The following is a 181,631-nucleotide window of genomic DNA, read 5'->3' on the forward strand; positions in this document are numbered from 1 at the left end:
GGTATGGAGCAGCGTTTACCCGGCAAGCCGGGACGACCTGGACAGGCCGCTATCGATAGGTCGGCCGATCAGCAACGTCCGGCTTTACATCCTGGATCGCAGCGGCAACCCGGCGCCTGTCGGCGTGCAGGGCGAACTCCATATCGGCGGCGCAGGCGTGGCGCGCGGCTATTGGCAGCGCCCCGAACTGACCGCGGACAGGTTCATCCCCGATCCGTTTAAGCAAAACGGCGGCAGACTGTATAAAACCGGCGATCTGGCGCAATACCGCCCGGACGGCAACATCGAGTTTTTAGGCCGCATCGACCATCAGGTGAAAATTCGCGGCTTCAGGATTGAGCTGGAGGAAATCGAAGCGCGGCTGATGGCGTACCCGGGTGTGGATGAGGCAGTCGTTTTGGCGCGGGAAGATCAGCCTGGAAGCAAGCGTCTGGTTGCCTATATCGTCGGTCCCGGTGACGCGTTTTTAGAGGAAACGTTACGCGAAAATCTTAAAACCCTATTGCCGGACATCATGTTGCCAAGCGCGTATGTTTTACTCAGTCAAATGCCGTTGACGGCAAACGGTAAAATAGACCGCAAGGCATTGCCCGAACCGGATATGACTGAAACTGCAAAAAACCGCTACGTGGCGCCTTCAACGGATACGGAAATGGCGTTGGCGGCTATTTGGAGCGAGATACTCGGCATTGAGCGTGTCGGTAGGCATGACGATTTTTTCGAATTAGGCGGGCATTCATTGTTGGCGACTCAGTTGCCGTTTGCCGTGCAAAAAAGATTCGGCATCCATTTGCCGCTGAAGAATTTTTTCGAGATGCCGACCATTGTCGGGCAAGCGCGGTTAATCGATAGCGGCGAAAGCAGTGAGACATGGGTTGATCTTGAAGCCGAAGCCGCACTCGATCCTGCAATTATTCCCTTACCGTCTGCATCTATAAACGTAAACGTAGCCGCACGGAGTGTGTTTTTGACCGGTGCAACCGGTTTTCTGGGCGCGTTTTTACTGGCCGAATTGCTGGAGCAAACTCAGGCCGAGATATATTGTTTGATCAGGGCTGCCGATGAGCAAGCAGCGCTGACCCGGCTGCAACGTCAAGTCGGCTGTTATGAGCTGCAGGACGGTATTGACTGGAGCCGGGTTATTGCAGTCTGCGGCGATTTGTCTGAACCCCGGCTTGGGCTTTCTTCATTGCGTTACGATGAAATTGCGGGGCAGGTTGAAGTCATTTATCACAACGGGGCGCTGGTCAATTTTGTCCAGCCTTACAAGGCGTTAAAAGCCGCCAATGTCTTGGGAACCGAAGAAGTGTTGCGTCTTGCCTGCTTAGGCAAAGCTAAAGCCATTCATTATGTGTCAACCTTGTCGGTATTTAGCGAAGCGTCTGCCATCAATCTGCAGGGTTATAAGGAAAATGACGAGCCGAACCCCAGCGTAAATTTGGCCAATGGTTATGCGCAGAGCAAATGGGTGGCTGAAAAACTGGTTACTTTGGCCAGGGATAGAGGCTTGCAGGCGACTATTTATCGGCCGGCTACCGTTGCCGGCGATAGCCGTAGCGGGATATGGAATACCGAAGACTTCCTGTGCAGATTGATCAAAAGTTGTATACAGATGGGCTATGCGCCTGCTGAACGCATCCCTATGGATATGGCATCCGTCGATTACATGAGCCGTGCCATTGTTTCGCTATCGTTGCAGCCGGATTCTATCGGCGCTTGTTTTCATTTAAATCATCCCACCCCGGCTTATTCCGATGAATTGATCGATTGGTTTAGCCGCTCAGGTTATCGCCTGCATCGTATTCCTTATCGAGACTGGGTGGAAAAGGTAGTGGAGATCGGTCAGAGAAACCACAAAGACTTTGCCTTGTTGCCTTTACTGCCGATGTTTTCGGATCAAAGCCGGGATGATGCGTCGGAATTGTTGGAAGAAGACTCTATTCGCTACGATTGCAGCGAAACGCAAGGCGTCTTATCGAAGTTAGGCATTGAGTGCGCTTTGCTGGACGGTGAGTTATTGACGCGCTATCAGGCCTATTTTAGGCGGAGCGGTTTTGTCCGCGAGCCGGCGTATTACCAAGAAAAATTATTTTAAACAAAATGATTTTTCAGGTGGGGTGGATTTTAAGTTTGCTCGTCTACTTGTTGTAAACATTGATGTACTGACAGCAAATTCTGCTCGTGTTGGGTCCGGTTTTTAAGCGCTTACCGCGAGTACGAAACTACTAAGGAAAACTCCAAAATGGTTAATAATAAAAAGAAGAACTTTTATCCAGACGAAATTGACAAGAATTCAGGAAAAAAGCTCAGGGCATGTTTGATAAAAGGGGTCTTTGTTTTAACGTTTTGCCATGCAGTACCGGCGTTATCGGTTACCGATAACGCCCAAAAAATTCAATTCGACATGCCTTCCAGTGATTTGGCATCCGCATTGAATAACTTCGCAGAAAAAACGGGTATGGAATTAAGTTATCCGGCCTCTATGGTAGCGGGTGCAAAATCAAAGCCGCTTAAAGGTAGTTATGGGGTTCAACAAGGCCTGAATGAGTTGTTGCGAGGCACCGGGCTGGCTTATCGCTTGACCGGGGACAATAGCGTAACGTTGGAGAAGATGGCTGTTGCGGAGCCGCAATCGGATACGATCACGTTGAAAGCGATGACGGTGACCGAAAAAACCGAATACGATGCTGACAAACTTTATGCGTCGCCCAATTCCAGTTCCGCCACCAAAACCGACACCCCGATTATGGAGACGCCGATGTCCATTCAGGTGGTGCCCAGGGCGGTGATGCAGGATCAACAAACTACGCGGGTAAAAGACGCGGTTGAGAATGTCAGCGGCGTGCGCTCCAATACCACGTTGGGTTATGGGACGGGCTTTATTATTCGGGGCTTTCGGAATAGCAGGGTTTTTCGAAACGGTCTTGTTGCCAACGGTATTTCTACGGGAACAGCGACTGAACTCGACACCGCCAACCTGCAAAGCGTCGAAGTGCTTAAGGGGCCTGCGGCCATGCTATTCGGCCGGATAGAACCCGGCGGCCTTATCAATGTGAATACCAAACGGGCTGAAAGGTCACCGCGTTACGCAGTGGAACAACGTTTCGGTTCCTATGACTTTTACCGCACCGAATGGGATGCAACCGGCTCGCTTACAGACGATCAGTCGCTAAGTTATCGTTTTTCAGGTAGCTATCAAAACAATAATTCGTTCAGGGATTTCAATTTTAATGATCGAGTCTCCGCTTACTCGTCCCTGACCTGGAACCCCAGCGATGCAACCGAAATGTCTTTGGATGTCGAAGGCTTGGATCAGGATTTTCAAGTTGATCGGGGCTTGTTTGCAATAGGCGATCGACCCGCCGCCGTTCCTGTCGAGCGTTCATATATTGACCCCAACGACCCGGTGGACACATTATCGAATGTAAATTTGGGGTTCAATTTAACGCATGCCTTTAACAAGGATTGGACGTTACACAATCGTTTTTTAACGACCCATAACGATAGCTCTGATATTTCCGTCAAACCGGCAAATGCTTTTACCGTGCAGCAATTCCTGGATCCAAGTCGAGGTAACCGTACTTATCTGCGTAATATATTTGCCCAAACAGTGAAAGCACAAACGTACACTACTAATGTGGATTTGACTGGAAATACCAATTTCCTGGGTACCCAGCATAAAACCTTAGTCGGCTTCGATTATTTAAGATCGACCGGGACTTACCTGACTCGAGGCAATTTCGTGAATCCGGTCAATGGCTTGGGCATTGATATTTACGAGCCGGTATATGGTATTAATTCTTCGTTTTATGACACCGCTTTAGCAACGCCATATCCTGCCGGGCGTAATCATTCGTATATGAGGGATGAATGGTATGGCGTGTACTTTCAGGATGATATAACACTTTGGGATTCTGTTCATTTGGTCGGAGGCGGTCGCTATGATTGGGCTAAAACCGGCCGCGGGGTGGGCGATTCGTATAGTGCGGCCGAAGCTGTGCTGCCTTCGCGAAATGACGAAGGATTCAGCCCAAGGGTCGGAGTCTTATATCAACCTGTATCATGGATGAGCGTTTATGGTAACTGGACTACGTCTTTTGGGGCAAATAACGGGGTTACGGCTTCCGGGGCGACAATCGATCCTGAGATTGGGGAACAGTTCGAAGCCGGGTTTAAATCTGAATTATTTGAGCAGCGTTTGACGACTACGCTGGCTTACTATCATTTAGCCAAAGAAAATATAATGACTCGCGACCTGAATAGTCCGGATCCTTCTGCCCGAACGGCAATCGGCGAAGCGCGTAGCCAAGGCATCGAATTGGATATGATAGGTCAAATGACTGATGGTTTCAGCTTGATCGGAAACTATGCGTATACCGATGCGCGTATTACAAAAGACAACTCCGGGCTTCAGGATCATAAAATGAATAACGTGCCCGAGCATTCAGGCAGTCTGTGGTTAAAGTACGAGATTCAAAATTATGAACCGTTAAAAGGTTGGAGCGCCGGACTCGGGATGTTTGCCTCCGGACAAAGACAGGGCGACGACGCCAATACCTTTGCTTTACCCGGTTACGCCCGATTAGATGCGTTTGCCGCGTATCGTTACGATTTCAAGGGTACGCGTCTTACAACGCAATTTAATATCCGCAACCTGTTGGACAAAACCTATTACGAGTCGACCGATCCTTTTCAAAATGCACCGCCACGCGTCGGAATTTATCCGGGGGCGCCTTTGACTGCTATGGGTTCAATACGGCTGGAGTTTTAGCAGGCTATTCAGGCTTCGCCGGGTTCCATGCTCTGCTCATGTCTTTATGCATAACTCCTGTAGATCAGGTTAGGCGTCAGCCATAATCTGACACGACGGCTTCGCATTGTCGGGTTACGCTCATCAAGCTAACCCGACCTACATTTTGATTGAAATTTCGTATGATCAAAGAACCCGATTTAAACAATTATAAGTATTTATTTTCCCGAAAAAACCTCCGCAAGTTCTGGCTAAGCCTGCATTTAACCATCGCGCTAACGGTCGGCTTTGAGTTCGTCATTCTGGGGCTGACCGGTTCGTGTATCGTTTTTTATAACGAACTGGAAGAATGGGGTTTGCCCGCCGTGCCTGTCACAAGCCAATCCAGGATGCGCAGTCTGGACGACATTCTTCATACCGTTAAAGCCGCGCATCCGCAAAGAACCGGCGGCTGGAATATGATTTTGCCGGGTTACCAGAGCGATTATGTCTGGGTGAGCTATCCAAAACCTGAAGAAACCAAAGACGAGTTGTTTGCTCCGCTGCAAATACTGATTGATCCTTATAGTGGGGAGATCGTTTCAGAAAACTTCTGGGGGCGGACATTGATTAGCTTGATTTACGAAGTGCATGCCGCTTTTGTGACCGGAAAAATAAGTGCGGAGATGGGTAAAACAGGTTTTAAGGTGGTGTGTTTTTTCGGGATTTTCCTGTTTTTCTCCAGCCTGTCCGGGCTTTATCTGTGGTGGCCGCGCGGCGGAAAGTTCAAACAGGCCTTAACGATCAAACCCCATTCGAGTCCGCAACGGTTTTATTTTGACCTGCACAAAACCATCGGCTTTTATAGTTCGGCGTTATTGCTGGTCATTGCTTTTACCGGCTTTGCCTTTGGCTATAAGGACACTATCACTCCGTTGGTAAGCTATTTTTCTGCTGTCAAAGCGGATCATTTAAAAGCGCCGATGCTTAAATCGAGCGTCCTGGATTTAAGCCCGCCTATTTCCATCGCACAAGCGGCCGTTATCGCCGATCAGGTTTTCCCCGGCGCGGAACTGCGCGGAATAGATACGCCGAATGGCAAAGAGGGTGTTTACATGGTTGCCAAACGACAAGCGGGTGAAGCCAATCGCCAGCGTCCGCGCAGTAAAGTCTGGATAGATCAATACAGCGGCAAGGTGCTGGCTGTTCAGGATCCGGGCAAGTTTACCGCAGGCGAGACATTTTTAAACCTGCTTTGGTGCTTGCACGACGGCGAATTTCTAGGCCTTCCTAGTCGTATCCTGTGGTGCGTCACCGGTTTTGCACCGCTGGCTTTATACATCACCGGCATTTTGCGCTGGCTGCAAAAACGTGACGCCAGAAACAGGCGCTTGGTTTGTGCAAATCAATAATGTTCTCCATGCACAAAGTCAGTTGAGAGCAGGGCTTTAAATAGACGTCACTAATTGAGCTAAAAACATTAGTCATTTTTCGTTAAATCAAATTCAAAATGGGTAAAGCTATTGTGAATTCAAGTTGTACAAAAGGACATTAATCATGGAAAACATCAACAATTCTCATCAGGAACCGGTTGAACAACCGATTTTTATCTTATCTTGTGTCCGTTCGGGTTCGACAATGCTGCGGTGCATTGTCGATACACATCCTAATCTATGCAGTCCGGGGCATTTGAACTTGGGGCCGTTATGCGCCAATTTATATGCGACGACTTATTATTCGTTGGGAAAATTGCCGGGTATGGAAACGGAGGAACAAAGGGAGCAATTGGCCATTAAAGAAACCCGGCGTGTAGTAACGGATATATTGGGCCGCTATACACAAGGGAAAGGCAAAAAAAAATGGTGCGAAAAATCGACCGTCAATATCGATTATTTGGAGATATTGGCAAAAATTTTTCCGCAGGCCAAATATATCTGTTTATATCGCAATTGCCTGGATGTTGCGTATTCGTGCATTAAATTTAATCCATTGGGGTATATGCATGAATTGTCCGCTTATGTACAGAAGTGTCCGACTAATTTTGTTGCCGCGATGATTGCTAACTGGCAGGAAAAGACCGGTAAGCTGATAGCATTCGAACAGGCTCATGCCAACCAGTGCATCAGGATTAACTATGAGTCTTTGGTTTTACAGCCGGAGCATGTCTTGGCAAAATTGTTTGATTTTCTCGATGAGCCTTGGGATGCGCGTTTGATTGATTCGATATTTCAAGTGCCTCACGATCAGGGCGAGGGCGATCTGAAAGTCTGGTTTTCCGGCAAAATCAGCAAGGATTCTATAGGCAACGGGACAGCGATTCCGTTAACGGCAATTTCTGATGAGCTGATGGCCGAGGTTGACACGCTTCACCAGCAGTTAGGGTATCCGACGATAGACGCTTTATATGCCGAACAACGAGGTAATGACGAACCGGCGCTTTACGATCTGGACGTGAATGATTTTTTTCAAAATCGTTTTTTGCAAAATACTGCTGCACAAATGGACAAATTCAGCCAATTACGCGGTGTTTGTAAATTCGTGGTAACCGGGTTGAAAGGAGGCGTGTGGACAATTGAGAGTAATGGTGACGGCTTAACTTTAAAAGACAATGGCGGCTCCTGCGATTGTACAATCGCTACAACCTACAGCGTTTTTTGCGAGCTGATCGAAGGCAGGAAAACGGCAGGCGATGCTTATGAACAGGGCGAAATAACGGGCGACGGCAATATATTTATGGCATTGGAGTTCGGCGGGTTGCTGTTTGGCAACGCAACCCGGTCACTGCCATTAAGTTAATGGCAGTGACTTACGCTTAATTTATGGGTTTTTATAGTAGCCACAATGTCTTGGCTGGGTCTGTGGTATATGTGTCACCAGTTTGCTGAAAACCAGACTTAGTCTGACGCGATGTTGGTAAGGCTGAATAACGGGAGATTACACAATGAATTCGAATGAAAAATTGCCATTGCAAGTGGATAGGTTGCATGCGCCATCGGTTGAAGAATTTAATAAGTTATATGCGGAACCCGGTAAGCCGGTATTGATAACCGGGGTTGTTTCCGAGTGGAATGCCTGCTCGCTTTGGAATACGCAATATTTCAATGCGCTTGCCGGTGAGCGCTCAGTTCCTGTCAAACGTATGCGTAACGGCGCCTATCTCGGAGCGAGCACCGAATCGATGAAGTTGGCGGATTATTTGGCTGTCGTCAACAAGGAGCCGGTTGGCAGTGAGCGGGTTTATTTAAGCGAGCGGTCTGTTAAGGACATTTTGCCGGAAATCGCCGGCGACTATACGGTTCCGGCTTACGTTAATTCAACAAAATTCGCCGCAGTGGGTTACATCGGTAGTCATGTGCATTCGCAAATTCACTTCCACCCTTTCGGAAAGGCGTTGCTGTGTCAAGTTACGGGACGCAAGCGGGTAAAGCTTTTCGCCCCCGATCAAACCCCGTATCTTTACCAGAAGCTGCATTTTAGCAAGATTGAAGGCGAGCCCGTTGATTTAGAGGAATATCCTTTGTATGGGAAGGCTCAGTATTACGAGTGCGAAGTTAACGCTGGGGAAATGCTGTTTTTTCCAATTTACTGGTGGCATGGCGTTGAGACAGAAGAGTTCAGTTCTGCGGTCGTTTTTTTCTGGGATGATTCTCGTAAGTTGAGATGGTTACCGCCGGAAGGAGTTCCCTGGCGCTATGTGCCGTTGTTTGAAATCATGTCATGGTTATTTAAGGGAAAACGTATGTTGAATCGGGTTTTGAAGTCGGTTCGCGGATAGGCGCGGTAGTTTATAGTGAAACGGGAGCGATGACTCTATCCTCCGGTCAGTATTGCTGTTTTTTGCATTCTCAAGTGAACTGAAACGGCATCTTCGACCCCTCATCATATCGGCCTTAAACAAGGCGTAAAGCAAAAATCAAACTAAAGGGCTGATGATTCTGTATGACTATCGATGTATGGCTTGAACAATTAGCCGTTACAGACGAAGAGCATCGATATTATTGGTCGTTGCTGGACAAGAACGAGCAAGACAAGGCCTCGCGTTTCGTGCAAGCAATGCACGGCAGGCGTTATGTGGTAAGTCACGGCAAGCTCAGGCTGATCCTGTCCGGGTATCTGGGCATGCCTCCTGAAAAGATCGGTTATGCGGAGCAGGCGTTTGGCAAGCCGGTTATTGTTATCAATGGCCTGGAGCATCAGGTTAAATTCAATTTGGCGCATTCCGTCGATAAAATGCTGGTGGCAGTGGGGGCGAATGAGCAGATAGGTGTCGATATTGAAGTTTGGAACAGTAAAATTGACTGTGCTGCAATCGCCAATCTCTGTTTTGCCGAAGTCGAACGCCGTTTTTGGAACGGATTGCCAAAAAACAGCAAAGACGAGTTTTTCTATCGGCTCTGGACAAGGAAGGAAAGCTTTGTAAAAGCCGTCGGTGTAGGTCTTGGACTAGATGTTTCCAAGGTTGTTTCTTCGGCGGTTGGTGCGACGAGGTTTTTGTCTGTGCCGGAGGGGTATGGTTCGGCTGGAGATTGGGTGCTGGTCGATTTGGATTTTGACCGTGGCATCAGCGCTGCGCTGACGGTTCCTGCGAAATGTTATAACAGAATCGAGCTTAGACGGCTCGAACCAAGGTAAAGATAAAGACGGGATGTAAATCCCGTCTCTCGCCATCCATTGACTATTGTGACGCCGTTTGTTGCATGTGTATCTGCAGGCTTAACGGACGCATATCCGTCCAGACTTTTTTGATGTAATCCAGGCACGCCTGCTTGTTGCCGATTTTATCGACCGTCCGCCAGCCGCCTGGTATTTCTTTGTATTCAGGCCAAATTGAGTATTGTTCTTCGTGATTGACCACAACCCGATAAAGGGTGGTGTCTTCTTCGTCGTTCCAAGCCATTATTATGCTCCGTTAATGTAATTGCTTTAAACGCACCCCGCGATTTGTTGGGATGGGCCGGTTACTTTGATGTTTACGTGTAGTAGACGATAGAAGCGTTAAAACACCTCAGCTGTCATGCTGATCCAGTAACTGGGTTTTGAATTGGATGCGGCAGTGCAGCAGGGCTTTGGCCATGTGTTTTTCAACGGCGCTATCGGATATGCCGAGTTCCATGGCTGTTTCGGTATAGGTCATGCCGTAAACTCTATTCAGGATAAATATCTCCTGAGTGCGCAAAGGCAATTCATCTAATATCCGCTTGATGGCGGTCAACCTTTCGTCAATGGATACGAGTTTTTCGGCAGAGGGGAATTCGCTTGGCGGGAGTAGGGACTGGTCTTTCGTCTGTTGGTAGTTTTCCGTTACTTTTCGATGCTTGATGTGATCGTACGCAAGGTTTTTGGCGACTCTGAACAGAAAACCGCGCGGATGATCGATCGTTTGTTTTTGTGCTTCTCGGAAAAAAATAATGAAGCTTTCTTGTGCAATGTCGGCGGCTATATCCGGGCAGTTGACAATCCGGGTCAAATGAAACTGCAATTCGGACTGGTGATTTAAGTAAATGGCTTCTATGTTCAAGTTCAAATCCCTCTTCGTTGTTGTTAAGACTGTTTACCTTGTTGTTACGCTTTCGGCATCGGAATAAGGTGGGCGGGTCTAACAGCGTTAGAGACTTGCGTTGGCAAACAGCTAAAGCGCCATATATTGGGTTGCATAAGCATAGGTGATTCCATGGTCTCTGCTTTGTTAGTTAGCGGTTATCGGTACACAGGTAAGTAGCTGGTATCAAACCGGGTAAGTCGGTGAATATTGCCGTCAAGGCATGTTTTTTGTTTGTTGGCATGCCTGCGCGCGATGCTCTCAAAGTCAGCCTGTTGTCCTGAATGCATTGCGCCGGCTATAGTGAACAAAGCAATGAATGTGCCATTTTTATGTCTGACTAATTTCAATGGGTTAGAAGTTTATTTGAGGACGGGCTTTAAAAAGCGAGGCAGATGATGCAGTGATAATGCGGCATATAACATAGTTTAATTAAAGGCGACGCCGGCGTTGAATGGCATGGGGCGCTTTACTGCGTTCAGCACATCCTGCGCAGTTGCACGGGTGGTTCATGAGTATTTTTTAGCGAAAGGATGAGGTTAAACAAGGCTTAAGGCGTCCTATTACCAGTACTCGGTCAGTCTTGTTATGTCGCGTAAAAATTGTTTAGCTCAGCGTAAACCTGCTCATCTTATTCGACAAGCTCATGACGAACGGATTTACTTTGTCCGGTCAAAATAGAATTGACTGAATACTAAACCTGTTGTGGCTTTGATGCCGGATATGCGGCATAGAATTTGTTCTAACGCATTGAGTTATGTGTACGCAAGCTTAAAGGAAAAATAGTTTATGTTAGTTTTTTTATGCCGCTCTTCCCGGCTAACGGTTGTTGGCGTAATGCTTGCCGGTATTATCAGCGGTTTAAGCAGTGCAGCCTTGGTGGCGCTGATTAATTCGACGTTGTCGAATGCTTTGGATGCCAGGCTTTTGCCATGGCTGTTTGGCGGATTGTCTATTGCGGTATTGACCAGCGGTTTTCTATCCCATTATCTGCTCAAACGGCTCAGCGCTAAAATTATTTGCGATCTTCGTATCCACATCAGCCGCTTGATTCTAGCCGCGCCTTATCCTTATCTGCAAAAGCTCGGCAAGTCGGCGTTATTGGCTAATTTGACTGAGGACATCGCGGCGATTGCCAATGCCAGTCAATTATTGCCGGTAGTCTGCATTAATTTTGTGGTTGTGGCGGGCAGTATGGCCTATCTGAGCTGGCTGTCCTGGCAGTTGGCGCTGGTTTTGGGTGGAGTGATTGCATTCGGCGTATTGAGTTCCAGTCTGTTCAGAGAATGGCCGAAAGAAGCCGTGTTCAAGGCGCGGGAGGAATACGATGTACTCAGCAGCGATTTTCGGGCTTTGACGGAAGGTATTCGCGAGCTGAAATTGCACCGGCAGCGTAGCGACGCATTTATGGCGCAGTCGTTGGCGGTCAGCGCCGAGACCTATAGCCGTTACTCTTTTCGGGGCGCAGTGGCTTATTTATGGGTTAATCAGTGGGCGCAGCTATTGTATTATTTAGCTATTGGCGTGATCCTCTATGTTTTTCCGGCTTGGCAAGCGATCGACCGGGAAGTGATCGGCGGCTATGCGCTGGTGTTTTTGTTTATGATGACCCCGTTGACCCTACTCACCACCAGTTTGCCGATTTTCAGCGGTGCCAAGGTGTCGCTGCAAAAAGTCGGACAGCTCGGCGACCAGCTCAAAAGACAAACGGTACCGGTCGATGTGCCTGATAAAAAAACCGAGGTTTGCGCAATGTTTTCAGGACTGTCGCTACAAGGTGTGACGCACAGTTTTCACCGGGAAAAGGAAAATCGCAATTTTATCTTGGGGCCTGTCGACCTGGACTTTAAGCCAGGGGAACTGGTATTTTTAATTGGCGGTAATGGTAGCGGCAAGACCACGCTGGCAATGCTGCTGATCGGGCTTTACATGCCGGAGCAAGGGCTAATTCGCTGGAACGGCAAGGTCGTTGATGACTGTAACCGGGATGATTACCTGCAAAACTTCTCGGTGATTTTTTCGGATTTTTATTTGTTTGACGAGCTGTATGGGGTCGATAACCAGAACGCACTCGTCGACGATTATTTGCAGCGCCTGCACTTACACCATAAAGTGCGGGTTGAGAACGGCCGGTTTTCTTCGGTGAACTTGTCTCAAGGCCAGCGCAAACGTTTGGCGCTATTGGTCGCTTATCTTGAAGATCGGCCTTTTTATGTTTTCGACGAGTGGGCTGCAGACCAGGACCCCGAGTTCAAGCATTTATTCTATACGGAATTACTGCCGGCCTTGAAAGCCCGAGGCAAAACAGTTTTGATTATCAGCCATGACGATCGCTATTTCTATTTGGCGGATCGCTGTATCAAGCTGGAAGAAGGTCGGATTATAGCCACGGAAAAGCCCGTAGCAGTCAGCAACTAGGAAAGGATGTATTCACCACGAAGACACGAAGGACACGAAGTTTTCACTCTGTTTTTCTTCGTGTCGCATGGCTGGACGGGGCATGTTGCCCTGTCCGAAGTGTTTTTGAGGTGATTATAACGTAGCTAGTTAGGTTGAAACGTTAGGGACGGGGTTGCAAACCCCGTCCCGCTCAGTAGCATAACCACGAACGACTTGTATGGATGTAAGAGGTAGAGCAACGTATGGAGCAGTTGCCAAGACACGAAGGGCACGAAGTTTTACTTTGTTTTTCTTCGTGTCCTTCGTGTCCTTCGTGTCTTCGTGGTGATAATCTTTTAAGTTTTTTAATCGCATTTCATAGTATTGGATGGCAATGGCGAATATTCGAAAATCTGTTTTGTATACCTGTCTGGGGCTGGCAAGTCTGGCGGCGATCGCTGTCGGCGGCGGTTTCTGGGTTTTGCATAAGTCCCTGCCGCAACTTGACGGCACGGTGAAGCTGGAACGGCTTACCGCGGAGGTTCGCGTACATACCGATGCGCACGGCATTCCGGTCATTGACGCCGCTAACCGTGCCGATGCGGTTCGGGCGCTGGGCTATGTCACCGCCCGAGACCGCCTGTTTCAGATGGAACTGATGCGGCGCAAAAATGCCGGGCGCTTGGCGGAAATCTTTGGCGACATCGCGCTGGACAGCGACATCAAGGCCCGAACCTACGGTTTTCATCGGGAGGCAAAAGCGATCCTGGCGAAACTGCCGCAGGATCATCTGCATTATCTGCAAAGCTATGCCGACGGCGTCAACAGCTATATGGCCGAATCCGGCAAACTGCCTTTCGAGTTTACGCTATTGAGCTATCAGCCGGAGCCTTGGACAGCCGAGGACAGCCTGCTGGTGGTATTAGGCATGTGTGAAACCTTGACTGCCGGTGAGGAGCGCAGCGAACGCATGCTGAGCGTGATGGAAAAAACCTTGCCGGATGCCGCCGTGCGTTTTCTGACGCCGGATACCGATCCTTACACCGAATCATTACTGAAACAGGCTGAATCGTTGCGTCCGGCGCAGGCGATTCCGGTCGAGGCTTTGGCAACCGCATTGGCTCATCAGCCGATGGATAAAACCTTGTTGGCGCAGACGGTGCAGCAGTCCGATTTCATGGTCGGTTCCAATGCCTGGGCGGTCAGCGGCAAGAAGACCTGGGACGGTCGGGCCATTCTGGCTAACGATATGCATTTGGGCCTATCGGTGCCCAATATCTGGTACCGCGTCGAGTTGAACTACGGCGACACGCATGCCGCAGGCGTAATTTTACCGGGCACACCCTTGATAATCGTCGGCAGCAATCGGCATATTGCCTGGGGGGCCACCAACCTGACCGGCGATTTCCTGGATCTGGTACAGCTTGAGATTAATCCCGCCAATCCCGATCAATACCGGGTAGGCGAACAATGGCAAGGCTTTGACGAATACCCGGAAACCATCCTCGTCAAGGGCGGGGAGGCCAAACAGGTCATGGTCAAGCAGACGCGTTGGGGGCCGGTTGCCAACCAGCCGTTGCTGGATAAATCGGTGGCAATTCATTGGGCGGCGCTGGATGCCGATGCCATCAACTTGAATATGTTTGACTTGGAGCAAGGCGAAATCCTGGAGCAAGCGGTAAAAGTCGTCAACAGCAGCGGCGGCCCGCAGTTGAATGTGTTGCTGGCCGACGACAAAGGCCGCATTGCCTGGACATTGATGGGCAAAATCCCCAAGCGCTTCGGCAATGACGGTTTGGTCAGTCGCTCATGGGCGGACGGCAATGTGGGCTGGAACGGTTATATCGAACCCGAACATTTGCCGCGCGTCATCGATCCGCCCGAGGGCATCCTGGTGTCGGCCAACGACCGCCGTCTGGGCAAAAATTACCCGTATGTCATCGGCCACCAGTTCGGCAACGGCTACCGCGCCTACAGGATTACCCGGCAACTTGCGCAAATGCCCAAGATCGGCGAATGGGCCATGTTCGATTTGCAACTGGATACCGAAAGCGAGTTTTATGGCTTCTATCAGCAGTTGGCCCTGACCAGTCTGACCGCCGAAGCCATTGCCGGGCAAGCGGATTTGGCCGGGGTACGAGACTATTTGCTGGCCTGGAACGGGCGGGCTGATGTCGACAGCCTGGGTTTTGCGTTGCTGGTCGAGTTTCGCAAGCAATTGATCGAATCGGTATTTACGCCGTTTTTATCGGCCAGCCGGCAAGCCGATAAAAACTTCAGTTATGCGTGGACGTATATCGATACGCCGTTGCAAGCCCTGCTGAACGAAAAGCCCTTGCATGCACTGCCCGATACGGCGCATTACCGGAACTGGGACGACTTTATTTTGGGGCAATTGAAACACAGTCTTCAGCGAGTGCAAGCCCGGCAGCCGGAGGTGGCGCTAATGGCGTTGAACTGGGGCAGGCTGAACAAGGTCAAGCAAACGCATCCGTTTTCAAAGGCGATGCCGATACTGAGCGCTTTGCTGGATATGCCGGAGGAGGCATTGCCGGGTTGTGCTTTTTGCGTTCGCGCGGCGGGGCCGGGTTTTGGAGCCAGCCAGCGGCTGGTGGTTGCGCCGGGCCATTTTGAAGACGCCATTCTGCATATGCCCGGCGGCCAATCAGGTCAGCCCTTGTCGCCTTATTACCGGGACCAGCAGGACTATTGGCTCAAAGGCTTGGCGATGGCATTGACAGCAGGAAAGTCCGAACACATGCTGTTGTTACAACCGCATGACGATTAAAAACATCATAAGCAATAGGTTTAGGTCGTTTCAATCCGCATCTGAGGGGTAAAATACCACCCGCAGACAAGCGGTCGGTGGAGCCAAGGAGGGTTGTATTGCCTACACAGCGCTGTCAAGTTTTACTAATCTCCCTAACGGAGAGGTTTTTGGCCACAAGGGAATATTGATGAATACTATGCAACGCAACTCTTTAGCGCTTTCATCTGAGGGCTATGGGTGCAATTGTGTCGCCGGTTGGGTGGCTGGTTTATCCGGCTGCGGAGAGCTTTCTATGCATAAACCGAGTAGTTATCTATGAAACAGGAAAACGAAAACAACAGTTTGGAATCCGGGCTTGATAACGACCTTGACGAGCAAGCAGTGACCTGGTTTATACGGTTGCGGGCCGATAATGTTTCCAGCGAGGAAAAAACGTCATTTCTCCGATGGCTGAATCAGGACGATACGCATCGCGACGCCTTTAATGAAGTCAGCAAGCTATGGGGCGATGCCGATCTGTTGCAAGCGCTTGGCGAAACCGCCCGGAAACGTCGCATAACACCGCATAAAAAAACCACAGCCAGTTTCAAATTGCCGCTGGCGATGGCCGCCTGTCTGGCTTTGGGCTTGCTGTTTAACAACGAGCTGTGGATCTTGCTGCAAGGCGATTATTCGACCCAGGTGGGCGAACGTAAAACCGTCTATTTCGATGACGGTTCTACCGCGATGCTCAATACCGACACCGCTATCGCGGTCAGTATGGATGGCCCGCAACGCAGGATCGAACTATTGAAAGGCGAGGTTTACTTTGAGGTCAAACCCGACCCCAATCGGCCGTTCATTGTTCAGGCCGATCATTCGACGACTCGTGTGCTGGGAACCCGGTTTTTCGTGCATGAAAGGAGCCATAGCGACGAAGTCAAAGTCGTGTCCGGCCGGGTGGAAGTAACCGATCGGCGCACCTTGAAGCAGCCGTTGATTCTGCATGATCGCGAGGCTGTATCGGTCGATGCCGCAGGACTGGGTGAGACCCTGCTGCTGGATTCGGCGCTGGCAACCTCCTGGGTGAACGGTTTTCTGGCGTTTGAGAATGCCCCCCTGGAAAGCGTCATCAACCAGATTCTTCGCTACAGAGCCGGTTTGGTGGTTTACAGGGACAATAATTTGCGTGAACTCAAAATCAATGGACGCATCAATTTGCGTGAGTCGGACGACATGCTGAAAGTTTTGGAAAAAAACCTGTCGGTAAAGATGACTTATCTGACCGACTGGCTGGTGATTGTCGGCTAAGGCGACTATGCTCCTTACACTGCTCGGCGATGTGTCCATGAAAGACACAAAAGATACTCCCGGAATCGAGTATTTGCCGGTTCTTCCGGGTGCAAAACTTCCTCATAGCCGCTGCTGCATTGCTCAAAACAAGCGTTCAGCGATAATAGCGACTCCCGACTCAAAGCACAGATAATTATAGCGAAGTCAGTACCTCAAACACCGCCAGTCCAAGCGAGGTCAGCGCCAGCCCGGCCATAGCCAAGCGCGAACCGTGTAGCTTGGTCCATAGTAAAAGGCCGGTCAGGGAAAGAAACACCAAACCGCCTGCCAGCGTATCGACCAACAGTATCCATGCCGTTCCCATGCCAACACCTCTGTGCAATCGGGTGATGAATGCGAATCCATTGGCATCCTGACGTTTTACCGAAACAAAAGTATTACCTACCCAGTATTCGGCATTAAGAGACTGTTGCGGAGTGTGAAAATCCACCCGCCACTGGCTGGGCTGCTGGATGTTTTGATCGGCCCAGATGACGGTTTTTTCCGGTTCAGTGGTAACTTTGCCGGGTTCCCGGTCGATGCTTAGCTGTACTTGCAGCCATTTTGCCAAGGCTTTGGCATCGGCCGGAAGCGGTGTGGGTAAGGCCAGTTCGATTTGCGACTGTTCCATGTGCGCTGCCGGAATTTTCATCACCGCGCGGTGGTTGAGTAAAATCCCGCTAACGCCGAATAACAAACCCAACGCCGCTCCCCACAGTCCGACCCAGGCATGGAGTCGACGCAGCCATTTGAGCCATTGAATGCGTTTGGATTTCCGGATCAATATCTCCGGATTCTGTATATTCGTCATTATGATGATCTCCGTTCGTTGTTAGATGTCTGCCCACATACGCAGCAGATTGTGATAAGTGGCGACCAGCGGGACAATCTCCGGGCTTTCCGGGGCGCGGGCGCGCAGGCTCTGGATACCGGCATCCAGCTGAAATAACAGGCAGCGCTGGGCGACATCGCGAATCATGCTCTGCACCCAAAACACGGCGACATCGCGATGGCCGCCGGTGATGGGTTCCACTCGATGCAAGCTGCTGGATGGATAAAGCACCAGACTTCCGGCTGGCAGTTTAATTTGCTGCACGCCGTAAGTGTCTTCAATAATCAGTTCACCGCCTTCATATTCTTCCGGTTCGGACAGAAACAGGGTTCCGGATACATCGGTGCGAAAAGTTGTTACGCCGACGCGGATCGCATTATCGACATGGATGCCGAAATCCATGCCGGGAACATAGCGGTTAAACAGGGGAGGGCAGACCACTTTCGGCAATGCGGCGGAAACGAACAGCGGATTACAATGCAAGGCATCATGCACGAGGGCGGTCAGCACTTGTGTTTCCGCTGCATTGGCGGGCAATTGCATGTTGTTTTTTACCTTCGCGGCCAGTTGGCCTGCGGTGACCCAGCCATCGACGAATTGCGCCTTGGCAAACAGTTCGCGCGCACTGGCGAGTTCTTCACCGGTTAAAACATTTTCAATGGCAAGTAGCATGGTTAGCCTCTTTCTATGATGTGATTGCAGTTGGGCATTAAAGATTTATAGTGATTTCTTTTAAAAAACGTTTCTGGAGATAGGTATTTTCACTCGCTACAAAGACACGAAGGGCACGAAGTTATATTTTTTCGTGTCCTTCGTGTCTTTGTGATGAATAATAGAATCTAACCGCAGGATAGATTACTGAGTGGGCGAGGCCTAATATTTCACCCGTAATGTAAGCTGCCCGGAAAGCGGCGTTCCCGGCAGGGCCGTATTGGTTTGTCCGGATTCGTAATAGACCTTGTCCAGCAGGTTGAAAGCATTGGCCTGTATATCGAAGTACTTATGGTGATAAGACACCGTCGCATCAAGACGGGCATAGCCGGGCAAAGTCACTTCATTAACCGCATCCGTGAAACGTGAGCTGGACATAAAGACCCCGCCGCCGACTTCCCATTCCGGAGTGATCTTGTAACTGGTCCAGACCACGCCGCTGTTCTCCGGCACATTCACGGCGTTCTTGCCTTCGAGCGATTTGGATAGGCCGCTGACCGAGCCTGTTGCGCTGTTATTCGATTTAACCACTTCGGCATCGAGATAAGCGTAAGTTGCCGAAAGACTCCAGTCAGGCAATAGATCTCCAGCCAGACCTAATTCGAAACCGTCGGTGCGCTGTTCGCCAGCCAGAATGTTTCGGGTCGGATCGGTAGGGTCGGCGGTCCGCGCGTTGGTTTTTTCCAGGCGGAACAGTGCACCGGTCGCGCTGAGCCGTCCGTCAAAAAGATCAATTTTGGCCCCGACTTCCAGGTTTTGGTTTTGCTCAGGTTTAAGGTTGGCGGTATTGCTGGCGAGCGAAAAAGTCTCGGCCGAAGGATTGAATGAAGTGCCGTAACTGAAATAGTACGCCTGCCAATTTTTCGGTTGCCAAACTAGCCCGGCGCGCGGGTTCCATTGGTGATCGGTGCGCTCGAAATCATTGGCATTACTAAGGTTGTCGTCCTGTTTCGCCTGAAAGACATCGTAACGTCCACCGGCAAGCAGCTTCCACTCGGGCGTAATTTCAAACTGATCGAGCACGTAACCGGCGACGGTATTGGTTTTGGTGTTTCTGTCGGTTGCCAGCACGCCTGAAAAATCGTTGGCCCGTCCTAAACCGACGGTTGACGTTCCTATCGGGTTATAGACCGAAACCCGGCTGACGCCGGTCGAATTTTTGCCCCGGAAGCTATAATCTTCCCAACCGACTTCCGCGCCAAAAAGAAAGGTGTTGTTAAAACCGAACAGCGGTTTTTTGAAGGTAAAATCGGTCTGATTGTAATAATTCTCTTGCGGACTTTCGCGCAGTGCCTGGGTTCGGGCTATGGTCGCTGTCGGCCCAGTATTGGAGGGTGATCCGGAAAATAACAAAGAGCGGTAGGTACGGTCGTAATTGCCGTATCGGGCAGTATTCCGCACCGAAAAATGCGAGTTAAAACGGTGGTTGAATATCGCGGTGACTACCGAAGTATCATAAGTTTGCAGCAGGTCATCCTTGAAACCGTAGAATTGATTGACAGGGACATTGGCAGGCCTTCCACCGACCATCGGCACGCCGTAATCGAAGACGCTGTCTTCTTCCTGGTGCAGCAGCATCAGGGTTAGATCGGTGTCCTTGGTGAAGTCGACTTTAATCGACGGCGCTACCCCCCAGCGGTTGGTGTAATTGTAATCGCGGAAAGAATCGGCATCCTGATAGAGGGCGTTGAGCCTCACGGCCACGTTATCGGTCAGTTTTTTTCCCGCATCCAGCGTGGTGCGTTTGAAATCGTAGTTACCGTAAGTAAAATCGGCATTGGCGAATGACTTTCCCATGACCGGTTTTTTGGCAATCGGATTGATGACGCCACCTGTCGATCCCCGCCCGAACAGTACCGAAGACGCGCCTTTGAGCACTTCGACGCGATCCAGGAAAAAAGTGTCGCGAGAGTATTGACCGTTTTCTTTTGCACCGTCGAGATAGGTATCGGAGTTCGCTGAAAACCCGCGCAAGGTGATCGAATCGCCGGTACGCCCGCCTTCGCCGGCGGCGATGGTCAGTCCACTGACATTCTTCAATGCATCGCGCAGGTTGAAGGCGTTCTGGGATTTGACCAACTCTTCCTTCACTACGCTGACGGATTGGGGAATATCGCGGATAGCTGTTTCAAACTTAAGTCCGGTGCTGGATGTATCAGCTTTGTAGGCAGGTTCTTTTTCAGCGGCGGCTTTTACCTTAACTTCCGGTAGTACTGACTTTGCAATCTCTGCGCCCTCGGTATGCGATGCGTTCAGTAATGCAGCAATAGCCAGCATTAACGGTCGGTTCTTGTGATTCTTCATAAATATCTCGCTTGTTGTGTGTAGCTTGTAGTTGGCTGGCTGGTCACACAAGAGGCGATGGCTGGCTGTTTGTTTTATTTGGTCAGAATTAATTTATACTTTGACGCGTCAATCGCAATCGGTATTCTTCTCCGGCCTCTCTATAAGTTGAATTCATAAGGCTGAATAAAATCATTAAGCTGATGTTGCATTTTTTGGGAATGCCTTGGGTTGTTTATATGGCAAATAAGCCATGACTTTGAGTATTTGGCGTACTTTTCCTGCTTGGTTTTGGTAACATTTAAATTGGCAAGCAAGCGGTAATATCGAGAAATGAGCAGAGCAATACAGGGATTTTGCAGAGATTCATATTGAGTTTTCAAATACTCAATAGCCATTAATAACGTCTCTTGCTGATCTTTTTCAGACATAATAATTCTCCTGATCCGGTTTTATTCTTTTTTGTTAATTTCACAGTGGATAGGAATAATTTCCAAACCGTTTTTTTCGAATCTATATCCAGACATTTAAAATCCACGGCATGAATACATTCGCTTTCAATGAGTGATGCTAAGGTATTTACTGAGATTGCTATATGTACCAAGTTATTTTCCATAGTGAAAGCAAGGCAAGTTACTTTGAATCAAATGATAATGATTATCATTTATCAAGTCAACACTTGTTAATCTTTGATGTTATGCATAGCGCCGAAAAGCTTGTTATTTTAGGTTTGAAAAAAACCTGAGCCATAAATGGACTGGACAACCTTGTCTTTATGGCAATTCGAGCTGTGTTCAAGCTGGAGTGCTAAAAGATAAAAGGCAGGGCAAAGCGGCTGATTAAAGTAACCCCGATGGCACATTCCGAAGTGCAACAAATAAAGACTGCGTAACATCAATAACTAACCGGTTTTAAATAATGATTATCAACACATTAAATTCATTTGTTTTTAAATATATTAAATTTATCGAAATGCTCGGCGTACTGATGCGTATTTTTAGTTTTTCGCTGGTCAGTTGGATGGGACCGGAAAGTCCTTTTCTGTTTGTGTGGGCTTTTAATACCACCGATGCGGTAATACTTTCCTGGTGCTCCATACTCAAGAAAGACAGTGCCTATACCTTGCTGAATGTATTCTGGATTATGGTCGGCATAATTGGAATGGTTAGAGCCAGTCAAATTTCAGTGATGGATTTTAAATCCGCCTGGCTGCATTTGTTAACGCAAGCCATAGCGCTGTTCAGTTAAACAGCGCTCCAGGCACAAATGAGCGAATGCGATAAATAAAGCTTGTTATAATGGCCGCCATTAAAATAATGAGATAAACCACTGAGTTAGTAAGGTACGTACCACGTATCTTTACTGAACTTGGAAAATGGTGCGTGATGCGTACCCTACATTTCTTGATAATTCTGGTTCAAAAGGAGACGCTGGTTTTGACAACAACGCAAGACATTACAAGTTCGATGACTTCATCGGAAAAACGCGCCACATGGTCTTTGGCAGGCATTTATGCTTTGCGGATGCTGGGGCTATTTATGATTTTGCCGGTGTTATCTTTATTTGCCGAACAGCTTGAGGGATCAACGCCTGCGCTGATCGGTCTGGCCATGAGCATTTACGGCTTGCCCCAAGTTCTATTGCAAATTCCTTTCGGTTTGCTATCCGATCGCTTCGGTCGCAAAAAAATCATTATTATTGGCTTGGTGATGTTTTTTATCGGCAGTGTGATCGCGGCATTGTCGACAACCATTTACGGGATTTTGGTGGGTCGGGCTTTTCAGGGCGCCGGTGCGGTTTCGGCCGTTATCATGGCCTTGGTGGCCGATTTGACTCAGGAAGTTCATCGCACCAAAGCCATGGCGATTATCGGAATCAGCATCGGTGGATCGTTTGGCGTCGGCATCATAGCCGGGCCTGTTATTTCCGGATTCGGCGGTGTGCAGAGCGTTTTTGGGGTAACAGCGGTGCTTACCCTTCTGGCTATTCTGGCGATTATTTATATCGTTCCCAATCCCCAGCAATCCAAATTGCATCGGGATGCGGAGTTCGTTCCCGAAGAAACCATGCAGGTATTGAAAAATCCGGACTTATTGCGCCTGAATTACGGCATTTTTACCTTGCACCTGATTTTAATGGCTATCTTTGTGGTGGTGCCTTCGTTAATGAGAGGGGCGGGATTACCGGCAGGGCATGAATGGCAGGTTTATTTACCGGTTTTTGTTATTTCGATGGCTTTCGCCGTGCCGTTTGTGATTCTGGCCGAAAAGAAACGCAAAATGAAACAGGTGTTTCTCGGGGCCATCGCGGTCTTGGTGATTGCGGAATTGGGCTTGTCGACAGTTCATCAAAACCTGATCGGGATTGTAGGTTTCTTGTGGCTGTTTTTTTGCGGCTTTAATTTATTGGAAGCAACACTGCCTTCTTTAATATCGAAGACAGCGCCGGCTGACCTGAAAGGCACGGCCATGGGCGCTTATTCAAGCTCCCAATTCATGGGTCTTTTTATGGGCGGACTGGTGGGCGGCTGGTTTAACGGCGAATTTGGAGTCACGGCGGTGTTTTTATTTTGCGCCGCTGCCGCATTCAGCTGGCTGGTCGTGTCTTTATGGATGAAGCCTCCGCGGTATGTGGCAAATCTGCTTATTTCGCTGGAAAAACTCAGTGAACAGGGCGCAAATGAATTTATTGCCGAAATGCTTAAAATCAGCGGTGTAGAAGAGATTACCCTGCATTATGAAGAAGGTTTGGTTTATCTCAAGGTTGATAATCAAAAACTTGATAAAGACCAATTACAAGGTTTGATCACGCAGTATGTCAATGCATAATCGCGTAAACAATGAGGAGAAATAGATGCTTAATAAAGTGATGTTAATAGGAAGGCTAGGCGCTGACCCTGAAGTTCGGTACATGCCGAGTGGCGGTGCAGTTACGACCCTGAGTCTGGCAACCTCCAGGCGTTGGAAAGATAAGCAAACAGGCGAGCGCCGCGAAGAAACCGAATGGCATAGGGTGGTGCTTTTTAACCGCTTGGCTGAAGTCGCCGGTGAATATTTAAAAAAAGGCAGTCAAGCCTATATCGAAGGTCATATCCGCACGCGAAAATGGCAAGCTCAAGACGGCCAGGATCGCTACACCACCGAAATTGTCGCCGACTCTATGAACATGCTGGACAGCCGTAGCGGCGGCACTTCCGAGTTTGGCGGCGAGCAGCCACAGGGCGGATATTCCAAGCCTGCCGGTCAGCCTCAGCAACCGGCGCCGCAGAGCAGTTCCGGCTCCATGCCGCCACCGCCAAATTATGACGACTTTGATGACGATATCCCGTTCTAACAGACACCTGGTGTCTATTATGTAAAGAATACAATTAAGAATCCTGTTGTCTGGCAGGATTCTTTGCCATTGCTGACGCTTTAAAAGTAATAACTGATGTTACGCACTGAGCCGATGCAGTTCGGCAAAACCGGCTTGTAAGGCTTTGATGTAAAGCTTACTTCTAAGTGTGAAATGGTTGAGCTGATGCTTAAGCTTGAGTTGTTCAAGTTTGAAAAAAAAGCATAGATGGATGCAAAAATGGTCCTGATTAGCAAGATGCTTCAGCTAGCGCCAAAAAGCTCGTCATTCTGGCAGGGATGCCGGAATCCAGTCACATGGATGTGAGGCTATGGCTTGGCATCAAGCCTAAGTCATGCCACAGCGGTATCGGAAAGTTACCATCCCTGGCTCTGGATACTGGCATCCCTGCCAGTATGACGGTGCTAGCTGGAGCATCTTGCTAATCAAGAAAATGGTTGCTTTGGGTCCGAATGGTGCGGGTCGGCGAGCGGGCCAAGCCGGTGTTGGATTTAATAGCTTTGTGGAAGACTTCGATGTTCCACCGTTTTTGATAGAGAATCGTGATCTGGTCGTAAGTATGCTGGAGATCGCTGGACGGACAAGGCGCTGCGAAATCATGATCATCGATGGGATAAGTTGCAACGCTTGCAGAAAGAAGTCGCTAAATCTATCGAGGAGGTTGTAATATTAAAAACACGACAGATTTATTTATTGTCGGAGTATGCTTCAATTTGATGAAATCCAAGAATAGGCTTTGCGCCTAAGCATCTAAAAATTTTTCTCCGTGGTTTGAGGTTTTGCGCATGTGGAAAAAAATTTACTCGACTGTCTTCATGCCTCGTCTTGATGATGAGGAACTCGGCAAGCGCCTTGAAGCCATCAAGTCATCTATACCCACGCCGGTTTTTTGGCTGTTGGGAAAGACCCAATCGGGAAAAACTTCGATCATCAGGGCCTTGACCGGAGACAGCCGCGCCCAGATAGGCAACGGTATGCACGCCTGCACCAAAACCGCATTCATTTATGATTTCCCTGATTCCCAGGATTGCATCATGCGCTTCCTGGACACGCGAGGACTGGGCGAAGTGGATTATGAACCGGATGACGATATCGAAGCTTTTCAAGAACAGGCGCACGTACTGATCGTGGTCATGAAAGCCATGGATCATTCCCAGCAGGCTGTTATGGCGGCTGTCCGATTGATTCATAAAGCCAAGCCCGATTGGCCGGTTATTGTTGCGCAAACGGCATTGCACGAGGGGTATCCCGACTCGGCTTTCGAACACATAAATCCTTATCCTTTTGACGCTGAAGACTGGACTAAAATAATTCCTGAGGACTTGCGCCGGTCTTTACTTGAACAAAGAAAACTGTTTAAGGGTATCGATGCTCAGTTTGTCGCGGTTGATTTTACGCTGCCGGAAGATGGTTACCAGCCGATCAATTACGGTTTGGAAGCGTTTTGGCATAGCTTGGAAATCGCTTTGCCGCACGGCGTTGCCATGGTGCTTCATGGCATGAAAGAAATCCGCAGGGAGCTGCATGATGTCTACAGCAAGGCGGCGCATCCGCATATTATTGCCTATGCGCTTACTTCAGGCGCGGCCGGAGCCGTTCCTGTCCCTTTTGTCGATATTCCTATCGTGACGCTGATTCAGGCCAAAATGTTTCAGACCATCGCGTCCATTTATAATTATCAGCTGGACCGAAAAAGTTGGGTTGAAATCAGCGGTTCACTCGGCCTTTCTCTGCTGACAAATATCGGCCGCCGCGAATTAATCAAATTAATCCCCGTTTATGGCTCGGCTGCGTCTTCCGCGCTGACCGCTGCAACAACCTATGCATTAGGCAAGACGCTGACGATTTACTTTCAAAACTTACGTAGCGGGACCGCGTTATCCAGTGAGGCATTCCAGGTTATTTACAAGGAACAGTTTGAGCTGGGCCGATCGATGTTGAAAGATTATGTGAGTGAGATTCAGCAGAAGGTATTGAAATGAAAATGAAAACCCGCTGGACGATCCATTTTTTAATCATAATGATTCCGTTCAGCATTCCTTTAGCAGCAGGCTTTTATTGGTTATGGCTGCATCAGCTGCTGATTTTATGGCTCTCAGCTGCGGCTGTGTTGGGCGGGATATGGTGGCTCATTAACCAACGTTTGAGCCGACAGGATTTGGAACTGGAATTACTCGACATTTCTCCATCAGTCGAAAAAACCGCTCAAAGCAAACGGGCGTATGAAAAAATTGAGCAGATTTCCGCAGTACACAGAAACAGCAATCCTGATCTGGCCTCTTCGGAATTTTATATGCAGACCCTGCTTGAAGTGATGCGGGCCGTAGCGGAGCAGTATTATCCGAAACGTAAAGACGCTCTGTTGGAAATTAAGCTGCCCTATCTGCTCAAAGTCATCGAAATGTTGGCGCAGGAATTACGCGTGAGTCTTTCGGAAAACGTGCCGGGCAGTCATATTTTCTCGGTGAACGATATTGTTCGCAGTCAGCGCTTAGCTAATCGCGGACGTGAGCTCTATCGCCTGTTTCGTATCGTATCCGCCGGGTTGGACCCGATATCCGCCATGGTTCGCGAACTAAGAATACTCGCTACCGATAGTCTATTGACGCATTCCACCGAGGACATCAAGCGCTGGCTTATCGACGCTTATATCAAGAAAATAGGCTATTACGCGATAGAGCTTTACAGCGGAAACCTGATTCTGGATAACAGTTTGTTCGCTCACGCGACCCGATCATCTCAGCAGGAACTGGACAAAATCAAGCACCGGGAAGCAGCTGCGTCTGCGGAACCGTTCCGCATACTGGTGCTGGGCCAGACCAATGCCGGTAAATCCAGCCTGATCAATGTTCTGTTTGGGGTCAAAAAAGCCGAAACCGATGTGGTTCCTACAACAGAAGGCATCACTTCTTATCTGCTGGAACGTCCCGGATTGGAAACCGCGATTATATCGGACTGCGAAGGTTATGGCAGCGATGGTTATCAGGGGGCGCTTTCCACCAGGGTTTCGGAAGAAATCGTCCGCAGTGACATTATTATTTTGGTGATTTCCGCAATCAATGTCGCGCGTGCCCCCGATAAAAAAATGCTGCAAACCATTCGGGATTGTTTTGAAGCCAAGAACAGGAACAGTTTACCGCCCATCGCTGTGGCATTGACGCATGTCGATCAGTTGCGACCGCTCAGGGAATGGAGCCCGCCTTATGATGTTATCAAGCCAGGCTCGCCCAAAGCACAGGCAATAAGACTGATGATGGAGACTGTAACGACGGAATTGGGCTTAAAAATCGAACAAATTGCACCGGTCAATTTAAAACCGGGCTTTGAATATAATGTTGAGGAAGGGTTAATTCCGGCCGTTTTTCAGCAGCTCGAACAAGCCAAGCAGGTGCGCTATCTGCGTTGTCTTAAAGAATATCGTAAAGAGGATTATTGGCGCAGACTTTGGAATCAATCCAAGCGAGCCGGGCAATATTTTGCTAAAAAAGGTTTCAGCAGTCTGGAAAAATCGTCTGCCGCCCTGCCTGAAAAGGCAGAACGAGGCGGGGAAAGTCGCTGACTGCCCCGCCTATTCACTTATTTAAGAAGCCGGTACTCAGTCAGTCTTGTTATGTCGTGTAAAAATTGTTTAGCTCAGCGTAAATCCGTTCATCTCATTCGACAAGCTCATGACAGGCTTCGGCAGGCTCAGGACGAACGGATTTACTTTTACCCGTCAAAATAGAGTTGCCTGAGTACTGGAGGATATCGTGGGAACGTAAATTCCATCCTGAATTAGGAGCGAAAGGGGATCATGTCTTGTTGTTCAAATCCCCAGAGAACGCTCAAACTCCTCCAGCGACATGGCCTTGCCGATCAGGTTGCCCTGGTAAGTGAGGCAGCCGTGCAGTTCCAGAAATGCACGCTGCTCTTCGGTTTCTACGCCCTCGGCAATAATATCCATTCCCAAGTTGCTGGCCATGCCGATGATGGTCTGCACGATCACCGTATCGGCAGGCTTAACGCCAATGTTATGCACGAAAGACTGATCGATTTTCAGTTGATCGAATGGCAGTTGCGCCAGGCAAGCCAACGATGAATAGCCGGTGCCGAAATCATCGATAGAGAAGCTCACGCCGATTTCTTTGAGTCTTTCCATTTTGGCAATAGTGTCGTCAATGTCGTCGAATACCAGGCTTTCGGTGAATTCGAGTTTGAGCCGATCCGCTTTGATAGCGGATTTGTTCAGTATCGCGCACACTTGTTCGGTAAAGTCGGGTTGATGGAACTGGCGAGCGCTGACGTTAACGGCAAGCTGCAAATCACGGGTTTGTGCATGGCTTTCCCATCGTTTAAGCTGGGCGCAGGTGTCTTCCAGCACCCACTGTCCAACGGGCATTATTAATCCGATTTCTTCAGCCAGTGGAATGAATTCGTGCGGCGGGACAAAACCGCGCTCAGGGTGTTCCCAGCGCAACAACACTTCGGCGCCGACCGTTTGACCGTCGTGGCGCGTCTGCCGCTGAAAATAGAGCTTGAATTGGTTTTTTATCAGCGCAAAGCGCAAGTCTGCTTCCAAGGCGGCCCGAGCCGTAACCGCCTCTTGCATATCCTGGTCGAAAAAACGCAAGGTGTTGCGGCCTGCGGCCTTGGCGCCATACATGGCGATATCCGCCCGTTTCAGAAGCGTGTTTATTTCATGCTGATGATTGATGAATAGCGTGATGCCGATGCTCGGCGTGTTTCGATACTCATGGCTGGTGAGTTGGTAGGCCTGGTTGAGCGAAATAATAATTTTTTCGCCGATGGTCTTAGCCTTGACAGCGGCTTCTTTAATATTCTTGCTCAGTTCTTCCAGCATGATGACAAACTCGTCGCCGCCCTGACGAGACACGGTGTCGCCTTTTCGCACACAGTCCATAAGCCGCTGTGCGACCTGTTGCAGTAATACGTCCCCCATGTCATGCCCGAGATGGTCATTAAGGGATTTGAAGTTATCCAGATCAATGAACAGCAATGCGCCGTATTTTTTACTGCGCGTGCTGGTGGCCAGTGCTTGTTGCAACCTGTCCAACAACAGTCTGCGGTTCGGCAAGGCGGTCAGTGGATCGTAGTAAGCGAGCTGTTTTATTTCCTCCTCCGAGGCTTTGCGTACAGATATATCGGTCTGTGAGCCGACGTAGTGAGTGATGTTTCCAGTGCTGTCCTTTACGGCTGTGATGGTTAGCCATTTAGGGTAGATTTCACCATTTTTGCGTTGATCCCATATTTCGCCCTGCCAGGATCCGGTGCGATTAATGCACTCCCACATATCAGTGTAAAAGGCCTCGTCGTGGTATCCCGATTTGAACAGGCGGGGCGTTTGGCCTATCAGTTCTTCGGCGCTGTAGCCGGTAATGTCGGTAAAGGCCCGGTTAACCCGTAAAATCAGGTTATCGGCATTGGTGATCATGATGCCTTCCTGAGCCTCAAAGGCGACCGCGGCGATACGCAATTCTTCTTCTGCGTGCTTGCTTTCAGTGATATCGGTGAGAGTGATGCGCAGCATCGGGGATTGATCGTCGCTCATTACCCGCAGACAGTCCAGCCGGGCATAAAAGTGGCTATCGTCGCGTTTGATTGTCAGTTCGATGTTTTTCTGCTCTCCTTCGTGCTTCAGTGCATTTTTGAATAGAAGATACCAGCGGTCGCTGTCTTGGGGGGCGATCAAGTTGGCGAAAGGGTGGTTTATCAGGCTGCTGCGTTGCACTCCGAGTAGCGCGGCGGCGGTAAGGTTGATCTCGATAATCTTACCTTCGGGCGTGAGGGTGAGGTAGCCAACGGGAGCGAATTCATAAAGATTGAGGTAGCGGTTATGAGATGCTTCCAGAGCTGCACGGGCGTGCTGTAATTCCTCGTTTTGCATCTCCAGTTCAATCTGGTGCGCCCGTAGTTCATGGAGCAGCTTCTCCATGGAATGAGATGATGGCTCGACCGGAGTGCGGGCGCGTCGATCTACGGCCCCGATGCGTGGTTTTAATTGCCGATTCAGTTTGGTGGGTTTGCTGTTCATGTAAACTCCATACTGTTATTTAAGATAGCGATAGCTTGGGTTGTTCCTTTTGCGCACTTAAACCGGTAAGTTTGAATAATATAATACAACCTATGGCTTGTCGGTAACATTATCCATCGCCAGCAGGATCAATTGTGGTTCGCCGCTCGGGCCGATAATACTGCGGGCGTTGAGCAATATTTTACGGTAACCGATGTTGGGGAAATCATGCTCCACCTGATAGTTATCAAAAGCCTGATTGTGCGGCAGGACGGTCTCCAGCAGGTCGCGCAAGGCGGGGATGTTCCATTGGCCGTTGCCCAGTTCGTAGATCGGCCGACCCACGGTTTCTTTGGCCGTCACTTGAAAACCTTGATAAAACGAGCGGCTGGCAGTGACGACTTTTAAGGCGTCATTAAGTACGATCAGCGGTTCGCGCACTGTATTGACGATGCCTTCGGCCAATAGCCGTGCTTCTTGTGTGGCTATAGCCCGGGTGCGTTCGGTGATGTTGGTGAAAGTCAGCACCACGCCGTCAATCATGTTGTCCAGGGTTCGGTAAGGCTGAATGCGTGCCAAGTAACAGTTGCCGTTCAAGGTTTTTACTTCGCGTTCTATGGGCGCCAGATTATCGAGAACGGCATGGGCGGCATCCAGCAGGTCGTCTTTACCTTCCAGTTCAGGTCTGATGTCGCTCAGTGCGCGGCCCACGTCCGAGGCAACCAGGCGGTAGACTTGGGCTGCATCGCGGGTAAAACGCCGGATGATCAGGTTTTGATCGAGGAAGATGGTACCGACATGGATGTTGTCGAGCAAGTTCTTCATGTCGTTTTGCATGTCGGCCAGTTGTATAATTTTGGCCTGTAGTTCGGAGTTTACGGTGACCAGTTCTTCATTGATGGATTGTAATTCCTCTTTGGAAGTTTCCAGTTCTTCATTGGTGGATTGCAGTTCTTCATTGGTGGATTGCATCTCTTCGTTAGTGCACTTAAGCTCCTCGTTGGATGCAAACTGTTCCTCGATGGTAGCCTGGAGATTTTCTTTGGTGTAGGCCAGCTCACGTTCCAGTTCCTCAATATGATGCAGTCCATCCAGCTTGGAGGTGCGCTTGGCACGCGCCGGTTTCGGTTTGTCTGATGCGGGGTGTGTTATATCTTGAAAACTGACCAGCAGCAGGTTTTGCTGATCATTCGGATTCGACAAGGGGCGTACCCAAAGGTGCACAGGGTGGAAATCGCCGTTGGTCTTGACCGATAGTTCCCGGCTCAGGGTCGGTGTGCCTTGGTTTGAGGCCGAAATAGCTGAGCGCAGTTCCAGTTGCAGACCCTCCCGAGCCATATCGATTATGTTGAGGGTGGCATGGCCGGGCGCAGGGCGCAAGTAGTTGCCGGTTTCGCCATAGACGTAAAGGATATTGCCTTTGAGGTCCGTCACTACCGAGGTGGGGGCGTAGAATTGAAGCAGTACACGCCGGGTCAGTTCGGCCAGGTTGTTCTCCCTGGCGGATTTCATGATGTCTTCCGGCGATTTGTGAGCCTGTTCTGTCGTCCAGCTCAAGTTGCTGGTCAACATAGCGCGGGTTGACGCGGCGGTGGGAATGGTGCGGTAGAGTTTCCATTTACGATTGAGTGGGGTAAACAGCTCGGTATGGTTGCCGATGCCCTCCGACGGCGACAGAAACAGCACCCCGCCCGGTTTGAGTGCGTAGTGAAAGGCGGGGATAAGGCGGTTTTGCAGTTCCGGTTCGAGGTAAATCATCAGATTGCGACAACTGAGCAGATCGAGCTTGGTAAAAGGCGGATCTTTGATGACATTCTGAACGGCGAACACCACCATTTCACGTATTTCTTTCTTGACCCGATAGCCGCCGTTTTCTTTGATGAAGAAACGGCGTAAACGCTCAGGCGTGACATCCAGAGTGATGTTGGGGGGGTAGAGACCGGCACGGGCGATGGTAACGGGGTCATCGGCAATGTCAGTGCTGTAAATCTGCGTTTTAAACTCAGTCTGGTCTTTATCCATGAGTTCACGCAACACCATGGCAATGGAATAGGCCTCCTCACCGGTGGCGCATCCCGCCACCCAGGCGCGGAAAACGTAATCTTGCGGTTTGTCCGCCAACAGTGTCGGCAGGATGTCCTGCTTCAGCGCAATGAAAGCCTCCGGGTCGCGAAAGAAGCTGGTGACATTGATCAGCAGTTCTTTGAACAGTGACGCTGTCTCGGATGGATGTTCCTTAAGGTAGCAAGCATAGGTTTCGGTATCGTCAATGCCGTTTTGCGACATGCGTCGCTGGATGCGGCGGGTAATGGTGCTTTTTTTGTAGAGCGAGAAATCGTGGCCGGTGCTGGTGCGTAACTGCAGCAGGATGTGATTGATGCCGCTTAATGCAACCGGAGGTGAGGGAGGGCGCTGGAGAGTCAGAGTGAGCATGTCGGATAGCAATACTTCGGGCATTTTTTCCACAGGCAAAACATGGGTGACATAGCCTGTCTGAATGGCGCTGACCGGCATGCCGTCGAATTTGGCGGTAGTCGGTTCCTGTGCCAGGGTGATGCCGCCGGCGCCGAGGATGGCGCGTAATCCTAAAGTACCGTCAGTGCCGGTGCCGGAGAGAATGATGCCGACGGACTTTTCGGCCTGATCTTCGGCCAGTGAACGCAGGAAGCTATCGATAGGCATACGCTGCCCGTGCGGCACTGCCGGTATGCTTAGTTGCAAAGCCCCATGAAAAATGGTCATGTCGCGGTTGGGGGGGATGACATAGACGCAGTTAGGCATAGCTTGCATTTGGTCTTGCGCCTCAACTACCGGCATAGTCGTGGTGCGCTGCAGGATTTCGGTGAGGATGCTGGCATGGCTGGGGTCGAGATGCGAAACCAATACGAAGGCCATGCCGGTATCGGGGGGGGCGTGGCGAAAGAATTGCTCGAAGGCTTCCAGGCCACCGGCGGAAGCGCCTAAGCCGACAATGGGAAAGTCGCCTCTTTGTCGAGGCTGATTTTCCGGGTAAGCCAATGGAGTTGATTGGGTTTTATTCTGGGTCATGGTGGGATGCTCTGTTCGTAGGGCACTGCGGCGGATAGGTGATTTGTCAGGATTTAATAATGTTTTATCAGGGTAAAGTCAATTCATTTCCCCCGTGATGCATTTAACTGCGTGTCATCCGCGTCTGTTTTTGGCATGCGTGTCAAGCTGGTTTCGCCGTGTGCAGATACTAAAATACCGGTAAATTGATAGTATGTGATTATAGTCATCTTTGTCAGCTTTAGACTACACGCTTGCGTTCTTTTTGCTGTTTATTGAACGTAATGGCGGTTGGACAAGCGGAAATGATGGGAGTCTGTGTTTTTGCATTTGTTAAAAGACTCATCGGTAAGCCTTGTGGCTGTTGAGAATGCCTCGCTTTTGTGGTTTAATGCCAGCGTTTTACGTCTTAATGCGCCTCTTGTTTTATTGGTATTTGAAATGAAAGGATGGTTTCGCCGCAACTTGATTGGAGAGCAGGCTATTAACTATGCAATTTATTATTAAAAAAGGTTTGGATCTACCGATTACCGGAGAGCCCGAACAAGTTATTGAGGATGGCAATAAGGTTAAATCCGTTGCTATTCTGGGGATGGATTATATAGGCATGAAGCCTACCATGATGGTTAGCGAAGGTGATACGGTCAAGCTGGGCCAGATACTGTTCACTGACAAGAAGAATCCTGGAGTCAATTTCACTTCACCCGGCGCGGGTGTGGTTCAATCCATTAATCGCGGCGCAAAGCGGGTTTTGCAGTCTGTTGTGATCGAGCTGAAAGGAACGGCGCAGGAGTCATTTGCAAAATACAAAGCTTCAGAGTTAAGTGATTTATCGGCAGAACAGGTTAAAGAAAACCTGTTGGCGTCCGGGTTGTGGGCATCATTGCGCACACGTCCATACGGCAAAATTCCTGCTGTGGGCGGTAAACCCCGTTCTATTTTTGTGACTGCAATCGACACCAGCCCGCTAGCGGCAAATCCTGCGGTTATCATTAAAGCGCGTGGCGATGATTTTGCCAATGGTTTGGCGGTTATTGCCAAACTCACGGAAGGTAAAACTTACGTTTGTAAGGCGACCGGTGCTGATATCGCAACGGGTAATGCGCCTGTAAGTATTGCCGAGTTTGCAGGCCCTCATCCTGCCGGATTGCCAAGTACCCATATTCATTTGATTGATCCTGTTAGTATCGATAAATTTGTCTGGCATCTGGATTATCAGGCAGTGATCGCAATCGGTGCATTATTTACCACAGGTAAAATCAATGTTGAACGCGTCGTTTCGCTGGCTGGACCTATCGTAAAAAAACCAAGATTGATTCGTACCCGTGTCGGTGCCAACACTAATGATTTGGTGGTCGATCAGTTGGAAGAAGTTGAAAGTCGGGTGATTTCAGGTTCGGTGCTACATGGTCATCTTGCTGCGGATTGGGCTGCTTTTTTAGGTTGCTACAGCAACCAAATCTCGGTATTGCAAGAAGGCCGTGCCCGTGAGTTATTCGGCTGGATTGTTCCGGGTAAAAACAAATACTCGGCGCTCAATATTTATACGTCAAGCGTTGACCGTAAGTTGAATCGTAAATTTCCATTAACAACCGATAAAAACGGCAGCAACCGGGCGATTGTTCCGGTCGGCGTTTATGAAGCCGTCATGCCGCTGGATATTTTGCCTACACCGCTGCTAAAAGCGCTGGTGGTCGGCGACTCGGATCAGGCTCAATTATTAGGTTGTTTGGAGCTTGATGAGGAAGATATGTCCTTATTTACGTTTGTGGATCCCGGTAAACATGACTTCGGTCCTGTTCTGAGAGCGAATTTAACTAAAATTGAGAAGGAAGGATAATGTCGCCTAGAGATATTTTAGATAGCATGGAGCCGCATTTCACCAAGGGTGGGCGGTTCGAAAAGTATTACGGTCTCTACGAGATGGTGGATACTTTTATTTATACACCGGCTGATGTAACGCGTGGAGCAACGCATGTTCGCGATGGTAATGACCTGAAACGAACCATGACTTTTGTTGTTATCGCAACATTGTTCTGTGTTTTGATGGCCTTGTATAACACGGGCTATCAGGCCAATTTGGCCATGGCAGCGATGGGCTTGGAGCAAGCTCAGGGCTGGCGCAGTATCCCGATGATGATCTTTGGATACAGCACGATGAATCCGTTTTCGAATATGGTTCACGGCGCGTTGTATTTTCTGCCTATTTATCTGGTCACGCTGGCTGTCGGCGGCGTGTGGGAAGTATTGTTCGCAACCGTTCGCGGCCATGAAGTCAATGAAGGCTTTCTGGTGTCGTCAATGTTATACACATTGATTATGCCGCCCGATATGCCTTTATGGCAGGTGGCTTTGGGTATTTCCTTCGGTATTGTTATCGGCAAGGAAGTATTCGGCGGCACAGGTAAAAATTTCCTGAATCCGGCGTTAACCGGGCGGGCGTTTTTATATTTCGCTTATCCCGCGTCTATTTCAGGTGATTCGGTCTGGGTTGCAGTCGACGGCTATACCGCAGCTACGCCTTTGGGATTGGCGGCAAATGGCGGTCTTGAAGCGATTTATTCGGCCAATTACAGTTGGATGCAAACTTTCTTTGGTTTTGAGCCGGGCTGTCTTGGCGAAACCTCAACGCTGGCTATTTTAATTGGCGCGGCATTCCTGCTGTACACGAAGGTTGCGTCGTACCGCATCATGGGCGGCGTATTTGCAGGCATGGTGGCGACTTCGTTGCTGTTCAATTTTATCGGCAGCGACACCAATCATATGTTTGCGTTGCCTTGGTACTGGCATTTGACGCTGGGCGGCTTTGCTTTCGGTATGGTTTATATGGCCACCGATCCTGTGAGTGCGGCAATGACCGATACCGGTCGCTGGGTGTTCGGGGCTTTAGTCGGAGGTATGACGGTATTAATCAGGGTTGTTAATCCGGCGTTCCCGGAAGGTATTATGCTGGCTATTCTATTTTCCAACATGTTTGCGCCTACGATAGATTATTTTGTCATTCAGGCCAATATCAGAAGAAGGATGAAACGTCATGCTTAAGTGCGAACAGTTCAATAAAATATGCGTCGCGCTGGATAATTGCGAGCATTACCAAAAATTCAAGGTTTACCGGGATAATGTTCTTGCCCTGGGGAATGACAGTCTGGAAAAAACCATTGCCATTGCGGTTGCGCTGTGTCTGGTTTGTGCGGTTCTGGTTTCATTCTCTGCGGTCGCCTTAAAGTCTCTTCAAGTCCATAACAAAGAACTGGATATGAAGAAGAATATTCTCGATGTGGCAGGTTTGCTTCAGGAAGGTGGCGATATAGACTCGGATTTTGCGGAAAAAATTGAAGCTAAAATCGTCAATCTGGAAACAGGCGACTATGTCGAGGATATGAATGTTGCTGAATACGATCAACGTAAAGCGGCGAAAGATCCGGCTTTAAGTGTGGCTATTCCGAAAGATAAAGATATTGCCCACATCCGGATCAAGGCTAAATACGCCAAGGTCTATTTGGTCAAGGAGTCGGGTGCGATCAGGTCGATTATTCTGCCGGTAAACGGTTATGGATTGTGGTCTACGTTATATGGCTTTTTGTCATTGGATGCTGACGGGCAGACCGTACAAAGCATCAACTTTTATGATCAGCAGGAAACGCCGGGACTGGGCGGCGAAGTCGTCAATCCCAAATGGCGTGCGCTGTGGAAAGGCAAGAAAGTCTATGCGGAAAGCGATCAGCCTTCACTGGAAAAAGGCCTGATAGAGGAAGCTGAGATTGGCGAACCTGCGTTGAGTCTGATTAAAGGCGTGGTCGATAACACCAAGCCGGGTTCGCAATATCAGGTCGATGGTCTGGCGGGCGCGTCATTAACCAGTACCGGTGTAACTAATCTGGTCAGATACTGGATGAGTAATGAAGGTTTTGCCCCGTATTTAGCTAAAGTAAGAACAGTTAAAGGAGTTAAATCATGAGTGCGGTATTATTAAATGATGAAACAAAAAAGGTACTAATTACTCCATTGGTTAATGATAATCCCATTACTTTGCAGGTTTTGGGGATTTGTTCAGCCTTGGCGGTGACTTCACAAATGTCGACATCGCTGATTATGGCGTTGGCGTTGACCTTGGTGACGGCGTTTTCCAGTGCGGCAATCAGTGCGATCAGAAATCATATTCCCAGCAGTATTCGGATTATTGTGCAAATGACCATTATTGCGTCATTAGTTATCGTGGTTGATCAGTTATTAAAAGCCTTTGCTTATGATGTCAGTAAGCAATTATCGGTATTCGTGGGCTTGATTATTACCAACTGTATCGTTATGGGGCGTGCTGAAGGTTATGCGATGAAAAATCCGCCTTTAGAAAGTTTCATGGACGGCATCGGTAATGGTTTGGGTTATAGCCTGATATTGATTATCGTGGCATTTTTTAGAGAAACGTTGGGTTCTGGTAAATTATTGGGTATCGAAGTCTTCAAGCTAACCAAGGATGGCGGCTGGTATGACCCTAATGGCTTGATGTTGCTGCCGCCCAGCGCTTTCTTTATTATCGGTTTGATTATCTGGTCTGTCCGTCAATGGAAGCCGGAGCAAACTGAAAAGGTAGAATTCAAGATTATGTCGATTGCGCACGGTGAAGGAGGGCATCACTAATGGAAGCTTATATTAGTTTGTTTGTTAAGGCTGTCTTTATTGAAAACCTGGCGCTGTCCTTCTTTTTGGGCATGTGTACTTTCATCGCGGTGTCCAAGAAAATTTCGACAGCGATGGGTTTAGGTGTCGCGGTCATGGTGGTGCAAGCCATTACGGTGCCTGCCAACAATATTGTTTATCATGCCTTATTAAAAGAAGATGCATTGTCATGGATGGGTATAACCGGCGTTGATTTAAGCTTTTTAGCGTTGTTAAGCTGTATCGGTATGATTGCCGCGTTGGTGCAAATACTGGAAATGATTCTGGATAAGTTTTTTCCAGCGTTGTATCACGCTCTAGGCGTGTTTCTTCCTCTAATCACGGTTAACTGCGCGATTCTTGGCGGCAGTTTGTTTATGATTGAGCGGGATTATAATTTCGGGGAAAGTGTTACTTACGGTGTGGGCAGTGGTTTGGGTTGGGCATTGGCTATTACTGTTATGGCCGGTGTACGCGAAAAACTTAAATACAGTGATATTCCCGCCGGCTTACAAGGCCTGGGTATTACTTTTATTACTGCGGGTCTGATGTCGCTTGGCTTCATGGCTTTCTCTGGAATCCAACTTTAAGAAGGTAGTGTAATGCTGGAAATTCTATTAGGGATTATTATTTTCACGGCTTTTGTTATAGCGCTGGTATTCGTTATTATCGGTGCAAAGAGCAAATTGGTCGCTGAAGGAGATGTTGAGATCCTGATCAATGATGAAAAGAAAATTCATGTACCTGCGGGTTCAAAACTGTTAACTGCTTTAGCTGATAATGGCTTGTTTGTTTCATCAGCTTGTGGTGGTGGTGGTACTTGCGGACAATGTAAAGTAAAAATTCATACAGGCGGCGGGGAGATTTTACCTACTGAGTTAAGCCATATCACCAAGCGTGAGGCTGCAGAAGGTGAGCGTCTTTCTTGCCAAGTCTCGGTAAAGCATGACATGAGCATAGAAGTCGAAGATGATGTGTTTGGTGTCAAGAAGTGGGAATGTACGGTCAAATCAAACAATAACGTTGCTACGTTTATTAAAGAGCTGGTGCTTGACTTGCCGGCAGGCGAGGAAATTAATTATCGGGCGGGCGGTTATATTCAAATTGAATGTCCATCGTATATTGCCAAATACAGCGATTTCGATGTTGAAGAAAAATTCCGCGATGATTGGGATAAATTTAATTTATGGCGTTATGTTTCTGATGTAAAAGAGCCGGCATTACGTGCCTATTCGATGGCAAGTTATCCTGAAGAAAAAGAAATCATGCTGAACGTTCGTATCGCGACACCGCCTCCCGGTGCGCCCGATAACATACCGCCAGGCATTATGTCTTCATACATCTTTAACTTGAAGCCCGGCGATAAATGTATTATTTCAGGGCCTTACGGCGAGTTCTACGCTAAAGAAACTGATGCGGAAATGGTCTTTGTCGGTGGTGGTGCAGGTATGGCACCGATGCGTTCGCACATCTTCGATCAATTACGCAGGCTGAAATCCAAGCGCAAAATGAGCTTCTGGTATGGCGCTCGTAGTAAGCGCGAAATGTTCTATGTAGAAGATTTCGACATGCTGGCCAAGGAAAATGACAATTTTGAATGGCATGTGGCGCTGTCCGATCCGTTACCGGAAGATAACTGGACAGGCTATACCGGTTTTATTCATAATGTTCTTTTTGAAGAATACATTAAGAATCATCCGGCTCCGGAAGATTGCGAGTTTTACATGTGCGGGCCGCCGATGATGAACTCAGCGGTAATCAAGATGCTGTTGGATAATGGCGTAGAGCCGGAAAATATCTTGCTGGATGATTTTGGCGGATAAGAATTCTGGGCTGGATCACCTAAAGCGCCTACTGTTGGTGGCTTTAGCGTAACCCAGCATTTATGGCTTCGATTGTTGGGTTACGCCAAGGCTCGGCAATAGCTCCTGCATTGCTCTACCTTCTGCATCCATGCAGTCGTAACCCAATCTACACGAGGAGTGCGGCTAGTCCCACTCCTCGTTTTTTATTATGGGTCTTTACAAACTTTACGAGGTGATACCATGGCTTACTTTCTAGTGACTTTTGTTTTTATGGCTTTTGTTATTGCCATTATGGCGATAGGTGTTATTTTTGGCAGACGCGCTATTAAAGGATCATGTGGCGGCGCGGCAAACAACGCGGATTGTGTTTGTGTGGAAAAGTGTGATAAAAGAAAGAAAATGGAAGCAGAAGTTCGGTTGAATCAAGGATCGTAGGATTATTACAATAATAAACAACGCAGGAGTTCATCATGTTGACGAAAATTACTGTTGCAGATTATATGTCGAAAAGATTGGTTACACTTGCCAAGGATAACGATGTAGTCGATGCCGTAAAGAAATTACTGGATCATAAAATCACCAGCGCTCCGGTTGTTGATCAAGTAGGTCGATTGCTGGGTATGTTTTCTGAAAAGGACGTCATGAACATTGTTTTGGAAGCCGCCTATAACCAAAGCATGAGTGGTAAGGTTGGCGATTATATGACTAAAGAAACCATTAGTGTGGATGCCGAATCCAGCATTGTAGATTTGGCGGAGAAGTTTCAGCAAACTTCAGTCAGAAGTTTTCCGGTTTTTCAGGATAATGATTTGGTTGGAATTGTCAGTCGCACGGATGTCTTAAGGGCTCTGGCTTCAATTCATTAAGGTTTATTTGTGCGCCGAGTCCGTTGTCGTAGCGGCTCCTGCGGCATTTCCAGTATTTATGGCTGTCAAAAATAATGAGTGGTACGCAGACCTTTTATTGGCATGATTATGAAACATTCGGTACGGACCCTCGAAAAGACAAGCCCGTTCAATTCGCCGGGATTCGTACTGATTTTGATTTCAATATCGTCGGCGATCCTTTAGTTGTTTACTGCAAGCCTTCGACAGACTGTCTTCCTCATCCTGAAGCCTGTTTAATTACCGGGATTACACCGCAGCTTGCCGAACAAAAAGGTGTTTGCGAAGCCGAGTTTATTCGTTTGATTCATGAGCAATTAGCTCAGCCCAATACCTGTACCCTCGGCTATAACAGTCTTCGTTTTGATGATGAGGTTACTCGTAATTGCCTTTATCGTAACTTTTATGATCCCTACGCAAGGGAATGGCAAAACGGCAATTCCCGTTGGGATTTAATCGATGTGGTCAGGGCGGCCAGAGCCCTGCGTCCTGATGGCATCGTCTGGCCTGTTAACGAAGAGGGTGGTCCCAGTTTCAGGCTGGATCAGCTCACCCGCGTCAATAACATAGCTCATGAAGCAGCGCATGATGCGCTTTCAGATGTTTATGCCACTTTGGCAATCACCAAGCTGGTCAAACAGGCCCAGCCCAAGCTCTACCAGTTTCTGTTACAACACCGGGTTAAAGCCGAAGCGCTTAATTTACTTCAGCTAGGCAGTTTGAAGCCTGTGGTTCATATTTCAGGCAAATACCCGGCCGTTAAAAATTGCTTAGCCGTAGTGCTTCCGGTTTGCAAGCATCCTACCAATGCCAACGGTGTAATTGTCTATGATTTATCCGTTGATCCTGAGTCGATGCTTCGCTTAACGGCGGAAGAAATTCAGCAAAGAATCTTTACAGCAACTGCGGACTTGCCGGAAGGTATGGCAAGAATCCCGTTAAAAGCCGTGCATATTAACAAATGTCCTGTTTTAGCGCCTGTGTCTGTTATCAGGCCGGAGGATGCTCAGCGTCTGGAAATTGATCTGGCATTGTGTCATGCTAATATAGACAAGATTAAAGCCGCTTCCGGTTTATCTGAAAAGTTGGCGGCGGTTTTTAGCGGTCAAACTTATATCGAACAAGACTCTGATCCTGATCTGGAAATATACAGTGGCGGTTTTTTTTCTGAAAACGATAAAAAGCAAATGTTTAAAATCAGGGGGATGTCGCCCGAGCAATTAGCAAAGTCTGTATTCAAATTTACTGATAGTCGATTGCCGGAAATGTTGTTTAGATACCGTGCCAGAAATTATCCTGAAACCTTGAATACTGATGATCTACGAAGATGGAATGAGTTCTGTGTTAACAGGTTAACAGGGCGTCAAACAGGGGCCGGTATTGTGCTCGGCAATTATTTCAGTCGATTGGAAGAATTGTGTCAAAGCGAAAATATAAATAGTCAGATTATTAATGCCTTGGAAGTTTATGCGCTTGAGAAAATACAGCACTTGGGACTCAATAAGTCACTCATTTAGACTAAAGAGATAAATAGGTTGCTAAATGCTGAGAATCCCCTATAATACACAAATCAATCGCGGGGTGGAGCAGCTTGGTAGCTCGTCGGGCTCATAACCCGAAGGTCGTAGGTTCAAATCCTGCCCCCGCTACCATATAAAACTGCATGGATGCAGGAGTTAGAGTGACTCAAGGATTGGTTGCTGAGAAACCCCATTTTGGGGTTTTTTATTTTCTGGGCTTTGATGATTTGGAAGCTCATAGTTGATTGTTAATGGAAGAGCCGTCGGCTCTTTTTTTTTGTGCGAAAGTAAGTGAGGAAAAAATGAAACAGGCTCCTGAGCACTTGGTTAATCTAATTGAGCCAATTGTTGAAGGTTTAGGTTATGAATGCGTAGGCATTGAATATAATCCTCATCCTAAACATGGCCTGTTAAGAATCTTTATTGATAGTGATAACGGGATATTGGTTGAAGACTGCACTAAGGTCAGTCATCAAATCAGCGGCGTCATGGACGTAGAAGACCCTATATTAGGTAACTATCATTTGGAGATTTCTTCACCGGGCGAAGACAGACCTTTTTTTAAAGTGAGCCAGTTCGAACGGTATATCGGCAGTACGGTGTTGGTTCATTTATTTAAAGCCATAGATGGACGTAGAAAAATTACAGGCCTGATCGAGAAAGTTGAAGGCGATATTATTACGCTAAAAGATGGCGAGCAGGTTTTTGAGGTTCCATTTATCGCGATGAGTAAAGCGCGTTTGGTTCCTGAGTATTTAATTGAAAAAGGAGGGCGCAGTGGCAAATAAAGAAATTTTGTTGGTGGTGGATGTTTTTTCTAATGAAAAGGATATTGAAAAAGAAGTCGTTTTCCAGGCGATAGAATCAGCATTAGAAGCTGCTACAATTAAACGTCACGCGAATCAAATTAAAGCTCGTGTCAGCATTAACAGAAAAACCGGCGACTATGTTACTTATAGAGTCTGGGAAGTGGTTGATGCCAACAGTCAAATTGACGGCGATGTAGAGTTTCCGGAAACACAAGTGTTGCTGGAAGTTGCAAGACTTGATAATCCGGATGTCCAGATCGGTGATTTGGTGGAAGAGGAAATTGAATCTGTCGATTTCGGCCGTATTGCTGCACAGACAGCCAAACAGGTTATTATTCACAAAGTCAGGGAAGCAGAGCGCAAGAAGATTGTTGATGCCTACCAGAGTCGCGTGGGCGAGCTGATTACCGGTATCGTAAAGCGTATTGAAAAAGGCAGTGTCTATCTGGATTTGGGTGGGCATGTCGAAGCTTATATCGCCAAAGAAGACATGATTCCCCGTGAAGCCATTCGTATTGGCGATAGAATCAGGGGGTATTTGAAGGATGTACGTTTAGAGCCTCGCGGTCCTCAATTGTTTGTGAGCCGAACCGCACCGGAGTTGTTGATTGCATTGTTTCGTCTTGAAGTGCCTGAAGTGGGCGAAGGCTTGATCGAAGTGATGGGAGCGGCGCGTGATCCCGGTTCCAGAGCTAAAATTGCCGTCAAAGGCAATGATCCCAGATTGGATCCAGTCGGCGCTTGCGTTGGCATGAGAGGATCAAGAGTGCAGTCGGTTTCAAATGAACTGGCCGGAGAGCGTGTTGACATTATTCTTTGGAATCCAAGTGATGCCCAATATGTAATCAATGCCATGTCACCGGCTGAAATCCAGTCCATTGTTGTCGATGAAGATAAACACAGTATGGATCTGGCGGTAAGTTCGGATAATTTGTCCCAGGCTATAGGTCGTGGCGGACAAAATGTACGTCTTGCAACCCAGTTAACAGGTTGGGAATTGAATGTTATTGATGCTTCTAAAGCGGAACAAAACAGTGAAGCCGAAGCTGACAAGATAAAGCAGTTATTTGTTGAGCAGTTGGATGTCGATGAAGACATTGCATTGATTTTAGTTGAAGAGGGTTTTAATACGGTTGAAGAAATCGCCTATGTTCCGGTCAGTGAAATGCTGGAAATTGAAGGCTTTGATGAAGATCTTGTTACTGCACTCAGAAGCCGAGCTAAAGATGCCTTACTGATTAGCGCAATTGCTGCTGAAGAAAAAATAGAGACGGCCGAACCTGCACAGGATTTGCTGGAAATGGAAGGTATGGACAGGGATTTGGCTTATGATATGGCAAGCCAAGGTATAATTACGATGGATGATTTAGCGGAGCAAGCAGTAGATGATTTGTTGAATTTTCCGGGAATGAACGAAGATCGGGCGGCAAAATTGATTATGAAGGCGCGTGAGCCTTGGTTTGCTGAGGAACAGGCGAGTAGGTAAGGGGTATGAAATGAGTAATAAAACGGTACGGCAATTAGCAGAGGTGGTAAAAATACCTCTGGAACGATTATTAGAGCAGCTGAAAGAAGCAGGATTATCTGCGAGTGCCCCTGATGATGTCATTAATGAAGACGAAAAGATGCAGCTGCTTGCGCATTTGCGCAAACGCCACGGTAAGGATGAAGGGGCGACCGAAGGTTCACTGAAACGGGTGACTTTAAAGCGCAGAACTGTTAGCGAGCTTAAACAGGCGAGCGTACCAGGCAGTACTACCAAAACGATTAGCGTTGAAGTTCGTAAACAGAAAACTTATATAAAGCGTAGTGAAGTTGCGGATTCTGACGAGCAAAAAAATCTGGAGTTGGCCAAGCACGCTCTTGAAGAGCAGATTGCAAAGCAAGCCGAAAGTCTTCCTTCTTCAGTTGAAGAGTCGGTAAATCCAAAAGAAGTCGCTTTGGAGCCAAAGAAAGAAGAAGTTGCAATTGAGCCGGAAATTAAGGCTGCTGTCGAGCCGGTTGAGACCGAAGTGGCTATTATCGTACCTGAAATTGGCAGTACCGATTCCCTACCGATGACAATACTTCCTCCATCTTTGCCCGTCGAAGAAAAGATTGAAGTGCCGGTTCAGGAAGAAAAGAAAGTTGACCATGAAAAGGCGGCTAAAGTCAAAGAAGCGACAGAAGCCAGAAAAAAACAACAGGAAAAGGATCTTCGACTGGAAGAATCCATCAAAAGAAATGCTGACAAAGTAAGGCAGCAAGCAACGGCCAAACAAGAAATTTTGCATAGAAAAAAACAGGAAGAAGGATCGCGCGCCGGAGCGGGCGGTAGAGACACCAAAAAAGCCAAGAAAAAAGGCAAGAAGACTGAACGCGTCAGTGTAAAGGCTGAAGGCAAACATCAATTTGAAATGCCGGTTGAACCTATTGTAAAAGAGGTTGCCATTCCGGAAATGATTATTGTGTCCGATCTTGCGCAAAAGATGAGTGTTAAAGCTGCGATGGTGATTAAACACCTCATGAAGCTTGGCATTATGGCAACTATTAATCAAAGCATAGACCAGGAAACAGCGGCAATTTTAGTTGAAGAAATGGGTCACAAAGCGATTATGCAGAGTGAAGACGATCTTGAACAGGAAATGCTGGCTGAGGCGCAAGAAGAAGATAATCGTGTCGAATTGCCGCGAGCGCCGATTGTTACCATCATGGGGCATGTCGATCACGGTAAAACCTCGCTGCTGGATTACATTCGTAAAACCCGCGTTGCTGCCGGTGAAGCGGGCGGTATTACCCAGCATATCGGTGCCTATCAGGTAAAAACCGATCACGGATCGGTAACCTTTTTGGATACACCGGGTCACGCGGCATTTACCGCCATGCGCGCCAGAGGCGCGGATGTTACCGACGTGGTGATTGTCGTTGTTGCCGCGGATGACGGCGTTATGCCGCAAACCAAAGAAGCGGTCGAGCATGCCCGAGCGGCCAATGTGCCGATTATTGTGGCGATGAACAAGATTGACAAGCCCGATGCAAACCCCGATAAAGTGATGCAAGAGCTGTCTACCATCAACGTGCTTGCGGAAGAGTGGGGCGGCGATGTGCAGTTCCTCAAAATTTCGGCAAAAACCGGTGAAGGTATCGATGAATTAATTGAAGCTTTAATTGTTCAAACTGAAATTCTTGAATTAAAAGCACCTGTTGAAGGTGCGGCATCCGGTATTGTTATTGAGTCAAGACTTGATAAAGGTCGTGGTGTCGTGGCAACGGTGCTGATTCAAAAAGGCACTCTGGAAAGCGGGCAAATGGTGCTGTGCGGCCATGAATACGGTCGTGTTCGAGCCATGTTTAACGAGAACGGCGTAAACATCAAAGAAGCCGGGCCTTGTGCTCCTGTTGAGATTTTAGGGCTTTCGGGTACACCGAATGCCGGTGATGAATTTCTGGTGGTACAAAACGAACGTATTGCCAAAGATTTGGCCAAGCATCGTGAAGACCGCAAAAAACTGTCCCGGCATGCCGTACAACAAGCCTCCAAGCTGGACGAAGTATTTTCCAGAATGGCTACCGGTGAGATTGCCAGCGTCAATCTGGTACTTAAAACGGATGTTCAGGGCAGTCTGGAAGCGTTGCGCAGCTCCTTGGTCGGGTTGTCGAATGACGAAGTCGAAGTCAAAGTCGTTTTCGGTGGCGTCGGCGGTATTAATGAAGGCGATGCGAATTTGGCATTGGCTTCCGGTGCGATTCTGATGGGTTTTAATGTCCGGGCTGATGCAGCTGCACGAAGACTGATTGAAGAAAAAGGCATCGATCTGCATTACTACAGCATCATTTATGAAGCGATTGATGAGGTTAAAAAAGCCATCAGCGGCATGTTGGCGCCTGAAATCAGAGAGCAGATTGTCGGTCTTGCCGAAGTGCGCGATGTCTTTAAATCGCCGAAATTCGGCGCGATTGCCGGTTGTATGGTTGTTGACGGTTATGTGAAGAGAAATCTGCCGATACGGGTTCTGCGTAATAACGTAGTAATCTATGAAGGACAGCTGGAATCTTTACGTCGTTTCAAAGACGATGCGGCCGAGGTCAAGATGGGCATGGAGTGCGGCATCGGTGTAAAAAATTACAACGATGTACAGCCCGGCGATCAGATCGAAGTGTTTGAACGCATAGAAGTTAAACGGGAACTGTAAACCTTATGGCAAGAGAATTCGGTCGTAATGCCCGCGTTTCATCGCAGATGCAAAAAGAGCTTTCTTTGGTTTTGCAAAGGGATATTGATGACTCCAGGCTGGGTTTTATTACTATCAATGAAGTGGTAGTCACTAAAGACCTTGCTGTTGCAAAAGTATATGTCACGGTATTGAATGTCGATGAGCAAGGCAAAAAAGCCAATGTTAAATTGCTTAACGAAATGTCGCCGGTCATCCGGCATCAATTGGCCAAAAGAATGCGCTTAAGGCACATTTCTGACTTGCGTTTTTATTACGATGACTCGTTTGATACCGGCATGCGGGTATCGGAACTATTAAGCGGTTTGGATAAGCGCGACGAAGACGAAGGTTAGTTCAGATGAGTAAACGCAAGTCCGGGTGCAATATTCACGGCATATTGCTGTTAGATAAGCGCCTGGGAGTGTCTTCAAACAAAGCCTTACAGGAAGTCAGGCGCTTGTTTAATGCCAATAAAGCTGGGCATACCGGCAGTCTTGATCCTCTGGCTACCGGTTTGTTGCCGCTTTGTTTTGGCGAAGCGACCAAAGTGTCGGCGTTGATGCTTGATGACCATAAACGTTATCAAGTTGTTATTCAACTCGGAATCATGACCGATACCGGCGATCTGGAAGGCGCTGTTATAGAGACCAAGCCGGTGCCGGAGCTATCCATCGACGACATACACGCCTGTCTGGAAAAATTTACCGGCGAAATCGATCAAGTTCCCCCCATGTATTCGGCTTTAAAGCATAACGGTAAAAAGCTGTATGAACTGGCGAGGGAAGGCAAAACTGTTGAGCGCAAAGCCAGACGTATCACCATATTTGAATTGAAGTTGCTGACCGATTCTCAAGCTCTGGCTGAGCAACCGGATCAATTGACGCTGGACGTATTTTGCTCAAAAGGCACTTATATTCGCTCGCTCGCGGAAGACATCGGGCACACTTTGGGCTGCGGCGGAACGGTAAAGGAATTACGCCGACTGGAAGCGGGTCAATTCAACATTGAAAATGCCAGAACCATCGAACAATTGACGGAAATGGATCAGCAAAGCTTGTTTCAATGCCTGATTAATGTCGATAAACCATTGGAAGCTCTACCCGCTGTGCAGTTGTCTGATGAACAGACAATCTGCATAAAATACGGTCAGTCGCTCGATTTTTTGCCTTCCGATGAACTCGGCGCGAACGGAACGGATGCAAGCTTGGAAAGTAAGCAAGGTACAGTGCGTATGTACAATGATGCGGTCTTTTTAGGCTTGGGGGAAATGCTAAGGGATGGTAAACTAGCGCCTAAGAAGTTGTTTAATATGAGCAACGAATCAGTTTGAGCTAGATGCTCAAACTGAAAGAATACACCTGTTTCTACACCCTATCGCGGAAACAGTGTACTTAAGGAGTCGTCATGTTGGCGGCTTTATTTTTAATTTTTAATCTAAATAGGGATTACAAATGCCATTTACAGCAGAACAAAAAAAAGCGGTCGTTGAGGCCTATCGTCAATCAGAAACCGACACAGGTTCGCCTGAAGTACAAGTCGCTTTATTGACAGCGCATATCACGCATTTAACACCGCACTTTGCAGAACATAAAAAAGACAACCATTCACGTCGTGGATTGTTGCGCATGGTTAATCAGCGTCGTAAATTGCTGGATTATCTAAAAAATAAAGATGTAGCCCGTTACCGCACTTTGATTGAACGTCTCGGATTACGTAAGTAATAGAACAAAGAAACGGCACAGACTTCTTGTGCCGTTTCTGTTTTAACATTTCATGGATTGAACAAATTTTCAAACAACCTCTACACAAAGGAACCTTATAGTGAATCCTATCAGGAAAGAATTTCAGTACGGCGATCGACTCGTTAAATTAGAAACTGGTGAAATAGCACGTCAAGCAGACGGTGCTGTCATGATCGATGTAGATGGTACAACACTGTTGGTCACTGTCGTCGGTAAAAAACAGGCAAGCGGCGGCGACTTTTTTCCGTTGACTGTTAACTATCAAGAAAAAGCTTATGCAGCCGGTAAAATACCAGGCGGCTTTTTTAAGAGAGAAGGTCGTCCGAGTGAAAAAGAGACTTTAACGTCTCGTCTGATTGACCGTCCTATTCGTCCTCTTTTCCCTGAGGGCTATACCAACGAAGTTCAGATCATTGCAACAGTCGTATCGCTCAATCCTGAAGTTGATCCCGAAATTCCTGCTTTACTGGGTGCCTCTGCTGCCTTGGCAGTTTCAGGTTTGCCTTTTAACGGCCCGGTAGGCGCTGCTACTGTTGGATATAAAGACGGCGAATACATATTAAACCCTACTCCTGCTGCATTAAAGGAATCACAGCTGGAATTGGTGGTTGCCGGAACGGCACATGCCGTATTAATGGTTGAGTCTGAAGCTGACAATTTGTCGGAAGAAGTGATGTTGGGCGCAGTTTTATTCGGTCACCAGCAAATGCAGGTTGCCATTAACGCCATTAACGAATTTGCAGCCGCTGCCGGTGCAGGCGTTGTTGAGTGGGTAGCCCCCGCAGTTAATGCCGAACTTAAAAAACTGGTCACTGCCGAAGTTGAAGCAGGCATTAAAGCCGCTTATCAAGTCGCGGAAAAACTGGTTAGACAAGAACAACTGAAAGAGATTAGAAATGCCGTAGTTGAAAAACTGACGGTAAATGGCGAGTATGCAGAAAGCGACATACGCGGCATTATCGAACATCTGGAATACAGTATCGTTCGTAACGCTATCCTTAACGAAGGCAAACGTATTGACGGGCGCGAATTAGACAAAATCAGACCGATTACTGTCAGAACCGGCGTATTGCCTAGAACTCACGGGTCAGCATTATTTACCCGCGGCGAAACTCAGGCCTTGGTTGTTGCAACACTGGGAACGCAACGCGATGCGCAAATCATCGACGCATTGGCCGGTGAGTACAAAGAGCCGTTCATGCTGCACTATAACTTCCCTCCGTACAGCGTTGGCGAAACCGGTTTTGTCGGTTCACCAAAACGTCGTGAAATCGGTCATGGCCGTTTGGCGAAACGTGGGGTTGCCGCCGTGTTGCCAAACATGGAAGAGTTCCCGTACACCATTCGCGTGGTCTCGGAAGTAACAGAATCCAACGGATCAAGCTCCATGGCTTCGGTCTGCGGAAGCAGTCTGGCGTTAATGGATGCCGGTGTGCCCATTAAATCACCTGTTGCCGGTATCGCGATGGGTCTGATTAAAGAAGGCGACAGCTTTGCAGTATTGTCTGACATCATGGGTGATGAAGATCACCTGGGCGATATGGACTTTAAAGTTGCCGGTTCAGTGGACGGCATTACCGCACTGCAAATGGACATCAAAATAGATGGCATTACCGCAGAAATCATGAAGTCGGCTCTGGATCAAGCAAAACACGGTCGTTTGCATATCCTGAACGAAATGAATAAGGCATTGTCCACCACCCGTGAAGAAATGTCAGACTTCGCACCGCGTATCATCACTTTTAAAATCGATCCTAGCAAAATTCGCGAAGTTATCGGTAAAGGCGGCGCAACCATACGCAGCATTACCGAGCAAACCGGTGCCAGCGTTGATTTGACCGATGATGGTGTCGTTAAAGTGGCTTCTGTTGATAAAGCAGCCGGTGAAGAAGCTCGTCGTATGATCGAAGAAATTACCGCAGAAGTTGAGGTCGGTAAGATCTACGAAGGCAAAGTAGTCAGATTAATGGACTTCGGTGCATTTGTTACCATTCTTCCTGGCAAAGACGGCTTGGTTCATATCTCGCAAATTTCAGACGAACGCGTTGATAAAGTCAGCGACAGATTGAATGAAGGCGATGTGGTCAAAGTCAAAGTACTTGAAATAGACCGTCAAGGCAGAGTCAGATTGAGTATGAAAGAAGTCGAAGTAGAATAACCTATGCTTGGTTGCCGCTCTTGACAAAAGGGCGGCTTAAGGGTGTAAAAAGGGATTGTGATTCGTCGCAGTCCCTTTTTTCGTTTGGCTTATTACATAAAAATTTAGGCGAATAAAGTAAGCTGGAAGATATTTAAAACATGTGCTCAGGGATAATGCATGGAATATAAGTGCAGATAAAGTATATTCACTTCAACATCATGAAAAAAATATCACTGATCCTTTTATCCATAGTGATTGCCTTCGGTTTTCTGATTCCGACAAGCCACAAAATTCCGGTAGAGGGTGCGAGCGAGGCCGATTGGAATCCGGCATCCTTCTGGTACCATCCTTGGGGGCGTTCCGGTACACACAAAGGTATAGATATTTTTGCCAAACAAGGGGTTCCGGTATTGGCGGCGAGTAGCGGCGTGGTGGTCTATACCGGTTTTAATGACATAGGCGGTAATATGGTAGTGGTATTGGGTGCGAAATGGCGTTTTTATTACTATGCTCATTTGCAGCAAATTGATACCCGTGTTTTACGACTGATCAGCATGGGCGATGCTATTGGTACAGTCGGTAATACCGGCAATGCACAAGGGAAACCTCCACATTTACATTTTGTTGTTCGCAGTTTGTTTCCATTATTTTGGCAATACGATGACAGTAAGCCGGAGTCTTGGAGCAGAATGTTTTACATTGATCCCGTTACGCTTTTAACTCCATAGTAGGGAGCGCAGAGCAAGAAATACCGCCGAGGGCGTTTGCTGATTGCCAATCTCCAGATTGGGAATCTCTAAACAAAAAGCCGGAGTTTCTAAGAACTGATTCCCAAGCTTGAACTTGAGAATCAGCAAAGTTGTCCCACAGCCCGAGTTAGCATAATCGATGTTTATCGCTTCGAGGCATCGGGGAGTTAAATGACGTCAGTCAATCCACAAATAATCAATCGTGAATAAAAATGATCAGCGACAGTCAAAAAATACAAATAGCTAAAAATTTCTCAGAGCTGCACAAAACGCCATTTGCTGCATGGACGCCGGATAAGGAATATCTGTCAGATGATGATCGTTATTTGGCGGTTTATGACAACCTTATTCTTGGCGTTTACGGCGATTGCTATGGGATTAACGCCGAGTACGATGAAGATGATAATTTAATCCAAGAAGCTACAGAGTTTGAAGTTGAGGTTGAAGGATTTGAATCAAAAGCAGGGCAGCCTGAAGTATTCTTTTTTGAAATAACCAGTGAATTGACAGGGGTAGGTAAATTCATTGAAGAACATGGCAGACATGGCGATTGGTAGCCAAGATGGAGTTTACGAGATCCGGGATATTCCTGCAGCGTGCTCGCGGATTACACTATGTTTCCATCCCAGCCACTTGCTTCATGGGATTATTAATCTAAGTTGCTTTATTTAAGGTAGGATGAAGTGGACTTGGTAACCTCAATCTACGCGCTTTCCCATACCCAGTATTGGAAAGTTCCGTAGATCGGGTTAGCCGTATAAGCGCGTAACCCAAACTATGGAGCTTACCTACATGCTTCTTTTATTGATTATGCTTACGGCGCGTAATGCGTTTCAATATAGCGTTGTACGATTTCCTGAAACTCTTCAGCAATCCGGTCGCCTTTCAAAGTAACCGTTTTTTCGCCGTCTTCATAAACCGGCGCTACCGGGGTTTCGCCGGTGCCGGGCAGGCTGATGCCGATGTTGGCGCTTTTGCTTTCGCCCGGCCCGTTGACTACGCAACCCATAACCGCCACTTCCATGGTTTCAACGCCCGGATATTGGGTGCGCCATACCGGCATTTGATCGCGTAAATAGCTTTGTATATCCATCGCCAGTTTCTGGAAATAATCGCTGGTGGTGCGACCGCAACCGGGGCAGGAGATAACCATCGGGGTGAATGAACGAAAGCCCATGGTTTGCAGGATTTCCTGACCGACAATGACTTCCTGGGTTCTGGATGCGCCGGGTTCGGGCGTCAGGGAAATGCGGATGGTGTCGCCGATACCTTGTTGCATTAATACCGATAAAGCGGCAGCCGATGAGACGATGCCTTTGGAGCCCATGCCCGCTTCGGTCAATCCCAGATGCAACGCGTAATCGCAACGGCCGGAAAGGTCTTGGTAGATGTTGATCAGTTCCTGCACATTGCTGATCTTGCAGGACAGGATGATTTTGTTTTTGCCAAGCCCCAGTTCTTCGGCTTTAGCGGCGCTTTCAAGTGCCGACAGTACGATCGCTTTGCGGGTGACCGCCGCCAGAGGCTCAGGTGTTTGCAGACTTCTGTTTTCATCCAGTAAACGGGTCAACACCGCTGGATCCAAACTGCCGCCGTTGACGCCGATGCGTACCGGTTTGTCATACTGGCAGGCAAATTCAATCATTTGCTGGAATTGGGGATCACGGCTTTTACCGCGGCCTACGTTGCCCGGATTAATGCGGTATTTATCCAGAGCCTGAGCGCAGTCCGGGTATTTTTCCAGCAGTTTATGGCCGTTAAAATGGAAGTCGCCGACGATCGGGGTCGAGTTGCCTTTTTTATCCAACTGGTTGCGGATTTCGGCAACGGCCGCAGCCGCCTCTTCGGAATTAACTGTGATGCGGACCAGCTCGGAACCGGCAGCGGCCAGTTCGATGATTTGGTTAACGGTTGCAGTAATGTTGGCGGTATCGGTATTCGTCATTGACTGAACAACGATTGGAGCGCCGCCGCCGACTTTAACATCGCCGATTAAAACTTGATGAGTGATTTTTCTAAGGCTAATAGACATATACAAAATCTTTTGGAAAAGGTTACAGTTATCTGAAAGAATGTTGTTAAATTATACGCCGTACAGGCCATTAAGTAGAGTTTAGTGTGAGGATAAATTATTTTTCCGATATACATTTGGAGTTCGGATTACTGAAAACCCCGGACAATGATGCCGACATCATCGTCGCAGCGGGCGATATAGGCATCGGTATGCAAGGCGTCGAGTGGCTCAAAACGTTGAATAAACCGGTCATTTACGTTGCCGGTAATCACGAGTTTTACACTCATGAATATCAACAAACATTGCAGTCGATCCGTAATCAATGCGCCGGCAGCAATGTGCATTTTCTTGAGAACGACCGCTTTATATTTCAAGGTGTGCGTTTTTTAGGCTGTACTCTTTGGACCGATCTGTTTGTTGAAGGTGACAAAACAGCAGCGGCTTTAGGTAAGACGTTAAATGATTTCAGGCGAATTCAATTTGCCGAAAAGCCTTTTGATGCGACGCAGTTTAGCCATTTACATCAAAGCTCAAAGATGTGGCTGGAACAAGAATTAGCTCAGCCGTTTTCAGGAAAAACTGTAGTGATAACGCATCATGCGCCTTCCTTGTGGAGCTGGAATGATTCGGCTTATGCGCTTAAAAAATTGGCCTATTGTAATGATATGAAACCCTTGCTGCATGAATACGAGATTGCAGCCTGGTTCCACGGCCATATCCACAGCCAGATAGATTATCGTATAGCGGGCGCCAGAATATTGTGTAATCCCAGAGGTTATGTGGGTACAAAAGTCGTCCCCCGATTTGATCAGAACAGGATGGTGGAGATTTAGACTAATGCTGTTTAGCCTTGTGCCCGTGCTGAGCTATTACGAAAATCATTCAAAGTAAACAGACTTTTTACCCATATAACCTTACAAACCAAACACCCCATGACAAAAATCAATATCCAACAAATGATGGCCGAAAGCGGTGTGGCTTTCGGTACCAGCGGCGCGCGCGGACTGGTTAGCCAAATGACCGATCAGGTCTGTACTGCCTACACGCTGGCGTTTTTGCACGGTCTCGGCCTTGCGCAACCGGGGCAAAAAATCGCCTTGGGCATGGACTTGCGCCCGTCCAGTCCGGCCATCGTCCTCGCTTGCGTGGCCGGTATCCGCCAAGCCGGTTGCGAGGTGGATTTCTGCGGGATGCTGCCCACCCCGGCGCTGGCTTTGTACGCCTTGAAACAAGGCATACCGGCAATCATGGTTACCGGCAGTCACATTCCGTTCGATCGCAACGGCATCAAGTTTTATCGGGCCGAAGGCGAGATCAGCAAAGCCGACGAAGCGGCTATTACCCATGCCGAAGTCGAGTTGCAAGCGATTACCGACAATACGCTATTACCGACCGTCAATTCCACCGCCTTGCAGCAATACCGGCAGCGCTACACCAGCCTGTTTGCCGCCGATTTGCTGACCGGTTGGCGGATCGGGGTTTATGAGCATTCGAGCGCGGCGCGCGATTGTCTGCGTGATGTGCTGAGCGCTCTGGGCGCGGATGTGGTCGGTTTGGGGCGTACGGATACCTTTGTGCCTCTCGATACCGAAGCGGTCAGCGAAGAAGACCGCCAACGGGGACTGACCTGGGCGGCAGAGCATCATCTGGATGCCATTATCTCCACCGACGGCGACGGCGATCGGCCACTGGTCGCCGATGAGACCGGTAACTGGTTGCGCGGCGATATCGTCGGCTTATTGTGCGCGCATTTTCTGGGTGTCGACACCGTAGTCACTCCGGTGAGTTGCAATACTGCAATCGAAACATCAGGATTGTTTCGGCAGGTTAGCCGTACCCGCATCGGTTCGCCGTACGTAATTGCCGGTATGGAACAGATGCTCGCGGCCGGTAGCCCCAGCGTGGTCGGTTTTGAAGCCAACGGCGGTTTTCTGGTGGGCAACGATTTGACGGTTGGAGAACAAATCCTGACCGCGCTGCCGACCCGCGATGCCGTATTGCCCGCCTTGGCTGTATTGGCGATGGCTCGGCAACAGGGCGACAAAGTATCGGCTCTGCTCAGCGCTTTGCCGCAACGTTATACCGCCAGCAACCGTTTGCAGGACTTTCCTGTTGCCAATAGCCGGGCCTTGTTGGATAGCCTGCAAAGCGATGATACGGCCTATCAAAACTTGTGGGGTAATGAGTTGGGCGCGGTTACCCGGCGGGATTTGACCGATGGCCTGCGCCTGATTTTCAGCAATGGCGAGATCGTGCATTTGCGTCCGTCCGGCAATGCGCCGGAACTGCGCTGTTATGCCGAAGCCGACAACATGGATCGGGCGCAGACGCTGGTTACATTGAGTCTGCAACGCATTGCCGAAGACTACAAATAAGCACTTCAATGCATTGCTGGGGAACTTTATGAATGTCTATATAACCGTATTTGCCGCCATAATGACATTATCAGGCAGTGCTGTTGCAAGTCCGGCTTTCCTGCCGGAAGACCCGAAACGACCTGCTGACAAGATTGCTCATGACCTCAATATCGCGCCGGAACAGTTCACCGCCTGTTTTAGGAATGTTTCCCCGGCCCCGCAGGGAACACGACCCACTGCGGGTCGTGTCCATTCCAACAAGGCGATTCTTCTAAGCTATTTGCAGAAAGAAAACTCCCATATCACCAATGTCATGCTGGACGAAGTGATGGATCGATACCGCCCAGGCGGGCGTAAAGCACAATTACCGATAAACGAATAGACTTGACCTTTGCCCCAGGCGCAATTGTCAGGTATTGCCCTGTTGGAAGAGCGCTTCAGCGCGCCTGTTGATTTCCTCTGGTGCAATATCTTCCTTATGGGTAGCAAGAAACCAAATGTGCCCGAAAGGATCTTGCAACGTACCGGTGCGATCGCCGTAAAACTGGTCGAACACTGGCTTGACTGCCTTTGCCCCGGCGCTAACGGCCTGAGCAAATTGAGCGTCCACATCTTGCACATAAACATGCAGAGCAACCGACGAGCCGCCGAGTGACTGGGGGGTGCGAAATGCGCCTTGTTCACAGGGATCGGCCAGCATGACGGATGAATCGCCGATTTTAATTTCGGCGTGTCCAATTTGGCCGTTTGGATGCGATAAACGAAATATTTCAGTTGCACCAAACGCCCGCTTGTAAAATTCAATGGCTTCGGATGCCCCTTTAACCATCAGGTATGGGGTTATAGAATGATAGCCATCCGGAATCGGTTTTACTGTCATGAGTTTCTCCTTAATTAACAATGTCTACAGTGGAAATGAGGGATTGGGCAGCTTTATCGCACAGCGGTCGTATTGTTAGGCTGGACGAGTAATGGCAAGACCTCATGATTCTTACCTCTCAGCGATAGTCTTTAGATTGACAAGACCTTCCTCAAAGTCGTTGCCGACCATGCTGTCCCGGTCGCAAAAGATTTCCATAATTTTCCCAATGTAGGAATTGGTGCCATGCATATCCCATGTAACGTCAGTCTGATCGCCTTTGGTTTCCAGCTTGAACTCTACGATGCTGCAGCTTTCGAAAGGTTTGCTCAAATCCAGTTGAATAGCGATCTTGGACGGTGGCGACGACTCGATGATCTCCATGCGACCGATACCGGCTTTACTACTATTGCTTTCCCACTCATACACGGCGCCTTTACCGCGTGGCGTACCGCTGATGTTTCGCTTCATAGCCGGATCCATTTTCTCGTAGGGCGACCAAGCATCCCAATTGTGAAAATCATTGATTAGCGCAAAGATCCTGTCGGGCGACGCTTTGATGCTTTTGACGCGCCAGATACGGAATATATCAGGCTTGGTCGCTGCATAGATGAGCAGGGCGGCTAACAGAACGGCGATTATGATAACTATTGTCTCGATCATTTATTATCCCGGTACGGCGATGGAATCAAATATAACGATTAGAGGAGCGGTTCTTGCCATTGGATATGGCTAAGGTTCGATAGCGAGTAATGTTTTGGACGTTTCAGGATCGAAGGAGACCGAGCAATGCTCATGTACGATCTGCCATCTGTCTTGATGCCGCTGATAGCCGACGGTGCTCCGTATCCATGTCTGTATTGTCGGATGATCTTGTTCCATTCCTGTAAAACGCCAGAACCAGTGGGCGAGCGCCAAGTCGCCGCTCACGAAGATACCAAGGTCGCGCATCTCTGTTCCGAAGGAGACCGGGAGGCAGGGCAAGCACGCATCCCAAGCGCGGCGCAGCTCATTTGCATTTTTGATTTTTTGGAACAGCGGTTTCACGTCGAAGATGATGGCCTCCGGTGCGTAATGGCTCATGATTCGATCCGTATTTTTCGTGCAAATAGCGGTCATTTGATCGCTAATGAGTTGTCGAATCTGGGTTTTGTCGAGCATTTTTGCGGTTTCGGTTATCATCGGTATCTCTTATATTTTAAGTATTAATTGGTGATTGTTTATTAGCCTTGATTTGTTGCATTGGGCTCCATGAAGATGATCTCCCAAATGTGGCCATCCAGATCCTGAAACCCATGTCCATACATAAAACCGTGATCTTGCGGTTCGTTATAGAGTGTGCCACCGGCGGCGACAGCCTTGCTAACCATTTCATCGACTTTTTCCCGGCTCCCGGAAGTTAAGCATACAAGCACTTCTGTGCAGTTCGTGGCATCGCAAATTTCTTTTGGGGTAAAGGTCTTGAACTTGGCCTCGGTCAGCAGCATGACGAAAATGTCTTCGGCCACAATCATGCAAGTTGCAGTTTCGTCAGTAAATTGTGGGTTAAACGTGAAACCGAGTTGAGTAAAGAATTGCACGGATGTATTGAGATTTTTTACCGGTAAATTTACGAAAATCTTGGTAGCCACATTTTCTCCTTTTGAAAATGTTGTATCGACAACACAACGTTAACGCTCGCTATAACCGACAGCCTGAGTGGCGTGGCGACAACAGGAGTGCTTCGGCACCGTGTTCTGTCAGACTCTGCTTTTAGCGGCATAACTGATCATGAGGTCCTGGTAAACCGGGGTATGGCCGCAAAGGAGCTTACCGAAGCCCTGGACATCGCTGCGCCAGTCGCGTTGCAGTTCCGAAGCCACGGCGAACCAGTTTAACAGTTGCACACCTGCGGTCGCCATCCGAAGCCATGCAGCCTCGCGGCTAGCCTGGTTGAATGTGCCGCTTGCGTCGGTGACGACAAAGACCTCGTAGCCTGCCTCTAACGCAGATAGCGCAGGAAATGCTACGCAGACCTCGGTTACTATGCCGGCGATGATAAGCTGCTTGCAGCCGGTATCCTTCACCGCCCTGACGAAATCTTCGTTGTCCCAGGCGTTGATTTGGCCTGGACGGGCGATAAACGGAACGTGGGGAAACATTTCTTTCAGCTCGGGCATAATGGGACCGTTCGGCCCTGTCTCGAAACTGGTAGTGAGGATAGTCGGTAGATTGAAGAATTTCGCCATATCGGCCAAGGCCATAATGCTGTTCTTGAATTCGCTGGGCGGATAGTCCTGTACTAACGTAGTCAGACCGCATTGGTGATCCACGAAGAGAACCGCTGCGTCTTCTTTGGAAATGCGATGATATTGATAAGTGTTGCTCATAATGTCACCTCTTTCATGGTTTCGATGTGTGCATACAGGGTGTAGTAAAGGCTGGGAACTTTGCCTTGTTGCATCGTCTCGTTATGCGCAGTCGTGTAATTTGTTTGGCATTATGCATTTCAATTGTCCACGCTACTAATGAACCGATAAATGACCGCGCCGAGTGCTGCGCCAACGATCGGTGCCAGCCAAAATAACCAGAGCTGGGCAACAGCCCAGTCGCCAACGAAGACGGCGACACCTGTACTGCGAGCAGGATTTACAGAAGTATTGGTGACGGGAATACTGATCAGGTGAATCAGGGTAAGACAAAGACCGATAGCTACAGGTGCCATTCCCTGCGGCGCGCGTTTGTCGGTCGCACCGAGAATGACCAGCAAAAACATCATGGTCATAACAACTTCAGTCACTAGGGCAGCAAGCAAGGAATAACCTCCTGGCGAATGGGTGCCATAGCCGTTGGAAGCGAAACCCGCTGAAACATCGAAACCCGCCTTGCCGCTGGCGATAAGATAAAGAACGCCTCCCGAAACAACAGCGCCGAATACTTGAGCGACGATATAAGGCAGCAATTGGTTTGCCGGGAAACGACCGCCAACCCATAATCCTACAGAAACTGCCGGATTTAGATGGCAACCGGAGATGTGTCCGATTGCGTAAGCCATAGTGAGTACGGTTAAGCCAAAAGCCAACGAAACGCCGAGCAATCCGATGCCAACATCAGGAAATGCTGCTGCCAATACAGCACTGCCGCACCCGCCAAGAACCAGCCAAAATGTCCCCAAAAATTCTGTAAGATATATTTTCATAAGTTATCTTCCTTTACGCCTTTGACAATGATGCTTAACAAGTGATTATTTAGTTCCTGTACAATTTTTTCTTAAAATATCAATATTTAAGCGGAGCGCACAATTCGTATAAACACCTACGCACGCTAGCTTACAGTCGCAGTGGCCGGGAATAGTAAAGTCTGTTGAGGGGAGGTTAGCATGTATCAAGCTCCAACCAAGTGCGGTCGGGTGCAGGCAGGTAAGCGGATATTTTGTTAAGGAACGCGCATTTTATGTTGTGCGCGTTCCTAAGCGAGCTTGCTCATTTCGTTATTCAGCCATCGTTCCAGGACTTTGAGCACATAAGCTTGTTCATCCGGAGTAAGAGCGCTGCCTCTTGCTATGCCATGCCATTTTTCCAGGCAGCCGCGGCAGCAACAGGCCGTTGCATGTTGTGCTACAAAAACCGGATGGCCTCGAAAAGGGGTTTGTTTGCCATCATTTTGAAGCACTGCCGGTGCCAGACGTTTTGCGACAAAGTCTCCGGCATGAACGATAACCGTTGGCAGCCCTTTAGTGCGCAAATAGACAAGATCTTTGCCTTGGAGGTGAAACTTGCTGCGGAAAGGTGACTTTGAGAGGGTCTCAAAGAGCTTGTCTAAATTTCTCATCAGGTGTTTTATAGCTTCTGTTTCTATAGTTTCATTATGGGCGGATGTTTTATCATGAATCAAGTTCTGAATCCTGATTGAGTGCTTATATGAATATCCACGAGCAAAGACATCGCGGCATGCATCTGAATGACCAAGCATTATTTAGCGGTGAACAATTGCATCGTTTACGCGATGCAGTTTATGAATTCTGCTGGTTGCTGGATCGCGGTTATGCCCGACATTCGGTTATCCGATTGGTAGGCGACCGCCATCAGCTTACCAAACGTCAACGTTTGGCTATTTCCAGGGCAGCCTGTTCGAGCAGTAACCGCGAGTTAAGGAAGGCAACCTGCCTTCGGATGGAACAAACCAAAGATCGGCAATTGGTTATTGACGGGTTTAATTTGGTTATTTCCGTTGAAACGGCGATGGCGGGAGGATTATTGCTACGTTGCTGCGATGGCTGTATACGGGATATTGCCAGTATTCATGGGACTTACCGACTGGTGCATGAAACCCGGCAGGCAATTGAGCTCATTGGCAATGTGCTGCAAGCTTTTTCTCCTGCGAGCGTGTTGTGGTTGTTTGACAAACCCGTCTCCAACAGCGGACGGCTTGCCGGGATGGTACGGGATATTGCCAAGGTTCATTGCTGGAACTGGCAGGCGGAGTTGATTGACAATCTGGATCAGGTCATTCGGAATAGCGGTAAAGTTGCTATCACCTCCGATTCGGCGATATTGGACGGAGGGGTACAGTGGTTAAATTTGGGCGCTTATCTGATAACACATCATTTTCATGAATCCTGGCTGATTGATTTTTCAGATGCTTTGAATAAAACCTGAGATATTGTGGTTGGAACGGTACGCATAGGCTTATGCCGACAGGTTGATTTTTGTTCCAAGATGGTCTGTATTACCATTGTGGGTGTCTTGATTTTTCTGCAACAATTCGGCCTGTGCCTGTGCGGCCATTGCCATTGCACTGGCTGCAACTTGCATATCAGGACCGGAAGGTTGGGACGGAGACAGTGCGGCTCTTCTGATGGTGTCGGCTTTTCGTAATGTTGCGGCCGGGTCGCCTGAAACCGGAGAGGTATCGATACTGACTTCGCCGCCAATTGCATACTGAATTCCGTCGGGGCCTTGCTGATATTCAAAACTGGCGCCACCGGTGGCAATGCTGCCTGCCGCAGCCAGATGCGCTGCTTCATGAGTCCTGACTTCAGCGTCCCTTTGCCTAAGTTCGCTGATGACCTTCAGGTCGGATTCGGAAATTCCCACGGTTTTTTTATCGCTCGTTGATGCGGAAACATCAGTTTTTAATGCGGGATCTCTTTGAACGTCCTGATCTGAATGGGTTGCAGAGGCGGCCGGTGGCTTCTGAGAATACTCAGTTTGTTGGACAGCGGGTCTATTACCGGCTATGGATGAAATCATGATGCACCTTCACATCAGATGAATAATTTTGAGTTTAATAAACAATCAATCAATAGTCTATCGATAAGTTAAAAATAAATAAATTAACGTATAATGCCCATTTATCCAATGCGGTTAAGCCGTTCGGCCTTTAGTCCTGAGCATAGTCGAAGGGTCGCCACGAACGCGTTTAACTTGATGGTATTGTCATTTTACCGGCTGTTTTTTGATGTCCACCCCCGATCTTTTCAAGCAACTCATCCATCAATTATCTCTCTGCCTTAACCAGGACAGACACGTATTAAAGCGGCAGTTAGACCGCTGTCGCAGCAAAAACTCAGTAGAAGAATTAAACGCGCTGGCGAGCCGTATTGAAAGATCGGTTGCCGCCAGAAACAAGCGCCTGGCCAGTTTCCCGGTGCTTACCTTTCCCGATTTGCCGGTCACCGGCAAAAAAGACGACATCGCCAAACTGATACTGGAAAACCAGGTAGTGATTCTGTGCGGCGAAACCGGCTCCGGTAAGACCACGCAGCTGCCCAAGATTTGCCTGTCGATAGGCCGGGGAGCGGCAGGGTTTATCGGCCATACCCAGCCCCGGCGTATTGCGGCGCGCACTGTCGCCGACCGCATTGCGGAAGAGCTTGGCGAACCGATGGGCAAATCGGTCGGCTACAAAATCCGCTTTAACGATAAAACCCACGCCGAATCGTTGGTCAAGCTGATGACCGACGGTATCTTGCTGGCCGAGTCGCAAAACGATCCTTACTTAAACCAATACGACACCATCATTATCGATGAGGCGCATGAGCGCAGCTTGAATATCGATTTCCTGATCGGTTACATGAAGTGGCTGCTGCCAAAACGTCCCGATTTAAAGCTGATCATTACTTCGGCAACTATCGATACGCAACGCTTTTCGACGCATTTTAACAATGCACCGATTATCGAAGTTTCAGGGCGGACTTATCCGGTGGAAATGCGCTATCGGCCAATCGTTCCGAAGGAGGAAGCTGACGACGAAAAAGCAACTGACGAAACCGGCGACGAACTGCAAAACGCGATACTTGATGCGGTTGATGAGCTGCACCGGGATTTGCGCGGCGACATCCTGATTTTTCTCAGCGGCGAGCGGGAAATCAGGGAAACGGCCGATTCGCTGAAAAAGCATCATCCGACCCAATATGAAATCCTGCCGCTGTATTCAAAGCTCAGCGTCAGCGAGCAGGAGCGGGTGTTCAAACCTAAAGGCGGCAAGCTGCGCATCGTGCTGGCGACCAACGTTGCGGAAACCTCATTGACGGTGCCGGGTATTCGTTGCGTAATCGATACCGGCCACGCGCGTATCAGCCGCTACAGCCATCGCAGCAAAATCCAGCGTTTGCCGATCGAGCGCATCTCGCAATCTTCCGCCAACCAAAGGGCAGGGCGCTGCGGCCGCGTCGCCGAAGGTATCTGCATCCGGCTGTATTCGCACGACGATTATCTGGCACGGCCGGAATTTACCGAGCCGGAAATCATGCGCACCAACTTGTCTGCGGTTATTTTGCAGATGATCTCGTTGAAGCTTGGCGATATTGAAGACTTCCCGTTCATCGAGCCGCCCGAAGACAAGATGATCCGCGACGGCAAAACCGTGCTGCATGAAGTCAACGCGCTGGATAAATCGGGCAAGCTGACCGAAGTCGGCAAACAGCTGGCCAAATTTCCGACCGACCCCAAACTTGCCCGGATGCTGATCGCTGCCGCGCATGAGCATTGCCTGACCGAAGTTGCGATTATCGTGTCCGCGTTAAGCGTGCAAGACCCGAGGGAAAAGCCCGCCGATAAAATGCAGCAGGCCGACGCCAAACACGCGGCATTTCGTCATCCCGAGTCCGATTTTTTAACCATCTTAAATATCTGGAATACTTACGAGGACAAGAAAAAGCACTTGTCCAACAGCAAGCTGCGCAAATACTGCACTGATAACTTCCTGTCGTATATGCGGATGCGCGAATGGTTCGACATCCACGCGCAAATCATGCAGGTGGTTAAGGGCGATCTAAAAATGCACCCGAATACCTATGATCCTGGATATGACCAATCCGCTGGGAGCGGATTGGCACGCACAGCGCCCGAAGGGGAACGGGCAGGGACAGCCCGTTATGAAAAAATTCATCGCGCCTTATTAACGGGCTTGCTGTCCAATATCGGCTTTCGCCATGAGCAATACGAATATCTGGGCGCACGCGGCCTGAAGTTTTTCATCTTCCCCGGTTCCGGCCTGCATAAGCTGAAGCCTAAATGGATCATGGCCGCTGAGCAGGTCGAAACCAGCAAGGTTTATGCGCGCAACGTCGCCAGAATCGAGCCGGAATGGATAGAGCAATGCGCCGAGCATTTGGTCAAGCACAACTACTACGATCCTCATTGGGAAAAGAAAAGCGCACGTTGCATGGTATCTGCGCGCACCTTGTTGTACGGCTTGACGCTGCAAGCCGGTCGTAAGATTCCTTACGACCATGTCGATGCCAAAGCCGCCAGGGAGATTTTTATCCGTTCTGCACTGGTCGATCATGATTACCACAGCAACGCGCCGTTTTATGTCGCCAACCAGAAACTGCTCGAAGAAGTGGGCATGATTCAGCATAAAGGCCGCCGCGTCGATTTGGTCGAGGATGAGCAATGGCTTTATGAATTCTACGACAGCAAATTGCCGCCCGAGGTAGTCAGCGGCGTTACGCTGGATACCTGGCGCAAAACAGCGGAACGCGCCAACCCAAAAATCCTGTTTTTAACCAAGGAGGATTTAACGCGCGAGCAGGAAGAAGATTTTGTCAACGAATGGGATTTTCCGGACAGTAAGAAGATCGGTAACCTGACCATTCCGCTGCAATACCGGTTTGAGCCGGGCCATGATGAAGACGGCGTGACGGCAATCATCCCGGTGCATCAACTAAACCAAGTTTCGCAAACGGCGTTCGACTGGCTGGTGCCGGGCTTGCTGGAAGAAAAATGCATTGCGCTGATTAAATCCCTGCCCAAAAATATCAGGAAACATTTTGTGCCGGTGCCTGAGACTGTCAAACAATGTCTTGAAATCGAGCCGGACTTTAAAGGCTCGCTGCAGGAATGGCTGGGCAACCGCTTGAAAAAACTGACCGGCGAGGCGATTCCGCTCAATGCCTGGAATACTGAAGCCCTGACCGATCACTTGAGAATGAATTTCAGGGTCATAGACGATCAGGGCAGGCTGCTCGATTACGGCCGCGACCTGAAAAAATTGCAGCTCAAGCATACCGCCAAAGCCGGAGACAGCTTCGACCAGATTGCCGCCGATGAACTTAATTACACAGGCTGCATCGGCTGGGCGTTCGACGACTTGCCGGAGACTTACCAGTTTATCCAGAAAGGCCAGTCCTTTGTCGGATTTCCCGCGATCATCGACGAAGGCGATGCGGTCGGCGTGCGCATTTTCGATACCGAGCAAAAAGCCGCGTTACAGCATCAGGCCGGATTAATGCGCCTGTTCCAATTGCAATTGCGCAAGGAATGCACCTATGTGAGCAAAAACATGCCGAAGTCGGCGGCGGCAGAATTGACCTATAACCGCTTGCCGAAGCATCCGCTGATCGGCGAAGACGCGAACGTATCGTATAAAGATGACCTGCTTTATTTAGCCTTGTACGGCGTATTTATTGAAGGCAGAACCATCCGCACCCAACAGGCTTTTGAACAAACCTTGCAGCAAAATAAATCAGGATTGATCGGCGCCGCCAATGAAGCCGGGAAAATCGCGCTGGAAATCATGGAGCTGTATGGCACTATCCTTACCCAACTGAACCGCCTGAATGCTAGTGATCCGCTGGCTAAAGACATTAACGCACAGCTGGACTTGATGATCTATGCCGGATTCATCCGCAACACGCCGTACCAGCAGCTCAAAGCCATCCCGCGTTATTTGAAGGCCGTGCAATATCGATTGGATAAGCGGGATAACAATCTGCAAAAAGTCCAGGAAGCCAGTCGTTATGCGACGCGGTTTTGGAAGGACGTGGAGAAGAAAGTTAAGAAAGACAAGGTTATCCCGGAACAAGACCCGTTCCGCTGGATGCTGGAGGAGTTCAGGGTATCGCTGTTCGCCCAGCAGCTTAAAACCGCCTATCCGGTTTCTGTAAAACGGATGGATAAGGCTTGGGATGAGAGAGGGTAATGGTTGTTTGTGTGACATATCCCATTGTCTTATACTCGACCCAATGAAAACTATTAATTGGGTCGAAGCCGATTTTCATCGCCATATCGATTATATCCATTGGAATCCGGTGAAGCATGGTTGGGTTCGGCAAGTCGCAGATTGGCTTCACTCCAGCTTCCATGCTTATCTTGAACGTGGAATCTATCCAAAACATTGGTGTAGAACCATTGATCTATCGAATGTTTCGGTCGACGAATAACGTGTGAAGGATGCGGTTCGTACCTCACCGCATCCTACGAAACTACGTTAGGCAATGCTTGACATACCTGCCTTTGTACATACAATGTAACCATGATTAAGTTTGAATGGAATGCAACAAAGGCTGCCACCAATCAGAAAAAACATGGTATTTCTTTCGAAGAAGCCAGATCTGTTTTTTACGACGAATTTGCAGTGCAATTTTATGATGACGCGCATTCGGAAAAGGAACACCGTTTTTTGATGCTTGGCTTTAGTTGTGAATCCAGAATGCTTCTTGTCTGTCACTGTGAGCGGGAGTCGGGCAATACAATCAGGATAATATCAGCCCGCAAAGCAACTAAAAGCGAATGTAATCACTACCAAGGTAACGTGCCATGAAAGCAGAATACGATCTTTCCCAAATGAAATCGCGGAAAAACCCCTATGCCTCAAAGCTGAAGAAGTCGGTTACTATTCGGCTAGGCGAGGATGTGATCGGGTATTTCAAAGAGATGTCCGAAGGCACGGGGGTTCCCTATCAAAGCCTTATTAATTTATATCTCCGGGACTGCGTACGTCAACATCGGACAATTGATATTTCTTGGCTATCAAATTCAAAGGCAGTTTCGAGCCAATAAAAAAGCCCGGTGGGGGCATTGCACTTCTGAGCGGGACGGGGGTTGCAACTCATAAGCGCCAACTTAAGGCTAAACACATCAAATCACCTTGGTACACAATTCCAATCTATTTGTTAGTTTCAGCCAGCTTGCAGCCTCCGTTGGTAATGTCTGCAATACCCGACGACGGGGTGCTCCATGAGCCAAGTAGGTCGGGCATGCTGTTTATGCCCGACATTTTCAAGGTCAAAATGACAACGGCATTTGGGTTTTTTGCCTACTTCGCTCTTTATTGAACGCCCAATGTCAGGCAACGAAAAGCTATTGCCTGACCTACAAGGATTAAACCAGTTTTTCTATTCCGGTTTAAGTGACTTATACAGCTCCAGTGTCTTATCCAACTCCTCTGTAGCGCCTTTTATATCAAACTGGTTTGCTTTGATTTGCGCCTGAATGATGCTCGCGTTGGCCTTTTTGACGATATCCGGATTCCCCGTTACTTTCTCGGAAGCCACACGCGCCGCTTTTAAATGCTCGCTGGGCGGCATGAAATCGCGATGGATGATTTCGACTTTAGCTTTTTCAATATGCATGATGGTTTCGTTTGGGCTGTTAACCGAGCTTTTGCCGGTTTCTTCTGCATAAGCGATAACGCCTGAGCCTAAAGAGAAAGCCAGTAATGAAATTAGCACTGTGTTTTTGGTAATATTCATAAAATATAGCCTTTGTTGTAATTATCGGAGGGAGTTGATAAAAAATGATTGAAAATCAATCTGTTCCTATCTACATGATATCGGGTCAATCATTAATGAGTTGAGTTTAAATTTATACGATTTTTAGTTAATCTATCAGGTCGTAAACTAAACACACAATACGTATAAACACCTGATATGCGGGGTCGAAGGGTGTGGTGACGACTGCGCGGACAGGAAATGATCCGGTCATTTCTCTGCATTTCCACATCCCTGTGGGTTATGCAGGAGGTACGACCCCAAGGACGGGGAGGTAGAATTGCGTCTGGAACAGCAATCGAGAGCAATGCCGCGAGCAGCGTAGCGGTGTGTCGAGGTACGGACCGCATCATTCGCGTGAATGCTATCGCCAGCTTTGCCGCTGCAACAATGACTAATTGCCGTCGAGGAAAAAAGGTTAGGTCTTGCATTAAGCATTTCTTCAAAATAAACTTGATTATGCACAAGAAAAGCCCCGGCACTTCTTTGCTGTTTTTCCGAATACCGAAAGCCCTCGACGATTTCCTTATTTACACCATTATTCCTGTATCAAGATTATGAAACGAATTGTATCCATGTTCATTTTTTGCCTCGGCTTTGCTCATTATCCGGTAGCAGCCAAGACTGGTGCACAGCCGAATATAAATGCTGCCGAACTTGAACGCCAAATTCATCAACAGATAAACCGGGTGCGACAAAATCACGGATTGTCTCAATTGGATAGGGATGAGCTACTCGCCGCCATCGCCCGCAAGCATAGCCGCGACATGGCGAGCTATCATTTTTTTAGCCACACGAATTTGCAGGAGGAAGGTCCCGTCGAACGAGCTAAAAATCTGGGATGGAACAAGAAAAAGCAAGTCGACGCTAATACTTGGGCAATCGGTCCGGGTGAAAATATATTTATGAATAATCTTTACGACAAGGTCGTTACGATTAAAGAAAACGGTGTCGCGGTAAAAAAAGAATATCTCTGGAAAACGCAGGAAGAAATTGTGCAATCGACTGTACAGGGATGGATGGACAGTCCGCCGCATCGAAAAAATATCCTGTCGCCAAAATACGATCAACAAGGAATCGGGGTCACTATTTCGGGACACGAAATTTATGTTACGGAGGATATGTTTTAACTTAATCTCTGGGACACTGTAGAAAATGCAAGAGGTTCCAGGCCTTACATTGCGCATTTCTTGAAATCAACTTGATCATGCACAAGAGAAGACCTGAAACTTTTTTGCTTTTTTCCGAATACCGAATGCTAAATATATATCGGTATTACTAACTGATTAACGCTTAAAGGGCGGGGTCTCTTTTTGCCCTATTAAGCAAGTTCAACGGTCAATGAATTCGATCTTCAAAATCTCTGAGCCGTCGTTCAGCTTCATCTTTTTCCATTCCATAACGTTCCTGGATCTTACCTAGCAGAACGTCTCGCTTGCCTGCGATTTGATCAAGTTCGTCATCAGTCAGATCACCCCAGGTTTCTTTTACTTTACCTTTAAATTGTTTCCAATTACCTTCTATTTGATCCCAAGCCATAACTATTCTCCTTACCTTGTATCAAAGGATAAAATTCCCATTACAGGAAACCCAGTTTATCGACGAGCCATGTGGTTCGCCGTAAACTTAAAAACACAATAAACTCAATGTCGGGAGTTTTCTGTACGTTGCCCAACATAAGGTCTGTAAGATTTGGCGAGGTATTACATCTCGGCTCAATTAAACAATTAATAGTGAAAATTATGCGACAAATGAGCTTTTTTATGAAACGATTGATGCCGCATATATCGTTAAGCAACAGAGAAAATTTATGACCTATTTGAATGAAGCAAAGGCTAAAGCAGAGGCGGCTTATAATGCTGCTTCCGACTTGTTCGACCATCCGGCAAATACCTTTTGGGATCGGTTTGGCCGTAACACTATCAATCGTCTCGATCTGCAACCTGGCGCGTCGGTGCTTGATGTATGCTGCGGTAGCGGAGCATCTGCGTTGCCTGCGGCCGAGCTAGTTGGGCATACCGGTCATGTTATTGGAATCGATGTTGCAGAAAAACTGCTTAACCTTGCCGACACCAAAGCAAAAAACAAAGGCTTAAATAACGTTGAATTTCGTCTTGGCGATATGCTCGATACCGGTTTTTCCGACGCGAGTTTCGATGCCGTGGTTTGTGTGTTCGGTATATTTTTCGTGCCCGATATTCCGGCGGCTATTCGAGAGCTATGGCGTGTCTTGCGTCCAGGCGGAAAACTCGCAATTACCACATGGGGACCGGACTTTTTCGAACCGGCCAACTCGGCATTTTGGAATACGGTTCGCGATGTTAAACCTGAACTATATAAAGGCTTCAACCCATGGGATCGAATATCCGAACCGTCCACTCTCCGCGCCATATTAAAGGAAGGTGGGGTTCCCGAGCCATGGATTATGGCCGAGCCGGGAACTCACCCGATAGCATCGCCGGATGACTGGTGGACGACGCTGCTTGGCTCGGGCTATCGAGGCACCATCGAACAAATGGAGCCGGAACTAATCGAGTATGTTCGACAAGCGAATCATTCATTCATCTCGAACGCCCAGGTACAAGAGGTACAGGCAAATGTGCTTTATGCGGTTGCTGAGAAGTCTTGATTTTTTTGCACTGGCTGAATAGCAAAAAGGCATGGCTCTAATTGATGGATCCCGTCTGGAAAGATGCGATTCAACGCAGTGATGTCCAAGTCGTTCTTGATCTTCTTGAACAGGGAATGGATGTGAATACCCGCAATCGCTACGGACAGACGGCCCTGATGTTGGCCGCACATGCCGGTCATCGCGAGGTTGTAGAAATACTGATTGCTCATTGTGCCAATCTGAACATCACTGCCAAGTTTGGTTTGAGCGCTTTGATGCTCGCCATCGTTGCTGGACATGCGGATATCGCACGTCTTCTGGCGGAAGCCGGGGCCGATCTCTTGTTGCGGGCAACCGGTGCGCCGGGATTTGCTGATAAGACAGCTTATGATCTTGCTATGGAGCGAGGCATGCTGGATTTATCGGTAGAATTGAAACCTAAACCGTAAGTAATTGATCGAAAAGATGAAGTCAAGCACTGAGCGATGTGCGGAATACGAGGAATTTAAAAAGATCGACGCTGCTTTTCGTGTAGGGGACTTGGCTGCATTGCGGGACGCAGTCGATGATCCGGGCAGCGTACCGAACGGGCCGATGCCGCTGACCATTGGGTCATGCCTCGAATATGCGATTTACCATAGTCCATTGCCGTTTATCCGACTATTGTTAGAGATCGGCGCCGATCCCAATCCTGTAGATCACATCGGATTTCCACCCTTGATTGCGGCATTGTCTTGCAGCCGCTCGCAGCCCGGATCGCCTGGGCGGCCGGACGTGCTGGCGATTTTGAAACTGCTGCTCGACTTCAAGGCCGATCCCAATCAACGCGGTATCAACGACTACACGCCGCTGCACATGGCTGTGAGCGAATGCAATCTACCCGCTCTCGAGCTTCTATTGCAAGCCGGCGCGGATCCGCGGCTTCGGACACGAATCGACGATTGTGAAACGCCTCGGGAAATGGCGGAGGCGGCAGGCCTTCGCGATTTTGCAGTGCTTCTCGCCGTGTACGAGGCACGACTGGGAAAGTGAGATCACTGTACGCAAGGAATGCACGTTTCGTGGAGACGGGTAAATGTGCCTTAGACGTAGGCCATTATCTCTTTAAAGATATTTGAGAGGCCGGAAGGGGGAGGGCGGAGTATCAATTAATATAGTCTATAACCCATCTGATAGATGAATAGGCTTTTTTGTGGCGACGGGATAAGCCATCGCCACATTAAATTCGTTAAGATTATTTTTTAGTAAAGTAATAATAGCCGCCGAATTTTCCTTTCAGGGTCATATTCTTGTCGTCTTTTTCCACTAAAGAAAATACGTCAAACCTGTTGTTACCCACCAGAGCAACTTTTAATTTACCGTCTTCTATTTCGTAATTTACCGGCGGTTGATCATAGAATTTTCCGTCGCGTGGGATATGTAAGATCGTTACTTTGCCGTTCTTAAATACCCACGTATCTTCCCTAACGACGGAGTCTTTATCGGTTAAAGAGTTTTTGCTGGATTGCAGCTTCCAGGTACCCTCTACTTCTTCTTTGGATTGCAGGGTAATATCGGCATAAACAGCACTGGTAAATACGGATAAAACCAATAATATTGCTGATAGATTTATTCTTTTCATGTTCAATTGCCTATTTTAATTTAAATAATCCTGAAAAATCAGTTGGTATTGTACGAGTATCTATAAGATAGGAAGTTCAACTTCTTCGATCAATAAGCGCCATTACCTATTCGAGGTGAATCCGCTATTGAGCTGAATGCCGTTTATTACCAAAGCTCCACGTATTTTTAAGGACAAATGATTTGTTGAGGATAAGGGACTGGCTCACGTACTGTGAGGAACTAAAACTTTTTATATCGCATATTAGAACTTGAGGGCGATCCAATCACTTCCGGGATGCGCCAAACTTGAAAGCGCTGTTCGGTATTTCAGTATCCAAGTCAAGTATGCGCCGGAAATGGCTGAACCAACAGCGGTTTGTTATGTATTGCCGGAAAAGGTTGTTTTTAATCGCCGCTATTTCAGGCAATCCGTGCCGGTATCAGGTTGTCTTTGTTTAACCGATGATTTCGCTATTTAATAATCGAGGCCTGATCCAGTGCCTTGATAATAAACCACCACTGAAAACCTATCCCCAGAAGCACAGCGATATGCAGAATCTCATGGGGGCCGATTATGCCGGGAAGTATTGTTAATCGTTGGTGGTATTCAATAACTGCTCCTACCGTGTAGAAAATGCCACCGAGCACCAGCGGCCGGATAAAAGCAAAGCCATATCTTCGCCAAAGATGAAACCCCATTAAGAGTCCCATCCAGCCAAGACCCAAATAGAAAGACAAACCTAACCATTCCGGTATTGATGTAAAAAAAATTGTTTTTACGATAAGGCCGCTGATGGCCAGAACCCAAACAATAGCGAGAAATCCCCATCTTAAAAATCCGGTAAAAAGAATACAGTGTATGGGGGTAAACGTGCCTGCGATAACAAGAAAAATCGCCGCATGGTCGAGTCGTTGAAAAACCGTATGCGCGGCCCCGGTCGTCGTCAACAAGTGATAAATACCGCTGACCAGTAATAAAAAAATACAGGAACCGGAAAATACAGCCAGTGAGATGATGCGAATGCTCGACCCTTTTCCCCGCCGAAGCATGAAGATGGCCTGATAGGTAAAAAATAGGGCGCCTAAAAAGTGAGTTATTGAACTCAACGGGTGAGTAAAACCAAACACGGGATAAATAGCTGACATAGTAAAAACACCTCCAACTTTATCTTGCAGCGTTCAAGAAATAATATTCTCAAACAGGATGCTTTTGCAAGATCATGATTTGCCTGCTAATCAACGGCTATCGGGATAGTTCGCTATGGCTTAAAATCGGCCAGTTTAGACAATAAACAGTCTAAATCTTTTTCCGTATGTTCGGCAGATACCTGTAGCCTGATTTCCTGTTCGCCGTTAGGGACAACCGGGTAATTCAGACCGGTAACCAGAATATTGTTCGCCAATAAATACGCTACTAACGCGGTTGTTTTTTCTGTATTCCTGATCAGGATCGGCACGATAGGATGTTCTCCCTGTAGAGTTTCAAAGCCCAGTTCTTCAAGCCCTGACCTAAGACGGATGCTAAATACTCTCAGTTTTTCCAGCAGACGCAAACCGTCATCACTGGACACAATGTCTAATGCAGCGCTGGCCGCGGCCGCTTCTGCAGGCGTAATCGGATTTGAATAAATATAAAACGGCGAGGTTTCCCGCAAATAATTAATTACCACTGAACTGGAGGCGACATATCCGCCATTAACACCGAAGGCTTTGCCTAGCGTAGCAATTAAAATATCTGCCTTGCCCTGCGTATACTCTTCTGTGCCCCGGCCGGTCTGCCCAAAGGCGCCAACGCCATGAGAATCATCGACAATGCTAATAATCCCTTGATCATAGGCATCGTCATGCCGTTTACAGCAGGCGCTTATCTTGCCGAGATGCGCATAATCGCCGCGCATGCTAAAAACCCCGTCAGTAACCAGACAAACGCGCTTGACTCGGCCTTTGTAGGCTTCAAGGATTTTGTCCAGAGCATTAATGTCGGCATGAGCGTAAATTTCTTTGTGTGCGGGTTGGGATAACCGTATCGCATTAATAATGCAGTTATGATTCAGCGCATCGCTGACGACTAAGGTGCCAGCGGAAATTAACTGGGGCAATACGCCCGTCATCGTCGTATAAGCGGAACTGAACAGCATTGCCGATTCGCGTCCATGAAACTCGGCCAGCTTTTGTTCCAGTTCAATATGCGGCTGGTAAGTGCCGCTGATAAAACGAACCGCGCCGGGGCCGGTGCCGAATTTTTCAGCGGCCGCGGCTTCCGTTTTAATCACCAGCGGATGCATCGCAAGTCCGAGGTAGGAGTTGGAATTCATGCGCAAGAAAGCTCTATCGCCGTAGCCTTCAAGAAAATACCGGGGGCCGAAACCGCCATCGGCAGCTTTCATGCCGGTAATGACTTTCTCATGGCCTTTGCAGATGCCTTGTTGTTGTAATTCGGTTAATTTGTCGGTTAACAGCGGTTCCAGTTTTTTCAGTGACATAAACGCCTCCGGTTATTTAGCTAATTGAGCGCACATTCTCCAACATATCCTTGACCATTTCGGGCAAGTCGAATTGAGCCTGCCAGCCCCACTCGGCTTTGGCGGCGCTATCATTCATGTGTCTGGGCCAGGAATCGGCAATCGCCTGCCGCAATGGATCGACGCTGTAAGTGATGGTGAACCCGGGAATGTGTTTTTGTATTTCTGCCGCTAACTGCTGCGGGGTAAAACTCATGGCCGTTACATTAAACGCATTTCTGTGTTTTAGCTGCGTACTGTCTGCTGTCATTAATGTAATGGCGGCATCGATAGCATCGGGCATGTACATCATATCCAGTTGCGTATCGGCCTGAAGGAAACATTCATAATGTTGCGATTTAATTGCCGCATAAAAAATATCCACCGCATAATCGGTCGTGCCTCCGCCCGGTCTGGTTTTACTGGAAATTAATCCCGGATATCGTAAGCCACGCGCATCGACGCCAAAACGGCGATAATAATAATCGCACAGCAGTTCCCCTGAAACTTTAGTAATGCCGTAAATAGTCGTCGGCCTTTGGATAGTATCCTGCGGTGTATCCATAGACGGGGTTTCTGTGCCGAAAGCGGCTATGGAACTGGGGAAGAATAGCGCACATTGGTGTACCCTGGAAATTTCCAGTACATTGATTAAACCGTTCATATTGACGTCCCAAGCCTGTTGCGGCTTTTGTTCCGCAACTGCGGAAAGCAGTGCGGCGAGGTGAAAAATTGTATCAATGCGATGGGCTTCTACGACTTGATTGAGTGTCGGCATATCGCGCACATCCAGGCAGTAATAAGGCTCCGATTGCGTTAGTTGGTTTAAGGCCGTTTTTTTATCGGCAGCAAATACATTCTCGGTGCCATATCTATTGCGCAAGGTTACCGTTAACTCCGAGCCGAGTTGCCCGGTTGCGCCGGTTACCAGTATCTTTTTCATCTGCACCTTCGTTGCTTTACTAAGGGTGGGTTGCTAAAACAGGGCCTCTTTAAGTCGGCCTTATTTAAGCCTATGTCTATAATGTGTGCACAGCAGCTTAAAACCGCTTATCCGATTGTTTAAAGAATGGATAAGGTTTGGGATGAAAAGGATGATACAGCATACCCTGGATCTGCAGGGCTAAAAAAAGGGAGCCTAATAGACAATTAAGCTCCCCCTTACCAAAGTTTGAAGGTAAGTAAGAGCGCAAGTCGATATGCTATCAATGCCCAGAAAAAATGATAATGCGACATTTTGTCACATATAATTGGTATGGTTTTTTTAGCGAAATATGATGTCCAGGCGGGACGAAGCAAATCGGCCTTAACTGCTCGCAGTGTCCGTCATTTATGCAAGCAGCATAGAGAGACGTTCGACTCAGGAACCGACCTACTTGCTAAATTAATAAGTAACTGCGCATATTGATATGCTGCCGACACCAAGGCAAAATAATCTGATATGGTTATGTTTTAACCGGTTGAATGACATGGATGAAGGCTGGCAATTTGTCAATATCGCCCAGATCCTGAGTAAGTGAGTAATTCGATTAAGGAACTATGATGTCCGAGCAAACAAACTATATTCGTTGGTTTAGTGAATTAACGATTGACGATGTCTCTCTCGTAGGCGGCAAGAACGCCTCGCTAGGTGAGATGCACAGAGAATTAACGCCGCAAGGCATCCAAATTCCTAACGGCTTCGCGATAACCGCTGAAGCTTACCGCTATGTGCTGGATCAAGCGCATGGCTGGGAGGCGCTCCATCAGGCATTGGACGATTTGAATCCGGACGATGTTGCAGATCTTGCCAAACGTGCCCGTAAAGCAAGGGAAATAATCTACGCTGCACCTTTTCCTGAAGACCTTGAGCAGCAAATTATCGAGGCTTTCACTCAATTAAAAAAGCAGTATGGCGATGATTTAAGCGTTGCGGTACGCAGTTCCGCCACGGCCGAAGATTTGCCGACCGCCAGTTTTGCCGGACAGCAAGATACTTATCTGAATATACGCGGCGATCATGCCTTGCTGGACTCCTGTAAACGCTGTTTTGCCAGCCTGTTCACCGACCGCGCGATACATTACCGTGTCGATCAAGGTTTCGACCATTTCAAGCTGGCCTTATCGATAGGTATTATGAAGATGGTGCGCTCGGATCTGGATGCCAGCGGCGTGATGTTTTCGTTGGACACCGAATCGGGGTTCAAAGACGTGGTGTTTATTACCGGCGCGTACGGGTTGGGTGAAAATGTCGTACAAGGCGCGGTAGACCCTGACGAGTTTTATGTACATAAGCCCACTTTTGAGCAGGGTCATCGGGCGGTATTAAGACGCACCTTGGGCGCGAAGAAAATAAAGATGGTTTACAGCGAAGGCCGCACCCGCGAACCGACCCGCAATATTGTGACCTCAGAAGAAGAACGTAACCGCTTTTGCATTGACGATGCGGATGTTCTAACCCTTGCCGACTATGCCATTAAAATTGAAAAACACTACAGCGACAGAGCTGGACAAGCCAAGCCGATGGATATTGAATGGGCGAAAGACGGTCTTGACGGTACGCTGTATATTGTTCAGGCGCGCCCGGAAACCGTGGTTTCCCAATTGCGCGGCATGGTTTTGGAGCAATACAGCCTTAAAGATAAAGCCGAACCGATAGTCACCGGCCATGCGGTGGGCAGCAAGATTGCGACCGGTAATGCGCGGATTATCGATAACGTCGAGCAGCTCAACAGTTTTAACGCCGGCGATGTGTTGGTGGCCGATATGACGACGCCGGATTGGGAGCCGGTCATGAAAATGGCTTCGGCGATAGTGACTAACCGCGGCGGGCGTACCTGTCATGCGGCGATTATCTCTCGTGAATTGGGGGTGCCGGCGGTAGTCGGCTGCGAAAATGCCACGACCATGATTAAACATAATACTCCGGTCACTGTATCGTGCGCCGAAGGCGACGTCGGCAAAGTTTATTCCGGCAGGCTCGACTTCGCTATTAAAAGCACCGATTTGTCGGGTCTGCAACGTCCGCAAACCAAGATCATGCTCAATATCGGCAATCCCGAACTGGCTTTTAAAACCAGTTTTCTGCCCAATGACGGGGTGGGTTTGGCGCGGATGGAATTTATCATCACCGAATACATCAAGGCGCATCCAATGGCGTTGATACACCCGGAGAAAGTGCAGGATGCCGACGAGCGGGAACAGCTGAGCCAATTGACACGCAATTATGCCGATGCTGAGAATTACTTTATTCAAAAGCTATCGGAAGGCGTAGGTACCATTGCCGCCGCATTTTATCCCAAACCCGTCGTCGTGCGGATGTCCGATTTTAAAACCAACGAATATGCCACTTTACTCGGCGGAAGCTGGTTTGAATTTGATGAAGCCAATCCAATGATCGGTTTTCGCGGCGCGTCGCGTTACATCCATCCCGCTTATGCAGAAGGCTTTGCGCTCGAATGTAAGGCGATGAAGCGGGTGCGTGAGGAAATGGGCTTAACCAATGTTATTTTGATGATCCCTTTTTGTCGCCGCGTAGAGGAAGCCAGGCGTGTGCTCGACTATATGGTGCAGCTCGGTTTGAAGCGCGGAGAGCAGGGGCTGGAAATTTACGTGATGTGCGAAATCCCCAATAACGTTATTCAAATCGATGCCTTTTCAGAACATTTCGACGGTTTTTCTATCGGTTCCAATGACTTGACCCAGCTTACCCTGGGTGTAGACCGCGACTCCGCAATCATTGCCGAAGATTTTGACGAACGCGATCCCGGTGTTAAAGAACTGATTCGTCTCGCCGTTGACGGTGCGCGGCGTAACGGCAAACATTGCGGGCTTTGCGGTCAGGCGCCGTCGGACTATCCCGAGATGGCGGAATTTCTGGTGGAAATCGGCATCGACTCGATGAGTTTGAATCCCGATACCGTGTTGCAGACTACGCAACTGGTATTGGAAACTGAACGACGGTTGGGTAAGCAGTCTAGTATTCCGCTGATTAAATAATGTCTCTGTTGATCATTTATAGCTGAGGAGCAAATGAAAATGAAAAATTATCGCTTGTTTATAGTGGGTTTTGTAACAGCTTCATTTATTTTGCTAACGGGGTTTGAAAAAACCGGTGCCAATCATGCTCTTCCTCCAGCAGAAAAAAAGACAGCATCAAATGAACTAAAAAAAGTTCAGTCTAATAGCAAAGAAAGTGTCGTTAAGTTAAAAAAGAAAAAAACAAAAAATCAGCAGAAAGCAGTTTTAGTGCCGAGTGCCAAAAACAGTGCTGCTGAAGAGGTCGAACTTCAAAAACCGCTGGATCTTTCTATGCCATTTAAAGACTCTGAAAGTGCCTGGCTGACGATTGAAAAAAACAAGGCCGCTCAGGGAGAATCATTAAATATATTTGCTTCTGAAAAGAAAAAAAAGCAGCGGTCTTTAGGTTTAGATGGCCAGATGTTGATGTCGCAAGAACCGGAAGGAGATAAGCAAAAATCCTTAGATGGTGCGGGAATCGTCATCAACCTGAAACGGTAAGCAGCACCGAGTCTGTAAAGAGTCTATTTTTTGTCGGCGGCCACATTAGACAGCATGACAATTCTGTTTCTGCCCTCGTTTTTTGCACGATACATGGCTTGATCGGCAGCTTCAATCATATCTTTGTAATTGGTATAGTCGGCACTATACATGGACACGCCAATGCTAACGGTCAGTAGATGACCATGAAATCGTTGACTCATAATCTTGCCGCGACGCTCAATTTCCGATCTTATACGTTCGGCATAACCGTAGGCGCCTTTTTCATCGGTATTTCTAAGGACAAATAAAAACTCTTCTCCGCCGTAGCGGCCGATGAAGTCTCCGGGCCGGGTCAAGCTGCGCAAAATATCGGCAACAATCTTTAAGGCATCATCTCCCGCCTGATGCCCGCAGGTATCATTAAATAATTTGAACTTATCTATGTCGACAAAGCCTACGGCGATATTTGCCAGTTTGGATTCATCCCCTTGAAAAATCTCAGTCAGGAAATTATTGACCATTCGCTTATTGAAAAGTTGCGTTAAATGATCGATCTGCGCGTGTTTTTTCTGCTGCTCGTATTGTTTGGCATTAAATATAGCGATCCCCAATTCGTAGGCAATGGGCATGATTTCGGGCAGTAATTGTGCCTGCATCGGTTTTTTTGATAGTGAATTATCGGTATAAAGCACACCAATCAGACGGTTGTGATGCAATACGGGTACGGCGAGAAATTCAGTAGTATTTAAATGTTTGATTATTGGATTGTCGCGCTCTATTTTGGTATTGATGATGACGGGCTTTTTTTCACGGAGACAGGTTAATAGCAATCCGGAAATGCCGCTAATGTCGATCTCAAAGGGTTGCAGCTTAATGGGTAATGTTGATTCCGGCCAACAGTATGATGCGATCAGGCAGCGGCGCTTGGGGTCGATGGTGAACATAATGCTGCGATCAAAAGAAAATTCGCCCTGTATTGCTTCCAGCGTCCGGGGTATGAAGTCATCAGGGTTAAGGCTATGATGAGGTGCGGTTAAACAGGATGATAGTTTTCTGCTGGACGTATCGACAGGCGCAAAAGGTTTATCTTCGATCTGGCTCAGGTTAATGGTTGCTTTAACCAGCGTGGCCCGTAACGTGGTTAAGCCGGGCAGCTGGATGTCATAGAATTCCCGAGTAATTTTCATGTCCTGATCTACCTGTTGCAGTAGAGCTTCAAGGTCCAGTTGATCAATATCAATCGTTTCGAGTACTGCACTTTGTAATTTTGAATGGCTATCGTGGGTAGCCGAGCCAATGCCCTGTATCCAGGCAATGTAGTTTGCGAAGGAAACGATAGCGATTTCCGTTTTATATTTGGCGTATGGGGAGGTTTCAACAGGCTGGTTATGGTGGAAGGCTACGATTGCGCTAATCGACGCCGGCAATTGCCATTCCAGGCAAAAGATATGTCCCATCTCGGCATGCGTTACTCCGAAAAAACGACGTTCCTCTTCAATACTTGAATGCCCGCTTTTATCCGTGGAACAAATAAAATCGCTGTAAGTTACACGTCCATAGGTTTCCAGAACCAGCTTGCCTATATCGTGTAAAAGCCCGCCTGTATAAACCAGGTCGGGATCAGGATACTTAAGTGCGACGGCTATTCGCCTGCTTAATGATGCTACATAAAGGCAATGCTGCCAGAAAAATAACAAGTCGAACGCCCGCTTTGAGTTTTGTTGAATCAGCTTGTTATAAAGCAGCAGGTTTATCGCAAGCTGACGCACGATGGAAAACCCCAGCATGGTCACTGCGCGATTAATGGAGGTTATTTTGTTGGGTAGGGCGTAAGCGGCGGAATTAACCTGTTTCAGGATTTTTGCAGCCAGCACAGGTTCTGTTTCTATGATCAAGGATAAGTGCTCGATCCTGGCGTTGTCGTCATTGGTGAGTTTTAATAGTTTGATGGCGACAGACGGGACAAGCTGAAGATGTTTGATTTCATCCTTAAGAATGGATCGAGCCGCTTTTTTTATGAGTTCGATGTTGTCCTTGTTTTCGTCAGTCATGACATCTTCTCCATGGTCTAGGTTTTATTGCTGTACTGTAAAGAAAGTCTAATAAATTTTTAGAGGAAATTGTGAGAATTGTCGATCACTATCTTCAAATAGGTATTTAAGCATAACATCAAAAATCAGTCACGATGACTGCCCGGTACAAAATTTTCTGAATACATAGTGATGGTTTACAATACTGACGAATAAGTTCGCCCCTAGAGCGGGATTGCATATAGACAGGATGTAAAATTATCACATGAAAAAATTAAAATGCGCTGTTATCGGTACCGGTTATTTGGGCAAATTTCACGCAGAAAAATATGCGTCTCTGCCTGATTGCGAACTGGTTGCCGTTGTCGATATTAACGAAGCAGCGGCTAAAGAAGTCGCCGAAAAACATGGCGCAACAGCGCTGACGGACTATCAATCGCTGTTAGGTGAAGTCGATGCGGTCAGCATCGTGGTGCCTACGACACTGCATCACAAGGTCTCCAGGGATTTTCTCAATGCCGGCGCTCATGTGCTGGTTGAAAAACCGATTACCGTGACGGTTGCAGAAGCCGATGAGTTGATCGCCATTGCCAAGGCAGGAAATTTGATTTTTCAGGTGGGGCATCTGGAACGATTTAACCCGGCAGTATTGGGACTTGATAAGGAAGAGAAACCGCTGTTTATTGAATCCCACCGGTTGTCGCCGTTTAATCCGCGCGCCAATGATGTCAGCGTGGTGCTGGATTTAATGATACATGATATCGATATTATTTTAGCCTTGGTGGATTCCGAGGTGGAACGCATCGATGCCAGCGGCACGGCGGTTTTAACGCATGGCACCGATATTGCCAATGCCCGGTTGCTGTTTAAAAACGGCTGCGTGGCTAATGTGACGGCCAGCCGGATCAGCATGAAGATGGAACGCAAAATGCGCATGTTCAGGCCGTCTTCCTATGTCTCTGTAGATTTCCAGAACCGTATCTTGACCAAACATCGCACCGGTAAAGGAGAAATGTTCCCCGGTATTCCGGAAATAGAAACGGAAGAATCCGTTTTTGAAAGCGGCGATGCCTTGCTGGAAGAAATCAAGCATTTCGTTAACTGCATTCATACCGGCGACAACCCGCTGGTGTCCGGTGAAGCTGGAAAAAGAGCGCTGGAAACTGCGATAGCCATCACCCGATTATTAGGCGATAAATAACCGGGTAGGTTGGATGAGACATTGGTTTGTCGGGTTACGTGATAAAACCGCTAACCCGACCTACGAAACTAACTGATTACAAACATATCAACGAATAAATAATAGGCAACAAAACATGATACCAATGGTAAACCTGAAAGCTCAATACGTTGAAATTAAAGATGAGATTGAGCGTGGTCTGGCTGAAACAATCGAAAATTGTTCGTTTATATTAGGGCCTAATGTTCAGGCTTTTGAAAAGGAAGCTGCCGATTATTTGGGCGTTAAACACGCCGTTGCGGTGGCTTCAGGAACCGATGCGCTGCATCTGGCCTTGATCGCCGAAGGCATCGGTGCTGGCGATGAAGTGATTACCACCGCGTTCACCTTTATCGCTACGGCGGAAGCCATCAAATATGTCGGTGCGATTCCCGTTTTCGTCGATATAGATTCCAAGACTTTCAATATCTCTCCGGAAGCCATAGAAAAAGCCATTACGTCGAAAACTAAAGCGGTCATGCCGGTGCATTTGTTCGGTCAACCGGCGGATATGACGGCCATTAAGTCGCTGTGCGACCGGCATGATCTAAAACTGATTGAAGATTGCTGCCAGTCGTTCGGCGCGAGCATCGACGGCAAGCAAACCGGCGCTATCGGTCATGCGGCCGGATTCAGTTTTTTTCCCAGCAAAAATCTGGGCGCATTTGGCGATGGCGGTCTGGTTGTCACCAACTCCGACGAGACGGCGGCAAAATTGAAAATGTTGCATAATCATGGCTCCGATGTTCGTTATTACCATGATGTGATCGGTTATAACAGTCGCCTTGATGAAATGCAGGCGGTCATCTTAAGAGCCAAATTAAAACGCATCGATCAATACAATAAAGGCCGCCGTCATGCCGGGCATCTTTATTCCGAGTTGATGGCCGATTTGCCGTTGACCACGCCGTTTGAAGACGGTCTGGGTGAGCACGTTTACCATCAGTACACGGTGTTATGCGACCGTCGCGACGAGGTTATGAAAGCCTTGCAGGATAAACAGATTGGCTGTGCCGTGTACTATCCCGTACCTTTGCACCGGCAAAATGTGTTTAAAGAGGAATATGCCGGAGTCAGTTTGCCGGTGACCGAATTTGTTGCGGCCAGCTGTTTGTCATTGCCGATTTGTCCGTCTCTTGAAGATGACACCATCAGGGAGATAGTGGCGGTTATTCGGGATGTTTTGACGGCATAGTTAATGCTTGGATATATGTGCTCGCTCCCAAGTTGTTTGCATAAATTTTTCCGAGAGTCGTCATACCGGCATGGATGCCGGTATCCAGTGCCATGGACGGTAACTTTCGATCCTCGCACGTTGTTTAGAGGTGTCGATGTCTGCGAACTTTTACATCCCTGCGCCTAGATTCCGGCATCCCTGCCAGAATGACGATGTTCCACAGACACTTGTGTATAACGATGGGAGCTGGCGCTTAATAACGAGACTATCTTCTATTTTGCATCTTATCCATGTCCCAACATAAACCCTTGAAAATCCTATTCAGCGCCGGAGAATCATCCGGCGACCAGCACGCCGCCAATATGTTTCTTGAGCTGCAAAAACAGCAGCCGCACATATACGGCTTTGGCATGGGCAGCTCAAAAATGGCTCAGGCCGGCATCGATATTCGTTATGATTCGGCTAATATCGCCGTCATCGGCGTGATTGAAGTCATCAAGCATTATGCCGAAATCCGCCGTGCGCTAAAACTGATGCAAGAGTTGCTAGCAAACGAGCGCCCCGACTTGCTGGTTTGCGTAGACTACAAGGAATTCAACTTTAAACTGGCAGGTTACGCCAAACAGCAGGGCATTAAAGTCTTGTTTTACGTCAGTCCTCAAGTTTGGGCATGGCGGCCGGGCCGAGTGAAAGCTTACGGTAAAGTCATCGACATGATGGCAGTGATATTCCCGTTTGAAACGGCTTATTACGATGCCGAAAAGGTGCCGGTACGCTACGTGGGGCATCCTTCGGTAGATAAAGTCCATGCCCAATACAGCAAAGATGAGGATTTAACACGTTTTGGGCTGGATAAAAGCAAGCCGATAGTCGGCTTATTGCCCGGCAGTCGTGCCAACGAAATCAAGCGCATGTTGCCGGTCATGCTGGCCGCCGCCGAAACAGTGCAGGCCGGTTTACCGGATTGCCAGTTTATTTTGCCGCAAGCCGATTCAATCAGCGATGCATTGCTGGAACAATACACCCGTCAGTCGCCGCTTGTTATTAAAGTAATAAAAAATCAGCCTTACGATGTCATTCAATGTTGCGACGCAGTGATGACTACATCGGGCACCGCAACCTTGGAAATCGCCTTGTTAACCGTACCTATGGTCATCGCCTACAAGCTTTCACCGTTAACCTATTGGTTGGGTAAATGGCTGGTCAATACGCCTTTTATCGGCTTGCCGAATATTGTCTCAGGCAAAAGCGTCATCAAAGAACTGATTCAGCACGATGCGACAGCCGACAACCTGGCGGCAGAAATTACTCGGATTTTGACTGATAAAGCTTACGCCGATGAAATGCGCCAAAACCTGGATCAGGTTAAACAGCAGTTAGGGCAGGGCGGCGGTTCAAAAAACATGGCGCAGTTGGCACTGGAGATGCTGTTGACTTAACCGGATGACAGACGTTTAATACCGGAACGGAAAAACTTAAGCAGCAAGGCAAGCTTTTCTGTTAATCTTCAGCAACAGCAATTAAATCGAATGAGGGGTGACGATGGACATTGGAACTGTATTTAAACTACTGGCCTTTATGCTGTGGCCGTTTTTACTGGTATTTTTATACTATCTGTTTGACAGAAAAGGCTTCAAAAGACGGCTGGAGAAGTTCAAGCAGGACGGTTTTAAATAAACCTCTAAACACATCAGCTCGGTAAAGTGTCTGGTTGTCTTTTCCTAGTTAAAATTTAACCGGCAGTTACTGATTTTTAGTAATGCTTGTTTAAAGTGCAATTACCTATATCGTGTGTTTTTCACGCTCTTTATTGGAATGACTTTAACTATAGGGCTCATCACTTTTTTTGCTAAACAGTCGCTGCTCTTGTGTTGCGTCGCTTCTTGGTAAGCGTTTCTCTGAATACGGAATCCTTTTTAATGGCCTCATTAATTCGTTCCAGCAGTGTTTTGTTATCAAACGGTTTTTCCAGGAAATCGACAGCGTCGCCCTTAAGTGCTTTGGTGGAGTCAGGAATATCGGTATATCCGTGACCGCTGATAAATATGATAGGAATGTTAATGTCTCTGTTCAGCAATTCGTCCTGAAGTTCGTAGCCGGTCATTAAAGGCATCCTGACATCCAAGAGCAAACATCCGGGCTGCGCAGGATCATAGCCATTCAGAAAGGCCTCGGCGGATTCAAAACTTCTGACCATTTGTCCTACTGATTCAAGCAAGAGTGTCAATGAGTCGCGTATGACGAACTCATCGTCGACCAAATGAACTAATGATGTTAAGTTATTAATACTCATTATATTTTCTCCGAATAGATAGAGTGAAATAACAAGTGTTGTTTTCCCTGATTCGCTATTGGAATGCAAAGTGCCTTAACGGGCTTCGAGAAATGTGCTGTCGAGTAGTAAACACGTGCTATATTCACGCTAAAATGGATGCGTTTGTTACAAATCCTAAAAAATATACTTTTTGATTGTTTTATGGTTTATTTTTTCTTTTTTTGCACATCCAAGATGGTTTTTTCCATATGAACTCGCTCAGCGAGCGCCATCCATTACGATGGATGCGCTATCTTAGCAACCAAGCTGTCAAGTTCTGTTGACAGTCTGTGATTTTTCTATCTTTTTGCTTTCATGCCTCTCTACGAACTTTCTGAATATGTCAAACAACGCATCAATACGCTTGGCTTGAGCATGTCCGAACTAGCCAGGCAGACCGGTATTTCCCGACAAGGGTTATACGGTTTGCTGGATGGAACGACGGGACAGGCGAAAATTTCAACACTGATTGCTTTGGCAAAAGCGCTGCAAGTGCATCCAATGGTGTTGTTTCGGCATTTACTGCATCAACTGGATTTGCCTAAATTTTCTACGACTTCGGCGAAGTATCAATTTGATGCCAGCGGTTTTGTTCAGGATGTGACGATTCCCGACAATACAACTGTACTTACCGATCAGGTGTTTACCAAAATTTGGGAGATTCAGAACATCGGTCATATCGATTGGCTGGGGCGGAAAATGGTTTGTGTGGATCAAAATGTTGATATTCCTGCTGTTCCTGACCAGATTGTAGCGCCTGAACCCCGGCGTGGATTAGTGCCCACACGGCACGTTATCGATATCCCCAAAACGCTGCCGGGCGATTCCGTGATTTTAAGTGTGGAGTTTACGGCGCCTTCTTATCCTTGCTCATTGGTTTCCTATTGGAAGATGATCGATGAAAATGAAGAAATTTGCTTCCCTGCAACCGAAGGTTTGTCGTGTATGGTGCGGGTGATTAGCTTGTAAATAAAGGGGGTAAAAGCGGTCTTCGCCGGTAGTAGTGCCGGCTCGTTGTAGGGAGTCTTGAAGGTGAAGCTGGAGCTTGGGAATTAGTGAAATACAGGTAGACAAGTCCAAAGCAAGCTTTGGACACCGATAATTGAAATATCAACAGAACCTTAGCAAATTTAACCGGCACTGACTTTTATGAACCAACTATTGTTTTTTCTGTGCGCTTTGTTGAGCGGTTCGGTTTATGCGGCTGACCCCACGCTGGCTTTAGACACGTTGGTCGTTACTACACCAAGAGTTTCAGACTATTACACTGCGATTACCGATACGGCTACCCGGATCTCAGCCTCGACACTGGCAATACCGTTTTCGGTAGGCGTGGTTAATCAAGCATTGTTGCAAGACAGCATGGCTTTACGACTCGAAGATACTGCGATGTTTGTCAGCGGTGTTCAACAAAGTTCTGAGGATTCCGGGTTTAATGCTGATTTGCGGATACGCGGTTTCACGACCGCCGGTAGCGCTTATCTTGATGGGGTGCAGGATAATCAGCATTTTCAGGTCAGGGATATGGCTTTGGTTGAAAGGGTTGAGATTTTAAAGGGTCATTCTTCAGTGCTGTACGGTTCCGGTTCGCCGGGCGGCACAGTCAATTACATTAGCAAAAAACCGCTGGAGCAGTTTAAACACTCGCTCAGTTATGAAACGGGCAGTTATGATTTTAATCGTGCTGTCATGGACAGTACCGGCCCATTAAATAAAGATAAAACCGTATTGTATCGCGTTATTGCAGCCGGGCAGTTAGCCGATGATTTCCGTAACAATATTACGCATGATCAGGTAACCCTTGCGCCGTCATTAACCTGGCTTTATCAGCCAGGCAGCTCGCTGGATGTCGGCTTTGAATACAGCAATCAAAATCAACCCTATCGGTTCGATAATGTTTACACTCAGAATCACGTGGTTTACGACCGGTCATATGTCGATCCCCGCACCCGTTCTGACAGGAAGTATTGGCGTTTTAGCGCGGCAATCAAGCAAGAATTATCAGATAACTGGTCACTGCATTTTGCCAGCCATTACTTTCATGTTGAGCGGGAAGATTTGTTGTTCGGTTTTTTTACCTTTGAAACGCCGACTACGCTTAGCGGATATTACCGTGATATTCATGATCATTACGATCAATATAGCTTGCGCACCGAAATTCACGGACAGTTGGAGCTATTCGGGAGTCAGCATCATCTGGTTAGTGGCGTCGAGCGGAATGCTTCTGACGATCGCCTGAACAGCGATCGTCGTATTGGCGGCTATACACTGGATGTCTATAACCCTGTTTTCAATTACCCCATTCCGGCGACCACCCGCTTGGATAAAGATCTAACGCAGTTGGAATACGGCTTTTATTTAAACGACCAGATTGATATAACCCGATTTTGGCATGTGACGGGCGGGATGCGTTACAGTCTGTTTAAGGGCGACAGTTTTCAAAACGATGTATTTGTGCCGGTAACCGACCAGAATGCGTTTACTTATAATGCCGGCTTGTCGTTTACTCCGGTTGATAATGTCGTCGGATATTTTGGTTACAGTCAGTCGTTTCAACCCAACTCAGGAACTGACCGGAGTCTCAATTTTTTATCCGCCAAACAAGGTGAACTATACGAGTTTGGCGTTAAATCGACTTGGTTCGATAAACGTTTGAACGTGTCTTCTGCCATATACCAACTAAGCCAGAACAATCTTCCTGGTCGTGATCCGCTTGATCCGGATTATTCGATTGCTAATGGAGAGGTGCAAGGTCGCGGTTTTGAGCTGGATGTCAGCGGGCAACTATTGGAAAGTGTGCAAATAGTCGCCAATTACAGTTTGATGGATACTCAATTTATCCGGCATCCCGCGTGGCAAGGTAATGCGTTTCGTAGTTCACCCAGACATAGCGGTACGCTGTGGGGGTATTACCAACTCCCCATTACCGGCTTGCCCGGTCAGTTTAAAATCGGGACCGGTTTGGTGTTTGTCGACAGGCGCTTTGGCGATGATGCCAATAGTTTTGAAGTGTCGGGTTATGTGAGGCCGGATCTGGTTGCTCATTATCAACTGGAGCAGTTCGATTTTCGTTTTAAAATTGAAAATATCATGGATCAGCGTTACGTCAGCAGCTCAATCTATGATGATACGGTTATTCAAGGTAATCGCCGCACTGCGTTGTTTTTGGTTGCGATGCATTTTGATTAAGCGCATTGCAATAACGGCGGATTTAACGGCGTAGTAAAATCCTTGCGCTCGTGCGGCCTTAGGTTAAAGGTGGTTTAATAGCGCTGCACCGAATTATCGCAATCGCAGGACCAGGCATCAATTCCGCCTGTTAAATTTGAAACATTCGCAAATCCTGAGTTAACAAGATACATGCAGGCTTGTTGGCTACGCACGCCATGATGGCAAATGACTACCATTTCTTGTTGCTGATTCAGCTTGCCCAGTCTTTGTGGAATTTGATTAAGCGGAATTAAAACGCTGTTTTCTATGCGAGCGTATTGAAACTCATTGGGTTCCCTGACATCCAGCAAAAATAGATGCGGTTCATTTTGAATTTTGGCTTTTAATTCTGTTGCTGATATTTGTTTTATAGACATGGTTAACCTTTGTTGATAAATTTTTCTAAACGTTGCATGGCAACAGCCATTCTAGCTATGGATGTCGTATAAGCAAAGCGGATATAGTGATTAGCCTCATTGGTCCCAAAATCCTTGCCCGGTGTTATTGCAACCGCTTCGGCCTCCAATAAATCCAGGGCGAATTGATAGCTGTCATCGGTAAATTTGGAACAGTTGGCATAAATATAGAATGCACCATCCGGTTTAATCGGGATTTCAAAACCCAGACGCAATAATGCGTCATAAAGAAAATTACGTCTGGCTTCAAATTCGGTACGTCTGCGTTCAAGCTCGGCCAGCGTGTCCTCATCAAATGCGGCTAATGCGGCATATTGCGAATGAGTTGCCGTGGCGATAAATATATTCTGCGCCAGCTTCTCGGTGGCATCGATAAATTCCTCAGGCACTATCAACCAGCCTACGCGCCAGCCGGTCATGCCGAAATATTTGGAAAAGCTGTTGATAACAAATACATTGTCGCTAAACGCCAGTGCGGTCGTCGCGTTTTCACCATAAACCAGCCCATGATAAATCTCATCGGAATAAAAGCAGCCGCCTAACCCATTAACGGTGTGAATGACTTGTTTTAACTGGTCTGAAGCGATGACAGTGCCGGTAGGATTTGACGGCGACGCAATCAACACGCCTTTAGTGGCTTTTGTCCAATGCTGCTTGATGCGCGTTGCTGTCAGTTGGTAACGGCTTGAGGCATCGACCGGAATAGTTCTGGCTTTACCGTCAAACAGCTTAACAAAATTGCTGTTACAGGGATAACAGGGGTCCGCCATAAGCAGTTCTTCTGCCGGATTAAGGCTAACCCCAAGCGCTAATAAAAACGCCCCAGAAGCTCCTGGCGTTACAAAAATACGCTTTTTGTCCACCGTTACCGAATAACGCTGTTGATAAAACTCGGCTATTTTTTCACGCAGCTCCGGCAATCCCGCTGCCGGGGTATATTTTACGTCACCGGTTTTAAGTTGTTTAACGCCTGCTTCAACAATGGTCTGCGGCGTTGCAAAATCAGGTTCGCCGATTTCCATGTGAATGACATCCTTGCCCAGCGCCTCCAATTGTTTTGCGCGTCGCAGTAGCTCCATCACATAAAAGGGCGAAATTCCCTGAGTCCGCTTTGCCAGTCGTACGCTCATAATATTGACACTAATCACAAAAGACTTGGATCATACCAATAAACCTTGCTATCCGGTTGCTATTCTGCTAAAAATGCGCGGTTTTATTTAATCTTGTCTTAGGAGTTAATGGATGACCGAAAATTCTAAAACTGGCGCATCACCTTTCAGTTTTAAGCCTTATCAAGAAAAAGAAGGCGAAGAATATATGAATAGTGCTCAATTGAAACATTTTGAGACTATTCTTAAAAACTGGAAAGGCGAATTAATGCACGAAGTAGATCGCACTGTGCATCACATGCAGGATGACGCATCTAATTTTCCTGATCCTAATGACCGAGCGTCTCAGGAGTCGGAATTCAGTCTGGAATTAAGAACGCGTGATCGTGAACGACGGCTGATCAAGAAAATTGATGAATCCCTTAAAGAAATTGAATCGGGGGATTATGGCTTTTGTGAGTCTTGCGGCATTGAAATCGGCATACGCCGACTGGAAGCCAGACCCACTGCCAGCCTGTGCATCGACTGCAAAACACTTGATGAAATTCGTGAAAAACAAATGGGTTAATTCTGGATAAACAACCCACCATTGGCCGGTTTGCACCTTCGCCCACCGGCCCTTTACACCTCGGCTCCCTTTACACAGCTCTTGCCGGCTTTCTTCAAGCCCGCTCTCAACAAGGTCTTTGGCTACTACGCATTGACGACCTCGACACCCCCAGAAACGTAACAGGATCCGCCGACATCATCTTGAAAACCCTGGAGGCTTTTGGTCTGCATTGGGATGGTGAGGTTTATTATCAAAGCCGACATGTCGACATTTATAACGATATTATCAACGACCTGCAAAGAAACAAGCTGATCTATCCTTGCACATGCAGCAGAAAAACGCTGACGGCCGCCAGCGACAGAGGACAACCGCAGCCCGATATTTATCCCGGCCTCTGTCGAAACCGGCAAACCCTTCCTGACGGCCCTCATGCGCTACGTATTAAGACCGATAACCGAATCATTAGCTTTCAGGATGAACTGCAAGGCTTGATTTCCCATAATCTCGCCAAGCAAGATGGGGATTTTATCGTGAAGCGCAAAGATCGGATTGTTGCCTATCAATTTGCCGTGGTGATTGATGATGACTTGCAGCACGTTAACCATATCGTCCGCGGTTTTGATTTGCTGGATGCCACACCTAAACAGATTTACCTGCAACAACTGCTGGGGCTGCTTACTCCCCGCTATATGCACGTTCCTGTTATTGTTGACGAGCAAGGTTATAAACTCAGCAAGCAGACGCAGGCAACGGCTGTTGACTTAGCGTCGCCTCACCGGATTATCTTTGCGTTGCTGGTCTTATTAAAGCAAAATCCGCCGATTGAACTACAACAAGCCCCGGTAACTGAATTACTTGGCTGGGCGGTTGAGCATTGGAATCCGGTTTTGTTAAAAAATGCTCATACTGTTAGTTGCGACGATTAGCTGAACAGATACCCGCTAAGCTTGAGAGTACGTAGGGCTTTAAGGTAAGTCAGGGGCAGAAAGCTTTCCTATTTAAATTTAAAAGCTAGATATTAACCGGACTTAAACAGAATGAATGCATTACTACCCGATTGCGGCCTTCCTGCTTGGCACGGTACATCGCCAAGTCGGCGGCGGCTACCAGCGAGCTAAACTCCAGTCCGGCATGTGTCGAATCGGAGACCCCGATGCTGATGGTACTGCGCAGGACTTCGCCACCGAATTCCATTGCCAGCGCAGCATAGTTTTGACGCAGGCGGTCAGCCAATATCCAGGCATCTTTTTCGATGGTGGATGGCAGCAGAATGCAGAACTCTTCACCTCCGTAGCGGGCGAAGTAGTCGTCGCTACGAATGGTTTTTTGCGCCACCGCAGCCAGACGCCTCAATACCTCATCCCCCACCGGATGACCGTAGCGGTCATTGATGGACTTGAAATGATCGACATCAATCATCATAATTGCCAGCGCATCTCCGGTACGGGTGCATCGTGCCGACAGGCGGGCGGCCTCCTGTTCCAAGCTACGTCGGTTCAGCGCTCCGGTCAGCGCATCGCTTAATGCCAGTTTTTGAAGATCGGTGGCAAGTCGGTAATTCAGCATCAGCACAAATCCGAAGGCCAGACACATTTGCGCCATGCTACCAATAAAAAAAGACACCGGATTGATGGGGGTTTGCGAATAAAGACTATAGCTATGGGCCGGAGAAAGAAAAACGATTGCCGCCCTAAGCAGTAACATCGTCGCAACTACCGTGAATGACGCGCCGGTAAACCAATACGCGGTGCGTAACGGTTGTTCTATACGGATGAATAAGGCACGGGCGCATGCCGCATTGCATAAGGCGAATACCAGTGAATTGGCGACGACGCGGGAATGAATATCAGGATGGAGGATAACGAACCAGATGCTTTGAATAAACACCAGTCCGGCCAGCAACCACGGAATGTACTTGTTGCAGAGCCCGGTCTTGAAGGCCTGGATACCGTTGAATTGCAAGCCTATCCCTGCCGCCGCCAAAGTCGCGCCGACTACCAGCACCCAAGCGCTGCCCGATAATTCCTGTTGGGGATAGGAAAAGCCCAGGCCCAATCCCATGCATAGACCACCCAATGCCCAGTGCTGCACGCCGCGGGTGTTACCGGCATGCAATCCCGCCAATGTCAGCAGGCCGGAAAACAGCAGGATCAACGCAGACATCATCACCATCATCGTGCGAGAGTCGAGATTCATTGCGTCATCCGATAGCGGGCGAAAATATTAAGTTGAATATGCACAATATTCCTAATTATGACTCGTGTTACAGGCTGGTATATCCTGCCGGCGGCTGGCTTGTTGTTTATGTGACCAATTTTATTATATAGCAGACGATCCATAATGATAGAGCTGAATACTTACAATTTGTCAGGATAAAGCGCATATCACACATTACTGATAATTAGACGGCTATAGCATACAATGTTAATTGAACATCGGGTTGACACATTGCTTTTACTTTTTTGAGTTACGCACATGAATGATTATCCAGGTAATACACCGATACGACAGCTCATTCCCGGCATTTTACTTGCCTGTCTTTTACTGTTGGGATTTATGGTGCTGCGCGAGTTTTTACTCACCCTGACTTGGGCGCTGATTATCGCCTATGTCGTATGGCCGCCTTACCGCTGTTTAAGACAGCAACTCAAAGGTAATGCCACGCTCAGTGCGGCGGTGATGACGGCGATTATTGCCGCGGTGATTTTTCTGACAGTCTACTGGCTGGTTGCCATGTTGCAAGATGAGATGAAAACCGCTTATCAAACCTTGGCGATCGACTTTGGTCAGGATAGTTACCGGCTACCGGATTTTATCAGTCGGATTCCCTGGTTGGGCAGTACGGCGCAGAAATGGCTGGAGCGGTTGACTGAGGACCAGACGGCGGTGATGACGCAATTTGCGGATTGGGCGCAGCAGTGGTCGGGTGAGTTTGCCAAGTTCCTCGGCGGTATCGGTCACTACATTATGAAGTTGGGCGTTATCCTGGTGACGGTGTTTTTTTGTTTCCGCGACGGCGACGAGGCGGTTAGGCAGTTGCATCAAGGCCTGGTACGGTTTCTGGGAAAATATCAGGACGTGTACCTGGAAGCCGCCGGACACACGACCCGAGCCGTGGTTTACGGCTTGGTGTTGGCCGCGCTGGGGCAGGGCATGCTGGCCGGATTGGGCTATGCTGTTGCCGGTGTTCAAGCGCCGGTGCTGTTGGGTGCAGTGACCGCGCTGTTAGCGATGGTTCCGATGGGGGCGACACTAGTGTGGATGCCTGCAAGTGTCAGTATGCTGCTTACGGGGCAACTCTGGCAAGGCATAGGGCTGTTGCTTTGGGGTTTTCTGGTAGTAAGTACGGTGGATAATGTGATCCGGCCGCTGGTTATCAGCGGTGCGGGGCGGATACCGTTTCTGGTGGTGTTGTTCGGTGTACTTGGCGGACTTTCTGCTTTCGGCGCTGTCGGGCTTTTTTTAGGGCCGGTGATTCTGGCCGTTCTGCTCGCTGTGTGGCAGGCATGGCTGAAGTTACAAAAGCATGAAGAATAGATGTTGGAATCGGCATCTTCGGCAGACCGGGAACTTCAGACTGACTGGGGCGGAGTTAAAAGACCGGGATACCTCCTTGCAAGTATATCGGTAAACGTCCGGCCTTGATTGCAGTTGCGATTATCAGGGGGTATTGTTTGTGGCCGTCTTGTGGCGCGAGCCACACCCGGAACCCCGCTTTTTATAAACCGTGGAATCGGCCGGGCAATTTTGCCGTTGAGGTTCAACTGCTATCCGGAAATCGCGGTGTTGGAATTGGTAAACCCAAGCTTAGCGGCATAACAATCCTCCGCATTTAATGCCACCGGCGACAATAACAGGCGAGATGAAGTGTAGACACGTGTTGTCCCATAAAACCTTAAAATCATGAAAAAAATATAAGCTAAAAACGCCATGTTCTTCGTATCTTGTAGTTTATTAATCAATCTGACGACATTAATTAGATTACAAAATTGTGAAAACCGGAAAAATTCCACTAGAATTGTCGGCTGGTAAAGACGAGGCATACTAGAAAAATAAAAAGCCGCGTCTTGATGTGTCATTTATTTCACCCTAACGCGGAGTTTTCCTTTGCAATTTTCAAACGGGTTTTTCATCCAATTCATTCGGTTAGCGGGGCCTTTTTGGCATTCTGAAAACAAATCCACTATTCGCAGCTTGGCACTGGCTTTATTCATGCTCACCGTGATGCAGATCGGCATTGCTGTCGTTATCACGGTATGGAGCGCCGATCTTTTCAATGCGCTGGAACAGCGTTCGATGAGTGGGTTATTTACGCAGATCGGCCTCATCGTGCTGATTTTTGCAGCCAACATAGCGGTTACCACCGCTCATTTTAAAGTCAAGCGACGTTTGCAGCTCGACTGGCGAAGCTGGTTAACACACCATTTGATCGGTAAATGGATGACCGATGGCCGCCATTATCTGGTCACGCATATTCAGGGGACGCACGATAATCCAGATGGACGAATCGCAGAAGATATCCGTATTGCAACTGAATCCGCTATCGAACTTTGTCATTCCTTGATTTATTGCTTGTTAGTGCTTATTAGTTTTACCAAAATTCTCTGGACGCTGTCCGGTACCGTTACGCTTAATCTGTTTTTCTTTGAAATCCCCATATACGGCCATTTAGTGTGGCTGGCCATGATCTATGCGGCTTGCGCCTCGTCATTGGGCTGGTGGCTGGGTCGGCCTTTTACCATGGCGACTGATGCCCGGCAAACCGTGGAAGCCAATTTCAGGTTTGGTTTGGTGACTGCACGAGAAAATTCCCTGGCCATTGCTTTGGTTCATGGTGAAGCCAATGAGCAGCGTCGTTTCATTGCGCTGTTTAAGGATATTGTTCACGCTTGGCAGCGGCAAACCCATACTTGGTCGCATCTCTTCATGCTCACGTCCGGATATTCGGTATTGTCGATGGCATTCCCCATTCTGGTGTCTGCGCCTCGCTATATTTTGGGTAGCATCTCGCTCGGTGCTTTGATGCAATCGGCCCAGGCATTTCAGCAAACGGCGGGAGCATTGTCCTGGCCGGTCGATAATATGGCTCGAGTCGCAGAGTGGCGGGCGTCGGTTGAACGGGTGCTGGGATTGGTTAATGGACTGGAGCTGTTAGAGCAGGAAATCGTCCTCCATGATCCGCATCGAATTCATTTGAAAAAAACAGAACAGGATGTTTTACGTTTTTGCGATCTGAATATTATTAGGCTTGACGGCGTAGTGTGCGTATCGGCTATCAATGTCGAAATCAGACCGGGAGAGCGCATACTGGTTACCGGTAATGCTTTTACCGGCTCCAAGTTGTTTAAGGCGATAGTCGGTCTCTGGCCATGGGGAGAAGGATCTATTGAGTTACCGCGCGATCCGGTATTTTTTATGCCGCCGCGGCCTTATCTGCCGACCGGAACCTTGCGGGCGGCAATCTGCTACCCATCAACCCACGCAGAATATACCGAGGCCGCGCTTGCAGAGGCGCTTGAGCTGGTAAATTTGGAAGAATTGCAGCAGCAGCTTGACCACGTAGATAACTGGGCCAGCGCGTTATCCCGCGAACAGCAACAGCGTCTGGGCGTGGTTCGGTTATTGTTGCAGCAACCCAAGTGGATATTGCTGCAAGAAGCAATGGACTCGCTTGATTCCTCATGCGAAATGAAAATGCTGCGTTTGATAGCCCAAAAACTGCCTGATGCTGCAATACTGACGATTACTAACGAACCTTTGGCGGAGGCGTTTCATCAACGACGGATAGCGCTGTAATTGCTCCTGTCTTAATGCTTGCGAAAAATGAAGAATTGGGCTTGCATGTGGCATTGGATTTACATGCCGTGCCCGGTTGCCAAAACGGCTTCGATAACGGCGGCATCAAGGATGTTTTGGAGCTATAAGACTGAGAGACGGCTGCGGCTTGGTGTTTTCGCGATTGTGTGGAGAGAGGATGGTTGCCGGGTAAATTTGGTTGATGGTGTGTAGACATAGGATGGGCAGTGCTTTTCTGCTCACTATTTTTAATTTGAATGCTTGAGATAAACACTTGAAAAAACTCTTACTTGTTGCGATTCTATTCGCCGGTTATACGCTTTCTTATAGTCAATTCAGTTATGCATTTTCAACGCAGAAAAGTAACTCGCAGATTTCCGGTCAAGGTGTCGTTACAAGGTTATTGCCAGACGATAACAACGGTAGCAGACATCAAAAATTCATAATTAAATTGCCTTCCGGTCAAACACTGTTAATCGCACATAACATTGACCTTGCCCCTAGAATTAACGCTCTTCGAGAAGGCGATTCCATTCGGTTTTATGGTGAATACGAATGGAACGCAAAGGGCGGCGCGGTACATTGGACCCATCAAGACCCAAATGGCTTTCATCAGGCTGGCTGGCTGGAACACCAAGGTAAACGTTATCACTGAGCTCTTGACTCGTTCCCGCGTAGTGCCGGATAGCGAGGCAAAAAGGTGTGTACTTTCTGGGATTGTATTTTCGGATATAGCAATTAACATGCGTGCAACATGCCTTACTGCGCTGTAGTGATTATTGTCTCGTTCCCACGCGTTGCGCTCATCGTTATACATATTACAAGTAGGCCCGAATAAGCCTGTCCGCGCGTTAAGCGCAGAACAGGTGTTTCCGGCAGAGGCGCTTCACGCAGTATGCGAACGCAAAAGAAATCGTCGATGCGATCAGTAGCAGTTACTCGATCGGTCGGAGAGCGAATCAAGTTCATCGTTTTGTTGGAATGAAGCAGGCGATGTCATATTGGCTAAATCGATTGTCAGTACCAAGCGCTTAAAGTCATTTCAAAAAACTTACCTGCGCTAAATAGTTATTCCATTGAGTTCCTTTCCATACTTTAATCAATGGCGTCGGCGAAGGCGCTATCGAGTACAGCATTATTGTACAAATGGCCATTAATGCCGAGGCAGTCATGTTGTTATAATTAAATAACTTCAAAGCGGTGCCAAAAGATTTTTTCATTCTTAAATTGGACAAGTCAGTGCTGTAGAGTTCATCTAATAGCAAATGAACGATAAACCCCAAGGCAATGAAAATACCGTTTAGCCATGCATGTAAAATATCCCAATGCAGAAAATGATAACTGATGCAGGTCATTAACAACGAAAAAAACAGGGTTGCCAATGCTGAATGGAATACGCCACGATGAACGGTAAGCCGATTAAACAAGGCAAACATCACATAACGAATGAACAGGTAAGTGCCAGCTGCAATCAGTAATAACAAGTAAGGTGCGTAACTGTTTTTAAACGCCTGTAGTACAGCCGCTACGCCCATTAAAGCTAATACGTTAAACAACAGTTTTACCGGTCGTGAATTGTGCGCATCAATATCAGGCAACATTCCGCCTAATATACTGAGGAAAACAAGCCATGGTATATCGGCCTTAACGATTAAGTGGGCATCGGCGGCAACTAGCGCAGCTCCGATGCCGGCAGCTGAAGCGATGCCTAAATGGGTATTAAAATTAGCCATATAAAACAATAATCATTTTTAAAACTGGAACATGCAGTGCGACATTACTGGTCTACAAATTAAGCTGGATTTGCTCACTATTACGTCGATTTTCTGGTCCGGATTGGGAACCGGAAAACGCGATGCATACCTGGCCTAAACCAGTAAATTAACCAGTATCTGTTCATAAATATCGGACAAAATTCCCAAATCTTCCACGCCGACATGCTCGTTGATTTTATGGATGCTTTCATTCAATGGACCGAGCTCGATAACCTGTGCGCCGGTCGGGGCGATAAAACGTCCGTCCGAGGTGCCGCCGCCGGTATCGTCAAGGGTTTCAAAGCCGGTAACGGTTTTGATTGCGGCATGGGCAGCATCGATTAATGCGCCCGGTTCGGTTAGGAATGGATTGCCGGACAAGCGCCATTGCAATTCATATTTGAAATCGTATTTGTCCAGTATCGCGCGGGTGCGTTGCTTGATGGTTTCTTCATCCAGTTCGGTGCAAAAACGCAGGTTGAACTGGACATTGACGCAGCCGGGGATGATGTTTTCCGCGCCGGTTCCGGCATTGATATTGGAAACCTGCAAGCTGGTCGGCGGGAAAAACGCATTACCATGATCCCAGACTTCTTCGGTCAGGTCTTTTAAGGCCGGGGCAAACGTGTGTATCGGGTTGTCGGCAAGTTCGGGATAGGCAACGTGGCCTTGGATACCTGCGACAGTTAATTGAGCGCATAAGGAGCCGCGCCGACCGACGCGAATCACATCGCCGATTTTTTTATCGCTGGATGGCTCGCCGACCAGGCACCAGTCTATTTTTTCGTTGCGTTGTTCCAGCACTTCAACGACTTTGACCACGCCATTGGTGGCGATGCCTTCTTCGTCGCTGGTCATCATGACGGCGATAGAGCCTTGATGGTCAGGATGATTGGCAATAAAGCGCTCGACGGCGGTGATAAAACAGGCGATGCCACCTTTCATATCCGCAGCGCCGCGACCGTAAAGCTTGCCGTCACGAATCGTCGGCTCAAAAGGCGGTGAGACCCAGGCATTCAGGGGGCCGGTAGGCACGACGTCGGTGTGACCCAGAAAGGTCAGCAGCGGTTTTGTATCGCCGCGTCTAAGCCAGATGTTTTGGGTGTCTTCAAAATCCAGGCGTTCTTCTTTGAAGCCCAGTTTGGTTAAACGTGCCGCCAGCACATCCTGGCAACCCGCGTCTTTTGGGGTTACCGATTCGCGGCTGATAAGGTCTTTAAGAAGTTCCAGTGTGTTGCTCATAGTAAATTCCTCGTTCCCACGCGCTGCGTGGGAATGCTATGGTGGACGCGCTGCGTCCCGTGTTTATATTGGTTACGATTTCGGATGTTACGCGTGATTCGCGGCGCAGCGCGCCTTAACTGCATTCCCACGCAGCGCGTGGGAATGAGGGACCCCCGCATTTTTTTGGGTTACCGATTCATGGCTGATCAGGTCTTTAAGAAGATCCCGTGTGTTGCTCATAATAATTCGGTTTGGTAGTTCTCAGCTTTAAATCCAAGGATTAGTTTATCGCCGGATGCTAAAACCGGGCGTTTAATCAAGGTAGGGGTGGTCAGCATCAGTTGCAGGGCTTTTTCTAAAGTCAAGTCGCTTTGTTGCTCGGCGCTGAGTTGCCGCCAGCTGGTGCTGCTGCGGTTAAGTAGTTTGCTCCAATCCAAATGAGCGGCAAAATGCTGTAGCAGCTCAGGCGTCAAGCCGTCGGTTCGGAAATCATGGAACCGATAAGCTATGCTGTTTTGATCCAGCCAGTTACGCGCTTTTTTGACGGTGTCGCAGTTTTTTATGCCGTAAAGCGTATGGGTTTTTGGGCTTTGCAAATTTACAATCTCCGTATGGAAAGCGCGTAACGCCTCGCGGATTGATATTGAAATGGAGGGATGCGTAGCAATCCCCAGCTCATCAAGGTTAGAGCCGATAATCGGTAAGGTGATTGAGGCTGCTTCAACGACTTGAGCCGACATGACGACCAGCGTCTCCTTCAGAGATGCCTGGGCGATAGTGGCTCGCGGCGACGCATTAAATAAAGCAACCGGTTTGTTTACAAAAGCCTCGCTACTGACCATCCAGTCCAGCGCATTCTTTATTACTCCCGTTACGCCATGAGCGTATTCCGGGCTGGCGATAATAACGCCATCGGCTTCAAGAAGACGGTTGTAAAAATCGGCAACGGGCGGCAAATCGGTTATTTCAAGGTCGTAGTTGAACAGCGGCAAATTGCCCAGCTCGGTAAACAGCTCAATGCGAACATCGGCAGGCGCCAAGCCGGCAACCGCTCTTAACAGTGTAGAGTTCAACGATGCGACGCGAAGGCTACCGGAAATAGCCAGGATTCTTACAGTCGGCATCGTTGACTCTATAGTGATTTTACAATTGGCTGTTCAGCAATTCGTCAATGCTGGGCAATTGTTTGTCGGATTTGCAGCGGTTTTTATAAAGATCAACGAACTCCATAAAGGCTTGTTCAAGATCAGCCAGAATTTCTTCTTCGTTTTCGCGCTCATCATCTGGAACGTCGGGCGAATCCAAATATTCGTGTTGCAGGGCGACTTCGCTGTTTAAAGCGAGCGTGGCGTAAATAATGGCATTGTTTGAAATTTGTTCACTCATGGTATTGGCCTTGGTTAAGTTATTGGAAAGATATAGAAAAAAACTGCGATCAGTCCTGTTCTCTAAAACGAACAGTAAGACCTTGTAAAAAGTTTCTTAGAATCTGATCGCCGCATTCCCTGTGATGTTTATGGCCTTTTTGCCTGAAAAAAGAGCTAAGTTCACCTTTGGACAATTCAAAGTCGGCCAGTTTTAAGGTGCTGAGCATATCCTCTTCTTTAAATTCCAGGGCGATTCTCAGTTTTTTGAGTATGGTGTTATTGGTTAACGGCTCTGGTTTTTTTACCTGTGCGGGTGGGTTCTCCTGCCTGCCCCTTCTATAGATAATCAGGCCGTCCAAGAATTGCTCCAGCAGCTTGTTGTCAAGCGCGACGAAATCGGCTTCATTATCTTTTTTGAGTAGCTTGAGTAACTCATCCCGGCTTATCTCTATGTCGCTTAAGGCAAAGATATCGATCATGGACTGGTCTTTAAGTTCTAAAGCGTAGCGTACCCGGCGTAAAACGTCGTTGTTAATCATGGTTTCTGTGTGGTGGGGTAGGGTGACTGCATAGGGTTAGCATCCGTATCTTGAACAGCGGTTTGATTTTTTTCCTGTAAGAAAGCAAGCACATCGTCATTGTTGACTTGATAGTAAATGTCTTCAACAAGCACGGTAACGCCTAATGACTCAAAAGTAATCGCATCGCCAAGATAGTAATAAAAAGATTGCCAATGGTCTTTTTTTCTAAAAACCTCAATTTCCGCAATGGCTTGATCAATTAAAACATACTCTTCTAATGTCGAAATATTTTGGTATTTCAAACGTTTGGCATTTTTATCAAACTTTCGGGTCGATTTGGATAATATCTCGACGATAATGACCGGAGATTGTTTGTAATAGTCAAAGTCATTATCTTGCTGGCAAACCACCATGACATCGGGATAGAAAAAATCATTAGCCACCTTAACTTTCATGTCTGCTATGAAAGTTCTGCAAGGCGTGGCTTTAAGCTGATTTCTTAACTCGCTAGCCATATTAAGAGATAGCAAATTATGAGATTCACTCGCCCCAGCCATTGCATAAGCTTCACCGTCAATGAATTCATGCTTAAATTCTGCAACAAGTTCGCCTTGTAGGTACTTTTCTTCGCTTATCTTGCTATTTGCGTAGTTTAAGCTCATTGGCTTTCTCCTGTTTTGGCATGGTGCGAGTCAGGTTCCGCTTAATCCCTCAGTAGCTCATTGATACCGGTTTTACTGCGGGTTTTTTCATCAACCTGTTTGATGATAACCGCACAATATAAACTGTAGGTGCCGTCTGCTGAGGGCAGGTTGCCCGGAACGACGACTGAACCTGCCGGTACACGGCCGTAGCTGACTTCGCCGGTCATACGGTTGAAGATTTTGGTGCTTTGCCCAATGTAAACGCCCATTGAAATGACCGAGCCTTCTTCAACGACAACGCCTTCGACGATTTCCGAGCGTGCGCCGATAAAGCAGTTGTCTTCAATGATGGTCGGGCCTGCCTGCAAGGGCTCCAGAACACCGCCGATACCGACGCCGCCGGAAAGATGCACGTTCTTGCCGATTTGCGCGCAAGAGCCGACGCTGGCCCAAGTGTCGACCATAGTGCCACTGTCCACATAGCCGCCGATGTTAACGAACGAAGGCATTAATACTGCGCCGGGTGCAATGTAAGCGCCGTGACGGACAATGGCATTAGGCACGACGCGCACGCCCGATTTTGCAAAGTCGTCCGGTGAGTAGGTACTGAATTTGGCTTCAACCTTGTCGTAATAACGGCTGTTGCCGCCTTCGATGACGCGGTTCTCGTTGATTCTGAACGACAGTAATACGGCTTTTTTCAACCATTGGTTAACGACCCATGCACCGATGGTTTTTTCAGCGACACGGGCTTTGCCGCTGTCCAATAAATTGATCGCTTCTTCGACGGCTGCACGCACTTCGGCTGAAACGCTGGCAGGTGAGATGTCGGCACGGTTTTCAAAGGCGTCGTTAATGATTTTTTCTAGTTGTGACATGGTTTCTTTTTATAAAGAGTTAAGGAAATTTTTTATGCGATGCGCGGCTTCTATACATTCATCCAAGGGCGCAACCAGAGCAATTCTGACGTGGTTAAGGCCTGGATTGACACCGTCAAAATCACGGGATAAATAACTGCCGGGCAGTACGGTGATATTTTGTTGGGCAAACAGCTGCTGTGCGAATTCGGTATCTGAAAGCCCCCTCAATCCCCCTTTTTCAAAGGAGGAGGCCGAAGGCAGGGGGATTTTCAACCAGACATAAAAACTGGCGGGCGGCTTGGTGACGGTGCAAACATCGCCAAGAATGTCGATAAATGCCGCGAATTTTTCACGATATAAGCGACGGTTTTCGACAACGTGACGCTCATCCTGCCAAGCTTGAATGCTGGCATGCTGGGTAGGCAATGGCATCGCGCAGCCGTGATAAGTCCGGTATTGAAAATAATGTTTCAATATCTCGGCGTCGCCTGCGACAAAACCAGATCGTAATCCCGGTGCGTTGGAGCGCTTGGATAAGCTGTGGAAAATAACGCAGCGTTTGAACGCCGTGTTACCCATGTTATAAGCCGTTTGCAGCAAACCCGGCGGCGGATTGGTCTCGTCGTCATAGATTTCGGTGTAGCACTCGTCGGAAGCAATCACGAAGTCATGTTTTTCCGCCAGATTGAGTAACTTCTCCTGGCTGGTTTGATTAATCACCGAACCGGTCGGATTGCCGGGCGAACAGATATAAATCAACTGGCAGCGTTGCCACATCTCATCCGGCACGGCATCAAAATCCGGTAAATAGCCAGAGCCTTCCAGCGTATTCAGGAAATAGGGTTCTGCCCCTGCCAGCAAAGCCGCGCCTTCATAAATCTGATAAAACGGGTTCGGCATGATCACGACAGGCGCAGTTATCGCCAAGGATGGCGCGGTGCCAGTTGGATCGATAAGACACTGGGCAAACGAAAACAAGGCTTCCCGTGTGCCGTTGACCGGTAAAACCTGGGTTTCAGGATTAACGGCATCAGCCGGAATCTGAAAACGCCGGCTGATCCATTCGGCTATCGCTAATCTGAGTTCCGGTATGCCTTTAGTAGTCGGATAATTAGCCAAACCATGTAAATGGGTTAACAGCGCTTCCTGAATCAAATGCGGCGTGGCATGGGTCGGTTCGCCCATAGACAGTGCGATATGAGGCTTGTTTGCAGGCGGAACGATGCCTAGTTTAAGCTGCGCCAGTTTCTCGAACGGGTAGGGGTGTAAGTGTTTTAAATTAGGGGTCATTGATTAGTTGCAATGCGGTTGCTTGCCGGTAGCTTGGGCTTGCTGGAATAGGCTCATTGCTTGCGGCATGCGCTTTTCCAGGTCTTGAATGCGCGTGGCATGCGAAGGGTGAGTGGACATGAATTCTATCGGTTGCTGACCTTGCGATACCTGTTCCATTTTTTGCCACAAGCCGATGCTTTGTCGTGGATCAAAACCCGCCTTGGCCATTAAGTCCACGCCGATCGTGTCGGCTTCGCTTTCATGGACGCGGCTGTAAGGCATCAGTATGCCGTATTGTGCGCCCACACCCAGCAGACCGAGGGCGGTTTGCCCAAGGGCGGTTTGCGGTGCGCTGACCGCCTGAATGATGCCCATGCCTGAACTAACTGCCATTTCTTGAGATGCCCGCTCATTGCTGTGTTTGGCAAGGACGTGACCGATTTCATGGCCGATGACTGCAGCTAATTGATCTTGATTATCGGCCAAGGCGAGCATTCCGGTATGTATGCCGATTTTATTGCCGGGTAAGGCAAAAGCATTAGGCGAGGCATCTTCAAAGACCGCAACTTCCCAGTTGCCGCCTGTTTCCTGGGTAATTGCCCTGGCAATACAGTTTGCCAGTTGATTGTATTTGCTGTTTGTGCTGACAGGTTTTTGCTTTTTCAAATTATCGAAAGCCTGTAAACCCATTTGATTGATTTGTTCATCAGGCATGAAAACAAATTGGCTTCTGCCGGTAGGACTAGTGACGCAGGCGCTTAATAAACAGGTAACCAGAATTGGAAATATTTTTTTGCACATAAAAATTCACCTCTAGTTGCTATTTGAACAGAGGCCATTTTAACGTAACTTTTTATCTGAAGTTTAAAAATGTACTTATCTTGATCAAAATTTGAGGATTTTGGCGAACATCGCATCATAATCTTCTTTTGACAATACGCCGCTGACCCCGGTGCGTTGATGTGTTTTATCGAAGAAATAGGTTCTGGGTAGTTCGCCATACCATTTTGGATCGATTTCAAATTGTAGTTTCTGGGTGTTTTCATCGGCATAAGCCCAGTTTTCAATACCGGATAATTGATTTTTTTCCAGGATTTGCTGGATTTGCTCGGTTGCAGATGGCTCATCTGCCGCCAGCATGATCATTTTAAGGTCAGGTTTGCTCTTATGAATGTTGCTTAACAGCTCCATGTCTTTCAGGCAGGAAGAGCAGTTTATCGACCAGACCACCAACATGAATGGCCGGTTGGCGTTGGCAGTTAATATTTGCTGATAACTTCCTGAGATAAATGCAGACGGATCGGCCTGTGCCGGAATATTAAAAGCGGTTAAAGAAATAAATACTGCGCTTAGAAAGACTTTTTTTAAGTTCATAATTTGATCCCGGGTGTCTGTTTGTGAAGGTTTTTTCGTGTATCCGCATTCGTCATACGAGCGATGCGCTTCGCAGTTTGTGATGTGGCTTGAGTAACATCATTTCCTGCGCCGTTCAATCAGGTTGTACAAAGTCATGCCGGACAGCATCGACGCAACAAATATCCATGCCTTGGGTTGACCGGCGGCAGCGCTTACAACAGCCGGTCCGGGGCAAAAACCTGAAAGCCCCCAACCAACTCCAAAAATCAGACTGCCAATTAGCAAACCTTTATCCAGCTCGGTTGCAGAGGGTAACTGCATAGGTGCTCCAAGCAAACTACGCTGACGTTTTTTAGCGATAGTAAAGGCTCCGGCACCAACCAAAATGGCACCTCCCATGACGAACGCGAGAGACGGGTCCCACGCACCGGCCAAATCCAGAAAGCCAATGACCTTCGATGGATCGGTCATTCCGGAGATGATCAGACCCAGGCCAAATAATAATCCGACAACAAACGCATTAATATTTAACATAATTATTGCCCCAATAAGTGGCGAGTCAGATAGACGGTAATAAAACCCGCTATCATGAAAGTTAGCGTTGCGACAATGGACCGTATTGATCCGCGAGAAATGCCGCAGACGCCATGGCCGCTGGTACAGCCTGACGCGTAGCTGGTGCCCAGACCCACCAGCAGACCGGCAATGATCAATTTCGCGGTTCCTGCATCGATAGTCACAGGGGGTAGATCGAAGGCACGTTGATAAACAAAAGGTGACGCTACCATGCCGAGCAGAAACATGATGCGCCAGATTTTATCTCCCTTGTCGGCCTGAATCAGACCGGCCAAAATCCCGCTGATGCCGGCGACTCGACCATTCAATAACACAAACATTGCAGCGGCTATGCCGATCAATAAGCCTCCCGAGAGACTGACAATATAGGTGCTGTGAGTAAAGTCAGATAGATTCATATTTGTTCTTCAAGATATGGACGCTATAGTTTAAAGCATTTATTGAATCAAAAAGGCTTAACAACCGCCAGGATTATGATACCGACCAGAAACAAAACCGGCACCTCATTCATCCAGCGATAAAAAACATGGCTACGTTGGTTGCGATCCTGTTTAAAATCAAGCAGCCACAGATAGCAAAAATAATGATAAACCAGCGTCAGCGCCAGCAGTGTGAGCTTTGCATGCAGCCAACCGGCATTAGCATAAATACTCCAGTCGTAAGCAACCAGCATCCAGATGCCGAATAGCATGGTTGCAATCATGCCCGGCGTCATAATCCCGAAAAACAGCTTGCGCTCCATCACCTTAAAGCGCTCATTGCTGGTCTCGTCATCGCTCATTGCGTGATAAACATACAGGCGCGGCAGGTAAAACAGACCGGCAAACCAGGTGACCATAAAAATCAGGTGTAACGCTTTTAACCAGAGCATGGGCTAGCCTTTAAGTAGTGATTCGATATTTGTTTTCATTGTTGCCAGGTCAAAAAGGCCGATTTCTTTTTTAACAACTGAACCGTCCGGGGCAATCAAAAAGGTGCTGGGCGTAAACATGATGCCGCCGAAAGCCTCGGCGTGTTCCGAATTCAAATCCAGTGCCACATTGTAGGGCAGTTGTTTGGCCTTAGTCATATCGACGACGTGATTCGGTGGATCGTAATACATAGTCACGGCAATCATCTCCAAGCCTGAGCCATGATATTGAGTGTAGAGGTCGATTAAATGCGGGATTTCTTCGATGCAAGACGGGCAGTCAGTCGCCCAGAAAGTGACGATAACCGGCTTGCCGCGCAAATCTTTTAGCGCGATTTTTTGGCCGGTGATAGTGGTGAACGTCACATCCGGTGCCGAAGTGATGGTTTTGCTACAGCCTATTGAAATGAGCAATAACATTAATAAACCGAAATATCGGTATTTTGTTTTCATGGGGTTGATGGCGTGAATGTTAGAGAATGGCAACAAAATAACATACCCAATTTAAAAAACCATAACAACTCTGGTTTAGAGGCTTTAAGTGTATGGTTTAGGTTGAGCTTTATTAATTAGGAAAACGATTGTTCAGAGCTTCCATAGAGGGGCTTGCTTTTCGATTTCATCAAAGTGAGTTATTCAACATGCTCTTGGATGAAGTTCAAGATAATACTTTTTATTTGTCTATCTAATTCATTGAATATAATTGGATAATGATGATAGATTAAAGATATATAAAATAGCCGTTACAGAAAAATATTACTATGCCTGCATTTAATCACTATGATTTGACGATACTTAATCCCACATTTGATTCTCCGTTGGTCGACGTTTTGACGGAGTTAGAACACTTGCGCCGATTACACCTAAGCGGGACAACGCCTCCGCAGGTGTTTTTCCAGCTTAAATCTATATTCCATATGCTGGAAAGCTTGGGTTCAGCTCGTATAGAAGGTAATCACACTACCTTGGCTGATTATGTGGAAAGTAAACTGGAAGGTACTCAACGAGCATCCTCAGATCAAATGCGTGAAATGGAAAACATTGAAGTTGCTATGACTTACATTGAGGAAAGTATTAAACCCGGCGACGGACTGACAGAGCATTTTATCCGTGAATTGCATGCCATGGCAGTAAAAGAACTAGAAAGAGAAGGGGATGCTACGCCTGGGGCATATCGGCGGAAGTCTGTGCAGATTGCACAATCTGAACATTTGCCGCCTGAATTTGTCCAAGTCCCAGATTATATGCAGAATTTGGTAGGGTTTATCAATGAAAATCACCCGCCAAAATATGACCTCATTAAGGTGGCTTTGGCACACCATCGTTTTGGCTGGATACATCCGTTTGGTAATGGTAATGGCCGTGTAGTACGGTTGCTAACTTACGCTTTGTTGATTAAGTATGGCTTTAACGTTAAAACTGGAGGCAGGGTACTGAATCCAACGGCGGTGTTTTGCAATGATCGAGATCAGTATTACTCCATGCTGGCGCAAGCCGATAAGGGAACGCCAGAAGGTTTAGAGGCGTGGTGTGTTTATGTTTTGCAAGGCATTTTGGATGAATTGCGTAAAGTCGATCGGCTGACTGATTTTGGCTATTTGAAGTCCAGAATTCTCGTGCCCGCACTTACTTATGCCAGAGAAAGAGAATTGATCACCCACATGGAAGAGAAGGTGCTGCTCATTGCTGCAAATAACGGTATAGTCAAGGCGGCCGACTTTACGGCAGTCATGCCCGGCATGACAACCGCCCAACGCACCTATCAAATCAAGAAGTTAGTAGAGGGGAATATGTTACAGCCGATCAAGGAAGGGGCACGCCAATATATTATCGGTTTTAGCAATAGCTTTTTGATGCGCGGCGTAATTCGTGCCTTATCAAACGAAAGCTTTATTTCTTCAGCATTGACTAATATTGATAGCTAGTAATGCGGTAAGACGCAATTGCGTAGCGTATTGCAGTGCAAAAGGCCGTTATTCGCTGAAGCATGAACAACAAAAAACAACAATATTACAGGAGAGAAAACCCTAATGAATAACATAGCAACCACAGAAGCCGAAAAATCAGCAATAACCCTTACCACGGTTATTTACGCGCTCTACGCCGCGTCTTATTTTGTCGGTGTCACAGCCATCATTGCCATCGTGATGAACTATGTCAAAAAGGATGATGTGGCCGGCACATTTATGGAGAGTCATTTTCGTTGGCAAATCAGGACGTTCTGGTTCGGGGTGCTGTGGGGTGTGCTGGGGACAATCACAATGGTGTTCATTGTCGGATGGTTTGTACTTGTTGCTAACGGCATCTGGATTATTTACCGCATAGTCAAAGGCTGGCTGCGGCTTAATGACGGTAAGCCAATGTACACTGTTTAACGATACAACTAAAAACACACCAGCCGCATGAACGACTGGTGTTGCATGTAAGATAGAACAGTCACAACCGAAACGCGGACGCTACTTATTTTTCTTTGTTTTTCGTGCCTTTTTGAACTTTTTTATCCTCGGTCTGCGCTTTTACCTTCGTTTCTAAAGTATCGCGATCTTCTTTAATAGTTATACGACAAGCCTTTAAAGCCTCATGATCTTGGGCGGCTTGAACACAGCTCAGATCTTTTTGATCAATTTGGATTCTTTCCAGAATATTTGCAATATGCTGATCTTTATCGGCCTGAAATGTCTCCGGATCAGAATCTGCAACCGCCATTGCCGGAATTAATAAAAAAGCGCTATAAATTACTGTTAATAAAATATATTTTCTAGGATACACGGTTCCTCCTCAAGGCCTTGTCAATGAATAAATTTTTTAATTCCACACTCTAATTAAAAAGCTACGCTGCAAAAGTATACATGTCAAATGATTAATTCTTTCGGACAAGATCGAATTTGCCTTGAGGCAATCGGCCGTTATCAATATATTTCTAGGCTCCCAATTTGGAGATTGGTGGGCATACCTGCGCAACCTGAAGTAATATTGTTTTTTGTAGAAAAACCGTGGTGCAGCTTAAAATACGAGCCAATCTGACTCGATGCGTAAAAAAATACGCCGTAAGCTGAATCTTAAACAATCAACACACGAAGAATATTAAGTTGAAAACCTTACCTATTATTTTAATTATCATGCTATCTGTGATGGCTGGGCGTTCTGTGAGCGCACAAGAAACAAACAAAGCAATAGAAAATAAAGTCAAAAATCTGCTGTCTCAAATGACGCTTGAAGAAAAAGTAGGGCAGATGATGCAGGTTGATTTTACGGTTATCGGCATTCCAAAAGAGCAAAACGCTGAGGATCAGATCGATCCGGTCAAGCTGGAGGATGCGGTAGTAAAGCATTATGTCGGTTCCATTCTTAATGCGCCCTTTACGCCTGATAACAAGGCGCAGTCTATTGAAATCTGGCGCAAAATGATGCGCACCGTGCAGGATGCGGCGGCAAAGACGCGCTTGAAAATCCCGGTTATTTACGGGATTGACGCGATTCATGGCGCGACTTACACGCAAAACTCGGTATTGTTTCCGCAAGCCATCAATATGGCGGCAACGTTTAATCCTGAACTGGCTCTCAAGGAAGGCGAAATCACAGCCAGGGAAGTCAAGGCTTCCGGCCAGCAATGGAATTTTTCCACGGTGATGGACATTGGCCGCCAACCGCTATGGCCGCGTTTGTGGGAAACTTTCGGCGAAGATGTGCATTTGGCGACGATGATGGGTACGTCCTATATTAAAGGTCATCAGGGCGATGATTTTTCCGCTGTCGATAAGGCGCCTACTTGTTTGAAACATTATGTCGGTTACAGTTATCCGCTTAACGGCAAGGATCGAACACCGGTCTGGATAGGCGAAAGAATGCTGCGCGAGTATTTTCTGCCGACTTTTGAAGCGGGCATAAAAGCCGGGTCGCCGACCGTGATGGTTAATTCGACCGAAGTTGACGGCATCCCCGGGCACGCCAATTATCAATACCTGACCACGATTCTGCGCGGCGAACTGGGTTTTAAAGGTTTTACCGTGTCCGACTGGGCGGATATCGAGCGCCTTTACAGCCGCGACAAGATGGCAGCGTCACCCAAAGAAGCGGTAAAAATTGCGGTAATGGCCGGTATCGATATGAGCATGGTGCCGTTCGATTTTTCTTTTTACGATTTACTGATCGATTTGGTCAAATCGGGCGAAGTGCCGTTATCCCGAATCGATGAAGCGGTATCCCGGATATTGACGGTTAAATATCAGGCCGGATTATTCGAGCCTAAACCGCTGCTGGAGGTGGAGGGCAACTTTGCCACGGAGGAAGCGATAGAAACTAATCGTCAAGCGGCGCGGGAATCTATTATTCTTGCAAAAAACGACCATAACATCCTGCCGCTAAAAAAAGACGCCAATATTCTGGTGACCGGGCCTACCGCCAATTTGTTGAGCGTGCTCAATGGCGGCTGGACGATTACCTGGCAAGGTTTTGCCGAGGACTTATATCCTCAGGATAAACTGACGGTCCTGGAAGCCATACAGGAAAAATCTAGCGGTAAAGTGACTTATATCGGCGGCGATTTTTTTGCCGCACCAATCGATATTCAAAAGGTTGTCGATGAAGCTAAAAACCATGACGTTATCCTGCTCAGTCTGGGCGAGCATACTTATACCGAAACTCCGGGCAATATCGAATCATTAAATCTCGATCAGGCTCAAATCGATCTTGCCAATGCCGCGATTGCAACCGGAAAACCGGTTATTTTGCTGACCCTGGGCGGCCGTCCGCGCATTATTACGTCGATTGCAGAACGGGTTTCGGGGGTCGTTTTGGGCTTCTTGCCGGGCATGGAAGGCGGCGAGGCGATTGCCGATATTTTGTACGGCGACTATAACCCCAACGGCAAACTGCCCATCACCTATCCGAGAAACACCAACGGTATTACGCCGTATGATTACAAGCCTATCGAGTCGTTTGAGCAGAATACTTATAACCCGCTTTATCCGTTTGGGCATGGCCTGAGTTATACCGCTTTTGAAACCAGCGGCTTGAAGGTGGAAAAAGATAAAATCAGCATCGGGGAAAATATCAATGTCACCGTTAATGTTAAAAATACCGGCGCATTAAAAGGCAAAGAAACGGCGTTGCTTTATATCAATGATGTGGCGGCTTCGGTTACCCGTCCAAATAAACAACTTAAAGCGTTTAAAAAAGTCGAGCTGAATCCCGGTCAAACTGAAAGCGTAAGCTTTACCTTAACGCCGTTTGATTTGTCGTTTATTGGTGTTGATCTTAAGCGGATTGTGGAGCCGGGCGATTTTAAGGTGATGGTGGGTAATGAGACGGTTGGTTTTACTGTAATCAAATAATGGACGCAGGATGGGTTTCACTGCGTTCTACCCATCCTGCAAACTGTATAAACCGCAAGCTGTTAACGCCCACAATAGAACTGACATTTCGATAAAATCATGATCAATACAACCGACGCGACAGGTAGTTCCGATAAAAATCCTTACTTAGGCTCACTGACAATATTAACTTCGCTGTTTTTTATCTGGGGTTTTATAACCTGCCTGAACGATATTTTGATTCCTCATTTGAAATCGGTGTTCACTCTGAATTATGCGGAAGCAATGCTGATCCAGTTTTGTTTTTTTACCGCCTATTTTGTTGTTTCTATTCCCAGCGGGTATCTGGTTGAAAAAATCGATTACAAAGGTGGCATCATTGCCGGATTAGCCATTGCAGGCATCGGCTGTTTACTGTTTTATCCGGCCGCAGGTTTGCACTCCTATCCACTGTTTCTGGCGGCATTTTTTGTGCTGGCTTCCGGCATTACCTTGTTGCAGGTCGCCGCAAATCCGTATGTCACGATTTTAGGCAATCCGGAAACCGCCTCCAGCCGGTTAACCCTGACTCAGGCGTTTAATTCGCTGGGCACGACTATCGCCCCTTATTTCGGCTCGTTGTTTATCCTTGCCTCCGCCGTTAAAACGACGGATGAAATCAGGTTGCTCAATGCCGACGAATTATCAGCATACCAAGCAGCACAAGCCGCCGCTGTGCAGAACCCTTATTTGTTGCTGGCTGCGGTTCTATTCGGTGTGGCGATTATTTTTACATTGATCAAATTACCCAAAATCGAGACTGCAAAGACGCAGGTTTCAGGCATTGAAGACGATGTTCATGACAGCGCTTGGGGCTATAAGCATCTGGTACTGGGTGCAATCGGCATTTTTGTCTATGTCGGCGGTGAAGTGTCCATCGGCAGTTTTTTGATTAATTTTCTGGGCGAGCCTTCCATTGCAGGATTGGCGGAACAAGATGCCGGAAAGTATGTGTCGTTCTATTGGGGCGGCGCAATGATCGGGCGGTTTATCGGCGCGGCAGTCATGCAAAAAATTCAGCCTGCAAAGATGCTTGCCTTTAATGCGGTGACGGCGGCGCTATTGGTTTTAGTGAGCATGACCGGCAGCGGTCATATTGCGATGTGGGCTATTCTTGCGGTCGGGCTGTTTAACTCGATCATGTTCCCAACCATTTTTTCGCTCGCGGTTAGCGGTTTGGGCAAACACACGGGGCAGGGTTCGGGGATATTGTGCGCCGCCATCGTCGGTGGCGCTATTCTTCCCGTTGTGCAAGGACTATTTGCCGACCGGATCGGCATCCAGCAGGCATTTTTTATCCCGGTTCTTTGTTATTGCTATATCGCTTATTATGGATGGCAGGGTTATAGATTTTAAGTAATTGCTGCGCGGCTCCGCCATAGCCTGTTCTATCCATTGGACTACTTGGATATTGAATAACTTTTTTCGGCAAACGGTATGACGATTGTGTTACTACCCTCCAGATCGCAACCGCTGCCGCTACCGGCATTATCGGCAGGATCAGATCCCGGCCCACTGGATATACCCCAGAAGTTGTCGGTGGCGGTAATTGTGCTTCCTGACGCATTTTGAATGCCGCAATTGCTAAGACCATTGACAGGGACGCTGTTATTGCCGTAGATGTTGTTATTGCTGATGGTCCCGCCGGCTCCCTGTGTATCGATGCTAATTCCAAAGGATTTATTGCCAAGCGCGGTATTTTGTAGAAGTTTTATCTCTGTGCCCTGAATCCCAAAACCGGTGATGTTATTACTGGCCACGTTATCGCGTATCACGTGTTTGGTGCCGACTATGACGAAGCCTTGAGAGCCGTTACTGCTAGCCGTATTATTACGGACTTCGTTCTCACTCCCGAAGACGGCAATCCCGGCGGCAAGGTTTCCGCTCGCAAAGTTATCCTGGAGCAGATTGGCGCTGCCATTGATAACAAGTCCACCTTGTCCGTTGGCAAGGGCGGTGTTGCCGGCCACTGTTATATTCGATACGGTGGCGGTACTAAGCCCATTTGCTTTTGCGCCGACGATCAAAAAGCCGTGCTTCGGCTGACCGAATACGACGTCGTTAGCCGTGATGGATACTGCACTCAGGCTGGTGCCGTCTGCGTCCAGCACCGTCATAAAAGAGTCGTCGCTTGAGATAAGCGTGACAGGCTTGTCTACATTTATCATGCCGTAGCCTTGCGCGGGTTCTTCGCCGGGTTCTCCAAACGTACCGTTCTTGTTCAAATCGCCATAGCGTCCCGGCCCTACTTCGATTGTATTGCCTGTCTTGGCATGAGCGATAGCCTGGCTAACCGATCGGCAAGGGTTATCCCGGTCGCCACAGGTGTTGCTGTCCATGCCATTATTGGCAACATACAAGGTGTTTACGTTCTTATTCGGGATTAACCAGATGAAAAACACGCATGCGAGTACAAAGACGAGAATAGCTGTAATCGTTAAAGTTGCTGTGGGTCTGTTCATGATCATTTCCTCCGTCAAAAGAAGGGGGCGAACTCTGAGGTATCTTCACAACATATCCATATGGAATAATATTACCTTTGGATATTTTGGAGTCAATCAAAATCCAGTTGCTTTTAGAATAAGGGTTTTCGGAATAATGCATCAAAGGAAAATCTTAAGTTGCTCATTAGCACGTACAAATTAACAGATAAACTTAAATCAATAACAAAAATTATATAAATGAGATTCCTTTGCTGAAGACAAATAGATTTGAGCTATGAGTACAAACTGAAAAGATTTTAGTGCCGGATTTTTGCGGGAGTAGTTATGCGTAGCCCGTAAATAGCACTTATGAGTTGAATTTAAGCTTTAAGTAATCCCCAGCGATCCAATCGCCGGATAGTAAGAGCGTATATCCGGCGACACGAAAATATAAATTAAAGCGTCAGCATAGTGATGGTCGGTGAACTCAGTTGGTCATCCTGATGAAAACCGCGGACAACAATTACGTTATCGCCTTCTATTGCCAGCTTTGTTTCAATGGCATGATGACGGGCCAGTTTATTAGGATGAGCATGACCGGCATCATCGGCATGTATCGGTATAACGCCCCAGTATAGATTCATGCGCTGGCAAATCCATTTATTGGCGCTGATGGCTATAAGCGGCGCAGCAGGCCTTGCAGAGCTCAATGTAACCACCGACATTCCGCCGCCGGTAATGCCGACTATGGCTTTTGCATTGAGGTCAAAGCAAAGCTGGGCGGTCGCGTCGGCTACCGCATCACCGAAGGGCAGCGGTTTTTGCCCGTTATCCCGATGCGCCATTTTACCGAAAATATCCTGTTCCCTCATGAAAGCTTCAGTTTGATTGATGACTCTGGCCATCATTTCAACCGCTTCAACCGGAAAATGCCCCGTCGCAGTTTCGCCCGACAACATCACCGCATCGGTAGAACAATAAACCGCATTGGAAACATCGGTTACTTCGGCGCGTGTGGGCCTGGCGTTTTCTATCATGGATTCGAGCATTTGAGTGGCGACGATAACCGGCTTGTTCAATGCTCTGGCGTTTTTAATGAGCTGGTGCTGGGCAATCGGCACATCTTCCGGGTTCAACTCTACGCCCAAATCGCCTCGGGCAATCATGATCGCATCGGAGGCGTTAATGATTTCATGGCCGTTGATCAAGGCTTCCTGCTTTTCAATTTTGGCAATGATATGCGTATCGTAGCCGTTGGAGATAATTAACTGACGCAGATCGGAAATATCTTCGGCCTTTCTTACGAATGACAGCGCCAGATAATCAACGCCCAAATCCAGTGCAAACAACGCATCCGCCCGGTCTTTGTCGGTTAATGAAGGACAGGACACATTAACGCCGGGTAGGTTGATGCCTTTGTTGTTTTTTAACTCGCCGCCGTAAATGACTTCACAGGTAATGTCTTGAGCTGTTTTTTCAATAACCTTGAGTTCGAATTTGCCATCGTCCAGCAGGATTCGATCCCCCGCGGTGACATCATCAGCCAAGGGGTGGTATTGGCAGGGGATAAGATTGTCCTCGCCAACAATGTCCCGGGTCGTTACCACAACCCGGTCGCCCTTGTGGATGATAATGCTGCCGTTTTTAAATTTCCCGGTTCTGATCTTGGGGCCGCAAAGATCGGCAAAAATGGTGATATGTTGATGTAATGCTTCAGCCGATGCCCTGATTATCTGATACAGCTTGCGGTGGCTTTCATGTTCCCCATGGGACATGTTCAACCTGAAAACATTTACGCCGGCTTTAATGAGATTGGAGATAACCTCCGGGGTATTTGAAGCCGGGCCTAGCGTGGCAATGATTTTTGTTTTTCGGCTGGATAGCTTGGGTATGTTCACATGGATAGGCATTTTTATGAGTCCTTGTTGACTGTTTTTAACGGATGTTACGCAATAGTTAAGAAGTTTTCACCACGAACACACGAAGGACACCAAGAAAAATATAAAATTCTGGAATCTCGTGGTGCTTTTTGTGACTTTCGTAACCTCACTTATTAGTGCCAATAGGCGATATTTTGGCTATCGCCAAAGCCCGTTTAACTTGTAAAAATCATTTTTTCAACAAAAAACACTCAAATATTCAAATAGATATAAGGTTATGGGCTGTTCCCACAAAGGAGAATAGCAGTGTGCGGCCTATTTTTTATTCCTGCAATAAACTTTGTATTCGTGCTTCCAACCCGGGGTGAACGCCAAACGCACAATCCCTGAGAACGCCTTGTTTATCCACCAGAATATGCGAGGGCGTGCCTTTTAATTCAAAACGTTCGAATGTTTCCGCATGGTAATCAAGAGACTGAAAATAATTCAGTACTTGTTGCCTGATCTGCTGTTGATGCGCCTTTGGCAGCCGCTCGAAATCGGGTACATGGTTTTGGATGAAGTCTGCAATGACGCTATCGGTCACATCGCCGCGCTGCCTAAGCAAACGATCCATTGCCAGCGGGAAAGGAATTCGATAAGGCAGGCGGCCTGCGCTTAGCTTGCCTTGTTGGCTTAACACTCGCAACGTTTCGCCGACCACCTCGCCATGTTCGGCCAGACGGATTAGATTTTCAAGATTGTTTTTATCGAAATCCTCAAACGCAGTGGCGATGCCCAATACTGCCAGACCGTGTTCTGAATATTTACGATATAAGTCTATTGCCTGAGGCAAAGCGTATAAAAAACAGCCCGGACAATTTACTTGAAACACCTCGACCAGCACAACTTGGCCTAATAACCGGTCAAAGTTTATTTCCGTTCCCTGAACCCAATCGGAAACGGATAATAATGGAGCTTTTTGGTTTAGTTGCGCTTTCATCGTCGGGCGGCTAAATGGCCAAAGCGCGTATTAATTCAAGCTGCGCATCGGTGGATTCAGTTTTTCCTTCCATACATGCCGATAGGGGAACCATTTCAATTTCGCCTTTATTAAAAGCGGTAACATGAGCCCGTAGCCCTTGATGAAGAGCCTGTACGGCGGCATAGCCCATGTTAGAGGCAATCAAACGATCCGTTGCTGTAGGACTGCCCCCACGTTGGATATGTCCCAGAATACAGGCGTGTACGCTGAGATTGTACTGTTTCATAAGCGTGTCTTTTATGTCGTAGGACAAACCGGATTTTTCCCCTTCGGCGACGATAATAATGGACGATGTTTTACCTCGCTCCATGCCTTTGTTAATGCCGCTGACGATTTTTTCGTAATCAATTACCTGGTTTGACAGCACCACATGCTCTGCGCCGGTGCATACGCCGACTTGCAAGGCAATGAAAGATGATTTGCGCCCCATGACTTCAACCAGGAAAGTGCGCGCATGCGCCGAAGCGGTATCCCTGATGTTGTCGACAGCATTGACTGCGGTCTGCACCGCGGTATTGAAGCCGATCGTGTATTCGGTGCCGGAAATATCATTATCAATGGTACCGGGGATGCCGATCACCGGAATGTCATGTTCCTGGTGCAAAGTCATCGCACCGGCGAAAGAACCGTTGCCGCCTATCACAATCAAGCCTTCAATATGTTTTCTGGCTAAAATATGCGCGGCTTCCTGTCTGATTTCAGGGGTGTGAAACTCAAGGCAACGCGAGGTGTCGAGAATGGTTCCGCCGCGTTGGATGATGTTGCCGACTGATGACAGGTTGAGCTTTTGAATATTCCCCTCCAGCAAGCCGGAATAACCTTTATAAATGCCGTAAACGTCAATACCAAGGCCGATAGCTGTCCTGACTACCGAACGTATCGCCGAATTCATGCCGGGGCTGTCGCCGCCGCTGCATAGCACAGCCAAAGATTTTATTGTTTTTGTAGTAGCTTCCATATATTCGGTACTGTTGGATGATTAATGTTGCGGCGCCTATGGTTTTGGCGTCATGAGGATATTTTCCGGGCGCTTACCTTATTTGAAAATAAATTTTTTACGCTCAGGGTTGGCATATCTGTCTTTGCCGGGTTTTATTTCAGTTTGCCCGGGTTGCCGGGTATCCGGGAAGACTCTTTCCTTAATATTATGCTGATGGGGCACTACTGACGGATAAGCAGGGAATGACTGGAAAATGGGAGCCGATTGATAAGTCGGATAATAGGGTGGAAATTGATATTGCAGGTATGGAGCCGACATATTTTGGCGCTCCAGCGCGTCTGCCTGCCGCTTTGCCTCATAGGCTTGCTGTTGTTGATATTCCGCGCTTCTTTTCAACGCCTCGACAGACGCTTTTCTGTCCAGTTCGGCTTGATGCTCTTTTTCGGCCTTGATTCTTTCCGTTTCACGCTTGGCAAAGTCCTCTTTCCAGGCTTTTAGCTTGGCTTCTTCCTCGGCAGCTTTGCGCGGATCGATTTTCTGAATTTCAATCGTTTTCTGTTTTACGGAAGATCCGCATGGTGTGGATTGATAAACTGTTTTGCCCGATTTCAGCTGGCATTTAAAAACCTCAGCCTGGGCTGATGAAGTGAGTAGGGTCAATAGAATAAAAAATATTTTTTTCATGATTGAACACCCGGATCAGTGTGCGTTAAAAGGATGATACTAATAATCCTGATTACTTAGCAAGATTGGGATACAAGTTCGATTTCAAGTTACAGCACTCTGTTGAGTCAAGGCCCATCGTACGTGCTCCCTGACCATGTCGGAGTCATGATCAAGCATAGACTTTAAGGTATCGATAATAAGCGCTGATGCAGGCGCATTGCCTAAAGCCACGGCGATATTCCTGAGCCAGCGCTGATGTCCGATTCTTCGTATTGCCGAGCCTTCGGTTTTTGCCAGAAATTCCGCTTCAGTCCAAGCAAATACTTCGAGCAATTGCCGGGTATTGAGCCGATGTCTGGGGCTGAAATCCTGTTCGCCGGTCAGTTTGGCAAAACGATTCCACGGACAGATGATCTGGCAGTCGTCGCAACCATAGATGCGGTTGCCGATTAGAGGCCTTAAGTTTTCTGGAATTGAGCCGTGCAGTTCGATGGTCAGGTAGGACACGCAACGTCTGGCGTCGACCTGGTAGGGTGCAATAATCGCCTGGGTCGGGCAAATGTCCAGACAGGCACGGCACTCGCCGCAATGCGCTGTGGCAGGACTGTCGATCGGTAGCGGCAGGTTGGTGAATAATTCTCCCAAAAAAAACCATGATCCGGCTTTGCGGTTGATGACATTGGAGTGCTTGCCTATCCAGCCCAATCCGGCTTTTTCGGCCAAGGCTTTTTCCAGAACCGGGGCGCTGTCGACAAAAGCCCGCATGGAGCCTGGGAGCTGGGAGCTGATTTCCGCTTGAATCTTGTCGGCCAACTTTTGCAGGCGGTTGCGCATCAGTTTGTGATAATCGCGACCCAGTGCATAGCGGGAAATATAGGCCGAAGCAGGATCAGCAAGTGTTTGATTCATGGCAATGGCAGCGTCGGTTTGGTAATCCATGCGCACGGAAATAATGCGTATAGTGTCTGGATGCAATAACTCCGGTCGGCTGCGTTTAAGGCCGTGGCGCTGCATATAGTCCATTTCGCCATGGAAGTCATTATCCAGCCAGTTTTGCAGATGCGCTTCGGCTGCCGGTAAATCGGTGTCGGTAATGCCCACCTGTTGAAAGCCCAGCTCTTGCCCCCATTGTTTAATTTGCAACGCGAGGGCGGCCATTTTTTGACTGCTTATGTCCATAGCTGATGACAAGGATATAATGTGATTGTGAAGGATAAAAAAGGCGAAAGGCAAAGGACGAAAGGCGAAAAATATCTTTCGCCCTTTACCTTTCGTCTTGCGCCTATCATTCCATTTTAGCAGTGTTGATCCGTTAAATCCGTGTCATCTGCGTTAAAAGCTGAGTCGTTAAATACCATGCAAAATTTACCAATAAAACTCTATCGCGCTGCACAGGTCAGGGAACTGGACCGAATCGCCATACAAGAACGCGGCATTCCGGGTTTTGAATTAATGAGCAGGGCAGGGTCTGAAGTTTTCCAGTGTATCAAAAAACGATGGCCGGATGCCCTGTCTGTAGCGGTCTTTTGCGGTTCCGGCAATAATGCGGGCGACGGCTATATCATTGCCGGGCTGGCGTTGGAAGCGGGATTGAATGTTTGCGTTTATGCAGTTTCAGAACCCGAGAAACTTAACGGTGATGCATTGATCGCTTACCGAAAATACAATGATGTTCATGGCACGGTTATGCCGTTTCATATCGAGCAGGGCATTAATGCCGATGTCCTGGTTGACGCGTTGCTGGGTACAGGCTTGGATAGGCCGGTAACCGGGCTTTACGCTGAAGCTATACAGGCGATCAATGCGCAGTCATCCCCCATTATTACCGTGGATATTCCATCGGGTTTAAATGCCGATACCGGCAACGTGATGGGCTGTGCAGTAAAAGCTGATTGTACGGTTACTTTTATCGGACTGAAGCAGGGTTTATTTACCGGACAGGCGGCCGAGTATTGCGGCGTGATTTGCTATGCGCAATTGGCGGTGCCTGATGATGTGTTTGTCGACCTTGAAGCTGCGGCGACGCGAGTTGTCAAAGTGTCGTTGCCGCGTCGTAACCGTGATGCACATAAAGGTAATTGCGGGCATGTGCTGATAGTAGGCGGTGAACCGGGCTACTCCGGTGCCGCCAGAATGGCTGGCGAGGCGGCTTTGCGCGTGGGTTCCGGGTTGGTCAGCATAGCAACACGGGCTGAGCATTCCGGGCTGATGAATCTGAACCGGCCCGAATTAATGTGTCATGGCGTGGAAACTCCGGAACAGTTGACGGCGCTGTTGGCAAAAGTCGATATCGTTGTTGTAGGGCCGGGACTAGGGCAAAGCGATTGGGCAAAAGCGTTATTTAATGCCGCGATAAGCGCTGGAAAACCGACGGTAGTGGATGCAGACGGTTTGAATCTTTTAGCGACGGCGCCGGCAGTAAAGTCGGACTGGATTTTAACGCCGCATCCCGGCGAAGCGGCACGGCTGCTAAACTGCTCTACGGCCTATATACAACAAGACCGGTTTGCGGCCGCCTTGTCCATTCAGGCCAACTATGGCGGTGTTGCCATTCTCAAAGGCCCGGGAACATTGATCGCATCCGAACAGGAGCTCGCCGTTTCCAACACCGGCAATCCGGGCATGGCATCCGGCGGCATGGGCGATGTACTGGCCGGTGTGATTGCCGGTTTGCTGGCTCAGGGCTTATCTTTGCAGGATGCGGCGCAGCAAGGGGTTTATAATCACGGTCTGGCGGCGGATTTGGCGGCTGAAAAAGACGGGGAAAGAGGCTTGCTGGCCAGTGATTTAATGCCTTATCTCAGACAATTGGTGAATTGGTGATAACAGCAAATAATGGAACACAGAGGACACTGATTGGACGAATTTAAACGGATAAAAAAGGCGAAAAACAAAAGGCGAAGGGCGAAGTTTTTTGCCCTTCGCCTTTTGCCTATATCTATTTCCCTAACTATAAGAAGTTACTTTAATGAAGACCTATTTAAAGGACACTGAAGCGACAGAGCAGTTTGGCGCCAAGCTTTGGGCAGAGTTACCGTCAAAATGCCTGGTATTTCTGCATGGCGATCTGGGTGCCGGAAAAACAACACTGGTCAGAGGTTTTCTCAGAGCCGCAGGTTACACCGGCGCGGTTAAAAGCCCGACTTATACGCTGGTGGAGGAATATACGATAGGCGATCGCAAGATATTTCATTTTGATTTGTACCGGGTTGCCGATCCCGAAGAGTTGGAATGGATAGGAATAAGAGATTATTTCGATCAGGATTGCATCTGTTTTATTGAGTGGCCCGATATGGGCAAAGGTTTTTTGCCTGAACCGGATAGGGTTATTAGCTTGGTTACGGACGGATTTGGTCGGTCGGTAGATCTACGCAAGACTACTTAGTATTAAAAAATATATGTAACTGCTCTGGAAAAACAAACACATACTGCTATAATCTAAACCGGATTATCACTTTGTGAGTTATGTCGATGGAAAGTTACTGGAAGGTCTTGTTTATTATTGGATTACAGTTATTGGCTGTACCCGGTTATGCGGAACAGATCAATATTAGTGCATTGCGTTATTGGAATACGCCGGATCAAACTCAAATGCTGTTTGATGTGACAAACTCACCTGAGCATCGGGTTTTTCTGATGAATAACCCTGCGCGCTTAGTGATCGATATGCGACATACCAATGTTAAACAGGCATTAAGTCAGCCGCCGCCATCTCATCCGCTGTTTTCTCAAGTACGTGTCGCAACAAAAAATAAAACCGATATAAGGATTGTAGTCGACTTAAAAAGGGATATTAACTCAAAAAATATGTCATTAAGAACCAATAGTATGAACGGACATCGCTTGGTTATTGAACTATTGGACAAAGCACCGAACACTTCTACCAAGGTTGCAGAAAGAACCGAGATTAAAGCAACTGCAGGTAAAACGGCTACTGTTAAAATGGCCGATAGCAAACCCATTACAGAAAAACCTGCTAAAGAATCCCAAAACACAGTAACCAGAAAGGTTGCGACCAGTCCGGCTGAGCTAACAAAAGTTACCAAACGAGACAAAGATATAATCATTGCGGTTGATGCAGGACACGGTGGCGATGATCCCGGTGCTCATGGGCAAAATGGTACCGAGGAAAAAAAGATCACTCTTGCCATTGCCAAAAAACTTGCGGATTTAATTAATCAACAACCGGGTATGAAGGCTGTTTTGGTTCGCAAAGGCGACTACTACGTGGATCTTAGAAAAAGAATGCAAATTGCCAGGGCAGCGAGGGCTGATTTGTTTATTTCAATTCACGCCGACGCCTTTCAGGATTCAACAGTCAAAGGCGCTTCGGTGTTTACCTTATCCAACAAAGGTGCAACCAGCGAGGCCGCGCGATGGCTGGCGAATAGCGAGAACGCATCAGACTTGGTTGGCGGCGTCAGTCTTAATGATAAAGAAGATGTGTTGGCATCAGTGTTGCTGGATTTATCGCAGACCGCTACGCAAGACGCCAGTGTGAATATTGCCCGGAAGGTGTTGAGAAATTTTGAATATATTGGTGAATTGCATTACGCCTCAGTGCAAAAAGCCGGATTTCTGGTATTGAAATCGCCTGATGTGCCGTCTATTTTGGTAGAAACGGCATTTATCTCTAATCCATCGGAAGAACTTAAGTTAGTCAATACCGCGCATCAATTAAAAATAGCCGGTGCTATTTTTAATGGCGTGCGCAGTTATTTTAGTAAAGACATTCCTACGGAAAGCAAAGTGGCGGCTTTAGAAATGTAATCGAAAGTTAAAGGTTAATCACCGATGTTGCATAAGCCACATAAGATCATTAAGAAGACTCGAACAAAAAATATCAAATTTCGTGGTTTCGAGGTAAAAATCTTTTAATTTTGTAGAAACGGCTAAAGCCGCGATTGTTGCTTCCTGTAAGGAAGTGTGAATAATTACCCCCAGTCATATAAAATACGCTTTTTGCTTTAGGCTTGCTGATGCGTATTCATTCACTCCCCACTCAACTTGTTAACCAGATTGCCGCAGGCGAAGTGGTCGAAAGGCCATCGTCCGTGGTTAAAGAGCTGGTTGAAAATTGTTTTGATGCGGGTGCCAGTCAAGTCACTATTGAAATCGAGCAGGGCGGCGCAAGGCTGATAAAAGTCAGGGATAATGGCTGCGGCATCATCAAAGAAGACTTGCCTTTGGCCTTGTCCAGACATGCAACCAGTAAAATCACAAGCTTAAAAGATCTGGAACAGGTGGTCAGCATGGGGTTTCGCGGCGAGGCCTTGCCCAGTATCAGTTCTGTTTCAAGGCTCACACTGATTTCACGCATCAGCGATGCCGATTGCGCTTGGCGTGTTAATGCCGACGGTACCGAGCAGAATTTCGATCCGCAACCCGACCCGCACCCCCCTGGTACCACCATTGATGTGCGCGATTTGTTTTACAACACCCCCGCCAGACGCAAGTTTTTAAAAACCGAAAAAACCGAATTCGCCCACATAGAAACTTTAATCAAACGCATGGCGCTGAGCCGTTTCGATATCGGTTTTATCCTTTCGCACAATCAAAAGGAGATGCTTAACTTAAAACCGGCAAAAACGGAGAGTGAGCAAGAACAAAGAATTGCCGGTATTTGCGGCTCATCCTTTATCGAAAATTCAATCAAAATCGACTTTGCGGCGTCAGGCCTGCAATTAAGCGGCTGGGTTGGGTTGCCGACCTTTTCCCGTAGTCAGCAGGATATGCAGTTTTTCTATGTCAATGGCAGGCTGGTCAGGGATAAGTTGGTTTCCCATGCTGTTAAACAGGCGTATCAAGATGTCTTGTTTCATGGGCGACATCCGGTTTTTGTTTTATACCTAACGCTCGATCCCATACTGGTTGACGTTAATGCGCATCCGGCAAAGCTGGAAGTCAGATTCAGGGAAGGTCGTCTGGTGCATGATTTCTTGTTTTCTGCGTTGCACCGGTCGCTCGCCGATTTAAGGCCGGGACACAACATAATCCAACAATCGGAGTCTGAATCGTCGCCGCAAACACAATTTGTCTTGGATACCAAACCAAACAATATAGATTGGCTAAACGATAATGTAACTCAGCAATCAAAGCCTGATTTTGATAATAAACCGACCTATAGCTCAAGGCCACCGCAGCAAGCATCACTGCCGTTGCATGTGGAAGAATCCATCCAGGCCTATGCCTCGCTGTATCCAAAACCCGAGCCGGTGGCGCAACTGATCCAGCCGGAAGCGAGGCCTTTAGGCCAAGCCATTGCGCATTTGCACAATATCTACATCTTGTCCGAAACACCCACTGGCATCATTCTGGTCGATGCCCATGCCGCGCACGAACGGGTCACCTATGAGCGGCTAAAACAGCAATACCAAAACGGCGCGGTACCCAGTCAGCCCTTATTGCTGCCGATTAAAATAAAAGTCAGTACAGCGGAAGCGGATTTGGCCGAACAGGAGTATGAGTTTTTCAATACCCTGGGGTTTGAAATCAACCGTTCCGGGCCGGAAACCGTCGTCCTGCGCTCAATACCCGTTTTATTAGGGAATGCCGACATGGAAACTCTGGTTCGTGATGTGCTGGCCGATATGACCGAGCACGGCATGAGTCAGCGGATACAGGAAAAATCCAATGAAATATTAGCCACGGTAGCCTGTCATGGTGCCGTACGCGCGCATCGCCGCCTGACCGTCGACGAAATGAACACCTTGTTGCGGGATATGGAACAAACCGAAAGAATAGGGCAGTGCAATCACGGCAGGCCGACCTGGATAGAATTATCGACCAATGATCTCGATAAATTCTTTTTACGCGGCCAATAACGTCATATATTCATAGGCGCGATCTTCCGGTCGGCCGCAGTTACATTAAAACATCCAAAAATATGAAAAATACACAAAATTCCCCAGCTATTTTTCTGATGGGGCCTACAGCCTCAGGAAAAACCGCTTTATCAGTGCAGCTTGCCCAAGCGCTTAATGGCGAAATCATCAGTGTTGACTCAGCGCTTGTATTTAAAGGCATGGACATAGGCACGGCCAAACCTGCGCGGGAAGAAAGAGGCGGTGTTCCACATCATTTGATAGATATACTCGACCCCGCCGAATCATTCTCTACCGGTCAGTTTAGAAAGCAGGCGCTAATTTTAATGGACGACATAACCGGGCGTGGAAAAATTCCGATATTAGTTGGCGGCACCATGCTGTATTTTAATGTCCTGAATAGTGGGCTTGCCGTATTGCCGGAAGCCGACCCTGTTATTCGAGCCAAACTCGATCAGGATTTGGAGCGATTGGGTAAAGAAGTCCTGCACCGGCGATTGGCTGAGATAGATCCCGAATCGGCGGCGAGAATTCACCCCAATGACCCGCAACGCGTACAACGCGCCCTGGAAGTCTACGAAATCAGCGGCAAACCCTTAACGTCTTTTTTTACAGCTGCTCAAGCGCAAGACATCCCCTACCAAAAAATAAAACTGGTTGTCGCCCCGCAAGACCGAGTCATACTGCACGATATGATTGCCAGGCGGTTTAAGCAAATGCTGGAGCAGGGATTTATTGATGAAGTGGCAGCGCTTTATCAGCGTGGTGATTTAACCGAAAAAATGCCGTCAATCAGAGCCGTCGGTTATCGACAGGCTTGGTCGTATCTGCAAGGCGAATATGATCTTGAAACAATGACGGAAAAAGCCATTATTGCCACCCGGCAATTGGCCAAGCGCCAGTTTACCTGGTTGCGTCGAGAAATGGATGCGACAAATTTCCAGACCGGTCAAACGGATTTGTTAACAAAAGTGTTGGCGACGGTTAATAATAAACTATTGAAACTGAGGGTATAGAGTAACCGTAGCGATTGCTAAGTTCCCCTGATTTAAAAGCCTATAAACCTAATCTTAGTTATAATTGAGGTAAAACTGAATCGTTTCAGATAAAATTATGCAGCTGAGGCATTATGCTGAAATGTAGGATTAGGCTACTTAAATGCGATGAATTTATCTTTTTAAAAGCTGTAGATAAACTCTCCACAAGTTAGCCGTGTCTTGCTAGGTTTTACTTTATTAAAACCATTATGAGCTTGATCCAAAAGTCGTTCGACTTTTGGATCAAGTTTATGAGTTTGTTACGCTGGGGTTACATTCTCGGCTTGCGGACCTTTTTGGCCTTGTGTTACTTCCATAGTAACTTTTTGGCCTTCCCTTAAAGTCTTGCGACCGGCGCCGTTAATTGCACTATGGTGAACAAAAACATCTTTTCCACCTTCTTGTTCAATAAATCCAAAACCTTTTTCATCATTGAACCACTTAACGGTACCTACAACTTGCTCTGACATATCACACTCTTACTTAAAAAATTCGCCAATTTTTGATGGCGTTACAAATCCCAGCTTCATAATAAAGCCGGCTCAAACTTTAACTGTGAAAGATAATAGCATTAAAGATGTGAGCAGAGCAAAATATTTTAACTAGGTTCAAAGATAATTCCATTATAGCCATCATGTTGATATCAAAAAAACTTAAAACGAGAGGGGATTATGAAAAAACTTATGTTGGTTTTTTGATGCGGTATAGTGAGATAAAAGGTGTCAAGTTACCTTTTATCTGAATTATGACGGAATCATAAGTTGTTGATAAGCACCTTGAAAATATAAAAGAGGCTCTCCCATTCGGCAAATGCTGTCTTGTACTTCACCGATTATAATCCAATGCGTACCGGCGTGAATTTTTTCTATAACTTTACATTCTAGAGACATGATACTGTTATCCAGAATGGGGGCGCCGGTAATGCCGGATGTCCATGGCGTATTTTCAAACCGTTGCTCTTGACTGCTGCCACCGGCAAATTGATTAGAAACGTCTTGTTGAGTTGAACTTAAAACGTTAACAGCGAAGCGTTGGCTTTCTTGAATTCCCGCGCCAGTATCAGCAGATTCATTAATACAAACCAATACTTGTGGTGGATTAATTGAAACGCTTGAAAATGCGGTTACTGTCATGCCTTGAAGGCCAAATTTTTCAGAATGCGTCGTTACAACGGTGACACCACTAGCCCATAGTTGCATAGCTTTTTTAAAATCATCAACACCAACAGTCATTAATTCCCCCGGTTATATTTTACAAAGATACCGCCTCTTTTTGACTAAAAAGGCAAAAATAGGCGTGTTGTTAAGGTTATTCAGGTCTTATGATACAGCACTTGTTAAATAATCGGGGAGACGGTTATTCGGTTTTTTCAAGAAAAATAACTAAATTGATTATTCTGAGAATTTTATTAAAATATTAACACGCCGGTTTTTTTCTCTTCCTTCCTGTGTTGAATTATCGGCAATAGGCATGGTGTCGGCGTAAGTGATGGCACGTAAACGGTTGCTGTCTAGCTGCTGCAAGACAAGAAAGTGTAAAACGCTGGTGGCTCTGGAAGCGCCCAGTTCCCAGTTGGAAGGGAACTGGGCGGTTTTGATAGGGATGTTGTCTGTATGTCCTTCAATCAGAATCAGGCCTACCGATTGTTTTAATAAGGGCATAAGACGCTTTAGCAAGGCTCCGCCGGAAGCGGTTAGGTCTGCTTCTGAAGATTTAAACAATACTTTATCCTGGATTTCAAGCTGCGCATAGCCTTGGGTAACTTTTATACTAACGGCTTTATTAAGACCGAATTCATCGATTGCTTTCGTCAATTGTTGTTGTAAGTCGTTTTTGACAGCAGCCTGTTGGGTGTCGGTCCTATTATCAATGGAATTTATTACGGTTTCAGATGCAACTTTAATTTCCGGCGCATTGGTAAGAGCAATGCTGTTACTTTCTGTAGATTCAGTCTTGGTGTTAGGGTTGTCGGGATTGATTTCGACTTTATGTTCAGTAAGCGCGATTGGTTTTATGGCTTCATTTTCTACAGTAACGGGGGATGGGGTATTTATGATAGTAGATGTGGCAACAGGAGGGCATATTGCGGTAGGCGCTTTCTTGGGTTTAATTTCTTGCGGTTTATTGGCGGCTGCTTGTTGCTGCTCCGTGTTTATGCCACTTACCGTAATTAATGTGATTACCAGCATGACGATAAGCACAAACACATCCAGATAGGTTAATAGCCAGTTTTGTGAGTTACGGGTGCTCGGTTGGGCAAGTAAATCCTCTAAAGACAGAGAGGACTGCAATTTTAAAAATGGATCTTTACTCATTTTGCAGTGTTTGATCGGTATGTTAAGGGTATATGCAGGCTGAGTTGATAAACCCGGCGAGCCTTTTTAGTCTTTTAACTCATTGTCATAGTGCATAATGAATGATTTGAGTGTTTCTCGTACAAATGATGGGCTGCGACGATCTGCTATTAGTGTAATTCCTTCCATAACCATGCTCATGATCATAATGCGTTGTTCAGTGCGCCTTTCCAGTTTTATGGCAATAGGATTAAAGATCAGGTTGGCCATGATGAGGCCGTAAAAGGTTGTAATCAAGGCCGTACCCATGCTGTAACTTATGCCTGCTATATCTTTAAGTTCAATGATTTGCAGCATGTTTATCATGGCTATCAAAGTGCCGAGCATACCGAATGCAGGAGAATAAGCGGCCAAGCTGTAAAATATACTGGCTTCGGCTTTTTCTTTGGCTCTCAAGCGGGCAATGCGCCATTTAAGTAGCGACAAAATATCTTCTATCGGCGTATGGTCTACAACAAGCTGAAAGCCGGTTTTTAAATAAGGATTATTGATTCTGTCGATAATATTTTCTATTGCGAGCTTGTCCTTGTTAAACCACATTTGAGAAACTGCAATGATTTCGTTAGCTTCCCTTTGGGGATTTAAGCTCTCATAAAAGAAAATAAGCTTGAGCGATTTCAAGCTATGTTTAATGTCTCTTAAGGGGTAACTTAAAAAAATAGCGGCAATCGTACCGCCAATGACAATCACAAGTCCTGTAAGATTGAAAAAAGAAAGCGGATCATTTGCAGCAAATATAATAATGAAAATGAATAGGATAAGGCTTAGAAAAATACCTAAGGCTGTTGAGTAATTAATTTCTTTGGGGAATATTTTTATTGATGGTTTGTTCAATTTCATTTTGTAATAATATCGGAACATGTTGATTATGTGGGCGGTGATAACTTGCTGTGTAATAAAATCATATTACATCAAGGAAGGTAAATCTACTTATGTATAAATACGGATATATAATGTATATTAGTGGCCTTTTAAAGTAGAAATGTGACAGTTTTTTGTAACGGACTGTTTTATAATTAACCGATAAATGGATGAAAAAAGTTATGATTAGTGTTCTGCTTGTTGATGATCATGAGCTTGTTCGAACCGGGATTGAATCATTATTAAATGATGCTGAGGATATTACGGTTGTCGGTGTCGCCAAATCGGGTGAAGAAGCTGTTGATACGGTTGTCGCCCTGTTGCCGGATGTTGTGTTGATGGATGTTAACATGCCTGGAATAGGTGGCGTAGAAGCCTGTCGTAGAATTCTGCAACAGGATGCTGAAGTAAAGATTATTGCAGTATCTGTTCACAACGATGGTCCTATTCCCCATCAGTTACTTAAGCTTGGCGTATTAGGTTTTATTTCTAAGGGATCGCCGGTAGATGAGATGGTTCATGCAATTCGCAAGGTAATGGAGGGTAAGCGCTTCTTGTGTTCCGAAGTTGCTAATAACTTGGCTTTTCAAGGCTTGCCGGGAAGCAATGAGTCGCCATTTGCACTGCTTTCCCAGAGAGAAGCGGAAGTTGTTACGTTAATTCTTCAGGGAAAAACTATCAAAGAAATGTCGGAAATGTTGATCTTGAGTGACAAGACAGTAAATACTTACCGTTACCGTCTTTATGGCAAGCTGCATGTAAAAAATGATGTTGAATTAATCCGCTTGGCGATTAAATTCGGTTATATCGATGATGCCTTGATTTAGCGAGGGATAAACAGTTCAGATTTCCACGTTAAATTGCGGAAACCTGAAACCTGAATCGTGAATAAAGCTGACTTCCCTTTTAGTCTGCGTCAGAATCGAACTGTATTTCCCTGGCTTTATTAAATGCATACCTAAAGTCAATAAACAGCGGCTGCTCAGACCCTAACATTGCTTTTAATAACTCATGTTGTAGTTGAAACTTAACATTCCCGATAGCTAAAGCGCCAATACCTACTGCGCTTTGTGCATTTATCGCATGGATAAGTGGTGCGCCACAATCATTGTTTTTAACGCCCTCTATGCCAAAAGGTGGAACTGCATTGACATCGCCGGCCACTTTTAGTTGTGTCGCCTCTTTTAATACACTTGCACTTAAAACCTGAATACCCGCTTTGGCTGTACAGAAAATAATATCAGCATCGGCCACCAATCGAGCTTTATCGGCGTCAGAATTGGCCAAGGCCCCTTTAAGAGTGCAATTAAAACGACGATTGTATGCTTTAGAAACATCCAGAGCTGTATCGATTGATAAATGGTCGGTTAATGTTACATCAGCACCGGCTAATGAAGCAATAACGCCTGTAGCAATACCTACAGGGCCTGTTCCGCCAAAAATTATAATCGAACAGTCTTTCAGTTCTTTATTATGCTTTGCTTTCAGCTCTTTTTCTGCACAAGTAACTAATGCCGCAGCTGTGGTAAAAGCACCGCTGGGGTCGGCAAAAACCGAGATTTCAAAAGGCGAAACCATGGCTTGTTTACTTGTTTTCAGCATGTCCATGGCTAAACCTAAATCGCGGCCGCCAATAAAAATCCCGGTCCGTTTAACGCCTGATGGACTACGGGAGAAGGTAGCATCTTGAGTAAGTCCATAAACACTATCCAATTTGACATTGTTATATGGAATCAGCACGTCAAACCCTGCATCCAGTGCCATGTTAATGTCGAATGGGCTGTTGTTCGGCATGGGGTCAAGCATGTGAAGAATACTGCGTTTTGCCATTAGGGTTCCTTTTTAGTATGCAGATTAATCCGAAAGTTTAGACTCAAGAGTTTGATTTAATATATTCCCTTGCGGTTTCAAAGGCATGCTCAAAATGCAGATAAACAGGTTTGTCGCTATTGATCATTTTTTTCAACAAAAGGACCTGGGTCTGGAATTTAATGTTACCGATTGCCATAGCGCCCAAGCCGACAGCGCCACTTTTTGAGCCCTCAATGGCGGTGCCGTTATGGAAGGCGTCAACACCCGCGATGCCTGCCGGTGGTACGGCATTTGCGTCGGCGGCCACTTTGAGTTGTGGGGCCGATGCGATAAGTTCTGCACTTAATAATTCAATACCTGCAGCGCCGGTTGCAAAAACAACATCAGCTGTTTTGATGTATTCCGCTTTATCCGCATCTGCGCCTGCTTCAATAGTAATTTTACCTTCGCCAAATTCATTGTTGCACATGTCGGCAATGGCTTGGGCTTTATCCAGTTGACGTCCTATGAGTTTTACCTGCGCTCCGCCTTGGGCGGCGATCACTGCGACTACCTGACCAACAGGCCCGGTTCCGCCAAGCACCAGAATATTTTTTCCTTCCAGAGTCGTGTCGAATTTGCTCATTAATTCGCGTTCAACAGCAGCAACCATGCCTGCTGCTGTGGTAAATGCTCCGCTAGGATCAGCAAATACGGAAACTTCAAAAGGAGAGAACATAGAGCGTTTTGCTATATTCAGCATATCCATAGCTTGCTTGGTATCGCGTCCGCCAATGAATATCCCGGTACGTTTTAAATTTTTAGGGCTGCGGGAAAAAATAGCGTCCTGGACCAAGCCTTGAATTTCGCTGGGTTCAACATTGGTATAGGGTAATGCGGAAACCCAGCCTGCATCCAATGCCATATTGACATCAAATGGACTAAGGTTTTTAGCTGTAGTTAGCATGTGTAAAATGAACGGCTTTTCCATGGTATCTCCTTTATGTATTTATCCGGTAAGTATAAAAGAAAACACATCAGAATAAAAATGCCCTTGCATATTTGAATTTTAAACTAATGTTGAACCTGTGTATTATTTGGAATAGTTTTATGTTTTTGAGGTTGCAATGTTTATTGATTTAGTAAAGATTAATGTATATGAATGATCTAAAAAACCGGCAACGGCGTAAAGCTCACGATGCCCGCAATGGGCAAATGGATAAGGATGCCATGAGCCGGATTATTTGCGCGCAATTTGTAGCGCACCCGATTTATCAACAAGCCAAAACGGTGATGTGGTATATCGATTGTCGCTCGGAAGTCAGGACTCAACCGGCATTATTAGATGAACTGGAAACCGGCAAGTGCATGGTTATCCCATACTGTACTAAAGATGAGCAAGGGCATAATAAGCTGGGTTTATGGCGGTTGGAGGATTTTGCAGAATTGGTGCCGGGAATGTGGGGGATTTTAGAACCGCCCAAACAACGATGGGGCGAGTTGGGGAAAGAGGTTGCTCCTGAACAGCTCGATTGCGTCATGGTGCCGGGTGTGGCTTTTGATCGAAATGGCGGACGCTTGGGTAATGGTGCGGGTTATTATGATCGTTTATTGAAGAGAGTCAGAGCCGATGCCGTGTTGATTGGTGTTTGTTTTGAGGCCCAGTTAGTTGAGCAAGTCGCTATGGATGCTCATGATGTAGCTATGGATATTGTAATGACAGAAAAAACACTTTATGCCGGCAAAGGACGGCAGTTTTCTAACTGATGGATTTTCAAGTGTTGAAAGACAGCGTCTATTCCTCTCCGGCCTTTGTTGTGGATGAAATACAAGTTACCAAGGCCTTGGAAACATTAGCCGAGCTGAGAGTCCAATGTGGCTGCAAGGTTTTATATTCCATAAAATCATTGCCTTTTTCAGTTGTCATGGACATGGCGAAGCCTTTTATTGATGGCTTTTCAGTCAGTTCCTTATTTGAAGCGCGGCTGGCCGATGAGATTTTAGCGGGGCAGGGTAGCATTCACTTGACCACGCCCGGTATAAGTCAAGATGAGCTTGATGAATTAAGTTTACTGTGCTCGCACATCAGCTTTAATTCTTTGACTCAGTACCGGCGGTATTCGGAGAAGGCTGGAGAGCAGTCTTCAATCGGCTTAAGGGTTAACCCGAAGCTGTCCTTTTTGCATGACGACCGATTCGATCCCTGTCGGCAACATTCAAAACTGGGCGTTGCTATCGAGGAGTTGAGCCGCTCGATTTGTCTGGATCAAATTGAGGGATTGCATGTTCATAACGTGTTTTCCGCAACGGATTACACTCCGTTAAGTAAAACTATCGAGACGCTTCAGCAACATTTGGGGGCAGGATTAGCTCAACTTGAATGGCTAAATATCGGTGGCGGCTACTTGTTTGGTCAAATTGAAGATCATCGCCCTTTTGTTGAGCTGGTCAGTAAGCTGAAACATGATTTTGGTGTCGAAGTTTATATTGAGCCGGGTAAAGCAGTCGTAGGCCGAGCCGGACATTTAGTGGCGACAGTGCTTGATCGTTTTGTCAGTGACGGTGAAACCATAGTCATACTGGATACCTCGGTCAACCATAATCCCGAAGTATTTGAATACCAGCGTCAGCCAGAGCTGCATGAACATGATCCCGACGGAGAATATGCCGCTATTCTGGCAGGCTGTACCTGTCTGGCAGGTGATGTATTCGGTAAATATCGATTTAAAGAACCCTTGGAAGTAGGCGATAGAGTGGTTTTTAAAAATGTCGGCGCGTACACCCTGATTAAAGCGAATCGGTTTAATGGTTACAATCTGCCGGATATTTATCTGAGCAACTCCCTGCGGGTGAAAAAACTGAAACACTACGATTATCAGGATTATCGCCGGCAATGGTTGGCTGATTGAGAGTCAGGGTGGGGATTGGGCTTTAGTGGTTCAGTACTCGTTAAGGTATAAAACCGTACATTCTTATTTACAAAAAAGGCTAAAGACATGAAAGCAATAATGATGACGGCCATCGGTAATCCCGACGTTCTCGAATTACACGATATTGACGAGCCGGAAATTTCTACAGCAACGCAAGTTAAAGTCAGACTGAAAGCCGCAGGCGTCAATCCCGTCGATACTAAAATCAGGCGTAACGGCTTGCTTTTTGATAACCGATTGCCGGCGGTATTGGGTTGTGATGGCGCTGGAGAGGTTATTGAAGCAGGCAGCGCAGTCAGCCAATTTAAACCGGGCGGTAAGGTCTGGTTTTGTCATGGCGGGTTGGGGCGTGAACAAGGTAATTACGCCGAATACACGGTGCTTGATCAACGCTGGGTCAGTTTGATGCCGCAGACCTGCTCGTTTGTCGAGGCCGCCGCATTGCCGCTGGTGTTGATTACCGCATGGGGCGCGCTGTTCGATCGCGGCGGATTGCAAGCAGGGCAAACGGTGCTTATCCATGCCGGAGCCGGAGGTGTAGGACATGTGGCGATACAATTGGCAAAACTAAAAGGCGCCAGAGTAATTACTACGGTGAGTTCCGAACAAAAGGCGGAGTTTGCCAAAGCGATGGGCGCCGATGAAGCGGTTATCTATACGCAAGACGGTTTCGCCGATGCGGTCAATAAACTTACCGATGGCAAAGGCGCTGATCTTGTTTTCGATACAGTGGGTGCTGAGGTATTCAAAGAAAGTATTGCAGCGACAGCGCATTTCGGCCGCCTTGTGACCTTGCTCGATCCGGGTGAATTGAGTCTGGCTGAAGCTCGAGTGCGTAATTTATTGATAGGCTTCGAATTGATGTTAACTCCGATGCTTAGAGGGTTACCTGAGGCAAGGGACAAACACGTTGAGATTTTAAAGCAATGTGCGCAATGGATTGATAAAGGACTTTTAAAAACGCATATCAGCAAGCAGTTACCGTTGGCAGAGGCAACTAAGGCGCATCAATTGGTAGAGGCCGGACATAGCACCGGCAAAATTGTACTGGCTATATAGTATGGATAGCGAATGGTTGCTGATTCAGGCAACCTTATATTTATGTATAATAGTTAACATTAATTAAGATAATGTTGTAAGAGGTTATGGCAGAAAAAACGAAAAAACGCGAATCAGGTCGGTACGGCAATAAAAAAACGGTATCCAAAAAACCGACTTCACATTGGTTTAGAAATTCAGTGCTGCTTTCCATGGTTGGATTTGCGTTTATGTTGTTGAGTTATCTGGGCTACCTGGATTACAACGTGCGCACCCAATTTGAAGGCAAACGCTGGGCTATTCCTGCACGGGTTTATGCCAGTCCGGTAGAGCTCTATGCAGGCTACAACCTGACTGCTTCAAAGTTTGAAGAGTTGTTGCAGGCTCTGCACTATCGGTTGGATGTTCATTTGTCTTCGGAAGGCACCTATTTTAAAAACGGTTCGCAAGTCAGCGTAAAAACCAGAGAGTTTGTTTTCTGGGATCAGCCGCAACCCAGTAGTGTTATACGGGTGAATTTTACTGCGTCAGGCATCGCCAACATCGTTGATGCGACGCAAAGCCAAGATCTTGCCATTGTGCGTCTGGATCCCATACAAATCGGCAGTTTGTATCCCACCATAAAAGAAGACCGGATATTAATTAAGCTGGAAGAAGCCCCGGACATGCTGATTAAGGGCTTGCTGGCTTCGGAAGACCGCGATTTTTATCAGCACATCGGTATCTCATTTAAAGGCATTGCCAGAGCAATGTGGATGAATGTGCTGGCCGGGCATATGGTGCAAGGCGGAAGCACGATCACTCAGCAGTTGGTTAAGAACTTTTATCTGACCTCCGAACGCAGCTTGTCGCGTAAAGTCAAAGAGGCCTTGATGGCGCTGATTTTGGAATACCGTTACAGCAAAGATGAGATTCTGGAAGCGTATTTAAATGAAATATATCTGGGACAGGATGGCGCCAGTGCTGTGCATGGCTTTGGCCTGGCCAGTGAGTTTTATTTCGGCAGTTCTTTAAAGGACTTGCCTTTGGAACATATCGCCTCATTGATTGCGTTGGTTCGCGGACCGTCTGAATATGATCCAAGGCGATATGCCGACCGTTCCCTGCAACGGCGCAATCTGGTTCTGGAAGAGATGGCAATGGAAGGCTATATCACTAAACAACAGACGGCTGTGGCAACAGCAAAGCCTTTAAATGTGATCGCCAATACCCATCGCTCAACCAATCGCTATCCCGGATTTCTTGATCTGGTCAAGCGCCAATTAAGACAGGAATACAAAGAGGAAGATTTAACGTCCCAAGGGCTCAGGATTTTTACCACGCTGGATACACGGGTTCAGGATGCGCTGGAGGATACCTTGTCTAAAAAGCTGAATCAATTGGAGAAACTGCCTAAAGCTAATGACCTTGAAGCCGCAGCCGTAGTAACGCGTAGAGACAGCGGTGAAATAGCTGCATTGATGAGCGGTCGTGAAGTATCCAGTGCGGGATTTAATCGGGCTTTGGATGCAGTCAGGCCGATTGGCTCATTAATAAAGCCGGTCGTGTATTTGACGGCGCTGGAATATCCCGACAAGTACACCATTACCACGCCGGTCAGCGATACGGCCATTTTGATTAAGGGAGCGGGAGGCAACGACTGGAGCCCTAAAAACTATGATCACCAAGAACACGGCACAGTAGGCTTCCATACGGCATTAGCGCATTCTTACAATCTGGCTACCGTTCGGATCGGGATGGATATCGGGGTAGCCCGAATCGCCAAAACATTAAGAAGCATGGGCATCACCCGATCGGTTGACTTGTTCCCTTCGTTCTTGCTCGGAGCTGCGCAATTAACGCCGATGGAAGTAACTCAGATGTACCAAACGCTGGCCGGTGACGGCTTTTCAACGCCTTTAAAAGGTATCAGAGCCGTAGTTGCAGCCGATGGCTCACGCCTACAAAGTTACCCGTTTACAGTGAGACAGGTGCTTGACCCGTCGGTAACTTATATCGTCAATACCATCTTGCAGGAAGTGATGCATGAAGGTACCGGACGTTCGGCGTATTCATCTTTTCCGGCAGACTATGGACTGATCGGTAAAACCGGTACCACCAATGATTCAAAAGACAGTTGGTTTGCCGGATACACGGGGGATTATTTGTCTGTAGTCTGGATTGGCCGGGACGATAATAAACCGGCCGGGCTAACGGGGGCAAGCGGCGCTTTGCAAGTTTGGACTTCATTAATGAAGCAGATCTCAATCCAGCCGGTGACCCTGATTCCGCCGGATAATATCAGGATGTCCTGGGTAGATCCGGCTAACGGCTTGCTGGCGAATGAAAATTGCTCCGGCGCGAAGCAGTATCCCTTTATTGCCGGCTCTGCGCCGGAAGAGTCTTCACCGTGCGTCGATTCACCTATTAATCAATTTGAAACGTTGGTTAATGAATTGTTACCGAATAATTAACAAGGGTATTTATGAAAAAAATCACAATTTTCACCGGATTGATCGCAATGTTGCTTTTTAATATTTCCGGCTATGCAGAAGACAAACCCGTTAAGCAACTGAGAGCGTTTTTAAAGAACACAAAATCACTCACTGCTGATTTTAAACAGGTATTGATCAATGAAGCAGGCAATCCCACTCAAACCAGTTATGGTATTTTTTATCTGCAACGGCCGGGGAAGTTCCGTTGGGATTACTTAAAACCCTTCCAGCAACAGATTGTCTCTACGTCGGGGAAAGTCTGGTTTTACGATACCGACCTGGAGCAGGTCACCGTCAAAAAGCTCGACGAATCCGTGGGTTCAACACCGGCCTTGCTGTTAAGCGGGGAAATATCGCTGGATGAGAATTTCACCATGGAACAGCAGGGCGTCGACGGTAATTTAATGTGGATAAAACTATTGCCTAAAAACCAGGAAAGCAGTTTTAAATATGTCCTGATCGGTTTAAATAACGATTCCTTGGGCGGTATGGAGTTGAGCGATAATTTCGGCCAGCTGACACGCATTTATTTTTCCAATGTCATTTTGAATCCGCCGTTAAAGCAAACCTTGTTTGAGTTTAAAGCGCCCAAGGGTGTCGATGTTTTCTCGGATTGATGAGGAGCAGGTTCAAGGTACAAGGTCAAAGGTTCAAGTCACCTTTAACCTTGTACCTTGAACCTCCGTTATGCTTTTCGATGATTTAACCAAACCTCTGGCCGACCGAATGCGGCCGACAGAGTTAGCCGATTACGTCGGCCAGCAACATATCCTGAAACCCGGCAAGCCGCTGTATGAAGCTATCGCCTCGGGGCGCTTGCATTCGATGATTTTCTGGGGACCGCCGGGCACCGGTAAAACCACGTTGGCCCGGCTGATTGCCCAGCATTCCGATGCCGAATTCATGCCGATTTCGGCGGTGCTGTCCGGTGTCAAGGAAATAAGGGCGGCGGTCGCCGAGGCCAAGAAAATACAGCTGGAACAGCATCGGCGCACCATTTTATTCGTCGATGAGGTGCATCGCTTCAATAAGTCGCAGCAGGATGCATTCCTGCCGCATGTGGAAGACGGCACGGTTTATTTTGTCGGTGCGACCACCGAAAATCCGTCTTTCGCGCTCAATAATGCGTTATTGTCCAGGGCTCGGGTCTATGTGCTTAATGCATTAACGGCTGATGATTTATTGGCGGTGATAGATAAAGCGTTAACCGATAAGGTGCGCGGTTTGGGCGGTCTGGCTATCGAAATGGCCGATGATATAAAACAGCAGTTCGCCCAAGCGGCTGACGGCGATGCCCGAAGACTGCTCAACTTGCTGGAAATCGCCGTAGAGCTTGCCGCCGCCAAGGGCGGACAGGCGGTTAATGAAGCCATTGCCAAAGAAGTGCTGTCGGGCGGCGTGCGTCGTTTTGATAATCAGGGCGAAGAATTTTATAACCAGATTTCGGCGCTGCATAAATCCGTGCGCGGCAGTTCGCCCGACGCCTCGCTGTACTGGTTGTGCCGGATGATGGATGGCGGCTGCGATTTGTCCTATCTGGCCCGGCGCGTCGTCAGGATGGCGTCCGAGGACATAGGCAATGCCGATCCGAGAGCCTTGCAGATTTGCATCAACGCCTGGGAAGCCCAGGAGCGCTTAGGCAGTCCGGAAGGCGAGCTGGCCTTGGCGCAAGCCGTCGTTTATCTGGCCTGTGCGCCGAAAAGCAATGCGGTGTATATGGCTTACAACGCGGCAATGGCAGATGCCAGACAAAGCGGCAGCCTGGGTGTGCCGGTGCACTTAAGAAATGCGCCGACCAAGCTGATGAAATCGCTGGATTACGGCAAGGAATACCGCTATGCCCATAATGAACCGGAAGCCTATGCCGCCGGGGAAAATTACTTTCCAGATGAGTTGGCAGGCAGGCAATATTACCAGCCGGTAGATCGAGGGCTGGAAATCAAGATCAAGGAAAAATTAAAGCATTTGAAAGAATTGGATAGGAAAGCCACCTAACTAAACTGCTTGTTGTTAAGCAAAATATCAGATGCTACAGTCGCATTATATTTATGTATAACTGCTAGGGGCATAGTCATGTACACAACAAGTCTTCGCAAAGTTGGCGGCTCAATTATGATGGCCGTTCCACCTGCATTTCTCGATATGTTGCATATAGGGGCCGGTACTACGGTCAGCGTTGAGATTGATCATGGCCGGTTGGTGGTCGAACCTCAATTGCGGCCACGCTACACCCTTGACGAGTTGTTGGCGCAGTGTGACGCTTCCGCACCGATCAGCGATGAAGATCATGCTTGGGTAGATTCCGGCCGGGTCGGTAACGAGCTACTGTAAATGGAGCGGGGCGACATATATCTGGTTTCACTCGATCCGACTTCAGGACGCGAGCAGCAAGGAACCCGCCCGGTGTTAGTTGTTTCGCCCGTTGCTTTCAATCGCGCAACCCATACGCCGGTAGTTCTGCCTATTACAGGGGCGGAAATCATACCCGTACCAGCGGCTTTGCGGTGACGTTGGCGGGGACGGGCACGAATACCACAGGCGTTATTCGCTGCGATCAGCCGCGCGCTATCGACCTAAGCGCCCGTCACGCCAAGAAGCTGGAAACTGTGCCGGAATCCATTATGGATGAAGTGCTGGCACGGTTGGTCGTGATTTTCGGGTAGAATCTACAAATATTTTATTCGGATACGGCAAGTGTTGGGTTGGAGCAGCATCAACCCAACCTACGCAGCTTTCTCATAAAAAGATTTCAAATCTTTATCTCTCGGGTAAACAAGAATACCCTTCTTCAAAAGAGATATAGCCTCTTCACGTTGCCCGGCGGATATCATTAAGTTGGCGCACAACTGATACAACGATGCAAGGTTGCCTATTTTTGATCCATCAATTGCCTTGTATAGGAGTTGAACAGCATCCTGCTGTCGGCCTACACTCACCATCAACTCTGCACAGGTTCGGTAAAGAATGACCAAGCCTGTCATACCCGGCAGATGAATTGCCTTTTCGATCAGTTCTATCCCTTCTGGTGTGCGATCGGCCTTTTTCAGTAGCTTTACGCAAGCTTGAAACAGTACTACTTTATTTGTTAACGCTGGCGCGTTAATGCCTTTCTTCAGCATTTCGATGGCATCATTAAGCCGACCGGATTTTTCCAACAGTTCCGAGCAAGTTTGGTAAAGGTAAGCTTGGTTATGTGCGCTTTTATCTGCAATACCTTTCTTAAGAATCCCAATGGCATCATCCAAGCGGCCTTGTCTTTCGATTAACTCGGCGCACATTAGTCCCATTATGAAATAACCCTAATGTAGAGGAAAGAAAGATGCCCCGTAGAGCCCGTGTAAGATATGCAGGTGTACCGCAACACGTGATTCAGCGTGGGAACAACCGCGCAGCCTGTTTTTTTGCAGACGAGGACTATCAATCCTATCTGGACAGCCTTCTGGAAGGCGCGACGCGATATGGCTGTAACATTCACGCCTATGTGCTGATGACAAACCAAGGAGCAGGAGGCTACTGACGAGTTGTTGGCAGATGCGAAGCTTGCCGCGTGGAATGCGTATCTCGTTTTGCGGCCTGATGAATTCGCCGAGGTGTTGCTTGGGATAAATCACACCGACCCAATGCCAACGGATATGGGCAATTAGCCGGAATTGTTATCGCCGCACACCGGCAAACTTTTAAAAGAGTAGCCGCTGTCATTGACTGGAATGAACAAGCTAAGCCTTTGATGGTCTCATCTTCCAAGGAAAATAAAGTGCTCAATCAAACTTTTTCAGTGTAAGCAAATAACAATTTTTACGTAAGCATTTGTACTATACTCTTGTAAGTTACTTGACTTAGGAGAGGGATATTCATCAAAGTGCTACGCAGAATTAGACACATTGTCTTTATGACCGCCATTTTGGCTGGAGCTACGGTACAGGCGGGTAATAATATAACACTTGAACCTATAGTGGTCGAAGGCATTGCTCCACCCGGTAACGGTCTGATGAATCCACAGGATGCGCCGCATTCGCGGAGTGTAATCTCACGCGCCGCCATCGAGCAGAAAAACACGCTTAATAACGCCTATCAGGCCATGGATTTACTGCCGGGAGTTAACACTTACAGCTACGACGCCACCGGCTTATTTGGCGGTGGTTTGCGCATACGCGGTTTCAACAGCGATCAGATCGGTGTCAGTATTGATGGTGCGCCAATCAACGATGCAGGCAACTATGCCGTCTATCCTTCCGAACTGGTTGATCTTGAAAACCTGGAGGAAATTTCAGTCACCCAGGGTTCGAGTGAAACTGATGCGCCTATGATCGGCGCAACCGGCGGTTCGATAGGCTTTATCACCTCCAATCCCAGCGATTATTCACGTTTCCGGGTGCAGCAGAGTTACGGCGCCTATAATGCTTACAAAACCTTTTTGCGCGCCGATACCGGTTATCTGGGCGGCAATCGTTTTAAGGCCTTTATTTCGGTCTCCAAAGCCGAAGCTGAAAAATGGAAAGGTTACGGCGGCGCCGATCGCGAACATCTGGATTTTAAAGGCGTACTTAACCTGGCGCCCGGCAGCAGCATTACCGGCGGCTTGTTGTTTAACGAAATGCTCAACAACAATCTGCGCACTTTGACTTTAGCCGAAATTCAAACGTTGGGCCGCGATGCCGATTTCGGCGGTCAAGCCCCGCAACATCTGGCCGGGATCAATGGCAGCGCACAAGTCGAAAAAATACCGTCAGATCTCTATTACAATCTTAATCTCAATCCGTACCGTAATTACCTGGCCACACTGAAAGGCCGATTTCAACTGTTGCCAAACTTGCGCCTGGATATTGACCCTTACTATAGCTACGGCTACGGAACCGGTGGCAACCAGCTCAGGACGCTGGCGGAAAGCAATGCCGCCAACAGATTTGGCGGCGGCATCCGCGACATCAATCAAGACGGAGACACGCGCGATACGGTGATGATTTATAGCGGAGCCGTGACAGAAACCGAGCGCCCCGGCGTTACCGGCCGGATGCACAGCCAAATTGCTAATCATCGCCTAATGGCCGGCTACTGGTTCGAGTATGCGCATCACCGTCGCACCCAACCGGCTGTGCCATTCGACGCCGCCGGTAATAGCGCCGATCCCTGGCTAGACAACACCTCAGCCTTTTTACTGCGTCAGGACGGCACGCCTTATCAGGGCCGCGACTTCCTGACCCTCAATACCTCGCAATCGTTTTTCGGTCAGGACGATATCGGTTTCCTGAACGACAAACTCATCCTGTCGCTGGGCTTGCGCTACACCCAAATTCAGCGCGATTTCACCAATTACGCCAGTGAAGGCGGCGGCGCCGATTACAATATTAAACAAACTTACGCCAGACCGCTCCCCAGTGTCGGTATTCGTTACCAGTTCACCGGTACCCAACAAGTATTTGTTAATCGTGCCGAAAACTTCAAGGCACCGCCCGATTCGGTGCTTTATGGCTTGATTAACGGAGGAACTATTAACCAGCAGGGCAGGTTAACCGGTTACACGCTAAAGCCCGTCAATGTTGACGAGGAATTGGCAACTAACTGGGATTTGGGTTACCGCTATGCAGGCAGGGATTTGTCATTCTCCGGCACGCTGTTTTATATCGATTACCGTAACCGTATTGCCTCGGCTTATGACCCTGTCAATAATATCAATACCAACTACAACGTCGGCGATTCCACTACCAAAGGCGTCGAACTTGAATCAGCCTGGCGTTTTTTGCCGAACTGGAGCGTGTACGGTTCTTTCACTTATACCCACAGCCGCATCAAGCAAAATCTGCAAACTGCCGCGAATACGGTTGACGCAACTGCCGGCAAGGCGTTTCCCGACGTGCCGAATTATATGGCGGGCGCGGCGCTGCAATATCGCGATGGGCCATGGTCGGCCAATTTGTCGGCCAAATACACCGGCACGCGCTATTCGACGCTGGTCAACGACGAGTCGATCAACGGCTATACGCTGGTCGGTTTCGACGCAGGCTATCGTCTGCCTTCGACCGGCTGGTTTCGCGATCCGACCGTGCGCCTGAATGTTTATAACTTGCTGGATCAGGACTATCTCAATCTTAACGCCGGGAGCGGCAGCGGTTTTACCAACCGCGCGCTGGGCGTGGGCGGCAGTGCGCCGTCTTACTATGTAGGCGCGCCTCGCAGTTTCAGCGTAATGCTATCGACTGATTTTTAAGTGGTTCGAGTGAATGTTATAATTCCCTTATGAAGGAATCGCAATGGAAAAAACATTTGACCTCAACACTGCTGTCTGTGCTGCTTATGTGGCTGACGATATCGATTCCGGTGACTTGCGCAGCGCCCCCTTTGCATTTTACCAAGTTGAATATGGATGCGCTCAGCTCACCCATGACCATGATTCAGGATTATCAAGGATTTATCTGGATGGGTACGCAATCGGGCCTGTACCGTTACGATGGTTATCAATACCGACACTTTCAGCATCAGCCTAACACACCAAATAGCTTCCCTCCCCACGATTCAGTAACCAGTTTGATTGAGGATCAGCAACACAGGTTGTGGATTGGTACCCGCAATGGCCTGGCGCTTTTTGAATCGGAAACCAATACTTTTAAAACTTACTTGCCATCGGCTGATCAGGGCGATCCGCACCAAAACCGTCAAATCCGCAAAATAGTGTCGGATGGAAAAAACGGGCTATGGCTGGCGACTAGGCAGGGATTACAGTATTTTGATCCCGACACAGGAAAGTTTCGCATATATCAGCATGATTCGACCCATCCGGACAGCCTTGCCAGCGATAATGTCGACACGTTGGCGCTAGATCAGCAAGGCGGGCTGTGGCTTGCGACTTGGCCGGGAGGCATTGATTACTTGCCAGCCGGCAGCTCACAATTCCAGCATTATCAAATCAACAGTTCTAACAACAGCTCCTTGGCTAAAAATATCAGGGCGTTGTTTGTTGACAGCCGGAAACGTCTGTGGATAGGTTCTGAAGCTGGGATTTTTCTCAAGCATCCCGGCCAGAATTGGGCGCAGAACAAGCAACTGCCGATGCCCGGAAATCCGCAAGATTTTAGGGTGCATGATTTTATCGAAGACAGCTCGGGAAGCGTCTGGGTCGCCACTGTTGGCGGTTTATTGCGGTGGGATGATGTCCTGCAACAATTTGACCGCTACCAACATCAGGTAGAGGATCCGAACAGCCTTGCCGGCAACCATGTTTTGTCATTGCTGCTGGATCGTTCCGGGTCATTTTTGATCAGTACAAAAAACGGAATTAGCGAAGTTGATTTATCTCTCGGAGGGTTCGAACAACTTATCCCGAGAACTTTACAAGGTAAAGAAGACTCTACGGATAATACTGTGACAGCGATAGCATCTACTGAAGCTGGTCATTTGTGGCTAGGCGGCCGTTCTACATTGATGTTGATCGATCCCATAAACCGGCGGATTATCAAGAATCTGACTGCCGCGCATAAGCAGAATGATGGGCTCCCTAACGACATAATTTACAGTTTGTACCAACAGCCGAAGGGGCCGTTATGGATAGGTACCCGTAATGGATTAATTCGGTTCGATCCCCGGCAGGAGCGATTTCAGGCTGTATCGTTGGGCGATATTGCCAGTAATTTCGTCAATAAAATTGTCCCAGGCCTTGGCGGTACGCTGTGGTTAGGTACTGGCGGCGGCTTGATCGAATATGACCCGAAATCGGGCAGCCTGCGAAAATTTCAGCATGATTCACTGGATCCGCACAGTCTTGCCAACAATTCCGTTAGTACGCTTATGGTTGATCGTGTCGGCAACATTTGGGCGGGTGGTAGCGATGTAGCAGGTGGAGGGTTGGGTATACTTAATCCATCGACAGGGAAATTCCAATATTACCATTCCGATCCAACTAACCCTGCCAGCTTAGCAAGCGATTTTGTAATGGATTTACAGGAAGCCCCGGATGGTTCGGTGTGGATTGCGTCAACCAGAGGCATTAGCCAAGCAATCGTTACGGCAGACGGAAGTCTGAGTTTTCATAATTACAACAATCGTGATGTGTTGCACTCCGACTACATAAGAACAATCAAAATCGATAAGACAGGAAACATTTGGTTCAGTACCAACGCTGAATTGGCAAAGTTTGACCCGAGAACTGCGCAATTCAGCACTTATTATCTTGCTGAAGGGTTTTCTACGAATTGGGTTTTTGGAGCCTCCTTAGTCGATAGTGACGGGATCCTGTATTTTAATAATTTGAATGGCATGGTCGTTGTTCACCCTGAGCGTATCCGAGATAATCAAAGTCCGCCAACCATAGCGATAACCGATATTAGCGTTCTCAATCGTTCGCTTACTGAGGATGTTAATGTCGAAGGCGTTAAATTGGAGGGTAGTGTGTTCGCCCCCAAAACCTTGGCATTGCCGTGGCGGAAATTAATGTTCTCCCTGCGCTTCTCGGCGCTGCATTTTGCCGATCCCAATCGCAATCTTTATGCCTACAAGCTGGAAGGCTTTGATCAGGACTGGGTGGAAACCGATAGCAGTCACCGCATTGCAATGTATACCAACCTGGATCCCGGCAAGTATCTGTTTCGCGTCAAAGCCAGTAATAACAACGGGGTCTGGAACGAAACGGGGATCAGTCTACCCATCACCATCACACCCTCGTTCTGGCAAACGATGTGGTTCCGGACAATTGTGGCCGGCATATTCTTAAGTCTGTTGCTGGCCGCCTATTTATGGCGTGTTCGCCAACTCCAGCGTATTCAGGCAAAGCTTGAAGATCAGGTTGCCAAGCGTACTGAGGAGCTCCAAGGCATGACTCAGCAGGCGATGGCGGCAGTACAAATCAAAAGCGCGTTTTTAGCCAACATGAGCCATGAGATTCGTACTCCGATGAATGCCATCATGGGCATGACCTATTTGATCTCACAAACCGATTTAACGGTAACACAGCACAATTATCTGAATAAAATCAATACCTCGGCCAAATGGTTGCTGGGCATACTCAACGATATCCTGGATTTTTCCAAGCTTGAAGCCGGCAAACTCAAGCTGGAATACATTGAATTCAGACTTGAGACGATCATGCAGTATTTGGATGACGTAACGTCACCCCTGCTAAACGGCAAACAATTGGCGCTGAGCTTTGAGGTTGATCCGAATGTCCCGGCCGTATTGATCGGCGATCCGCTACGGCTGGGACAGGTGTTGCTTAATCTGTTGAGTAATGGCATCAAGTTTACCGAGAAAGGGAGTGTGACACTACAGGTGCAGTTACAGGCTTCTGATGCTAAAGAAGTCTGCTTACGCTTTAATGTCATCGATACCGGTATCGGCTTGAACGATGAGCAACAAAGCCATTTGTTCAGTGCTTTTAATCAAGCCGATGACTCAACCACTCGCAAGTACGGAGGCACCGGGCTGGGGCTGTCCATCAGCAAGGAGTTGGTCGAAGCCATGGGCGGCACTATCAGCATCGAAAGCCGTTTGGGGTTTGGCAGTACATTTTATTTCGCTGTTACCCTGGGTGTGCAGGCCGTGAGCGATTTCGATCAGTCGCCGCCGCAAACTGTTAAGCCGGATAAGTATCCGGAGCTGAACAATGTGTATCTGCTGTTCGTGGAGGATGATTTGGCAATCCGGGAGATGATGCCGGAAATACTGGGGCATGAGGGTATCCAGGTCGATCTCGCCGCTAACGGAGCTGAAGCCATTGCAATGATCGACAAAAACAATTATTCAATGGTGCTAATGGACTGCCAGATGCCGGTGATGGACGGTTTTGAGGCCAGTCGTATTATTCGTGCCGATCCGCGTTTTACTAATCTGCCGATTATCGCCATGACAGGCAACGCGATGACTGAAGATCGAAAACGTTGTCTTGCCAGCGGTATGAACGATCATATTAGCAAGCCGATTGATTGGGATCTGTTCTTCCGGATGTTGGCACGCTGGGTCAAACCCGCCGATCAGCAACGCGTTCCCGCTGTTTTAGCATTGCAGAGCAAGGATACAGAGTCCAATCCGGCTGTCGGGTATCTTGAAGCATTATCCGTTGCGCCTGCGTCCGGGGATGTACCGACTCAGCGACAGCTTATGGACGAATTGGATGCTCTGCTTGCCGGCGACAGATTTATCGGCGACGAACTCATCGCCCAGCTCAAAATGCTTTTTCCGGATGACAATCAGGCGGAATATAACACTCTGACGCAATACATTCTTGACACCGATTATCCTAAGGCCGCATCTGTCCTGAACACACTCATGGACTTGCCGAATGGAAAAAACGAAACAGCAGGCCAAGACCCACGCCTCACTATCCTGATCGTCGATGATACGCGCGTTAATCTGGAAGTACTGGCTTTGCTGCTAAATCAGGATTACCAAGTCAAAGTGGCCGGCAATGGTCAGAGGGCATTGGATATAGCTCAGTGTGATCCTCATCCCGACCTCGTTCTGCTTGATGTCAGAATGCCGGTGATGGATGGTTACGAAGTATGCCAACGATTGCAGGAAGATCAGCTTACCCGCGATATTCCGGTGATTTTTGTGACTGCCGCGTTCGATCAGGAATCCGAAACCTGTGGTCTGCATCTGGGCGCGGTGGATTACATCAGTAAACCCATCAGTCCAGCCATTACCTTAATGCGGGTACACAATCAGCTACTGATCAAACAACACAAAAAGGAATTGAAGCGGATTGCCTATTATGACGCCTTGACAGGTATCCCCAACCGGTTGTTGCTGGCTGACCGCATGAAACCGGCTATCGCCCAGACCCAACGCGAACAAAAGATGTTGGGTATTTGCTATCTGGATCTTGATGGTTTCAAACCCGTTAACGATACTTTGGGACATCAAGCCGGCGACCAGGTGCTGGTCGAAATTGCACAGCGCATGGGTAACACTCTTCGTGAAGGAGACACGATCGCCCGTCTGGGTGGCGATGAATTTGTGGTGTTGCTGCCGAATTTAAGTCGCGAGGAAGAATGTATAGCCACTCTGAAACGGCTACATGAGGTCATTGCCTTGCCGATTTATATCCGGGACCAGTCATTTTCGCTTACAGCCAGCATCGGTGTCAGTATTTTTCCTAACGATAATAATGATCCGGACGTGCTGCTAGGTTATGCCGATCAAGCCATGTATATCGCCAAGCAATCGGGCAGGAACTGCTATCATCTCTACAATTCCGTAGATGATCAGGAAAACCATGTTCAATAAAGGTTCACAGCCACGATTCAGTGTGGAAACAACTGCGCAGCCTGTTTTTCGCAAACGGGAACTTTCGGTTTTATCCGGATATCCTTCTGCAGAATACCCGGCATCGTCCTGCTTTTCCGGTTTATTACCGGAAGCGGTCTGCCACGGATGGATGTGATCGGCTATAATTCTCGGCGTGACTGGGATGCATGGGTGGCGCGATTGCTAAGTATTTCGACATCAGGGCAAGTAATCATTGAATAGTTTGGAGAGCATTATGAGAAAAATATCAGTATTAATCGCGTTATTGTTGACTGCCTGTGTCACCATCAATATTTATTTTCCCGCTGCCGCCGCTGAAAAAGCCGCAGATGAAATCATCAAAGACATTCAAAATGTCGTACCGCAAAAAACGGAACCCAAGCCTAAGGCCAGTTTGCCGGAGTGGCAGGTGAACGTTTATCAGCTAATTGATACGGCTATCAATGTAGTGGTGTCGCCAGCACACGCCGAGGCTGACTTGGCAATCGATAGCGCTGAAATCAGACAGTTGCGCGCTACAATGGAAGCCCGCTTCGCCAGTCTGCAACCTCTGTATGCGGCGGGTTTTATCGGTATTCAGGCGGACGGTTTGCTGGCGGTCAGGGATATTGAAAGCGTACCGCTTAAAGACAGGAATCAAGTCAATAAACTGGTTGCCGCAGAAAATGCAGATCGGCAAAATCTTTATCAGGCGATTGCCAATGCCAACGGTCATCCCGAATGGGCTGCACAAATCAAATCAACCTTTGCCGGTCGTTGGGTGAGTAATGCTCAGCCGGGCTGGTGGTATCAATCCTCAGGAAGCTGGAAACAAAAGTAAACATGGCAAATAGAAGAAGAGTCAAAAAGCAATTACCGGAAACGCCGGTTAAAGTCACTATAGAATCGTTGGCCCATGACGGGCGCGGAGTGGCGCATGTCGATGGCAAAGTGATATTTATCGATGAGGCGCTGCCGGGCGAGGAGGTGGAGTTTATTTATACCGAAAGCCGCAAGGATTATGCGGAAGGCAAAGTCGTCAATCTGTTGAGTCGCTCCGCCGACCGGGTTGATGCATTGTGCGCGCATTACGGCGTGTGTGGCGGTTGCAGTTTTCAGCATGTCGAATCGTCTGCGCAAATCAGGATCAAACAGGAATTACTGGTCGATCAGTTCAAGCGTATCGGCAAGACTGAAATACCCGAGCTTTGGCAGCCGCTGGTAGGCCCGCATTGGGGTTATCGCAGCAAAGCGCGGATGGGCGTTAAATATGTCGAGAAAAAAAACCGGGTGCTGGTGGGTTTCAGGGAAAGACGGCATCCGTATCTGGCTGAAATTGAAAGCTGCATTGTGATGAATCCTATCGTCGGCACTAAGCTAATGGCTTTGTCGGACATGATTGGCGGATTGACTATCAAAGACAAAATTCCGCAGATCGAAGTGGCTATCGGCGATCAACAATGCGTGTTGGCGTTTCGTGTGCTGGAGCCGCCGACCGATGCCGATAAGGAACGGATGCGTGAGTTTGCTCATCAGCATGACCTATCGCTGTGCCTGCAATCCAAAGGACCTGACACTATCGTGCCGCTGGATGGCGAGCCTGAACTGATACCGACTTATGCGCTGCCGGATCAGGACTTGGAGTTTAAATTCAAACCGGCGATGTTTACCCAGGTTAATTATGAAATTAACAAGCAAATGATCAACCGGGTGCTGGAGACATTGGCGTTGAATGAAAACGACTCGGTGCTGGATTTATTTTGCGGTCTGGGCAACTTTACCTTGCCGATGGCAAAATTTGCAGGTCATGTGGTCGGCGTCGAAGGCGATCAGCCTCTGGTCAATCACGCCAAAGAAAATGCCCGTCATAACGGTATCGAAAACGTTGAATTTTATGCGGCCGATTTGAGCAAGGATATTAGCGATCAGCCCTGGGCCAACCGGAAATACAACAAAATCCTGCTCGATCCTTCCAGAGCCGGTGCTTCCGATGTCTTGCATCATTTTAAAAAATGGCAGCCCGAGCAGATTGTTTATGTGTCCTGTAATCCGTCAACTTTAGCGCGCGATGCGGGAATCCTGGTTAATGAGCTGGGCTATAAACTGGTTAAAGCCGGAGTGATGGATATGTTTCCGCAGACCGGGCATGTCGAGTCGATGGCTTTATTTGAGAAATAAAAAAAACGACATTCGGTTTTTTTATGATATAGGGAGTGTGTGAATAATTCACAAAAATAAAACAATAATAAGGGGGAGATATGCAGCGGTTATTAAAAATAAGCGTCATGGTGTCACTGATGCCGGTTACGGCTTTGGCCACATCATTGAGTATCCAGGTTGAAGAGGGGCAGATCAGGAGTACGCCGTCTTTTTTGGGGGAAATAGTTGATAAAGTCGTTTATGGCGAATCGGTAGAGTTGGTCAAAGAGCAGGGGCCGTGGCGGATGGTGAATGCCCCAAGAAAACCGGGCTGGATTCATCAATCTGCGGTATCGGAGTCTAAAGTTGAACTGACGCCGGGTAATGATGTCAGCGAAGGCGCAAGCGGAAAGGAAATCGCTCTGGCCGGCAAAGGATTTAATGCGGATGTGGAAAATGCCTATAAAGCGGAACATCAGCAGATGAGTTTTGCCTGGGTCGATAACATGGAGAAATTCACGGTCAACAATGCCGATATTGAGCAATTTATTAAACAGGGTGGATTAAGGGGGGCTGGATTATGATGCGCTCATTATTAACAGCATTGCTGGCGCTGGGATTGGCAAGTTGCGCCGATATGAACAAGGTGGTCAGCGGCGTCGCTTCGGTTGCTAATGCTACGGGGTATATGCCTTACAGCAGTGAAATCGGTTCTGCGATGCGGGCTACGACAGCCGTTGCGAAAACCATGGAAGATATTACCCCGGCCCAAGAGTATTACATCGGCCGGACCGTCAGCGCGGGCATAGTCAATCGTTATCCGGTGAAAGCCAATCCGGCTGCCAATAATTACCTTAACTTGCTGGGGCAGGTTCTGGTGATGGCGTCAGACAAGCCGTCAACCTACAAGGGCTATCATTTTCTGTTGCTGGATACCGATGAGGTCGTGGCTTTTGCGGCGCCGAGCGGTTTTGTTTTTGTTTCCAAAGGCATGGTCAGGCTTTGCAAGAATGAAGACGATCTGGCGGCGGTGCTGGCGCATGAAATAGGTCATGTGCAAAAATCGCATGCGCTTGCAGCCATTTCGACCAGTCGCATTACTTCGGCGTTGACTGTCATTGCTTCGGAAGGTACCCAGGCAGTGGTGGGCGGGTATGTTGGTGAATTAACCCGATTATTTGAAGGCAGCATCGATGATATTACCCAAACGCTGGTTAACAGCGGTTATGCGCGCGGCCAGGAAAATGAAGCCGATGCAACGGCTATTAAAATCATGCAACGTGTCGGCTATGATCCCTCTGCGTTAATACGTGTTTTGGAAACGATGAAAGTTAAGGTGCAGCCGGGAGCGACCGGTTTTACTTCAACACATCCGGCAGCGGATGACCGGATCGCCGATATTAGACCGTTGCTGCCGCAAAGTTTAATGGCAATGGCTGCAAACGCAAACCGCGACAAGCGCTTTGGAGAGATGTTGAGCGCGCTTTAAGTTGATTTAACATCACGAGTTACGCATTTTTACTCATCATGAGGGCACAAAGACACAAAAAACATAAATTTCGTGTCTTTGTGTCTCGGCAACTGCCCATGCAGTCGTTCGTGGTGAATTATTTCGGTTTGCGTAACATCAGATAATTATATGGCCTTAACTACTACCTCCATGAAGTTGCGTTCTGCGCTGATTACCGGTTTGACAGCGGTATTGCTAGCCCAGATATTGCAATCAACCAGGCTTCTGGATCAATGGGAATACACTACCTGGTCATGGCGCGAGAAATTACTGGCGCAACCTTCCGCTTATACCAAAGATATTAAAATCATCCTGCTGGATCAGGCGAGCCTGGATTGGGGCGCGTCTGTGAACGGTTTATCCTGGCCTTGGCCGCGCGAAGTCTATGCGCCGATCATTCGGTTTATGCAGCGGGCGGGCGCTAAAATAATCGCCTTTGATGTGTTGTATACCGAAGCATCGGTTTACGGCGTTGAAGACGATCAGGCATTTGCACAGGCGATGTCTGACAATAAGGTCGTGTTGCCGGTTTTTTTAGGCGAACAAACACGGCAAACAACGCGTTGGCCGACTGCGGTTACACCCGGTCCGATCCAGATTCAGGGGTTGGAGCATTGGCAACAACAGGCTGGCATGAGTGTGATTAATAAAGTACACGCCTCTTTTCCGATTGACCGTTTGGCTAATGCCGCTACGCTACTTTCGCACGTCGATGAATTGCCCGACTCCGACGGCGTGTTCAGGCGCGCTTCGTTATTTCGTGTTTTTGATCGATACATAATACCCTCAATGGGTTTGGCTGCATGGTTGTCGGACAAGCAGGACAAGACATTAAGTTTTGACGGCTCACTGCATTATCAGGACAAAAAGATCCCGACTGACGATGAGGGGCAGTTGATTTTAAAATTTCGCGGCGATTCAGGAACGCACCAGGCTTTTAGCGCCGCAGCGATTATCCAGTCCGAATTGCATTTGCAGGCGGGCGAGAAAAGCGCTATCGATCCGGCGTTGTTTAAAGATAAATATGTGTTTTTCGGGTTCAGTGCGCCGGGCTTGAAAGATTTGCGACCGACACCGGTCAGCGGCGATTATCCGGGCGTGGAAGTTCATGCGACGGTGCTGGACAACCTGCTGGCGGGTGATGCGGTTAAAACATTTCCGGCATGGCTAGCCTTTTGTATTGCCTTGGTTCTCGCCGCTTCAGCAAGTTATATGTTGATTCACAGCAAGCGCATGCTGGGTTTGGGGTTGGCGTTTGTGTTGTTTACGCCGATATCGTTGTTGATCGGTTTTGCGGCGTATTTCCTCAATTACGATTGGCCGGTATTGTTTGTGGAAACGGCGATTATTTTGGCGCTGGTTAATTCGGTTATTTTAAAATACCTGACCGAAGGCCGGAAAAAGCGCGCCATACAAACCATGTTTCAACGTTATTTAAGCAATGAATATATCGAGATACTTAAGAAAAATCCCGCGCTGTTAAGATTGGGCGGCGAAACGCGTGAATTAAGTATCTTTTTTTCGGATATACAAGGTTTTACCACGATTTCCGAAAAACTGACGCCGGAACAACTGGTGCAGTTTTTAAACAGCTATTTAACCGACATGACCGATATTATTACGGACGAAGGCGGTACTCTGGACAAGTATGAGGGCGACGCCATCATCGCGTTTACCAATGCGCCGTTACCCCAGGAAGATCATGCGGTGCGAATGTGTCGGAGTGTTTTAAAGTGCCAGCGAAAATTGGCAGAACGTCGTGAAGAATTTTTCCAACAAACCGGTGCGTGGATTTATAACCGTATCGGTATTCATAGCGGCAAGGTGGTGGTGGGCAATTTCGGTTCAAAGACCCGCTTTAACTACACCATGCTGGGTGATGCAGCCAATCTGGCCGCGAGATTGGAAGGCGCAAACAAGTTTTTCGGCACTTATACGATGATTTCCGAGGCGACCAAGCAGCAGACTGATGACGCCTTTCTCTGGAGAGAAACCGGAACCATCCGGGTGGTCGGGCGCAATACGCCGGTAACCGTTTATGAATTGCTGGGTTTCAAAGGCGAAGTCCTGTCGCCTGCAATACAGGCGTTTAATCAGGGCCAGGTTTTGTACAAGCAAGGCGAATTGGCCGGTGCCGCAGCTATTTTTGCAACGTTGCCGGATGATCCGGTCGCTAATGTGTATTGGCGCCGCTGTCTTGCCGAGAAGGACTTGTTGAATTCTGATTGGGATGGCGTTTGGGTGTTACATGAAAAATAATCAGGCAAACGATATACATGATTATCTGGATATTTGTATTGCCAGTCAGCAATTGACGGTTTATACGGATGGAAAGCCGGTGCAGGGTTATCCCGTTTCCACCGCCAAAAAAGGTGCGGGTGAACAGATGGGCAGCGAATGCACGCCTGCCGGCTGGCATAAAATTAGGGCCAAGATTGGTGCGGGTCAGTCATTAAACTCGGTGTTTGTCGGCAGACGCGCTACCGGTGAAATATACAGTGCTGAGCTGGGTGAGAAAAATCCCCAACGAGACTGGATATTGACTCGAATCCTGTGGCTGGGCGGACTGGAACCGGGCAGAAATCGTTACGGCAAAGTCGATAGCACTTGGCGATATATTTATATCCACGGTTGTCCCGACCAGCTAATGGACGGCAAGCCTGGATCGCACGGCTGTATTCGGATGAAGAATGCCGATGTGCTGGATTTGTTTAATAGGATTGAAGTCGGAGTTAAGGTTTATATTCATGAATAATGGTTTTTTTGTAAGCGTAAAGAGGTTTGAATGACGCGTATCGTTTTAGGTATCGAGTACGATGGCAGCGGTTTTTCAGGCTGGCAGTGGCAAACTCATCAACGTAGTGTTCAGCAGGTGCTCGAACAGGCCTTGTCGAAAGTTGCCAACCATCCGGTTACCGTACAGTGCGCCGGAAGAACCGATACCGGCGTGCATGCGCTTGAGCAGGTCGTTCATTTTGACGCAAAAATAGAGCGCGAACTTCACGCCTGGATGCTGGGCGGCAACAGTAATCTGCCGGATGATGTCAGGATTACTTGGGTCAAACCGGCGGTGGGCGACTTTCACTCCAGATACAGCGCGATTGCCCGTTTTTATCGCTACGTCATCCTTAACAGGCCTATCAATTCGGCGTTATTGCGTAATCAGGTGACGTGGCACCATAATCCGCTGGATGCCGATAAAATGCATCAGGCTGCGCAACATCTGATCGGAAAGCACGATTTTTCATCGTACAGGGCGCAAGGTTGTCAATCCAAAAGTCCTTGTCGGGAAATGTACTTTATTGATGTTTATCGGGAGGACGATAAGGTCGTTATCGATATTTCCGCCAACGCTTTTTTGCATCATATGGTCAGGAATATTGCCGGGGTATTGATTGACATAGGCGCCGGAAAACAGCCGGTAAATTGGACAGAAGAGCTGCTTGAAGTTAAAAGCCGCAAGTTGGGCGGAGTTACTGCACCGCCTGACGGTTTGTATCTGGGTGCGGTTTATTATCCTGAACATTACGGTATTACCAAACATCCCGTGTTCGATAAATTGCCGGTTGGCGCCAAGCGCCATGATTAAGGTATATAGAGACATTACAATGCCTATTTGCAATTGTCTAAATATCAAGTAGATTGTCTTTCTTATAAATAATGGTGATGGGTAATATGAATAACTTTTTGTCTTTTCAAATTCATGGCGGAGCCGACCAAGGCGGCGGTATTATCGAGGGCGTTACAAGTCTGCTGGCTTTTTTTGAAGAGCTATCAACCCAGGGTTCCGGGGATATTTTTTCGACATTAATGCCCGGTATTTCCAGTATGGATAATATTCATCCTTTGTTGGTGCATTTCCCAATTGCATTTTTATCGACTTTTTTTGTTTTGGATGTGGTCGGTACGCTGGCTAAAAAACAAAACTGGCGTAATGTTGCCGGCTGGTTGCTGTACTTTGGCACCATAGCCGCTGTCTTTACAGTGGTTGCGGGCTTCATTGCGGCAGGTTCGGTAGCGCATGGAGAGGATGTTCATGAAATTATGGAGCGGCATGAGCATTTCGGTGTATCTGTGCTGTCTTTAGCGGTTTTATTGTCGGCTTGGCGCTTGAAAAGTAGTGGAATAATTCAGGGCGGGGCTAACAGTTTTTTTCTGATATTAGCGGCGTTACTCTGTGTGCTGATGATGCTGGGCGCTGATTTAGGCGGATTGATGGTTTATAAATATGGTGTGGCAGTTGAAGCTGCTCAAGTTCCAATCGCTGATGTTCATGAGCATGAACATCAGCATGAACATGAACATGAGCACCAGCATTAATAGACATCATAGAGGACAGTTCTTCGGCTTACTGAAAAAAAGGCCGATGTAAATCGGGCCTTTGTTGGGATTGCCGCTTAAATTTAACGGCATTTTGAAATTTTGGGGTTATATTGCAAACTCAGTCTCGCTACATTTTTAGTATTATTAAGCACAAGGTCGATTTTACATCGGCCTTTTTTTGTTGGTGCGGTTGTTTTTTATCAGCTAAATTAATGATGATTACGGGCAAATCATAATGCCATTTTATGTTATTCTACGCGGCTGGCTTTTTTGGTTAAATTTCTCATATCACTTTATGCGAACTCGCGTTAAAATTTGCGGCTTTACCCGTGCTGAAGATGCTGTTTGTGCCGCTCAACTCGGCGTAGACGCAATCGGTCTGGTGTTTTATCCGCCCAGTCCGAGAAATGTTGATATTGATCAGGCTATTAAGATTGTTAATGCCCTGCCTGCGTTTGTCTCGGTCGTCGCTTTGTTTGTTGACGAGCAGGAGTCACGGATACGCGAGGTTCTGGAGCGGGTATCGATAGATTGCCTGCAATTTCATGGGGATGAACCTGCCGAAGCATGCAGGCTTTATGGCAAGCGTTATATGAAGGCCGTCAGAATGGAGGATGGCATCGATATTTCAGGTTTGGCTCTGCAATATCATGATGCGGCAGGGTTGCTGCTGGATGCTTATCATCCGGGAGCGAAAGGCGGTACGGGCAGCCGGTTTGACTGGAGCAGGATTCCTGAACATTGTACCTTGCCTATCATACTGGCGGGTGGTTTGGATATTAATAACGCCAGACAGGCGGTGCAAGCAGTAAGACCTTATGCGCTGGATGTCAGTAGCGGTGTAGAAGCAGAAAAAGGTGTAAAGGATGCGCTTAAAATGGCGGCATTCATACGTGAAGTTAATGAGGGTGACGGATAATAATATGACAGAAAAATATAATATGCCCGATGAGCGGGGACACTTTGGTCCTTACGGCGGAATGTTTGTCGCAGAAACATTGATCCCACCGATTCAGGAATTGAATGCCGCGTATCAACAGTATTTAAACGATCCGGAATTTATAGCGGAACTGGATGCCGATTTAAAGTATTACGTAGGTCGGCCTTCGCCTTTATATCATGCTGAACGCTGGAGTCGTGAACTGGGCGGCGCGCAGATTTACCTAAAACGCGAAGACCTCAATCATACCGGCGCACATAAAATAAATAATACGATAGGCCAGGCTTTATTGGCTAAACGCATGGGTAAAACGCGCATTATTGCTGAAACCGGAGCCGGTCAGCATGGTGTCGCGACGGCGACGGTTGCGGCAAGGCTGGGATTGGAGTGCGTTGTTTATATGGGCGCTGTTGATGTTGCCCGGCAGTCTTTAAATGTGTATCGGATGAAGCTACTGGGCGCGAAAGTTGTCGCCGTTGAATCCGGCTCGAAAACGTTAAAAGATGCCTTGAATGAAGCGCTCAGAGACTGGGTGACCAATGTCGATAATACCTTTTATATTATCGGTACTGTTGCAGGTCCGCATCCTTACCCTGCGATGGTCAGGGATTTTCAGGCCATCATAGGCCGTGAAGCAAAGCAGCAATGTCAGGACCAAACCGGACGATTGCCTGATGCCCTGGTTGCCTGCGTTGGCGGCGGATCAAATGCGATCGGTTTGTTTTATCCTTTTATTGATGACAGTTCAGTCAAAATGATCGGCGTTGAAGCGGCTGGCGACGGCATTGAAACGGGTCGTCATTCTGCGCCTTTGTGCGCAGGTCGTCCCGGCGTATTGCATGGCAACCGGACTTATCTGATGGAAGACGACGACGGTGAAATTGTCGAGACGCACTCAATTTCGGCCGGTTTGGATTATCCGGGCGTCGGCCCTGAACATGCATGGCTGAAAGATACCGGTAGAGCGGAGTATGTCAATATTACCGACACTGAGGCGCTGGAGGGTTTTCATGCGTTGACCAGAATGGAAGGTATTATTCCTGCATTGGAGTCGAGTCATGCCATGGCTTACACCATGAAGCTGGCGCCTACCATGAAAAAAGATGAAATTATCATTGTCTGTCTGTCCGGTCGTGGCGATAAAGACATGCAAACGATGGCTCAACGCGAGGGGATAGAACTGTGAGTCGATTAGCCGCTACATTTGAAGAGTTGTCCAAAACAGGCCGTAAGGCGTTAATCCCGTTTGTTACCGCAGGCGATCCCAGGCCTGATTTCACCTTGCCGTTGATGCACGCCATGGTTGAGGCCGGTGCTGATGTGATCGAATTAGGCGTGCCGTTTTCAGATCCTATGGCGGACGGCCCGGTTATTCAGCGAGCCAGTGAGCGCGCTTTGGATCATAAAATGAGCTTAAGACGCACATTGGCCATTGCTGCAGAATTCAGGAAAACCAATCAACAAACCCCAGTGGTGCTAATGGGCTATGTCAATCCTATTGAAGCCATGGGTTATGAGGATTTTGCCAATGCCGCACAACGCGCAGAGATTGATGGTGTTTTAACCGTCGATTTGCCGCCGGAAGAGGCGGATGAATGCGTTGCTTTGTTAAAGGCGCGCGGCATTGATCCTATCTTTCTGTTAGCGCCCAACAGTACGGATGAGCGCATTAAAAAGATGGATGCAGCAGGTAGCGGTTACCTTTATTATGTTTCGCTAAAGGGCGTAACCGGTGCCGGGCATTTAAATACTGCGGATGTCGAAACCAAGCTCAATCAAATCAGGGCCAGTACGCACTTGCCTGTAGCGATCGGTTTTGGCGTCAAAGACGCACAAACTGCAAAGACGGTTGCTAATTTGGGTGACGGAGTGGTCATTGGTAGCGCCTTGATCAGCAAAATCGAAGCAAATCAGGATGATCCGGAACGTGCTAAAAGAGAGATAGTCGAGTTATTGGGAGCCATGCGTCAGGCAATAGATAGCTAAAAGACAGGTTTAGAATACGATGATGAAATACGATGGGGCATACGAATGAGTTGGTTTGAGAAGTTAATTCCTTCAACGATTAGAACCGAAGGGTCGAATAAAAAAGGCGCTGTGCCTGAAGGATTGTGGAATAAGTGCCCTAGCTGTAATGCAATTCTTTATAACACGGAGTTGGAGAGAAATTTTAGCGTTTGTCCAAAATGCGATCATCACATGCGCATTTCGGCCAGAACACGCTTGAATATGTTTCTGGACGAGGGCGGTCATGAAGAGATAGGTAAAAATGTTAAGCCGGTCGATCCGTTAAGATTCAAAGACAGTAAAAAATATAAAGACCGAATTACCCAGGCGCAAAAACAGAGTAAAGAAAACGATGCGCTGGTGGTGATGAAAGGTCAGCTAAAAGGCCGCGATATTGTTGCAGCCGCCTTTGATTTCGGCTTTATGGGCGGATCAATGGGTTCGGTGGTTGGCGAAAAGTTTGTTCGTGGCGTCAACAAGAGTCTGGAACTGGGTGTGCCTTTTATTGTGTTTACGGCCAGTGGCGGCGCACGTATGCAGGAGTCGCTGTTTTCGTTGTTCCAGATGGCAAAAACCAGTGCGGCATTAACCAAGCTGTCCGATGCAGGGCTTCCATACATTTCATTTATGACCGACCCGACCATGGGCGGTGTTTCAGCCAGTTTAGCCATGCTGGGCGATATTAATGTTGCCGAACCCAATGCCTTGATCGGTTTTGCAGGTCCTCGCGTCATAGAACAAACCGTCCGGGAAAAACTGCCGGAAGGCTTTCAGCGTAGCGAATTTTTACAGGAGCATGGTGCTATCGATATGATTATCGATAGACGTGAAATGCGCGATAAAATCGCCGGTATTTTAGCTTTGCTAATGGCGGGTAGGGACATTGCAGCGCAACGCTTTAGTGTCGAACTGGAAGCTGTGGTTGTTGAAGTTGAAGCGGGTGATGTTGAATATCATCCGAATCAGGAAGACTGATTTTCATATCGGTTAATGATACGTTTTGATTCACTAGAGGGTTGGCTGAAGTGGCAGGAAAGCTTACATCCTTTATTAATTGATTTGGGTTTGGAGCGGGCGGCACAGGTTTTTCATGCGCTTAACCCTGATTATGTCAAACCTCCAACCATTACTGTTGCCGGAACCAATGGCAAAGGCTCTTCCGTTGCTTATCTTGAGTCAATTTATACGGCGCAAGGCTATCGGGTGGGTGCTTATACCTCGCCGCATATTCTGAAATATAATGAAAGAATAAAAATAGACGGCAAACCGGTATCAGATGACAAAATCTGCGAAGCATTTGCAAGAATAGAGTCGGTGCGAGGCAATACCTCATTAAGCTATTTTGAATTTGGCACGCTGGCGGCCTTGGATATATTCCAGCAAGCCGGAGTCGATGTTCAATTGCTTGAGGTTGGTTTGGGCGGACGACTGGATGCAGTCAATATTGTCGATCCCGATGTAGCACTGATCACCAGTATCAGTATCGATCACATTGAGTGGCTGGGCGGCACACGAGAAGCTATAGGGCGAGAAAAAGCAGGTATTTTTCGAGCCGCAATTCCCGCTATCACGGGTGACCCGGAACCCCCGCAATCATTGATACAGAGTGCTATTGAACGGCATGCTTTACTGTATTGTATTGGTAAAGATTTTGGATATAAAAAGCAGGCAACAGGATGGGACTGGTTTTTTGCTGACCGACAAATGTTACAATTACCGGAACCGGGTTTAAAAGGGGAGCACCAGTATCGAAATGCGTCTGCGGTTATTTTAGCGGTGATCAAAATGGCCGAAATCTTGCCGGTAACTGAAGCATCGATTAAACAGGGGCTGGAAAATGTCCATTTAGCAGGGCGGTTCCAACTGATTGATGGCGAAATTCCCGTGCTGCTGGACGTGGGGCATAATCCCCAGGCAGTCAGAACACTGGCCGATTATGTGACGACTGTTTTCCCAGGCAGACGCATCCATGCTGTTTTTTCAATGATGAAAGACAAGGATATCGCCGGTGTCCTTGAAATTATGAATTGTGTAGTTTACGACTGGTTTTTTGCGCCATTGTCAAATCCTAGAGCGGCTACGGAATCCGTTATGCGTGAGATTTTTTCACAAAGTTCGGTATCTAATGTTTCTTTTGGTTTTTCCGGCTTTACTGATGCATTTTCCGCCGCAAAAAATCAGTCGCAACAAGGTGATCTGTTATTGGTTTTTGGATCTTTTTTTTTGGTATCTGAGTGCTTGGTTGAATTTGAGAATAAGTGAGTAGACGAAATGGATCATGAATTAAAACAACGTTTGATTGGCGCCGTCGTTGTTACGGCGCTATGTGCTATTTTTATCCCCATGCTGTTCGATGATCCCGTCGATAACAGTGGTCAGTTAGTCAGTGAGTTGAATATTCCCGCTCCAGTTGAAGCGGGTACAAATACGGCCGATAAATTGCCGACCAGTGCCGATCAGGTTTCAAAGTTGCCAGACCCGGAGCCTTTATCTACTGAAACCGCTAACGATACGCTTGAGAGTACCGGCGCAGCCGAGGAAATTATCGATGAGCCTGTAAGCGGTCAGTCGAAACAAGGGGAGTCTTTATATACCGAATCGGAAGGCTATACCCGCGAGGATGCTGGTGCAGAAGAAGTAATTGAGCCTGAAGACAAGCAGCCAAAGTCGCGGCTAAAACAGGTTCCTGCAGAGCAGCCTTTACCTGCGGCAAACGCTACGGATGGTATCCGCAAAAGCATAGCTCCCAAAGTGCAAGCCAAAGAGCCTCGTGTAGAAGTAATAGCTAAAGAACCTGTAAAGGTTAAAAAAGCCGTAGAGCCGACACGATTAGCGGTTAAAAAGCCTGAAGTTGAATCGCCAATCGATGGGGCCAAAGTAGGGGCTTTAGGCGATGCCGCACGGCAACCGATTCTTAAACAGCCTAGTAGCGCGAAGAGTTTGGCTGCCGCTGTAGCGGAAGCAAAAAAACCGGTACCGGTAGCTGTACCGAAAGCGAGCCCAAAATTGGTGCGTTGGTATATTCAATTAGGTAGTTTTAGTAAAAAAGAAAATGCAATGTCTCTTTGGGAGAGTTTGCATGAACAAGGCTTGCCCGCCTCATTGGATACCGTTCAAACAGATAAAGGAACGTCATATCGGCTTCGGGTAGGCCCTGAACTGGACGGGAAAAAAGCGGCCGCGATGAAGTCAAGATTGGACAAACAGAACATAAAGGCAATCCTGATTTCCGAGTGATGCGCTTAATAACAGCATGATCTGGATAGACTTTACTCTTATTGGGCTTGTTTTTATTTCCTTTGTGATCGGACTGCTACGCGGATTCATTAAGGAAGTTTTTTCATTGGTATTCTGGATGCTGGCAGTCTGGGTGAGTTTGATGTTCAGTCGCGATTTTTCCGGTTTTCTGGAATCGGCTATCAGCCATCCGGCAGCCAGAATGGTTGCCTCTTTTGCGGCTTTGTTTGCAATCACGTTGAGTCTTGGCGGTTTGATCGGTTTTCTATTGAGTGTATTGGCAAAGAAAACCGGCTTAACCTTTATGGATCGTTTCGGTGGAATGATTTTTGGCGTTGTTCGTGGCCTGATTGTTGTTACTGTCGTTGTTATACTGGCGGGATTGACACCTTTGCCCAAGGATTCCTGGTGGACAGAATCAACATTGATTCCACCTTTTCAGTTGCTCGCCGTATGGTTGCGAGATCATCTTTCGTCAGGTATGGCGGAATACATCAGTTATCGTTAATTTCTTTCGTTAATCTCTACAAAACAATGCAGGTTAAAAAATAATGTGTGGTATTGCTGCTATCGTTTCACATCAAGCTGTTAATCAAGAGTTATATGATGCTCTGACAGTTTTGCAACATAGGGGTCAAGATGCCGCGGGCATTGTGACTTGTGAGGCCGGGCGGTTACATTTACGCAAGGAAAACGGTTTGACCCGTGATGTTTTTACCAATGCCCAGATGTTGAAATTGAAAGGTAACATGGGTATTGCTCATGTACGTTACCCAACGGCGGGATGCACCAGTTCTGCCGAAGCGCAACCTTTCTATGTAAACTCTCCTTTTGGTTTGACGCTTGCGCATAACGGTAATTTGACTAATACCGAAGAGTTAAAAAAAGCCCTGTTCGTAGAAGATCAACGGCATATCAATACCGATTCCGATTCTGAAGTTTTGCTGAATGTTTTTGCTCACGAATTGCAGAGTTTGGGTAAATTGCATTTAAGCGTGGATGATGTTTTTCAGGCAGTATCCGGCGTACATCGTCGTTGTCGCGGAGCTTATGCGGTTGTGATTATGATTGCAGGGTTCGGGGTTTTAGGCTTTAGAGACCCTCATGGTATCCGGCCGATAGTGTTCGGCGAAAGAAAATCCGAGCAAGGTTCGGAATTCATGATCGCATCGGAAAGTGTCGCTCTGGATGTGCTGGGCTTTGAGCTTATTAGAGATATAGAACCTGGCGAAGCTGTATTTATCGAGGAATCAGGCGCGCTGCATACTAAACAATGTGCTGAAAGAACAGATCATTGTCCGTGTATTTTTGAATATGTTTATTTTGCCAGACCGGATTCAATTATTGATCGTATTTCGGTCTATAAAGCACGTCTGCGTATGGGTGAAAAATTAGCCAAAAAAGTACTCAGAGACTGGCCTGATCATGACATTGATGTGATTATTCCTATTCCTGATACCAGTAGAACAGCGGCTTTGCAGATGGCAAATCTTCTGGGCGTAAAATACCGCGAAGGTTTCATAAAAAACCGTTATATCGGCCGGACGTTTATCATGCCGGGCCAAAAAATGAGAGAAAAATCAGTCAAACAAAAGTTGAACGCGATCAGTCTTGAGTTTGAAGGCAAAAATGTACTGCTGGTCGACGATTCAATCGTCAGAGGCACGACATCCGAGCAAATTATTCAGATGGCCAGAGATGCAGGGGCTAAAAAAGTGTATTTTGCCTCTGCCGCGCCTCCGGTTCGTTATCCCAATGTTTACGGCATTGATATGCCGGCTGCTCATGAATTGATTGCCCATGATCGTACTGAAGACGAGGTATGTGTAGCAATAGGCGCAGACCGGGTAATTTATCAGGAACTGAATGATCTGATTGATGCGGTGCGTAAAGGTAATCTGGATATCGGGCACTTCGATACCTCTTGTTTTAGTAAAGAATACATCACCGGTGATATTGACGATGAGTATCTGGAGCGAACCGAGGCTTTGCGCAATGATGGCGCACAAGCGGAAAGAAACTCGGAAAACTTCATTATCGGAATGCAAAATGGTGATTGAGGAGCAAGGATAAATAAAGGCAAAAGGCGAAGGACAAAAGGCAAAGATAGCTTATTGAAACCTGCCTTTTGCCTGATCTTTTAACAAATCAATACGCTTAATAAATCATGACTGACATTAACTGGAACGACTACTCTCTGGAAACCCAAGCAATAAGAGCCGGGCATAAGCGTACTCATGAAGATGAGCACAGCATCCCGATTTTTGCCACATCCAGTTATGTGTTCAAGAGTGCCGAAGAGGCCGCTTTACGCTTTACCGGACAGAAACCGGGTAATATTTACTCCCGTTTTACCAATCCGACCGTTAATGCTTTTCAGGAAAGACTGGCGCTAATGGAGAGAGGTGAGCGCTGTCTGGCCTTTTCATCCGGCATGGCTGCCATTATGGCGGTCGGCATGGGACTGCTTAAAGCCGGCGATCATGTGGTGTGTTCACGCGGCGTGTTCGGCAATACCGTATTGATGTTCCAGAATTATTTCGGCAAATTCGGAGTCGAAACCGATTTTGTCGATTTGATCGATGCAACCGCCTGGGAAGCGGCGATTAAACCGAATACCCGCTTTTTGTTTTTGGAAACACCGTCCAATCCCTTGATTGAAATTGCCGATATTTCGGTGCTTGCAGACATCGCCCATAAACACGATTGTTTGCTAATTGTTGATAATTGTTTTTGTACGCCCGTGCTGCAAAAGCCTTTGGAATTGGGCGCAGATATCGTCGTTCATTCAGCAACCAAATATATAGACGGGCAGGGGCGTTGTGTCGGCGGTGCCGTTATTGCCAGTGAAGACATTATAGAAAAGCATATTTACCCTTATCTTCGCACCGGCGGTGCGACCATGAGTCCTTTTAATGCCTGGGTATTTTTGTCCGGGTTGGAAACGCTGGCGATCAGAATAAAAGCGCATTGTGACAGCGCTTTTGAACTGGCCAAATGGCTGGAGCAACAAGCTGGTGTCGCCAAGGTTCACTATCCCGGTTTGTCATCGCATGCTCAGCACGAACTGGCCAAGCGTCAGCAAAGTCATTTCGGCGGTATAGTCAGTTTCGAATTGACCGGTGGCAAGGAGCACGCCTGGAAGTTGATCGACGCCACTGAAATGCTGTCAATTACCGCAAATCTGGGTGATGTTAAAACCACCATCACTCATCCGGCAACTACCACACATGGTCGATTATCGCCGGAAGTCAGAGCTGCAGCCGGTATTAAAGACGGTCTGGTAAGGGTTTCAGTGGGATTGGAAAATATTGAAGATATCAAAAAGGATATTTTAAGAGGGTTGTAGGTCGGGCATGCTGTTTATGTCCGACCTTCTTAGCTTCATGTGGAGGCGGATTTCGTGGTTGCCCGGTGCTATCTCGTCATTGATCACTGATGTAGCTACGCAACAGTCAGTAAATCGTCCAGTTTTTTTTGTTGATCCAATGCATACAACTCGTCAAAGCCGCCGACATGATAGTCGCCTATATAGATTTGGGGAACCGTCCGACGCTTTGTTTTAAGCATCATTTCTTCCCTTAAGCCGGGTTTGGCATCCACATTAATTTCTGTATAGGAAGCGCCTTTTTTATCGAGCAGGCGTTTAGCCATCATACAATATGGGCAGGTGTTGGTAGTGTAGATTTGTATTTCCGACATATTTTATTAAGAGTTGCTAATATAGAGCTAGGCATTTTATCGGTTAATGGACTGATGTTCAATTCCGATGGCCAGTGATAAATATTTGATCAGTTCCCATGCCGCCTCTTGCATGTTTTTTCCGAAAGCAACTACGCCGTCTTGGTGCCCCAGCATGGTAAACAATGACGTTTGCGATAGGTTGCCGGATTGGAATAATTGTTCAACAGCCGTCGCCGTTTCAACCGTGCCGTAAGGGACGTCAGCGTTAGTGTGAGGCAGTCCGAGCGCTACGGTATGCTTCCAGATTTCAGGGCTGTGGGCATGAATAACGGCTTGAATAGCATTGTCTTGGGCGTAAATACTGGCGTGGGTCAGGGATTCGGAAGAAGGCTTGCACAGTCCGCAGGATTGGAGTCGGTTCTGGTGAGGTTCTGCTTTGACGATAAGGCAATAATGTTCGGGACTGAGCTGTTCAATATGTCCGGTTTGAGTGCCGCTGATGATAAATTGTGCGCTGTGACTATCGATTCGTTGGCTGATATTGCCGAATCCGATGTTGTCGTATCGTTCAGGGATTTGCCCGATAAGATCGAGCCGGACGGCAATCGTGCGCCAAGCGTTGATTTCGGTCAATGATAACGGGTGGTTAATCGGCTGTTGCGTATGCTTTAGCCGATATTTTATTACACCTTCTTGTTCTTTCATTTGGCAGGATTTGGGGCGATGTGGTTGAGTCGATATGAATATGGCTACAGTATAGTTTAGAAAATAAAATACAGATAAAATGTAGAGTGTTATAAAATTAACGGTTTTCAAATTTGAAGGCCGGTTTTGCCGCGACTGTTCTCGGCAGTCGTCGGCATTTCCTCCATCCCTGGATGGTCATCGGTAAACAAAAAACAGTGGCTTAACTATGCGATGTCCGTTTTGTGGGGCGCAAGATACGCGGGTTCTTGATTCCAGATTGGCAAATGAAGGCGATCAGGTTCGCCGTCGGCGTGAATGTAATATTTGTAAAGAACGATTTACTACACACGAGGTGGCTGAGTTAACGCTGCCCCGGATTGTTAAGCGTGACGGGATAAGTGAGCCTTTCGAAGAAAAAAAGCTGCGTTCAGGCATGTTAAGGGCGCTGGAAAAACGACCTGTAAGTAGTGATGATATTGAGGCCGCAATCAACCGAATAAAGAAAGATTTGCGGGCGCTGGGCGAGCGGGAAATACCGGCGCAGGAGTTGGGCGAAAAAGTCATGAAAGAGTTAAGTTCACTGGATCATGTGGCTTTTGTGCGCTTTGCCTCGGTTTATCGCAGTTTTCAGGATGTCAGTGAATTCACCGACATGATTAAGCATTTACAAAAAAAATAATGTCTTCGGTACGCGATGCTTTTTATATGGCGCAAGCCATTTCTCTGGCTAAAAGAGGGCGCTATACAACCGATCCGAATCCCCGCGTAGGTTGTGTTTTAGTCAGGGACGACGTAGTGATCGGGCAGGGCTGGCATGTTAAAGCAGGCCAAGGTCATGCGGAAGTTGAAGCGTTAAAAAACGTATCGGATGCCAAAGGTGCAACCGCTTATGTAACGTTGGAACCTTGCAGTCATCAGGGCAGAACGCCACCCTGTTGCGATGCGCTGATAAAGGCCGGAGTCAGCCGGGTTGTTGCGGCTATGCAAGACCCAAATCCTCAGGTGTCCGGCAGCGGCTTGGAAAAGCTCAAAGCGGCAGGGATTGAAGTGTCCTGCGGCGTCTTGCAGGAAGATGCGCTGGCGTTAAATAGGGGCTTTATCAAACGCATGACCGACAACCGCCCGTTTGTGCGCAGCAAGCTGGCAATGAGTCTGGATGGGCGCACCGCGATGGCATCGGGTGAAAGCAAATGGATTACCTCAAATGAGGCCAGAGCCGATGTGCATCGATTAAGAGCCGAGAGTTCGGCCATTCTAACTGGCATCAATACGGTGTTAGCTGATGATCCTGCGTTGAATACCCGTATAGACGAAGATGTCCTGCAACCGGTCAGGGTAGTGCTGGATACGCATCTGAACATGCCGGTTACCGCGCAGATGGCTAAACTGCCTGGACGCAGTCTGATTTTAACCTGTGCGCAGCATGAACAAAAGCAACTCGCGTTACAACAGACAGGTTTTGAAGTCTATCAACTGGTCGGTAAAAACGGGCGACTGGATTTGCATGCGGTGATGGAATTTCTAAGCCAACAGCAAATCAACGAGCTGCTGGTCGAGGCGGGTTCAGTGCTTAATGGTGCGTTACTGGCCGAAGGTTTGGTCGATGAGTATGTGGTCTACATGGCACCCTGTATTTTGGGCGATCAGGGGCGCGGATTATTTAACCTGCCGGGACTACAGCAGATGGCGGATAAAAAACAGTTGAAACTGCGCGATGTCAGGCAGGTCGGTCAGGATTTAAAATTAACTTATATACCGTTGTAGGGGCGAATAAATCCGCCCTTACAACCAAACGAGGCATCCATGTTTACAGGCATTATCTTGGCAGTGGGCAAAATATCGGCAATCGAGCAGAAAGCCGGCGATTACCGATTGACCATAGCGACCGGAAAATTACCATTACATGACGTCGTGCTTGGCGACAGCATTGCCGTTAACGGCGTGTGCCTGACCGCAGTGGAGTTAGGGACAAATTATTTTTGCGCCGATGTTTCCAATGAAACCTTGTCGAGAACCATCTTAAATAGCGCAACCGTGGGTGCGCCGGTTAATCTGGAGCTGGCCTTAACACCGTCTACCCGGTTGGGCGGCCATATCGTCAGCGGCCATGTCGATGGTATTGGCATAGTTACGGAAAAGCGGGCGGACGGACGCTCTTTTCGTTTTAAATTTAAAGCGCCTGATAATCTGGCTAAATATATTGCAGAAAAAGGCTCCATTTGTATCAACGGCATCAGTCTGACTGTCAATGACGTCGATGGCGCCGTGTTCAGCGTGAATATTGTGCCGCATACGCTCAAAGAGACTACGTTGAGTGATGCCGTGGTCGGAACTAAAGTCAACCTGGAAGTGGATTTGCTGGCTCGCTATCTGGAGCGGCTCATCAAGGGTGATGCGGCGGCTAAAAGCCATGGCGGCATCACAGAAGAATTATTGCAAAAAAGCGGTTTTTTCGGCTAACGGCCCAAAGGTAAAATGAATACAATCGAAGAAATTATAGAAGATTTGCGCTTAGGCAAAATGGTCATCATTATGGATGATGAAGACCGCGAGAATGAAGGCGACCTATTGATGGCGGCTTCATTCACTCGCCCGGAAGATGTAAATTTTATGGCGCGTTACGGCCGCGGCCTGATTTGCCTGACCTTGACCAGCGAGCGTTGTCAGCAGTTACGTTTGCCGTTGATGGTCAATGAAAACAAAACCGCCCATTCAACCAATTTTACCGTGTCCATAGAGGCGGCAACCGGCGTAACCACCGGCATTTCAGCAGCCGACCGGGCGCGCACCATCCAATGTGCAGTAGCGGCGGATGCAAAAGCCGATGACTTGGTGCAGCCGGGGCACATATTCCCGTTAATGGCGCAATCGGGCGGCGTATTAAATCGTGCCGGACACACCGAAGCCGGCTGCGATTTAGCCCGGTTGGCAGGTGTGGAACCGGCAGCGGTTATCGTTGAGATACTCAATGAAGACGGCTCGATGGCAAGACGGCCTGATCTGGAAGTGTTTGCCAAGCAGCACGACCTTAAAATCGGCACGATTGCCGATCTGATTCATTATCGCATTCAGCACGAAAATACGCTGGAACGCATCAGCGAGTGCGCTTATCCCACCGAATTCGGCGAGTTCAGGCTTTATGCCTATCAGGACAGAAATGACAATAACCTGCACTTGGCGCTGGTCATGGGTCAGGTTTCCGGCGAAGAGCCTGTTTTAGTCAGGGTCCATGCGCGGAATTTGCTGGATGATCTGTTTGCCTCCAAGCGTAGCGATTGCAGCGTTCCATTGCGTTCGGCCATGCAAAAAATAGCGGAGGAAGGGCGCGGGGTGTTGGTGGTTATCAGGCAAAGCGAAGACAATAAATCGCTGGCCGAACTGATACATCACTATCAGTTGGAAGATCACGGCATTGTGAGTCCGGCTCAGGCTGTCGGCGCCGTAGATTGGCGTACCACAGGAACCGGTGCCAGAATACTGGCCGATTTGGGTGTGCACAAGCTGAAGGTCTTAGGCACCCAGAAAAAGTATGTTGCATTGTCCGGGTTTGATTTGGAAGTCGCCGAGCATGTTGGTTGAAAAAACTAACCCAACAATATTACAAGTTAATCACAATAGAGAAACATTATGTCAACATTAAAAACCTTTGAAGGGAATTTACTCGTTCAAGGCGGAAAATTCTGTATCGTAGCCTCCCGGTTTAACAGTTTCATCGTTGAACAACTGGAAGCCGGTGCGATTGACGCGCTGGTGCGCCATGGCGCCAATAAAGCGGATATTCATCTGGTAAAGGCTCCCGGTGCATTTGAGCTGCCTATGGTGGTGCAACGCGTGGCGGCGGCTAAAAAATACGATGCGATTATCGCATTGGGCGCAGTGATTCGTGGCGGCACACCGCATTTTGAATATGTCGCCGGCGAGTGTGTTAAGGGCTTGGCACAGGTTTCCTTGCAATACAATGTGCCGGTCAGTTTTGGCGTATTAACCGTTGACAGTATTGAGCAGGCGATAGAGCGAGCGGGTACCAAAGCCGGTAATAAAGGCGCGGAAGCGGCAATGTCCGCCATTGAAATGGTAAGTTTATTTAATAACCTGGAAATCTGATGAGTCAAGCTCGAACCAATGCCCGAAAAGCGGCTGTACAGGCATTGTATCAATGGCAGATGGCCGGTCAGAACCTTAGTGAGATTGAACGGCAGTTTCTGGAAGAAGAGCGATTGAAAGACGCTCAGAAAAGTTATTTTGTCGAGTTGTTTTACGGCGTACCTAAAAATCTGGATGCCATTGATCAGGTGTTGTCGGAATTTGTAGATCGTCCTGTCGATATGATTGATCCGGTCGAAAGGGCGATTTTAAGAATCGGTGTGTATGAGTTGCTGCATCGTTTGGATATGCCGTATCGGGTTGTTTTAAATGAAGGGATTAATCTCGCCAAGTATTTTGGCGCCGACGGTAGTCATAAGTACGTCAACGGCATACTGGATAAAGTCGCTCAGAAAAAAAGAGCTGTGGAAATTAAGGCGAAAGGCGCAAGATGAAAGGCCAAAGGCATATATTTTTAGCCTTTAGCCTTTAGCCTTTCATCTAATCTCATGCCACTTTCCGAATTTTCCCTGATCCAGCGTTTCTTCACCCGGCAGCGGGTCACAAATCCTTCAACGCGTTTGGGCATAGGCGATGACTGCGCGTTGTTGTCCATTCCCGACGGTTATGAACTGGCAGTGACCACCGATACCATGGTAGAAAACGTGCATTTTTTTGCCGGAACCGACGCGGAGCTGCTGGGTCATAAACTACTGGCCGTCAATTTGAGCGATCTTGCCGCGATGGGCGCAAAGCCTGTTTCCGTGACACTGGCCTTAACCCTGCCTAAGGTTGATGAAAACTGGTTGACGGCGTTTGCCAACGGTTTTTTAAATTTGGCCGAGCGGTATTCAGTGGATTTGATTGGCGGCGATACTACGTCCGGTCCACTGACCTTGACCGTTCAAGCCATGGGTTTAGTTTCAAAAGGCAGAGCGCTGATGCGCTCAGCGGCGCGGCCCGGCGATTTTATTTATATGACCGGTTTCTTGGGCGATGCAGGACTGGGCTTAAAGATAAAGCAAGGTTATATCTGTGCTGATCCCGAGGCTGCTTTAACACGGTTTAACCGGCCGGAGCCGCAAATCGAAGCAGGGCAGGCTTTAATCGGCATTGCCAACGCCTGCATCGATTTATCGGATGGGTTGGCGGGCGATCTGGGTCATATTCTGGAACAAAGCCGGGTAGGCGCATGTCTCGATTGGGACGCGTTGCCGATGTCAGAAGCGGTGCTTGCCTACATCAACGATACCGGCGATTGGCCTATGCCGCTGACCGCCGGTGATGATTATGAGTTGTGCTTTACCGTAAGCCCTGAGCAGGCGGCGCAGTTGACCATAGCGGCTACCAAAATCGGTATCATTGAATCCCGGCCTGGTTTGCGGTTGAACAAATCGGGTCACATCCAACCATTAGAGGTAAAAGGCTTTGAGCATTTTTCTTAATACTCAGCTGGGTAAGAACAAGCTGACACCCAAGCAGATACTGTCTGACCCCGTCCTGTTCCTGGCCTTCGGTTTCGGTTCCGGTCTGGCAAAAAAAGCCCCCGGCACCTTTGGTACATTGGCGGCCGTTCCCATTTATTGGCTGTTTGCACAAACCAATCTATTCGTTTATAGCCTGTTGACGCTCATCGTGACAGTTGTCGGTATCCGGATTTGTGACATAGCCGCAAAAAAGCTGGATGAACATGATTTTGGCGGTATCGTTTGGGATGAGATTGCCGGTTACCTGATAACCCTATGGTTGGTTCCCTTTAGCTGGCAGGCTATGGTATTGGGCTTTATCTTGTTTAGATTCTTCGACATACTCAAGCCGTGGCCGATCAGGTGGGCTGATCGGCAGGTGCATGGCGGATTGGGCATCATGTTGGATGATGTGTTGGCCGGTGTGATTGCAGGCGCTTTATTGTTTTGGTTTTCAAGCTATTTTTGATTCGGGTTCGTCGATGAGTACTCATAAAAAAACGATACCAAACCTTTACCGGCACTCTGTTTGTTGTAGAGCCAGCCATCTAATTGTGTGAGGCTCAAGGCATCCCGCCGTCGCACGTATCGGCAATAAACTTGATCTGTTAACCTGTGTATTCTGTCTTCACGCTCTGTTGAAAAACCCGATATGCGATCAACGTCCAGGATTTTTAGATAAAGACCCCAGGCTTCCTCTGTTAATTTCCTCAGCATTGTTTTAATCCTAAATCGACACAAGTACCTTTGGTGTAAATTCAGATTAGCATACAGAAATGTAAGCAATCCCTGACAAGCGATCTATTAATGCCGTTTAAAAACCATTAATGTAATATCATCATTAAAAGATTCACTGCGGCAAAATTGTTTTAGCTGTTCCAGCAGCGTTTCAATGATAATCTGCGGGGACTGCAGTGCATGTTTAACGAGAATATCATTGACGCGCTTTAGGCCGAAAAACTCGCCATTGGCATTTTCCGCTTCGATTAAACCATCGGTATACAGCAGGATTAAGTCGCCTGACGATAACGTGGTGGTTTTTTCTTCAAAAACGACATTTTTGTTTACCCCCAGAATTAATCCATCGGCATCCAGTTGCCTGCATTCAGTTTGAAAAAGGCTGAGTAATAACGGGGGAGGGTGGCCGGCATTGGCAAAACTCAGTTGATGGTTGGTGCTGTCATATTGCAGATAAAACAGGGTGATAAAGTAGTCGGATCTATCCAAATCCTCAAAAAGAAAATTATTGAGGACTTTCAGGGTTTCTGCAGGCGTAGCCGAGCCGCTTGCCTGAGTTCGAATGGCGCTACGGGTTTCCACCATAAACAGGGCCGGGCCGATTGAATGGCCGGAAACATCGGCAATAATCATGTCCAAGTGGTCTTCATTACGGTAAAAATAATCAAAATAGTCGCCGCCAACCTGATCGGCAGGCAGGCAATAACCTGTGACTTCAAAATGATTGGATTTAATCGGTGCCGAAGGTGAAAGCGATGCCTGAATGCGTTGGGCAATCTTGATTTCACTTTGAGCAATGGCCAGATTGATCTGCGCTTGGCGAATTGCCGCTTCCGTAGCTTTTCGCGTGGTAATGTCTACGATGGTGCTCAGTACCAGCGTTTCTTCTTTGCTGTCGATGAGACTGAGGCCTATTTCAACCGGAAACTCAGTCCCATCTTTACGTAATCCGTAGAGATCCTGACCCGCTCCCATAGGCCTGGACACAGGAGCGGCGAGGTACGCTTGGCGAAAACCAACATGCATAGTGCGAAAGCGCTTAGGCACTAATATTTCAACCGGTTGCCCAATCAATTCAGAACGTGAGTAACCGAAAAACGCCTCTGTTTGCGAGTTGACCATCTCAATCGTTCCCGATTTGTTTACCATAACAATCGCATTCGGTGCCGATTCCACCGCTTGCCGAAACCGGTGCTCCAAGCGCTTACGCTCGGTGATATCGTGAATAAAGCCGCTGAATATATAGGTATTACCCAGCTTTAAGGGGGAGATGCTGAGTTCAATAGGGAATTCAGTGCCGTCGCGGCGAATGGCGGTCTGCTCAATCAATTGATTTAATAATGGGCCAACTCCAGTGCGCAGGAAGAGTTCCAATCCCTGTCGATGCGCATAGCGGTGGGCGGGTGGAATAATTAACTCGTCAAGACGCCGGCCGATGGCTTCATCTTTAGTCCAGCCGAATATTTTTTCTGCCGGGTGATTCCAGTCGGTAACGATGCCGTAAGAGTCCATAATCACGATAGCGCTTAAGGAACTTTCAATGATCAAGCGGATACGTTTTTCACTTTCGATCAGCGCATCCTGAAAATGCATTCTGGCGGTAATGTCCCGATCAACCCCTCGCCATTTAAGCAGTTTTCCAGCGGAATTAATAATGGGTAATCCGGTCGATTCGGTCAATATCTGGCGACCGTCTTTGTGCTGATAGTGAGACAGCAACGCATAAAAAGGCTGGTGACTGGTCGCGTATCGCTGCTGGTCTACTTTATCCTGAGGAGTTAAAAATTCGGTATAGTGTTTGCCAAGCACTTCATCCGGGCTATAACCCAGTATTTGCATAACAGCAGCACTGCTATAGCTATAGTATCCATTGGGATCTTGCTCCCACAACCATTCGCCGGCCATTTCCGCCATCTGTCGAAAACGTTCTTCACTTTCGGTAAACGCAGATTCGACGTTGAGGTCTTTGGCAGACTCTTCGACTCCGCTTAGAAAAGAGCTGTTCTGAATCAGTAAAACAATGTCGGTTTTATTGGATGTTGGACCGGATAACACTGAAAGCGATATTAATACTTGAATTTTGTTATTTGCCTTGGTGACTATTTCACCGGCAAAACTTATCGCTCTCAGTTCACGCTCGAACCGCAAGGATGTGGTGAAGGCAGATATAGCAGGAGCCTTATCTGCCTTGCTTACATCCCTGTAGGCAAAGCTTTGGCTAATTATATTGGCAAAGGCTTCTTGCCATAACGCCTTGTCATTTCCGGCGGCGTAGATAAGATCAACAGGACTGCCGATAAGTTCTTTCTCGGTATAGCCTAAAAACGTAGCGGCGGAAAGGGTAAGCTGTTTAATGCGCGGTAGGGTGTCATCTGGACGAGCCAGCTCAACGACAATGATGTGAGGTATGAGCTGAAGCATGTTTTTTAGTCAAAAAGCTAAGGGAGTTTTACCTACAGAGATGTAGGTAAAGCGCGTGGTCACGACTTTATGAGCACATATTGCAGGAGTAGTTGCCGAGGAGCGGGAGCTTTTAGGCTCATATTCGACCGCGAGAGTTAATTTGATAAGTTTAAATGAGTTCATTGTCCGTTCCTCTGAATAGCGACTAAAAGATAGATACAAGGTACTCACTCTGTATGCTTTGATGATAAAAAACTCAACATCATTTAGCAATCTATATTTAGTGGGGTTGTTATACGCGGACGGCTTATTCGGCTGGTTCAGGTCCGTGCTTTGATGAACCTAAAGTTCATGGAGCTCAGATGCATGGCGGTTCTACAGAAAAGAAATGTTAGCTTATCATTTAGTACACTGTTTGGCATTTTTGCCTTTTTCTGCGGAGGAGACTAAATACTCGTCCGTGCTATCTTTGTCGCTACCCGATTGGTCAGCTAATGGCCGCGTTAGCTGGGTTGTTGTTCCCAGCACCACTGCAGTAACTTCTTTTACGGAATTGGTTAAGGTATTTCCACCTGACGCTGCATTATTGAAATATTGCAGATATGAAGCTGCATTGCTTCCGGTAAGCGTACCGCCTGCCAGAGTAACGCCATTGGCTGCGGAAATAGGCGCATTAATGGAGAGAATATCGCCATTACTGGCGGTAAGGCTAACATTGCCACTGGTTGAAGAAACAGCCCCATTAACCGTAAGTGGAGACTTCGCCTTGATTGCAATATTTCCGGCGGCATTAGCTACCGTTGTTCCCGGGTTAATGACAGTTGAGCCAAGAATAAACCCTCCAACATTTTCAACATCAATCCAGCCGTTGGATGCGCTCAGGCGGTTCATCCGCGAAACTCCCTGGGTGCGCGAATAAATATTGCCGCCCGCACTGATGTCCAGCACGTTGGTAATAGAGTTTACTCCGGCAAAGGTGACATCGTCGCTACTGTTAGCGGTGAGATTGACGGCACTGATGTTACCTGATATGCCCTGAGCTATGGTGTTGATGGCGTTGATGAAAATGCTGCTGGCGGTGAGTGTGCCGCCGCTCTGGTTGAAGGCATTGCTGACATTAAAGCTGTCGGCTGAAAGGTTGCCTCCGGATTGAGTGTATTCGGCGGTACTAAAGTTGCCGCTGATTCCCAGGTTACCACCGGTCATCTGAAAATGTCCCAGACTATTCAAGCTGTTCAGATTGGTATTGCCCGCTAAAGAGTCGTAAGTTACGGTAACGCCGGTCGGGATAGTAGCGGTTAGTACGTTCCCGGTTGTAGGTAGGATATTATTCGCCCAGTTACCCGCTGTTGACCAACTGCCGTTGCCGCCAACCCAGGCGACGCTGGCCAAAGGGTTAATAGTCAAATTAGCACCGGTATAACTAATGCTGTAATTGCTATTGGCTAAACTGCCCTGATTGATGGCATAGGGGCTGGCAGAGACGGTTTCGCCCGCTGTTCGTGCCAGCGCGCCGGTCAATACTGATGATGATTCCCCGTTGACAAAACCGGTGGCGTTATAGGTAAACACAGGGTCAAGCGCTCCGTAGGTTTTACTAGCGGCAATGGCCATGATATTTAAGTCGTGAGGGGTAATAGTGAGTTGACCGTCTATACCGGTAAAAGTGTAATTACTGCTGGTGATTTTCGGTGTGATCGCGTACATACCTACGTTAGATAACGATGTTGCGAAGGTAGTGTAGGTAAGGCCAATGGAACTAAGCGTATCGCCGTTGGCAAGTCCGCCAGCAGTAATATTGCCGGTAAAAACAGGGTTGGCGTCGCCATAAACCCGTGTGGCATTATCGGCTGTAATGCTTAGGCTGAATAGCGCTGGAGTGATAGTGAATTCAGCCACACTTGCCGTATTATCAGAAATAACATAGCCCAAGGCATTACTTAATCCGGCATTATAGGCGATGTTGTAGCTGCCTACAGATGAGCTTGTCGTTGCATTAGTCGAGAAGCCGGCTGTGCCGCCGATATTAGCGTCGGCTGCTGTGTCATCGTCAATGTAACCGCTTAATGTATAACCCAAGCCCGCTAAACTGATCGAACTTCCATAGAGGCTACCGGCAGTCCCTGGAGTAACATTCAGCACAGGCGTAATGCTGTAAAGTAGGCCGTTACCGGTGGTTGGAATACTGTAACCAGTGCAATTACCGGTTGCGTATTGACAACCATAATGTTTGAACGTTGGGCTTAATCCGTTTAGTGTGTTATTGGCTGGATTAGTTGAATATATCAGCCAGCGACCGCTACCGGAAACGCTGAACGCACTGCTGCCAATATTGTTGGTGTAATTGCCGCCAGTCATCAGCACAATGTCTCCGCCATTGCTTGAGGTGATCGCGCCGTTTTGGGTAATTGTGTTACCGGCACTAACAGTGATATTGGATAGTGCCGTTAGGGCACTATTACCATTATATATATTAAACCCGGATGTGCCTGTATAAACAGGCGTGGTACCGACTAGCGTGCCGCCAGAACCCGAGACCGTCTCCGTGTAACTGCTGCTGTTAAAGGGAGTGAAAATTGTCGATTTTAGGTTGTTGAGTGAAGTAAAGTCAGTCATCAATTGAGAGGTAATGACTGAGGTGCCGTCACTCAAACCGATGGTCACGTCACCGGCGAAGCTGTTGTTTGCGGCTCCGTAATTAAAGCTGATGCTTCCTGTGGAATTTAGTACAGCTTCGAAAATTGCTGTGTTTCCAGAGTTGGAATAGCGCTCGACGTTCCATTGCACCGCAAAATCTGCGGCAGTCGGACGAGAGATAAAGATGTTTTTTCCGGATGAGGTGTGCAGTTCCCAATCATTCCAAGCAGGTGCAATGGCCTTATAAGCGGCCAAAGCAGCTGGAGTATCGATGTAGGCCGATGTTCCAGTGCCAAATGTAATCAGACCATTGCTACTGATGTAGGCTTGAGAATAAGCGGTGCCGAAAAAAGTGAAGGTGAACGGCAAATTATAAATAAAGTATTGGTCGTCAACGTAATCACTGTTAGAGGACAGGCCGATATTAACATTCCCTAAGGCATTGATGGCAATGTGGTGCTGTGAACGCACATCAGTAAGCGTAAGGTTATTACCGCTTAATGCGATATCGCTACTGCCAGTGACAATGCCGTCCACGCCACGATTGGAAATTATGCCGTCGGACTGCATTAGATCGCCTGCTGAACCGGTACCGTTGGCAGTAATATTCAAATTTCCGCTGCTGATAAGTTGAGTGTTGTAGAGATAAACCCCCTTAGTGCTACTCCCGCTTCCCTGCCCAGTTCCGGTAATGCTTAGCTCCCCGCTGGTGGTAGTGAGAGTACTGTTATTCAGGTAAACGCCATGGTTATAATTCGCTCCATTACCGCCGGTGCCGTTAAGGGTCAGCGTCCCATCGGTGCTGGCGAGCTCTGTGTCTACAAGATAAATACCATAATTTTCGTCTTCCCCATTGCCGCCGGTACCATTAAGGGTCAAGTTGCCGGTGCCGCTGTTCAGTCTGGAAAAGCTGGTTTTGATGCCTCTATAAGAGTTACTTCCATGAAAACCTTGTCCTTTTAGCTCGATAAGTCCACCGTTGGAATTGAGGGTAACTAAACTGCTATTCGATGTGCCAGACAAGAATATGCCATCGCTTTCTTCATCAAGAACAGACCCATAGCCTACAGCCGCACTGGAGCATCCTGCGGAGGTACAGGTGCCGCCACCAAGAATAATATTGCCACCGTAGCTGTTGATGGATGAGCCCCCATACATTTTAATATTGCCGATGCTATTGCTGTCAGCATCGGCGTTGAGGATGACGTTTAGTTTATTGCTGGTAGAGCTGATGTCGACACCACTGTTAATAATGATGGCGTTGTCAGCCTTAAGGTGCAGAGTGGCGTCGCTCCCCGCGGTTTTGCTGATATTGGCCGCTACGGTAATATTGCCTACTTCTGCACCCGTAGCGCCACCGGTGTAAATAGTGATGTTAGTACCATTGTTGAGTTGTGTATTTATTGCGGAATTTCGAAGATACGAAGAGGCCGACGTCGCCATCCAATTAGAGGATGGAATGAATGGATCCGTAATAGAGATGACGTCGGTCATGTCATCAACAATAGTGATGTTGTAAGGGTCAAGCAGCCACTCGCCACCCAGACCGTGGGGCGAGGATGCATTAATCCTAATGCCTGCGGTATCCAGCCAATGCCCCGAGGTTTCGATAAAACCGCCGTTGCCGCTGTTGGAGCCACCCTTGGCCGAAATATTGCCGTAGACTCTTGTCGTATCATCCGACCATGCAATGACCTTGCCGCCGTCGCCATGGGTTTTGGCATCGGCTTTGATGGTCGTGCCCCGGCCTATATAGGTAGCCTTGGCATTATGGACATTCGGGTTCTTGCCCTGATAATCGCCGCCGATCAACACCTGTCCGCC

General features: G+C 47.8%; 165 protein-coding genes and 1 tRNA gene. 106 read left to right on the top strand and 60 right to left on the bottom strand.

Annotated features, from left to right (window positions below; translation table 11 throughout):
- The 6 genes from Q8L79_RS10620 to Q8L79_RS10645 form a co-directional block, all read left to right on the top strand.
- Positions 1-2,095: thioester reductase domain-containing protein (locus tag Q8L79_RS10620; RefSeq protein WP_305270816.1), on the top strand; the 2,095-nt coding region annotated here is incomplete at its 5' end.
- A 147-nt stretch (positions 2,096-2,242) separates the two neighbouring features.
- Positions 2,243-4,771: a TonB-dependent receptor gene (locus Q8L79_RS10625; RefSeq protein ID WP_305270818.1), complete on the top strand. Its 2,529-nt coding sequence runs from the start codon at positions 2,243-2,245 to the stop codon at positions 4,769-4,771.
- Between the two features lie 161 nt (positions 4,772-4,932).
- Positions 4,933-6,141 carry a PepSY domain-containing protein gene (locus Q8L79_RS10630; RefSeq protein WP_305270820.1) on the top strand — a complete coding sequence of 403 codons (1,209 nt, stop codon included), beginning with the start codon at positions 4,933-4,935 and terminating at the stop codon, positions 6,139-6,141.
- Between the two features lie 145 nt (positions 6,142-6,286).
- A complete protein-coding gene (locus tag Q8L79_RS10635) occupies positions 6,287-7,525 on the top strand; it encodes a sulfotransferase (RefSeq protein WP_305270822.1) in 1,239 nt (412 codons plus the stop codon).
- Between the two features lie 145 nt (positions 7,526-7,670).
- Positions 7,671-8,504, top strand: coding sequence for a cupin-like domain-containing protein (locus tag Q8L79_RS10640; RefSeq protein WP_305270824.1), 834 nt, complete (start codon positions 7,671-7,673; stop codon positions 8,502-8,504).
- 164 nt (positions 8,505-8,668) lie between these two features.
- Positions 8,669-9,361 carry a 4'-phosphopantetheinyl transferase superfamily protein gene (locus Q8L79_RS10645; RefSeq protein WP_305270826.1) on the top strand — a complete coding sequence of 231 codons (693 nt, stop codon included), beginning with the start codon at positions 8,669-8,671 and terminating at the stop codon, positions 9,359-9,361.
- A gap of 43 nt (positions 9,362-9,404) precedes the next feature.
- Here Q8L79_RS10645 and Q8L79_RS10650 read toward each other — a convergent pair whose 3' ends face one another.
- On the bottom strand, positions 9,405-9,626 hold the full coding sequence (locus Q8L79_RS10650; protein WP_305270828.1) for an MbtH family NRPS accessory protein: 222 nt from the start codon (positions 9,624-9,626) through the stop codon (positions 9,405-9,407).
- Between the two features lie 108 nt (positions 9,627-9,734).
- The gene (locus Q8L79_RS10655; protein ID WP_305270830.1) at positions 9,735-10,247 is read right to left on the bottom strand and encodes an RNA polymerase sigma factor; all 513 of its coding nucleotides are present in this window, start codon (positions 10,245-10,247) and stop codon (positions 9,735-9,737) included.
- 810 nt (positions 10,248-11,057) lie between these two features.
- Here Q8L79_RS10655 and Q8L79_RS10660 point away from each other — a divergent pair.
- The 3 genes from Q8L79_RS10660 to Q8L79_RS10670 all read left to right on the top strand — a co-directional run bounded on the left by Q8L79_RS10660 (position 11,058) and on the right by Q8L79_RS10670 (position 16,707).
- Positions 11,058-12,686, top strand: a complete 1,629-nt coding sequence (locus Q8L79_RS10660; protein ID WP_305270832.1) for a cyclic peptide export ABC transporter — start codon at positions 11,058-11,060, stop codon at positions 12,684-12,686.
- 355 nt (positions 12,687-13,041) lie between these two features.
- Entirely contained in the window at positions 13,042-15,435 is a 2,394-nt protein-coding gene (locus Q8L79_RS10665; protein ID WP_305270834.1) for a penicillin acylase family protein, read from the top strand.
- A 297-nt stretch (positions 15,436-15,732) separates the two neighbouring features.
- Positions 15,733-16,707 (top strand): FecR family protein, encoded by a 975-nt coding sequence (locus tag Q8L79_RS10670; protein ID WP_305270836.1) that lies wholly within the window; start codon positions 15,733-15,735, stop codon positions 16,705-16,707.
- Between the two features lie 175 nt (positions 16,708-16,882).
- On the opposite strand, the gene Q8L79_RS10675 is transcribed toward Q8L79_RS10670, so the two are convergent.
- The 4 genes from Q8L79_RS10675 to Q8L79_RS10690 form a co-directional block, all read right to left on the bottom strand.
- The gene (locus tag Q8L79_RS10675) at positions 16,883-17,539 is read right to left on the bottom strand and encodes a PepSY-associated TM helix domain-containing protein (RefSeq protein ID WP_305270838.1); all 657 of its coding nucleotides are present in this window, start codon (positions 17,537-17,539) and stop codon (positions 16,883-16,885) included.
- Positions 17,540-17,560: 21 nt separating this feature from the next.
- On the bottom strand, positions 17,561-18,232 hold the full coding sequence (locus Q8L79_RS10680; protein WP_305270840.1) for a Fe2+-dependent dioxygenase: 672 nt from the start codon (positions 18,230-18,232) through the stop codon (positions 17,561-17,563).
- 201 nt (positions 18,233-18,433) lie between these two features.
- Positions 18,434-20,575, bottom strand: a complete 2,142-nt coding sequence (locus Q8L79_RS10685) for a TonB-dependent siderophore receptor (protein WP_305270842.1) — start codon at positions 20,573-20,575, stop codon at positions 18,434-18,436.
- Positions 20,576-20,715: 140 nt separating this feature from the next.
- A complete protein-coding gene (locus Q8L79_RS10690) occupies positions 20,716-20,985 on the bottom strand; it encodes a hypothetical protein (protein ID WP_305270844.1) in 270 nt (89 codons plus the stop codon).
- 487 nt (positions 20,986-21,472) lie between these two features.
- Here Q8L79_RS10690 and Q8L79_RS10695 point away from each other — a divergent pair, with 487 nt between their 5' ends.
- The 5 genes from Q8L79_RS10695 (at position 21,473) to Q8L79_RS10715 (ending at position 27,467) form a co-directional block, all read left to right on the top strand.
- On the top strand, positions 21,473-21,802 hold the full coding sequence (locus tag Q8L79_RS10695; RefSeq protein ID WP_305270846.1) for a hypothetical protein: 330 nt from the start codon (positions 21,473-21,475) through the stop codon (positions 21,800-21,802).
- 218 nt (positions 21,803-22,020) lie between these two features.
- A complete protein-coding gene (locus Q8L79_RS10700; RefSeq protein WP_305271250.1) occupies positions 22,021-23,382 on the top strand; it encodes an MFS transporter in 1,362 nt (453 codons plus the stop codon).
- Positions 23,383-23,407: 25 nt separating this feature from the next.
- A complete protein-coding gene (ssb, locus tag Q8L79_RS10705) occupies positions 23,408-23,887 on the top strand; it encodes a single-stranded DNA-binding protein (RefSeq protein WP_305270848.1) in 480 nt (159 codons plus the stop codon).
- Positions 23,888-24,693: 806 nt separating this feature from the next.
- A complete protein-coding gene (locus tag Q8L79_RS10710; protein ID WP_305270850.1) occupies positions 24,694-25,890 on the top strand; it encodes a GTPase family protein in 1,197 nt (398 codons plus the stop codon).
- Positions 25,887-27,467 (top strand): GTPase family protein, encoded by a 1,581-nt coding sequence (locus Q8L79_RS10715; RefSeq protein ID WP_305270853.1) that lies wholly within the window; start codon positions 25,887-25,889, stop codon positions 27,465-27,467. Before Q8L79_RS10710 ends, Q8L79_RS10715 begins: the two co-directional genes overlap by 4 nt.
- Positions 27,468-27,713: 246 nt before the next feature.
- On the opposite strand, the gene Q8L79_RS10720 is transcribed toward Q8L79_RS10715, so the two are convergent.
- A complete protein-coding gene (locus tag Q8L79_RS10720) occupies positions 27,714-29,939 on the bottom strand; it encodes an EAL domain-containing protein (RefSeq protein ID WP_305270855.1) in 2,226 nt (741 codons plus the stop codon).
- A gap of 90 nt (positions 29,940-30,029) precedes the next feature.
- On the bottom strand, positions 30,030-32,966 hold the full coding sequence (locus tag Q8L79_RS10725) for a chemotaxis protein CheB (protein ID WP_305270857.1): 2,937 nt from the start codon (positions 32,964-32,966) through the stop codon (positions 30,030-30,032).
- 303 nt (positions 32,967-33,269) lie between these two features.
- Between Q8L79_RS10725 and Q8L79_RS10730 the strand changes: the two genes are divergently transcribed.
- From Q8L79_RS10730 to Q8L79_RS10825, 20 genes are all read left to right on the top strand, one after another.
- Complete coding sequence (locus Q8L79_RS10730) at positions 33,270-33,452, top strand: hypothetical protein (protein ID WP_305270859.1); 183 nt, start codon at positions 33,270-33,272, stop codon at positions 33,450-33,452.
- Positions 33,436-34,785: a Na(+)-translocating NADH-quinone reductase subunit A gene (locus Q8L79_RS10735; RefSeq protein ID WP_305270861.1), complete on the top strand. Its 1,350-nt coding sequence runs from the start codon at positions 33,436-33,438 to the stop codon at positions 34,783-34,785. The genes Q8L79_RS10730 and Q8L79_RS10735 overlap by 17 nt, the downstream gene beginning before the upstream one ends.
- Positions 34,785-35,987, top strand: a complete 1,203-nt coding sequence (locus Q8L79_RS10740) for an NADH:ubiquinone reductase (Na(+)-transporting) subunit B (protein WP_305270862.1) — start codon at positions 34,785-34,787, stop codon at positions 35,985-35,987. Before Q8L79_RS10735 ends, Q8L79_RS10740 begins: the two co-directional genes overlap by 1 nt.
- Complete coding sequence (locus Q8L79_RS10745; RefSeq protein WP_305270864.1) at positions 35,980-36,903, top strand: Na(+)-translocating NADH-quinone reductase subunit C; 924 nt, start codon at positions 35,980-35,982, stop codon at positions 36,901-36,903. Before Q8L79_RS10740 ends, Q8L79_RS10745 begins: the two co-directional genes overlap by 8 nt.
- Positions 36,900-37,583: an NADH:ubiquinone reductase (Na(+)-transporting) subunit D gene (locus tag Q8L79_RS10750; protein WP_305270865.1), complete on the top strand. Its 684-nt coding sequence runs from the start codon at positions 36,900-36,902 to the stop codon at positions 37,581-37,583. Before Q8L79_RS10745 ends, Q8L79_RS10750 begins: the two co-directional genes overlap by 4 nt.
- A complete protein-coding gene (nqrE, locus tag Q8L79_RS10755; protein ID WP_006893546.1) occupies positions 37,583-38,191 on the top strand; it encodes an NADH:ubiquinone reductase (Na(+)-transporting) subunit E in 609 nt (202 codons plus the stop codon). The genes Q8L79_RS10750 and nqrE overlap by 1 nt, the downstream gene beginning before the upstream one ends.
- Positions 38,192-38,203: 12 nt before the next feature.
- Positions 38,204-39,424, top strand: a complete 1,221-nt coding sequence (gene nqrF, locus Q8L79_RS10760) for an NADH:ubiquinone reductase (Na(+)-transporting) subunit F (protein ID WP_305270878.1) — start codon at positions 38,204-38,206, stop codon at positions 39,422-39,424.
- A gap of 222 nt (positions 39,425-39,646) precedes the next feature.
- Positions 39,647-39,841 carry a (Na+)-NQR maturation NqrM gene (gene nqrM / locus Q8L79_RS10765; RefSeq protein ID WP_305270880.1) on the top strand — a complete coding sequence of 65 codons (195 nt, stop codon included), beginning with the start codon at positions 39,647-39,649 and terminating at the stop codon, positions 39,839-39,841.
- Positions 39,842-39,876: 35 nt separating this feature from the next.
- On the top strand, positions 39,877-40,272 hold the full coding sequence (locus Q8L79_RS10770) for a CBS domain-containing protein (protein ID WP_305270883.1): 396 nt from the start codon (positions 39,877-39,879) through the stop codon (positions 40,270-40,272).
- A gap of 74 nt (positions 40,273-40,346) precedes the next feature.
- On the top strand, positions 40,347-41,807 hold the full coding sequence (gene sbcB / locus Q8L79_RS10775) for an exodeoxyribonuclease I (RefSeq protein ID WP_305270885.1): 1,461 nt from the start codon (positions 40,347-40,349) through the stop codon (positions 41,805-41,807).
- A 58-nt stretch (positions 41,808-41,865) separates the two neighbouring features.
- Positions 41,866-41,942 (top strand) — tRNA-Met (locus tag Q8L79_RS10780).
- 170 nt (positions 41,943-42,112) lie between these two features.
- Positions 42,113-42,598 (top strand): ribosome maturation factor RimP, encoded by a 486-nt coding sequence (gene rimP, locus Q8L79_RS10785; protein ID WP_305271253.1) that lies wholly within the window; start codon positions 42,113-42,115, stop codon positions 42,596-42,598.
- Positions 42,588-44,105, top strand: a complete 1,518-nt coding sequence (gene nusA / locus Q8L79_RS10790) for a transcription termination factor NusA (protein ID WP_305270888.1) — start codon at positions 42,588-42,590, stop codon at positions 44,103-44,105. The genes rimP and nusA overlap by 11 nt, the downstream gene beginning before the upstream one ends.
- Before the next feature lie 10 nt (positions 44,106-44,115).
- On the top strand, positions 44,116-46,791 hold the full coding sequence (infB, locus tag Q8L79_RS10795; protein ID WP_305270892.1) for a translation initiation factor IF-2: 2,676 nt from the start codon (positions 44,116-44,118) through the stop codon (positions 46,789-46,791).
- A 5-nt stretch (positions 46,792-46,796) separates the two neighbouring features.
- A complete protein-coding gene (gene rbfA, locus Q8L79_RS10800) occupies positions 46,797-47,165 on the top strand; it encodes a 30S ribosome-binding factor RbfA (protein WP_305270895.1) in 369 nt (122 codons plus the stop codon).
- Positions 47,166-47,170: 5 nt separating this feature from the next.
- Complete coding sequence (gene truB, locus Q8L79_RS10805; protein WP_305270897.1) at positions 47,171-48,142, top strand: tRNA pseudouridine(55) synthase TruB; 972 nt, start codon at positions 47,171-47,173, stop codon at positions 48,140-48,142.
- A gap of 121 nt (positions 48,143-48,263) precedes the next feature.
- Positions 48,264-48,533: a 30S ribosomal protein S15 gene (gene rpsO / locus Q8L79_RS10810; RefSeq protein ID WP_305270900.1), complete on the top strand. Its 270-nt coding sequence runs from the start codon at positions 48,264-48,266 to the stop codon at positions 48,531-48,533.
- Positions 48,534-48,633: 100 nt separating this feature from the next.
- Positions 48,634-50,712, top strand: a complete 2,079-nt coding sequence (gene pnp, locus Q8L79_RS10815; RefSeq protein WP_370869932.1) for a polyribonucleotide nucleotidyltransferase — start codon at positions 48,634-48,636, stop codon at positions 50,710-50,712.
- Between the two features lie 200 nt (positions 50,713-50,912).
- Positions 50,913-51,422, top strand: coding sequence for a M23 family metallopeptidase (locus Q8L79_RS10820; protein WP_305270903.1), 510 nt, complete (start codon positions 50,913-50,915; stop codon positions 51,420-51,422).
- 233 nt (positions 51,423-51,655) lie between these two features.
- Entirely contained in the window at positions 51,656-52,000 is a 345-nt protein-coding gene (locus tag Q8L79_RS10825) for a hypothetical protein (RefSeq protein ID WP_305270906.1), read from the top strand.
- A gap of 257 nt (positions 52,001-52,257) precedes the next feature.
- Here Q8L79_RS10825 and ispG read toward each other — a convergent pair whose 3' ends face one another.
- Positions 52,258-53,475 (bottom strand): flavodoxin-dependent (E)-4-hydroxy-3-methylbut-2-enyl-diphosphate synthase, encoded by a 1,218-nt coding sequence (gene ispG / locus Q8L79_RS10830; RefSeq protein WP_305270909.1) that lies wholly within the window; start codon positions 53,473-53,475, stop codon positions 52,258-52,260.
- Positions 53,476-53,561: 86 nt separating this feature from the next.
- Here ispG and Q8L79_RS10835 point away from each other — a divergent pair, with 86 nt between their 5' ends.
- From Q8L79_RS10835 to Q8L79_RS10845, 3 genes are all read left to right on the top strand, one after another.
- A complete protein-coding gene (locus tag Q8L79_RS10835) occupies positions 53,562-54,290 on the top strand; it encodes a metallophosphoesterase (RefSeq protein ID WP_305270912.1) in 729 nt (242 codons plus the stop codon).
- Between the two features lie 99 nt (positions 54,291-54,389).
- On the top strand, positions 54,390-55,832 hold the full coding sequence (locus Q8L79_RS10840; RefSeq protein WP_305270915.1) for a phosphomannomutase: 1,443 nt from the start codon (positions 54,390-54,392) through the stop codon (positions 55,830-55,832).
- A gap of 28 nt (positions 55,833-55,860) precedes the next feature.
- A complete protein-coding gene (locus Q8L79_RS10845; RefSeq protein WP_305270918.1) occupies positions 55,861-56,196 on the top strand; it encodes a hypothetical protein in 336 nt (111 codons plus the stop codon).
- 27 nt (positions 56,197-56,223) lie between these two features.
- Here Q8L79_RS10845 and Q8L79_RS10850 read toward each other — a convergent pair whose 3' ends face one another.
- From Q8L79_RS10850 to Q8L79_RS10880, 7 genes are all read right to left on the bottom strand, one after another.
- Complete coding sequence (locus Q8L79_RS10850; protein ID WP_305270920.1) at positions 56,224-56,694, bottom strand: VOC family protein; 471 nt, start codon at positions 56,692-56,694, stop codon at positions 56,224-56,226.
- Between the two features lie 111 nt (positions 56,695-56,805).
- Positions 56,806-57,336, bottom strand: coding sequence for an SRPBCC family protein (locus tag Q8L79_RS10855; RefSeq protein WP_305270923.1), 531 nt, complete (start codon positions 57,334-57,336; stop codon positions 56,806-56,808).
- Positions 57,337-57,405: 69 nt separating this feature from the next.
- A complete protein-coding gene (locus Q8L79_RS10860) occupies positions 57,406-57,855 on the bottom strand; it encodes a nuclear transport factor 2 family protein (protein ID WP_305270927.1) in 450 nt (149 codons plus the stop codon).
- 41 nt (positions 57,856-57,896) lie between these two features.
- Positions 57,897-58,304: a VOC family protein gene (locus tag Q8L79_RS10865; protein ID WP_305270930.1), complete on the bottom strand. Its 408-nt coding sequence runs from the start codon at positions 58,302-58,304 to the stop codon at positions 57,897-57,899.
- 108 nt (positions 58,305-58,412) lie between these two features.
- Entirely contained in the window at positions 58,413-59,042 is a 630-nt protein-coding gene (ycaC, locus tag Q8L79_RS10870; RefSeq protein ID WP_305270932.1) for an isochorismate family cysteine hydrolase YcaC, read from the bottom strand.
- 119 nt (positions 59,043-59,161) lie between these two features.
- Positions 59,162-59,851, bottom strand: a complete 690-nt coding sequence (gene aqpZ, locus Q8L79_RS10875; RefSeq protein ID WP_305270935.1) for an aquaporin Z — start codon at positions 59,849-59,851, stop codon at positions 59,162-59,164.
- A gap of 269 nt (positions 59,852-60,120) precedes the next feature.
- Positions 60,121-60,546 carry a DUF4186 domain-containing protein gene (locus Q8L79_RS10880; RefSeq protein WP_305270938.1) on the bottom strand — a complete coding sequence of 142 codons (426 nt, stop codon included), beginning with the start codon at positions 60,544-60,546 and terminating at the stop codon, positions 60,121-60,123.
- A 26-nt stretch (positions 60,547-60,572) separates the two neighbouring features.
- Here Q8L79_RS10880 and Q8L79_RS10885 point away from each other — a divergent pair, with 26 nt between their 5' ends.
- Positions 60,573-61,310, top strand: coding sequence for a DUF434 domain-containing protein (locus tag Q8L79_RS10885; protein ID WP_305270941.1), 738 nt, complete (start codon positions 60,573-60,575; stop codon positions 61,308-61,310).
- Positions 61,311-61,340: 30 nt separating this feature from the next.
- Here Q8L79_RS10885 and Q8L79_RS10890 read toward each other — a convergent pair whose 3' ends face one another.
- Positions 61,341-61,904, bottom strand: coding sequence for a putative metalloprotease CJM1_0395 family protein (locus Q8L79_RS10890; RefSeq protein WP_305270944.1), 564 nt, complete (start codon positions 61,902-61,904; stop codon positions 61,341-61,343).
- A 208-nt stretch (positions 61,905-62,112) separates the two neighbouring features.
- Here Q8L79_RS10890 and hrpA point away from each other — a divergent pair, with 208 nt between their 5' ends.
- The 3 genes from hrpA (at position 62,113) to Q8L79_RS10910 (ending at position 66,938) form a co-directional block, all read left to right on the top strand.
- Positions 62,113-66,078, top strand: a complete 3,966-nt coding sequence (gene hrpA, locus Q8L79_RS10895) for an ATP-dependent RNA helicase HrpA (protein ID WP_305270947.1) — start codon at positions 62,113-62,115, stop codon at positions 66,076-66,078.
- Positions 66,079-66,411: 333 nt separating this feature from the next.
- The gene (locus Q8L79_RS10905; RefSeq protein ID WP_305270950.1) at positions 66,412-66,699 is read left to right on the top strand and encodes a BrnT family toxin; all 288 of its coding nucleotides are present in this window, start codon (positions 66,412-66,414) and stop codon (positions 66,697-66,699) included.
- Entirely contained in the window at positions 66,696-66,938 is a 243-nt protein-coding gene (locus Q8L79_RS10910; RefSeq protein ID WP_305270953.1) for a BrnA antitoxin family protein, read from the top strand. The genes Q8L79_RS10905 and Q8L79_RS10910 overlap by 4 nt, the downstream gene beginning before the upstream one ends.
- 335 nt (positions 66,939-67,273) lie before the next feature.
- On the opposite strand, the gene Q8L79_RS10915 is transcribed toward Q8L79_RS10910, so the two are convergent.
- Positions 67,274-67,630 (bottom strand): hypothetical protein, encoded by a 357-nt coding sequence (locus Q8L79_RS10915; protein WP_305270956.1) that lies wholly within the window; start codon positions 67,628-67,630, stop codon positions 67,274-67,276.
- 593 nt (positions 67,631-68,223) lie between these two features.
- Between Q8L79_RS10915 and Q8L79_RS10920 the strand changes: the two genes are divergently transcribed.
- A complete protein-coding gene (locus Q8L79_RS10920) occupies positions 68,224-68,778 on the top strand; it encodes a CAP domain-containing protein (protein WP_305270958.1) in 555 nt (184 codons plus the stop codon).
- Positions 68,779-68,986: 208 nt separating this feature from the next.
- Here the strand turns inward: Q8L79_RS10920 and Q8L79_RS10925 are convergent, their stop codons facing one another.
- On the bottom strand, positions 68,987-69,187 hold the full coding sequence (locus Q8L79_RS10925) for a CsbD family protein (protein ID WP_305270961.1): 201 nt from the start codon (positions 69,185-69,187) through the stop codon (positions 68,987-68,989).
- 271 nt (positions 69,188-69,458) lie between these two features.
- On the opposite strand from Q8L79_RS10925, the gene Q8L79_RS10930 reads away from it, so the two are divergent.
- Genes Q8L79_RS10930 through Q8L79_RS10940 form a run of 3 tightly spaced genes read left to right on the top strand, consistent with a single transcriptional unit; the run spans position 69,459 to position 71,291 of the window.
- Positions 69,459-70,277 (top strand): class I SAM-dependent methyltransferase, encoded by an 819-nt coding sequence (locus Q8L79_RS10930; RefSeq protein WP_305270964.1) that lies wholly within the window; start codon positions 69,459-69,461, stop codon positions 70,275-70,277.
- A gap of 44 nt (positions 70,278-70,321) precedes the next feature.
- Positions 70,322-70,708: an ankyrin repeat domain-containing protein gene (locus Q8L79_RS10935; RefSeq protein ID WP_305271258.1), complete on the top strand. Its 387-nt coding sequence runs from the start codon at positions 70,322-70,324 to the stop codon at positions 70,706-70,708.
- Positions 70,709-70,712: 4 nt separating this feature from the next.
- Positions 70,713-71,291, top strand: coding sequence for an ankyrin repeat domain-containing protein (locus Q8L79_RS10940; RefSeq protein WP_305270967.1), 579 nt, complete (start codon positions 70,713-70,715; stop codon positions 71,289-71,291).
- 202 nt (positions 71,292-71,493) lie between these two features.
- On the opposite strand, the gene Q8L79_RS10945 is transcribed toward Q8L79_RS10940, so the two are convergent.
- Positions 71,494-71,880, bottom strand: coding sequence for a hypothetical protein (locus tag Q8L79_RS10945; RefSeq protein ID WP_305270970.1), 387 nt, complete (start codon positions 71,878-71,880; stop codon positions 71,494-71,496).
- Positions 71,881-72,217: 337 nt separating this feature from the next.
- Between Q8L79_RS10945 and Q8L79_RS10950 the strand changes: the two genes are divergently transcribed.
- Positions 72,218-72,340 carry a hypothetical protein gene (locus tag Q8L79_RS10950; RefSeq protein WP_305270972.1) on the top strand — a complete coding sequence of 41 codons (123 nt, stop codon included), beginning with the start codon at positions 72,218-72,220 and terminating at the stop codon, positions 72,338-72,340.
- Here Q8L79_RS10950 and Q8L79_RS10955 read toward each other — a convergent pair.
- From Q8L79_RS10955 to Q8L79_RS10965, 3 genes are all read right to left on the bottom strand, one after another.
- Positions 72,333-73,007 (bottom strand): hemolysin III family protein, encoded by a 675-nt coding sequence (locus tag Q8L79_RS10955; RefSeq protein ID WP_305270975.1) that lies wholly within the window; start codon positions 73,005-73,007, stop codon positions 72,333-72,335. The genes Q8L79_RS10950 and Q8L79_RS10955 overlap by 8 nt on opposite strands.
- A 113-nt stretch (positions 73,008-73,120) precedes the next feature.
- Positions 73,121-74,344, bottom strand: a complete 1,224-nt coding sequence (locus Q8L79_RS10960) for an aminotransferase class I/II-fold pyridoxal phosphate-dependent enzyme (protein WP_305270977.1) — start codon at positions 74,342-74,344, stop codon at positions 73,121-73,123.
- Between the two features lie 16 nt (positions 74,345-74,360).
- Positions 74,361-75,305: an NAD-dependent epimerase/dehydratase family protein gene (locus tag Q8L79_RS10965; RefSeq protein ID WP_305270980.1), complete on the bottom strand. Its 945-nt coding sequence runs from the start codon at positions 75,303-75,305 to the stop codon at positions 74,361-74,363.
- Between the two features lie 599 nt (positions 75,306-75,904).
- Here Q8L79_RS10965 and ppsA point away from each other — a divergent pair.
- Positions 75,905-78,340 (top strand): phosphoenolpyruvate synthase, encoded by a 2,436-nt coding sequence (gene ppsA / locus Q8L79_RS10970; protein WP_305270983.1) that lies wholly within the window; start codon positions 75,905-75,907, stop codon positions 78,338-78,340.
- A gap of 39 nt (positions 78,341-78,379) precedes the next feature.
- Positions 78,380-78,862, top strand: coding sequence for a hypothetical protein (locus Q8L79_RS10975; protein WP_305270984.1), 483 nt, complete (start codon positions 78,380-78,382; stop codon positions 78,860-78,862).
- A gap of 23 nt (positions 78,863-78,885) precedes the next feature.
- Here the strand turns inward: Q8L79_RS10975 and Q8L79_RS10980 are convergent, their stop codons facing one another.
- The gene (locus Q8L79_RS10980; protein ID WP_305270987.1) at positions 78,886-80,895 is read right to left on the bottom strand and encodes an HDOD domain-containing protein; all 2,010 of its coding nucleotides are present in this window, start codon (positions 80,893-80,895) and stop codon (positions 78,886-78,888) included.
- 244 nt (positions 80,896-81,139) lie between these two features.
- Here Q8L79_RS10980 and Q8L79_RS10985 point away from each other — a divergent pair, with 244 nt between their 5' ends.
- The 4 genes from Q8L79_RS10985 (at position 81,140) to Q8L79_RS11000 (ending at position 84,947) form a co-directional block, all read left to right on the top strand.
- A complete protein-coding gene (locus tag Q8L79_RS10985) occupies positions 81,140-82,075 on the top strand; it encodes a Gfo/Idh/MocA family protein (RefSeq protein ID WP_305270989.1) in 936 nt (311 codons plus the stop codon).
- 115 nt (positions 82,076-82,190) lie between these two features.
- The gene (locus Q8L79_RS10990) at positions 82,191-83,288 is read left to right on the top strand and encodes a DegT/DnrJ/EryC1/StrS aminotransferase family protein (protein ID WP_305270992.1); all 1,098 of its coding nucleotides are present in this window, start codon (positions 82,191-82,193) and stop codon (positions 83,286-83,288) included.
- Between the two features lie 272 nt (positions 83,289-83,560).
- A complete protein-coding gene (gene lpxB / locus Q8L79_RS10995; protein WP_305270995.1) occupies positions 83,561-84,709 on the top strand; it encodes a lipid-A-disaccharide synthase in 1,149 nt (382 codons plus the stop codon).
- Positions 84,710-84,812: 103 nt separating this feature from the next.
- Positions 84,813-84,947, top strand: coding sequence for a hypothetical protein (locus Q8L79_RS11000; protein WP_305270998.1), 135 nt, complete (start codon positions 84,813-84,815; stop codon positions 84,945-84,947).
- A 172-nt stretch (positions 84,948-85,119) separates the two neighbouring features.
- Here Q8L79_RS11000 and Q8L79_RS11005 read toward each other — a convergent pair whose 3' ends face one another.
- Positions 85,120-85,563: a response regulator transcription factor gene (locus Q8L79_RS11005; protein ID WP_305271001.1), complete on the bottom strand. Its 444-nt coding sequence runs from the start codon at positions 85,561-85,563 to the stop codon at positions 85,120-85,122.
- A 336-nt stretch (positions 85,564-85,899) separates the two neighbouring features.
- On the opposite strand from Q8L79_RS11005, the gene Q8L79_RS11010 reads away from it, so the two are divergent.
- Together Q8L79_RS11010 and Q8L79_RS11015 are read left to right on the top strand one after the other, a co-directional pair.
- Entirely contained in the window at positions 85,900-86,553 is a 654-nt protein-coding gene (locus tag Q8L79_RS11010; protein ID WP_305271004.1) for an NBR1-Ig-like domain-containing protein, read from the top strand.
- A 180-nt stretch (positions 86,554-86,733) separates the two neighbouring features.
- On the top strand, positions 86,734-88,773 hold the full coding sequence (locus tag Q8L79_RS11015) for a TonB-dependent siderophore receptor (protein ID WP_305271007.1): 2,040 nt from the start codon (positions 86,734-86,736) through the stop codon (positions 88,771-88,773).
- Between the two features lie 74 nt (positions 88,774-88,847).
- Here the strand turns inward: Q8L79_RS11015 and Q8L79_RS11020 are convergent, their stop codons facing one another.
- Together Q8L79_RS11020 and Q8L79_RS11025 are read right to left on the bottom strand one after the other, a co-directional pair.
- Positions 88,848-89,171, bottom strand: a complete 324-nt coding sequence (locus Q8L79_RS11020; protein WP_305271009.1) for a rhodanese-like domain-containing protein — start codon at positions 89,169-89,171, stop codon at positions 88,848-88,850.
- A 2-nt stretch (positions 89,172-89,173) separates the two neighbouring features.
- The gene (locus Q8L79_RS11025; RefSeq protein WP_305271011.1) at positions 89,174-90,340 is read right to left on the bottom strand and encodes a pyridoxal phosphate-dependent aminotransferase; all 1,167 of its coding nucleotides are present in this window, start codon (positions 90,338-90,340) and stop codon (positions 89,174-89,176) included.
- Positions 90,341-90,452: 112 nt separating this feature from the next.
- Between Q8L79_RS11025 and dksA the strand changes: the two genes are divergently transcribed.
- Together dksA and gluQRS are read left to right on the top strand one after the other, a co-directional pair.
- Positions 90,453-90,887 carry an RNA polymerase-binding protein DksA gene (gene dksA, locus Q8L79_RS11030; protein WP_305271014.1) on the top strand — a complete coding sequence of 145 codons (435 nt, stop codon included), beginning with the start codon at positions 90,453-90,455 and terminating at the stop codon, positions 90,885-90,887.
- Between the two features lie 20 nt (positions 90,888-90,907).
- Complete coding sequence (gluQRS, locus tag Q8L79_RS11035) at positions 90,908-91,795, top strand: tRNA glutamyl-Q(34) synthetase GluQRS (RefSeq protein ID WP_370869945.1); 888 nt, start codon at positions 90,908-90,910, stop codon at positions 91,793-91,795.
- Positions 91,796-91,880: 85 nt separating this feature from the next.
- Here the strand turns inward: gluQRS and Q8L79_RS11040 are convergent, their stop codons facing one another.
- Entirely contained in the window at positions 91,881-93,065 is a 1,185-nt protein-coding gene (locus Q8L79_RS11040; RefSeq protein ID WP_305271017.1) for a GGDEF domain-containing protein, read from the bottom strand.
- A gap of 279 nt (positions 93,066-93,344) precedes the next feature.
- On the opposite strand from Q8L79_RS11040, the gene Q8L79_RS11045 reads away from it, so the two are divergent.
- The 3 genes from Q8L79_RS11045 to Q8L79_RS11055 all read left to right on the top strand — a co-directional run bounded on the left by Q8L79_RS11045 (position 93,345) and on the right by Q8L79_RS11055 (position 97,320).
- Positions 93,345-94,406 (top strand): AI-2E family transporter, encoded by a 1,062-nt coding sequence (locus Q8L79_RS11045; protein ID WP_305271020.1) that lies wholly within the window; start codon positions 93,345-93,347, stop codon positions 94,404-94,406.
- A 570-nt stretch (positions 94,407-94,976) separates the two neighbouring features.
- Positions 94,977-96,665 carry an ABC transporter ATP-binding protein/permease gene (locus Q8L79_RS11050; protein ID WP_305271023.1) on the top strand — a complete coding sequence of 563 codons (1,689 nt, stop codon included), beginning with the start codon at positions 94,977-94,979 and terminating at the stop codon, positions 96,663-96,665.
- 274 nt (positions 96,666-96,939) lie between these two features.
- On the top strand, positions 96,940-97,320 hold the full coding sequence (locus tag Q8L79_RS11055; protein ID WP_305271025.1) for a DUF3465 domain-containing protein: 381 nt from the start codon (positions 96,940-96,942) through the stop codon (positions 97,318-97,320).
- A 382-nt stretch (positions 97,321-97,702) separates the two neighbouring features.
- Here Q8L79_RS11055 and Q8L79_RS11060 read toward each other — a convergent pair whose 3' ends face one another.
- The 14 genes from Q8L79_RS11060 to Q8L79_RS11130 all read right to left on the bottom strand — a co-directional run bounded on the left by Q8L79_RS11060 (position 97,703) and on the right by Q8L79_RS11130 (position 107,602).
- The gene (locus tag Q8L79_RS11060; RefSeq protein ID WP_305271027.1) at positions 97,703-98,398 is read right to left on the bottom strand and encodes a metal-dependent hydrolase; all 696 of its coding nucleotides are present in this window, start codon (positions 98,396-98,398) and stop codon (positions 97,703-97,705) included.
- A gap of 135 nt (positions 98,399-98,533) precedes the next feature.
- Positions 98,534-99,661 carry a succinyl-diaminopimelate desuccinylase gene (gene dapE, locus Q8L79_RS11065; protein WP_305271029.1) on the bottom strand — a complete coding sequence of 376 codons (1,128 nt, stop codon included), beginning with the start codon at positions 99,659-99,661 and terminating at the stop codon, positions 98,534-98,536.
- A 218-nt stretch (positions 99,662-99,879) separates the two neighbouring features.
- The gene (locus Q8L79_RS20135) at positions 99,880-100,767 is read right to left on the bottom strand and encodes an ArsC family reductase (protein ID WP_370869937.1); all 888 of its coding nucleotides are present in this window, start codon (positions 100,765-100,767) and stop codon (positions 99,880-99,882) included.
- A gap of 19 nt (positions 100,768-100,786) precedes the next feature.
- On the bottom strand, positions 100,787-101,029 hold the full coding sequence (locus Q8L79_RS11080; protein ID WP_305271031.1) for a hypothetical protein: 243 nt from the start codon (positions 101,027-101,029) through the stop codon (positions 100,787-100,789).
- A gap of 49 nt (positions 101,030-101,078) precedes the next feature.
- Positions 101,079-101,549, bottom strand: a complete 471-nt coding sequence (locus Q8L79_RS11085; protein ID WP_305271035.1) for a DUF1456 family protein — start codon at positions 101,547-101,549, stop codon at positions 101,079-101,081.
- A complete protein-coding gene (locus Q8L79_RS11090; protein ID WP_305271038.1) occupies positions 101,546-102,193 on the bottom strand; it encodes a Uma2 family endonuclease in 648 nt (215 codons plus the stop codon). The genes Q8L79_RS11085 and Q8L79_RS11090 overlap by 4 nt, the downstream gene beginning before the upstream one ends.
- Before the next feature lie 41 nt (positions 102,194-102,234).
- Positions 102,235-103,053 (bottom strand): 2,3,4,5-tetrahydropyridine-2,6-dicarboxylate N-succinyltransferase, encoded by an 819-nt coding sequence (gene dapD, locus Q8L79_RS11095; RefSeq protein ID WP_305271041.1) that lies wholly within the window; start codon positions 103,051-103,053, stop codon positions 102,235-102,237.
- 9 nt (positions 103,054-103,062) lie between these two features.
- Positions 103,063-104,325, bottom strand: a complete 1,263-nt coding sequence (gene dapC, locus Q8L79_RS11100) for a succinyldiaminopimelate transaminase (RefSeq protein ID WP_305271043.1) — start codon at positions 104,323-104,325, stop codon at positions 103,063-103,065.
- Between the two features lie 3 nt (positions 104,326-104,328).
- A complete protein-coding gene (locus Q8L79_RS11105; protein WP_305271046.1) occupies positions 104,329-105,108 on the bottom strand; it encodes a M48 family metallopeptidase in 780 nt (259 codons plus the stop codon).
- Between the two features lie 84 nt (positions 105,109-105,192).
- Complete coding sequence (locus tag Q8L79_RS11110) at positions 105,193-105,681, bottom strand: hypothetical protein (RefSeq protein ID WP_305271049.1); 489 nt, start codon at positions 105,679-105,681, stop codon at positions 105,193-105,195.
- A gap of 99 nt (positions 105,682-105,780) precedes the next feature.
- Positions 105,781-106,197, bottom strand: coding sequence for a YeeE/YedE family protein (locus Q8L79_RS11115; protein WP_305271052.1), 417 nt, complete (start codon positions 106,195-106,197; stop codon positions 105,781-105,783).
- A 2-nt stretch (positions 106,198-106,199) separates the two neighbouring features.
- Complete coding sequence (locus Q8L79_RS11120) at positions 106,200-106,637, bottom strand: YeeE/YedE family protein (protein WP_305271054.1); 438 nt, start codon at positions 106,635-106,637, stop codon at positions 106,200-106,202.
- 47 nt (positions 106,638-106,684) lie between these two features.
- A complete protein-coding gene (gene hemJ, locus Q8L79_RS11125) occupies positions 106,685-107,110 on the bottom strand; it encodes a protoporphyrinogen oxidase HemJ (RefSeq protein ID WP_305271057.1) in 426 nt (141 codons plus the stop codon).
- A gap of 3 nt (positions 107,111-107,113) precedes the next feature.
- On the bottom strand, positions 107,114-107,602 hold the full coding sequence (locus tag Q8L79_RS11130; protein WP_305271059.1) for a peroxiredoxin: 489 nt from the start codon (positions 107,600-107,602) through the stop codon (positions 107,114-107,116).
- Positions 107,603-107,910: 308 nt separating this feature from the next.
- Between Q8L79_RS11130 and Q8L79_RS11135 the strand changes: the two genes are divergently transcribed.
- Together Q8L79_RS11135 and Q8L79_RS11140 are read left to right on the top strand one after the other, a co-directional pair.
- Positions 107,911-109,074: a Fic family protein gene (locus tag Q8L79_RS11135; protein WP_305271062.1), complete on the top strand. Its 1,164-nt coding sequence runs from the start codon at positions 107,911-107,913 to the stop codon at positions 109,072-109,074.
- A 105-nt stretch (positions 109,075-109,179) separates the two neighbouring features.
- Positions 109,180-109,524, top strand: a complete 345-nt coding sequence (locus Q8L79_RS11140; RefSeq protein ID WP_305271065.1) for a hypothetical protein — start codon at positions 109,180-109,182, stop codon at positions 109,522-109,524.
- Between the two features lie 85 nt (positions 109,525-109,609).
- Here the strand turns inward: Q8L79_RS11140 and Q8L79_RS11145 are convergent, their stop codons facing one another.
- Positions 109,610-109,918 carry a hypothetical protein gene (locus Q8L79_RS11145; RefSeq protein WP_305271068.1) on the bottom strand — a complete coding sequence of 103 codons (309 nt, stop codon included), beginning with the start codon at positions 109,916-109,918 and terminating at the stop codon, positions 109,610-109,612.
- A 377-nt stretch (positions 109,919-110,295) separates the two neighbouring features.
- Here Q8L79_RS11145 and Q8L79_RS11150 point away from each other — a divergent pair, with 377 nt between their 5' ends.
- Both Q8L79_RS11150 and fucP read left to right on the top strand, forming a co-directional pair.
- Positions 110,296-112,482: a glycoside hydrolase family 3 N-terminal domain-containing protein gene (locus Q8L79_RS11150; protein ID WP_305271070.1), complete on the top strand. Its 2,187-nt coding sequence runs from the start codon at positions 110,296-110,298 to the stop codon at positions 112,480-112,482.
- Between the two features lie 99 nt (positions 112,483-112,581).
- Positions 112,582-113,856: an L-fucose:H+ symporter permease gene (gene fucP, locus Q8L79_RS11155; protein ID WP_305271075.1), complete on the top strand. Its 1,275-nt coding sequence runs from the start codon at positions 112,582-112,584 to the stop codon at positions 113,854-113,856.
- 44 nt (positions 113,857-113,900) lie between these two features.
- Here fucP and Q8L79_RS11160 read toward each other — a convergent pair whose 3' ends face one another.
- The 6 genes from Q8L79_RS11160 to queG all read right to left on the bottom strand — a co-directional run bounded on the left by Q8L79_RS11160 (position 113,901) and on the right by queG (position 120,591).
- On the bottom strand, positions 113,901-114,962 hold the full coding sequence (locus Q8L79_RS11160) for a right-handed parallel beta-helix repeat-containing protein (protein WP_305271077.1): 1,062 nt from the start codon (positions 114,960-114,962) through the stop codon (positions 113,901-113,903).
- Positions 114,963-115,378: 416 nt separating this feature from the next.
- A complete protein-coding gene (gene pyk / locus Q8L79_RS11165; RefSeq protein WP_305271080.1) occupies positions 115,379-116,833 on the bottom strand; it encodes a pyruvate kinase in 1,455 nt (484 codons plus the stop codon).
- 292 nt (positions 116,834-117,125) lie between these two features.
- Entirely contained in the window at positions 117,126-117,785 is a 660-nt protein-coding gene (locus Q8L79_RS11170) for a peroxiredoxin (RefSeq protein WP_305271083.1), read from the bottom strand.
- A 10-nt stretch (positions 117,786-117,795) separates the two neighbouring features.
- Positions 117,796-118,785 (bottom strand): 6-phosphofructokinase, encoded by a 990-nt coding sequence (pfkA, locus tag Q8L79_RS11175; protein ID WP_305271085.1) that lies wholly within the window; start codon positions 118,783-118,785, stop codon positions 117,796-117,798.
- Between the two features lie 78 nt (positions 118,786-118,863).
- Positions 118,864-119,451 (bottom strand): DUF4124 domain-containing protein, encoded by a 588-nt coding sequence (locus tag Q8L79_RS11180; protein WP_305271087.1) that lies wholly within the window; start codon positions 119,449-119,451, stop codon positions 118,864-118,866.
- 84 nt (positions 119,452-119,535) lie between these two features.
- Positions 119,536-120,591, bottom strand: a complete 1,056-nt coding sequence (gene queG / locus Q8L79_RS11185; protein ID WP_370869940.1) for a tRNA epoxyqueuosine(34) reductase QueG — start codon at positions 120,589-120,591, stop codon at positions 119,536-119,538.
- A gap of 198 nt (positions 120,592-120,789) precedes the next feature.
- Here queG and Q8L79_RS11190 point away from each other — a divergent pair, with 198 nt between their 5' ends.
- The 5 genes from Q8L79_RS11190 to miaA all read left to right on the top strand — a co-directional run bounded on the left by Q8L79_RS11190 (position 120,790) and on the right by miaA (position 127,273).
- Positions 120,790-122,256: an NAD(P)H-hydrate dehydratase gene (locus Q8L79_RS11190; protein ID WP_305271093.1), complete on the top strand. Its 1,467-nt coding sequence runs from the start codon at positions 120,790-120,792 to the stop codon at positions 122,254-122,256.
- A 145-nt stretch (positions 122,257-122,401) separates the two neighbouring features.
- Positions 122,402-122,818 carry a tRNA (adenosine(37)-N6)-threonylcarbamoyltransferase complex ATPase subunit type 1 TsaE gene (tsaE, locus tag Q8L79_RS11195; protein ID WP_305271095.1) on the top strand — a complete coding sequence of 139 codons (417 nt, stop codon included), beginning with the start codon at positions 122,402-122,404 and terminating at the stop codon, positions 122,816-122,818.
- A gap of 86 nt (positions 122,819-122,904) precedes the next feature.
- Positions 122,905-124,203, top strand: coding sequence for an N-acetylmuramoyl-L-alanine amidase (locus Q8L79_RS11200; RefSeq protein ID WP_305271098.1), 1,299 nt, complete (start codon positions 122,905-122,907; stop codon positions 124,201-124,203).
- A 209-nt stretch (positions 124,204-124,412) separates the two neighbouring features.
- Positions 124,413-126,257, top strand: coding sequence for a DNA mismatch repair endonuclease MutL (gene mutL, locus Q8L79_RS11205; protein ID WP_305271101.1), 1,845 nt, complete (start codon positions 124,413-124,415; stop codon positions 126,255-126,257).
- 62 nt (positions 126,258-126,319) lie between these two features.
- A complete protein-coding gene (gene miaA, locus Q8L79_RS11210) occupies positions 126,320-127,273 on the top strand; it encodes a tRNA (adenosine(37)-N6)-dimethylallyltransferase MiaA (RefSeq protein WP_305271104.1) in 954 nt (317 codons plus the stop codon).
- Positions 127,274-127,554: 281 nt separating this feature from the next.
- On the opposite strand, the gene Q8L79_RS11215 is transcribed toward miaA, so the two are convergent.
- From Q8L79_RS11215 to Q8L79_RS11230, 4 genes are all read right to left on the bottom strand, one after another.
- Positions 127,555-127,764 carry a cold-shock protein gene (locus tag Q8L79_RS11215; protein ID WP_006893693.1) on the bottom strand — a complete coding sequence of 70 codons (210 nt, stop codon included), beginning with the start codon at positions 127,762-127,764 and terminating at the stop codon, positions 127,555-127,557.
- Positions 127,765-128,037: 273 nt separating this feature from the next.
- A complete protein-coding gene (locus Q8L79_RS11220) occupies positions 128,038-128,526 on the bottom strand; it encodes a flavin reductase family protein (RefSeq protein ID WP_305271114.1) in 489 nt (162 codons plus the stop codon).
- A 159-nt stretch (positions 128,527-128,685) separates the two neighbouring features.
- Complete coding sequence (locus tag Q8L79_RS11225; RefSeq protein WP_305271117.1) at positions 128,686-129,495, bottom strand: OmpA family protein; 810 nt, start codon at positions 129,493-129,495, stop codon at positions 128,686-128,688.
- A 180-nt stretch (positions 129,496-129,675) separates the two neighbouring features.
- Complete coding sequence (locus tag Q8L79_RS11230) at positions 129,676-130,488, bottom strand: motility protein A (RefSeq protein WP_305271122.1); 813 nt, start codon at positions 130,486-130,488, stop codon at positions 129,676-129,678.
- Between the two features lie 203 nt (positions 130,489-130,691).
- Here Q8L79_RS11230 and Q8L79_RS11235 point away from each other — a divergent pair, with 203 nt between their 5' ends.
- Positions 130,692-131,336 (top strand): response regulator, encoded by a 645-nt coding sequence (locus Q8L79_RS11235; RefSeq protein WP_305271267.1) that lies wholly within the window; start codon positions 130,692-130,694, stop codon positions 131,334-131,336.
- A gap of 79 nt (positions 131,337-131,415) precedes the next feature.
- On the opposite strand, the gene Q8L79_RS11240 is transcribed toward Q8L79_RS11235, so the two are convergent.
- Together Q8L79_RS11240 and Q8L79_RS11245 are read right to left on the bottom strand one after the other, a co-directional pair.
- Entirely contained in the window at positions 131,416-132,339 is a 924-nt protein-coding gene (locus Q8L79_RS11240; protein WP_305271125.1) for an NAD(P)-dependent methylenetetrahydromethanopterin dehydrogenase, read from the bottom strand.
- 43 nt (positions 132,340-132,382) lie between these two features.
- Positions 132,383-133,291: an NADP-dependent methylenetetrahydromethanopterin/methylenetetrahydrofolate dehydrogenase gene (locus Q8L79_RS11245; RefSeq protein ID WP_305271128.1), complete on the bottom strand. Its 909-nt coding sequence runs from the start codon at positions 133,289-133,291 to the stop codon at positions 132,383-132,385.
- 167 nt (positions 133,292-133,458) lie between these two features.
- On the opposite strand from Q8L79_RS11245, the gene Q8L79_RS11250 reads away from it, so the two are divergent.
- The 9 genes from Q8L79_RS11250 (at position 133,459) to Q8L79_RS11290 (ending at position 141,405) form a co-directional block, all read left to right on the top strand.
- Positions 133,459-134,067 carry a 5-formyltetrahydrofolate cyclo-ligase gene (locus tag Q8L79_RS11250; RefSeq protein ID WP_305271131.1) on the top strand — a complete coding sequence of 203 codons (609 nt, stop codon included), beginning with the start codon at positions 133,459-133,461 and terminating at the stop codon, positions 134,065-134,067.
- A gap of 11 nt (positions 134,068-134,078) precedes the next feature.
- The gene (locus Q8L79_RS11255) at positions 134,079-135,209 is read left to right on the top strand and encodes a carboxynorspermidine decarboxylase (protein WP_370869942.1); all 1,131 of its coding nucleotides are present in this window, start codon (positions 134,079-134,081) and stop codon (positions 135,207-135,209) included.
- An 87-nt stretch (positions 135,210-135,296) separates the two neighbouring features.
- A complete protein-coding gene (locus tag Q8L79_RS11260; RefSeq protein ID WP_305271141.1) occupies positions 135,297-136,289 on the top strand; it encodes a zinc-dependent alcohol dehydrogenase family protein in 993 nt (330 codons plus the stop codon).
- 86 nt (positions 136,290-136,375) lie between these two features.
- Positions 136,376-138,721 (top strand): penicillin-binding protein 1B, encoded by a 2,346-nt coding sequence (gene mrcB / locus Q8L79_RS11265; RefSeq protein ID WP_305271143.1) that lies wholly within the window; start codon positions 136,376-136,378, stop codon positions 138,719-138,721.
- Positions 138,722-138,732: 11 nt separating this feature from the next.
- Entirely contained in the window at positions 138,733-139,359 is a 627-nt protein-coding gene (gene lolA, locus Q8L79_RS11270) for an outer membrane lipoprotein chaperone LolA (protein ID WP_305271146.1), read from the top strand.
- Positions 139,360-139,429: 70 nt separating this feature from the next.
- The gene (locus Q8L79_RS11275) at positions 139,430-140,737 is read left to right on the top strand and encodes a replication-associated recombination protein A (RefSeq protein WP_305271149.1); all 1,308 of its coding nucleotides are present in this window, start codon (positions 139,430-139,432) and stop codon (positions 140,735-140,737) included.
- 78 nt (positions 140,738-140,815) lie between these two features.
- Entirely contained in the window at positions 140,816-141,073 is a 258-nt protein-coding gene (locus tag Q8L79_RS11280; RefSeq protein ID WP_305271152.1) for an antitoxin, read from the top strand.
- A complete protein-coding gene (locus Q8L79_RS11285) occupies positions 141,074-141,250 on the top strand; it encodes a type II toxin-antitoxin system PemK/MazF family toxin (RefSeq protein ID WP_305271155.1) in 177 nt (58 codons plus the stop codon). It begins immediately after the preceding gene.
- The gene (locus tag Q8L79_RS11290; RefSeq protein WP_305271157.1) at positions 141,247-141,405 is read left to right on the top strand and encodes a type II toxin-antitoxin system PemK/MazF family toxin; all 159 of its coding nucleotides are present in this window, start codon (positions 141,247-141,249) and stop codon (positions 141,403-141,405) included. Before Q8L79_RS11285 ends, Q8L79_RS11290 begins: the two co-directional genes overlap by 4 nt.
- Positions 141,406-141,465: 60 nt before the next feature.
- Here the strand turns inward: Q8L79_RS11290 and Q8L79_RS11295 are convergent, their stop codons facing one another.
- Positions 141,466-141,987, bottom strand: coding sequence for a tetratricopeptide repeat protein (locus Q8L79_RS11295; RefSeq protein ID WP_305271160.1), 522 nt, complete (start codon positions 141,985-141,987; stop codon positions 141,466-141,468).
- A gap of 74 nt (positions 141,988-142,061) precedes the next feature.
- Here Q8L79_RS11295 and Q8L79_RS11300 point away from each other — a divergent pair, with 74 nt between their 5' ends.
- The 20 genes from Q8L79_RS11300 (at position 142,062) to Q8L79_RS11395 (ending at position 167,458) form a co-directional block, all read left to right on the top strand.
- The gene (locus Q8L79_RS11300; protein WP_305271163.1) at positions 142,062-142,259 is read left to right on the top strand and encodes a hypothetical protein; all 198 of its coding nucleotides are present in this window, start codon (positions 142,062-142,064) and stop codon (positions 142,257-142,259) included.
- Between the two features lie 372 nt (positions 142,260-142,631).
- Positions 142,632-144,947, top strand: coding sequence for a TonB-dependent receptor (locus Q8L79_RS11305; protein WP_305271166.1), 2,316 nt, complete (start codon positions 142,632-142,634; stop codon positions 144,945-144,947).
- Positions 144,948-145,003: 56 nt separating this feature from the next.
- Complete coding sequence (locus Q8L79_RS11310; protein WP_305271168.1) at positions 145,004-149,953, top strand: response regulator; 4,950 nt, start codon at positions 145,004-145,006, stop codon at positions 149,951-149,953.
- 256 nt (positions 149,954-150,209) lie between these two features.
- Positions 150,210-150,794 carry a YdbL family protein gene (locus Q8L79_RS11315; protein ID WP_305271171.1) on the top strand — a complete coding sequence of 195 codons (585 nt, stop codon included), beginning with the start codon at positions 150,210-150,212 and terminating at the stop codon, positions 150,792-150,794.
- Positions 150,795-150,796: 2 nt separating this feature from the next.
- A complete protein-coding gene (rlmD, locus tag Q8L79_RS11320; RefSeq protein WP_305271174.1) occupies positions 150,797-152,131 on the top strand; it encodes a 23S rRNA (uracil(1939)-C(5))-methyltransferase RlmD in 1,335 nt (444 codons plus the stop codon).
- Between the two features lie 80 nt (positions 152,132-152,211).
- Positions 152,212-152,676, top strand: a complete 465-nt coding sequence (locus tag Q8L79_RS11325) for a hypothetical protein (protein WP_305271177.1) — start codon at positions 152,212-152,214, stop codon at positions 152,674-152,676.
- Positions 152,673-153,581 carry a M48 family metallopeptidase gene (locus Q8L79_RS11330; RefSeq protein WP_305271179.1) on the top strand — a complete coding sequence of 303 codons (909 nt, stop codon included), beginning with the start codon at positions 152,673-152,675 and terminating at the stop codon, positions 153,579-153,581. Before Q8L79_RS11325 ends, Q8L79_RS11330 begins: the two co-directional genes overlap by 4 nt.
- Positions 153,582-153,731: 150 nt before the next feature.
- Positions 153,732-155,861, top strand: coding sequence for a CHASE2 domain-containing protein (locus Q8L79_RS11335; RefSeq protein WP_305271182.1), 2,130 nt, complete (start codon positions 153,732-153,734; stop codon positions 155,859-155,861).
- Positions 155,851-156,357: a L,D-transpeptidase gene (locus Q8L79_RS11340; RefSeq protein ID WP_305271187.1), complete on the top strand. Its 507-nt coding sequence runs from the start codon at positions 155,851-155,853 to the stop codon at positions 156,355-156,357. Before Q8L79_RS11335 ends, Q8L79_RS11340 begins: the two co-directional genes overlap by 11 nt.
- A gap of 30 nt (positions 156,358-156,387) precedes the next feature.
- Positions 156,388-157,191: a tRNA pseudouridine(38-40) synthase TruA gene (gene truA / locus Q8L79_RS11345; protein WP_305271190.1), complete on the top strand. Its 804-nt coding sequence runs from the start codon at positions 156,388-156,390 to the stop codon at positions 157,189-157,191.
- Positions 157,192-157,277: 86 nt separating this feature from the next.
- The gene (locus tag Q8L79_RS11350; RefSeq protein WP_305271193.1) at positions 157,278-157,922 is read left to right on the top strand and encodes a DUF2231 domain-containing protein; all 645 of its coding nucleotides are present in this window, start codon (positions 157,278-157,280) and stop codon (positions 157,920-157,922) included.
- A gap of 298 nt (positions 157,923-158,220) precedes the next feature.
- The gene (locus tag Q8L79_RS11355) at positions 158,221-158,844 is read left to right on the top strand and encodes a phosphoribosylanthranilate isomerase (RefSeq protein WP_305271196.1); all 624 of its coding nucleotides are present in this window, start codon (positions 158,221-158,223) and stop codon (positions 158,842-158,844) included.
- A gap of 4 nt (positions 158,845-158,848) precedes the next feature.
- Positions 158,849-160,051: a tryptophan synthase subunit beta gene (trpB, locus tag Q8L79_RS11360; RefSeq protein ID WP_305271199.1), complete on the top strand. Its 1,203-nt coding sequence runs from the start codon at positions 158,849-158,851 to the stop codon at positions 160,049-160,051.
- Positions 160,048-160,851: a tryptophan synthase subunit alpha gene (gene trpA / locus Q8L79_RS11365; protein ID WP_305271202.1), complete on the top strand. Its 804-nt coding sequence runs from the start codon at positions 160,048-160,050 to the stop codon at positions 160,849-160,851. The genes trpB and trpA overlap by 4 nt, the downstream gene beginning before the upstream one ends.
- A gap of 39 nt (positions 160,852-160,890) precedes the next feature.
- Positions 160,891-161,847, top strand: a complete 957-nt coding sequence (gene accD, locus Q8L79_RS11370; RefSeq protein WP_305271271.1) for an acetyl-CoA carboxylase, carboxyltransferase subunit beta — start codon at positions 160,891-160,893, stop codon at positions 161,845-161,847.
- Between the two features lie 15 nt (positions 161,848-161,862).
- Positions 161,863-163,134: a bifunctional tetrahydrofolate synthase/dihydrofolate synthase gene (gene folC, locus Q8L79_RS11375; RefSeq protein WP_305271205.1), complete on the top strand. Its 1,272-nt coding sequence runs from the start codon at positions 161,863-161,865 to the stop codon at positions 163,132-163,134.
- 9 nt (positions 163,135-163,143) lie between these two features.
- Positions 163,144-164,109 carry an SPOR domain-containing protein gene (locus Q8L79_RS11380; protein ID WP_305271208.1) on the top strand — a complete coding sequence of 322 codons (966 nt, stop codon included), beginning with the start codon at positions 163,144-163,146 and terminating at the stop codon, positions 164,107-164,109.
- 16 nt (positions 164,110-164,125) lie between these two features.
- A complete protein-coding gene (locus Q8L79_RS11385) occupies positions 164,126-164,617 on the top strand; it encodes a CvpA family protein (RefSeq protein WP_305271211.1) in 492 nt (163 codons plus the stop codon).
- 43 nt (positions 164,618-164,660) lie between these two features.
- The gene (purF, locus tag Q8L79_RS11390) at positions 164,661-166,169 is read left to right on the top strand and encodes an amidophosphoribosyltransferase (RefSeq protein WP_305271214.1); all 1,509 of its coding nucleotides are present in this window, start codon (positions 164,661-164,663) and stop codon (positions 166,167-166,169) included.
- 107 nt (positions 166,170-166,276) lie between these two features.
- Complete coding sequence (locus tag Q8L79_RS11395; RefSeq protein ID WP_305271216.1) at positions 166,277-167,458, top strand: O-succinylhomoserine sulfhydrylase; 1,182 nt, start codon at positions 166,277-166,279, stop codon at positions 167,456-167,458.
- Positions 167,459-167,553: 95 nt separating this feature from the next.
- On the opposite strand, the gene grxC is transcribed toward Q8L79_RS11395, so the two are convergent.
- Positions 167,554-167,811 (bottom strand): glutaredoxin 3, encoded by a 258-nt coding sequence (gene grxC, locus Q8L79_RS11400; RefSeq protein WP_305271218.1) that lies wholly within the window; start codon positions 167,809-167,811, stop codon positions 167,554-167,556.
- 36 nt (positions 167,812-167,847) lie between these two features.
- The gene (locus Q8L79_RS11405) at positions 167,848-168,498 is read right to left on the bottom strand and encodes a class II aldolase/adducin family protein (protein ID WP_305271221.1); all 651 of its coding nucleotides are present in this window, start codon (positions 168,496-168,498) and stop codon (positions 167,848-167,850) included.
- Between the two features lie 208 nt (positions 168,499-168,706).
- Here Q8L79_RS11405 and nrdR point away from each other — a divergent pair, with 208 nt between their 5' ends.
- Genes nrdR through Q8L79_RS11445 form a run of 8 tightly spaced genes read left to right on the top strand, consistent with a single transcriptional unit; the run spans position 168,707 to position 174,498 of the window.
- Positions 168,707-169,159, top strand: a complete 453-nt coding sequence (nrdR, locus tag Q8L79_RS11410; RefSeq protein WP_305271224.1) for a transcriptional regulator NrdR — start codon at positions 168,707-168,709, stop codon at positions 169,157-169,159.
- Positions 169,159-170,244, top strand: coding sequence for a bifunctional diaminohydroxyphosphoribosylaminopyrimidine deaminase/5-amino-6-(5-phosphoribosylamino)uracil reductase RibD (gene ribD, locus Q8L79_RS11415; RefSeq protein ID WP_305271227.1), 1,086 nt, complete (start codon positions 169,159-169,161; stop codon positions 170,242-170,244). The genes nrdR and ribD overlap by 1 nt, the downstream gene beginning before the upstream one ends.
- A 39-nt stretch (positions 170,245-170,283) precedes the next feature.
- Positions 170,284-170,940: a riboflavin synthase gene (locus Q8L79_RS11420; RefSeq protein WP_305271230.1), complete on the top strand. Its 657-nt coding sequence runs from the start codon at positions 170,284-170,286 to the stop codon at positions 170,938-170,940.
- A gap of 15 nt (positions 170,941-170,955) precedes the next feature.
- Entirely contained in the window at positions 170,956-172,059 is a 1,104-nt protein-coding gene (ribBA, locus tag Q8L79_RS11425) for a bifunctional 3,4-dihydroxy-2-butanone-4-phosphate synthase/GTP cyclohydrolase II (RefSeq protein ID WP_305271233.1), read from the top strand.
- A 48-nt stretch (positions 172,060-172,107) separates the two neighbouring features.
- On the top strand, positions 172,108-172,584 hold the full coding sequence (ribE, locus tag Q8L79_RS11430) for a 6,7-dimethyl-8-ribityllumazine synthase (RefSeq protein ID WP_305271236.1): 477 nt from the start codon (positions 172,108-172,110) through the stop codon (positions 172,582-172,584).
- Positions 172,584-173,018, top strand: coding sequence for a transcription antitermination factor NusB (nusB, locus tag Q8L79_RS11435; protein WP_305271239.1), 435 nt, complete (start codon positions 172,584-172,586; stop codon positions 173,016-173,018). The genes ribE and nusB overlap by 1 nt, the downstream gene beginning before the upstream one ends.
- A 54-nt stretch (positions 173,019-173,072) precedes the next feature.
- Entirely contained in the window at positions 173,073-174,008 is a 936-nt protein-coding gene (gene thiL, locus Q8L79_RS11440) for a thiamine-phosphate kinase (RefSeq protein ID WP_305271242.1), read from the top strand.
- A complete protein-coding gene (locus Q8L79_RS11445; protein WP_305271244.1) occupies positions 173,992-174,498 on the top strand; it encodes a phosphatidylglycerophosphatase A in 507 nt (168 codons plus the stop codon). The genes thiL and Q8L79_RS11445 overlap by 17 nt, the downstream gene beginning before the upstream one ends.
- A 335-nt stretch (positions 174,499-174,833) precedes the next feature.
- On the opposite strand, the gene Q8L79_RS11450 is transcribed toward Q8L79_RS11445, so the two are convergent.
- Together Q8L79_RS11450 and Q8L79_RS11455 are read right to left on the bottom strand one after the other, a co-directional pair.
- Positions 174,834-177,188 carry a PAS domain S-box protein gene (locus Q8L79_RS11450; protein WP_305271246.1) on the bottom strand — a complete coding sequence of 785 codons (2,355 nt, stop codon included), beginning with the start codon at positions 177,186-177,188 and terminating at the stop codon, positions 174,834-174,836.
- Between the two features lie 381 nt (positions 177,189-177,569).
- On the bottom strand, positions 177,570-181,631 hold a 4,062-nt coding region (locus Q8L79_RS11455), incomplete at its 5' end, for an S-layer family protein (RefSeq protein WP_305271248.1).

This window comes from Methylobacter sp. (assembly GCF_030680395.1).
Classification (GTDB): Bacteria; Pseudomonadota; Gammaproteobacteria; order Methylococcales; family Methylomonadaceae; genus Methylobacter_A.

Excerpts from the sequence above, each read along its gene's own strand:
- lpxB (WP_305270995.1), top strand. The coding sequence starts at position 83,561 with ATGTCCCAACATAAACCCTTGAAAATCCTATTCAGCGCCGGAGAATCA.
- Q8L79_RS11215 (WP_006893693.1), bottom strand. The coding sequence starts at position 127,764 with ATGTCAGAGCAAGTTGTAGGTACCGTTAAGTGGTTCAATGATGAAAAA.
- Q8L79_RS10650 (WP_305270828.1), bottom strand. The coding sequence starts at position 9,626 with ATGGCTTGGAACGACGAAGAAGACACCACCCTTTATCGGGTTGTGGTC.
- Q8L79_RS11140 (WP_305271065.1), top strand. The coding sequence starts at position 109,180 with ATGAATAACATAGCAACCACAGAAGCCGAAAAATCAGCAATAACCCTT.
- Q8L79_RS11250 (WP_305271131.1), top strand. The coding sequence starts at position 133,459 with ATGAATGATCTAAAAAACCGGCAACGGCGTAAAGCTCACGATGCCCGC.
- Q8L79_RS10720 (WP_305270855.1), bottom strand. The coding sequence starts at position 29,939 with ATGAACAGCAAACCCACCAAACTGAATCGGCAATTAAAACCACGCATC.
- Q8L79_RS10965 (WP_305270980.1), bottom strand. The coding sequence starts at position 75,305 with ATGAAAAAGATACTGGTAACCGGCGCAACCGGGCAACTCGGCTCGGAG.
- nusB (WP_305271239.1), top strand. The coding sequence starts at position 172,584 with ATGAGTCAAGCTCGAACCAATGCCCGAAAAGCGGCTGTACAGGCATTG.
- Q8L79_RS10820 (WP_305270903.1), top strand. The coding sequence starts at position 50,913 with ATGAAAAAAATATCACTGATCCTTTTATCCATAGTGATTGCCTTCGGT.
- Q8L79_RS11260 (WP_305271141.1), top strand. The coding sequence starts at position 135,297 with ATGAAAGCAATAATGATGACGGCCATCGGTAATCCCGACGTTCTCGAA.
- Q8L79_RS11420 (WP_305271230.1), top strand. The coding sequence starts at position 170,284 with ATGTTTACAGGCATTATCTTGGCAGTGGGCAAAATATCGGCAATCGAG.
- mutL (WP_305271101.1), top strand. The coding sequence starts at position 124,413 with ATGCGTATTCATTCACTCCCCACTCAACTTGTTAACCAGATTGCCGCA.
- aqpZ (WP_305270935.1), bottom strand. The coding sequence starts at position 59,851 with ATGAAAATATATCTTACAGAATTTTTGGGGACATTTTGGCTGGTTCTT.
- Q8L79_RS11085 (WP_305271035.1), bottom strand. The coding sequence starts at position 101,549 with ATGATTAACAACGACGTTTTACGCCGGGTACGCTACGCTTTAGAACTT.
- Q8L79_RS11340 (WP_305271187.1), top strand. The coding sequence starts at position 155,851 with ATGAAAAATAATCAGGCAAACGATATACATGATTATCTGGATATTTGT.
- Q8L79_RS11280 (WP_305271152.1), top strand. The coding sequence starts at position 140,816 with ATGTACACAACAAGTCTTCGCAAAGTTGGCGGCTCAATTATGATGGCC.
- Q8L79_RS10685 (WP_305270842.1), bottom strand. The coding sequence starts at position 20,575 with ATGAAGAATCACAAGAACCGACCGTTAATGCTGGCTATTGCTGCATTA.
- Q8L79_RS10960 (WP_305270977.1), bottom strand. The coding sequence starts at position 74,344 with ATGTCACTGAAAAAACTGGAACCGCTGTTAACCGACAAATTAACCGAA.
- Q8L79_RS10725 (WP_305270857.1), bottom strand. The coding sequence starts at position 32,966 with ATGACCCAGAATAAAACCCAATCAACTCCATTGGCTTACCCGGAAAAT.
- Q8L79_RS11090 (WP_305271038.1), bottom strand. The coding sequence starts at position 102,193 with ATGAGCTTAAACTACGCAAATAGCAAGATAAGCGAAGAAAAGTACCTA.
- Q8L79_RS10640 (WP_305270824.1), top strand. The coding sequence starts at position 7,671 with ATGAATTCGAATGAAAAATTGCCATTGCAAGTGGATAGGTTGCATGCG.
- dapD (WP_305271041.1), bottom strand. The coding sequence starts at position 103,053 with ATGTCACAACTAGAAAAAATCATTAACGACGCCTTTGAAAACCGTGCC.
- Q8L79_RS10740 (WP_305270862.1), top strand. The coding sequence starts at position 34,785 with ATGTCGCCTAGAGATATTTTAGATAGCATGGAGCCGCATTTCACCAAG.
- Q8L79_RS10935 (WP_305271258.1), top strand. The coding sequence starts at position 70,322 with ATGGATCCCGTCTGGAAAGATGCGATTCAACGCAGTGATGTCCAAGTC.
- Q8L79_RS10750 (WP_305270865.1), top strand. The coding sequence starts at position 36,900 with ATGAGTGCGGTATTATTAAATGATGAAACAAAAAAGGTACTAATTACT.
- Q8L79_RS10930 (WP_305270964.1), top strand. The coding sequence starts at position 69,459 with ATGACCTATTTGAATGAAGCAAAGGCTAAAGCAGAGGCGGCTTATAAT.
- ribD (WP_305271227.1), top strand. The coding sequence starts at position 169,159 with ATGTCTTCGGTACGCGATGCTTTTTATATGGCGCAAGCCATTTCTCTG.
- Q8L79_RS10990 (WP_305270992.1), top strand. The coding sequence starts at position 82,191 with ATGATACCAATGGTAAACCTGAAAGCTCAATACGTTGAAATTAAAGAT.
- Q8L79_RS11330 (WP_305271179.1), top strand. The coding sequence starts at position 152,673 with ATGATGCGCTCATTATTAACAGCATTGCTGGCGCTGGGATTGGCAAGT.
- Q8L79_RS10700 (WP_305271250.1), top strand. The coding sequence starts at position 22,021 with ATGACTTCATCGGAAAAACGCGCCACATGGTCTTTGGCAGGCATTTAT.
- Q8L79_RS11130 (WP_305271059.1), bottom strand. The coding sequence starts at position 107,602 with ATGAAAACAAAATACCGATATTTCGGTTTATTAATGTTATTGCTCATT.
- rpsO (WP_305270900.1), top strand. The coding sequence starts at position 48,264 with ATGCCATTTACAGCAGAACAAAAAAAAGCGGTCGTTGAGGCCTATCGT.
- purF (WP_305271214.1), top strand. The coding sequence starts at position 164,661 with ATGTGTGGTATTGCTGCTATCGTTTCACATCAAGCTGTTAATCAAGAG.
- Q8L79_RS11005 (WP_305271001.1), bottom strand. The coding sequence starts at position 85,563 with ATGAGTATTAATAACTTAACATCATTAGTTCATTTGGTCGACGATGAG.
- nrdR (WP_305271224.1), top strand. The coding sequence starts at position 168,707 with ATGCGATGTCCGTTTTGTGGGGCGCAAGATACGCGGGTTCTTGATTCC.
- folC (WP_305271205.1), top strand. The coding sequence starts at position 161,863 with ATGATACGTTTTGATTCACTAGAGGGTTGGCTGAAGTGGCAGGAAAGC.
- truA (WP_305271190.1), top strand. The coding sequence starts at position 156,388 with ATGACGCGTATCGTTTTAGGTATCGAGTACGATGGCAGCGGTTTTTCA.
- ispG (WP_305270909.1), bottom strand. The coding sequence starts at position 53,475 with ATGTCTATTAGCCTTAGAAAAATCACTCATCAAGTTTTAATCGGCGAT.
- Q8L79_RS10645 (WP_305270826.1), top strand. The coding sequence starts at position 8,669 with ATGACTATCGATGTATGGCTTGAACAATTAGCCGTTACAGACGAAGAG.
- Q8L79_RS11275 (WP_305271149.1), top strand. The coding sequence starts at position 139,430 with ATGCTTTTCGATGATTTAACCAAACCTCTGGCCGACCGAATGCGGCCG.
- Q8L79_RS10905 (WP_305270950.1), top strand. The coding sequence starts at position 66,412 with ATGATTAAGTTTGAATGGAATGCAACAAAGGCTGCCACCAATCAGAAA.
- grxC (WP_305271218.1), bottom strand. The coding sequence starts at position 167,811 with ATGTCGGAAATACAAATCTACACTACCAACACCTGCCCATATTGTATG.
- Q8L79_RS10770 (WP_305270883.1), top strand. The coding sequence starts at position 39,877 with ATGTTGACGAAAATTACTGTTGCAGATTATATGTCGAAAAGATTGGTT.
- ssb (WP_305270848.1), top strand. The coding sequence starts at position 23,408 with ATGCTTAATAAAGTGATGTTAATAGGAAGGCTAGGCGCTGACCCTGAA.
- Q8L79_RS11405 (WP_305271221.1), bottom strand. The coding sequence starts at position 168,498 with ATGAAAGAACAAGAAGGTGTAATAAAATATCGGCTAAAGCATACGCAA.
- fucP (WP_305271075.1), top strand. The coding sequence starts at position 112,582 with ATGATCAATACAACCGACGCGACAGGTAGTTCCGATAAAAATCCTTAC.
- Q8L79_RS10845 (WP_305270918.1), top strand. The coding sequence starts at position 55,861 with ATGAATGTCTATATAACCGTATTTGCCGCCATAATGACATTATCAGGC.
- Q8L79_RS11305 (WP_305271166.1), top strand. The coding sequence starts at position 142,632 with ATGACCGCCATTTTGGCTGGAGCTACGGTACAGGCGGGTAATAATATA.
- Q8L79_RS10885 (WP_305270941.1), top strand. The coding sequence starts at position 60,573 with ATGAATATCCACGAGCAAAGACATCGCGGCATGCATCTGAATGACCAA.
- Q8L79_RS10630 (WP_305270820.1), top strand. The coding sequence starts at position 4,933 with ATGATCAAAGAACCCGATTTAAACAATTATAAGTATTTATTTTCCCGA.
- Q8L79_RS11380 (WP_305271208.1), top strand. The coding sequence starts at position 163,144 with ATGGATCATGAATTAAAACAACGTTTGATTGGCGCCGTCGTTGTTACG.
- hrpA (WP_305270947.1), top strand. The coding sequence starts at position 62,113 with ATGTCCACCCCCGATCTTTTCAAGCAACTCATCCATCAATTATCTCTC.
- Q8L79_RS10670 (WP_305270836.1), top strand. The coding sequence starts at position 15,733 with ATGAAACAGGAAAACGAAAACAACAGTTTGGAATCCGGGCTTGATAAC.
- Q8L79_RS11000 (WP_305270998.1), top strand. The coding sequence starts at position 84,813 with ATGGACATTGGAACTGTATTTAAACTACTGGCCTTTATGCTGTGGCCG.
- Q8L79_RS11335 (WP_305271182.1), top strand. The coding sequence starts at position 153,732 with ATGGCCTTAACTACTACCTCCATGAAGTTGCGTTCTGCGCTGATTACC.
- Q8L79_RS11160 (WP_305271077.1), bottom strand. The coding sequence starts at position 114,962 with ATGAACAGACCCACAGCAACTTTAACGATTACAGCTATTCTCGTCTTT.
- Q8L79_RS11020 (WP_305271009.1), bottom strand. The coding sequence starts at position 89,171 with ATGTCTATAAAACAAATATCAGCAACAGAATTAAAAGCCAAAATTCAA.
- Q8L79_RS10855 (WP_305270923.1), bottom strand. The coding sequence starts at position 57,336 with ATGATCGAGACAATAGTTATCATAATCGCCGTTCTGTTAGCCGCCCTG.
- trpB (WP_305271199.1), top strand. The coding sequence starts at position 158,849 with ATGACAGAAAAATATAATATGCCCGATGAGCGGGGACACTTTGGTCCT.
- Q8L79_RS11245 (WP_305271128.1), bottom strand. The coding sequence starts at position 133,291 with ATGGAAAAGCCGTTCATTTTACACATGCTAACTACAGCTAAAAACCTT.
- Q8L79_RS11200 (WP_305271098.1), top strand. The coding sequence starts at position 122,905 with ATGGAAAGTTACTGGAAGGTCTTGTTTATTATTGGATTACAGTTATTG.
- infB (WP_305270892.1), top strand. The coding sequence starts at position 44,116 with ATGAGTAATAAAACGGTACGGCAATTAGCAGAGGTGGTAAAAATACCT.
- Q8L79_RS11110 (WP_305271049.1), bottom strand. The coding sequence starts at position 105,681 with ATGAACTTAAAAAAAGTCTTTCTAAGCGCAGTATTTATTTCTTTAACC.
- dapC (WP_305271043.1), bottom strand. The coding sequence starts at position 104,325 with ATGACCCCTAATTTAAAACACTTACACCCCTACCCGTTCGAGAAACTG.
- tsaE (WP_305271095.1), top strand. The coding sequence starts at position 122,402 with ATGAAGACCTATTTAAAGGACACTGAAGCGACAGAGCAGTTTGGCGCC.
- Q8L79_RS10985 (WP_305270989.1), top strand. The coding sequence starts at position 81,140 with ATGAAAAAATTAAAATGCGCTGTTATCGGTACCGGTTATTTGGGCAAA.
- thiL (WP_305271242.1), top strand. The coding sequence starts at position 173,073 with ATGCCACTTTCCGAATTTTCCCTGATCCAGCGTTTCTTCACCCGGCAG.
- Q8L79_RS11105 (WP_305271046.1), bottom strand. The coding sequence starts at position 105,108 with ATGTGCAAAAAAATATTTCCAATTCTGGTTACCTGTTTATTAAGCGCC.
- Q8L79_RS10920 (WP_305270958.1), top strand. The coding sequence starts at position 68,224 with ATGTTCATTTTTTGCCTCGGCTTTGCTCATTATCCGGTAGCAGCCAAG.
- Q8L79_RS10710 (WP_305270850.1), top strand. The coding sequence starts at position 24,694 with ATGTGGAAAAAAATTTACTCGACTGTCTTCATGCCTCGTCTTGATGAT.
- Q8L79_RS10715 (WP_305270853.1), top strand. The coding sequence starts at position 25,887 with ATGAAAATGAAAACCCGCTGGACGATCCATTTTTTAATCATAATGATT.
- Q8L79_RS11060 (WP_305271027.1), bottom strand. The coding sequence starts at position 98,398 with ATGGCTAATTTTAATACCCATTTAGGCATCGCTTCAGCTGCCGGCATC.
- Q8L79_RS10665 (WP_305270834.1), top strand. The coding sequence starts at position 13,042 with ATGGCGAATATTCGAAAATCTGTTTTGTATACCTGTCTGGGGCTGGCA.
- Q8L79_RS10925 (WP_305270961.1), bottom strand. The coding sequence starts at position 69,187 with ATGGCTTGGGATCAAATAGAAGGTAATTGGAAACAATTTAAAGGTAAA.
- Q8L79_RS10950 (WP_305270972.1), top strand. The coding sequence starts at position 72,218 with ATGGCTGAACCAACAGCGGTTTGTTATGTATTGCCGGAAAAGGTTGTT.
- Q8L79_RS11040 (WP_305271017.1), bottom strand. The coding sequence starts at position 93,065 with ATGAATCTCGACTCTCGCACGATGATGGTGATGATGTCTGCGTTGATC.
- Q8L79_RS11385 (WP_305271211.1), top strand. The coding sequence starts at position 164,126 with ATGATCTGGATAGACTTTACTCTTATTGGGCTTGTTTTTATTTCCTTT.
- Q8L79_RS11350 (WP_305271193.1), top strand. The coding sequence starts at position 157,278 with ATGAATAACTTTTTGTCTTTTCAAATTCATGGCGGAGCCGACCAAGGC.
- ribE (WP_305271236.1), top strand. The coding sequence starts at position 172,108 with ATGTCAACATTAAAAACCTTTGAAGGGAATTTACTCGTTCAAGGCGGA.
- hemJ (WP_305271057.1), bottom strand. The coding sequence starts at position 107,110 with ATGCTCTGGTTAAAAGCGTTACACCTGATTTTTATGGTCACCTGGTTT.
- lolA (WP_305271146.1), top strand. The coding sequence starts at position 138,733 with ATGAAAAAAATCACAATTTTCACCGGATTGATCGCAATGTTGCTTTTT.
- ppsA (WP_305270983.1), top strand. The coding sequence starts at position 75,905 with ATGTCCGAGCAAACAAACTATATTCGTTGGTTTAGTGAATTAACGATT.
- Q8L79_RS11010 (WP_305271004.1), top strand. The coding sequence starts at position 85,900 with ATGCCTCTCTACGAACTTTCTGAATATGTCAAACAACGCATCAATACG.
- Q8L79_RS11300 (WP_305271163.1), top strand. The coding sequence starts at position 142,062 with ATGCCCCGTAGAGCCCGTGTAAGATATGCAGGTGTACCGCAACACGTG.
- Q8L79_RS10955 (WP_305270975.1), bottom strand. The coding sequence starts at position 73,007 with ATGTCAGCTATTTATCCCGTGTTTGGTTTTACTCACCCGTTGAGTTCA.
- nqrE (WP_006893546.1), top strand. The coding sequence starts at position 37,583 with ATGGAAGCTTATATTAGTTTGTTTGTTAAGGCTGTCTTTATTGAAAAC.
- Q8L79_RS10860 (WP_305270927.1), bottom strand. The coding sequence starts at position 57,855 with ATGATAACCGAAACCGCAAAAATGCTCGACAAAACCCAGATTCGACAA.
- Q8L79_RS10825 (WP_305270906.1), top strand. The coding sequence starts at position 51,656 with ATGATCAGCGACAGTCAAAAAATACAAATAGCTAAAAATTTCTCAGAG.
- ycaC (WP_305270932.1), bottom strand. The coding sequence starts at position 59,042 with ATGAGCAACACTTATCAATATCATCGCATTTCCAAAGAAGACGCAGCG.
- Q8L79_RS11180 (WP_305271087.1), bottom strand. The coding sequence starts at position 119,451 with ATGAAAAAAATATTTTTTATTCTATTGACCCTACTCACTTCATCAGCC.
- pyk (WP_305271080.1), bottom strand. The coding sequence starts at position 116,833 with ATGCCTATCCATGTGAACATACCCAAGCTATCCAGCCGAAAAACAAAA.
- Q8L79_RS11170 (WP_305271083.1), bottom strand. The coding sequence starts at position 117,785 with ATGAAAGCGCAACTAAACCAAAAAGCTCCATTATTATCCGTTTCCGAT.
- Q8L79_RS11395 (WP_305271216.1), top strand. The coding sequence starts at position 166,277 with ATGACTGACATTAACTGGAACGACTACTCTCTGGAAACCCAAGCAATA.
- Q8L79_RS10675 (WP_305270838.1), bottom strand. The coding sequence starts at position 17,539 with ATGACGAATATACAGAATCCGGAGATATTGATCCGGAAATCCAAACGC.
- Q8L79_RS11025 (WP_305271011.1), bottom strand. The coding sequence starts at position 90,340 with ATGAGCGTACGACTGGCAAAGCGGACTCAGGGAATTTCGCCCTTTTAT.
- Q8L79_RS11450 (WP_305271246.1), bottom strand. The coding sequence starts at position 177,188 with ATGCTTCAGCTCATACCTCACATCATTGTCGTTGAGCTGGCTCGTCCA.
- Q8L79_RS10910 (WP_305270953.1), top strand. The coding sequence starts at position 66,696 with ATGAAAGCAGAATACGATCTTTCCCAAATGAAATCGCGGAAAAACCCC.
- nqrF (WP_305270878.1), top strand. The coding sequence starts at position 38,204 with ATGCTGGAAATTCTATTAGGGATTATTATTTTCACGGCTTTTGTTATA.
- Q8L79_RS11135 (WP_305271062.1), top strand. The coding sequence starts at position 107,911 with ATGCCTGCATTTAATCACTATGATTTGACGATACTTAATCCCACATTT.
- Q8L79_RS11045 (WP_305271020.1), top strand. The coding sequence starts at position 93,345 with ATGAATGATTATCCAGGTAATACACCGATACGACAGCTCATTCCCGGC.
- Q8L79_RS10850 (WP_305270920.1), bottom strand. The coding sequence starts at position 56,694 with ATGACAGTAAAACCGATTCCGGATGGCTATCATTCTATAACCCCATAC.
- Q8L79_RS11190 (WP_305271093.1), top strand. The coding sequence starts at position 120,790 with ATGCAAAATTTACCAATAAAACTCTATCGCGCTGCACAGGTCAGGGAA.
- Q8L79_RS10945 (WP_305270970.1), bottom strand. The coding sequence starts at position 71,880 with ATGAAAAGAATAAATCTATCAGCAATATTATTGGTTTTATCCGTATTT.
- Q8L79_RS10745 (WP_305270864.1), top strand. The coding sequence starts at position 35,980 with ATGCTTAAGTGCGAACAGTTCAATAAAATATGCGTCGCGCTGGATAAT.
- Q8L79_RS10690 (WP_305270844.1), bottom strand. The coding sequence starts at position 20,985 with ATGTCTGAAAAAGATCAGCAAGAGACGTTATTAATGGCTATTGAGTAT.
- Q8L79_RS11080 (WP_305271031.1), bottom strand. The coding sequence starts at position 101,029 with ATGAGTGAACAAATTTCAAACAATGCCATTATTTACGCCACGCTCGCT.
- Q8L79_RS10625 (WP_305270818.1), top strand. The coding sequence starts at position 2,243 with ATGGTTAATAATAAAAAGAAGAACTTTTATCCAGACGAAATTGACAAG.
- Q8L79_RS11240 (WP_305271125.1), bottom strand. The coding sequence starts at position 132,339 with ATGGCAAAACGCAGTATTCTTCACATGCTTGACCCCATGCCGAACAAC.
- Q8L79_RS10695 (WP_305270846.1), top strand. The coding sequence starts at position 21,473 with ATGATTATCAACACATTAAATTCATTTGTTTTTAAATATATTAAATTT.
- Q8L79_RS10915 (WP_305270956.1), bottom strand. The coding sequence starts at position 67,630 with ATGAATATTACCAAAAACACAGTGCTAATTTCATTACTGGCTTTCTCT.
- Q8L79_RS11015 (WP_305271007.1), top strand. The coding sequence starts at position 86,734 with ATGAACCAACTATTGTTTTTTCTGTGCGCTTTGTTGAGCGGTTCGGTT.
- rlmD (WP_305271174.1), top strand. The coding sequence starts at position 150,797 with ATGGCAAATAGAAGAAGAGTCAAAAAGCAATTACCGGAAACGCCGGTT.
- Q8L79_RS11220 (WP_305271114.1), bottom strand. The coding sequence starts at position 128,526 with ATGACTGTTGGTGTTGATGATTTTAAAAAAGCTATGCAACTATGGGCT.
- Q8L79_RS11325 (WP_305271177.1), top strand. The coding sequence starts at position 152,212 with ATGCAGCGGTTATTAAAAATAAGCGTCATGGTGTCACTGATGCCGGTT.
- Q8L79_RS10975 (WP_305270984.1), top strand. The coding sequence starts at position 78,380 with ATGAAAAATTATCGCTTGTTTATAGTGGGTTTTGTAACAGCTTCATTT.
- Q8L79_RS11235 (WP_305271267.1), top strand. The coding sequence starts at position 130,692 with ATGATTAGTGTTCTGCTTGTTGATGATCATGAGCTTGTTCGAACCGGG.
- Q8L79_RS11355 (WP_305271196.1), top strand. The coding sequence starts at position 158,221 with ATGCGAACTCGCGTTAAAATTTGCGGCTTTACCCGTGCTGAAGATGCT.
- Q8L79_RS11315 (WP_305271171.1), top strand. The coding sequence starts at position 150,210 with ATGAGAAAAATATCAGTATTAATCGCGTTATTGTTGACTGCCTGTGTC.
- pfkA (WP_305271085.1), bottom strand. The coding sequence starts at position 118,785 with ATGGAAGCTACTACAAAAACAATAAAATCTTTGGCTGTGCTATGCAGC.
- Q8L79_RS20135 (WP_370869937.1), bottom strand. The coding sequence starts at position 100,767 with ATGCCGACTGTAAGAATCCTGGCTATTTCCGGTAGCCTTCGCGTCGCA.
- Q8L79_RS10980 (WP_305270987.1), bottom strand. The coding sequence starts at position 80,895 with ATGACTGACGAAAACAAGGACAACATCGAACTCATAAAAAAAGCGGCT.
- Q8L79_RS11230 (WP_305271122.1), bottom strand. The coding sequence starts at position 130,488 with ATGAAATTGAACAAACCATCAATAAAAATATTCCCCAAAGAAATTAAT.
- Q8L79_RS10680 (WP_305270840.1), bottom strand. The coding sequence starts at position 18,232 with ATGCTACTTGCCATTGAAAATGTTTTAACCGGTGAAGAACTCGCCAGT.
- Q8L79_RS11285 (WP_305271155.1), top strand. The coding sequence starts at position 141,074 with ATGGAGCGGGGCGACATATATCTGGTTTCACTCGATCCGACTTCAGGA.
- rimP (WP_305271253.1), top strand. The coding sequence starts at position 42,113 with ATGAAACAGGCTCCTGAGCACTTGGTTAATCTAATTGAGCCAATTGTT.
- ribBA (WP_305271233.1), top strand. The coding sequence starts at position 170,956 with ATGAATACAATCGAAGAAATTATAGAAGATTTGCGCTTAGGCAAAATG.
- truB (WP_305270897.1), top strand. The coding sequence starts at position 47,171 with ATGAGTAAACGCAAGTCCGGGTGCAATATTCACGGCATATTGCTGTTA.
- queG (WP_370869940.1), bottom strand. The coding sequence starts at position 120,591 with ATGGCCGCCCTCGCGTTGCAAATTAAACAATGGGGGCAAGAGCTGGGC.
- Q8L79_RS11115 (WP_305271052.1), bottom strand. The coding sequence starts at position 106,197 with ATGTTAAATATTAATGCGTTTGTTGTCGGATTATTATTTGGCCTGGGT.
- sbcB (WP_305270885.1), top strand. The coding sequence starts at position 40,347 with ATGAGTGGTACGCAGACCTTTTATTGGCATGATTATGAAACATTCGGT.
- Q8L79_RS10890 (WP_305270944.1), bottom strand. The coding sequence starts at position 61,904 with ATGATTTCATCCATAGCCGGTAATAGACCCGCTGTCCAACAAACTGAG.
- Q8L79_RS11120 (WP_305271054.1), bottom strand. The coding sequence starts at position 106,637 with ATGAATCTATCTGACTTTACTCACAGCACCTATATTGTCAGTCTCTCG.
- Q8L79_RS10840 (WP_305270915.1), top strand. The coding sequence starts at position 54,390 with ATGACAAAAATCAATATCCAACAAATGATGGCCGAAAGCGGTGTGGCT.
- nqrM (WP_305270880.1), top strand. The coding sequence starts at position 39,647 with ATGGCTTACTTTCTAGTGACTTTTGTTTTTATGGCTTTTGTTATTGCC.
- Q8L79_RS10735 (WP_305270861.1), top strand. The coding sequence starts at position 33,436 with ATGCAATTTATTATTAAAAAAGGTTTGGATCTACCGATTACCGGAGAG.
- miaA (WP_305271104.1), top strand. The coding sequence starts at position 126,320 with ATGAAAAATACACAAAATTCCCCAGCTATTTTTCTGATGGGGCCTACA.
- mrcB (WP_305271143.1), top strand. The coding sequence starts at position 136,376 with ATGGCAGAAAAAACGAAAAAACGCGAATCAGGTCGGTACGGCAATAAA.
- Q8L79_RS10635 (WP_305270822.1), top strand. The coding sequence starts at position 6,287 with ATGGAAAACATCAACAATTCTCATCAGGAACCGGTTGAACAACCGATT.
- rbfA (WP_305270895.1), top strand. The coding sequence starts at position 46,797 with ATGGCAAGAGAATTCGGTCGTAATGCCCGCGTTTCATCGCAGATGCAA.
- Q8L79_RS10660 (WP_305270832.1), top strand. The coding sequence starts at position 11,058 with ATGTTAGTTTTTTTATGCCGCTCTTCCCGGCTAACGGTTGTTGGCGTA.
- dksA (WP_305271014.1), top strand. The coding sequence starts at position 90,453 with ATGACCGAAAATTCTAAAACTGGCGCATCACCTTTCAGTTTTAAGCCT.
- dapE (WP_305271029.1), bottom strand. The coding sequence starts at position 99,661 with ATGAGCAACACACTGGAACTTCTTAAAGACCTTATCAGCCGCGAATCG.